Origin of the sequence: Flavobacterium celericrescens (assembly GCF_011392075.1) — a bacterium.
Classification (GTDB): domain Bacteria; phylum Bacteroidota; class Bacteroidia; order Flavobacteriales; family Flavobacteriaceae; genus Flavobacterium; species Flavobacterium celericrescens.
This window is the reverse complement of record NZ_JAAJBV010000001.1, coordinates 1-230,686: the sequence shown is the minus strand read 5'-3', so window position 1 is coordinate 230,686 and position 230,686 is coordinate 1. Positions and strand designations below refer to the sequence as shown.

207 protein-coding genes and 3 tRNA genes (1 of these 210 cut by a window edge) are annotated in these 230,686 nt (G+C 31.9%); 138 read left to right on the top strand and 72 right to left on the bottom strand.

Going from position 1 to position 230,686, the window contains the following annotated elements; genetic code table 11:
* The 3 genes in view from G4L40_RS01045 to panC are tightly spaced (at most 13 nt apart) and all read right to left on the bottom strand, a layout consistent with a single transcriptional unit that may run on beyond the window.
* Positions 1-195: the 5' end (the start) of a lysylphosphatidylglycerol synthase transmembrane domain-containing protein gene (locus G4L40_RS01045; RefSeq protein ID WP_166235154.1), read on the bottom strand. 768 nt of this gene lie to the left of the window's left edge; only the first 195 of its 963 coding nucleotides appear in the window; it begins with the start codon at positions 193-195; its stop codon lies beyond the left edge, outside the window.
* Between the two features lies 1 nt (position 196).
* Complete coding sequence (panD, locus tag G4L40_RS01040) at positions 197-547, bottom strand: aspartate 1-decarboxylase (RefSeq protein ID WP_008255780.1); 351 nt, start codon at positions 545-547, stop codon at positions 197-199.
* 13 nt (positions 548-560) lie between these two features.
* On the bottom strand, positions 561-1,409 hold the full coding sequence (gene panC / locus G4L40_RS01035; RefSeq protein ID WP_166235152.1) for a pantoate--beta-alanine ligase: 849 nt from the start codon (positions 1,407-1,409) through the stop codon (positions 561-563).
* Positions 1,410-1,516: 107 nt separating this feature from the next.
* Here panC and G4L40_RS01030 point away from each other — a divergent pair, with 107 nt between their 5' ends.
* The 9 genes from G4L40_RS01030 to bioA all read left to right on the top strand — a co-directional run bounded on the left by G4L40_RS01030 (position 1,517) and on the right by bioA (position 11,567).
* The gene (locus tag G4L40_RS01030; RefSeq protein WP_166235150.1) at positions 1,517-2,323 is read left to right on the top strand and encodes a glycogen/starch synthase; all 807 of its coding nucleotides are present in this window, start codon (positions 1,517-1,519) and stop codon (positions 2,321-2,323) included.
* Position 2,324: 1 nt separating this feature from the next.
* The gene (locus tag G4L40_RS01025; RefSeq protein WP_166235148.1) at positions 2,325-4,055 is read left to right on the top strand and encodes a DUF4270 domain-containing protein; all 1,731 of its coding nucleotides are present in this window, start codon (positions 2,325-2,327) and stop codon (positions 4,053-4,055) included.
* 6 nt (positions 4,056-4,061) lie between these two features.
* Positions 4,062-5,909: a glutamine--fructose-6-phosphate transaminase (isomerizing) gene (glmS, locus tag G4L40_RS01020; RefSeq protein ID WP_166235146.1), complete on the top strand. Its 1,848-nt coding sequence runs from the start codon at positions 4,062-4,064 to the stop codon at positions 5,907-5,909.
* Between the two features lie 152 nt (positions 5,910-6,061).
* Positions 6,062-7,573 carry a F0F1 ATP synthase subunit beta gene (gene atpD / locus G4L40_RS01015; RefSeq protein ID WP_166235144.1) on the top strand — a complete coding sequence of 504 codons (1,512 nt, stop codon included), beginning with the start codon at positions 6,062-6,064 and terminating at the stop codon, positions 7,571-7,573.
* Between the two features lie 84 nt (positions 7,574-7,657).
* A complete protein-coding gene (locus G4L40_RS01010) occupies positions 7,658-7,939 on the top strand; it encodes a F0F1 ATP synthase subunit epsilon (protein WP_166235142.1) in 282 nt (93 codons plus the stop codon).
* A 61-nt stretch (positions 7,940-8,000) separates the two neighbouring features.
* Entirely contained in the window at positions 8,001-9,146 is a 1,146-nt protein-coding gene (locus G4L40_RS01005) for an aminotransferase class I/II-fold pyridoxal phosphate-dependent enzyme (RefSeq protein ID WP_166235140.1), read from the top strand.
* The gene (locus G4L40_RS01000) at positions 9,146-9,577 is read left to right on the top strand and encodes a putative signal transducing protein (protein ID WP_166235138.1); all 432 of its coding nucleotides are present in this window, start codon (positions 9,146-9,148) and stop codon (positions 9,575-9,577) included. Before G4L40_RS01005 ends, G4L40_RS01000 begins: the two co-directional genes overlap by 1 nt.
* Entirely contained in the window at positions 9,574-10,191 is a 618-nt protein-coding gene (gene bioD / locus G4L40_RS00995; RefSeq protein WP_166235136.1) for a dethiobiotin synthase, read from the top strand. Before G4L40_RS01000 ends, bioD begins: the two co-directional genes overlap by 4 nt.
* Positions 10,192-10,292: 101 nt before the next feature.
* Positions 10,293-11,567: an adenosylmethionine--8-amino-7-oxononanoate transaminase gene (gene bioA, locus G4L40_RS00990; protein WP_166235134.1), complete on the top strand. Its 1,275-nt coding sequence runs from the start codon at positions 10,293-10,295 to the stop codon at positions 11,565-11,567.
* 52 nt (positions 11,568-11,619) lie between these two features.
* On the opposite strand, the gene G4L40_RS00985 is transcribed toward bioA, so the two are convergent.
* The 5 genes from G4L40_RS00985 to G4L40_RS00965 form a co-directional block, all read right to left on the bottom strand.
* Positions 11,620-12,315 carry a zinc metallopeptidase gene (locus G4L40_RS00985; RefSeq protein ID WP_166235132.1) on the bottom strand — a complete coding sequence of 232 codons (696 nt, stop codon included), beginning with the start codon at positions 12,313-12,315 and terminating at the stop codon, positions 11,620-11,622.
* A 146-nt stretch (positions 12,316-12,461) separates the two neighbouring features.
* Positions 12,462-13,256 carry a hypothetical protein gene (locus tag G4L40_RS12955; RefSeq protein ID WP_207785300.1) on the bottom strand — a complete coding sequence of 265 codons (795 nt, stop codon included), beginning with the start codon at positions 13,254-13,256 and terminating at the stop codon, positions 12,462-12,464.
* Between the two features lie 3 nt (positions 13,257-13,259).
* Positions 13,260-16,289, bottom strand: a complete 3,030-nt coding sequence (locus G4L40_RS00975; RefSeq protein ID WP_166235130.1) for a leucine--tRNA ligase — start codon at positions 16,287-16,289, stop codon at positions 13,260-13,262.
* A 152-nt stretch (positions 16,290-16,441) separates the two neighbouring features.
* Positions 16,442-17,971: a toxin-antitoxin system YwqK family antitoxin gene (locus G4L40_RS00970; protein WP_166235128.1), complete on the bottom strand. Its 1,530-nt coding sequence runs from the start codon at positions 17,969-17,971 to the stop codon at positions 16,442-16,444.
* Between the two features lie 3 nt (positions 17,972-17,974).
* Positions 17,975-19,651, bottom strand: a complete 1,677-nt coding sequence (locus G4L40_RS00965; RefSeq protein WP_166235126.1) for a WG repeat-containing protein — start codon at positions 19,649-19,651, stop codon at positions 17,975-17,977.
* 115 nt (positions 19,652-19,766) lie between these two features.
* Here G4L40_RS00965 and G4L40_RS00960 point away from each other — a divergent pair, with 115 nt between their 5' ends.
* From G4L40_RS00960 to G4L40_RS00940, 5 genes are all read left to right on the top strand, one after another.
* Positions 19,767-20,642 carry a cell division protein FtsX gene (locus tag G4L40_RS00960; protein ID WP_166235124.1) on the top strand — a complete coding sequence of 292 codons (876 nt, stop codon included), beginning with the start codon at positions 19,767-19,769 and terminating at the stop codon, positions 20,640-20,642.
* Positions 20,643-20,667: 25 nt separating this feature from the next.
* Positions 20,668-20,901, top strand: a complete 234-nt coding sequence (locus G4L40_RS00955) for a DUF3098 domain-containing protein (RefSeq protein WP_166235122.1) — start codon at positions 20,668-20,670, stop codon at positions 20,899-20,901.
* A 66-nt stretch (positions 20,902-20,967) separates the two neighbouring features.
* Positions 20,968-21,777 (top strand): undecaprenyl-diphosphate phosphatase, encoded by an 810-nt coding sequence (locus G4L40_RS00950; RefSeq protein WP_166235120.1) that lies wholly within the window; start codon positions 20,968-20,970, stop codon positions 21,775-21,777.
* A 4-nt stretch (positions 21,778-21,781) separates the two neighbouring features.
* Positions 21,782-22,483 carry a tRNA pseudouridine(55) synthase TruB gene (truB, locus tag G4L40_RS00945; protein WP_166235118.1) on the top strand — a complete coding sequence of 234 codons (702 nt, stop codon included), beginning with the start codon at positions 21,782-21,784 and terminating at the stop codon, positions 22,481-22,483.
* Positions 22,470-23,093 (top strand): YiiX/YebB-like N1pC/P60 family cysteine hydrolase, encoded by a 624-nt coding sequence (locus tag G4L40_RS00940; RefSeq protein ID WP_235922554.1) that lies wholly within the window; start codon positions 22,470-22,472, stop codon positions 23,091-23,093. The genes truB and G4L40_RS00940 overlap by 14 nt, the downstream gene beginning before the upstream one ends.
* Here G4L40_RS00940 and G4L40_RS00935 read toward each other — a convergent pair.
* Positions 23,085-23,690, bottom strand: coding sequence for a thioredoxin family protein (locus G4L40_RS00935; protein ID WP_166235116.1), 606 nt, complete (start codon positions 23,688-23,690; stop codon positions 23,085-23,087). The genes G4L40_RS00940 and G4L40_RS00935 overlap by 9 nt on opposite strands.
* A gap of 64 nt (positions 23,691-23,754) precedes the next feature.
* Between G4L40_RS00935 and G4L40_RS00930 the strand changes: the two genes are divergently transcribed.
* From G4L40_RS00930 to G4L40_RS00895, 8 genes are all read left to right on the top strand, one after another.
* Complete coding sequence (locus tag G4L40_RS00930) at positions 23,755-24,534, top strand: patatin-like phospholipase family protein (protein ID WP_166235607.1); 780 nt, start codon at positions 23,755-23,757, stop codon at positions 24,532-24,534.
* 66 nt (positions 24,535-24,600) lie between these two features.
* A complete protein-coding gene (pyrH, locus tag G4L40_RS00925; protein ID WP_166235114.1) occupies positions 24,601-25,308 on the top strand; it encodes a UMP kinase in 708 nt (235 codons plus the stop codon).
* Between the two features lie 107 nt (positions 25,309-25,415).
* On the top strand, positions 25,416-25,979 hold the full coding sequence (gene frr / locus G4L40_RS00920; RefSeq protein WP_166235112.1) for a ribosome recycling factor: 564 nt from the start codon (positions 25,416-25,418) through the stop codon (positions 25,977-25,979).
* A gap of 70 nt (positions 25,980-26,049) precedes the next feature.
* Positions 26,050-28,533 (top strand): DUF5686 family protein, encoded by a 2,484-nt coding sequence (locus tag G4L40_RS00915; protein WP_166235109.1) that lies wholly within the window; start codon positions 26,050-26,052, stop codon positions 28,531-28,533.
* A gap of 75 nt (positions 28,534-28,608) precedes the next feature.
* Entirely contained in the window at positions 28,609-31,068 is a 2,460-nt protein-coding gene (locus G4L40_RS00910) for an efflux RND transporter permease subunit (RefSeq protein ID WP_166235107.1), read from the top strand.
* Positions 31,069-31,097: 29 nt separating this feature from the next.
* Positions 31,098-32,546: an asparagine--tRNA ligase gene (asnS, locus tag G4L40_RS00905; protein WP_111566274.1), complete on the top strand. Its 1,449-nt coding sequence runs from the start codon at positions 31,098-31,100 to the stop codon at positions 32,544-32,546.
* A gap of 94 nt (positions 32,547-32,640) precedes the next feature.
* Positions 32,641-34,104, top strand: a complete 1,464-nt coding sequence (rpoN, locus tag G4L40_RS00900; protein WP_166235105.1) for an RNA polymerase factor sigma-54 — start codon at positions 32,641-32,643, stop codon at positions 34,102-34,104.
* A 4-nt stretch (positions 34,105-34,108) separates the two neighbouring features.
* Positions 34,109-34,720: a hypothetical protein gene (locus G4L40_RS00895; protein ID WP_166235103.1), complete on the top strand. Its 612-nt coding sequence runs from the start codon at positions 34,109-34,111 to the stop codon at positions 34,718-34,720.
* Here G4L40_RS00895 and G4L40_RS00890 read toward each other — a convergent pair.
* The 5 genes from G4L40_RS00890 to G4L40_RS00870 form a co-directional block, all read right to left on the bottom strand.
* Positions 34,715-35,383 carry a porin family protein gene (locus G4L40_RS00890; protein WP_166235101.1) on the bottom strand — a complete coding sequence of 223 codons (669 nt, stop codon included), beginning with the start codon at positions 35,381-35,383 and terminating at the stop codon, positions 34,715-34,717. The two genes, G4L40_RS00895 and G4L40_RS00890, sit on opposite strands and share 6 nt — an antisense overlap.
* Before the next feature lie 25 nt (positions 35,384-35,408).
* Positions 35,409-35,495, bottom strand: a tRNA-Ser gene (locus tag G4L40_RS00885).
* Between the two features lie 56 nt (positions 35,496-35,551).
* A complete protein-coding gene (locus G4L40_RS00880; RefSeq protein WP_166235099.1) occupies positions 35,552-36,583 on the bottom strand; it encodes an asparaginase in 1,032 nt (343 codons plus the stop codon).
* Positions 36,570-37,709: a 1-acyl-sn-glycerol-3-phosphate acyltransferase gene (locus tag G4L40_RS00875; RefSeq protein WP_166235097.1), complete on the bottom strand. Its 1,140-nt coding sequence runs from the start codon at positions 37,707-37,709 to the stop codon at positions 36,570-36,572. Before G4L40_RS00875 ends, G4L40_RS00880 begins: the two co-directional genes overlap by 14 nt.
* Positions 37,710-37,771: 62 nt before the next feature.
* Entirely contained in the window at positions 37,772-38,539 is a 768-nt protein-coding gene (locus tag G4L40_RS00870) for a TatD family hydrolase (RefSeq protein WP_166235095.1), read from the bottom strand.
* Positions 38,540-38,607: 68 nt separating this feature from the next.
* Between G4L40_RS00870 and G4L40_RS00865 the strand changes: the two genes are divergently transcribed.
* Positions 38,608-39,045, top strand: coding sequence for a retropepsin-like aspartic protease (locus G4L40_RS00865; protein ID WP_166235093.1), 438 nt, complete (start codon positions 38,608-38,610; stop codon positions 39,043-39,045).
* Between the two features lie 52 nt (positions 39,046-39,097).
* Here the strand turns inward: G4L40_RS00865 and G4L40_RS00860 are convergent, their stop codons facing one another.
* From G4L40_RS00860 to G4L40_RS00850, 3 genes are all read right to left on the bottom strand, one after another.
* A complete protein-coding gene (locus G4L40_RS00860; RefSeq protein ID WP_166235091.1) occupies positions 39,098-40,210 on the bottom strand; it encodes a hypothetical protein in 1,113 nt (370 codons plus the stop codon).
* Between the two features lie 40 nt (positions 40,211-40,250).
* Positions 40,251-42,113 (bottom strand): fibronectin type III domain-containing protein, encoded by a 1,863-nt coding sequence (locus G4L40_RS00855; RefSeq protein WP_166235089.1) that lies wholly within the window; start codon positions 42,111-42,113, stop codon positions 40,251-40,253.
* 145 nt (positions 42,114-42,258) lie between these two features.
* Positions 42,259-43,965, bottom strand: coding sequence for a helix-turn-helix domain-containing protein (locus G4L40_RS00850; protein WP_166235087.1), 1,707 nt, complete (start codon positions 43,963-43,965; stop codon positions 42,259-42,261).
* A gap of 299 nt (positions 43,966-44,264) precedes the next feature.
* Here G4L40_RS00850 and G4L40_RS13075 point away from each other — a divergent pair, with 299 nt between their 5' ends.
* Entirely contained in the window at positions 44,265-44,387 is a 123-nt protein-coding gene (locus tag G4L40_RS13075) for a hypothetical protein (RefSeq protein WP_262886046.1), read from the top strand.
* 116 nt (positions 44,388-44,503) lie between these two features.
* Entirely contained in the window at positions 44,504-45,496 is a 993-nt protein-coding gene (locus G4L40_RS00845; RefSeq protein WP_166235085.1) for a hypothetical protein, read from the top strand.
* Between the two features lie 68 nt (positions 45,497-45,564).
* Here the strand turns inward: G4L40_RS00845 and odhB are convergent, their stop codons facing one another.
* A complete protein-coding gene (gene odhB / locus G4L40_RS00840; RefSeq protein ID WP_166235083.1) occupies positions 45,565-46,782 on the bottom strand; it encodes a 2-oxoglutarate dehydrogenase complex dihydrolipoyllysine-residue succinyltransferase in 1,218 nt (405 codons plus the stop codon).
* A 60-nt stretch (positions 46,783-46,842) separates the two neighbouring features.
* Complete coding sequence (locus G4L40_RS00835) at positions 46,843-49,614, bottom strand: 2-oxoglutarate dehydrogenase E1 component (RefSeq protein WP_166235081.1); 2,772 nt, start codon at positions 49,612-49,614, stop codon at positions 46,843-46,845.
* Positions 49,615-49,730: 116 nt separating this feature from the next.
* Here G4L40_RS00835 and G4L40_RS00830 point away from each other — a divergent pair, with 116 nt between their 5' ends.
* Positions 49,731-50,276 (top strand): hypothetical protein, encoded by a 546-nt coding sequence (locus G4L40_RS00830; RefSeq protein ID WP_166235079.1) that lies wholly within the window; start codon positions 49,731-49,733, stop codon positions 50,274-50,276.
* Between the two features lie 44 nt (positions 50,277-50,320).
* Here the strand turns inward: G4L40_RS00830 and G4L40_RS00825 are convergent, their stop codons facing one another.
* From G4L40_RS00825 to G4L40_RS00815, 3 genes are all read right to left on the bottom strand, one after another.
* On the bottom strand, positions 50,321-51,832 hold the full coding sequence (locus G4L40_RS00825) for a T9SS type A sorting domain-containing protein (RefSeq protein ID WP_166235077.1): 1,512 nt from the start codon (positions 51,830-51,832) through the stop codon (positions 50,321-50,323).
* 243 nt (positions 51,833-52,075) lie between these two features.
* Complete coding sequence (locus G4L40_RS00820) at positions 52,076-52,426, bottom strand: hypothetical protein (RefSeq protein ID WP_166235075.1); 351 nt, start codon at positions 52,424-52,426, stop codon at positions 52,076-52,078.
* Entirely contained in the window at positions 52,419-53,393 is a 975-nt protein-coding gene (locus tag G4L40_RS00815) for a polyprenyl synthetase family protein (RefSeq protein WP_166235073.1), read from the bottom strand. Before G4L40_RS00815 ends, G4L40_RS00820 begins: the two co-directional genes overlap by 8 nt.
* A gap of 162 nt (positions 53,394-53,555) precedes the next feature.
* On the opposite strand from G4L40_RS00815, the gene G4L40_RS00810 reads away from it, so the two are divergent.
* The 4 genes from G4L40_RS00810 to G4L40_RS00795 are packed head-to-tail and all read left to right on the top strand — an operon-like array spanning position 53,556 to position 59,771.
* Entirely contained in the window at positions 53,556-54,152 is a 597-nt protein-coding gene (locus G4L40_RS00810; RefSeq protein WP_166235071.1) for a TetR/AcrR family transcriptional regulator, read from the top strand.
* A 3-nt stretch (positions 54,153-54,155) separates the two neighbouring features.
* Entirely contained in the window at positions 54,156-55,493 is a 1,338-nt protein-coding gene (locus G4L40_RS00805; RefSeq protein ID WP_166235062.1) for a TolC family protein, read from the top strand.
* Between the two features lie 7 nt (positions 55,494-55,500).
* Complete coding sequence (locus tag G4L40_RS00800; RefSeq protein WP_166235060.1) at positions 55,501-56,568, top strand: efflux RND transporter periplasmic adaptor subunit; 1,068 nt, start codon at positions 55,501-55,503, stop codon at positions 56,566-56,568.
* Between the two features lie 29 nt (positions 56,569-56,597).
* Positions 56,598-59,771 (top strand): efflux RND transporter permease subunit, encoded by a 3,174-nt coding sequence (locus G4L40_RS00795; RefSeq protein ID WP_166235058.1) that lies wholly within the window; start codon positions 56,598-56,600, stop codon positions 59,769-59,771.
* A 63-nt stretch (positions 59,772-59,834) separates the two neighbouring features.
* Here G4L40_RS00795 and G4L40_RS00790 read toward each other — a convergent pair whose 3' ends face one another.
* Positions 59,835-60,182, bottom strand: a complete 348-nt coding sequence (locus tag G4L40_RS00790) for a toxin-antitoxin system YwqK family antitoxin (protein WP_166235056.1) — start codon at positions 60,180-60,182, stop codon at positions 59,835-59,837.
* Between the two features lie 163 nt (positions 60,183-60,345).
* Positions 60,346-61,344 (bottom strand): redoxin domain-containing protein, encoded by a 999-nt coding sequence (locus G4L40_RS00785; RefSeq protein WP_166235054.1) that lies wholly within the window; start codon positions 61,342-61,344, stop codon positions 60,346-60,348.
* Positions 61,345-61,484: 140 nt separating this feature from the next.
* On the opposite strand from G4L40_RS00785, the gene aspS reads away from it, so the two are divergent.
* The 16 genes from aspS to G4L40_RS00705 all read left to right on the top strand — a co-directional run bounded on the left by aspS (position 61,485) and on the right by G4L40_RS00705 (position 76,569).
* Positions 61,485-63,236, top strand: a complete 1,752-nt coding sequence (gene aspS, locus G4L40_RS00780) for an aspartate--tRNA ligase (protein ID WP_166235052.1) — start codon at positions 61,485-61,487, stop codon at positions 63,234-63,236.
* A gap of 106 nt (positions 63,237-63,342) precedes the next feature.
* A complete protein-coding gene (locus G4L40_RS00775) occupies positions 63,343-63,540 on the top strand; it encodes a cold-shock protein (protein ID WP_166235050.1) in 198 nt (65 codons plus the stop codon).
* Between the two features lie 179 nt (positions 63,541-63,719).
* Positions 63,720-64,085 carry an NADH-quinone oxidoreductase subunit A gene (locus G4L40_RS00770; protein ID WP_166235048.1) on the top strand — a complete coding sequence of 122 codons (366 nt, stop codon included), beginning with the start codon at positions 63,720-63,722 and terminating at the stop codon, positions 64,083-64,085.
* A gap of 11 nt (positions 64,086-64,096) precedes the next feature.
* Positions 64,097-64,648, top strand: coding sequence for an NADH-quinone oxidoreductase subunit B (locus G4L40_RS00765; protein WP_166235046.1), 552 nt, complete (start codon positions 64,097-64,099; stop codon positions 64,646-64,648).
* Positions 64,649-64,650: 2 nt separating this feature from the next.
* A complete protein-coding gene (locus G4L40_RS00760) occupies positions 64,651-65,172 on the top strand; it encodes an NADH-quinone oxidoreductase subunit C (protein ID WP_166235044.1) in 522 nt (173 codons plus the stop codon).
* A gap of 21 nt (positions 65,173-65,193) precedes the next feature.
* Positions 65,194-66,432, top strand: coding sequence for an NADH dehydrogenase (quinone) subunit D (nuoD, locus tag G4L40_RS00755; protein ID WP_166235042.1), 1,239 nt, complete (start codon positions 65,194-65,196; stop codon positions 66,430-66,432).
* Between the two features lie 4 nt (positions 66,433-66,436).
* Positions 66,437-66,967: a complex I 24 kDa subunit family protein gene (locus tag G4L40_RS00750; protein ID WP_166235040.1), complete on the top strand. Its 531-nt coding sequence runs from the start codon at positions 66,437-66,439 to the stop codon at positions 66,965-66,967.
* Between the two features lie 4 nt (positions 66,968-66,971).
* Positions 66,972-68,336: an NADH-quinone oxidoreductase subunit NuoF gene (nuoF, locus tag G4L40_RS00745; protein WP_166235038.1), complete on the top strand. Its 1,365-nt coding sequence runs from the start codon at positions 66,972-66,974 to the stop codon at positions 68,334-68,336.
* A gap of 74 nt (positions 68,337-68,410) precedes the next feature.
* Positions 68,411-69,439 (top strand): 2Fe-2S iron-sulfur cluster-binding protein, encoded by a 1,029-nt coding sequence (locus tag G4L40_RS00740; protein ID WP_166235036.1) that lies wholly within the window; start codon positions 68,411-68,413, stop codon positions 69,437-69,439.
* A gap of 3 nt (positions 69,440-69,442) precedes the next feature.
* A complete protein-coding gene (gene nuoH / locus G4L40_RS00735; protein ID WP_166235034.1) occupies positions 69,443-70,477 on the top strand; it encodes an NADH-quinone oxidoreductase subunit NuoH in 1,035 nt (344 codons plus the stop codon).
* Positions 70,478-70,483: 6 nt separating this feature from the next.
* Entirely contained in the window at positions 70,484-71,029 is a 546-nt protein-coding gene (locus tag G4L40_RS00730) for a NuoI/complex I 23 kDa subunit family protein (protein WP_166235032.1), read from the top strand.
* Positions 71,030-71,031: 2 nt separating this feature from the next.
* On the top strand, positions 71,032-71,535 hold the full coding sequence (locus G4L40_RS00725) for an NADH-quinone oxidoreductase subunit J family protein (protein WP_166235030.1): 504 nt from the start codon (positions 71,032-71,034) through the stop codon (positions 71,533-71,535).
* Between the two features lie 3 nt (positions 71,536-71,538).
* Positions 71,539-71,859 (top strand): NADH-quinone oxidoreductase subunit NuoK, encoded by a 321-nt coding sequence (gene nuoK, locus G4L40_RS00720; protein WP_166235028.1) that lies wholly within the window; start codon positions 71,539-71,541, stop codon positions 71,857-71,859.
* Between the two features lie 6 nt (positions 71,860-71,865).
* A complete protein-coding gene (nuoL, locus tag G4L40_RS00715; protein ID WP_166235026.1) occupies positions 71,866-73,743 on the top strand; it encodes an NADH-quinone oxidoreductase subunit L in 1,878 nt (625 codons plus the stop codon).
* Between the two features lie 9 nt (positions 73,744-73,752).
* Positions 73,753-75,186 carry a complex I subunit 4 family protein gene (locus G4L40_RS00710; protein WP_166235024.1) on the top strand — a complete coding sequence of 478 codons (1,434 nt, stop codon included), beginning with the start codon at positions 73,753-73,755 and terminating at the stop codon, positions 75,184-75,186.
* A gap of 15 nt (positions 75,187-75,201) precedes the next feature.
* Positions 75,202-76,569, top strand: coding sequence for an NADH-quinone oxidoreductase subunit N (locus tag G4L40_RS00705; protein WP_166235022.1), 1,368 nt, complete (start codon positions 75,202-75,204; stop codon positions 76,567-76,569).
* A 3-nt stretch (positions 76,570-76,572) separates the two neighbouring features.
* Here G4L40_RS00705 and G4L40_RS00700 read toward each other — a convergent pair whose 3' ends face one another.
* The 3 genes from G4L40_RS00700 to G4L40_RS00690 all read right to left on the bottom strand — a co-directional run bounded on the left by G4L40_RS00700 (position 76,573) and on the right by G4L40_RS00690 (position 79,691).
* Positions 76,573-77,727 carry a beta-ketoacyl synthase N-terminal-like domain-containing protein gene (locus tag G4L40_RS00700; RefSeq protein ID WP_166235020.1) on the bottom strand — a complete coding sequence of 385 codons (1,155 nt, stop codon included), beginning with the start codon at positions 77,725-77,727 and terminating at the stop codon, positions 76,573-76,575.
* 25 nt (positions 77,728-77,752) lie between these two features.
* On the bottom strand, positions 77,753-78,223 hold the full coding sequence (locus tag G4L40_RS00695; RefSeq protein ID WP_166235018.1) for an Lrp/AsnC family transcriptional regulator: 471 nt from the start codon (positions 78,221-78,223) through the stop codon (positions 77,753-77,755).
* Positions 78,224-78,320: 97 nt separating this feature from the next.
* Positions 78,321-79,691, bottom strand: a complete 1,371-nt coding sequence (locus G4L40_RS00690; protein ID WP_166235016.1) for a saccharopine dehydrogenase family protein — start codon at positions 79,689-79,691, stop codon at positions 78,321-78,323.
* Between the two features lie 125 nt (positions 79,692-79,816).
* On the opposite strand from G4L40_RS00690, the gene G4L40_RS00685 reads away from it, so the two are divergent.
* Both G4L40_RS00685 and pckA read left to right on the top strand, forming a co-directional pair.
* Positions 79,817-80,200, top strand: a complete 384-nt coding sequence (locus G4L40_RS00685) for a DUF423 domain-containing protein (protein ID WP_166235014.1) — start codon at positions 79,817-79,819, stop codon at positions 80,198-80,200.
* Between the two features lie 73 nt (positions 80,201-80,273).
* Entirely contained in the window at positions 80,274-81,902 is a 1,629-nt protein-coding gene (gene pckA / locus G4L40_RS00680; RefSeq protein WP_166235012.1) for a phosphoenolpyruvate carboxykinase (ATP), read from the top strand.
* Between the two features lie 117 nt (positions 81,903-82,019).
* Here the strand turns inward: pckA and G4L40_RS00675 are convergent, their stop codons facing one another.
* Both G4L40_RS00675 and G4L40_RS00670 read right to left on the bottom strand, forming a co-directional pair.
* Positions 82,020-82,769, bottom strand: coding sequence for a uroporphyrinogen-III synthase (locus tag G4L40_RS00675; protein WP_166235605.1), 750 nt, complete (start codon positions 82,767-82,769; stop codon positions 82,020-82,022).
* A gap of 17 nt (positions 82,770-82,786) precedes the next feature.
* Positions 82,787-83,452, bottom strand: a complete 666-nt coding sequence (locus tag G4L40_RS00670; RefSeq protein ID WP_207785298.1) for a DUF4271 domain-containing protein — start codon at positions 83,450-83,452, stop codon at positions 82,787-82,789.
* 107 nt (positions 83,453-83,559) lie between these two features.
* Here G4L40_RS00670 and G4L40_RS00665 point away from each other — a divergent pair, with 107 nt between their 5' ends.
* The 3 genes from G4L40_RS00665 to G4L40_RS00655 are packed head-to-tail and all read left to right on the top strand — an operon-like array spanning position 83,560 to position 85,991.
* A complete protein-coding gene (locus G4L40_RS00665; protein WP_166235010.1) occupies positions 83,560-84,282 on the top strand; it encodes a polyprenol monophosphomannose synthase in 723 nt (240 codons plus the stop codon).
* Positions 84,282-85,628 carry a dihydroorotase gene (locus tag G4L40_RS00660; RefSeq protein WP_166235008.1) on the top strand — a complete coding sequence of 449 codons (1,347 nt, stop codon included), beginning with the start codon at positions 84,282-84,284 and terminating at the stop codon, positions 85,626-85,628. Before G4L40_RS00665 ends, G4L40_RS00660 begins: the two co-directional genes overlap by 1 nt.
* Positions 85,629-85,991 carry a DUF4296 domain-containing protein gene (locus tag G4L40_RS00655; protein WP_166235006.1) on the top strand — a complete coding sequence of 121 codons (363 nt, stop codon included), beginning with the start codon at positions 85,629-85,631 and terminating at the stop codon, positions 85,989-85,991.
* Here the strand turns inward: G4L40_RS00655 and G4L40_RS00650 are convergent.
* Entirely contained in the window at positions 85,984-86,967 is a 984-nt protein-coding gene (locus G4L40_RS00650) for an NAD-dependent epimerase/dehydratase family protein (RefSeq protein ID WP_166235004.1), read from the bottom strand. The two genes, G4L40_RS00655 and G4L40_RS00650, sit on opposite strands and share 8 nt — an antisense overlap.
* A gap of 103 nt (positions 86,968-87,070) precedes the next feature.
* Between G4L40_RS00650 and tyrS the strand changes: the two genes are divergently transcribed.
* Positions 87,071-88,378, top strand: coding sequence for a tyrosine--tRNA ligase (gene tyrS / locus G4L40_RS00645; protein ID WP_166235002.1), 1,308 nt, complete (start codon positions 87,071-87,073; stop codon positions 88,376-88,378).
* Between the two features lie 51 nt (positions 88,379-88,429).
* Here the strand turns inward: tyrS and G4L40_RS00640 are convergent, their stop codons facing one another.
* The 6 genes from G4L40_RS00640 to G4L40_RS00615 all read right to left on the bottom strand — a co-directional run bounded on the left by G4L40_RS00640 (position 88,430) and on the right by G4L40_RS00615 (position 97,713).
* Positions 88,430-89,410 (bottom strand): LuxE/PaaK family acyltransferase, encoded by a 981-nt coding sequence (locus tag G4L40_RS00640; RefSeq protein WP_166235000.1) that lies wholly within the window; start codon positions 89,408-89,410, stop codon positions 88,430-88,432.
* Positions 89,411-89,491: 81 nt separating this feature from the next.
* Entirely contained in the window at positions 89,492-91,192 is a 1,701-nt protein-coding gene (locus tag G4L40_RS00635) for a T9SS type A sorting domain-containing protein (protein WP_166234998.1), read from the bottom strand.
* A gap of 135 nt (positions 91,193-91,327) precedes the next feature.
* The gene (locus G4L40_RS00630; protein WP_166234996.1) at positions 91,328-93,070 is read right to left on the bottom strand and encodes a T9SS type A sorting domain-containing protein; all 1,743 of its coding nucleotides are present in this window, start codon (positions 93,068-93,070) and stop codon (positions 91,328-91,330) included.
* 104 nt (positions 93,071-93,174) lie between these two features.
* Positions 93,175-93,516: a T9SS type A sorting domain-containing protein gene (locus G4L40_RS00625; protein WP_166234994.1), complete on the bottom strand. Its 342-nt coding sequence runs from the start codon at positions 93,514-93,516 to the stop codon at positions 93,175-93,177.
* 105 nt (positions 93,517-93,621) lie between these two features.
* Complete coding sequence (locus G4L40_RS00620; RefSeq protein WP_166234992.1) at positions 93,622-94,782, bottom strand: hypothetical protein; 1,161 nt, start codon at positions 94,780-94,782, stop codon at positions 93,622-93,624.
* A gap of 162 nt (positions 94,783-94,944) precedes the next feature.
* Positions 94,945-97,713 carry a TonB-dependent receptor gene (locus tag G4L40_RS00615; RefSeq protein ID WP_166234990.1) on the bottom strand — a complete coding sequence of 923 codons (2,769 nt, stop codon included), beginning with the start codon at positions 97,711-97,713 and terminating at the stop codon, positions 94,945-94,947.
* A 181-nt stretch (positions 97,714-97,894) separates the two neighbouring features.
* Here G4L40_RS00615 and G4L40_RS00610 point away from each other — a divergent pair, with 181 nt between their 5' ends.
* Both G4L40_RS00610 and G4L40_RS00605 read left to right on the top strand, forming a co-directional pair.
* Positions 97,895-98,578: a response regulator transcription factor gene (locus G4L40_RS00610; protein ID WP_166234988.1), complete on the top strand. Its 684-nt coding sequence runs from the start codon at positions 97,895-97,897 to the stop codon at positions 98,576-98,578.
* Positions 98,578-99,621 carry a sensor histidine kinase gene (locus tag G4L40_RS00605; RefSeq protein WP_166234987.1) on the top strand — a complete coding sequence of 348 codons (1,044 nt, stop codon included), beginning with the start codon at positions 98,578-98,580 and terminating at the stop codon, positions 99,619-99,621. Before G4L40_RS00610 ends, G4L40_RS00605 begins: the two co-directional genes overlap by 1 nt.
* Here G4L40_RS00605 and G4L40_RS00600 read toward each other — a convergent pair.
* On the bottom strand, positions 99,586-100,659 hold the full coding sequence (locus G4L40_RS00600) for a UDP-N-acetylglucosamine--N-acetylmuramyl-(pentapeptide) pyrophosphoryl-undecaprenol N-acetylglucosamine transferase (RefSeq protein WP_166234985.1): 1,074 nt from the start codon (positions 100,657-100,659) through the stop codon (positions 99,586-99,588). The genes G4L40_RS00605 and G4L40_RS00600 overlap by 36 nt on opposite strands.
* 194 nt (positions 100,660-100,853) lie before the next feature.
* Between G4L40_RS00600 and trmB the strand changes: the two genes are divergently transcribed.
* The 17 genes from trmB (at position 100,854) to G4L40_RS00515 (ending at position 114,622) form a co-directional block, all read left to right on the top strand.
* Positions 100,854-101,528, top strand: a complete 675-nt coding sequence (gene trmB, locus G4L40_RS00595; protein ID WP_166234983.1) for a tRNA (guanosine(46)-N7)-methyltransferase TrmB — start codon at positions 100,854-100,856, stop codon at positions 101,526-101,528.
* Between the two features lie 53 nt (positions 101,529-101,581).
* Positions 101,582-102,208, top strand: a complete 627-nt coding sequence (locus G4L40_RS00590) for a LysE family transporter (protein WP_166234981.1) — start codon at positions 101,582-101,584, stop codon at positions 102,206-102,208.
* Between the two features lie 3 nt (positions 102,209-102,211).
* Positions 102,212-102,547: an MGMT family protein gene (locus tag G4L40_RS00585; protein ID WP_166234979.1), complete on the top strand. Its 336-nt coding sequence runs from the start codon at positions 102,212-102,214 to the stop codon at positions 102,545-102,547.
* Between the two features lie 177 nt (positions 102,548-102,724).
* The gene (locus tag G4L40_RS00580) at positions 102,725-103,309 is read left to right on the top strand and encodes a YceI family protein (RefSeq protein ID WP_166234977.1); all 585 of its coding nucleotides are present in this window, start codon (positions 102,725-102,727) and stop codon (positions 103,307-103,309) included.
* 24 nt (positions 103,310-103,333) lie between these two features.
* Positions 103,334-104,743: a hypothetical protein gene (locus tag G4L40_RS00575; protein ID WP_166234975.1), complete on the top strand. Its 1,410-nt coding sequence runs from the start codon at positions 103,334-103,336 to the stop codon at positions 104,741-104,743.
* A gap of 56 nt (positions 104,744-104,799) precedes the next feature.
* Positions 104,800-105,360: a YceI family protein gene (locus G4L40_RS00570; protein ID WP_166234973.1), complete on the top strand. Its 561-nt coding sequence runs from the start codon at positions 104,800-104,802 to the stop codon at positions 105,358-105,360.
* A gap of 182 nt (positions 105,361-105,542) precedes the next feature.
* The gene (locus G4L40_RS00565; RefSeq protein WP_166234971.1) at positions 105,543-106,685 is read left to right on the top strand and encodes an Mrp/NBP35 family ATP-binding protein; all 1,143 of its coding nucleotides are present in this window, start codon (positions 105,543-105,545) and stop codon (positions 106,683-106,685) included.
* 1 nt (position 106,686) lies between these two features.
* Positions 106,687-106,926: a NifU family protein gene (locus tag G4L40_RS00560; protein ID WP_166234969.1), complete on the top strand. Its 240-nt coding sequence runs from the start codon at positions 106,687-106,689 to the stop codon at positions 106,924-106,926.
* Between the two features lie 117 nt (positions 106,927-107,043).
* The gene (locus G4L40_RS00555; RefSeq protein WP_166234967.1) at positions 107,044-108,102 is read left to right on the top strand and encodes an NAD(P)/FAD-dependent oxidoreductase; all 1,059 of its coding nucleotides are present in this window, start codon (positions 107,044-107,046) and stop codon (positions 108,100-108,102) included.
* A 1-nt stretch (position 108,103) separates the two neighbouring features.
* Positions 108,104-108,436 carry a 2Fe-2S iron-sulfur cluster-binding family protein gene (locus G4L40_RS00550; RefSeq protein ID WP_166234965.1) on the top strand — a complete coding sequence of 111 codons (333 nt, stop codon included), beginning with the start codon at positions 108,104-108,106 and terminating at the stop codon, positions 108,434-108,436.
* 84 nt (positions 108,437-108,520) lie between these two features.
* Positions 108,521-108,883, top strand: coding sequence for an S-adenosylmethionine decarboxylase family protein (locus G4L40_RS00545; protein ID WP_166234962.1), 363 nt, complete (start codon positions 108,521-108,523; stop codon positions 108,881-108,883).
* Positions 108,884-108,885: 2 nt separating this feature from the next.
* Positions 108,886-110,112 (top strand): DUF4178 domain-containing protein, encoded by a 1,227-nt coding sequence (locus G4L40_RS00540; RefSeq protein ID WP_166234960.1) that lies wholly within the window; start codon positions 108,886-108,888, stop codon positions 110,110-110,112.
* A 4-nt stretch (positions 110,113-110,116) separates the two neighbouring features.
* Positions 110,117-110,293 (top strand): hypothetical protein, encoded by a 177-nt coding sequence (locus G4L40_RS00535; protein WP_166234958.1) that lies wholly within the window; start codon positions 110,117-110,119, stop codon positions 110,291-110,293.
* 6 nt (positions 110,294-110,299) lie between these two features.
* On the top strand, positions 110,300-110,515 hold the full coding sequence (locus G4L40_RS00530; protein WP_026724432.1) for a DUF350 domain-containing protein: 216 nt from the start codon (positions 110,300-110,302) through the stop codon (positions 110,513-110,515).
* Positions 110,508-112,022, top strand: a complete 1,515-nt coding sequence (locus G4L40_RS00525) for a polyamine aminopropyltransferase (protein ID WP_166234956.1) — start codon at positions 110,508-110,510, stop codon at positions 112,020-112,022. Before G4L40_RS00530 ends, G4L40_RS00525 begins: the two co-directional genes overlap by 8 nt.
* Positions 112,000-113,628, top strand: a complete 1,629-nt coding sequence (locus G4L40_RS00520) for an FAD-dependent oxidoreductase (protein WP_166234954.1) — start codon at positions 112,000-112,002, stop codon at positions 113,626-113,628. Before G4L40_RS00525 ends, G4L40_RS00520 begins: the two co-directional genes overlap by 23 nt.
* On the top strand, positions 113,606-114,622 hold the full coding sequence (locus G4L40_RS00515; RefSeq protein WP_166234952.1) for a hypothetical protein: 1,017 nt from the start codon (positions 113,606-113,608) through the stop codon (positions 114,620-114,622). Before G4L40_RS00520 ends, G4L40_RS00515 begins: the two co-directional genes overlap by 23 nt.
* Position 114,623: 1 nt before the next feature.
* Here G4L40_RS00515 and G4L40_RS00510 read toward each other — a convergent pair whose 3' ends face one another.
* The 5 genes from G4L40_RS00510 to G4L40_RS00490 form a co-directional block, all read right to left on the bottom strand.
* Complete coding sequence (locus tag G4L40_RS00510; RefSeq protein ID WP_166234950.1) at positions 114,624-115,406, bottom strand: DUF3050 domain-containing protein; 783 nt, start codon at positions 115,404-115,406, stop codon at positions 114,624-114,626.
* Between the two features lie 76 nt (positions 115,407-115,482).
* Positions 115,483-116,661 carry an acyl-CoA dehydrogenase family protein gene (locus tag G4L40_RS00505; RefSeq protein WP_166234948.1) on the bottom strand — a complete coding sequence of 393 codons (1,179 nt, stop codon included), beginning with the start codon at positions 116,659-116,661 and terminating at the stop codon, positions 115,483-115,485.
* 75 nt (positions 116,662-116,736) lie between these two features.
* Positions 116,737-117,396 carry a tRNA1(Val) (adenine(37)-N6)-methyltransferase gene (locus G4L40_RS00500; RefSeq protein ID WP_235922553.1) on the bottom strand — a complete coding sequence of 220 codons (660 nt, stop codon included), beginning with the start codon at positions 117,394-117,396 and terminating at the stop codon, positions 116,737-116,739.
* Positions 117,397-117,452: 56 nt separating this feature from the next.
* Positions 117,453-117,980 (bottom strand): ribosome maturation factor RimM, encoded by a 528-nt coding sequence (rimM, locus tag G4L40_RS00495; RefSeq protein ID WP_166234944.1) that lies wholly within the window; start codon positions 117,978-117,980, stop codon positions 117,453-117,455.
* 15 nt (positions 117,981-117,995) lie between these two features.
* Positions 117,996-118,562 carry a 30S ribosomal protein S16 gene (locus G4L40_RS00490; RefSeq protein ID WP_166234942.1) on the bottom strand — a complete coding sequence of 189 codons (567 nt, stop codon included), beginning with the start codon at positions 118,560-118,562 and terminating at the stop codon, positions 117,996-117,998.
* Positions 118,563-118,734: 172 nt separating this feature from the next.
* Here G4L40_RS00490 and G4L40_RS00485 point away from each other — a divergent pair, with 172 nt between their 5' ends.
* From G4L40_RS00485 to G4L40_RS00465, 5 genes are all read left to right on the top strand, one after another.
* Positions 118,735-119,424: a DUF6252 family protein gene (locus G4L40_RS00485; protein ID WP_166234940.1), complete on the top strand. Its 690-nt coding sequence runs from the start codon at positions 118,735-118,737 to the stop codon at positions 119,422-119,424.
* Between the two features lie 151 nt (positions 119,425-119,575).
* Entirely contained in the window at positions 119,576-124,099 is a 4,524-nt protein-coding gene (gene dnaE / locus G4L40_RS00480) for a DNA polymerase III subunit alpha (protein WP_166234938.1), read from the top strand.
* Positions 124,100-124,173: 74 nt separating this feature from the next.
* Entirely contained in the window at positions 124,174-124,530 is a 357-nt protein-coding gene (gene trxA, locus G4L40_RS00475; RefSeq protein WP_317163924.1) for a thioredoxin, read from the top strand.
* A 122-nt stretch (positions 124,531-124,652) separates the two neighbouring features.
* On the top strand, positions 124,653-125,579 hold the full coding sequence (locus tag G4L40_RS00470) for a DUF58 domain-containing protein (protein ID WP_166234936.1): 927 nt from the start codon (positions 124,653-124,655) through the stop codon (positions 125,577-125,579).
* Positions 125,580-125,665: 86 nt separating this feature from the next.
* Positions 125,666-125,742: transfer RNA gene (locus G4L40_RS00465), tRNA-Asp, on the top strand.
* Between the two features lie 159 nt (positions 125,743-125,901).
* On the opposite strand, the gene G4L40_RS00460 is transcribed toward G4L40_RS00465, so the two are convergent.
* Positions 125,902-126,402: a DUF456 domain-containing protein gene (locus tag G4L40_RS00460; RefSeq protein WP_166234934.1), complete on the bottom strand. Its 501-nt coding sequence runs from the start codon at positions 126,400-126,402 to the stop codon at positions 125,902-125,904.
* 71 nt (positions 126,403-126,473) lie between these two features.
* Here G4L40_RS00460 and G4L40_RS00455 point away from each other — a divergent pair, with 71 nt between their 5' ends.
* The gene (locus G4L40_RS00455) at positions 126,474-127,088 is read left to right on the top strand and encodes an energy transducer TonB (RefSeq protein ID WP_166234932.1); all 615 of its coding nucleotides are present in this window, start codon (positions 126,474-126,476) and stop codon (positions 127,086-127,088) included.
* Between the two features lies 1 nt (position 127,089).
* Complete coding sequence (locus G4L40_RS00450; protein ID WP_166234930.1) at positions 127,090-127,572, top strand: hypothetical protein; 483 nt, start codon at positions 127,090-127,092, stop codon at positions 127,570-127,572.
* 181 nt (positions 127,573-127,753) lie between these two features.
* Here the strand turns inward: G4L40_RS00450 and G4L40_RS00445 are convergent, their stop codons facing one another.
* Positions 127,754-128,857 (bottom strand): glycosyltransferase family 2 protein, encoded by a 1,104-nt coding sequence (locus G4L40_RS00445; protein WP_166234928.1) that lies wholly within the window; start codon positions 128,855-128,857, stop codon positions 127,754-127,756.
* A 7-nt stretch (positions 128,858-128,864) separates the two neighbouring features.
* A complete protein-coding gene (locus G4L40_RS00440) occupies positions 128,865-129,791 on the bottom strand; it encodes a hypothetical protein (RefSeq protein WP_166234926.1) in 927 nt (308 codons plus the stop codon).
* A gap of 54 nt (positions 129,792-129,845) precedes the next feature.
* Between G4L40_RS00440 and ruvC the strand changes: the two genes are divergently transcribed.
* The 7 genes from ruvC to G4L40_RS00405 all read left to right on the top strand — a co-directional run bounded on the left by ruvC (position 129,846) and on the right by G4L40_RS00405 (position 135,230).
* Positions 129,846-130,400 carry a crossover junction endodeoxyribonuclease RuvC gene (ruvC, locus tag G4L40_RS00435; RefSeq protein WP_026724415.1) on the top strand — a complete coding sequence of 185 codons (555 nt, stop codon included), beginning with the start codon at positions 129,846-129,848 and terminating at the stop codon, positions 130,398-130,400.
* A gap of 62 nt (positions 130,401-130,462) precedes the next feature.
* Positions 130,463-131,596: a radical SAM family heme chaperone HemW gene (hemW, locus tag G4L40_RS00430; protein ID WP_166234924.1), complete on the top strand. Its 1,134-nt coding sequence runs from the start codon at positions 130,463-130,465 to the stop codon at positions 131,594-131,596.
* A 78-nt stretch (positions 131,597-131,674) separates the two neighbouring features.
* Complete coding sequence (locus tag G4L40_RS00425) at positions 131,675-132,430, top strand: cyclase family protein (RefSeq protein WP_166234922.1); 756 nt, start codon at positions 131,675-131,677, stop codon at positions 132,428-132,430.
* 4 nt (positions 132,431-132,434) lie between these two features.
* Positions 132,435-132,785: a VOC family protein gene (locus G4L40_RS00420; RefSeq protein WP_166234920.1), complete on the top strand. Its 351-nt coding sequence runs from the start codon at positions 132,435-132,437 to the stop codon at positions 132,783-132,785.
* Between the two features lie 11 nt (positions 132,786-132,796).
* The gene (locus G4L40_RS00415; protein ID WP_166234918.1) at positions 132,797-133,168 is read left to right on the top strand and encodes an MmcQ/YjbR family DNA-binding protein; all 372 of its coding nucleotides are present in this window, start codon (positions 132,797-132,799) and stop codon (positions 133,166-133,168) included.
* Positions 133,169-133,212: 44 nt separating this feature from the next.
* A complete protein-coding gene (locus G4L40_RS00410; protein ID WP_166234916.1) occupies positions 133,213-133,908 on the top strand; it encodes a PH domain-containing protein in 696 nt (231 codons plus the stop codon).
* A 119-nt stretch (positions 133,909-134,027) separates the two neighbouring features.
* Entirely contained in the window at positions 134,028-135,230 is a 1,203-nt protein-coding gene (locus tag G4L40_RS00405; protein WP_166234914.1) for an NAD(P)/FAD-dependent oxidoreductase, read from the top strand.
* Between the two features lie 43 nt (positions 135,231-135,273).
* Here the strand turns inward: G4L40_RS00405 and G4L40_RS00400 are convergent, their stop codons facing one another.
* Together G4L40_RS00400 and ahcY are read right to left on the bottom strand one after the other, a co-directional pair.
* Positions 135,274-136,374: a DUF4407 domain-containing protein gene (locus G4L40_RS00400; RefSeq protein ID WP_166234912.1), complete on the bottom strand. Its 1,101-nt coding sequence runs from the start codon at positions 136,372-136,374 to the stop codon at positions 135,274-135,276.
* Between the two features lie 163 nt (positions 136,375-136,537).
* Positions 136,538-137,854 (bottom strand): adenosylhomocysteinase, encoded by a 1,317-nt coding sequence (ahcY, locus tag G4L40_RS00395; RefSeq protein ID WP_166234910.1) that lies wholly within the window; start codon positions 137,852-137,854, stop codon positions 136,538-136,540.
* A 131-nt stretch (positions 137,855-137,985) separates the two neighbouring features.
* On the opposite strand from ahcY, the gene G4L40_RS00390 reads away from it, so the two are divergent.
* From G4L40_RS00390 to G4L40_RS00365, 6 genes are all read left to right on the top strand, one after another.
* Positions 137,986-138,612, top strand: a complete 627-nt coding sequence (locus G4L40_RS00390) for a 4'-phosphopantetheinyl transferase family protein (RefSeq protein ID WP_166234908.1) — start codon at positions 137,986-137,988, stop codon at positions 138,610-138,612.
* 4 nt (positions 138,613-138,616) lie between these two features.
* Positions 138,617-139,330 carry a geranylgeranylglyceryl/heptaprenylglyceryl phosphate synthase gene (locus G4L40_RS00385; protein WP_166234907.1) on the top strand — a complete coding sequence of 238 codons (714 nt, stop codon included), beginning with the start codon at positions 138,617-138,619 and terminating at the stop codon, positions 139,328-139,330.
* Between the two features lie 2 nt (positions 139,331-139,332).
* Positions 139,333-139,953: a nicotinamide riboside transporter PnuC gene (pnuC, locus tag G4L40_RS00380; protein WP_166234905.1), complete on the top strand. Its 621-nt coding sequence runs from the start codon at positions 139,333-139,335 to the stop codon at positions 139,951-139,953.
* Positions 139,914-142,010 carry a DUF4301 family protein gene (locus G4L40_RS00375; RefSeq protein ID WP_166234903.1) on the top strand — a complete coding sequence of 699 codons (2,097 nt, stop codon included), beginning with the start codon at positions 139,914-139,916 and terminating at the stop codon, positions 142,008-142,010. Before pnuC ends, G4L40_RS00375 begins: the two co-directional genes overlap by 40 nt.
* Positions 142,003-142,404 (top strand): alternative ribosome rescue aminoacyl-tRNA hydrolase ArfB, encoded by a 402-nt coding sequence (arfB, locus tag G4L40_RS00370; RefSeq protein WP_166234901.1) that lies wholly within the window; start codon positions 142,003-142,005, stop codon positions 142,402-142,404. The genes G4L40_RS00375 and arfB overlap by 8 nt, the downstream gene beginning before the upstream one ends.
* Positions 142,405-142,684: 280 nt before the next feature.
* Complete coding sequence (locus G4L40_RS00365) at positions 142,685-144,871, top strand: TonB-dependent receptor (RefSeq protein ID WP_166234899.1); 2,187 nt, start codon at positions 142,685-142,687, stop codon at positions 144,869-144,871.
* Between the two features lie 48 nt (positions 144,872-144,919).
* Here G4L40_RS00365 and G4L40_RS00360 read toward each other — a convergent pair whose 3' ends face one another.
* Positions 144,920-145,342 carry a Rieske (2Fe-2S) protein gene (locus G4L40_RS00360; RefSeq protein ID WP_166234897.1) on the bottom strand — a complete coding sequence of 141 codons (423 nt, stop codon included), beginning with the start codon at positions 145,340-145,342 and terminating at the stop codon, positions 144,920-144,922.
* Between the two features lie 155 nt (positions 145,343-145,497).
* Between G4L40_RS00360 and greA the strand changes: the two genes are divergently transcribed.
* From greA to G4L40_RS00345, 3 genes are read left to right on the top strand one after another with little or no spacing between them, the layout of a single operon-like run.
* Complete coding sequence (greA, locus tag G4L40_RS00355) at positions 145,498-145,974, top strand: transcription elongation factor GreA (protein WP_166234895.1); 477 nt, start codon at positions 145,498-145,500, stop codon at positions 145,972-145,974.
* 3 nt (positions 145,975-145,977) lie between these two features.
* The gene (locus tag G4L40_RS00350) at positions 145,978-146,367 is read left to right on the top strand and encodes an HIT family protein (RefSeq protein WP_166234893.1); all 390 of its coding nucleotides are present in this window, start codon (positions 145,978-145,980) and stop codon (positions 146,365-146,367) included.
* Positions 146,368-146,408: 41 nt separating this feature from the next.
* Positions 146,409-147,578 carry a transglutaminase domain-containing protein gene (locus G4L40_RS00345; RefSeq protein ID WP_166234891.1) on the top strand — a complete coding sequence of 390 codons (1,170 nt, stop codon included), beginning with the start codon at positions 146,409-146,411 and terminating at the stop codon, positions 147,576-147,578.
* Here the strand turns inward: G4L40_RS00345 and G4L40_RS00340 are convergent.
* Positions 147,571-148,728 (bottom strand): sensor histidine kinase, encoded by a 1,158-nt coding sequence (locus G4L40_RS00340; protein ID WP_166234889.1) that lies wholly within the window; start codon positions 148,726-148,728, stop codon positions 147,571-147,573. The two genes, G4L40_RS00345 and G4L40_RS00340, sit on opposite strands and share 8 nt — an antisense overlap.
* Positions 148,729-148,834: 106 nt before the next feature.
* Here G4L40_RS00340 and G4L40_RS00335 point away from each other — a divergent pair, with 106 nt between their 5' ends.
* From G4L40_RS00335 to aat, 3 genes are all read left to right on the top strand, one after another.
* Entirely contained in the window at positions 148,835-149,710 is an 876-nt protein-coding gene (locus G4L40_RS00335) for a flavin reductase family protein (RefSeq protein ID WP_166234887.1), read from the top strand.
* A gap of 11 nt (positions 149,711-149,721) precedes the next feature.
* A complete protein-coding gene (locus tag G4L40_RS00330) occupies positions 149,722-150,099 on the top strand; it encodes a DUF3127 domain-containing protein (protein WP_166234885.1) in 378 nt (125 codons plus the stop codon).
* A 93-nt stretch (positions 150,100-150,192) separates the two neighbouring features.
* Complete coding sequence (gene aat / locus G4L40_RS00325) at positions 150,193-150,828, top strand: leucyl/phenylalanyl-tRNA--protein transferase (protein ID WP_166234883.1); 636 nt, start codon at positions 150,193-150,195, stop codon at positions 150,826-150,828.
* On the opposite strand, the gene G4L40_RS00320 is transcribed toward aat, so the two are convergent.
* The 8 genes from G4L40_RS00320 to rplM form a co-directional block, all read right to left on the bottom strand.
* Positions 150,825-151,037 carry a VF530 family protein gene (locus G4L40_RS00320; protein WP_166234881.1) on the bottom strand — a complete coding sequence of 71 codons (213 nt, stop codon included), beginning with the start codon at positions 151,035-151,037 and terminating at the stop codon, positions 150,825-150,827. The genes aat and G4L40_RS00320 overlap by 4 nt on opposite strands.
* Before the next feature lie 3 nt (positions 151,038-151,040).
* Positions 151,041-151,601: a DNA-3-methyladenine glycosylase I gene (locus tag G4L40_RS00315; protein WP_166234879.1), complete on the bottom strand. Its 561-nt coding sequence runs from the start codon at positions 151,599-151,601 to the stop codon at positions 151,041-151,043.
* Positions 151,591-152,250 carry a queuosine precursor transporter gene (locus G4L40_RS00310; protein ID WP_166234877.1) on the bottom strand — a complete coding sequence of 220 codons (660 nt, stop codon included), beginning with the start codon at positions 152,248-152,250 and terminating at the stop codon, positions 151,591-151,593. Before G4L40_RS00310 ends, G4L40_RS00315 begins: the two co-directional genes overlap by 11 nt.
* 6 nt (positions 152,251-152,256) lie before the next feature.
* Positions 152,257-155,982: a TraB/GumN family protein gene (locus G4L40_RS00305; RefSeq protein WP_166234875.1), complete on the bottom strand. Its 3,726-nt coding sequence runs from the start codon at positions 155,980-155,982 to the stop codon at positions 152,257-152,259.
* Between the two features lie 106 nt (positions 155,983-156,088).
* Positions 156,089-156,910: a translation elongation factor Ts gene (gene tsf, locus G4L40_RS00300; protein WP_166234873.1), complete on the bottom strand. Its 822-nt coding sequence runs from the start codon at positions 156,908-156,910 to the stop codon at positions 156,089-156,091.
* 137 nt (positions 156,911-157,047) lie between these two features.
* Entirely contained in the window at positions 157,048-157,809 is a 762-nt protein-coding gene (gene rpsB / locus G4L40_RS00295) for a 30S ribosomal protein S2 (protein ID WP_166234871.1), read from the bottom strand.
* 173 nt (positions 157,810-157,982) lie between these two features.
* Positions 157,983-158,369 carry a 30S ribosomal protein S9 gene (gene rpsI, locus G4L40_RS00290; RefSeq protein ID WP_166234869.1) on the bottom strand — a complete coding sequence of 129 codons (387 nt, stop codon included), beginning with the start codon at positions 158,367-158,369 and terminating at the stop codon, positions 157,983-157,985.
* A complete protein-coding gene (gene rplM / locus G4L40_RS00285; RefSeq protein WP_166234867.1) occupies positions 158,369-158,824 on the bottom strand; it encodes a 50S ribosomal protein L13 in 456 nt (151 codons plus the stop codon). The genes rpsI and rplM overlap by 1 nt, the downstream gene beginning before the upstream one ends.
* A 185-nt stretch (positions 158,825-159,009) precedes the next feature.
* Here rplM and G4L40_RS00280 point away from each other — a divergent pair, with 185 nt between their 5' ends.
* On the top strand, positions 159,010-160,032 hold the full coding sequence (locus G4L40_RS00280; protein ID WP_166234865.1) for a LacI family DNA-binding transcriptional regulator: 1,023 nt from the start codon (positions 159,010-159,012) through the stop codon (positions 160,030-160,032).
* Here G4L40_RS00280 and G4L40_RS00275 read toward each other — a convergent pair.
* From G4L40_RS00275 to polA, 6 genes are all read right to left on the bottom strand, one after another.
* Entirely contained in the window at positions 160,027-160,755 is a 729-nt protein-coding gene (locus tag G4L40_RS00275) for a nicotinamide mononucleotide transporter family protein (RefSeq protein WP_166234863.1), read from the bottom strand. The two genes, G4L40_RS00280 and G4L40_RS00275, sit on opposite strands and share 6 nt — an antisense overlap.
* On the bottom strand, positions 160,756-162,063 hold the full coding sequence (locus G4L40_RS00270) for a serine hydrolase domain-containing protein (RefSeq protein ID WP_166234861.1): 1,308 nt from the start codon (positions 162,061-162,063) through the stop codon (positions 160,756-160,758).
* 42 nt (positions 162,064-162,105) lie between these two features.
* Complete coding sequence (locus tag G4L40_RS00265; protein ID WP_166234859.1) at positions 162,106-162,747, bottom strand: SdpI family protein; 642 nt, start codon at positions 162,745-162,747, stop codon at positions 162,106-162,108.
* Positions 162,748-162,750: 3 nt separating this feature from the next.
* On the bottom strand, positions 162,751-163,005 hold the full coding sequence (locus G4L40_RS00260; RefSeq protein ID WP_111566189.1) for an autorepressor SdpR family transcription factor: 255 nt from the start codon (positions 163,003-163,005) through the stop codon (positions 162,751-162,753).
* Positions 163,006-163,108: 103 nt separating this feature from the next.
* The gene (locus G4L40_RS00255) at positions 163,109-163,498 is read right to left on the bottom strand and encodes a hypothetical protein (protein WP_166234857.1); all 390 of its coding nucleotides are present in this window, start codon (positions 163,496-163,498) and stop codon (positions 163,109-163,111) included.
* An 84-nt stretch (positions 163,499-163,582) separates the two neighbouring features.
* Positions 163,583-166,435, bottom strand: a complete 2,853-nt coding sequence (polA, locus tag G4L40_RS00250) for a DNA polymerase I (RefSeq protein ID WP_166234855.1) — start codon at positions 166,433-166,435, stop codon at positions 163,583-163,585.
* Between the two features lie 124 nt (positions 166,436-166,559).
* On the opposite strand from polA, the gene G4L40_RS00245 reads away from it, so the two are divergent.
* Complete coding sequence (locus G4L40_RS00245; RefSeq protein ID WP_166234853.1) at positions 166,560-167,786, top strand: metallophosphoesterase; 1,227 nt, start codon at positions 166,560-166,562, stop codon at positions 167,784-167,786.
* A gap of 74 nt (positions 167,787-167,860) precedes the next feature.
* Positions 167,861-168,157 carry a thioredoxin family protein gene (locus G4L40_RS00240; RefSeq protein WP_026724375.1) on the top strand — a complete coding sequence of 99 codons (297 nt, stop codon included), beginning with the start codon at positions 167,861-167,863 and terminating at the stop codon, positions 168,155-168,157.
* Here G4L40_RS00240 and G4L40_RS00235 read toward each other — a convergent pair.
* Both G4L40_RS00235 and G4L40_RS00230 read right to left on the bottom strand, forming a co-directional pair.
* Positions 168,154-168,792 carry a polysaccharide deacetylase family protein gene (locus G4L40_RS00235; RefSeq protein WP_166234851.1) on the bottom strand — a complete coding sequence of 213 codons (639 nt, stop codon included), beginning with the start codon at positions 168,790-168,792 and terminating at the stop codon, positions 168,154-168,156. The genes G4L40_RS00240 and G4L40_RS00235 overlap by 4 nt on opposite strands.
* Positions 168,793-168,867: 75 nt before the next feature.
* Positions 168,868-172,146: a glycosyltransferase family 117 protein gene (locus tag G4L40_RS00230; RefSeq protein WP_166234849.1), complete on the bottom strand. Its 3,279-nt coding sequence runs from the start codon at positions 172,144-172,146 to the stop codon at positions 168,868-168,870.
* A 154-nt stretch (positions 172,147-172,300) separates the two neighbouring features.
* Here G4L40_RS00230 and G4L40_RS00225 point away from each other — a divergent pair.
* Positions 172,301-172,371, top strand: a tRNA-Gln gene (locus G4L40_RS00225).
* Between the two features lie 121 nt (positions 172,372-172,492).
* Here the strand turns inward: G4L40_RS00225 and G4L40_RS00220 are convergent.
* A complete protein-coding gene (locus tag G4L40_RS00220; protein WP_166234847.1) occupies positions 172,493-173,317 on the bottom strand; it encodes a universal stress protein in 825 nt (274 codons plus the stop codon).
* Positions 173,318-173,489: 172 nt separating this feature from the next.
* On the opposite strand from G4L40_RS00220, the gene rimP reads away from it, so the two are divergent.
* The 3 genes from rimP to infB are packed head-to-tail and all read left to right on the top strand — an operon-like array spanning position 173,490 to position 178,063.
* Positions 173,490-173,957, top strand: coding sequence for a ribosome assembly cofactor RimP (gene rimP, locus G4L40_RS00215; RefSeq protein WP_166234845.1), 468 nt, complete (start codon positions 173,490-173,492; stop codon positions 173,955-173,957).
* Positions 173,958-173,971: 14 nt separating this feature from the next.
* A complete protein-coding gene (gene nusA / locus G4L40_RS00210) occupies positions 173,972-175,213 on the top strand; it encodes a transcription termination factor NusA (RefSeq protein WP_166234843.1) in 1,242 nt (413 codons plus the stop codon).
* A 54-nt stretch (positions 175,214-175,267) separates the two neighbouring features.
* The gene (gene infB / locus G4L40_RS00205; RefSeq protein ID WP_166234841.1) at positions 175,268-178,063 is read left to right on the top strand and encodes a translation initiation factor IF-2; all 2,796 of its coding nucleotides are present in this window, start codon (positions 175,268-175,270) and stop codon (positions 178,061-178,063) included.
* 56 nt (positions 178,064-178,119) lie between these two features.
* Here infB and G4L40_RS00200 read toward each other — a convergent pair whose 3' ends face one another.
* On the bottom strand, positions 178,120-178,509 hold the full coding sequence (locus G4L40_RS00200; RefSeq protein ID WP_166234839.1) for an SPOR domain-containing protein: 390 nt from the start codon (positions 178,507-178,509) through the stop codon (positions 178,120-178,122).
* Positions 178,510-178,724: 215 nt separating this feature from the next.
* Between G4L40_RS00200 and G4L40_RS00195 the strand changes: the two genes are divergently transcribed.
* The 10 genes from G4L40_RS00195 to queG all read left to right on the top strand — a co-directional run bounded on the left by G4L40_RS00195 (position 178,725) and on the right by queG (position 192,113).
* A complete protein-coding gene (locus G4L40_RS00195; RefSeq protein ID WP_166234837.1) occupies positions 178,725-179,999 on the top strand; it encodes a c-type cytochrome in 1,275 nt (424 codons plus the stop codon).
* A 32-nt stretch (positions 180,000-180,031) separates the two neighbouring features.
* Positions 180,032-183,067, top strand: coding sequence for a TAT-variant-translocated molybdopterin oxidoreductase (locus G4L40_RS00190; RefSeq protein WP_166234835.1), 3,036 nt, complete (start codon positions 180,032-180,034; stop codon positions 183,065-183,067).
* 31 nt (positions 183,068-183,098) lie between these two features.
* A complete protein-coding gene (nrfD, locus tag G4L40_RS00185) occupies positions 183,099-184,508 on the top strand; it encodes an NrfD/PsrC family molybdoenzyme membrane anchor subunit (RefSeq protein WP_166234833.1) in 1,410 nt (469 codons plus the stop codon).
* A 4-nt stretch (positions 184,509-184,512) separates the two neighbouring features.
* Entirely contained in the window at positions 184,513-185,037 is a 525-nt protein-coding gene (locus G4L40_RS00180; protein WP_166234831.1) for a DUF3341 domain-containing protein, read from the top strand.
* A 9-nt stretch (positions 185,038-185,046) separates the two neighbouring features.
* Positions 185,047-185,592: a c-type cytochrome gene (locus tag G4L40_RS00175; RefSeq protein ID WP_166234829.1), complete on the top strand. Its 546-nt coding sequence runs from the start codon at positions 185,047-185,049 to the stop codon at positions 185,590-185,592.
* A 27-nt stretch (positions 185,593-185,619) separates the two neighbouring features.
* A complete protein-coding gene (locus tag G4L40_RS00170; RefSeq protein WP_166234826.1) occupies positions 185,620-187,125 on the top strand; it encodes a quinol:cytochrome C oxidoreductase in 1,506 nt (501 codons plus the stop codon).
* Positions 187,126-187,144: 19 nt separating this feature from the next.
* Positions 187,145-188,293 carry a cytochrome c oxidase subunit II gene (locus tag G4L40_RS00165; RefSeq protein WP_166234825.1) on the top strand — a complete coding sequence of 383 codons (1,149 nt, stop codon included), beginning with the start codon at positions 187,145-187,147 and terminating at the stop codon, positions 188,291-188,293.
* 31 nt (positions 188,294-188,324) lie between these two features.
* Positions 188,325-190,091: a cytochrome c oxidase subunit I gene (locus G4L40_RS00160; RefSeq protein WP_166234823.1), complete on the top strand. Its 1,767-nt coding sequence runs from the start codon at positions 188,325-188,327 to the stop codon at positions 190,089-190,091.
* 74 nt (positions 190,092-190,165) lie between these two features.
* A complete protein-coding gene (gene ruvB, locus G4L40_RS00155; RefSeq protein ID WP_166234821.1) occupies positions 190,166-191,188 on the top strand; it encodes a Holliday junction branch migration DNA helicase RuvB in 1,023 nt (340 codons plus the stop codon).
* A gap of 1 nt (position 191,189) precedes the next feature.
* Positions 191,190-192,113 carry a tRNA epoxyqueuosine(34) reductase QueG gene (gene queG, locus G4L40_RS00150; protein ID WP_166234819.1) on the top strand — a complete coding sequence of 308 codons (924 nt, stop codon included), beginning with the start codon at positions 191,190-191,192 and terminating at the stop codon, positions 192,111-192,113.
* Here queG and G4L40_RS00145 read toward each other — a convergent pair.
* A complete protein-coding gene (locus G4L40_RS00145) occupies positions 192,097-193,122 on the bottom strand; it encodes a LacI family DNA-binding transcriptional regulator (RefSeq protein ID WP_166234817.1) in 1,026 nt (341 codons plus the stop codon). The two genes, queG and G4L40_RS00145, sit on opposite strands and share 17 nt — an antisense overlap.
* A 158-nt stretch (positions 193,123-193,280) precedes the next feature.
* Between G4L40_RS00145 and G4L40_RS00140 the strand changes: the two genes are divergently transcribed.
* The 20 genes from G4L40_RS00140 (at position 193,281) to G4L40_RS00045 (ending at position 219,440) form a co-directional block, all read left to right on the top strand.
* The gene (locus G4L40_RS00140; protein ID WP_166234815.1) at positions 193,281-195,902 is read left to right on the top strand and encodes a TonB-dependent receptor domain-containing protein; all 2,622 of its coding nucleotides are present in this window, start codon (positions 193,281-193,283) and stop codon (positions 195,900-195,902) included.
* 112 nt (positions 195,903-196,014) lie between these two features.
* Positions 196,015-196,359, top strand: coding sequence for a glutaredoxin family protein (locus G4L40_RS00135; protein WP_166234813.1), 345 nt, complete (start codon positions 196,015-196,017; stop codon positions 196,357-196,359).
* Complete coding sequence (locus tag G4L40_RS00130) at positions 196,360-197,661, top strand: MFS transporter (RefSeq protein ID WP_166234812.1); 1,302 nt, start codon at positions 196,360-196,362, stop codon at positions 197,659-197,661.
* 3 nt (positions 197,662-197,664) lie between these two features.
* Entirely contained in the window at positions 197,665-198,840 is a 1,176-nt protein-coding gene (locus tag G4L40_RS00125) for a glycoside hydrolase 100 family protein (protein WP_166234810.1), read from the top strand.
* 1 nt (position 198,841) lies between these two features.
* Complete coding sequence (locus G4L40_RS00120) at positions 198,842-199,771, top strand: carbohydrate kinase family protein (RefSeq protein ID WP_166234808.1); 930 nt, start codon at positions 198,842-198,844, stop codon at positions 199,769-199,771.
* Between the two features lie 153 nt (positions 199,772-199,924).
* A complete protein-coding gene (locus tag G4L40_RS00115) occupies positions 199,925-202,204 on the top strand; it encodes an NADP-dependent malic enzyme (protein WP_166234806.1) in 2,280 nt (759 codons plus the stop codon).
* 11 nt (positions 202,205-202,215) lie between these two features.
* Positions 202,216-202,797, top strand: a complete 582-nt coding sequence (gene ruvA, locus G4L40_RS00110; RefSeq protein WP_166234804.1) for a Holliday junction branch migration protein RuvA — start codon at positions 202,216-202,218, stop codon at positions 202,795-202,797.
* 63 nt (positions 202,798-202,860) lie between these two features.
* The gene (gene sov / locus G4L40_RS00105) at positions 202,861-209,997 is read left to right on the top strand and encodes a T9SS outer membrane translocon Sov/SprA (protein WP_166235604.1); all 7,137 of its coding nucleotides are present in this window, start codon (positions 202,861-202,863) and stop codon (positions 209,995-209,997) included.
* 127 nt (positions 209,998-210,124) lie between these two features.
* Positions 210,125-210,505: a glycine cleavage system protein GcvH gene (gene gcvH / locus G4L40_RS00100; protein WP_166234802.1), complete on the top strand. Its 381-nt coding sequence runs from the start codon at positions 210,125-210,127 to the stop codon at positions 210,503-210,505.
* Complete coding sequence (locus G4L40_RS00095) at positions 210,474-210,851, top strand: VanZ family protein (protein WP_166234800.1); 378 nt, start codon at positions 210,474-210,476, stop codon at positions 210,849-210,851. The genes gcvH and G4L40_RS00095 overlap by 32 nt, the downstream gene beginning before the upstream one ends.
* A gap of 104 nt (positions 210,852-210,955) precedes the next feature.
* Complete coding sequence (gene deoC / locus G4L40_RS00090) at positions 210,956-211,699, top strand: deoxyribose-phosphate aldolase (protein WP_166234798.1); 744 nt, start codon at positions 210,956-210,958, stop codon at positions 211,697-211,699.
* A 6-nt stretch (positions 211,700-211,705) separates the two neighbouring features.
* The gene (locus G4L40_RS00085) at positions 211,706-213,811 is read left to right on the top strand and encodes a capsule assembly Wzi family protein (RefSeq protein ID WP_166234796.1); all 2,106 of its coding nucleotides are present in this window, start codon (positions 211,706-211,708) and stop codon (positions 213,809-213,811) included.
* An 88-nt stretch (positions 213,812-213,899) separates the two neighbouring features.
* Positions 213,900-214,802: a heme o synthase gene (gene cyoE, locus G4L40_RS00080; protein ID WP_166234794.1), complete on the top strand. Its 903-nt coding sequence runs from the start codon at positions 213,900-213,902 to the stop codon at positions 214,800-214,802.
* A gap of 2 nt (positions 214,803-214,804) precedes the next feature.
* Positions 214,805-215,392, top strand: a complete 588-nt coding sequence (locus tag G4L40_RS00075; RefSeq protein ID WP_166234792.1) for a cytochrome c oxidase subunit 3 — start codon at positions 214,805-214,807, stop codon at positions 215,390-215,392.
* 45 nt (positions 215,393-215,437) lie between these two features.
* Positions 215,438-216,418, top strand: a complete 981-nt coding sequence (locus G4L40_RS00070; RefSeq protein ID WP_166234790.1) for a cytochrome c oxidase subunit 3 — start codon at positions 215,438-215,440, stop codon at positions 216,416-216,418.
* Between the two features lie 21 nt (positions 216,419-216,439).
* Positions 216,440-216,790 (top strand): cytochrome C oxidase subunit IV family protein, encoded by a 351-nt coding sequence (locus G4L40_RS00065; RefSeq protein WP_166234788.1) that lies wholly within the window; start codon positions 216,440-216,442, stop codon positions 216,788-216,790.
* 77 nt (positions 216,791-216,867) lie between these two features.
* On the top strand, positions 216,868-217,569 hold the full coding sequence (locus G4L40_RS00060) for a hypothetical protein (RefSeq protein WP_166234786.1): 702 nt from the start codon (positions 216,868-216,870) through the stop codon (positions 217,567-217,569).
* A gap of 348 nt (positions 217,570-217,917) precedes the next feature.
* On the top strand, positions 217,918-218,532 hold the full coding sequence (locus G4L40_RS00055) for an SCO family protein (RefSeq protein WP_166235603.1): 615 nt from the start codon (positions 217,918-217,920) through the stop codon (positions 218,530-218,532).
* A gap of 112 nt (positions 218,533-218,644) precedes the next feature.
* Positions 218,645-219,184: a DUF420 domain-containing protein gene (locus G4L40_RS00050; protein WP_166234784.1), complete on the top strand. Its 540-nt coding sequence runs from the start codon at positions 218,645-218,647 to the stop codon at positions 219,182-219,184.
* Between the two features lie 40 nt (positions 219,185-219,224).
* On the top strand, positions 219,225-219,440 hold the full coding sequence (locus G4L40_RS00045; protein WP_166234782.1) for a hypothetical protein: 216 nt from the start codon (positions 219,225-219,227) through the stop codon (positions 219,438-219,440).
* A 48-nt stretch (positions 219,441-219,488) separates the two neighbouring features.
* Here G4L40_RS00045 and G4L40_RS00040 read toward each other — a convergent pair whose 3' ends face one another.
* Entirely contained in the window at positions 219,489-220,880 is a 1,392-nt protein-coding gene (locus G4L40_RS00040; RefSeq protein WP_166234780.1) for a DUF4403 family protein, read from the bottom strand.
* 112 nt (positions 220,881-220,992) lie between these two features.
* Here G4L40_RS00040 and G4L40_RS00035 point away from each other — a divergent pair, with 112 nt between their 5' ends.
* From G4L40_RS00035 to tsaB, 3 genes are all read left to right on the top strand, one after another.
* Positions 220,993-222,315, top strand: a complete 1,323-nt coding sequence (locus tag G4L40_RS00035; protein ID WP_166234778.1) for a TolC family protein — start codon at positions 220,993-220,995, stop codon at positions 222,313-222,315.
* Positions 222,316-222,336: 21 nt separating this feature from the next.
* Complete coding sequence (locus G4L40_RS00030) at positions 222,337-223,659, top strand: efflux RND transporter periplasmic adaptor subunit (protein WP_166234776.1); 1,323 nt, start codon at positions 222,337-222,339, stop codon at positions 223,657-223,659.
* Between the two features lie 97 nt (positions 223,660-223,756).
* Entirely contained in the window at positions 223,757-224,416 is a 660-nt protein-coding gene (gene tsaB, locus G4L40_RS00025; RefSeq protein ID WP_166234774.1) for a tRNA (adenosine(37)-N6)-threonylcarbamoyltransferase complex dimerization subunit type 1 TsaB, read from the top strand.
* Here the strand turns inward: tsaB and G4L40_RS00020 are convergent, their stop codons facing one another.
* The 3 genes from G4L40_RS00020 to G4L40_RS00010 form a co-directional block, all read right to left on the bottom strand.
* Positions 224,417-225,187 carry a mechanosensitive ion channel family protein gene (locus tag G4L40_RS00020; protein WP_166234772.1) on the bottom strand — a complete coding sequence of 257 codons (771 nt, stop codon included), beginning with the start codon at positions 225,185-225,187 and terminating at the stop codon, positions 224,417-224,419.
* Positions 225,184-227,199 carry a thioredoxin domain-containing protein gene (locus tag G4L40_RS00015; RefSeq protein ID WP_166234770.1) on the bottom strand — a complete coding sequence of 672 codons (2,016 nt, stop codon included), beginning with the start codon at positions 227,197-227,199 and terminating at the stop codon, positions 225,184-225,186. The genes G4L40_RS00020 and G4L40_RS00015 overlap by 4 nt, the downstream gene beginning before the upstream one ends.
* A 61-nt stretch (positions 227,200-227,260) precedes the next feature.
* Entirely contained in the window at positions 227,261-228,160 is a 900-nt protein-coding gene (locus G4L40_RS00010; RefSeq protein WP_166234768.1) for a NifU family protein, read from the bottom strand.
* Positions 228,161-228,268: 108 nt separating this feature from the next.
* On the opposite strand from G4L40_RS00010, the gene G4L40_RS00005 reads away from it, so the two are divergent.
* Positions 228,269-230,686 (top strand): choice-of-anchor L domain-containing protein (locus tag G4L40_RS00005; RefSeq protein WP_207785294.1); only part of this gene is annotated, 2,418 nt, incomplete at its 3' end.

Genomic DNA, 230,686 nt, shown 5'->3' with positions numbered 1-230,686 from the left:
ATAAGCTCTTGACCAATAGCCAAAAAGAGCAACAAAAAGTGATAAAAAAACATAAAAATAATCAGCCTTCAAAAAGCTAATTTTAATTTTCTCTAATTCGTTAGGTGTTAATGTCGTAAATTGATAATAGATTATTCCTATTCCGATGAGTAATGGAATAATTAAGCTTAAAAATTTACGAATAGGTGTTTTCAAACTACGTTAAAGAGTTGTCTTTTTCGTTAGGAAAAACTAAAGTAGGTTTGAATTTTTTTGCTTCTTCAAAATCCATAATTCCATAGGAAATGATGATAACGATATCGCCACGGTGTACTTTTCGAGCCGCAGGTCCGTTTAATGTAATTTCGCCAGTATTTCTTGGTCCTTTGATAGCATACGTTTCTAATCGTTCTCCATTATTAATGTTAACGATTTGTACTTTTTCACCTTCGATAATGTTAGAAGCTTCCATTAACGCTTCATCGATGGTGATACTTCCTATATAATTCAAATCAGCACCCGTTACGGTTACTCTATGAATTTTCGATTTTACTACTTGAATTTGCATGATGCAAAGGTAATTAATTTAGTGAAATATTATCAATTAATCGGATATTCTCTATAAAAATTGCGATGAAACCGCGATATTTTTTATCTGATTCTTTTTCAGAAATAGGTAAAAGTGTTGCTTCGTCAGCAATTTCAAAATATTCTAATTCAAATTCAGGATGTTTTTCAAACGATTCTTCTACAAAATGAATTGTTTCTGCAATAGATTTTTCTTGAAAAATTTCTTTGGCTTCGGTTAAAATCTCAAAAATTAGTGCGGCTTTTTTTCTAGCTTCGGGAGAAAGTCTTTCGTTTCTAGAGCTCATAGCTAAGCCACTTTTTTCTCTAAAAATAGGACAACCAATTATATGAACTGGGAGTTTATGTTTGGAAACTAATTTTTTTACAATTTGGAGTTGTTGAAAATCTTTTTCACCAAAATAAGCATTGTTTGGTTGAATAATTTCAAATAATCGTTTTACAATTGTTCCTACACCATCAAAATGGCCAGGTCTATGTTGTCCTTCCATTTGGTGTTCTAAACCATCATATTCAAATGATTGTGAAACGGTATTTCCTTCATAAATATCTAAAACAGCAGGGGCATAAACAATAATTTTATTGCTAATAGTGCTCATTTTTTCAACATCTTTTTCAAGCGTTCTTGGGTATTTTTCAAGGTCTTCCGCATTATTAAATTGTGTTGGATTTACAAAAATGCTCATCACGGTGATATCGTTTTCTGCAAGCGATTTTTTTAATAAAGACAAATGTCCTTCATGAAGCGCACCCATTGTTGGAACAAATCCTATTGATTTATTTTGATTGATTAATGGGCTTAAAAAAGCACTTAAATCAGACTTTTTGTTAAAAATGAGCATTTTGATAAAGGTTAATTGAGATGCAAACTTACTATTTTAGTGGATAAATCCATAAAATTTTGTAATTTTGCAAGGTTTTTTAAAACAATAATTAACTAGAATACATTATGGAAGACAAGAGGATATTGTATGTATCATCTGAAGTGGTGCCTTATTTAGCTGAAAACGAAGTGTCGTTGCAGTCGTATGAAATGCCTAAAATGATTAATGATTTAGGAGGTCAAATACGAATTTTTATGCCTAGATATGGTAATATTAACGAGAGAAGACATCAATTGCATGAAGTTATCCGTTTATCTGGAATGAACTTAGTTGTCAATGATATGGATATGCCTCTAATTATTAAAGTAGCTTCAATTCCGAAAGAAAGAATTCAGGTTTACTTTATTGATAATGACGAATATTTTAAAAGAAAAGCAACTTTTTCAGACGAAGAAGGTGTTTTGTATCCAGATAATGACGAAAGAGCTATTTTCTTTGCTAAAGGAGTAGTTGAAACGGTTAAAAAGTTAAATTGGGTTCCTGATGTAATTCACGTTCATGGATGGATGGCAGCTTTATTGCCAGTATATTTAAAACATTATTATAAAGACGAAGGAATTTTTGCAGAGACAAAAATTATATCTTCGGTCTATGAGCAAGGTTTTGAAGGAGAATTAGATGTTAATTTATTGGATAAAATATTGTTTGATAATATTTCAAAAGAAGCAGTTGATGTGATAGAAAAGCCAACTTATGAAAATATAATGAAGCTTTCAGTGATGCATTCAGATGCTGTGGTTGTTGGGTCAGAGGCGATTTCTCCAACTTTAACAAAATTTATAGAAAGTTCAAATAAACCTTTTTTACCTTTCGGCACTAAAGAAAATATGAAGGAAGTTTATCCTTTATTTATTAAGAATCAAGTTTTATAATATGAAGAATAGTTTGATAAGAATAACTGCAATTGTTTTAGGTTTATTTGGTTTAGTATCTTGTGATAAAGATTTTAATTCAATAGGCTCTGATGTTTTAGGTGACGATCACTTTGATTTAGAGAAGTATGAAGTACAAAATCTTGTTGCATACACAAAACCAACAGGTGCGGTTCAATCAAATAATTTGCCTGTAAACGCATTAGGGATATATGAAAACCCTGCTTTTGGAACTACAACTGCACATTTTGTAACTCAATTAGAATTAACAAGAACATATAATGAACCAGAAAAGATTATAGGTGAAAATTTTACATTTAATTCAACGGATTCAGTGTATTTGTATGTTCCTTATTTCGCTACAGATACTGAAGTTGTTGATGAAAACACTAAGTTAAAAATTTATGAACTTGATTCAATTTATGGAGATTTAAATACAACATTTGATTTAAAGATTTATGAAAACGGGTATTATCTAAATGATTTTAGTGCGGCTGAAGACTTTCAAAACAGTCAAAAGCATTATACAGATGAAACAAATAAGTTTGATTCAAATGTAGGAGCTCAATTAAATACAAGTTCTGATATTTATCAAAATACGAGTTTTAAGTTTAATAGTAATGAAATAGTTTTATATAAATCTAAATTATTAGACAATGGAACATATGTTTACGTTGATGAAGACGGAGAAACGCTAAGTAGTCAAAGTGATATTACTGTAAGGATAATAAAAGAAAGGATGAATCCAGGAATGTGGATAAATTTAGATAAAAATATTTTAAAAAACAGAATTTTAGAAGCATCGTTAGACGGGAAATTATATAACAATAATGTTTTTAAAGAATATTTTAAAGGTCTTTATTTTAAAACTCAACAAACCTCTGCTGGAGCTGGAGCTATGGCAATGTTGGATTTTTCAAAAGGATATGTTGTCATACAATATCATTCTGATATAACGACTACGGATAGTGATGGAAATGTAACAACAACTAATGCTAAAAGAAAGTTGAAATTAACATTTGGAGGAAATACAGTTAATTTATTAAATCATTCAAATGCTGCAAATTATCAAAATTCATTAAATAATTCTAATGATGTTGTTGGGAATGATAGATTGTATATTAAAGGGAATAATGGCTCTATGGCTTTTATAGATTTGTTTGGAGCAGATGATAGTGATCCAGATGACATTCCCGAAGAATTAGAAAACTTAAGAGCTAATAATTGGTTGATAAACGATGCCTTTTTAATTTTTTATGTTGATAAAACGGCAATGAGTAATTCATCAATTTCTGAACCAAATAGGATTTTACTTTTTGACGCCACAAATAATAAGCCATTGTTAGATTATTCAATTGATACATCTGTGAGTTCAAACTCAAAAAAGAATAAGTATAATTATGGAGGAATAGTTGAATTGGAAGATGTTGAAAATGGAAGGGCAGTTAAATATAAAGTTAGAATAACCAACCAAATTAGAAACATAATTAATAGTGAAGATGAGGATTTAAATAAAAATATTAGACTTGGATTATGTGTAACGGAAAACATTAATTTGTCTAGTAATGCATATTTAAAAACTCCAATATCTATTAATGGAGATGAGGTAGAGTTTACACCTATTGGTAACGTCATAAACCCATTAGGGACTATTTTATATGGTAATAATGTTGCTCCAGCGGATGAAGCAAAAAAATTAAAATTACAAATATTTTACACCAAACCTAACTAATATTATATGTGTGGAATTGTAGGTTATATAGGTCATAGAGATGCATATCCTGTAATCATAAAAGGGTTACACAGATTAGAATATAGAGGTTATGATAGTGCTGGTATTGTGCTATATGACGGAAAAGATTTGAAATTATCAAAAACCAAAGGAAAAGTTTCAGACCTTGAAGCTAAAGCTGAAAGCGAGAAAACAACGATTGGTAAAATTGGAATGGGTCATACACGTTGGGCAACTCACGGGGTTCCTAATGATGTAAACTCACACCCACACTTCTCAAATTCAGGTAAATTAGTGATTATTCATAATGGAATCATCGAAAATTATGAGCCATTAAAACAAGAATTAATCAAAAGAGGTTATACTTTCAAATCTGATACTGATACAGAAGTATTGGTAAATCTGATTGAAGAAGTTAAGAAAAAAGAAAATTGTAAACTTGGAAAAGCAGTGCAAATTGCATTAAATCAAGTTATTGGAGCTTATGCGATAGCAGTAATCGATGTTGAAAAACCAGATGAAATTATTGTAGCGCGTTTAGGAAGCCCATTAGCAATTGGAATTGGTGAAGACGAGTTTTTTATCGCGTCAGATGCAACTCCATTTATTGAATATACGTCTAATGCTATTTATTTAGAAGATGAAGAAATGGCAATTGTACGCTTACACAAACCGTTAAAAGTTAGAAAAATCAAAGACGATTCATTGGTTGATCCTTATATTCAGGAACTTCAATTAAACTTGGAGCAAATTGAAAAAGGTGGTTATGATCATTTCATGATGAAAGAAATCTATGAACAACCAAGCGTAATCAAAGATACTTACAGAGGAAGGCTTTTGGCAAACAAAGGAATTATCCAAATGTCAGGGGTTGAAGATAATTTAGAAAAATTTTTAAATGCAAAACGAATCCTAATAGTTGCTTGTGGAACTTCATGGCATGCAGGATTAGTAGCAGAATATATTATCGAAGAATTTTCAAGAATTCCAGTAGAAGTAGAATATGCCTCAGAATTCCGATATAGAAATCCAATCATTAATAAAGATGATGTAGTTATCGCAATTTCACAATCAGGTGAAACGGCAGATACTTTGGCAGCGATCAAATTAGCTAAAGAAAGCGGAGCTTTTGTGTTTGGAGTTTGTAATGTTGTAGGTTCGTCAATTTCTCGCGAAACACACGCAGGTGCTTACACACACGCAGGTCCAGAAATTGGAGTAGCTTCAACAAAAGCCTTTACTACGCAAATTACCATTCTTACTTTGTTAGCGTTACGTTTAGCAAAAGCAAAAGGAACAATGAGTAATTCAGATTACCAACGTTATTTATTGGAATTAGAATTAATGCCTGAAAAAGTGCAAGAAGCCTTATCAACAAATGATGTTGCTAAACAAATTGCCGAAATTTACAAAGACGCAACCAATTGTTTGTACTTAGGAAGAGGTTATAACTTTCCAGTAGCTTTAGAAGGAGCATTAAAATTAAAAGAAATTTCATATATCCACGCAGAAGGTTATCCGGCAGCAGAAATGAAGCACGGTCCAATAGCTTTGATTGATGAGCATATGCCAGTAATTGTAATTGCACCTAATAAAGGACATTATGATAAAGTGGTAAGTAATATTCAAGAAATAAAATCAAGAAGTGGAAAAATTATTGCCGTAGTCACAAAAGGAGACACACAAGTAAGAGCTTTAGCTGACCACGTAATCGAAATTCCTGAAACAAACGAGCCATTTACGCCGTTATTGACCACAATTCCATTGCAATTATTGTCATATCATATTGCGGTTTTAAGAGGTTGTAATGTGGATCAACCTAGAAATTTAGCGAAATCAGTAACGGTAGAATAATATTTTAAAAGCGAAATCTCACAATTTCGCTTTTTTATTGTAAAAAATTCAAAAAATATATTGCAAAATTGTTTTAGAAAAAACTATCTTTGCACACGAAAAAATATATCTTTTTTTCAACATTAATTAGCTATTAAATAAATACATAAGCAATGTCTAGAATCACAGGAAAAGTTGCACAAATTATCGGGCCAGTTGTTGATGTCGTGTTTAACGATGCAAATGCTGAATTACCTAAAATTTACGATTCATTAGAAATCACTAAAAAGGATGGTACTTTGTTAGTACTTGAAGTTCAATCTCACATTGGTGAAAACACTGTACGTACCATTTCTATGGACTCTACAGATGGTTTAGCTAGAGGTGTTGAAGTAGTTGCTACTGGAGCGCCAATTCAAATGCCAATCGGAGGAGAAGTTTTTGGTCGTTTATTTAATGTAATTGGTGATGCAATTGATGGTTTAGGAGATTTACCTAAAGCAGGTGCAAGTGGTTTACCAATCCACAGACAAGCTCCAAAATTTGAAGACTTATCAACTTCTACTGAAGTTTTATTTACAGGTATTAAAGTAATCGACCTTATTGAGCCTTATGCAAAAGGAGGAAAAATTGGATTATTTGGTGGTGCTGGAGTAGGTAAAACAGTATTAATTCAGGAGTTGATTAACAATATTGCAAAAGGTCACGGGGGTTTATCAGTATTCGCAGGAGTAGGTGAAAGAACTCGTGAAGGAAATGACCTTTTAAGAGAGATGTTAGAATCTGGAATTATTAAATACGGTGATGATTTCATGCACTCTATGGAAAATGGTGGATGGGATTTAGCTAAAGTTGATAAAGAATTAATGAAAGATTCGAAAGCAACTTTCGTATTCGGACAAATGAATGAGCCACCAGGAGCTCGTGCTCGTGTAGCACTTTCTGGATTAACAATTGCAGAATATTTCCGTGATGGAGCTGGAGACGGACAAGGAAAAGATGTACTTTTCTTCGTAGATAACATTTTCCGTTTTACACAAGCAGGTTCTGAAGTATCGGCTTTATTAGGTCGTATGCCATCTGCGGTAGGTTACCAACCTACATTAGCAACTGAAATGGGTGCGATGCAGGAACGTATTACTTCAACGAAAAAAGGATCTATTACATCTGTACAAGCAGTTTATGTACCTGCGGATGACTTAACTGACCCGGCACCAGCAACAACGTTTGCTCACTTAGATGCTACAACAGTATTGTCTCGTAAAATTGCTGAGTTAGGTATTTATCCAGCAGTAGATCCATTAGATTCTACTTCTCGTATCTTAACTCCAGAAATCTTAGGAAATGAACATTATGCATGTGCTCAAAGAGTAAAAGAGATACTTCAAAAATACAAACAATTACAAGATATTATCGCCATCTTAGGTATGGAAGAGTTATCTGAAGATGATAAATTAGCAGTATCAAGAGCACGTCGTGTACAACGTTTCTTATCTCAACCATTCCACGTAGCGGAGCAATTTACAGGTATTCCTGGAGTATTAGTTGATATCAAAGATACTATCAAAGGATTTAACATGATTATTGATGGAGAGTTAGATCATTTACCAGAAGCGGCGTTCAACCTTAAAGGTACTATCGAAGAAGCTATTGAGGCTGGACAAAAAATGTTAGCAGAAGCATAATTTTAGTATTCAGTGTTCAGTCACAGTATTCAGTTACTCACTATTCACTAATTACTAATCACTAATCACTAATCACTTAAAGTTATGATTTTAGAAATAGTATCGCCAGAAGCTACATTATTTAAAGGAGAAGTTACTTCGGTATCAGTTCCTGGAATTAACGGTGAGTTTCAAATGCTAAATAATCACGCGCCTATCGTTTCTTTATTAGGAAAAGGGAATGTGAAAATTAATGCTCAAAACATTAAAATTGAAAAAGAATTTGTTTCTAAATTCAATAAAGTAAATGAGCAAACATTTTGGTTACCAATAAATTCTGGTACCATTGAAATGAATGAAAACAAGATTATTGTTTTAGCCGACTAAGACAATAAGATTTATACTAAAAAGTCCTGCAATTTGCAGGACTTTTTTTATTTTTGATGCTATGAAACTTCCAAAATCATTACAAGAAAAACTAAATGACCGCTTGTCAAATAATGCTTTGCGAGTTTTGCCAACACAAACGCATTTGATTGATTTTTCATCAAATGATTATCTTGGATTTGCTAGAAATGAATCTATTTTCAATCAAGCGCATCAATTACTTTTAGAAAAGAAAATAAAAATTAATGGCGCAACAGGTTCAAGGTTAATTTCAGGAAACCATAACTTATATATGGAAGCTGAAGATTTTATTTCAAAATTCCATCAATCTGAATCGGCTTTAATTTTTAACTCTGGTTATGATGCCAATGTTGGTTTTTTTAGCGCTATTCCACAACGAAATGATATAATTCTTTATGATGAATTGTGTCATGCGTCAATTCGTGATGGCATTCAAATGAGTCATGCAAAAGCGTATAAGTTTCACCACAATGATACAGAAAATTTGGAAGGACTACTTTCAAAATTTCAAACTGAAGAAAGTGTAATTTATGTAGTTACAGAAACAGTTTTTTCAATGGATGGTGATGCGCCAAATATAGAGCAACTTGTTATACTTTGTGAAAAATATAAAGCTTATTTAGTAGTTGATGAAGCACATGCGTTAGGTGTTTTTGGTGATTCAGGAGAAGGAGTTTGTCAATCTTTAAATTTTCATAATGCTATTTTTGCTAGAATTATGACCTTTGGAAAAGGACTGGGCTGTCATGGCGCAGCTATTTTAGGAAGTCAACAATTAAAAGATTATTTACTCAATTTTGCACGAAGTTTTATTTATACTACAGGACTTTCTCCACATTCTGTAGCTACTATTTTAACGGCTTATCAGTATCTTACTACAGAAAAAGAAGCAATTAATACGTTAAAAGAAAACATTCAATACTTTAACCAACAAAAAATGCAACTTGGTTTAAAACCTTTGTTTGTGTATAGTAAATCTGCGATTCAATGTGCGGTTATTCCTGGGAATGAAAAAGTAAAAAATATCGCTTCACAATTGCAAGAAAACGGGTTTGATGTAAAAGCAATTCTTTCGCCAACTGTTCCTGAAGGACAAGAAAGGTTGCGTTTTTGCTTACATTCTTATAATACAAAAGAAGAAATTTTAGCTATTTTAACTCAATTAAATCAAGCTTTTTTAAAATAATGGAAAAAGAGACTTTTACACTAATAGGAACATATCAATATTCATCAGAAGCACTGATTTATAAAGGTAGGTTAGAAGCTGAAGACATAGAAGTTTATATCAGGGACAATAATACTGTTGATACCAATCCAATGTATAGTAACGCTGTTGGTGGGGTAAAATTATTTGTAAAGCAGGATGATTTTTACAAAGCAAAATCAATTTTAGAGCAAATTAGTAAGTCTTCTCTAGATGATGATAACAAACTAATTCATTGCCCTAATTGTGATACTGCGGATGTAAATTTGATTACAACAATAAAAGATAAAAAAACTTTTTTAGGTTTTATTTCGGTATTTCTATTTGGAGGATTGCCATTATTCGTAAATTATTTATACCAATGTAACTCATGCGGTTATCAATTTGAAATAAAAAAAACAGAAAACAAATGAAATTATTTATCACAGGAATTGGCACCGATGTAGGTAAAACAATAACTTCTTCCATTATTGTAGAAGCATTAGAAGCAGATTATTGGAAGCCAATTCAAGCTGGGGATTTAGAGCATTCGGATAGTCATAAAATTCAAAAATTTATCTCAAATCATAAAACAGTGATTCATGAGAGTAGTTATAAATTAAATACGCCTGCAAGCCCTCATTTGGCAGCAAAATTAGATGAAGTCACAATTGATTTAAAAATAATAAAAGAACCAAAAACAAAAAATAACCTAGTAATAGAAGGTGCTGGTGGTGTTTTTGTCCCTTTAAATAGTAGCGATTGTATCATTGATTTAATTCAAAAAGATTATAAAGTAATTGTGGTTTCAAGGCATTATTTAGGAAGTATTAACCACACATTATTAACAATTGAAGCATTAAAAAACAAAAAAATTAAAATCGCTGGAATTATTTTTTCTGGAGATGAAAATCAGGCAACGGAGGAAATTATTCTTTCCAAAACAGGTGTTGCTTGCATCGGCCGAATTGACAACGAACCATATTTTGATCAAAATGTAATTCGATATTACGCGGATAAGTTTCGTGATAATCTTTTAAACTTATAAGCAGTCACACAAAAAAATAAAAAATCATAGATTATCTTTGTGTCTAATTCTGAAATAGCTTGAGTCTTTTCTCTTTGCTATTTTCTCTATTTTTCTAAAAAATGAACCTTTCCGAAAAAGATATTTTATATAATTGGCATCCTTATACACAGCACAAAACAGCATTTCCTCATCCTGTAATAGTGAAAGGGGAAGGCGTATTACTTTGGGACCAAACAGGAAAAGAATATATTGATGCTATATCCAGTTGGTGGGTAAATCCTTTTGGACATAGTAATGCGTTTATTGCAAATGCAATTTATAAACAGTTAACTACATTAGAGCATGTCCTTTTTGGCGGATTTACTCATGAACCTGCTATTTTGCTTTCTGAAAAGTTAGCCCAAATTTTGCCACAAAATCAAAAAAAGTTTTTCTATTCCGATAATGGTTCAACGGCTGTAGAAGTTGCGCTCAAAGTGGCAATGCAATACTTTTATAATAAAGGGCAAAAACGAACCAAAATTATTGCTTTTGAAAATGCTTTTCATGGGGATACTTTTGGAGCGATGGCAGCAAGTGGAATTTCTTTTTTTACAGAGGCTTTCAAAGGTTCTTTGTTAGAAGTAATTCGTATTCCGGTTCCAACGCCTGAAAACGAAAAAGAGGTTTTTGAAACATTCCGAAAATTAGTCGAAACAAAAGATTATGCTGCATTTATTTTTGAACCTTTAGTACAAGGTGCTGCAGGAATGGTTATGTATGCGCCAGAAACTTTAGACGAATTAATTCGTATTTCAAAAGCAAATAATGTTTTCACAATTGCGGATGAAGTAATGACAGGTTTTGGTAAAACTGGTAAAAATTTTGCTTGCGATTATCTTATCGAAAAACCAGATATGATGTGTTTGTCAAAAGCATTAACAGGCGGAACAATTCCAATGGCGGTCACAAGTTTTTCGCAAGAAGTTTTTGATGGCTTTTATGCCGATGATACAAACAAAGCATTGTTTCATGGTCATACTTTTACGGCAAATCCAACAGGTTGTGCTGCAGCTTTGGCAAGTATTTCTTTGTTGTTAACACAAGAGATGCAAGACAATATTCAGCAAGTAAATGTGCAACATAAAGCATTTGAACAACGTATCAAAACCCATCCGAGAGTAAAAACGACTAGAGTATTAGGGGTTATTTTTGCATTGGAAATTAAGGTAGAAAATGAACAAGCTTATTATGGCGATTTACGAAATAAATTATATGCTTTTTTTATAGAAAATGGCATTATTTTACGCCCAGTAGGCAACATCATTTATATTTTACCGCCTTATATTATTGAACATGTTCATCTTGAAAAAATATACAGTGTAATTGAAAAAGCACTTGAAGAGGTTTACTAAAACAAAAAATCCGCTGTAGTGCGGATTTTTTTTATTTGGATAGATTTTATTTTTAATCTCTTGAGCCTAAAATTCTAACAGCCCAATATAATAAAGAGGCTAATGCTCCTAATGCAGCAACAACATAAGTTCTAGCAGCCCATTTTAAAGAATCTTCAGCGCCTGCATATTCTTCTTGGCTCAGCATATTTTTGTTTTTTAACCAAGCTAAAGCTCTGTTACTGGCGTCATATTCTACAGGTAGAGTGATAAAACTAAAAGCAGTTGCAATTGCCATTAAAACTAATCCCGCAAAGGCAACATAAAAACCAATTCCTGATTTAGAGGCAAAACCTAAAATTAAACCTCCCATAATTAACCATTGCGACATGCTTGATGAAACGTTAACCATTGGCACCATTTTAGAACGCATGGTTAGCCACTGATAGGCTTGTGCATGTTGCACCGCGTGACCACATTCGTGAGCAGCAACCGCAGCCGCAGCCGCATTTCTTTGATTATAGACAGCTTCTGATAAGTTAACTGTTTTATTTACTGGATTGTAATGGTCAGTTAATTGGCCAGGTGTAGAAATAACTTGAACACCTCTAATTCCGTGATCGGCAAGCATTTTTTCTGCAATTTCGGCTCCACTCATTCCGTTGCGTAAGGTTACTTTTGAATAGTGCGCAAATTTACTTTTTAAACGATTACTTACTAACCAACTCACCAGAGCAATAGCTCCAATCATTATATAATATCCTAACATAGTTTATGGATTTAAAATTTAAAGTTACAAATTAAATATCAAATTGTGCGCCAATTTTAGCAAATGACAACTTGACATTTTATTATACGTAGAAAATGAAAAAAGTTACAAAAAAATCCCAAATTTTTAATTCTGGGATTTGAGAATTAGTTTTGAATTAATTTTAATTCATGTTCTATTTGAGAATGAATTTCATCTAATTCTTTATCATAAATATTAGTTTCTTCTAAAATTGCTTTTTTAAATAATTTAAAAGATTCAAGTCGCAATTTTGAATACCTTAATAGTACTATATTTTGTTCGATAATTTCATTTGGTAATTCTTTAATTTTTGTTGCTTGTTTTATAATGTTTACATTTTCATTCCATTTTGGAATTATTTCTTTATCTAATCTATAAACTAATTTATTTTTATCCTCAAGAGGAAGAAATTTATAAAACTCCAATGATTCTCTTTCGTTTTTAAAAAAAGTTTCCATTTTAGCATCATATTTTTCTAAGTTTTTGTCATTTTCAAAAATAAAAATGTAACCCAGAATAACAGATAAAAAAAGTAGCATTGCAATAAATCCAACTAAAGCAGCTTTCCATCCTGAAATAAATTCATTTCCAAACTCTTTGTGCAATTTTAATATTTCACCTTGAGTATATTCAACAACAAGATATATGATTGCAGTATAAATAAGTGGAATTAATTGATTAGGAAATTTTTCAATTATTTCATCAGGGGTTAAAAAAATTAAACCAAAAACAAAGACAGTTGCTAATAAACCATATAAGATTGCTTTTTTTGCTTCATCTGGTTTATTTAAAACCAAAAAGTTTTCTCTAACTAAATACCCCGCCGCTAATGGTCCGCCAAAAAAAGTAGCAATACCAATTGCTCTTTGAGAATAAAATTTTAAACCTTTTGTTTTATTTTGTTCTTGAGCAGTTTCCATGAATTATCCCACTAAATTAATAATCTTACCCGGAACGATAATGATATTCTTTGGTGTATTTCCTGCTAATTGTGCAATGGTTCTATCGTCTGCTAAAACAATTTCTTGAATTTGCTCTTTGGTTAAATCCAATGGTAATTTAATTGTGAAACGCATTTTTCCATTGAAAGAAACTGGATATTCTTTTTCAGATTCGACTAAATATTTTTCTTCAAATTTTGGAAAAGCAACGGTTGCAATTGAACCTTCGTGACCTAAAGCAAACCATAATTCCTCAGCAATATGCGGTGCATAAGGAGAAACTAAAAGTGCTAATGGTTCTAAAATTGCACGGTGATTGCATTTTAATTGTTGCAATTCGTTCACACAAATCATGAATTGAGAAACCGATGTATTGAAAGAGAAATTCTCAATATCTTCTGTGACTTTCTTAATAGTTTTGTGTAACGATTTGTACATTTCTGCGGTTGGTTCATCGTTTACGATTACCGAACCATTGTCATCAAAATATAAACGCCATAACTTTTTCAAGAAACCAGAAACTCCAGTAATTCCCGCTGTATTCCATGGTTTTGCTTGCTCTAATGGTCCTAAGAACATTTCGTACAAACGCAACGTATCGGCTCCGTATTCATTACAAATATCATCCGGATTGACTACGTTGTATTTTGATTTCGACATTTTCTCTACTTCGCGACCTACGATGTATTTTCCATCTTCTTCTTTTATGAAAACAGCATCTTTATAATCTGAATACAATGAATTCGCTTTAAATTTTTCGATATCTAATTCATTAGTAATGTCATTGATACATGATAAATCAACGTGGATTGGGTCAAAAGAAACTCTTCTTTCAGAACTTGAAGAATATTCATCTTTCTCAAATTCTTGGTTAAACTTCATTTCAATTTCATTAAATAAATCTTCATTAATTTCTTTCAACACAAGATAATTATTCTCTATTTTTTTTCGAAATTCATTAGAAATGAAACAATTATAAACAATTGATGACCAGCCCGTCTTAGAGTTTGGTCTAAATTCAAGTTTTAGTCTATAAACAAAAGCACTCATTCCCAAAATCATCCCTTGGTTAATCAGTTTCTTGAATGGTTCTTCGGTTGGTGCGTAACCTCTATCTTTTAAGAATTTATTCCAAAAACGAGAGTACAATAAATGTCCGGTTGCGTGTTCGCTTCCACCGATGTATAAATCTACGTTTTCCCAGTATTTTAAAGCTTCTTCATTTGCAAACTCTTCGGTGTTGTGTGCATCCATATAACGCATCCAATACCATGAAGAACCAGCCCAACCTGGCATCGTGTTCAATTCTAATGGGAATACTTTTGTGTTGTCAATTAAATCATTGCTAACCACTGCATTGTTTTCACTATCCCAAGCCCAAACGGTTGCGTTTCCTAATGGTGGCTGCCCGTCTTCTGTTGGTAAGTATTTTTCTACTTCTGGTAAAACGATTGGCAAGTGTTTTTTGTCAATCATTTGTGGTAAACCATTAACATAATATACTGGAAATGGTTCGCCCCAATATCTTTGGCGAGAGAAAACCGCATCACGTAAACGGTAATTTACTTTAGCATTTCCTGCGCCTATTTTTTCAAGCTCTTCGATGATTTTTTTAGTTCCTAATTTGTAATCTAATCCGTTTAAGAAATCAGAATTTACTAATTCGAAACCACCTTTTTCTCCGTAAGCGGCTTCTGAAATATCTTGGTTGAAAATATTTTTAATTTCGGGCATTCCGTGTGTTCCTTTGAAGAAATTCGCGAAAGCATAATCACGCTCATCGCCACATGGAACCGCCATAACCGCACCAGTTCCGTATCCGGCTAATACGTAATCGCCAATCCAAACTGGAATTGGTTCTTTTGTGAAAGGATGTTCCGCATACGCGCCAGTGAAAACACCTGAAATGGTTTTTACATCTGCCATTCTTTCTCTTTCCGAACGTTTTGCTGTAGCTTCAACATACGCCTCAACCGCTGCTTTTTGTTCTGGAGTTGTGATTTGAGCAACCAATTCGTGCTCTGGCGCTAATGTCATAAACGTTACTCCGAAAATCGTATCAGGACGAGTTGTGAAAACATCGATTTTAGCATCGTGATTGTTTACATTAAACGAAACCATTGCTCCAACCGATTTTCCAATCCAGTTTCTTTGTGATTCTTTGATGGATTCACTCCAATCGATTTCGTTTAAACCTTGTAACAAACGTTCTGCGTAAGCAGAAATTCGCATTGACCATTGTGTCATTTTCTTACGAACAACTGGATGTCCACCACGTTCTGAAACGCCGTTTACAATTTCGTCATTCGCTAAAACAGTTCCTAAAGCTGCACACCAGTTTACTTCGGTTTCGGCTAAATAGGTTAATCTATATTGTAATAATACTTTTTGTTGTTGTTCTGATGAAAACGATTTCCAATCTTCAGCTGAAAATGGTGCAATATTATCATCACAAACCGCATTTACATTCGTATTTCCGTTTTTCTCGAATTCTTGAATTAAGGTGCAAATGCTTTCTGCTTTATCAGTAGTTTTATTGTACCAAGACTCGAATAATTGAATGAAAATCCACTGTGTGTGTTTGTAATAATCTGGATTTGAAGTACGCACTTCTCTACTCCAATCGAAAGAAAATCCAATTCTATCTAACTGATTTCTGTAACCTTGAATCGTATTTCCTGATTTATCCACACCACCTTCGATATTCATACGAGTTGTATCGGCTGGATGTTGTCCAGTCTGAATCGCATATTGTTCGGCTGGCAAACCGAATGAATCGTACCCTTGCGGATGCAATACATTAAAACCTTGATGTCTTTTATATCTTGCGACAATATCAGAAGCAATGTAACCCAGCGGATGCCCAACGTGTAAACCCGCTCCCGAAGGATAAGGAAACATGTCTAATACATAGTATTTTGGTTTGTCTGAATTATTTGATGCAGCAAAAGTTTGATTTTCTGCCCAATATTGTTGCCATTTGGCTTCGATTTTTTCGTGGTGGTATTTCATGTTCTAGTTTTCAGTCTCAGTTTTCAGTCTCAGTTTTCAGTCTCAGTTTTCAGTCTCAGTTTGAATAACTGATGACTGCGACCGCGACTGAACACTATTTTTTTCGGTGCAAAAATACGTTTTATATATCAAAGTTGAAAGTGAGCAAAAAGCTATTTTTTTTCTGCTTTTACGAGATTTTCAAACTCTTCTTGAGTTACTTTTTTTGAGTTGCCTTTTGATTCGTAATAGTATTCTCTGGTTTCAGTATTGGTTTTTTCGTCAAAAATAATTTTTACTCCGTGCATTAATTCGTTTCTATAGTTGGTTTCAACAGTGCCACCTCCATACATTTTATAGATGTATTTGATTTTTTTACCGTTTACATCATAATGTGTCTCACTGTTTGAATTTGCTTCGTCATCTTTCAAGGTGTAGAACTTATTGATTCCAATGGGAAGGTTTTTATCGTTATACTTGTTTTCGTGTAACAATTTACCCGTTTTATCATAATATTTTATGTTGTAGGCACCAGTAGTTTTATCTCTTTCTTGGATATAAAAGACGGCTTGATTGGCATAATATGCGGTTTCTTTTACCAATTCATCATTTTCGTATATCACTTCAGATGATTTTTGTTGGTTGTCTTTATTGTATATAGTTAAGCCGTTTTTTTTGTTATTTTTATATTCCGTCGAACTTGTTATTTTTCCATTTCTATAAGTGATTGATGCGCCATTTAAACTATCGTTTTTGTAGTTCTGTTCACGTTCAAGTTCTCCACCAGCATTATAATTTTTCCAAGTTCCAATTTTTAACCCTTGAGCATCATAATATTCTTCTTTGATTAATTTTTTGTCTTTAGAATAGGTTTTGTGTTCGCCAATTTTTTTGCCAAAGCTGTATTCGTAATTTGAAGTGATTTCTCCTTTGGTATTATAAAACGTTACCACCCCATGTTTTTCACCTAAATAATAAGGAATTTTTACACTCAGATTTCCTGTTTCATAATTATAAATTTTTGCTTCACCATGAATATCTCTGCTGTTCACGATGTTGTATTTAGATATTAATTTATTATTTATGAAGCGTTGTACTTTGCCTTTTTTCATGTCATTTGGCAAAATAAAAACATCATTATCTTCATAATATTTTAGGTTTCCTACTAGATTTCCATTTACATAATTTCCTTCTAATATTTTTTTATCTCTATTTGGATATGTATATCGACGAATTCCGTTTTTTAGATTGTCTTTGTAGTGTGTTTCAATTACTAAATGATATTCATCGTCATAAATATTGTATGCACCATTTGCTTTTCCGTTTTTAAAATTAATTTCTTGAAAAGTAGATCCATTTATATGATAGATTGTTTTTTTACCTTCTAAAACGCCGTTTTTATACGTTGCTTCGGAGTAAATTCTCGTGTTTACATAAATACTAACAGTAGTGATTCCAAGCTTGTTTTTGGTGATTTCGTATCGAATATTTTCATGTGAGTTTGTTTTTTTTAACATCTCAATATCCGATAGTTTAAACGATATTTCCGCTGGATTTAATTCCCATTCGTTATAAAAGAAACTCTCAAGATTTCTAATTTCTGGCATTCTGATTTGAAATTCATAACCATCATTTGGATACCAATCTTGAGCAACTGACGTGAATGTAACAAAGAATATATATAGGATGAATACTTTTTTCATGGCTTAATTTTTATAATATAATGTGCCGTTTGCATTTGCATACCCTTTTAAATTTCCATTTTTATCTTTTAATGAAATCAATGTGATTTTAGGCAATGCTTTCGGGTTAGATTCAGTTGTTTTTCTGTATTCCAGTTTTGGATAATTTAAATAAATATCGTCAATTTCATAGTCAAAAACAGCATCAATTATTTCGATTTTATAGGTATTTGTATTTTGGAAAATCATACCATATTTATTGTCTTTTTTTAAGTGGTATAATTTAGTAACTGCGCTTGTTGATGAATATTTTGGTTGTTTGAATGCTTCATATTCGGGTTTTAATAATTCTTGTCCATTCATTTGAACGATGCCGTATTTTTTATCAATTCGAGATTGATAAGTAATATTTCCTTGATTAGAATATAATTTTAAAGCAGTTAAATCATCATATAGAAAAGGAAAAAGTAATCCTTTATTATTGGAGTAAAAACTATATTTATAACGATTGGTTTTGTTTTCTTTTTTACCCACAATAAAAACAATTTCTGCAGTATCACTATAATTATTTATTGTTACAAATGTTTTGCAAATGGTGTCGAATTCAATTGCTTTTTTAACATCGGAAGTAAATAGTATACCTTGTTTTCCTTTCTTTTTATAGGCTACAAAATTTTGAAAATATTGTATGGTATCGTTTTTCTTTACGTTGTTATAGTAGCTTTTAATCTCAAGAGATGTGACAGGAATTTTAAGATCAACTGTTGTGGTTGTTTTTTTCTCTTTTGGGTTATATTGATTGGATGTTTCAAATACTAATTGATTATTTACAATTTTAAAAGAGTTGGAATAATATGTCAAAGGTTTGTAATTGCGCGAAGTATCTTCTTCTCTTGGAGCTTCAGCCACAACATCATAACTATAATCGCCTTTGATGTCTTCCATTACTACAACTTCATCGCCACCATAACTTCCAGAACCACTTCCGTATTCATCATTATATTTATATGATTTTTCCATGAAACGTTCCAAATAAGCGTTTTCAGATTTGTATAATATTTTACATTTTACTTTTTCTTTTGGTAATTTTGAAAAATCCCAAGCTTCTGTGATTAAAGCATCATTTTCAGATTTTTTTACAGCAAAAACAACGCTTGTCATATTGCTTTGTTTGTCTAAAATGGTGATGGAATGGTAATCTTCATACAGCCATTGTGCAATAGATTTATTTATATTATCATAGATAAAAATACTTTCTGTATAATCGGTATTCAAAATGTGAAAAGCGGTTATTGAACCATTTATATTGTCAGAACTAATAATTTGAATAATAGGTTTTTTAAGAATTGATTTTCCTTCAGGCGTTACAATATCTGTTCGCTTAGTATTATTGTCTTCAGAAATTAAAACATAATTTCCATTTTTTTCATATACATTTTCATAAATGGCATCAAAAAGTACTTTTCCGTTGCTTATCAATCCTCTTTTATCTTTTATTTTTGGAATTAGGATTTCATGATTTGCCGAATAATCTTGTTGAAATTCTAATTTATCAAATTTAGGTTCAATAATTATTTTTCCTTCTGGATTGCACATTCCCCATAAGTTTCCGTCGCGATATGGGATTGCAATATCTTGTGCTGATAGCGAAAAATAGTTGAGAAGAAAGACAATAAAAAATAAATTAATTTTGATTGACATAGTATAAATATTTGGAAACAAATTTACAGATAATAAATACTAAAGTTAAAACTTTGTTGTTATATTCTGTGTAAACAAAAATTCTTTACTATTTTTACAGCTTAAATATATTTTTATGGCATCATCATTTGAAAATTACAACAAGCGACGTTTAATTTCGTCTTACTTTTCGGTAGTTTTAAGTATCTTTTTAGTTTTATTCCTTTTGGGAACATTAGGTTTGTTTGTAATTAATTCTAAAAAAATATCGGATGATTTTAAAGAAAATATACCCATGACGGTTTTCTTTAATAATGAAGCCAATGATAGTCTGTTAAGTGCTTTTGATGTAGAAATGAAAAACGCCAAATTCATCAAAGATTATGCATTTGTCCATAAAGACAGCGCTGCTAAAAATAACGTTGATATTGTAGGTAAAGATTTTATGGAGTTTTTAGGATTTAATCCGCTACAAAATTCATTTGATATTCACTTAAAAGGGGATTATGTAAATGCCGATAGTATCAAAAAAATTGAGCGTACAATTCGTAAAAATGAAATGGTTACCGAAATTATTTACGACAAACAATTAGTAGATTTAGTAAACAATAATGTAAAAGAAATCAGTTTTTGGATTTTAATCATCAGCGGCGTTTTAACGGTTGTTGCAATGTTATTGATTAATAGTTCATTACGTCTTTCTGTATATTCGCACCGATTTTCTATTAAAACAATGCAGATGGTTGGTGCAACTAAATCATTCATCAGAAAACCTTTCATTTGGACTAGTATTAAATTAGGATTAATTGGTTCGGCTTTAGCAATTATTGGACTAATTGGTGTTGTAATTTATGTAGATGGTTTATTTCCAAGTTTAGGAATTGCTAAAGATTATGCTTCTATTGGAATTGTAATTTTTGGAGTATTAGTAGTAGGAATTATTATTACTTCAATTAGTACTTATTTTGCAACACAACGTTTCTTAAACTTAAAAACAGATGACCTTTATTAGGTTTCAGTGAATTAAAAATATAAAAATGGAAAATAATAACAAACCCGAATTTCTTTTTGATAAAGTAAACTACAAAATTCTTTTGGTTGGATTGGCTGTAATCGCACTTGGATTTATTTTAATGAGTGGTGGTGGAAGCGATGATCCAAATGTTTATAATAAGGAGATGTTTAATTTCAGAAGAATCCGTTTGGCTCCAACTGTAGTCTTACTTGGATTCGGAATTACGATTTATTCTATTCTTAAAAAAAGTAAATAGTGAAAACAGAATAGTAATTAGCTTTTTACGCTTCACTTTTTTACATTTCACTAATCACTATCAAGCATGGATTATTTACAAGCAATACTTATTGCAATAGTTGAAGGGTTGACAGAATATTTACCCGTTTCTTCAACAGCTCATATGATTTTCACTAGTTCTTTTTTTGGGATTCAAGAAGATGATTTTGTGAAATTATTTCAAGTCTCAATTCAGTTTGGTGCCATTTTAGCTGTGGTTGTTTTATACTGGAAAAAGTTTTTCGATTTTTCAAAAATTAACTTTTATATCAAATTGGCTTGTGCTGTACTTCCAGCTTTAGTTTTAGGAAAAATATTTGATGATAAAATAGATGCGATTCTAGGAAATCCAATTCCAATTGCGATAATGTTAATTATAGGTGGAATTGTATTATTATTTATCGATGGAAGATTTAACAATCCTACAATTGTAAATGAAGAAGGAATTACTGTAAAAAAAGCTATAAATATTGGTATATGGCAATGTTTAGCCATGATGCCTGGAACAAGTCGTTCTGCAGCTTCCATAATTGGTGGAATGCAACAAGGATTGACTCGTGAAACAGCTGCTGAGTTTTCATTTTTTCTAGCAGTGCCAACGATGTTAGCAGTTACTACATATTCTTTATTTTTAAAAACATATGAAGTTTCTCAATTAAAAGGATACGAATTGTTGACACAATCAAATGATAATTTAAAACTTTTTTTTATTGGTAATATTGTCGCTTTTATTGTTGCTATTATTGCCATAAAATTCTTCATAGGAATTATTAAAAAGTATGGTTTTAAGCCTTGGGGTTATTATAGAATTATAGCTGGAATGATATTGTTAGCTTATTTTTCATTAAACAAATAAGACTTTGAAAACAGCAACAGATTTTTTAGAAGGAGAAGTTATTTTAATAGACAAACCCTTGACTTGGTCATCTTTTCAAGCGGTAAATAAATTAAAATACATTTTAAAACGCAAATACGATTTACCAAAGAAATTTAAAATAGGTCATGCAGGAACTTTAGATCCATTAGCTACAGGTTTATTGATTATTTGTACGGGTAAATTCACTAAAAAAATTACTGAAATTCAGGCACAGGTTAAAGAATATACCGGGACTATTGTTTTAGGTGCTACAACGCCATCCTATGATTTAGAAACCGAAGTTGATGCAACTTTTCCAACAAATCACATCACAGAAGCTATAATTTTAGAAACTACAAATCAATTTCTTGGTGAAATAGACCAAAAGCCACCAGTTTTTTCCGCTATTAAAAAAGATGGAAAACGTTTGTATGAACACGCAAGAGCAGGTGAGGAGGTAGAAATTCAATCGAGAAAAACTACTATTTACGAATTTGAAATCACACGAGTACAACTTCCTGAAGTAGATTTTAGAGTAAAATGTAGTAAAGGAACTTATATTCGCTCATTAGCATATGATTTTGGCTTAGCATTGCAATCTGGCGGGCATTTATCGAAGCTTCGTCGTACCAAAATTGGAGGCTATAATGTAGAAAATGCAGTTTCTCCAGCAGATTTTGAAAAAAAGATAAATGATGAAAAATAAAGTTTTAATATTAATTCTTTCTTTTATTCAATTTGGTTTTGCTCAAAATGTGAAACTCAAAACGGGTGATATATTATTTCAATCTATGAATTGCGGCCCACTTTGTGAAGCGATTAATGAAGTTACAGCAGGTTATCAAGGAAAAGATTTTAGCCATTTAGGAATGGTTTATATTAAAAACGATTCTGTTTTCGTAATTGAAGCTTCAGGTAAAGAAGTGAAAATTACACCTTACGATACTTTTAAAACCTATACGACAGATGAAATGTTTGTGGGAAGATTAAAACGAAAATACAGAAAATATATTCCAGAGGCAGTTTCATTTTCATTGCAACAAGTTGGTGTGCCTTATGATGATGAATATTTGTATAACAATGGAAAATATTATTGTTCGGAATTAATTTATGATGCATTTCTTCATTCATACCAAAAACCTTTGTTTGATTTATTTCCGATGACGTTCAAATCGCCAAAATCAAATGAGTATTTTGAAGTTTGGGTCGACTATTATGAAAAACTAAAAATGGAAATCCCAGAAGGACAACTTGGTTGTAATCCTGGTGGAATTTCCACTTCAAACAAACTAAAAATAATCGGAACTTTACGCTAAAACACTTTCAAATAAAGCAATAATTTCGTTTTGTATTTCTGTTCCTTTATCAAGTAAATACCATTTTTGCAACGCTATTTTTGCGTTTTCGTCAACTATTCCATGAGTTGCTTTATAGTCAAGGATTAATTGTTTAGCACCGTGTGGTCTTGGTCCCCAATCTGCAATAACTTCTAAAGTAGTTGCGTCTAAAACTATTAATTTAGGAATTGCTCTGCCGCCATTTGTTAAAAATTGTTGCATTAAGATATCATTATCATCTCGCAAAGCAATTTTTAAATCAATTTTTTCTGATGCTTCACTCATTTTATAGATGACAGGTAAAATTTGAGCAGCATCTCCACACCAACTTTCTGCTAATACTAGCCAAATATAGTTTTTGTCTAAATTTTCTAACTTGGTTTTTACTTCATCAGCAATAGTAATAGTTTTTTCTAAACGATTCATTCTTGCTTCATTCAATTCAGAATAGTGTAATAAATCTTCAGATTGTTCATGACCTGTTGATTTTCCTTGAGCAATCAATTCAGAAGCTAAATTTCTATATTCGGTATAAGAAAAACTATTTTGTAACGTTTGTTGAATTGTATTTATCATCTTATTAACTTTATTTGGCAAATTTAAGTCTAATTTTGGAAATTAAATGTAAGAAATGTTACACATGGATTTAGCTTCAAAATCAATCGGATTAGCACTTTCTGGTGGTGGTTCAAAAGGAATTGCTCATGCAGGTGTTTTAAAGTTTTTATCAGAACAAGAAATAACACCTTCATGCATTGCAGGTTCAAGCGCTGGTGCTATTGTAGGGACTATGTATGCTTATGGTAAAAAACCAGAAGAAATTTTAGATTTTTTTAAGTCAATCTACTTTTTTCATTGGAAACATTTTACATTTAAAAAAGCGGGTATAGTTGACTCGGAATCATTTAAAAAATATTTTGATGAAGTATTTGGGGCTACTACTTTAGGTGAATTGAATATTCCAATGTATGTTACCGCTACCGATATGGTAAAAGGAAAACTCAAGATTTTTAATCCCGACACTAAAGTTGTTGATGCAGTACTTGCTTCTACGGCAGTACCGGGAATGATTTCACCCTATATTATTAAGGAAAAATTATATAGCGATGGTGGTATTTTGAATCATTTTCCAGCGGACTTATTACAAGGAAAGTGTGATTCTATTATTGGAGTTTATGTGAGTCCAATTCAAAATTTGGAAGCAACACAATTACGGTCAATAAAATCTGTAACTTATAGAGCTTTGGAATTATTAACTGCTAATTCTAATCTTCAAAAATTCAATCATTGTGATTTAATTATTGAGCCAAAAGAATTGACTAATTTTAGCACTTTTGAAACCAATAAGAATAAAATGGATTTGATATTTGAAATTGGATATAATGAAGCAAAAAAAGCTTTTGAAAATTTGTCTTTATAATTGTTAAAACATTTTTTTTAGAAAAAAGCTATTTAACTATATTTGCACAACAAATCAATACAACAAATGAAGTACAAAAGAATTCTTCTAAAATTAAGTGGTGAAGCTTTAATGGGTGAAAGACAATATGGTATCGACCCACAACGTTTGGCTGAATATGCTGCAGAGATAAAACAAATTCATGATAAAGGCGTTGAAATTGCTATCGTTATTGGTGGTGGAAACATTTTTAGAGGTGTCGCTGGCGCAAGCAACGGAATGGACAGAGTGCAAGGTGATTATATGGGAATGCTAGCAACAGTTATCAATGGAATGGCATTACAAGGCGCGTTGGAAGAAGCTGGAATGCAAACACGCTTACAAACAGCTTTAAAAATTGAAGCAATTGCTGAACCTTATATCAAAAGAAGAGCCACTCGTCATTTAGAAAAAGGAAGAATCGTAATTTTTGGTGCTGGAACTGGAAATCCTTATTTTACAACAGATACTGCAGCCGTTTTAAGAGGAATTGAAGTAGGTGCTGATGTAATTTTAAAAGGAACTCGAGTAGATGGTGTGTATACATCTGATCCAGAAAAAAATGCTGACGCAGTTAAATTTGATTATATCTCATTTGAAGATGTGTTAGCAAAAGGATTAAATGTAATGGATACTACTGCATTTACATTAAGTCAAGAAAATAAGTTACCAATTATTGTGTTTGACATGAATAAAGATGGTAATTTATTAAAAGTATGTGAGGGAGAAACTATCGGAACAACTGTAACAATATAATTAGATAATTAGACTTTATAGAATATTAGATAATTAGACTTTTAAAATCTGGTTATTTATACATTCTGAAAATCTAAAAATCCAACAATCTAAAAATCCAAAGAGAGATGACAGAAGAAATTAACTTTATTTTAGACAGTGCAAAAGAAGCTATGATAGGCTCGGTTGCTCATTTAGAGAAAGAATTTTTAAATATTAGAGCTGGAAAAGCCTCACCTCAAATGTTGGGTGGTGTTTTTGTAGATTATTATGGTTCACAAACACCATTATCTCAAGTAGCAAATATTAATGCGCCAGATGCAAGAACATTGACTGTAACTCCTTGGGAAAAAAACATGTTGCATCCTATTGAAAAAGCAATTATGATTGCTAATCTTGGATTAAACCCAATGAACAACGGAGATAACATCATTATCAATATTCCAGCATTAACTGAAGAAAGAAGACGCGACTTAGTAAAACAAGCAAAAGCGGAAGCGGAAGATGCAAAAATTGGAATTAGAAACCACCGAAAAGATGCTAATTCAGATATCAAAAAAGAAGAGAAAGACGGAACGGCTGAAGATATTTGTAAAAAAGCTGAAGAAGATGTGCAAAAATTAACCGATTCTTTCATCAAGAAAATAGATGAACTTTTAGCAGTGAAAGAAGCTGAAATCATGAAAGTATAAATTTAAGTCCCGATTAACACTCGGGATTTTTTATTTTAAATATCTTTGTGAAATACTTGAAAAAACTTACATGAAATATTTTTGGCTTTTTTTGTGTTTTATCTTAACCAATAGCTTGGTAGCACAAACCAAAATCAAAGGACAAATCATCGATTTTGACAACGCAGTACCTATTGCATTTGCTTCGGTAACTTATAACAAAACTACAATAACGGCCGACTGGGAAGGTAAATTTTCATTAGAAATAAAAGATAGTAAGCTTCCTATAAAAGTAAACTATAAAGGATATTATGAAAAAATTGTTTACGCTTCAAGTACAACTTCGCTACTTACTATTAAATTAATTACAGATTTAAACGATAAAAAAGCAGAAGTGTTTTCTGAAATAGAAGTAAACAATATTGTAAAAAAGGTAATTGAAAACAGAAAGAATAACGACCCAGTAAAGGTATTGTCTAGCTTTCAATATAAAAATTATGAGTATTTACAAGTAACAGCCAATCCAGACAGTATTTCAAGTAAAATAGATACTATTTATAAAAAAAGGTTTCTTAGAAAACCACTTATGAAATTAGATTCTACTAATTATAAATTTAAAAAGGTTGTAGAAAAACATCATTTGTATCAAACTGAAAAAGTAAACCTAATTCAATATTCAAATAAAAAAAGTAAGGAAACTATTTTAGCTACCAGAATGGCTGGTTTTGAACAGCCTTTGTATGAATATTTAGGGTTAAAATTGGTTTCCTATTCGGTATATGAAAATCCGTTTGAAATATTAGAAATTCCAGTTCAAAATCCAATTTCTAATTATGGAAGAAGATTGTATTCTTATAAGCTTATTGATACCGTTTCTATTCAAGGAAGAAAAGCTTTTCGTATTTATTTTCAACCTAAAAAACTGAATGCAAATAGACTTAGAGGTTTGTTATACATTGATACCGAAACATACGCTATTTCAAAGGCATATTATCGAATTTATGGAGTAGTAAACATCAATGCAACATACACATTTAACTATTTAAAAGAACATAATATTTGGTTTCCAGAAAAGCGCTCTTTTAAAGTGTTGAAAGGAAACAACTATGAAGATTTGAATATTTTGGGAGGAACCATTAAGTTTACATCTTCGCTAGAAGATATTGAAAGTAAAAATGCAACCGATCAAGCTTATTTGCATATAGAATCTACGCCTTACGATATTGAAATCAATCAACCCGTTACCATAACAAAACCGAATGTAAAAATTGAAGTTCCTCAAAGTAGTTTAAAAAAACCAGCTGAATATTGGAATGCATTTGCAAAAGACACTCTTGACAAAAGAAAACTAAGAACATATACTTCTATTGATAGTTTATCTTTATCCGAAAAGATTGAGCACAAAGTTTTTTTAGGAAAAAAAATTATTAACGGTTATTTTCCAGTTTCAATTATTGATGTTGATTTGAGAAGTATTGTCAAGTACAATAATTTTGAAGGTTTTAGACTTGGTCTTGGAGGTGTTACAAACGATAAATTATCTCAAAAATATAAAGTAGCGTTTTATGGTGCTTATGGCTTAAAGGATGAAGAAATTAAATTTGGAATCACACCTTCTTATTTGGTTCATAAAAATTCTGAAACCTGGTTAAGTGCTTCTTATTCAGATGATATTAGCGAAATTGCACAAACAAACTTTGCTACAGATTCTAGAAGATTTAAAATTTATGACCCTCGACCAATTAATATTTCTACTTTTTACAACAACAAAATGAGTTCTGTTTTTGTAGAAAGTAAAGTTTTGCCAAAAACAACAAGTTATTTTGCTATTTCTCAGAGCCAAGTAAAGCCTTTATTTGATTATACATTTGTAAACAATGGTGTTTCTTATACAGATTATAATATTACAATGGTTCAATTAGGTTTTCAATGGAATCCGTTTAGCAATTACATGCAAACGCCTATGGGAAAAATTGAAATGGAAAAACGCCATCCAAAATTTTCAATTCAATACACGCAAACTATTCCCGATGTTTTAGATAATGATTTTGAGTTTTCCAAAATAGACTTCAAAACCTATTATGAATTGCCTTATTTATCTGGACAAAAAAGCACTATTTTATTACAAACAGGAATTGCTTTTGGCGATGTACCCATTACACATTTATACAGCATTGTGCCAAATAATTTAAATCGAGATGCAATTTTACAACGAATTACATTTGCTGGAAAAAATAGTTTTGAAACCATGTATTTTAACGAGTTTTTCTCTAATAAATACGCATCATTACAATTAAAACATACGTTTAATAAAATTAGATTAGGCTACAAAATTAATCCAGAATTTACTGTTGTAACAAGAATGGCTATTGGCTCAAATAATAAAAACAACCAGCACCTTGGAATTGCCTATAAAACGATGCAAGATGGGTTTTTTGAAAGTGGAGTTGAGTGTAATAAACTGTTCAAAGGTTTTGGTTTAGTTGCATTTTATAGATATGGTCCTAACCAATTGGCAAACTTTGAAGATAACATCGCAATAAAAGTTTCTTATTATTTGGATTTAGGCTTTTAAAATTAACTTAATTCTTGCACTCTAAACCAATAAATTAAGCAAAAATACATACCTTTGCACCCTAATTTTTGAGAGATGTTAAAGTGGTTAAGCACCAGTTTTTGGGATTTTATCGCCAGTAAAATACTAAGAAATAAAATAGGATTATTAATTTTAGTTGCCCTTTTTACCCTTTTTATGGCTTCGCAATGGAAGTACATAAAGTTTACCAACACAGAAGCAAATCTGTTACCCGCTTCTGAAAAAGCCAATATAGAATACAATTCGTTTTTAGAAAAATTTGGAGAAGAAGGAAATCTAATCGTTGTAGGAATACAAGATAGTCTTATTTTTTCGCCAAAAATATACGCTTCTTGGGAAAAATTAATGCTTCAATTAAAGCAAAACAAAGAAGTTGAGGTTATTATTTCTTTAAATGATTTAAAAAGATTACAAAAAAACGATAGTTTATCTACTTTCGAATTAACGGCATTACTTGATCCTGCAAAAACAAAAGATGCTGCTTATTTAAAAGAAAGAAAGAAAGAACTTCTAACACAAATGCCTTTTTATGAAGGATTGTTATATAATAAATCAGGCATCATTCGCTCAGCGATTTATTTAGACAAAAAAATTGTAAACACTCCTGAACGAAAGAATCTAGTTTTACATAAAATTATTCCAGCTATTGAAGCTTTTGAAAAAGAAACAAAAGTAGATTTACACGTTTCGGGAATGCCATACATTCGTTCTTTAAATTCGGAATATATTATTAGCGAAATCAGTTTGTTTATTGGTGCAGCACTTGGAATAACATCATTGATTTTCTTTTTCTTTTTCCGTTCTTTTAGAACCACTTTGATTTCAATGTGTATTGTGATTGTGGGTGTAATGTGGTCTTTTGGATTTTTAGGATTATTGCGTTATGAAATCACTGTTCTTACCGCTTTAGTACCAACTTTAATGATTGTTATTGGAATTCCAAACTGTATTTTTCTAACCAACAAATACCATCAAGAGTGTAGAATTCATGGTAATCAAGCCAAAGCTTTAGTACGTGTAATAACAAAAGTTGGAACGCCAACCTTGATCACAAATCTTACCACTTCTTTTGGATTTGCAACATTTATCGTAACTAATAATGAATTGCTTAAAGAGTTTGGAGTAGTTACTTCTATTAATATTATTGCGTTATTTTTTTTGTGTCTATTTGTAATTCCGGTGGCTTACAGCTACATGTCTATTCCAAAAGAACGCCATTTAGATCACTTAGAAAGAAGTTATGCCGTAAGCTTTTTAAATTGGATTCAAAAAACCATAAAAAGCAAAAGAACTATTGTTTATACTGTAGCAATTTTATTATTAGCAACCGGTATTTTTGGAATTTTCAAAATGAGAATCTCTGGAAGTTTAATAGAAGATATGCCTAAAAAGGCGGCCTTTTTTGATGATATCGTTTTCTTTGAAAAAGAATTTGACGGTGTTATGCCAATCGAAATCATGATTGATACCAAAAAGAAAAAAGGTGTCATGAAATTAACTACTTTAAAAAGAATGGACGAACTTCAGGAAACTATAGATTCTATTCCTGAATTATCTAAGCCTATTTCTATTGTTAATTTAGTTAAATATTCTAAACAAGCTTATTACAATAACAATCCGGAATATTATGAATTACCAACTTCACAAGAACAAGCGTTCATTTTATCGTTTGCAAAAAATTCGGTAAAAAATAGTAAGGATAATATCATGAAAAGTTATGTGGATGAAACGGGTCAATATACCAGAATTACCACCTTTATAAAAGATGAAGGAATCAATAATTTAGACATAATAGAGTCTAAACTACAATCAAAAATTGACGAATTATTTCCAAAAGAACGATATGAAGTTTCAATAACCGGAAAGGCAGTTGTGTTTCAAAAAGGAACAAAATATCTATTAGATAATTTACTTCAATCTTTGTTATTGTCTGTGTTCATAACGGCTTTGTTGATTGCTTTTATGTTCCGCTCAATTAAAATGATAGTTGTTGCTTTAGTACCTAATTTATTGCCATTATTAATGACAGCTGGAATTATGGGCTATTTTAATATTCCATTAAAACCTTCAACTATTTTGGTGTTTGGAATTGCATTTGGTCTTTCAGTAGATGATACTATTCGTTTTTTGGCAGAATATCGACAAGCACTAACAAGAAATAATTGGAAAATTAAAAAATCTGTTTTTGCAACCATTAATGAATCAGGCTTGAGCATGTTTTATACTTCGGTTGTTTTATTCTCAGGTTTTTCGGTGTTTATGTTGTCTAGTTTTGGAGGAACAATTGCACTAGGAGGATTAGTTTCCATAACATTACTATTCGGAATGTTATCCAATTTAGTACTCTTACCCTCGCTAGTTTTAACATTAAATAAAACATTAGCTAATCAGCAAGAATTTGTAGAACCAACTATCAATATCCTAAGTGATGAAGAAGTTGGCGAAGTAGATAAAATTGAATTTAACGAATTTGATGAAGAAGATATTGAAGAAGAAAATTCAAACGAGAAATAGTATATTTGCATTATAAATCATAAATCGAAATGAAACACTCAAAAGTAATAGACCTTTTAAACAGCACGAAAACATTACATGAAGTAACAGCAAAAGGTTGGGTTAGAACATTTAGAAACAATCAATTCATTGCGTTGAACGATGGTTCGACCATTCATAATATTCAGTGTGTGGTAGATTTTGAAAACACACCTGATGAAACATTAAAAAGAATTACAACCGGAGCTGCTATTTGCGTTACCGGAACCTTGGCAGAAAGCCGTGGTGCTGGACAAAAAGTAGAAATTCAAGTAACGAAGTTAGAAATTTTAGGCGATAGCGATGCGGAGAAATTCCCAATGCAACCAAAAAAACACTCGTTAGAATTCTTACGTGAAAATGCACATTTACGTGTTAGAACCAATGCTTTTGGAGCTATTATGCGTGTGCGTTCAACTTTAGCGTTTGCAGTGCATCAATATTTCCAAGAAAAAGGATTTTTCTATGTAAATACGCCTATTATCACAGGTTCTGATGCTGAAGGTGCTGGAGAAATGTTTCAAGTAACTTCTTTACCAATTGACGGTTCGGCTCCAAGAAACGAAGACGGAAGCATCAACTATAAAGAAGATTTCTTCGGAAAACAAACCAACTTAACCGTTTCTGGACAATTAGAAGGCGAAACTTTTGCTATGGCATTAGGTCAAATTTATACCTTCGGACCAACATTTCGTGCAGAAAATTCAAATACGTCTCGTCACTTAGCTGAGTTTTGGATGATTGAGCCAGAAGTGGCTTTCAACGATTTAGCGGATAATATGGATTTGGCTGAAGATTTCATCAAATACGTTATCAAATATACAGTTGATAAATGTGGTGATGATTTGAAATTCTTAGAAGCAAGACTTTTAGAAGAAGAAAAATCAAAACCACAAGCAGATAGAAGCGAAATGACGCTGTTAGAAAAATTAAGTTTTGTATTAGATAACAACTTCAAACGTGTTTCTTATACGGAAGCTATTGATATCTTAAAAGATTCAACACCAAATAAAAAGAAAAAATTCCAATACATCATTAACGAATGGGGTGCTGATTTACAAAGTGAGCACGAACGTTTCTTAGTAGAAAAACACTTTAAATGTCCGGTAATTTTATTTGATTATCCAGCAAAAATTAAAGCGTTTTACATGCGTTTGAACGACAATACTGAACCAGGAAAAGAAACCGTTAGAGCAATGGATATCTTGTTTCCAGGAATTGGAGAAATCGTTGGTGGATCTCAAAGAGAAGAGCGTTACGATGTTTTAGTAGAAAAAATGAAAGCCTTAGGAATCGACGAAGAAGAACTTTGGTGGTATTTAGACACTAGAAGATTTGGCTCAGCTGTTCATTCAGGTTTCGGATTAGGTTTTGAAAGATTAGTGCTTTTTGTAACCGGAATGGGTAATATTAGAGACGTAATTCCTTTCCCAAGAACACCACAAAACGCAGAATTTTAGGATCTTGTTAAATTGTTTAACTGTTGATGTGTTAAATCGTAAATTTAATAAACAATTCAACAGTTAAACGATTAAATCAATTAAACAAACATTAATGTTAAAACACAGTTTACAGTTCAAATTATCTCAAAAATTATCGCCTCAACAAATTCAGTTGATGAAGTTAATTCAATTGCCTACACAAGCTTTTGAACAACGTCTTCAGGAAGAATTAGTAGAGAATCCTGCTTTGGAAGAAAGTAGCAAGGAAGATAATTACGATTTAGATGATTATGGAAGTGATACTGATGATTATGACGATTACGACAACGACCATATCGACACAGGCGACATCAATATTGACGAATATTTAAGCAATGATGAAACGCCTGATTACAAATACCAAACCAACAATTACAGCGATGATGATGAAGACAAAACAATGCCTTTCGCGGCTCCGGTAAGTTTTCATCAAGATTTAATCAATCAGTTGAATACTTTTATTTTAACTGATGACGAGCGTGATATTGCTGAGTTTTTGGTGGGAAGTATCGACGACATGGGTTATATCAGACGCACAATTCAAGATATTGTTGATGATATGGCTTTCACTCAAGGTATTTATACCGATGAAGCTACTGTAGAACGTATTTTGCATTTGGTTCAGGATTTAGAACCTGCAGGTGTAGGTGCGCGCGATTTACAAGAATGTTTGTTATTACAATTAAAACACAAAACGCCTTCGGATTCTATTGCATTAGCAATTAATGTAATAGAGCAACAATTTGATGCTTTTACCAAAAAACATTACGATAAATTATTGCAAAAATTTGATGTTTCGCAACAACAACTACGTAAAGCCATTGACGAAATCGAAAAACTAAATCCAAAACCTGGAGGAAGTTTCGACGGTAATCAAAAAGCGGTGGAGCATATTGTGCCTGATTTTACCATTCGAATCATTGATGGCGAATTAGAACTTTCGTTAAACGGAAGAAATGCTCCAGAATTGCACGTTTCTAAAGATTATCAGGAAATGTTACAGAGTTATAAAGACACTTCTGAAAAATCGAATTCGCAAAAAGATGCGGTTCAATTTATTAAACAAAAATTAGATTCTGCAAAATGGTTTATTGATGCGATTAAACAGCGTCAGGAAACATTGTATGTGACCATGAATGCGATAATGTTTTATCAGCAAGAATACTTTTTAGAAGGAGAAGAAACAAAACTTCGTCCGATGATTTTAAAAGATATTGCTGATATGGTTGGTTTAGATATTTCAACGGTTTCGCGTGTGGCGAATAGCAAATATGTGGACACACCTTACGGCACGAAATTAATCAAAGAATTCTTTAGTGAATCCATGACAAATGACCAAGGCGAAGAAGTTTCAACTATCGAAATTAAAAATATCTTACAGCAAGTTATTTCAGAAGAAGATAAAAAGAAACCTTTACCAGATGATCAATTAGCTGAAATTTTAAAAGAAAGAGGTTATCCAATTGCCAGAAGAACCATCGCAAAATACCGCGAGCAATTAGATATTCCAGTAGCGCGTTTGAGAAAAAAAATCTAACAAAATGGATTTAAAAAAAATATTACCTGTTTTCTCGTATATTTTTCATCCCATATTTGTTTCTCTATATGGTACTTTATTCTTCTTTTTGATTACGAGTAACTTTTATTACGATTCTCAAATTTACATCACTTTACTGCAAGTCATTATTTTAACTTTTTTATTGCCTTTATCGATGTATTTTTTATTTCGATCGTTAGGTGTTGTAAGTTCATTTACAGAAGCCAGTTTAACCGAAAGACGCATGCCAATCGCGGTTCAAGCAGTTTTGTTATTTGTGTTAATAAAGTACAGCGTTTCAAAAGAAATATTTACAGAACTCTATTTTTTCTTTTTGGGTGGATTGTTTAGTGCAGTGTTGGTTTTAGCATCGGTTATCCTAAAATTCAAAGCAAGTTTGCACATGATAGGTGTTAGTGCTTTAACAGCTTTTGTTTATGGATTGAGTGTATATTATCAACTACCTTTTGTGAATTTAATTGCCTTTTGCATTGTTTGTATTGGACTGGTAGCTTCTTCACGATTATATATGAAAGCGCATACTCCAATTGAATTAATAGCAGGAATTGCTATCGGATTGCTTCCACAAGTAATACTTTTTAAGTATTGGTTATAAAATGTAAAACTTCAAACCAATATTTAACGCAGTAACATTATTTTCTACAGCTGTTTTATCTTTGTCAAATATTGGGTTTAACCCATAATAAATATACGGATTCCAAGTATTGAATCCAAAAGAAACATAAACGCCATATTGAAATTTATTTAAGACATTTTTAATGTTTTCGCTTCCATTTCCAAGTGTTGTAGATTCATAATTAAATTTTCCACCTAATAGATAACTTGCTTTTAAACCCGTGTGAATACGCCAAAATTTATGACTATCGGGAGAAGCATTACGCCATCTGATTTCTAAAGGCATTTCCAAATAATGTAAAATCATACGACTTCTTACAATACCAGTTTCTGGAGTAGGCGAATAAGGTGAAACCGTCTGAATTTCTATATTTTGTTTTAAATCGTTATAAGAGTAGCCTAATCCTGGCGCAATAGACCAATGACGGTTTTTTGTAATCGGAAAATCCCTAAAAACACCGGCAGTTAGTCCAGCCGAAAAAGAATATTGACTAAAATTATCGGGTTTATTTTGCAAAAAATTATAGGAAACAGAAAAATAAATTTGATCTTCTCTAAACAATGAATCCGCCACTTTTACATCGGTTTGCGCAAAACCAATTATAGTGTATAAAAAAAGTACGATGTAGTGAAATTTCTTCATGTCTTTGCCTTAAAATGAAAATCAGCAGAGAGGAAGGGATTCGAACCCTCGATACAGTTACCCATATACAAACTTTCCAGGCTTGCTCCTTCAACCACTCGGACACCTCTCTAAAATCTATGTAAAATAATGCAAAAAAATAATGGAATAAAAATTTTAGCTCATTTATTACTGCATTTCTCCTCGAATGGAGGTTTCAAATATTGTTTTGAAAACAGAATTGGCTACGTTTTGACCAAGTAGATACATCAGTTTCGTAATTGCGGCTTCTGTGGTAATGTCTTTTCCAGAGATAACGCCAATGGTCTTCAATTGTGTGCTAGTTTCATAATTCCCCATAGCAACGCTACCACCACTGCATTGTGTTACGTTAATGATGTGAATATTGTTTTTGATGGCTTGTGCTAAAGCGTCAACAAACCATTTTTCAGTAGGCGCATTGCCCGAACCATAAGTTTCTAAAACAATTCCTTTTAAATTTGGAATGCTAAAAATGGAAGTCAATACTTTTTCATTCATCCCTGGAAATAGTTTCAAAATGGCTACATTATCATCAAAAGCGGTGTGTACTTTAAGTTTTTTATTTGATTTGTTGGTTAAAATCAAATCAGAGTTTACTCTTAAATGTACACCTGATTCGGCTAATTCAGGAAAATTGGGTGAAGTGAATGCATTAAAATGTTCAGCACTTATTTTGGTTGTTCTATTCCCACGGTATAATTTGTATTCAAAATACAAACACACTTCTTGAATTACAGGTTTTTTATTGTTTTGCAATGAAGCTACTTGAATCGCGGTAATTAAATTTTCTTTAGCATCCGTTCTTAAATCACCAATAGGCAATTGAGAACCTGTGAAAATAACAGGCTTAGCCAAATTTTCTAACATAAAGCTCAATGCTGAAGCACTATAAGACATGGTGTCAGAACCGTGAAGCACTACAAATCCATCAAATTTTGAATAATTTTCTTCAATAATTTTAGCTATTTTTTGCCAACTCAAAATATCCATATTGGAAGAATCAATAGGCGTTTCAAATGAGATGGTTTCGATTAAACAGTCTAAAAGTTGTAATTCAGGAATTCGATTCAGTAATTCTTTAAAATCAAATGCTTTTAAGGCTCCAGTTTCAAAATCCTTCACCATACCGATAGTTCCACCGGTATAAATTAGCAATATTTTTGCTTTATGCGATGTCATGGGTATATTTTAGTTTGTTCACCACAGGATTGGCATACATAGCTAAAAATCCTTCTTTCATAGTTTCATTATCAGCATCAATGCGCATTTCTAATCTTCGCTCAAACAATTGACGTTCTTTTTCGTCATATAAGTGTGCGAATTTTGAGGTTTTGTATAGGATGTCGTAAGCAATAAAATTGGTTGGCCACAGTTTGTACGATTGTAAAATAGAATCGTCTATCACTTGGGCTAGAGCTTGAATCTGCTTGTTGTTATTGTCGGTTTCGGCTTTTATTTTTTCATATTCGTTTTCCAAAACATCCCCTACATGAATGTGAATGCGTTTCTTTTGACCAATAATTCCACTTAAAAGCGTTATGAAATCTTCGTTTTTTTCTTTGATATATACTTCGTCTTTTGAAAGTGCTAGAAGTTGTGGCATTTTCAAAGCATCAGTTGGGTCATATTCATAGGAAATAGATACTGGAACAATTTTTAATTTCTTAAAAAAGTCCATCACTTTTTCCTCGTCATTTGCCATTGCTAGCATTTTCAAGACACCTTGATGAGTAGCATCGTTTCCGTCTTTTGTTCTTCCTTCGCGTTGTGCAATCCAAACCGAACGATTTTCTTTTGACAATAAATGATACATGTATTCTGACATCAATTTTGAACTTTGCAATAATTCACGTGGCGATAATCCTCTTTGAACCAAGAAATTACGATTCAGTTTTGACAATTTTAAAAGAAAATCTTTTTGTACTAAATTATCTCCAATGGCAGACGCAGTCATTACTAATCCATGATCAAATAGCGATACATTTAATAGAGAAGTATCTAAAATAATATCACGGTGATTTGAAATAAATAAGTAGGAAGTATTAGGTTCTAATTTTTCAAAACCAGAAGTAGATAAACCTTCTGAGCTTCTTTCTAAAACCCGTTGAATGGATTGATACACAAAATTAATCTGGAAATCACGAATAGAATGAGTTCTACTCAATTGCTCTTTCCAAACTGACTCTTCCATTTCTGGAAAGGTAAAATCCATCATAGCCTTCATCATAGGATGATTTAACGAAGATTTTAAAGCTTCGTTTACTTCTGAATCATAATACGGACGAATAGAATCGAATTTTGTCATGTTAATTTTGAAAACAATGCACAAATGAACAAAAATTTTATGACTTGTCCTTTAATTTTGAATTAAATTCCGAAAATTTGTTGTGAATTTTCTGTCGTAATTTTTGCAATTTCGGTTACCGGTAATTGATAAATTTCAGCCAATTTTTGCGCAACTAGTAATGTATAACTAGTCTCGTTGCGTTTTCCGCGATAAGGAACAGGTGCTAAATATGGTGAATCAGTTTCTAAAACGATGTGTTTCAAATCGATTTCATTTAAAAATTGGTCGATTTTTCCGTTTTTGAAAGTGGCTACTCCGCCAATTCCTAATTTCATTCCTAACGAAATTGCTTTTTGGGCTTGACTGAAATCACCAGTGAAGCAATGAAAAATTCCGAATAAATCTGTTGCTTTTTCACTTTCTAAAACCTCAAAAACTTCATCAAAAGCATCACGACAATGAATATTGATTCCTAATTTGTACCTTTTTGCCAATTGAATTTGGTGTTGAAAGGCATGTTGTTGCTCTTTCAAAAAAGTTTTATCCCAAAATAAGTCGATACCGATTTCGCCTACAGCATGAAATTTTCTCGAAGCCAATTCTCGTTCCACGTGTGCCAACTCATCTAAATAGTTTTCTTTCACATACGTTGGATGCAAGCCCATCATTAGAAATACATTTTCGGGATATTGTTTTTCTAATTCATACATTTTTTGGGTGTAATTTGAATCAATTGAAGGGACAAACATTCTTGAAATTCCAGCATTGATGGCTCTTTGCATCATTTCATTTCTGTCTTGATCAAATTCTTCTGAATATAAATGTGTATGTGTGTCGGTAAGTATCATTTGTTGGTTGGATTACAAAGTAGCAAAGTTACAAAGTTTGATTCAGAAATTTGATTTACTTTTGAATTATGGAAGATTTGCAAGATTTTTTAAAAGAGAAAAAGTATAAAAAAGTAAAATTTAAGGTTTTAAAAACCCAACATTTATTAATTACTGCAAAGATAAATGGCATTAAGGGTAACTTTATTTTAGATACAGGTGCCAGTAATAGTTGTGTAGGTTTTGAAAGTATCGAACGCTTTTTTTTAAATGCACAATTTTCAGAAACCAAAGCTGCAGGAGCAGGTGCTGTTGGCATGGAAACTCAATTAGCTAAAAACAATGAAATTCGATTGGGAAGCTGGAAGAATAATAGATTTCATTTGATAGTTTTTGATATGAGTCATGTTAATGAAGCATTACTTCAATACAAAACAAAACCAGTTGATGGTATTATTGGAGCTGATGTTCTGCTAAAAGGGAAAGCAATTATTGATTATAGTAATTCTTGTTTGTATCTGAAATAATATTTAAAGAAAAATCCCAAACTCAATTTGAATTTGGGATTTATATTATTTATTACTTAACTAATTTTAACCAAATGAAATCATTCCATCCTTCTATTAATCTTGTCGGATCTTTCATTTTGGTTCTGTCTTGTTCTTCTATTGGAACTATCTTATTATTTTGAACCGTAAAATTGTAAACTCTTGGTGTTTTTTCATTTGAAAGAGTTACTTCAACTTTATAATTACCATCTTTTAAATCACTAAATTTTATCGCTTCTCCATTTGGTTTGTCGATTGGTCTTAATGCACAATTAAACTCTTTCCAATCAGCACGTTCAACAATTGCCACATTTTTATTTGGATCATATTGTTTTGCGAATGGTTTACCATCTTTAAACATTTTCAAAGTCCAATCTACACTTATGTTTGTTTTATTAGCATTAGAAGGATTTGGTTGTAAAATCTCATGATTTAAATAAAATCCAAAAATTAAATTTCCTGATTCTGCATGTTGCATAAATGCATAATTGCTCCATGGCCCACGAGTAACAAAAATTTCATTTGTTTTTGCATAAGGATCATCGCTTACTATTTTAGCTAATTCAAAATCGAAAGAATAAAACATTTTATCTCCTGCACAAAAATCTAATCTATACTTTCCAGTTCCCCAATCTGTGATAAATGATTCTGACCATCCTACCCATTCACCATCACGTTGATAACGACTACTTGGCCAATTTAGTTTTGTTTTTTTACCATCATCAAAAACTTGATCTCCTGAATATTCAAAATAATTCATGTATTGACCATCTTTATATATTTTAATTTTCAAGTATCCTGATTGATCAGCGAATGCATGAACTTCTTTTCCGTCTGCCGTTTTATGAGGGACAAAAGTAGCTGTATAATTATCAATTCTTCCTGTGCTGCTTCCAGTTCCATAAAGTAGCGAATTGAAAGTAATAGCTGGAGTTTGCTTAAAAGTATTCCAGTCTAACTTTAATGCTGCTGGTTCACTACCTTTTTTCTTTTTACCACCTTTGGTAATTTCTTTTCCTTTTTCAACAACTTCTGACGCATCAGAAGCTTGATTTTTTGCTTTACTAATTTTGTTTAATAGTTGTGCGTTACTATTGCCAAATGACATTAGTAATAATCCAAATAATAATACTTGTTTCTTCATATTGATGTTAAAATTTTATGTTTATTTTTAAAAATATAATTTACTCTTTTATAATTTTCACTGTTTTTACTTCATTATTAGAAGTTACTTTTACCAAATAAGTTCCTGAAGCTAAACCCGCAACATCTATTGAAGTTTCGTTGCTGTTTACAGATTTTGTAACCACTTCTTTTCCTAATAAATTGTAAATAGAAACAGCTGTAATTTCGTTATTAAATGAAAGGTTTAAAATATCTTTTACTGGATTTGGATAAAGCTTCAAATTTTTTATTGAGAATGATTCATTAGTTAGCATTTGGGTTGTAAACGAACTGCCAGAAACCCAATCGGTTTGTGTAGTACCACAAATAGATTTTACCCAAAAATAATAGGTTGTATTCGGCGATAAATTGTTTAATTCTGCATAAGTCTCTGTCGTTGTTCCTGTAATTGCATTTGCAGAAAACGGATCGTTTACAGTACTATAACAATAAATATAACCATTACTTGGCGCAGGAATTGGTGCTACCCATGCAATGTTATTAGTTGTAGACGTTAAACCATCGTAAAATAGTTGCGTTGGAGCATTACAACCAGATGCTGGATATGTTGTAAACGAACCTCCAGAAACCCAATCGGTTTGTGTAGTCCCACAATTAGATTTCACCCAAAAATAATAGGTTGTATTCGGCGATAAATTGTTTAATTCTGCATAAGTCTCTGTAGTTGTTCCTGTAATTGCATTTGCAGAAAACGGATCGTTTACAGTACTATAACAATAAATATAACCATTACTTGGTGCAAGAATTGGTGCTACCCATGCAATGTTATTAGTTGTAGATGTTAAACCATCATAAAATAATTGCGTTGGAGCATTACAAATTGAAATTGTAGCACATGTAATCGATTTTACTCTGTTTGTGCTTTGAGTTCCACAACTAGAATTAGTATTCAAATGGTATCTAATTACTCCAGAAGTTGTGCCAGATAACCAGGTTAAAGGAGTTAAACCACTTGCTAAAATCGCAGTTCCTGTAGCATTAGTTATTGTAATAAAATCTGTGGAAACTGAACTTGTAAAAGTATATTGTTTATTTGATAATACATTTACATTTGAATATTCTCCTGCATAGGCATCTGCAACTATTTGTTCCGTACTTCCTGTACAAGCAGGTGTAAAAGTTGCATTAGGGTATAATCCATAAATTGCACCGTTACAAATTAATGCTGGTGGTGTAGTAAAACTACCTCCAGAAACCCAAACTCCAGTTGTAGCTCCACAGTTAGAGCGTATCCAATAATAATAGGTAGTACCTGCTGCAACATTTAAAGATAAAGAGGTAGTTAAGTTAGTTGTACTAAATAATGTAGGAGTAGAGTTTGCATTAGGAGCGTTATTTGTTGTAACGATATAAATATCATAATTAGAAGAAGGTACTGGTGATGCCGCTGTCCAAGTCATTTTACAAGAATTGGATGTTATATTTGATACCGCCAGATTTGAAGGTGGTACGCAGTTTGATGCATCAGCACATCGAATATAACGAGACCTTTCCACTTGTTCACTACCACAACTAGCATTGGAATGAAGGTAATAACGAATAACACCTGTGGTACTTCCAGAATCCCATATTACGGGTTGTGTTCCGCTTGCATAAACAACAGTTCCGGTTGCATTTGTAATTGTAATATAATCCGTTGATACAGAGCTCGAAAACGAATATTGTTTGTTTGCAATTACATTTACATTGCTGTATTCACCTGCGTAACTTTGACTGGTTATTGTCTCATAGTTTCCACTACAGTTTGGTGTAAAGGTATTAGCTGGAAATAATCCATACGTTGCTGAAGTACATTGAGCAATAGCATTTGGAATGAAACACAAAAATGCCAATAGGCAGAATAAAGTAATTCTTTTTTTCATTTTTTGATTTTGATGATTTGAAGCTTAATTTGATTAAATTTCCATCAAAACTATGAGATAAGAAGTAGTAGACCAATTTGTTTATTGGACTATTTATAAATAATCAGGTAATTAAAAAAGATTTATTTGATTGATTTACAAATGCTTAATTTGTATTTTCTAATTTTTCAATGTAATAATTTGGAGAAAGACCAGTTTGCTTTTTAAAGACACGAACGAGCGTATTGGCATCTTTGTAGCCCACTTCTTCTGCAATAGCTTGCAAAGTATATTTACGAAAATAAGGAGCGTCTTTCAGCTTTTGAAGTACATAATGAATTCGTAGTTCTTGGGTATATTCTGAAAAGGTTTTTTGCATTACCTGATTGAAATATTGAGACAAATAAGCCGTATTGGTATTTAATTTTTTAGCTACAAAAGCCAATTTGAAGTTTGGATCTAAAAAAGTTTCTTTTTGCTCTAATTTTTTTAAACCTACAGCTATTTTTTCAATAAGCTCTTCATCTATTGTTTGTTTTGGTTGTGTTTCGGTTTTATCAATTTGTAGACTATTACTATCTGAAACCTTAGATTCTTTTAGATTTTGAATAATTTTTAAAAAGCGATAATGTTTTTCTTTCTGATATTTGTAATAATAATAAAAACTAAAAACCACTACAGCTAAAAGAATTAAAATGCCAAAAAGTGAAATTTTAAAATAATTTTTAGATGCGATAATGTTCTTAGATTCCTCTTTTATTATGTTTAAATCGTAATTGTGAAGAAAATTTAAAGATTTACTTTTTATCCCTTCTATTGATTGAATTAATTCTAAACTTTTTTGGGCGTAGCGATACGCATTTTTAGTGTCATTTTTCTCATTATAACACTGTGTCATAATGTTATAGGTCATTAATAAATTTTCTTTAGAAACCTTAGTGACTTGATAACTTTCAATATATTTATTACAGTAAAAAAGTGCCGAATCAACTTGCTTTAAATGATGAAAACAATCGGCCATTCCTAAATCAAACAACTGCTCAGTTCTTATATTATCCCGAATGATAGGATATTTTTTTCTATTTCTATATAATGACAAAGATTTCTCGTAATTTCCCGCTAAAGCTGCACTTTTTGCTTCGCGCATACTCAATAAAGCCTTCGTATATTCAGGCTGAAAATTATCTTGTAACATCATTGTTGCTGCTACATTGAAGTAATAATTTGCAGAATCTAAAAAAACAACTTTTTTAGACTGGATATAATACTTTTGATAGGCTTCACCAATAATATTATACTTATCTGCAAACAATTTTTTGTTCATTACTTTTTTTTCACCAACGCCTAATTTCAAGTGATGTGAAGTTTTTAATTCTTTTTTTAACAAAGCAATTCCATTAATATAATCGCCCATAGCTACTTTTATGGAGCCATATTGTTCGTTAAAATGATTGTTAGGAACGCTGTTTTTATATTTGTCAAGATAAAACAATGCTAAATCATATTCTCCTAAATTTTTATGGATATAAAACAGTTTGTTTACACACATTCCAAGCAAATCTTGATACACTTTACTTGATTTATCCATCTTACTTTTTTCAATACTTTCTATAAGTCTGATAAGCAGTTTCTTTGAATAAGTAAACTCTGATTTGTTGTAAAAATAATTGGCTATGTAATATTTGCCATAAAAACGAAACAACTCGTTTTTAGAATTACTAATTTCCAAGGCTTCGGCATAGGCTTTTTCAGGATTTGATATAAGATTTTCCTGAATACTTCGGGTTCTACTAATTTCTGATTCACTCAATTCTTGAGCAAATATTAAATTAATAAATAATAGCAGTATAACAGAAAAAGTAAACTTATGCATCTTGAAAACTTGGTAACTCAAACTAAAAATTAAAGTGTGCTAAAATAAGAATAAAACTATATTGTTTTGTAGATTATTTATGAGATTAACTTTTACTGTTTTAGGATATTATCAAAACTAAGAATTTTTAGTAAAGAAAAATCCCAAATTATTTTAGAGTTTGGGATTTATATTTCTATAATTCTAATGCTTCTTTAACGACTACAAAATCCTATTGAAACACGCCCGTCAATTATTCGGTGATCGTATTATAATGCAACATACATTACAAGAGTAATTACTATTTTATTGTTTTTGATATGAGTCATGTGAATGATGTGTTTCGTAATTACAAAACCAAACCAGTTGATGGTATTATTGGTACCTATATTTCTAGTAAAGGAAAAGAAATATTGATTATTGTAATCATTGTTTCTATTTAAGATGATAAAAAATCAAGCATTTAAACTGCTTTTTAATTCTTTTTAACAGATTTATTTAAAAATGGCGCAACCTTTTAACACTTGTTCAATCTATAATATAAACAAAAACAAATATTATGAAAAAAGTACTAAAATTTAAATTCGTTTATTCAATAGTTGCTTTTCTATTATTGAGTTTATTTGCTACTAGTTGTAACAATGATGACGATAATAACTTGCCAAGTGCGGCAGAACTTCAATCTCTTAGAGATGATGCTTTGAGCTCTATTACACAAAATTTTCAATTTATTGCAGAATCAGGTGTAGCTAATTTTACTTCAACTAAAGGTGTGTCTATTTCTATAGATGGTAATTGCCTTACTTTAAATGGAAATCCAGTTACTGGTACTGTTGATATAGAATTTGTTGAGATTTTTGATGGCGGAACTATGCTTGCAACAAATTTTACCACAATGGGAATTATGCCTAGTGGAGACAAAGCTATGCTAGTTTCTGGAGGTGAATTTTTTATTAATGCAACAAAAAATGGGCAACAATTAGCAATTACATGCCCTATTTCGTTAAACATTCCAACTTCATTAACTGATACTGGAGGTGATTCTGAAATGACTTTGTGGAATGGAATTGAAAATGATACACTTGGAATTGTTTGGGAAGAACAGGAAGACGCAACTGGAGGGAATGGAGGTGTTTTTGTAGAAGGTCAAGGTGCTAATGCCACTTATTATGCATTATTAAATAATTTTGGATGGACAAATGTTGATAGATTCTATAGTGATCCAAATCCAAAAACAACCATTTTGGTGTCGGCTCCTACTGGATATGACAATCAAAATTCGGCGGTTTATTTACATTATGACGGATTAGGAAATGGGCTTGCTCAATTAGATACATATGATGATGATACCGACTTATTCTCTGAACATTATGGACAAGTTCCAATTGGTTTAGCATGCCATATTATTTTTATTACTGAAGATAATGGACAATGGCGTTATGCAATTAAAAGTGTTACAATAACTGCTAATGCAATTTATAGTTTTACACTTTCTGAAACTGGAGTAGGCTCTGAAGCACAATTAATTGCTGCAATAAACACTTTACCATAAAAAAATTAATTAAAGAAAAATCCCAAACTCTAAAAGAATTTGGGATTTTATTATTGGGATTTATAGTTCTATAATTCTAATGCTTTTTTCACATTTCCACCCATTAATAATTCTGCAGGGTTTTCTAATGCTTCTTTCACCGCTACTAAGAATCCAACTGACTCACGGCCGTCGATAATTCTGTGGTCGTATGATAATGCTACGTACATTACTGGAGCAATTACGATTTGACCGTTTTTAACGATAGCTCTTTCTACCACATTGTGCATTCCTAAAATACCTGATTGTGGCGGATTGATAATTGGTGTAGATAACATACTTCCGAAAACACCACCATTAGAAATTGTGAATGTTCCACCTGTCATTTCGTCTACTGTGATTTGTCCATCACGAGCTCTGATTGCTAATCTTTTGATTTCTGCTTCAATACCTCTGAATGACAATGTTTCTGCATTTCTCATAACTGGAACCATTAATCCTTTGGGACCAGAAACCGCTACTGAAATATCACAGAAGTCATAAGAAATTTTCTCTTGACCATCAATCATAGAATTTACATCTGGATATAATTGTAAAGCACGAGTTACCGCTTTAGTAAAGAACGACATGAAGCCTAATCCTAAACCATGTTTCGCTTTGAACTCTTCTTTGTATTGATCACGTAAAGCGTAAATAGCTGTCATGTCTACTTCATTGAAAGTAGTTAACATCGCTGTTTCGTTTTTAGCAGATACTAAACGCTCTGCTACTTTTCTACGTAACATAGAAAGTTTTGTTCTTTCTGTTCCGCGGTTTCCTCCTGTTGGAGTTCCCATTGATGGAACTGCGTTTACAGCATCATCTTTAGTAATTCTTCCACCTTTACCTGTTCCAACAATGTCAGAAGGCTCGATGTTTTTTTCGTCTAATATTTTTCTAGCTGCTGGAGATGGCGCTTGAGTTGCATACGTTTTCTCAGCTACTGGAGCTGCTTTTGGAGCCTCGGCTTTTGGAGCTTCAACTGCTTTTGCTTCTTCTTTTGCTGGAGCTGCTCCACCTTCTGGTTTTGCTGCACCTGTATCGATTAAACAAACTACAGCACCAACTGCTACTGCATCACCTTCTTCTGCTTTTAATGTAATAATTCCGCTTGCTTCAGCTGGTAATTCTAATGTTGCTTTATCTGAATCAACCTCAGCAATTGCTTGGTCTTTTTCTACATAATCACCATCTTTTACTAACCATGTAGCAATTTCTACTTCTTTAATTGATTCCCCTGGAGAAGGGACTTTCATTTCTAAAATCATATCTTTTTATTTTAAAAAGTTTACCCTTTGACAAGCTTAGGGTGATAATTGAGTTGTTTTTTATTGAAATAATTTTTTATCAAAAACCATTGCGATAGCGTTAGCATGACGTTTTTTAGAACGTTCATAACTTCCTGCTGCTGGAGCACTGTATGCTTTTGGTGATGCTAATCTTAATTTTACTAAATCAAAATTCATCAACATATAGCTATAAGCTCCCATGTTTTTAGGTTCTTCTTGTGCCCAAACGTAATCATCCACATTTGGATAACTGTCGATAATTGCTTTGATTTGGTCCACAGCTAATGGGAATAATTGCTCTAAACGAACCACTGCCACATCATTTCTACCTAATTCAGCACGTTTTGCAATAATATCATAATAGAATTTACCTGTACAGAATACTAACGTTTTAACCGCTTTTTTATCTGTTACGTTTGGATCATCTAATACTTCTTGGAATTGTCCGTTTGCTAAATCATCCATTGAAGAAACTACATCTGGATGACGTAATAAACTTTTTGGAGAAAACACTACTAATGGCTTACGGAATTCTGTTTTTAATTGTCTTCTCATTAAGTGGAAGAAGTTGGCTGGCGTAGTTACATCGGCAATGTACATGTTGTGTTTTGCACATAACTGTAAGTAACGCTCCATACGAGCTGATGAGTGCTCTGCTCCTTGGTTTTCATAACCGTGAGGTAGCAACATTACCAATCCGTTTTGGTTGTTCCATTTATCTTCACCTGCTGAAATGTATTGGTCAATCATAATTTGAGCGCCGTTAGAGAAATCTCCAAACTGTGCTTCCCAAATTACTAAAGATTTTGGTGATGCTAAAGCATATCCGTACTCAAAACCTAAAACTCCATATTCTGAAAGGTGTGAATTGTAGATATAAAAGTTTCCTTTTTTATCTTTTATTTTATCTAAAAGAATTACTTCTTCTTCTGAATCTTCAACTTTAACAACAGCATGACGGTGTGAGAATGTTCCACGTTCCACATCTTGCCCTGAAATACGTACGTCAAAACCTTCTTTTAGTAATGAACCATAAGCTAATAATTCGCCCATCGCCCAATCTAATTTATTGGTTTCAACCATGTTTTTTCTATCCCCGATTAACTTCGTAATCTTACTGATAAATTTCTTGTCAGATGGAAGTTGGGTAATCGTATCAGCGATTTCTGCTAATTGATTTTTATCAAACTTAGTGTCAAATTTTTGAAGCATTACATCATCCGAAACTTGTTTGTAACCTTCCCACTCATTCTCCATGAACGGTGTAATTACAGTTAAGTCTTTCTTACGTGAAGCTTCTAAATTTTCATCTAATTTTGCTTTGTATGCTTCTTCCAATTCTTTTACAAAGCTAGCCGAAATAACGCTTTCTTGAACTAATTTTTCAGCGTAGATATCTCTTGGGTTTTTATGTTTTGAAATCGCTTTGTATAAAATTGGTTGGGTAAAACGAGGCTCATCACCTTCGTTGTGACCGTATTTTCTATATCCTAATAAATCGATGAAAACGTCAGTTCCAAATTCCATACGATAATCTAAAGCAAACAACATTGCATGAACTACCGCTTCTGCATCGTCTGCATTAACGTGTAAAACTGGCGATAAAGTTACTTTAGCTACATCTGTACAATACGTTGACGAACGTGCATCTAAATAATTAGTTGTAAATCCGACTTGATTATTGATTACTAAATGGATTGTTCCACCTGTTTTGTAACCATCTAACTTCGCCATTTGAATGATTTCATACACAATACCTTGACCTGCTACCGCAGCATCACCGTGAACAGCGATTGGTAATACTTTTGAAAAATCATTTGGATAATTTCTATCTTGTTTTGCTCTTGTGATTCCTTCAATAACAGCACCTACTGTTTCTAAGTGGGAAGGGTTTGGAGCTAAATTTAAGTTGATTTTTTTACCTGAATCCGTTAATCTGTCAGAAGTCAACCCTAAGTGATATTTTACGTCACCATCAAAGTTAGCGTCTTCATCGTAGTCTTTTCCGTCGAATTCAGAGAAGATATTTTGTGTATTTTTTCCAAAGATGTTGGCTAATACATTCAAACGACCTCTGTGTGCCATTCCCATTACGAATTGTTCAACACCTTTGTCAGCAGCAGCTTCTACTAAAGCGTCTAAAGCAGGAATAACTGCTTCACAACCTTCTAAAGAGAAACGTTTTTGACCAACATATTTAGTATGCAAGAAGTTCTCGAAAGAAACCGCTTCGTTTAATTTTTTAAGGATATGTTTTTTCTTATCTGTTGAAAAGTTTGGTAAATTGTCGTTAATGTCTAAACGATTTTTAATCCATTCTAATTTGTGTGGCTCTCTGATGTACATGTACTCCACTCCGATAGATTGGCAATATACATTTTCTAAATGCTTGATAATATCAGCCAAAGTACAAGGCTTCATGTTCACCATTTTAGCAGCATCAAAAACTGTATTCAAATCGGCTTGCGATAATCCGAAATTTTCAAGAGCTAAAGAAGGTCCGTGAAGTCTTCTGTCTCTTACTGGATTTGTTTTTGTGAATAAATGTCCGCGAGTTCTATATCCTTCGATTAATTTTAGAACATTGAACTCTTTTTGCATTTTTTCAGAAATTTCACCTGAATCACCCGAAGCTACTTGAACTACTTGTGCGGCAAATTCTTCAGAACCATAACCTGCTTGTGCGAAGTCAAATCCTTGAAAAAAACTTCTCCAGCTTGGCTCTACGCTATCTGGATTTTGTAAATATTGTTCGTATAAATCTGCAAAAAAAGCAGTGTGTGCAGCGTTTAAAAAGGAAAACCTATCCATATTGTGTTGTCTGAAAGACCTTTTAATTAAAAATTTTACGCAAAAGTAAAACATTTTATGATAATCTTTCAAGGATTTTTATACTTTTATAACATTAATTTTTTGAAAATCGAATTATGAAAAAGAATTCTGTAATGAATTTAACATTTTTGTTAACTATTGTGTTTTTATTTTGTTTCAATTCTGAAATTTCTGCACAAGAAGACACCGAAATGAAAGCAAAAAGTGATTTCTGGAGTCATGTACAATTTGGAGGCGGTTTCGGTTTAGGTCTAGGGAATGGTTATGCAGATATTATGGTTGCTCCAAGCGCAGTTTATAACTTTAATCATTATGTTTCAGCTGGTTTAGGAGCTCAATATAGTTATGTAAAGCAAAAAGATTTTTATAACGCAAACTTATATGGTGGAAGTTTAATCGCGCTGTTTCATCCTATTGAGGAATTACAATTATCAACTGAATTAGAGCAATTAAGGGTTAATAGAACTTTTGAAGATTCTTATGGAAGTGATAAACAAGATTTTTGGAATACAGCTTTGTTTTTAGGAGCAGGTTATCGCAATGAAAATGTAACTTTCGGAATTCGATACAATGTTTTGCACAAAGACAGAGATAATATTTATGCCGAGGCGTTTATGCCTTTTGTGAGAATTTATTTTTAATACTTATTACGAAACCAAACCTTAATAAATTTGATTTAGATTATTCATTCTTTAAATATTTTTTTTGTAACAACTTCTCCATTTTTGTTTGTGAAATTAACAAAGTAAATCCCTGACTTTAGGTGTGATAAATTTATTTCATTGTTGTTATACAATTCTTTAACAACTAAACGACCTAAATTGTCATATATCTCAATTTTAGATATGTCAAAATTTAACAAACTAATATACAATAAATCTTTAACAGGATTTGGATACAAATTAACTTTGTTTGAATATATGAAATTTTCGGTTGCTAAAATTTGAGGCGAAATTTTAGCAATCCATACTTTGTTAAAATTAGATGGATTACTTGATATTATATCACCGTTTGTAGACCTAGCATCACACAAAATAATTAAACCATTATCTGAGGTAAAATCTACACTTGTTCCAAAATCTTCCGCTGTTCCTCCAAAAGTATATTTAGAAATAAGATTGCCATTTTGATCAAGATGATCTATTTCAATATTTGTATTGTATTGAGAAGCATATGTATAATCGCTTCCAATAATCGAAATATGATCGTTAGAAGGATTTATTTTCATTTGCGAAAATTGTGTCCCCCAATGACTTGGCAAAGATTTATTCCAAATTATATTGCCTGAATTATTTAATTTAAGAAATCTCCATGCCCCACCATATGAAAAATTTCCACTGTTACCAACACTAGTTCCACCGCCAATAATGTACCCACCATCTAAAGTTTGTACTATTCCTGTTATCAAATCCATATATTGGCCTCCAAAAGATTTTTGCCATTCAAGAGTTCCTAAGTTATTTATTTTTACAATCCAAAAATCATAATTACCATAATAAGAAGTTACATAACCATTAGTAGAATTTGAGTGACCACCAACTATATAACCACCGTCGACTGTTTGAATAATTTCTATTGGATAATCATGATATGTGCCTCCAAAACATTTTTGCCACTCAATTGTACCCAATGTATCTATTTTTACAATCCAATAATCATTATTTCCTCCACAACTAAGTCCATTTAGGTCACCATTAATTGATTCTGAATTTGATGCAAAAACATAACCCCCATCAGTAGTTTGAATAATGGATCTTCCTAAATCTGTACTAGTTCCGCCAAAACATTTTTGCCACTGTATTATTCCAAGATTATTTAGTTTAACTACCCAAACATCTTGAGTATTACTACCAAAGGGTAAACCATGATGACCACTTACATCACCATCGTTTGATTGAGTTGAAGCAATAAGTATATAGCCGCCATCATTAGTTTGTTTAATATCAACAGCGTCTTCATTACCACTTCCGCCTATTGATCTTTCCCAAATTACATTTCCATTGTTATCTAACTTTACTAATTTACAATTTGCGTCTTTTGTACTTAAAACCAAGTAGCCATTATCACTAGTGGCAAGGATTTTTTTAGGTCGATTACCTGGATAACTATTATTACTAAATAATTGCCATTGAATCAAAGGTGATTGAGAAAATGCTAAAGAAAAATTTAAAAGGAAAAATAAAAAGTAATTTTTCATATTTTTGATTAATATATAGACAACAAAAGATAGTTTCAAAGGCTAAGCTTAAATCATTATTTCCAACACTCAATTCTCATAATACTTTCTGCATATTAATGTTAGTGTTTTATATTTAAAAATTTTAAGCCACTAATTTAAGAATTTTGATGAAAATATATAGGTCTAATTCCAAACCAATAGGTGTTTATAATTGCTAAATGATTAGTGTTTCATATAAAAATCAAATATACTAAAATATTTTTAATATTTATTACGAAACCAAACCTTTTGCCACTCCCGTTTTAAGACTAAAAAAGCTACTTGTTCTGACAATTCAACCAAATCAGAACCATCTAATTTTTTGATTTGCTCTTCTGGAACATCGATGATGTATAGTAAATTCAAATATTCAGCAAATTTGTATTGAATGAGTTTGTATATTTTCTCTTGAACCAAATTCTTAAATTCAAACGGAAAAATACTTGTTGGTACATCTAAAGATTCATTCGCCAAAGCAAAATCTTTATTCACTTGCTCAATTAGTTTAAAGTACAAATGTTCTTCCTCGGCTTGCGAAATTATAGCATCAATATTTGTAGGTGGATTATACATTTCTTCCCATTAAATTTTCGCCAAAAGCTTTTAAAATGGCTTTCTTTTCAGATTCGATATCCATTTTTTCTAGAGTTTCAAATGCTTTAAAAGTAAAGTCTTGAATCGCTTTTTTAGTAGCTTCGCTTGCACCAGAAGCATTAAAAATGGATTTTACAGATTCAATTTTATCATTATTATCTGTTGGTTGAATCGAAAATAAATGCAACAATTGTTGTTTTTCTTCTGGTTTTGAAAACTCAATTGCTTTTAAATATAAATAGGTTTTTTTATTTTCAATAATGTCTCCACCCACTTGTTTTCCAAAGGTTTCTGGATTACCGAAAGCATCTAAATAATCATCTTGTAATTGAAATGCGATACCTAAATTTAATCCAAAATCATAAATCAAATCTGCATTTTCATCAGAAGTTTCGGCTACAATTGCTCCCATTTTCATAGCAGCACCAACTAAAACAGCGGTTTTGTATTCAATCATTTTTAGGTATTCAGGAACTGTAACATCGTCACGCAATTCAAAATCTACATCATATTGTTGTCCTTCACAAACTTCTAAAGCCGTTTTGCTGAATAATTTGGCTAATTTTTGAAATGTTTTAGGCTCATAATTTTCAAAGAATTGATACGCTAAAATCAACATCGCATCACCTGATAAAATTCCGGTATTCAAATCCCATTTTTCATGAACGGTTTGATTGCCTCTTCGTAAAGGCGCATCATCCATAATATCGTCGTGAATTAATGAAAAATTGTGAAACACCTCAACCGCAGTAGCTGCCGGAATCGCTTTTTCACAATCTACATTAAAAACTTCGCTTGCCATTAAAGTCAAAACGGGACGCATTCTTTTTCCACCAAGCGATAAAATATACTCGATAGGTTCGTATAAATTTTTAGGCTCTTTATTAGCAACGATTTGAGAAAAATGATTGGTCATTTTCTCCTGATAGTACGATATAGAATGCATTGTTTAGAAATTTTTGCTAAAATACTTTAATATTCTGAAACGACACGAATATATCAAATGTTAAATTTATGTAAAAACAACGGAAACTATTTTGGTGTTAAAAGTTTCCTACATACATTTGTACCCGAAAATAAAATCCCAAAATGCGATTTTACTATAAAAATGAAAGATAAAATTATAAATAAAGCAAAAGAAATGTTTTTGAGACTTGGTTTCAAGAGCATTACTATGGATGATATTGCTTGCGAAATGTGCATTTCAAAAAAAACGATTTACAAATATTTTAGCAATAAAGATGTTTTAATTGAACAAAGTGTTGAAATGGTCCACAAAGAAGTTCATGAAACGATTGATAAAATTGTATCTAAAAACTTTAACGCTATTGAAGAAAATTTCGAAATCAAAAGAATGTTTAGAGAAATGTTCAAATCAGCTGAATCATCTCCAATTTATCAGTTAAAAAAACACTATCCAGAAATTTACGACAAAGTATTAACCCAACAAGTAAGCATTTGTGAAGATTGTTTTAGACAAAACATTATTAAAGGTATTAATGAAGGTTTATATCGAGAAAATTTAGATGTGGACAACTATGTGAAATTTTATTACACACTAATTTTCAATATTAACGAGAACACTATGTTAGAAAATGATGCACATGAATTAGAAGTAAAAGCTTTGGAATATCACATTAGAGCAATGGCAACATTAGCTGGAATTATTGAATTAGAAAAACACCTTAAAAACCCAATTATATAAACAATGAAGAACACAATCCTCATAACATTATTAACTTTTACACTGTCGGTAAGTGCGCAAGAAGTAGCACCACTAACATTAAAAGATGCTATCACTTTTGCACTTGAGAACAAAGCAGAAGCTAAGAAAGCAAAATTAGAAGTAGAAAATAGCGAGTATAAAATTCAAGAAGTTCGTTCGAGAGCTTTACCGCAAATTTCGGCTAATGGAAGTTTGAATTATAACCCAATTTTACAAACAACAGTAATTGATGGAGATAATTTTGGAGCACCAGGTACAACAATTCAAGCAGCTTTTGGTCAAAAATGGAATTCTGGAGCTGGCATTTCTTTGAATCAAGCTTTGTTTGATCAATCGGTTTTTACAGGGTTAAAAGCTGCCAAATCTACAAGAGAGTTTTATCAAATTAACGAACAATTAACCGAAGAGCAGGTTATTGAACGTGTTGCAAATGCCTATTATCAAGTATATGTGCAACAACAAAAACTTATTGTAGTTGATAATAACTTGAAAAACACAAACAAAGTAAAAGACATCATCAAAGGGCAATATGATAATGGTTTGGCTAAAAAAATCGATTATGACAGAATTACAGTTCGTGTCAACAATATCAATTCACTTCGTCAGCAAATTTTAAATGCAATTTCGCTTCAAGAAAATGCGTTGAAATTTTATATGGGAATGCCAATGGAAAACAAAATCATTATTCCTAATACTGCTTTTGAAGTTACACCACAAGACTTATCATCAACAGCTGATGTTACTGGAAGAACAGAATATTTGTTACTTAAAAAACAAGAACAATTATTAACGTACCAAAAAAAGGCGGTTCAAGCGGCATATTATCCAACACTTTCATTAACCGGAAGTTACAACTATATTGGTCAAGGTCCTGAAATGCCATTATTTGCAAAACCAGCTGATGGTGTTTATTGGTCAGACTATGCTTCAATTGGTTTAAATTTAAGAGTACCACTTTTTGCGGGATTTGGAACAAGAGCAAAAGTAAGACAAGCAAACAACGCATTAAGTTCTTTAAAAGTAGATCTTGATGACACCAAATTAGCTTTGGATTTAGCGTTTGATAATGCAAAAAAGCAACTTGAAAACAGTTTGATAACCATCAACAATCAAAAAGAAAATGCTCAACTTGCGCAAGAAGTTTTCAACAACACCAATAATAATTACACACAAGGTTTAGCATCTTTAACCGATTTATTGGATGCAGAAAACGCCTTGGTTGAAGCACAAAACAATTATACAACTGCTATTTTAGAATATAAACTAGCTGAAATTCAATTCATAAAATCTAAAGGAGAACTAAAAAACTTATTAAACTAATAAACAAATGAAAAAAATAATTTATATCGTTTTAGGTGTAGGAATAGTAGGAGCTGCTGTTGTAACTCTTATGAACAACAAAAAACAAAATGAAGCAGATACAGCAATTGTAGCTCAAGAAAATAGTAGTGTTGCTGTACGTGTTGCTACAGTTGAAACAAATCCTGTTGAAGATACTTTTTTTGCTAACGGAAACTTCTCACCCGATCAAGAATTAGAAATGGCTGCAGAACGATCTGGAAAAGTAATTTCGGTTTTGGTTAAAGAAGGGGATAGAGTAGCAAAAGGTCAAACTATTGCTATCATTAGAGGTGATGTTGTTAATGTAGAGGCAGAAACAGCTAATGCTAATTATCAAAACGCTCTTAACGATTACAACCGATTCGAAAGTGCTTACAAAACTGGAGGAGTTACAAAACAACAATTAGATCAAGCTAGAATCAACATGATTAACGCTAAATCTAGATTAACTCAAGCTAATATTAATGTTGGTGACACAAGAGTTAAAGCTCCTTTCGGAGGAATTATCAATAAAAAATTCATTGAAGTTGGAGCTATATTGAGCGCTATGCCACCAACAAAAATGTTTGAAATTGTAAATACAAGCTCGTTAAAACTGAAAGTAAATGTTAGTGAGCGTCAAGTGGCACAATTAAAAATTGGTTCGGTTGTAAAAGTAAAAGCAAGTGTTTTTCCTGACAAGGAATATACTGGAAAAGTAACTTTTATTGCTTCAAAAGCAGATACTTCTCTAAACTTCCCTATTGAAGTGGCAATTACAAACAATGCTAATAACGAAATAAAAGCGGGAATGTATGGTTCTGTAGTTTTTGGTGCTCCAGAAGGAAAACAACCTGAATTGATGACAATTCCAAGAAGTGCCTTTGTAGGAAGTGTTAGTAGCAACCAAGTTTATGTTGTGGAAAAAGACATTGCCGTTATGAAAAAAGTAGTAGCCGGAAGAGTTTTTGGAGATAAAGTTGAAATCTTAAGCGGCTTAAACAATGGGGATGTTGTAGTAACAAGTGGTCAAATAAACTTAAGTGATAGCACTAAAGTTTCTATAGTAAAATAATAAAAAGACGCTTACTTAAAACCGATTATATGAAAATTGTAGATATATCAATTAAAAGACCTTCTATGGTTATCGTACTTTTTACGATACTATTATTAGGTGGACTATATAGTTATAAACAGTTGAGTTATGAGTTAATTCCAAAATTTGAAATGAACGTTGTAACCGTTTCAACTGTTTATCCTGGAGCTTCTCCAAGTGAAGTAGAAAACACCGTAACCAAGAAAATTGAGGATGCGGTTTCTACCATGGAGAACATCAAAAAATTAGAATCAAAGTCATACGAAAGTTTATCGGTAGTAATGATTACATTAACCGCTGATGCGGATGCCGATTATTCTTTAAATGATGCTCAACGTAAAATCAATGCAGTTTTAAAAGACTTACCTGACGATGTTGATCCGCCTTCATTAAGTAAATTCTCTTTGAGCGATTTACCAATTATGACCATTGGAGCAACAGCAAGCATGGATGAAATTGCTTTTTATGACTTGTTAGATAAAAAAATTCAACCAATTGTTTCTCGTGTTCCTGGTGTGGCACAAGTTAACTTAGTTGGTGGTGAAGAAAGAGAAATTAAAGTAAGCTTAGATGCAACTAAATTACAAGGATTTGGATTATCAGTTCCTCAGGTGCAACAAGCTGTTTTATCTTCAAACTTAGATTTCCCTACAGGTAATATTAAAACTAGAGAAAACAGTACAACCATTCGTTTATCTGGAAAATATAAATCAGTTGAAGAATTACGAAATTTAGTTGTTGCTTCAAACAATGGCGTTCAAGTACGTTTGGGTGATGTGGCCGATGTTCAAGATGCCCAAAAAGACGTAACTAAAATCTCAAGAATTAACGAGAAAGGATCAATCCTTTTACAAGTTATTAAACAATCAGATGCAAATGCCGTTGAAGTTAGTAAAAAAGTAAAAGAAGCAATTGCTAAAATTGAACAAGATTATGCAAAATCAAACTTAAAATTAAAAGTTGCAAACGATAGTAGTGAATTTACCTTAACTGCTGCCGATAATGTAATGCACGATTTATTTCTTGCTATCTTTTTAGTTGCATTAGTAATGTTATTCTTCTTACACAGTTTACGTAATGCTGCTATCGTAATGGTATCGATTCCAGCTTCGTTGATTGCTACTTTTATTGGAATTTCATTAATGGGATATACGTTAAACTTGATGAGTTTACTTGGACTTTCATTGGTAGTAGGTATCTTAGTAGACGACGCGATTGTAGTATTGGAAAACATCCACCGTCACATGGAAATGGGTAAAAATAAAGTTCGCGCTGCTTACGATGGTGCGGCTGAAATTGGATTTACCGTTACCGCTATTACTTTAGTTATCGTGGTGGTATTCTTACCAATTGCCATGAGTACTGGATTAGTTTCTGACATCATTACGCAATTTAGTGTTACAGTAATTATTGCTACATTATTGTCGTTATTGGCTTCCTTTACTATTGTGCCTTGGTTATTCTCACGTTACGGAAAATTAGAACATTTAAATAAAGAATCGTTTTTTGGAAAAATTATTTTAGGTTTTGAAAACTACCTAGATAAATTCACTCACAAAGTAACAGACATTTTAACTTGGTCTTTAAATTACAAAAAAACAACGTTAGCAATCGTTACTGTTATTTTCTTTGGTTCAATTTTCGGACTATTAGGAGGTGGATTTATTGGTGGTGAGTTCTTCTCTAAAACCGATAAAGGCGAATTCTTAGTTCAAATTGAAATGCCAAAAGATGTTTCTGTTGAGCAAACCAATTTTATGACTCAAAAAGCGGAAGCTTATCTAAAAAAAGATAAAAATATCGTTGATATGATTACCACAGTAGGTCAAACTAGTGAAGGTATGGGAGCTACGCAATCTACTGCTTACAAAGCTGAAATTTTGATTTCTTTGGTTGAAAAAGCAAAACGTGATGACAACTCGTTTATATATGCAGCTAAAATCAAACGTCAATTAGAAAAAGAATTAGTAGGAGCTAAAGTAAAAACAGTTCCTATGGGATTAGAAGGTGCCGCTAAAGCTCCAATTGCTTTAACTGTAACAGGTCCAAATTTTGATGATGTAATGCTATTTGCTCAAAAAGCAGCTGCTGAATTGAAAAAAGTGCCAGGAGCATCAGAAGTAAAACTAACTTCAGAAGCTGGTAATCCTGAAATTAAAGTTCAGGTGGATCGTGATAAAATGGCAGCATTAGGATTAAACCTTCAAACAGTTGGTTTAACAATGCAAACCGCTTTCAACGGAAATACTGATGGAAAATTTAGAGCAGGAGAATATGAATATGATATTAACATCAGATTCAATGAATATGATCGTTCTAACATTAATGATGTAAACAATCTGATTTTCGTAAACAACATGGGACAACAAATCAAATTATCTCAATTTGCAGAGGTAATTGAAAGTTCAGGTCCAAGTATGTTAGAAAGAAGAGATAAAAGTACTTCGATTACAATTGAAGCACAATCTGTAGGTAGACCTTCAGGTACCATTGCAACTGAATGGGAAACAGTATTCTCAAAAATGGAACGTCCAACAGGAGTTAACTATGTTTGGGGTGGAGATATGGAAAACCAAACAGAAGGTTTTGGGACTTTAGGAATTGCGTTACTTGCTGCTATTATCTTAGTTTACTTAGTCATGGTTGCTTTGTATGATGACTTTGTTACACCTTTTGTAGTATTGTTCTCTATTCCGTTATCGTTTATTGGAGCGTTATTTGCTTTGGCATTAACTAATAATTCACTTAACATTTTCACTATTTTAGGTATTATTATGTTAATTGGATTAGTTACGAAAAATGCAATTTTATTAGTTGACTTTGCTAATCACAGAAAAGATGCTGGAGAATCAACATTCAATGCATTAGTTCAGGCAAACCATGCTCGTTTACGCCCAATATTAATGACAACAATTGCTATGGTAATAGGGATGATTCCTATTGCACTTGCTAAAGGTGCTGCAGCAGAGATGAATAATGGTTTAGCTTGGGTAATTATTGGTGGTCTGATTTCCTCTTTATTCTTAACTTTAATTGTGGTCCCAGTTGTTTATGCTATTGTTGATAGCATTAGAGTGAAACTAGGAAGAGATGTTAAAGTAGATTATGGCAGTTTAATGAAAGCTGATTATGTTCATAAAGAATTAAGTGAGGATGGTTTTACACCCAAACATGAAATTTAAATCAAGTATGTAACCAAAAAAGTCCCGATGAAAATCGGGACTTTTTTATTAGTTTAAAAAAAATTATTTAGTTACTAAATAATCATTGTTTAATTTTTTTACGGATGCGATTCTGCTATTAGCAAATTCAACTTTACTTAATGAACCTGAGTTCCAAAAAGTCCAAGTGCCAACTTTTTCTCCATTTTTATATTCTCCTGAAGCTTGTTTTGTACCATCTTCATTATAAGAAACCCATTTTCCATCAAGTTTTCCATCTACATAAGAACCTTCTTGTTTTACTTGACCATTATCATAATAATATGTTGCTTGTATTGTGTTGTCGTCTGTAGCAACAAATTTTGGTTTTACATCTTGAGCAAAAAACACTCCAGAAACCAATAACATCCCAGAAATCACTAAATTTTTCATATACATTTATTTATTGGGTTAATAATTACATAACAAATATATATTAATTTTTACAATAAAAAAACTTTTAGTTAACAATTTGGTAACATTGGATAAAAACTTAACATTGAAAAAGCCAATACATTACGCATTGGCTTTAAAATAAGTTATAAAAAACGGGAAATTATTTTACTAAACTATCTAATAATTCTACTAGTGCAGCTGAAGAAGGTCTTGGTGCATCAGATTTTACAACTTTTCCAGTTGGGTCAATTAATATAAATCTTGGGATAGAATTAATTCCAAATGCTTTGATGAAATCTGAATTCCAGTTTTTGTCTGCAAATAATTGGATACCACCTAATTCTTTGTCAGTTACAAATTTTTGCCATTTCTCATGATCTTTGTCAACATCTACAGAAATGCTTACAAATTCAATATTTTTCCCATGATATTTTTCTTCCACTTTTTTCAAATGAGGAATTTCTGCTCTACATGGACCACACCATGTTGCCCAAACATCAATGTAAACATATTTTCCTCTCAAGTCTTCTAACTTAGTTTTTCCTCCTTTATGATTTTCATAATCAAACGAAGCAGCTTGAGTTCCTTCAGTTTTTTTAGCTTCAGCTTTTTGATTATAGTATTGTAAAAGCATAACAGATTCTTGTAAAATCATTGGTTTGTATATGCCAACAAATTTTTCATTCAATCCATTGCCTTCTAATTTAGCCAAATCATCTGTTTTCTTTTTGTCTAAAGCGGCTTTAAAAATCGTTTCATCTTTTTCTAGCAAATTTTCTAATTCCATTTCAAATGTTTCATCAGAAAGAGCTTTTTGCGCTAAATAATTATTTTCTTTTTCTCCTTTACCTTTATAAACAATAGTTTCATCAAATTCTTTAGCGTCCATATTCAATTTTAAATCATCGCCATCTTTCAAATATAGCATTGAAGATTCTACACCATCATTAAATTGGTGTAATCCTTCAGTTATATCAAAACTAGATTCAAAAACGCCTTTTTTGTTTACAGGAATTTTGTGTTTAAATTTTTTAGGGCCATAAATTGTCAGTGTGTCTGAGTTTCTGTTTTCTATTTTGGCAAAAAACGTAACTTTTCCAGTGTTTTGAGCAAAAGAAAAACAAACAAATAGTAGTAGTAAATAGGTGATTTTTTTCATAAAAATGTAAATAAGGTTTGTGTAAAAATAAGGTAATATTTTATAAAACTAAAGAAACCATTTAAAATTGTAATTATAATTATCTTATTAGACTATAAATTTTCTTTTTTGTTATTACTTTTGCATAAAATTTTTTAGAAATGTACAGAAGTCATAACTGTGGAGAATTGAATGCTTCACATATCAATACAGAAGTTACCCTTGCAGGTTGGGTTCAAAAATCAAGAGATAAAGGTTTTATGATTTGGGTCGATTTACGTGATCGATACGGAATTACCCAATTAATTTTCGACGAACAAAGAACTGATAAAGCCGTTTTTGAAAAAGCAAAATCACTTGGTAGAGAGTTTGTAATTCAAGTAAAAGGAACTGTTATTGAGCGTGAGTCTAAAAACGCAAATATGGCAACTGGTGATGTTGAAATTTTAGTTGCAGAACTAACTATTTTAAACGAAGCGCAATTACCTCCATTTACTATCGAAGACGAAACGGATGGTGGTGAAGACATTCGTATGAAATACCGTTATTTAGACATCAGAAGAAATCCAGTTAAAAACAACTTATTATTCCGTCATAAAGTTTCTATGGAAGTTAGAAAATATCTTTCTGACCAAGGTTTTTGTGATGTAGAAACACCTTATTTAATTAAATCTACTCCAGAAGGCGCTCGTGATTTTGTGGTGCCAAGTAGAATGAATGAAGGACAATTTTATGCCTTACCTCAATCGCCACAAACGTTCAAACAGTTGTTGATGGTAGGTGGAATGGATAAATATTTCCAAATTGTGAAATGTTTCCGTGACGAAGATTTACGTGCTGACCGTCAACCAGAATTTACACAAATTGATTGTGAAATGGCTTTCGTGGAGCAAGAAGATATTTTAGATATGTTCGAAGGTTTAACACGTCATTTACTTAAAGAAATCAAAGGAATTGAAGTTGATAAATTCCCAAGAATTACCTACGATTACGCAATGAAAACCTACGGAAATGACAAACCAGACATTCGTTTTGAAATGAAATTTGGCGAGTTAAATACTGTAGCTCAACATAAAGATTTTCCAGTATTCAATTCAGCAGAATTAGTTGTCGGAATTGCTGCGCCAGGTTGTGCAAATTATACAAGAAAAGAAATTGATGCTTTAATTGATTGGGTAAAACGTCCACAAATTGGAGCATCGGGAATGGTATATGTAAAATGTGAAGAAGATGGAACTTTCAAATCATCAGTAGATAAATTCTACGATCAAGAAGATTTGAAAAAGTGGGCCGAAATTACCAATGCAAAACCAGGCGATTTAATCTTAATCCTATCTGGAAACGCAAACAAAGTTAGAATACAATTATCGACTTTAAGAATGGAAGTTGCTACACGTTTAGGTTTGAGAAAATCTGATGAGTTTGCGCCATTATGGGTTGTAGATTTTCCATTATTAGAATGGGATGAAGAAAGTGAAAGATATCACGCAATGCACCATCCTTTTACATCACCAAAACCAGAAGATATGGCATTAATCGAAACCGAACCAGGAAAAGTTAGGGCTAATGCTTACGATATGGTTTTAAACGGAAACGAAATTGGTGGAGGTTCTATTCGTATTCATGATAGAGATTTACAAAGCAGAATGTTCTCTTTGCTTGGATTTACACCAGAGCAAGCAGAAGCTCAGTTTGGATTTTTAATGAATGCATTTCAGTTTGGAGCACCGCCTCACGGAGGATTAGCTTTTGGATTGGATAGATTGGTTTCTATTTTAGGAGGACAAGAAACAATTCGCGATTTTATTGCTTTCCCTAAAAATAATTCAGGTAGAGATGTAATGATTGATGCGCCATCAGTAATTGATGATTCGCAGTTGAATGAATTGCATATTAAAGTAGATGTGAAATAATCAAACCATCTGAAAATCAATAAATTTTAAATATTTTTTAGCTTTTTCTTTTTTATTTCTTAAATAAGTATATCTTTGAAGTATTATTAATTTTTTACAATACAAAATGAGAACAGGTAAAGTTAAGTTCTTCAATGAATCAAAAGGTTACGGTTTTATTACAGATGATGAAACTGGAAAAGACATTTTCGTACACGCAAGCGGAATGAAAGTTGAATCTTTAAACGAAGGTGATAGCGTAAGTTACGAAGAAGAAGAAGGAAGAAAAGGAATTGTAGCAACTAATGTTGTTGTGAATAGCTAATAAGTTATCCCTTTTTTAAAAAACGCTCAAATATATTTTGAGCGTTTTTTTTATACCTATTATTTAGAATAAGTATAAATAAAATTATTTCCACAAAACATAATGCTAATTTGTTGTATAAATTTTGCTATTTAGTAATAGCAACTTTATATTTGTAGCTATTTTTAAATCCAAAAAAAATGCAAGCTTCACAACAAGATTTGATACCAATAATAATGCAGATTTTATTAGCAGTTGGTTTTGTAGGAGGAACAATTTTAATTTCAAATTTATTAGGGCCAAAACGATCTTCAGCAAACAAAGATAAAAGTTTTGAGTGCGGAATCGAGTCCGTAGGAAATGCTCGTATTCCTTTTTCTGTTAAGTACTTTTTAGTAGCTATCCTTTTTGTGTTATTTGATGTTGAGGTAATTTTTATGTATCCATGGGCGGTTAATTTCAAAGAAATGGGCGTTGATGGTTTACTAAAAATGGGCGTTTTTATGATTTTATTATTAATCGGCTTCTTTTATGTTATTAAGAAGAAAGCATTAGTTTGGGAATAAATTGATATCAAATGGAAAACGTATCTAAAACTAAAATGGTGGAAGCGCCAGAAGGAATTGCTGGTGAAGGATTCTTTGCTACAAGATTTGATAGTGTAATTGGATTGGCTAGAGCAAATTCATTGTGGCCATTGCCATTTGCTACATCATGTTGTGGGATTGAATTTATGGCAACTATGGCATCTCATTACGATTTAGCCCGATTTGGTTCTGAACGTGTAAGTTTTTCTCCAAGACAAGCAGATATGCTTTTGGTGATGGGAACTATTTCAAAAAAAATGGCGCCTATATTACGTCAAGTTTATGAACAAATGTCTGAACCTAGATGGGTGATTGCTGTTGGAGCTTGTGCTTCTTCAGGTGGAATTTTTGATACCTATTCTGTTTTACAAGGAATAGACAAAGTAATTCCTGTAGATGTTTATGTGCCTGGATGTCCTCCAAGACCAGAACAAATTGTTGATGGTGTAATGCATTTGCAAGAATTAGTAAAAAACGAATCTTCTAGAAGAAGAAATTCAGATGAATATAAAGAACTTTTAGCTTCTTATAATATAGAATAACTATGGCGCTAGATACCTTAGAAATACAAAATAAATTGCAAGAAGCTTTTGGACAAAAAGTGAATCATTTCAGAACAGAATATGGTGTTTTTGTGCTAGAAGCAGAAGCTAATTCAATTGTAGAGATTCTTCAATTTATGAAAGAAGATAAAACGCTTAACTTTCATTTCTTAACTGATTTATGTGGTGTTCACTACCCTGAAAATGAGAATAGCGAGCAATTTTGTGTGGTTTATCATTTACACAATTGGTTTACTAACACCAGAATTAGAGTAAAAACATTCATCAGCGGAACACAACCAGAATTACCATCAATAACTTCTCTTTTTGAATCTGCAAACTGGATGGAAAGAGAAACTTATGATTTTTATGGGATTATCTTCACAGGACATCCTAATCTAGTTAGAATCTTAAATATGGATGAAATGGTCTCTTTTCCGTTAAGAAAAGAATTTCCTATGGAGGATTCAGGAAGAACGGATAAAGACGATAGATTCTTTGGAAGAACCATTAACAATTGTTAAAAAAGAAAAAAATAGTAAACTATGTCTAATATAGTATTACCAGCTGAACATCGCTACAATAAAATAATTCAAGAGCGTCAAAATGAAGACGGAAGTGAATTGGCAATCCTTAATTTAGGACCAACTCACCCTGCAACTCACGGAATTTTTCAAAACATCCTATTAATGGATGGTGAACGAATTGTAGAAGCAGAACCAACTATTGGATACATTCACAGAGCTTTTGAAAAAATAGCTGAAAACAGACCTTTTTACCAAATTACACCACTTACAGATAGAATGAACTACTGTTCATCTCCTATTAATAATATGGCTTGGTGGATGACATTAGAAAAATTATTAAATATCGAAGTACCAAAACGTGCTCAATATTTAAGAGTTATTGTAATGGAATTAGCTAGAATTTCAGATCATATTATTTGTAACTCTATTCTTGGTGTTGATACAGGTGCTTATACAGGATTTTTATATGTTTTTCAATATAGAGAAAAAATATATGAAATCTATGAAGAAATTTGTGGCGCACGTTTAACTACAAATATGGGTAGAATAGGTGGATTTGAAAGAGATTGGAGCCCAAAAGCATTCGAAAAACTTGATGCTTTTCTTGAAGAGTTTCCTGCTGTTTGGCAAGAATTTGAAAATCTTTTCACAAGAAATAGAATTTTTATCGATAGAACAGTTAATGTAGGTGCAATTACTGCTGAAAAAGCAATGGCTTATGGTTTTACTGGGCCAAATTTAAGAGCTGCGGGTGTAGATTATGATGTACGTGTTGCGCAACCTTATAGTTCTTACGAAGATTTTGAATTTGATGTTCCTGTTGGTAAATCTGGTGATACATATGATAGATTCTGTGTTAGAAATGCAGAGGTGTGGGAATCACTAAAAATCATTCGCCAAGCATTAGAAAAAATGCCTGCGGGTAATGAATTTACTGCAGATGTACCAGCATATCACTTGCCTCCAAAAGAAGATGTTTATCAGGATATGGAAGCTTTAATTTACCATTTCAAGATAGTTATGGGAGAAGTTCCGGTTCCAGTTGCAGAAGTATATCATCCAGTTGAAGGCGGTAATGGAGAATTAGGTTTTTATTTAATTACAGATGGAAGTAGAACACCATATAGATTGCATTTTAGAAGACCTTGTTTTATTTATTATCAGGCTTATCCAGAAATGATAAAAGGTTCAATGCTTTCTGATGCCATTGTAATATTATCTAGTTTAAATGTGATTGCGGGAGAATTAGACGCATAATAGTATGGAAAAAAATAATTACACACAGCAAATAAATATAACAGACGAATTAATGACTCGTATTAATGAGTTAATAAGTCATTATCCTGCTGATAAAAAGAAGTCTGCTTTAATACCTGTTTTACATGAAGTACAAGACGCTCATGAAAATTGGTTAAGTATAGAATTACAAAATAAAGTAGCCGAAATCCTAGAAATTAAGCCTATTGAAGTATATGAAGTAGTCACTTTTTATACCATGTTTAACACAAAACCTGTTGCAAAATTTATGTTTGAATTTTGTAGAACATCTTGTTGTGCAACACGTGGTGTGGAAGATTTAATGGATTATGCTTCTGAAAAATTAGGTGTAAAAGAAGGTGAAATTACTTCTGATGGATTGTTTCAATTTGTAGGCGTTGAATGTTTAGGCGCTTGCGGATATGCACCAATGTTACAATTAGGAGATTTCTATCATGAGAAATTATCAAAAGAAGCATTCAACCAACTTATTGATGATTGTAAAGCTGGTAAAATAACATTACACGATAAATAATACCATGGGAAGAAAAATATTATTAGGAAAAATTAATATTCCGGGTATCAAAACCTATGAAGTTTACCGTCAAAATGGTGGTTATGCCTCAGTGGAAAAAGCATTTAAAATGACTCCAGATGAAGTTACAGAAGAAGTAAAAACTTCTGGACTTAGAGGTCGTGGAGGCGCAGGATTCCCTGTTGGAATGAAATGGAGTTTTATTGATAAAAAATCAGGAAATCCTCGTCACTTAGTTTGTAATGCAGATGAGTCTGAGCCAGGAACATTCAAAGACCGTTATTTGATGGAATATATTCCACATCTTTTAATTGAAGGTATGATTACATCAAGTTATGCTTTAGGAGCAAACTTATCATACATATACATTAGAGGTGAATATATGTGGGTATATAAAACCTTAGAAAGAGCTATCAAAGAAGCTTATGCAGCAGGTTGGTTAGGTAAAAACATACAAGGTTCTGGATATGATTTAGACCTGCACGTACACTGTGGTGCTGGAGCATATATATGTGGAGAAGAAACAGCTTTAATCGAATCATTAGAAGGTAAACGAGGAAATCCACGTTTAAAACCACCTTTTCCAGCTGTTAAAGGATTGTGGCAAAACCCTACTGTAGTTAATAATGTGGAATCTATTGCGTCAGTGCCATGGATAGTATTAAATACAGGTACTGAATATGCAAAAATTGGGATTGAACGCTCAACAGGAACTAAATTAATTTCTGCATCTGGACATATTAAAAAACCAGGCGTTTATGAAATTGAATTAGGTGTTTCAGTTGAAGAATTCATAAATTCAGATGAATATTGTGGTGGTATGATAGACGATAGACCTTTAAAGGCTTTAGTTCCAGGAGGTTCATCGGTGCCAATTTTACCAGCACATTTAATTTATAAAACAGCTGCAGGAAATGATCGTTTGATGACTTACGAATCATTATCTGATGGTGGATTTGCAACAGGTTCTATGTTAGGTTCTGGAGGGTTTATTGTGTATAACGATACAACATGTATTGTTAGAAATACTTGGAATTTCTCTAGATTCTATCACCATGAAAGTTGTGGACAATGTACACCTTGTCGTGAAGGAACTGGTTGGTTAGAAAAAGTATTACACCGTATTGAGAACGGACACGGTCGCGAAGAAGACATCGAATTATTATTAAGTATTCAAAGCAAAATCGAAGGGAACACAATTTGTCCATTAGGTGATGCTGCTTCTTGGCCGGTAGCCGCAGCTATTCGTCATTTTAGAGAAGAATTTGAATATCATATTAGATTCCCTGAGAAAATTAAAAACAGAGATCACTTTGTGCATGAACCATTTGAAAAAGTGCGCCACTTAATAAAAAAAGAAACAGTTTAAAATAGTTTCAGGTTTCAAGTTTAAAATCCAATTTGGTAACATTGAATTTGAAACTAAACAAACAAAATAAAAAAATGAAAGTAACCATAGACGGACAAAGCGTAGAAGTAGAACCAGGAACAACCATCCTGCAAGCTGCACGTATGATTGGAGGCGAAAGTGTGCCACCAGCCATGTGTTATTATTCGAAATTAAAAGGTACTGGAGGAAAATGTCGTTGTTGCTTAGTGGAAGTAAGCAAAGGAAGTGAGGCAGATCCAAGACCAATGCCTAAATTGATGGCATCTTGTGTAACAGGTTGTATGGATGGAATGGAAGTGAATAGTAAAAATTCTGATAGAGTTACTGAAGCTAGAAAAGCGGTAACTGAGTTTTTATTGATTAATCACCCATTAGATTGTCCAGTGTGTGACCAAGCAGGAGAATGTAATTTACAAGATTTGAGTTTTGAACATGGTAAACCAGAAACTCGTTTTATAGAAGAAAAAAGAACATTTGAACCAGAAAATATTGGAGATAAAATCCAATTACACATGAATCGTTGTATTTTATGTCAACGTTGTGTGCAAGTGGCAGAACAATTAACCGATGACAGAGTTCATGGTGTTTTAAATCGTGGTGATCATGCCCAAATTTCAACATGTGTTTCTGCGGCTATTGATAATGAATTTTCTGGAAATATGATTGATGTTTGCCCTGTTGGAGCTTTAACGGATAAAACATTCCGATTCAAATCAAGAGTTTGGTTCAACAAACCTTTCAATGCGCATAGAGAATGTACAACACCTGGATGTTGTGGTAAAACTACACTTTGGATGTTTGGAAACGAAATTCAACGTGTAACAGGTAGAAAAGATCAATATGGAGAAGTTGAAGATTTTATCTGTAATACGTGTCGTTTTGACAAAAAAGAAGTTTCAGATTGGACTATTGAAGGACCTAAAAAGTTTGATAAAGATTCTGTAATTAATCAAAATAATTACACAAGAAAAACAGAAAAAGTAGTTATCAATACTGAAGAAAACATTTTACAAGGTAGAGAAGAAGACCGTAAGAAAATCAGTATGGCGGCTATTCCATTAAAAAATAATGACTCTAAATAAACAATGGATACGACTACATTTATAATAGAAAAAGGAACCATTATTGTCGTAGTTTTTGCTATAACAATGTTAATGGCAATGTATTCAACATGGGCAGAACGTAAGGTAGCCGCGTTTTTACAAGACCGTGTTGGGCCTAACCGTGCTGGTTGGGGTGGTTTATTACAACCGTTGGCAGATGGATTAAAATTATTTACTAAAGAAGAGTTTTTTCCAAATACACCTAATAAATTTTTATTTATCCTGGGTCCAGGAATTGCAATGAGTACTGCATTAATAACTAGTGCGGTAATTCCATGGGGAGATAAATTTCACATATTTGGAAAAGATGTTGTGCTTCAAGCAACAGATTTAGATGTGTCAATTTTATACATTTTTGGAGTACTATCAATTGGTGTTTATGGAATTATGATTGGAGCTTGGGCTTCAAATAATAAATATTCTTTAATGAGTGCCGTTCGTGCTTCTTCACAAATGATTTCTTATGAAGTTGCTATGGGATTAGCCATCATTTCAATTTTGATGATGACAGGTTCATTGAGTTTAAAAGAAATTACAATACAACAAGCTGAAATGAAATGGAATATTTTCTATCAACCATTAGCTTTTGTAATCTTTTTAGTTTGTTCATTTGCTGAAACAAATCGTACACCTTTTGATTTAGCAGAATGTGAATCAGAATTAATTGGAGGATACCATACTGAATATTCTTCAATGAAAATGGGATTTTATTTATTTGCAGAATATGCAAATATGTTTATTTCAGCAACAATATTATCAGTTGTATTTTTAGGAGGTTATAACTATCCAGGAATGGAATGGGCAGAGCAAAATTGGGGTGTAAATATTGCAAACATAATTGCAATTGCAGTCTTATTTGCTAAAATCTGTTTCTTTATCTTTTTCTATATGTGGATTAGATGGACAATACCTCGTTTTAGATACGATCAATTAATGAATTTAGGTTGGAAAATATTAATTCCATTAGCTGTTTTAAATATTATTTTAACAGGAATTGTAATGGTTTTATTTAATTAGGAAAAAATGGCAGTAGAACAAATATCATTATCTGGAAGAAAAAAAGTGGTTTCTAATAAAGAAATGACTTTTATCGAAAAAATATATTTGCTTACCATTTTGAAAGGGTTGTGGATTACATTGAAACACCTTTTTAGAAGAAAAGTAACTATCAAATATCCTGAAGAAATAAGAGAAATGAGTCCAGTTTATCGTGGACAGCATATGCTTATGCGTGATGACGAAGGTAGAGAACGATGCACTGCTTGTGGATTATGTGCTTTATCATGCCCTGCAGAAGCAATTACGATGAAAGCTGAAGAGCGTAAACCGGAAGAAAAGCATTTATATCGCGAGGAAAAATATGCTTCTATATATGAAATAAATATGCTTCGTTGTATTTTTTGTGGATTGTGTGAAGAAGCTTGTCCTAAAGAAGCTATCTTTTTAACTAAATCTAAAAAAATTGCAAATGCTGATTATAGTAGAGAAGATTTTATTTTTGGTAAAGATAAATTAGTGATGCCTTTAGAAATGGCAATTAATAATACAAAATCTAATACCGCAAATTAATTATGTTAGAAATAGTTTTTTATATATTATCTGCAATTACACTTGGAACCGCTTTTTTGACTGTTTATAGCAAAAATCCAATCCATAGCGCAATTTATTTAGTAGTCAGCTTTTTTTCAATAGCAGGGCACTATTTATTATTTAATGCTCAATTTTTAGCAATGGTGCATATCATCGTTTATGCTGGAGCTATTATGGTTTTATTGCTTTTTACATTGATGCTTATGAATTTAAACAAAGAAGACGAAGTTTCTAAGCCAATTTATATCAAATTTGCAGCTGTTTTCTCTGCTGGAATCTTAGCATTAGTTTTAATTTCAGCTTTAAAAACTGCTCAACCTGAAATGATTGAATATGTTTCTTCTAATGAGGATTATCAATCTATAAAAGTATTAGGAAAAGTCTTGCTTAACGAGTATATGGTTCCGTTTGAATTTGCTTCGGTTTTACTTTTAGTATCAATGATTGGAGCCGTTTTAATTTCTAAAAAAGAAGAAAAAATATAAGTTATGCAAAGTATTTTAGAACAAGTAGGGATTGGAAATTATATTATTTTATCAGCATTACTATTCTGTATTGGTGCTTTTGGAATTTTATATAGAAGAAATGCCATCATCATGTTTATGTCTATAGAAATAATGCTAAATGCTGTTAATTTATTATTAGTTGCATTTTCAACTTACCACCAAGATGCTTCTGGACAAGTGTTTGTGTTTTTTACAATGGCGGTGGCTGCAGCTGAAGTAGCTGTAGGTTTAGCAATTTTAGTTTCTATTTACAGAAACATTGGAAATATTGATATCGATAATTTAAAAAATTTAAAAGGATAATTCCTTATGAATACAACTAGTTTAATAGTATTACTTTTTGCTCCGCTAATTGGTTTTTTAATCAATGTGTTTTTTGGAAGAAAAATGAGTAAAAACCTTTCTGGTGTTGTAGGAACAGCGTCAGTTTTGCTTTCGTTTGTGATTACATTGTTGCTTTTTTTCAGTGTAAAACAACCTATAACGCTTCATTTATCTGAATGGTTTTCAATAGGGAAATTAGCCGTAAATTTTGATTTTGTTTTTGACCAACTATCTATCTTGTGGTTGTTGTTTGTAACAGGAATTGGGACGTTAATTCATATTTACTCAATTAGTTACATGCATGATGATGAAAATATGTATAAGTTTTTTGCTTATCTAAATTTGTTCATTTTCTTCATGATTACTTTGGTTGCGGGAAGCAATCTTTTAATTATGTTCATCGGATGGGAAGGTGTAGGTTTGTGTTCTTATTTATTAATCGGATTCTGGTATAAAAATCAAGATTATAATGATGCTGCTAAAAAAGCATTCATTATGAATAGAATAGGAGATTTAGGATTCTTAATCGGAATTTTTATTTTAGGTTTTGCTACAAATACACTTGAATTTTCTGGAATTCAGCAGGCAATTGATGTAGATGGAGTTGTTTCAACATCTGGTTGGTACTCAATTGCAGCGTTTTGTTTGTTTGTTGGTGCTTGTGGAAAATCAGCTCAATTGCCACTTTATACTTGGTTGCCAGATGCAATGGCTGGTCCAACACCTGTTTCTGCCTTAATTCACGCAGCTACAATGGTTACGGCTGGTATTTTTATGATTACTCGTATGAATTTCTTGTTTGATATTGCTCCAATTGTTCAAAATATTATTGCAGTAGTTGGAGTTACTACAGCTTTAGTTGCCGCATCTATTGGATTAGTTCAAAACGATATTAAAAAAGTATTAGCTTATTCAACAGTTTCACAACTTGGTTTAATGTTCTTAGCTTTAGGATTAGGAGCTTATCAAGTTGCTGTTTTCCACGTTATCACGCATGCTTTCTTTAAAGCTTGTTTATTCTTAGGTTCGGGTTCGGTAATTCATGCTTTACATGGCGAACAGGATATGAGAAAAATGGGTGGTTTAAGAGGAAGTATGAAAATTACTTATATTACCTTTTTAATTGCAACACTTGCGATTGCTGGATTGCCTCCGTTTGCAGGATTTTGGTCTAAAGACGAAATTTTATTAACCGCTTTTCATGAAAACAAAGTGTTATGGGTTTTAGCAACAATTGCTTCTATCATGACTGCTTTTTACATGTTTAGATTATTATACCTTACATTCTTTAATGAATTTAGAGGAACTGAAGAACAGAAAAAACATTTACACGAAAGCCCAAGTTTAATAACTTTCCCGTTAATAGTTTTAGCAGTATTATCAGCGTTAGGCGGATTAATTAGTTTGCCTTTTGGAAATAGTTGGTTGAATCATTATTTAATGCCAATTTTTGCTCACAAAGAGCATGCTGAGCATCATTTAGGAGCTACTGAATATGGCTTAATGGCTTTTGCGGTTTTAGGTGCGTTAATTGGGATAGGGATAGCTTATAATCTTTACATGAAGAAAAAAGAAGTTCCAACATCTGATGAAGTTCAAGGATTACACAAAGTGCTTTCAAACAAATATTATATTGATGAGATTTATATGGCAATCATTGTTACTCCAATATATGGATTAGCAAGTTTTTCTAAAAATTTCATCGAAAAGTATATTTCTAAATCTGTTTTTGGTTTAGGGAATGTAGTTTCAGTTTTATCAATACAAGGTAAAAAAGTACAAAACGGAAATGTTGGTTTTTATCTTTTTGCATTTGTATTTAGCATTAGCGCGTTTTTAATTTATTTATTTCTTATCCGATAATTTGATATTATGAACATAAGTATCGTATTAATTTTATTATTAGCTGGAGCAGCTTTCACTTTTTTTGCAGGAAATAAATTTGCATCAAAAATCGCTTTACTTGTTAGCGTTGCTTCTTTTGTATTCACATTATATGCACTTAATTTGTATCTTAACGGAGCAGATTTAAGTTGTAAATCTATTTGGATTCAAAATCCTAAAATTTATTTTTCATTAGCTGTTGATGGTTTGTCATTAGCGATGTTGTTACTAACTACAGGATTATTGCCATTAATTATTTTGTCGGGATGGGTTACAAAATTTGAAAATGAAAAAGCAATTTATAGTTTAGTATTATTCATGGCATTTGCTATGGCAGGAACTTTTTTAGCAGCGGATGGTTTGTTATATTATGTTTTTTGGGAATTAGCACTTATTCCAATATACTTTATTGCTTTATTATGGGGTAATGGTTCTTTAGAAGAACGTAAAAATGCAATTTTGAAATTCTTTATATATACTTTTGGAGGTTCTTTATTTATGCTTGTTGCCTTTGTTTATTTGTATCAAAAAGCAGGAAGTTTAGAAATCGAAAGTTTATATGCTTTGGCTTTAACTGAAACTGAAAAAACTTGGCTTTTCTTAGCGTTTTTCTTAGCATATGCAATTAAAATCCCTTTGATTCCTTTTCATACATGGCAGGCTAACACTTATAGTAAAGCTCCAGCAATTGGAACAATGCTTTTATCTGGGATTATGCTAAAAATGGGATTGTACAGTGTGTTGAGATGGCAATTACCAATAACGGATACTGCTGCAAAAGAATTCATGCCTTACATATTAGGAGTTTCAATTGCTGGAGTAATCTATGGAGCAGTATTAACGTTGAGACAAAAAAACCTAAAAAAATTATTAGCATATTCTTCGCTTTCTCACGTAGGATTAATTGCTGCAGGTTTATATTCATTAACAATTGAAGGATTTCAAGGAGCAGTTTTGCAAATGCTTTCTCATGGATTGGTAATTGTAGGATTGTTTTTTGTATCAGAAATTATTTTCAACAGATGGAATACTTACACTATTTCTGAAATGGGTGGAATTCGCTCTCAAGCAACAAAATTTGCTTCATTTTTTATGATTTTAGTTCTAGCTTCTGTTGCGATGCCTACTACTTTTAACTTTGTTGGTGAGTTTACAATATTGTACAGTTTATATAATGTAAATATTGGTTTTGCTATTGTAGCAGGTACAACTATTATTTTAGGAGCATTTTATATGTTAAGAATGTATCAGCAAACAATGTTAGGTGAAACAAATACAAAAGTTTTTGCAGATGTTACCATTGTTGAAGGTTTGGTTTTACTTGTTATTGTTGTATTAGTATTTTTCTTTGGATTATACCCAAAACCAATAATTGAGTTAATTACACCAAGTTTACAAAATATTTTAAATCAAATTAATTAAGAAAGTCAATTAAGAATGAATACATTAATAGCTATAGTAGGTTTAGGAGTTTTTTGCTTAGTAGCAGAGATTTTTAACTTTAGAAAAGCCATCATTCCAGTAAGTGTTATTGCTTTACTTGCTTTATTTGGTTTAACCATTACAGATAATTTGCCACAAGTAGCAGGAGATTATAGCAATATGATTGAAGAAACTAGTTTTTCTAAAACATTTTCTTCTTTATTTATTTTACTTACAGCATTATTGTTGGTTTTAAGTAATAATGTTTATAAGAATACTTCTAAAATATCGGATTTTATTTCTATTAAAATATTTATGCTTTCAGGAGCAATTGCTATGGTTAGTTTTAATAATATGGCCATGTTTTTTCTTGGTATAGAAGTGCTTTCTATTGCCTTGTATGTTTTAGCAGGAAGTCATAGACTTGATATTAGAAGTAACGAAGCAGGTATGAAATACTTTTTAATGGGGTCATTTGCTTCAGGAATTTTACTTTTTGGAATTGCTATGTTGTATGGTGCAACAGGAACTTTTGATGTGCCAACTTTATATGATGCTTCAATTTCTGCAAATACAGAGTACTGGTTTTATATTGGAGTTATTTTAATTACAATAGGTATGTTGTTCAAAATTGCAGCTGTACCTTTCCATTTTTGGGCTCCAGATGTTTATGAAGGCGCGCCATTAATTGTTACTGCATTTATGAGCACATTTGCCAAAGTTGTTGCAATGGCAGCTTTCTTTAAATTAATAACCATTTTAAATAGTTACATGGCTTATAGTTATGAAATTGTGATATTGGTTATTTCGATACTTTCTATGACTATTGGTAACATTATGGCATTACGTCAAAATAGTGTTAAACGTATATTAGCTTTTTCAGGAATTTCTCACGCAGGATTCTTGTTAATGACGTTGTTAAATATTGGAGCAGCGGCTAATAATTTATTGTATTATTCAGCTTCTTATGCTTTAGCAGGTGTTGCTGCATTTTCAGTTTTAATTTATGTGTGTAAAAATGAAGATGATGATAAAATTGATAATTTCAATGGTTTGGCTAAAAGAAATCCTTTGATGGCGGTTATCATGTCGTTAGCATTATTATCAATGGCTGGAATTCCTATTTTAAGCGGTTTTTTCGCAAAATTATTCTTATTAAATCAAGTTATTTCTGCTGGTTTCTTAGTGTTGGCTATTGTGGCTATTGTAAATTCTATGATTAGTGTTTATTACTATTTTAGAGTTATCCTTGCAATGTACACTAAAGACTCTGTGAAACAAGAAGTTGAACACGGTAGTGAATTTTATATTGTTGGAATAGTAGCAGCAGTATTGTTAATTGTGTTAGGGTTATTTCCAGATACAATTCTACATTTAATATAATTTTTATATAGATACAACAACGCTAACTGCGTTGCCACCAAAGCCTACAGCATTTACTAAAATCTTTTTTAGAGGTGTTGTAGGTTTTTTATTTGGATAAAACGGACTTTCAATTAAGGTGTTGTTTTGTAGCATCAGAATTGCCAATTCAAGACTTAACATTCCCGAAGAACCAAAAGTATGCCCGATTTTCCATTTATTAGTAGTCAATAATGGAATGTTATTTCCAAATACTTTTTCAATAGCTCTAAATTCTGATTGATCACCTTTAATAGTTCCAGGAGCATGCATTACAATTGCATCTATTTCATTTAAATTGATTCCTTCAATTGCCATTAACATAGATTTTTGAAAACATTCTGCTTCTGTAGAAATTGAAACATTGTGTTCTAATATTTCAGTAGCGTAGCCAATTCCTTCGATGTATGCAATGGCATTTTCTTTCACTCCATTTTCTATACAGATAACTGCTGCTCCTTCTCCAATTACTAGAGTATTTTGTTTTTTAGATAAGTTTAAGGCTTGACAAGGGAATTCACTTTCGTTTTTTGAATAAATTCCTAATGCTTGCATTTGTGCAATTGTAAAAGGTGTCAATGGAGCTTCTGTGCCGCCGACTAAGAATTTATCCACCATTCCAGCTTGTAGCCAGGCAATACCATTTAAAAGCGCGTGTAGTGAAGTTGAACAAGTGATTGAATGAGAAACTTCGGGGCCTTTTACTTGTAAATCGTGAGAAACCCAACTTGATAGGTTGCCAAGTGTTGTAGTTGGCGAAGCTAATGTGCTTACTTTATCTGTTTTAATAAATTCTTCGTGGTGTTTTTCAAACAATTCTGTAGCTCCTCTTGAGGAACCTATATTGATGCCAAAAAAATCTGCTTTTGTCCATTTTGCAGTTGCAACTGCTTTTCTTGAAATCAATATTGCAAATAAAACCGAATTATCTAAGTTTTTATATTTATTGTCGGAATTTCTTAATCGTGTGATTTCATCTGCTACTTCAATAGGAATAGACGCAACTAAAACATCTTGATGGTTTATGCATTTTTTTTGGATACAACTCTTTTTTTGGTTGTAATTTTTCCATATCGAATCAATTTCTGAACCTAATGTAGAAATGGAAGCAAAACCAGTTATGGCAATTTTTGTTTTCAAGGTATTGGGGAATTATAACTATAAATTACAATTGAATTTGTCTTTCAATTTGTTGGTCTAATGAAATAAAAGTTTCTGTTCTAGAAACACCATCAATAGGTTGTATTTTTTTATTTAGTAATTGCATTAAATGTTCGTTGTCTTTACAAATAATTTTTATTAAAATGCTCCAATTTCCTGTAGTATAATGACATTCAAGTACTTCGGGGATTTTTTTTAATTCTTTAACTACTTCCGGATTGCTTGATGCTTTTTCTAAATAAATCCCTATGAATGCAGCAGTGCTATAGCCTAAAACTTTGGTGTCAACCACAAATTTAGAGCCTGAAATAACACCTGCTTGTTCTAATTTTCTCAATCGTTGATGAATTGCCGCTCCCGAAATCCCAATTTTATTTGCAATTTGCAGAATAGGTTTGCGAGCATCTTCCATTAAATCACGAAGAATTTCTTTGTCAATTCCGTCAATTTCAATCTGTAGCTGATTTATTTTCATTTTAACTTATTTGAAAGTAAAAGTACAAAATTAGTTATAATTGAAACAAAAAAATCCGATTTCAATTAAAATCGGATTTTATAACAAGATTTAAAAATTAATTCTTCACATTCAAAGGATTGTAGCCTAAATAAGGAGCTTCAGTTTCCTTGAATAGTACACCATAACTTTCTAATTCTTTTAGAATTGGAGTGTAAACTTCTTTTGTAATTGGTAATTGAACTCCAGGGGTTGAGATTTCTTTATTTAAAATTTTTAAGGTTGCAATAGCGACAGGTAATCCAACAGTTTTTGCCATAGCAGTATAAGTTTGGTCGTCACCAATGCAAACCATTGTAGAATCAATTTGTTTCTTTTCACCATTTAATTCATAGCCAAATTTATGATACATTACAATCATGTCTTTATCGTTTGGTTGTAATGCCCATTTTTCTGCTAATATTTTTTCTAATATTTGTGCTGGAGTTGCTTTAACTAATCCTACTTTTTTATCAGCATTAAATAAATCTAATTCAACTAACTTGTCCCAAATAATATCGTCTTGGTCAATTTTTTGAGCATGACGCAATTTGATTTCTACAGTGTCTGTTGGATGATAAGGTAAGAATGAATTCGTAAATTCACGATAGGTCATTTCTTCCGAATTATCAATAATATATGAATCATCTGTCATTCCAAGTTGTACTAAAATATCCCATGCTCTAGAATATCCTACACGTCTAATTGTTCCGCGATAACAAGTTAAAGCATTGTCTAAGCCATAAACGCTTCTGTATTTTAAAGAATCTCTGTTAGCATAAGCTTCAAATCTTCCATAACCTTCAACCTCTAGAAATTCAGTTCTTCTAAATAATTTTGAGTATGGAATGTACTTGTAAGTTCCTTCTTGAATAAATTTTGCAGCTCCACCTTGTCCTGCCAACACAACATTTCTTGGATTCCAAGTAAATTTATAATTCCATAAATTAGTATCGCTTTCTGGGGCAACTAATCCGCCACAAAATGATTCAAATAAGATTATATTTCCACCTTTGTCTCTAATTTCATCCAACACTTTCATGGCACTCATGTGATCAATCCCTGGATCAAGACCAATTTCGTTCATGAAAACTAAATTATTTTCTTTAGCAGCAGCGTCTAATTCTTGCATTGCATTGCTGATGTATGATGCAGTTACCATATGTTTTTTATAGACAACACAATCTTTAGCAACTTCTAAATGCAAATGAGCAGGTAACATTGAGACAACTATATCAGCTTTTTGAATTTCGGCTTTGCGTTGGGTTTCATTAAAGATGTCAAACGCAATTGCTGTAGCATTTTTGTGATTGCTAGTTTTTTGCTTCGCTAAATCTTCTGATAAATCGCCAATAGTAACATGGAGATTTTCCTTTTCAGAATGATCTAACAAATATTTTATAAGCGATGAAGCAGAACGACCTGCTCCAATGACTAAGACATGTCTCATTTTGTGTGTATTGTGGAAATATCACACGAAGATAATAAAATGTTATATTTATAAAAATAATTTCCCTATTTAAGTTATAATTTAACATTAAAACTTTTGCTATCTTTGGTCGAAAATTTTAAATAATGGACAAGAAAATTCTTTTAGTGGCAGCTTTCTTAGGGCTTTCGGCAATAATTTTAGGTGCTTTTGGAGCCCATGCTTTAAAAAAAGTGCTTTCTGTAGAACAATTACAATCTTTTGAGGTGGGTGTGCGTTATCAAATGTATCACGCTTTGTTTTTATTGTTTATTGCAGTGTTCACTTTTTTAAGCGAAAAAGAACGTTTGGTGATTTTTTGGTTAACAATAATTGGGGTGTTGTTTTTTTCAGGATCTATCTATTTATTATCTACAAATGGGGTTACAAATTTAAAAACTAAATTTTTAGGACCTATTACACCAATAGGAGGAATGTTCTTGATTTCGGCTTGGAGCTATTTATTTTACTCGGTTTTAAGTAAAAAATAATAAATTAAAACGCTATCTGAAATTAAATTTATAATTTTGCACTTTATTAAATACACAACATAACAAACAATTTATGGATACGAATGCCCAAATTACGAAATCGATTTCGTTGGAAAAATACGGAATCGTTAATGTATCAGAAATAATCTACAATCCTTCTTATGAGTTTTTATATAATGAAGAATTAAATCCAGCTTTAGAAGGTTTCGAAAGAGGTCAATTATCTGAACTTGGAGCAGTAAATGTGATGACAGGAGAGTTTACCGGTCGTTCTCCTAAAGATAAATATATAGTAAAAGACAGCGTTACAGAAAATACTGTTTGGTGGAACTCAGATAAAGCGGCAAATGATAATAAACCAATCTCTCAAACTACTTGGAATGCTTTAAAAGAAACTACAGTAAAACAACTTTCAGGTAAAAGATTGTTTGTAGTAGATGCTTTTTGTGGTGCGAATGAAGATACAAGATTAAAAGTTCGTTTCATTATGGAGGTTGCTTGGCAAGCACATTTTGTAAAAAATATGTTTATTCGTCCAACTGAAGCAGAATTAGAAAATTTTGGGGAGCCAGATTTTATTGTAATGAATGGTTCAAAAACAAGTTTCAAAGATTATGCAGCACACGGATTAAATTCTGAAGTATATGTAGCTTTTAATTTGACGGAAAAAATTCAATTAATTGGCGGAACTTGGTATGGAGGTGAAATGAAGAAAGGATTGTTCTCGATGATGAATTATTATTTACCATTGAAAGGAATGGCTTCAATGCACTGTTCTGCTAACAAAGGAAAAGATGGAGATGTTGCTGTTTTCTTCGGATTATCTGGAACAGGAAAAACTACTTTGTCAACTGATCCAAAACGCGAGTTAATTGGAGACGATGAGCATGGTTGGGATAACGATGGTGTTTTCAACTTTGAAGGTGGTTGTTATGCAAAAACTATCGATTTAAGTGCGGCAAATGAGCCAGATATTTATGGTGCAATCAAAAAAGATGCATTATTAGAAAATGTTACAGTTGATGCCAACGGAAAAATCGATTTTAAAGATGGTTCGGTTACTCAAAACACACGTGTTTCATATCCAATTTATCATATAGAAAATATTGTAAGACCAGTTTCTAAAGCAGGTCATGCTACTAAAGTTATTTTCTTAACAGCAGACGCATTCGGAGTAATGCCTCCGGTTTCAAAATTAACTCCTGAGCAAACAAAATATTACTTCTTATCTGGATTTACAGCTAAATTAGCAGGAACTGAAAGAGGAGTAACACAACCAGAACCAACATTTTCTGCTTGTTTTGGAAAAGCATTTTTATCATTACATCCAACCAAATATGGTGAAGAATTAGTAAAGAAAATGGAGCAGCACAATGCTACTGCTTACATGGTAAACACAGGATGGAATGGTACAGGAAAACGTATTTCTATTAAAGATACTCGTGCTATTATAGATGCTATTTTGGACGGTTCAATAGAAAATGCTGACACAAAAGTAATTCCAGTATTTAATTTTGAAGTTCCTACTGCTTTACATGATGTAAATCCTGCAATTTTAGATCCTAGAGATACTTATGCCGATGCTTCAGAATGGAATGCTAAGGCCGCTGATTTAGCTTCTAGATTCATTAAAAATTTCGTTCAATATACAGATAACGAAGAAGGTAACAACCTTGTTGCTGCAGGTCCGCAATTAGGATAAAGATTTGCCAATTCACAAAAAAGTCCCGATTTTTTCGGGACTTTTTTGTGCGATAAAGTTGTAAAAAAAATCCCAAACTCTATTTGAATTTGGGATTTTATATCTTGAAAGAAAATATTATTTTCCTTTATTTACTTCAGCAACATATTTTTCTAAAGCACCTGTCATTGATGGTGTTCCTGGGCTTGGAGCCATAATATCTACACGTAATCCATGCTCTAATGCTTCTTTTTGTGTGGTGCTTCCAAACACAGCAATTCGGGTGTTATTTTGTTTAAAATCTGGAAAATTTTTGAACAAAGATTTAATCCCGGTAGGGCTAAAAAATGCTAATATGTCGTAATAAACATCTTTTAAATCTGACAAATCACTCATTACTGTTCTGTAAAAAGTACCTTTAGTCCAATCAACTTTTAACGCATCAAGTGTTGGAGGTACATCTGCATTTAATTGATCAGAAGAAGGTAATAAGAATTTTTCGTCCTTGTATTTTTTAATCAAAGGAGATAAATCTGCAAAGTCTTTCTGACCGACATAAATTTTTCTTTTTCTGTACACCACATAACGTTGTAAGTAGAAAGCCACAGCTTCAGACTGACAAAAATATTTTAAATCTTCAGGAACTTTATAACGCATTTCCTCAGCCACTCTAAAAAAGTGGTCAACCGAATTTCTGCTAGTTAATATAATAGCAGTGAAGTTATTTAAATCGATTTTCTGAGCTCTTACTTCTTTAGCAGGAACACCTTCAACATGTATGAAGGGTCTAAAATCAACTTTTACTTTAAGTTTATTTTGTAGCTCAAAATAAGGAGAATTTTCTACTTTAGGCTCTGGTTGTGAAACTAAAATTGTTTTCACTTTCAAATTTGACATATTTCTCTCTAATTTTTTGTAAACCAATTATAAATGAAATAGTAAGGCGCTATTTCAAGGGTGCAAAGATATAAAATAAAATAAAATATTTTACGTATCAGTAAATTTTGATATAATTTCAATGCAACTATGTATGTAACAATGTTTATTGCAAATAATGCAAAAAGTAATACCCAAAAAAACAAATCTGAATCTATTGGATTGTAAAAAAGAATAATATTGATAGGTAAAAGTATAAAACCAAAGTAAGTTCGGTAGTTTGCTTTTAACAAATTAAATTGTTCAGTAAATTCTTCTATTTTAAATGCAGTAGCGATAATTTTTTCTATTAAATACTTTGATAGTATAAATACAGTTAAAAAAGTTAAAATCTGAACATAAATAATAATATTATTTTTTTCAGCTTTGTCAAATTGAGTCAAAACTAACAAAGTAAAAAAAGAGAATGATAGTAATTGTAAAACAAACATTGATACTGTAAAACCATTCATCAAGTTGCTACTATCTCTATATATTTTTGTGTATTTGTCAGAATAGGCTAAACGCACAAATTCTGAAAAACGAATAGACGAAACGGTTTTGTTTACGGCAATGATACCAATGCATATAACAAACAAGATAGTTGCCCAGTCTTTGCTTTCGATTATTCGATCATGTAATTGTATAGTCAGCATATTGATTGCAAAATTACAAAAATTACACTTAATATGATTATTATAAAATTATTAAGAATTATCCACTAGAAATAGCTTATTTTTGCATCAAAATATAATTCACTAGTATGGCTAAAAGCGTTGTCATAATCCCTACTTATAACGAAATTGAAAATATTGAAGCAATAATAAATGCTGTTTTTGCTTTACCTACCACTTTTCATGTTTTAATTGTGGATGATAATTCTCCTGACGGAACGGCTATTAAAGTTAAAGAACTTCAAAAGCAATTTGAAAATCAATTGTTTTTAGAGATTAGAACCAAAAAAGCAGGGCTTGGAACGGCTTATGTGCACGGTTTTAAATGGGCACTTTCACATGAATATGATTATATTTTTGAAATGGATGCCGATTTTTCACACAATCCTAATGATTTAGAAAAATTATTAGCAGCTTGTGAAAATGGTGCAGATGTTGCAATTGGATCAAGATATTCAAATGGAGTCAATGTTGTCAATTGGCCTTTAAGCCGTGTGTTATTGTCTTACTTTGCCTCGGTTTATGTTCGAATGATTACCGGAATGAAAATTGCTGATGCAACAGCTGGATTTAAATGTTACAGAAGAGTTGTTTTAGAAAAAATAAATCTTGACAGGATAAAATTTGTAGGTTATGCTTTTCAAATAGAGATGAAATACCGCGCTTTTGTCAATAAATTCAATATTGTTGAAGTGCCAATCATATTCACAGATAGAACAAAAGGTCAGTCAAAAATGAGCGGCGGAATTATTCGTGAAGCTGTTGTTGGAGTAATTATGTTAAGATTACGAAAAATATTTAATAAATTATAATGAATACTTATTTAATTAGAAATGCCAAAATTGTAAACGAAGGTGCTGTTTTTGAAGGTGATATATTAATTGAAGATGAATTCATTAAAGAGATTGCCGAAAAAATAAGTCCAAAATCGTCAAATTGTGTGATTATTGATGCAGAAGGAAGCTATGTGATGCCAGGAGCAATTGACGATCAAGTGCATTTTAGAGAGCCTGGTCTAACACACAAAGGAACTATTGAAACTGAAAGTAGAGCAGCCGTAGCTGGTGGAATTACTTCGTTTATAGAACAACCTAATACAGTTCCAAATGCAGTAACACAAGAACTTTTAGAGGATAAATATCAAATAGCTTCTCAAACATCATACGCTAATTATTCGTTTATGATGGGAGGAACAAATGATAATTTGGAAGAAGTTTTAAAAACTAATCCGCGCAATGTTGCTGGAATTAAATTGTTTTTAGGTTCTTCAACTGGAAATATGTTGGTGGATAATCAAGAAGTTTTAGAAAAGATTTTTTCATCAACTAAAATGCTGATAGCTGTTCATTGTGAAGATGAAGCAACAATTAAAGCCAATTTAGAAAAATATAAAGAAGAATATGGTGAAGATATTCCAGTGAAATATCATCATCTAATACGTAGCGCAGAAGCTTGCTATTTATCTTCTTCAAAAGCCATTGAATTAGCAAAAAAAACTGGAGCAAGATTGCATGTTTTTCATTTGTCAACTGCAAAAGAAATGGATTTATTTACCAATAAAATTCCATTAGAAGAAAAACAAATTACAGCCGAAGTTTGTGTACATCATTTGTGGTTTACAGATGCAGATTATGACGCAAAAGGTTCTTTGATAAAATGGAATCCTGCAGTTAAAACACAAGAAGATAAAGATGCATTGTGGAAAGCATTATTAGATGATAGAATTGATGTTATTGCAACAGATCATGCGCCACATACATTGGAGGAAAAAATAAATTCTTATACAACCTGTCCTTCTGGTGGGCCGTTGGTGCAACACGCAGTTGTAGCCATGTTTGAAGCACATCATCAAGGAAAAATTTCGGTAGAAAAAATTGTAGAAAAAATGTGTCACAATCCAGCAAAAATTTTCAAAATCGAAAAGCGCGGATTCATTAGAGAAGGATATTTTGCTGATATTGCTATTGTGAATGCATATTTGCCTTGGAATGTGAAGAAAGAAAATATTTTATACAAGTGTGGTTGGTCTCCTTTTGAAGGTTATAATTTTAAATCGAGAGTAACGCATACTTTTGTAAATGGGAAGTTAGTATATGCTAATGGTAAAGTTAAAGAAGCAAAAGTAGGACAACGTTTATTATTTGAAAGAGCAATATAAATGAAAAAGTTTGTAGTATTATTTTTTGGAATTATCAGTATTTCATGTTCAAATAATCCTGTGCCAAAACCGGATAATTTATTGGATGATGAAGTAATGACTGATATTTTATTTGACATTGCTATTTTGCAAGCAGCTGATGGTTCTATGCCTTTTAGATTGACTGAAAAAAATATAAAAATAAATACATATATTTATAAAAAATATGAAATAGATAGTACAACTTACTATCAAAATCAGCGTTATTATGCGGCTGATTCGCGCAAGTATAAAAAAATGTATCAGGAAGTTTTGGATCGTTTAGATAAAGCAAAAACTGAAAACGATTCTATTTTACCTGAAGGAAAAGAGAGACTTAAATAACTGTTTTTAGAAAAGTTTCTTTCTTTTGAAAAGAAATTGATATTGCATTTTCAATTTTTTGAGTATCATATTGGTCAATAGCGTGAGAAGAAGCGGCGGTTGATTTTGTTAGCTTTCTTTTACTATTTGTCAAAGTTGCTCGCAACCAATCAAGTCGCCAGCCAATTGAGGTAATGGTTTTTGAAGCGTAAATAAACGGCTTTTTGGTGTTTAATAATGTAGCGATGTAGAAAAATAAATCTTTGTAAGTACAGTTTTCACCAACTAAAGTATAACGTTCCCCTGAAATTTTGCTTTTCATCAAAGTAATCATGCATTTTGTGACATCTTCTACAGCTACAATTCCAATAACACCATCTGTATAAAAAGGTATTTTATTTTTTACCCATTGAATAAAAAGATCGCTTCCTAAATTCGAAAAGCCATATCCAAAAATCACTCCCGGATTTACAATTACAATATCTAATCCTTCTTGAAAACCACGCCATACTTCCATTTCTGCGCCATATTTTGTAATAGCGTAATCACTATGCTGTTTTTCGGTATTCCATTCTGTTTCTTCGGTGATTAAATGCTCAGTTTCCTTGGTGTCGCCAAGCGCTGCAATTGAGCTGACATGACATAATTTCTTTATTTTGAAATCAATACAACAATTTACAATATTTGCAGTACCTTCAATATTGATTTTTCTTAGATTTTCTTCATCTTTAGGTTCAAATGACACTAAAGCTGCACAATGATATACATGAGTTACATTCTCAAAGGCTTTTTCAAGAGTAGGAATATCAGTAACATCACCTTTTACCCATTTGATTTTATCAAAAAGCTCCATTTTATTGTAGAAAGCGAAAACATGTCTCACTTTTTCGATTTGTTTTTCAGAACGATATAATGCTTTTACTGCCTCATTTTCTTGAAGAAGTTTAACCAATAAATGCGAACCTACTAAACCTGTTGCTCCTGTGACTAAAATCATGGAGTAAAAATAGCAAATCTTTTTAAAAACGCACTAATTTTTAAACCTTCAAACTTTTAAACTTTTAAACTAAAAGTTATCTTTGCCAAAATTAAATCACAAAATGAAGAATTTAGTAGAAGAATTACGTTGGAGAGGTTTGTTTCATGATATGATGCCTGGAACAGAAGAACAATTACTAAAAGAAGCTACCACAGCTTATATTGGTTTTGATCCAACGGCAGACTCTTTACATATTGGAAGTTTAGTGCAAATTATTCTATTAATGCACTTAAGAAAATCGGGTCATAAAGCCATTGCATTAGTAGGAGGAGCAACAGGTATGATTGGTGATCCTTCTGGAAAATCTAACGAAAGAAATTTGTTAGATGAAGCGACTTTAAATCATAATGTAGAAGGAATTAAGCGTGTTTTATCTCGTTTTTTAGATTTTGATGCAAAAGATGAAAATGCTCCAATTCTAGTAAATAATTACGATTGGATGAAAGATTTTTCATTCATTGATTTTGCTCGTGATATTGGAAAACGCATCACCGTAAACTACATGATGTCTAAAGACTCTGTAAAAAAACGTTTAAGCGGAGAAGAAGGTGCAGAAGGAATGAGTTTTACTGAATTTACGTATCAATTAATTCAAGGCTACGATTTTTATCATTTGAATAAGCACTATAATTGTTTGCTTCAAATGGGAGGAAGCGACCAATGGGGAAACATTACTACTGGTACAGAATTGGTAAGAAGAATGAATGTCGGTAACGATGAGAAATCGAAAGCATACGCATTAACAACGCCATTAATCACAAAAGCAGATGGTTCTAAATTCGGGAAATCGGAAGGTGGAAATGTTTGGTTAGATGCTGATAAAACTTCGGTTTATAAATTTTATCAATTTTGGTTGAATGCTACCGATGTTGATGCTGAAAAATACATTAAAATTTTCACATTCTTAGACAAAGAAACAATTGAAAAATTAATTGCAGAACATAACGAAGCACCTCATTTAAGAGTTTTACAAAAACGTTTAGCTGAAGAAATTACCGTAATGGTGCATTCAAGAGAAGATTTGGAAAATGCTATTGCGGCTTCAAATGCTTTTTTTAGTCCGTCGATGGATGAATTGAAAAAGTTAGATGAAAAAACGTTTTTAGAAGTTTTTGATGGTGTTCCTCAAGCTGAGATTTCTATGAATGATTTGAACACAGGTTTGGATATGATTGCAGCTTTGGCAGCTAAAACCAACTTCTTAGCTTCTAATAGTGATGCGCGTAGAGAATTGAAACAAAACTCGATTTCTTTGAATAAAGAGAAAGTAGGTGAAGATAAAATTATTACAAAAGAAGATTTAATTAACAATCAATTCTTGTTGTTGCAAAAAGGAAAGAAAAATTATTACGTGATAAAAATTGTTTAATCGTTAAATTGTTTAACTGTAGAATCGATTTAACAAATAAACATTTAACAGTTAAACTACCATAAGGTTACAACCACGAATATCGGAATTATCAAAACGTCCCAACACTTCGAAAGAATGATTGGGATATTTTTTTCCCAAATCTTGCGTTGCAATAAACGAACACGAATTGATATTGGCTAAATCAATAACATTAATTCCGCCCGTTTTTCCTTCAGCAACATAAGTTAAAGCATCTTCTGTATCGCGAACTAAAATTTGCATCCAAGGTGGACATTCGAAAATGCCATCACCTAATGAATACGCTTGAGAAAGTAATTCGGTCATGCCATATTCGGAATGAATTTTAGAAACACCGAATCCGTTGCGTAAAAGCGAATGTAATTCTTCTTTAATCATTTCTTTTCGTTTGCCTTTCATGCCACCGGTTTCCATGATAATGGTGTTTTTTAATTGGAATTTTTGTTTCTCAATTAAATCTAGCAAAGCATACGTAACGCCAATTAAAATTACATTTTGACCCGAATTATCTAATTCAATTAGTTTCGAAATCAATTCATCGTAATTATGTAAATAGAATCCGGAATCTTCATGATTACTACTTTGAATTAAATCTTCGACCATGTAAATTAATGATGAACCTTCGCGCTCTAAATAGGATGGGAGTAAAGCTAAAACGCAATAATCTTCAATGTTTCCGTAGAATTCTGAAAACCCTAAACGGTAACTCATTTTGTACCAACTTACATCAGTAACTAAATGTTTGCTGGTTTGCATTCCAGTTGTTCCACTACTTGTAAAGGTTTGCTGAATATGCTCAGATGAACTTAAAACGTTGTGACTTTTAAAAAATTGAATCGGTAAAAAAGGAATTTCAGTTAGTGATTTCACATTATTTTTATCTTTTTTCAAGAAGTTACAAAATTGTTGGTACACCAAATTGTTATCGTACTGATGACGGAAAACTTTTAAAGTAATTTTTTCAAATTCTTTTTTAGAGCCAATTTGGAAAATATCTTCTTGTGAAATCATGGTGCAAAAATAGGAAACAAATTTGTCATAACTAAAAAAGCACCAACTTTCGTTGATGCTTTTAATATAAATTGAAATTAATTATTTAATAACTAATTTTCTTGTAGCTGTTTTGCCTTCTTCAATAATTTTTACTACATAAACACCAGCTGTTAATTTAGCTACGTTTACTGTATTGTTAATTACATTCGCTTTTACTACTTCTTTCCCTAATAGATCAAAAATTTGAACTGACATATCAGCATTAGCAGTAGAAGTTAAGTATAATGTGTTTCCAGATAAAGGATTTGGATACATTGTTAAACCATCAATATTGTCAAATGAAGTTGAAGATAAAGTTACGTCGGCTAATGAACGTGCAACAACTTGAGGTGTTGTAACATTTTTAGCAACTAAAACTACAATTGAATAGGGAGTTGATGGGATTGTGTTGGCATTAACTACATAATCAACTTCCGAAAACAATGTTCTAAAGTTTAATGTGTTTCCATCAGTGATGCTGTAATTTGTATTTACAACAAAAGTGTTTGTTCCATTTCCATCTGCGAAAGTAACATTGTTGATTTTGACAAGTTCGCTTTCATATTGTTCAATACTTGTGTTGATGTCATTTAGTGTAACTAGCTGAGGTGTTATTACATTACCTGTTGACGATGGAGTGTTGTTTGCTAAAGGAACAATTTGTAATACACCATTGAAGTAGGTTGTTTGTCCTTTTAAACTTGTTATTCCATCTCCAATAACAAAAGGATTTGTGATAATGTTTGATGCATCATCTATTAAAATTGCTGCTGAAGCATCTTGAATATATTTTTGATTTCTTGTAGGTCTTGCATAAGTAACAATAGCTTCACCAGTAATTTCATAGTATCTGCCAATTCCATTATTTAGTACATCTAGTCTAACAGCGTTAATATTTGATACTACATTATAGGTTTGAATTGTAAAATTTAAAGTAGTAGTTACTGCAGGAGAAAGAGGTGCATTGCCAGCATCAACTAGTTCTAATGTTAAATTATAAGTACCAGGTGTTAAGCTAGTTAATGTAATTGCTGTATTGTCAAATTTTGATAATACAGGACCACCATTAATAGAGTAATTTAAGTGCCCATCGCCATTTCCAACTGTTGCGATTGTAAAGTTAGAAACTGCAAAGTTTATATTGACATTTGTTGTGGCAGGATTGTAAAGTGCTCCATTTGTAGGTGATGAAACTACTAAAGTTGGATTTGAAGTTGGAGCAGTCCATACAAAATCATCAATCATTAATCTTTCAGTAGTACCATTGGATTTAATTCTAATCTTAATGTTTGCATTTGAACTGTTAATTATACCAGCAACTGTTTTCCAATTAGAATCATTAGTTAAGGTTGCGTCAATTACTGATGATGTTGTCCAACTGCTTCCGTTGTCAGTTGAATATTCAACAATAAAGTTTGTTGCAGGTGCACTATCCCATCTTCTTGTTGAGAAAGAAAAATTTCCAACTCCTCCAGAAGCAATTGTTATTGTTATATCCGTTGTTGATGTTTGGTTTAAACGAAAAGAGTAAGTGCCTTGAGCTCCAACAAAACCATCTTGAGCTGCAGCCGTGTTTCTAATAACACTTGTGCCAATAGCGCTAAATACTCCATCAACATAACCATGATCTGAGTAACTAGTAAACGGAATAGAACCTCCGCCACCTTGAGTCCATTTGGCTACATCGTCAAAATTTATTGTTCCTTGAGAAAAGGATACAAAAGAAAAGGATAATAATAAAAATGTGTAAAGTTTTTTCATTTTATGAAATTTTATAAGGGGACGCAAATGTATAAAGTATTTTTAAATTATATATATGATTTAGAGATTTTTATATAATTTGAAATAAAAAAAGCACCAACTTTCGTTGATGCTTTTAATATAAATTGAAATTAATTATTTGATAACTAATTTTCTTGTAGCTGTTTTGCCTTCTTCAGTAATTTTTACTACATAAACACCAGCTGTTAATTTAGCTACGTTTACTGTATTGTTAATTACATTCGCTTTTACTACTTCTTTTCCTAATAGATCAAAAATTTGAACTGACATATCATCATTAGCAGTAGAAGTTAAGTATAATGTGTTTCCAGATAAAGGATTTGGATACATTGTTAAACCATCAATATTGTTATCATTTAATCCAGCAGTTGCAGGAACTACATCAACCCAAGTTGTTCCAATTCTTAATTCGTCAACTTGCACGGTTGGAGTTTCTGTAGAACTATCTTGTCTTAAGAAAAATCTTGATGCATTTGGCAGGTCTGTTGCAGCATGTGTATCAGTTATAGTAGCTGTAGGTTCTGGACTTCCAACAACTGGATTAACCCATAAGCTCACTACATCATCAGCAGTTGTTGCAGAATTAAATGTATAACCAACTACTACAAAATATGTTTGACCAGTTTGGTATGAAGCAGTGTCAAATGTAGTATTAGCGGCATTTGCTGTTCTTACTTCAATACCTAAATTAAAGTTAGTGTCATCAACTCTTTTTGTCCATAATGTAGCTCCTAAATTTGTATTTGTTTCACCAAACCCAGCAATATAACCACCATTTGCATCAGTAACACCAGCCATAGAGCCAATATTCATTAAGAAAGAATAGTAAATTGTTCCTGTACTTGTAGGAGTAATTGGTGAGAAACAATCAATTCCGTCAGCAGCAAAAGATGCAGAATTTCCAGCAGGCGTTAATCCTGTATAAGAAAGACTTCCTGTAGTTGCAGTAATGTTGTCTCCTGAGTTTACATTTGTCCACATTTGTTCCGCACCTAGAGAGTTTCCAGCTGTATAATTGAATCCGTCGTAATATGGTAAAGTGTTTTCTGGTTTACATTCAGGAGAATTTCCGTTAACATCTAAATTACATGTTCCTCCAGTAATATTAACGGTATATGCTGATCCTTCAGTAAAAGTTACTATTATATTTCCAGCAGCTACTGATGTTGGATTGTCTCCACTAACAGTTCCTGCTGTTGTTATTGTATAAGTTGCGTTTCCAGCTCCAGTATATGGAATGGTTACAGTATAAGAATCCAATGCCAATGTTGATGCTGAGCACGCAACTACCGGAGTTCCTAAAGCTAATGTGCAACTAGATGAAACATTAGTTAATTTTAAATCATCAATTCTAAATTGACCAGATGGTGTTGCTGGTTGTGAAAATCTTAATGAAAGTGTAGTTGATGAAGGGATTTGTCCTCCAGAAACCGTTACTAAAGTCCAGCCTGTTGCACTAGGAGTAAAAGTAATAGGAGTCCATGTTGTTCCAGCATTTGTACTTTGTTCTATTACTAATTGAGTGATAGAAGTACTAGTAGTATTATAACCAAATGACATTTGTATATCAGCACTTAAGTATGCAGAAGTATTTATATTGTCAACTTGGAAATATTTTCCAGCTGTATTAGTTATGAATACATTTCTTTCTCCTGAAGCTCCAGTATAGCCTGAAGAAGCTAATGAAGCTCTTGTGTCTGCGGTTCCAGAATAAGCAATTGGGCTAGTGTTTTGGAAAGTGGTTGCTGTAATAGCAAGAGTCCCTGTTCCAGTTCCCATATTTTCTGAGTAAATAGTTTGTCCAAAAGACAAAGAACTTACAACTAATGTTAATAATAAAGTGTAAAGTTTTTTCATTTTTATAAAATTAAATTATAGTACAAAGATAAATAGTTTTTAAGTTTCTAGCTAATATTTAGCTGTTAACTTAAAATTAATTTTAGGTATAATGGTATAATGAACTAATTGATAATTAGCTTTCTAGTGGCAGAAGCATCACCTTCTTTTATTTTGATGATATAAACACCTGCAGTTAAATTACTCACATTTACTTCTTTTGAAGTAATCACTGTTTCTAGTACTTTTTTACCAAGCACATTAAAAATTTCTACTTTCTTGTCTAGAGAAGATTTTGTAGTGATAAAAATTTTTCCAGAGTTTACAGGGTTAGGATAAATAGTAAGCCCCTCAATTGTAGGTTCTTGAGTTTTAGTTGTAACGCTTGTCTTGCCTTCTTGTGCTTGAGCACTAAAAGAAAATAAAACAACTAACAGTAAAATAATATAAGTGTAATTTTTTTTCATTCGCAACTAAAAATATAGTGTAAAGATATTAAAAAATACTGTACAAATACAATGCCAAATAAAAAAACCCTCAATTTGAGGGTTTTTTAACTATTTTATATCTGATTATTGAATTAAGCTTACGCCTCCAACTGTTGACCAAACGCCATTTGTTAAGTTAGCTCCAGTTGCTGAAGAACTTGTGGTGAATTGTCCTGAAGGAAAAGCAACTGTTAATGTACCAGCTCCAGCATATTCAGAGGTTCCATCATTAATTTTAACAGAAGTTAATTTGATTTTACTTGCGTTAACTTGATCTGTATTTGTTCCAGCATCTTGAATTCTTACCGCTGTTGCTCCTGCAGTTGTATAACCCGAAATCACAATGTTTGTGAAGTCGCCATTGCCTTGTTTTTTGAATTGAATAGCATCATATTCTGCAGCAGATGAACCACCTTCTGTAACTGTACCAGAAGCTCTTTTTAAAGTAATATTTGCAATTACTGGCCAAAAAGCATTATTATTGTTTGAAGCTTCGATTTCCATTCCAAAGTTTCCTGTTGTTGTTTGATACGCATACCAGTTAGAATTGTTTTGTCCTTTCCAGCCATCTTGCCAGTCAAAAGAATCATCATAGTTTCCATAAGAAATCAAATTTGAAGCGCTTACAGTTCCTCCATAAAATTCATATCCATCATCTGCTCCTTTGTATGAAACTAAGTTTTCTAAAATTGTACCAGATCCTACTGAATAGAATGAAAAACCATTCATTTCGCTTGTTCCATCAGTAATTTTTTTACCTGCATATTCTACTCTTACATAACGTAATGTTCCACCATTATGAGTTGGGTTTGTTCCACCATACGGTAAGTTTAATCCGTCTTCAGAAGTTTTTGTAGTAACTCCGCCTGCACCATTTATAGGAGCATCACCATACATGATAATTCCTCCCCAAGAACCTGGAGTTGCAGAAGATTCAGTTAATACAATTGGTTGAGATGCTGTTCCATTCATAATTAGTTTTCCACCATTTTTTACTACAATTGCATCAACACCGTTTGTTGCACTTGCAGTAATTGTTGAACCTGCATCAAAAGTAACAGTCACTCCTGATTCAATAGTAACAATGCCATTTAGTGTATAATTTCCATATGCAATTGTTCTATTTGTTGTTATAGAACCTGTAAGTTCTCCTTCAACTGGTTGAATTGTTCCTTCGTCATCGTCTGTTGAACATCCAGTGAATAATGTAGCTAAGATAGTTAGACTTAAAAATAAATTTTTCATGTTAATTGTGTTTTTTAATTGTTGTAGCAAATTTATATCGTGTGTGTTTTTTGAATGTTTTTTTACTATTATAAAAAGGTTATTGAAAAATCATATAATCGTAAAACCAATGTTGCTTTTATGTAAACAAAAAAGAGCAGTAATTAGCTGCTCTTTAAATATTTAGAATGTGTAAGAAACACTTGTTGAAAAACCAACTCCTTTTTTATAGCTCTGTAACAATAATGATGACTCGTCAATTGAAATTTTACTATCTTCTCCTAATTCTCTTTTGTACAAAGGATTTAAAATATTATCTACTGAGAATTTTATATCCCAAGCTTTATTTATATTACTTCCCCAAACAAAGTCTAATTTATGAAATGGTTTTTCGTATATATGGTCGTTTCCTGCAATTCCAACAGCATAAATACGTTCACCATAAACATTGTAGACTAATGAAGTGGTGTTTTTACAATTTTCACCTAAATTAAATTCGTATTTTAAATCAGAATTTAATAACCAATTAGAAGCACCTTGTAAATCTCTTTTTTCAAACGTGTCAAAATATCCAGGTCTATTTTTGTTAACAGTTGCTTCTGTAAGCATTAATGAAGTATTTAACCCAAAAGACAATCCTTCTAAATTTTCGTTGATTCTACTTAATTGTAGTAAAAACTCAAATTCTGCTCCAAATAATGTTGCGTTTTTATTGTTGTAGTAAGTAATTGTTTGTCCGCTTCCAGTTGCACTTGCTTGCACTGTTCTTTCAATTGGTTTGTCAATATATTTTGCAAATAACGTAGCTGCAAACATTTCTTTATTAGTTGGGAATACTTCAAACTTTAAATCTGCATTATAATTTTCACTATTCTCAATATCCGAATTTCCTCTCTCGGTTGTTCCGTCAGCATTGATTAGGTTAATGTCTAAACTTTCAAAAAGAACTGGTTTTGTATATGTTTTTGAAACAGCTAAGCGTAAATTACGATCTTCATTTATTGCATATTTAATGTTTAAAGAAGGTAGAATATATAAGTTCTCGCTGGTTTTTTTTCTGTATGGATTTGTAATTGGATCAACAATAGATTTGTATTTATATTCTCTTATTGTGTTTTCTGCACGAAGCCCAACATTGAACTCTAATTTTTCATTTACATTTAAAAGTAAATTGGTGTAAGCACCATCAGCTCTTTGAAACACTTTTGTTTTCCATTCTGCTGTTGATTGTTCGGTAAATGAAAGAAAGTTATTAGCGATATCATTTTGAATATACTCGTCAATGTCGTTTACTGGAGCATCGTATGGAGCAGATCCTGAGTTTGGATTTCCAAAGGTGAATCTAAATTTTGAAACCATATATTCTGCAAAACCACTATATCCAAAAGATAATTTGTTTAAATTGTCTTCGTTTTTGCCAAATTTTAAGTTGTATTCTAAATTACCCGACATGTGGAAGTTGTTGTCAATATTGAAAAACTGACGTAATAAGTTATTACTTCCATACTGAGTGTTGATTTCAGTTTCACTAATTTTTGTACCTGTAATAAATTTTCTGTCTGGTTGACTATATTTTGTTCTTGTGTATGATAAACCACCGCTCAAAGAATGTTTGTCATCTTTTGTTAGTTTATAGTTTCCGAAAAATTGATTCGCAAAATAATCAGATTGTTCATATTGATTTAAACGAATAAACTCGTTTGGATTTTGTACAGCCGTTCTAGTGTAGCCTATTTGATCTTGAATTAAGTTTTCTGTAGATTTTAAATATAAACTATTGTAAAATAATTTTATTCTATCGGCTTTATACTGCAATCCTAACAAAGTCGAAGCTTGTGTTTGAAATTTGAATTGTTTTTTTGTTAAATTATTGTCATATATTCCTTGACCTTGTGAAAATGTTCTGTCTACACCTTCTCTAACTTGGTATTTGTTGTCGAAATTTGTTGCAAAAACATAAAATAATTTATTGTTGTTTTTGCCAATATCAAATTTGCCTGAATGACTTATTCCAATACTAGTATTTAAAGGAGATTTTATTTTGTTTACATTCCAGCTTGATTTGTAATCGTTGTTAATTCTTCCAGCTGGAATTTCACCATAACCACTAGGTAATTTTCTTTCTTGTCCTCCAAAACCAAAAAAACTTTTTGTGTTATCTGCATCCTCAGAAAGTAAAAAATCACTCATGTTATTATTAGTGGTATAACCAACACCATAACTAATTTTAGTTTGTTCTTTAGTAGGTTGACTAGTTTTTACATCAATTGTTGCTCCTGCAAAATCACCATAGATATTAGGATTAAATGTTTTAAAAACATCTATATAACCTACAACATCAGTTGGGAATTGATCTAAAGGAATTATTTTTTTGAAAGGGCTATTTGAAGGAACTGCAAGATTGTTTATTAATAAATTATTATATCGATCTTCTAAACCTCTAATAAATAATCCTTTTGATTCTACTTTAGAAATACCAGTAATTTTTGTTAAACCTTCTTCAACATCACTAATTCCTTTTCTAGACAATTCTTGTGCACCAATACTTTGTTTAATTTCAACTGCTTTTTGTTGTTCAAGTAATAAAGCAGTCTCTTTTTCGCGGCTTACTTGTGCTTCAATTACAACATCTTTTAATTCTTCTCCGCCTGTTGAAGCTAGTGTATGATTGATTACTTTTGTTTCTCCAGCAACTACTGTAAAAGGAATTTCTTTATTTTCGTAACCTAAATAATTAATTACTAATGTATAACTACCAGGTTGTATTGAAAATGAATATTTCCCATTTTCGTCTGTGGCAGTATTTTGTTTGGTTTCTTTAATTACTATAGTAGCAAAAGGAAGTGGTTCATTATTCATTTCCTTGTCTAATATTTCACCGCTAATGGTTGCATTTTGTGCAAATGATAATGCAGTAAAAAGTAATGTTAAAAATAGAAATTTAATTTTCATGTTATCTGATTATTAATTTGGTGCAAAGAAAGTGTGACAGCGTTACTCAATTGTTACTTGGTCATTATCAATAAGTTTCTAGTCTGTTATTAAAAGGTTAACAGATTAAATAATTGTTAAGCCATTAAATCGTTTTGTTTTATCTTTATCTTTACAATCAGAAATGCAACATAATAGTGTTATGAAAAAAAAAGATATTAAAATCTTGTTGGTTGATGATGAGAAGGATATTCTAGAAATTGTAGGTTATAATTTATCTCAAGAAGGATATCAAATTTCTACTGCTAATAATGGTAAAGAAGCCATTGCTAAAGCTAAAAAAGAATTGCCGCACCTAATTATTTTAGATGTAATGATGCCTGAAATGGACGGTATTGAAGCTTGTGAAAACATTAGAAAAATTCCAGAACTTCAGGATACAATTATCACATTTTTAACAGCCCGTTCAGAAGATTATTCTCAAGTAGCTGGCTTTGATGCTGGCGCAGATGATTATATTGCTAAGCCAATTAAACCAAAAGTACTTGTAAGTAAGGTTAAGGCATTATTAAGAAGGTTAAAAGAAGATAATCAGGCAACCAGCACATTAACCGTTGGTAATATAGAAATCAACCGTGAAGAATATAAAATTATTAGTAGCGGAAAAGAAATTATTTTACCGCGAAAAGAGTTTGAATTGTTTTATCTTTTAGCAACAAAACCTGGAAAAGTATTTACAAGAGAAGAAATCTTAGACAAAGTCTGGGGAAATGAAGTTGTAGTTGGTGGAAGAACAATTGATGTGCATATTCGAAAATTAAGAGAAAAAATAGGTGATGATTTCTTTAAAACCATTAAAGGAGTTGGTTACAAAATTGAATTTTAATGGCTATAAAATTTAAAAAATCATATAAATTCGCAATAAAATCATCTTTTTATATTGCTTTGTTTTCTTTTGGATTTTTAGCAATAGCCAATTATTATTTTGCTAAACTTCCCTTTTATTATTTGTTGTTATTTGTTATAGCACTTTCTATATTTTCATTTTTTGTATTACAATATAGAGTAGAATATTTTATTTATAAAAGAGTTAAGAAAATATATGATGACGTTTCTTTACTGGAAAATGCCAATTTCAGAAACCAGCCAATTACTACAGATATGGCAACACTTACAAGTGAAGTTCAAAAATTTGCTCGTGATAAAAAACTAGAAATTGAATCACTAAAGATACGTGAAGAATACAGAAGAGAATTTTTAGGAAACGTTTCTCATGAATTAAAAACACCTCTTTTTACCGTTCAAGGATATTTGTTAACACTTTTAGATGGTGCGATGGACGATAAACACATTCGAAAAAAATATTTACAAAGAGCCGAAAAAGGTGTAGAGCGTTTAATATATATCGTGAATGATTTAGACATGATTACCAAGTTAGAAATGGATACACTTGGTTTAGAAATTTCTGAGTTTAATATTGTTGATGTGATTCAAAACGTATTGGATTTACTCGAAATGAGAGCTTCCAAGAAAAATATTCTCCTAACTTTTGATATGAAATATGTTAGACCCATAAAAGTAGTAGCTGATTTAGAAAAAATACAGCAAGTCATTACAAATTTGGTTGAAAATTCTATCAAATATGGAAAAGAGAACGGTACAACTGAAGTAAGCATAGAAGATTTTGTAAACAATAAAGTTATTGTCAAAGTTAGCGATAATGGAGAAGGTGTTGAAAAGCAACATATCCCAAGACTCTTTGAGCGTTTTTATAGAGTTGACAAAAGTGGTGCAAGAAGTGAAGGGGGTTCGGGCTTAGGTCTAGCAATTGTGAAACATATCATTGAACGTCACAATGAAAAAATCAATGTTGAAAGCAAATTCGGGAAAGGGTCAGAATTCTCGTTTACTTTGGAAAAGGCTAAATAAATTTTCCCAATCTATTTCTTCATTTGAAAAATTTTGTAATCCTTTATAGACATCAATTTTTGATAGTTTTTCTATTCTAAATTTATCTTGTTTACAACTTGGTGCAATACCTTCCATTTTGTATTTCTTTGCCAAATATTCTTGTTCATATTGACCAGGTGTTGGAATAAAAAAAGCTTTTTTTCCTAATTTAGCTAAATCCATAACTGTTGTATAGCCCGAACGACACAGAACAATTTCACTTTCATTAAAAGCAGTTTCTAATTGTTCTGAATTCATAAAATTATAATAGGTAATTTGATTTTCTTTCCAGTTTTTTTGTTGGTCTTGAATAGTTCCTTTTACAAATAGAATTTCTTTTGGATATTCTTGTAATTCCTCAATTAGTTTTTCTTCTAAAAGGGTTCGTTGAGGTTCAGGGCCAGAAAGAATCACCATTAAATCATACTTTTTTGACAAATCTTTTATTATGATTCTACTCAATGGTCCTATGTATGTGATGTTATCTAATGGCTTGTCTAAATGGCCTAATTTTCCTGATAGATTCGGAAATTTATCCACATCTGGAACCCAGCAAGCAGTATATTTTTTAATATAATTTAAATGTACTTTTGTAGTTAGCCAAGACGTTTTTCCAGAAAGCACATTAAGTTGGTGCGTAATAAAAACAGAAGGAATTTTTTTAGAAAACGAACCAAGTCTATTGTCAGATATTAACCCGTCAATTTTATATTTTTCAATGATATTTTGAATAGCTTTTTTTTCTTTACGAATTGCGCTAAACATTTTAGGCATTTGAGTTAAAAGTTTCCATTTGAAGTTTCTGCCATTAGTTGCATACTCAATATTATATGCAGGAAGTTCTAAACAAGTTAAATGTGGAAATTCTTTTTTTAATAATGCTAAAGCTACACCATCAGAAGCAATTATAGGTTCAAAATTATTTTGTTCCAATGCTTTGATAATGGGTATACATCTTGTAGCATGTCCTAATCCCCAGTTTAATGGAGTGATTAGTATTTTCTTTGGGGCATTCATTTATGTCTTGATCTTAGGGGGCGATGAGAAATAAAATTTCGATTCAAAGGTATAAAATAAAAGCATTACGTAATTATTTGATTTGAATATTGAACAAAATCGTCATGAAAAGTTATACTTTTTCAAGATGTAAAGTAAAAAAAATTTGAGTTCTTTTATATTTCCTTAATTTTACCAAAAAATTAAATAAAATCGTGGGAAGTAAAAATAAATTAAAGAGATTCAAAGAAAACGAAACGTTTGTAAATGTTTTTCAACCAACAAGAGAAGAAGTTGTATCAGATAGTTTCCCATTAAAAGGAAAATGGAATAGCGATTTTTTTAAAAATGATCATCCTATTGTGTTAGAATTGGGTTGTGGAAAAGGAGAATATTCTGTTGGCTTAGCTGAAAAAAGTCCCAATAAAAACTTTGTTGGAATTGACATTAAAGGAGCAAGGTTTTGGCGTGGTGCAAAAACAGCAGTTGAATCAGGCATGAAAAACGTAGCTTTTTTACGCACACAGATTGAATTAATTGAACATTGTTTTGCTGAAAACGAAGTTTCAGAAATCTGGATAACTTTTCCAGATCCTCAAATTAAATACAAAAGAACCAAGCATAGGATGACAAATTCAGAGTTTTTAAATCGATATAAAAAGATTTTAAAAACCAATGGGTTAATGCATTTAAAAACCGATTCAGAGTTTATGCATGGTTATACATTAGGGTTACTTCATGGTGAAGGTCACGAAGTAATTTATGCAAATCACAATATTTATAAAAATGAAGGAGCTCCAGCAGAAGTAACAGGGATTCAAACATTTTACGAGAGCCAATATTTAGAGGTAAACAAACCAATTACATATATACAATTTAGAATTAAGTAATATAAGTTGCTTTAGACTAGTTAATCTTTTTTACTTTTGATAAAAATCTTTCTATGACTTTTGTATTAGCTATTTTCTTAGGGTTAATTATTGCTATTGTAGGAATCATAATTCCTGGCATGTTGAATATGACAATTGCCAAAATAAGCATTAAAGAAAACCAAACCCAAGCTCTAAATTTTGCTTTTGGAGCAGTTGTTGTAGTATTTTTTCAATGTTTTTTTGGAACCTATTTTGCAAAGTTTTTAGATGCAAACCCTGTTTTTAGCGAAGGATTAAAAAAAATAGGAACATTTATTTTTATCGCATTGACAGTAGTTTTCACCGTAATGGGTTTCAATGCTAAAAAGAAAAAAGATATTGAAGTAAAAATAGAAGCAAAAAGAAATCGTTTTTTTTATGGTATGGCATTATCGTCGTTTAATATGTTTGCCATTCCTTGGTATGCTATAACAAGTTTAATGATGTCTTCAAAAGATTTGTTTCAGTATGATATGATTTCTATAGTTTTGTTTTCGTTATCAGCTGCTATTGGGACTTATTTTGTATTTTACTTATATGCAAAGTTTTTTAAGTTAATTGAACACCGATTAACTTTTATTGTAAAAAATATTAATTTTTTAATTGCTGCTTTAACAGGTGTTGTAGCTATTTCTTCGCTCTATAAAATGTATTTCTAAAGTTTGGAAAAATTAAACTCAAATAATGAAAATTTTTTCGAACGTGTTTATGCAATTGTTCGCCAAATTCCTGAAGGGAAAGTTACTTCCTATGGTGCTATCGCAAAAGCATTAGGAACGGCTCGTTCTGCTAGAATGGTAGGTTGGGCAATGAATGCTTCTCATAATTTAGAAGATGTTCCTGCGCATCGTGTAGTGAACAGAAAAGGATTGCTTTCTGGTAAACATCATTTTGATGGAACCAATTTAATGCAACAACTTTTAGAAAATGAAGGTATAAAAGTAGTAGAAAATCAAATTATCGATTTTGAAAAACACTTTTGGGAACCTTTTAAATAAAAAATAAAAATATTTTCTTTATTTTTTTAACTTATTCACCTCTTTTTTTAAACTAAAACGTTTGAGTTAACACATTCTATAATGTATCATTTTTTTTCTGTAACAAATGTGACAAAAGTCATATAATCCCTTACTTTATAGGTGGAAATTTGTACTATAATTTAAACATCAATACAAATGGACACTTTAAAAATACACTTCAAAAAATGGTTTTTAGTACTTTTTTTAGCGACAGGATTTGTCGGTAAGGCACAAGAGGCAAAAGTAGTTGTAGCCGAAAGTAAATTAGAGGTAGATGGAACTTCAAATTTACACGATTGGACAATAGAAGCCAAAGCAATGAGCGGAAAAGCGGCAGTAACTTTAGATGCTGGTGATTTGAAAGCAATAAAAAGTTTAGATTTTTCTGTTGAAGCCGAACAATTAAAGAGTGGTAAAAGCGGAATGGATAAAAACACTTTCAAAGCTCTAAAAAGCAAAACCCACAAAACCATCACTTTCAAATTGGTAAAAGTGATAAAAATTACAACAGTTTCCAACGATAATTATACTGTAGAAACACAAGGCGATTTAACAATTGCAGGTGTAACAAAAAGAATTAACCAAACTTTTTCAGTTAAACTTATAGGTAAAAAAATGATTTTTTCTGGGAAACAAAAATTAGACATGACATTATATGGTGTCGAACCTCCAACAGCTTTAATGGGAACTATCAAAACAGGAAAAGAAGTTGTTGTAGATTTTAAAGTAACTTATAACTAATACATAAATATAAAAATTCATATCATGAGAACATTTATTAAATTTTCGTTAGCAATACTAGCCTTAGGTTTATCTACTGGCATTAAGGCGCAGACAACTACATTTGGTAATATGCAAAATCTAATACCAAGAGATCAAAGAGCAATTAATCAATTTGATGTTAAAAAAGATAGTGCCGAATTTAAAGGATTAAGTATTGATTTAGGTGGAGCATTTGCTTTACAATTTCAAGCTATAAATTCATTTAATGATCAACAAGTAGGTTCTTATACTGCTTCAAATGGAACTACAATTACAAATTATAGATTAAACAATCTTGAAAATCAATTCAATTTACCTACTGCAAATATGACTATCGGAGCTCAATTGTATGATGGAGTTAGAGTTAATTTAGATTTATATCTAGCAGCAAGACACCACAATGAAACTTGGGTTAAAGGAGGATATTTACAAATTGACAAGTTAGATTTCATTAAAAAGGATTTCTTGGCTGGCTTCATGAAATATGCTACAATCAAAATTGGTCAAATGGAAAACAATTATGGTGATGCTCACTTTAGAAGATCAGATAATGGTAGTGCTTTAGTAAATCCATTTATTGAAAGTAATATTATGGATTCATTTACTACAGAAATGGGTGCTGAAATTTACTACAACAGAAACGGATTTGTTTCTATGTTTGGAATGACAAATGGTAAATTAAACCAAAATGTTACTGAATTCGTTCCAGCAGCGCCAACTACAGCAGCGCCTGATCCAAACACAACAATTAGTCCTACAATTTTGGCTAAATTAGGTTATGACAAACAAATTAATACTGATTTAAGAGTAAGATTTACAGGTTCATTAGCACATAATGCAAATATGAGTGGTAATCCATGGAGTTCTGACAGAGCTGGTAGCCGTTATTACTATGTAATGTCTCATGCAGCCTATACTTATGGAACTACAGCAGTTACAAATAATGCTACAACTGATTTAGCTGCAAATGCAACTACAGGCAGATTTAATCCAAATTTTGGAAACTGGTTTACAACTGTAATGTTTAATCCATTTGTTAAATATAAAGGATTGGAATTTTTTGGAACTATCGAGTTAGCTCAAGGTGGTGATAAAAAAGGTGTTGACGAAGCTCGTAAAGTAAATCAATATGCAGGAGACGTTGTATATAGATTTGGAACAAATGAAAAATTTTATGTAGGAGCAAGATACAATGTAGTGTCTGGAAAATTAGCTAATGCTGATGCTGACAAAGTAAGTGTAAACAGATTTGAATCTAGTATGGGTTGGTTTATGACTAAAAATATTTTAGCAAAAGTAGCCTACACAACTCAAAGCTATAAAGATTATTCTCAATTCAGTGGAAATAGCTTAAATGACTTATATGGTGGTAAATTCAGTGGATTAATGTTTGAAGCTGTTATCACTTTCTAAAAAAAATAAATAATTAAAAAAAGAGAAAAGTGAAAGCTTTTCTCTTTTCAAGAATCATGAGAACAATTAGTTTGTTTATTGGATGTTTTATTTTGATTAATCTGGGTTTTGTTTCAAATAAAACCAAAGTAAAAATAACTAATCAAAGCGAAGTTATTATTAAGGGAAAATCAAATGTAAATTCTTTTGAATGTAAATACAATTCAGCATTTATTGAAGACGAAATTCAAGTTTCGTTAGCTAAACAAAATGCTAAAATTGTGTTAGATGGTGCAAAAATATCAATCAAAAGTACTGGTTTTGATTGTGCGCATAAAATGATAACCAAAGATTTCAAAACCATCCTAAAAGCCAACGAGTATTCAAATATAAAATTAGAAGTAAAAGAAATCACCACTTTAAAAGAGCATATTTCGGCAAAATTAAAAGTTGAAATTGCAGGGGTTTCTAAAGAGTATACGATTCCAGTTACTTATGATTCAAAAAGCAATAATGTAAAAGGACAATTAAAAATCAATATTAAAGACTTTAACTTGAAAGCACCTAAAAAATTATTAGGGATGGTTATTGTAAATGATAATGTTGATATTCATTTTAATCTCTTTTTACAATATTAATAAATCTTTTTTCATGTTTAGTTTAAGAAAGCAATCTTTATATTAGTAGAGATTGCTTTTTTATTATGATGCTTCGAGTAGTATAAATTATACTTATTGAATTATAAAAACTTTAAACTGCTAAACTTTTAAACTCATAAACTTCTTCCTATCTTTGCAATCTAAAATCAGTCTGAATAAAAATGAAACTAGATAGAAAAGAGATACTTGCGGCTTTAGAAACTATTTCTGTTGCAGGTGAAGGCAAAAACATGGTAGAAAGTGGTGCTGTTCAAAATGTAATCACTTTTGGAGACGAGGTTGTTGTTGATGTGCTTTTGGCTACGCCAGCTTTACATATAAAAAAACGTGCAGAAGTGGATATCATCAAAGTTATTCACGAAAAAGTATATGAAAAAGCAAAAGTAAAAGTAAACATAAAAGTTGAAGCGCCAGAAAAAGCTGAAAATCCTAACTTAATAAAAGGAAAAGCTATTCCAGGAATTTCAAATATTATAGCAGTTGCATCAGGTAAAGGTGGTGTAGGAAAATCTACTATTACAGCAAATTTGGCGGTTTCATTAGCAAAAATGGGATTCAAAGTTGGGGTTTTAGATGCTGATATTTATGGACCATCAATGCCAATTATGTTTGATGTTGAAAATGCTAAGCCTATTTCAGTTGAAGTAGATGGGAAATCAAAAATGCAACCAGTACAAAGTTATGGTGTAGAAATTTTGTCCATCGGATTTTTTACAAAACCAGACCAAGCCGTTATTTGGAGAGGTCCAATGGCTGCCAAAGCTTTAAATCAAATGATTTTTGATGCCAACTGGGGCGAATTAGATTTTATGCTAATCGATTTACCACCTGGAACAGGCGATATTCATTTGTCAATTATGCAATCGTTGCCTATTACAGGAGCAGTTGTTGTCAGTACGCCTCAAGCTGTAGCATTAGCAGATGCTAAAAAAGGAGTTGCAATGTTTATGTCTGATGCAGTAAGTGTTCCAGTTTTAGGAATCATAGAAAACATGGCATATTTTACTCCAGAAGAATTACCTGAAAATAAATATTATATTTTTGGTAAAGAAGGGGCTAAAAACTTGGCAGCAGATTTACAAGTGCCACTTTTAGGTGAAGTGCCACTAGTACAAAGTATCCGTGAAGCAGGAGATTATGGTCGTCCAGCAGCATTGCAAACAGCTTCAGTTCTAGAAAGTGTTTTCGAAAATATCACAAGAAATGTAGTGCAAGAAACGGTAAGTCGTAATGAAACTTTACCACCAACAGAAGCTATCAAAATAACAACAATGGCAGGTTGTTCTGCTGTTAAAGGAAAATAATATGACTACACTAGAAATAAAGGAGAATGTTGAAAAAGCATTAGATGAAATTCGCCCGTTTTTGAATTCTGATGGAGGAAATATATCATTAATCGAAATCATTGATGATAAACACGTTAAAGTACGATTAGAGGGAGCTTGTACAAGTTGTAATTTCAGTATTAGTACAATGAAAGCTGGTGTAGAAACTACTATTAAAAAGTATGCACCTCAAATTGAAACAGTAGAAAATATAGCATAACTGATTATTATCATGTTATATTATATTTGAATTATTCAATTTTGCCACTTTGTAACTTATGTAACGTATAGCAAATCAATGTATTTGTAACTTTGCATATATAAATGATTTTAAAACATGATTCAAACGGATATATTAATTATTGGTGCAGGTCCTACGGGGCTTTTTGCCGTTTTCGAAGCCGGATTATTACAATTAAAATGTCATATTATTGACGCTTTGCCTCAACCAGGAGGGCAATTAGCAGAATTATATCCAAAAAAACCAATCTTCGATATTCCAGGTTATCCTTCGGTTTTAGCTGGTGATTTGGTAACGAATTTGATGGAACAAATCAAACAATTTCAACCTGGATTTACCTTAGGAGAAACTGCTGAAACCATTGAAAAATTAGAAGACGGTACTTTTATAGTAACCACTAACGAAGGAACAATACACCAAGCAAAAGCAATTGCAATTGCAGGTGGATTAGGAACTTTTGAACCAAGAAAGCCTGTTCTTAAAGACATCGAATTCTACGAAAAAGAAGACCGTGGAGTAGATTATTTCGTAAAAGATCCAGAAAAATATCGTGGAAAAAACATTGTAATCGCTGGTGGAGGTGACTCTGCTTTAGATTGGAGTATTTTCTTGTCGAATGTAGCGAATTCCGTGACTTTAGTTCATAGAAGAAATGAATTCCGTGGGGCATTAGATTCAGTTGAAAAAGTACAAGAATTGAAGAATGCTGGAAAAATTAAATTAGTAACGCCAGCTGAAGTTGTTGGGTTTAATGGTAGTGAAAGAATAACCGCTGTTGATATTGAAGTTAACGGAGCCAGAATGAAAGCAGAATGTGATTATTTTATTCCGCTTTTCGGATTAACACCAAAGTTAGGACCAATAGCTAACTGGGGATTAGAAATCGAAAAGAACGCTATAAAAGTAAATAACGCTTTAGATTATCAAACCAACATCGACGGAATTTATGCTATCGGTGACGTTAATATATATCCAGGAAAATTAAAGTTGATTTTATGTGGATTCCACGAAGCAACATTAATGTGTCAAAGTGTATACAATAGAATCAATCCGGGAAAACGTTATGTGTTGAAATATACCACCGTTTCAGGAGTAGATGGTTTTGATGGTACCAGAAAAGAAGCGGAAAAAGCCGTTGTAAAATCAATTGATTAATATGAGCCAAGACGTAACCATTTTTATAACCGATAGAAACGGAGTTAAGCACGAAGTGTTAGCCCCAACCGACATGAATATGAACATTATGGAATTAATTCGTTCTTATGAATTAGCAGAAGAAGGAACTGTTGGTGTTTGTGGTGGAATGGCGATGTGTGCATCTTGTCAGTGTTATGTTTTAAATGATGTCGTTTCTTTAGAACGCAACCCAGACGAAGAAGCTATGCTTTGGGAAGCTTATCATGTAAAGGATAATTCACGATTAGGTTGCCAAATTCCAATCACAGAAGATTTAGAAGGTTTAGAAATTGAAATAGCACCAGAACAATAAAGCGAGATTTTTCTCGCTTTTTTTATTTTTTATTGTAACATTTGTAGAAATGAAACGTATAAGGAATAGGTTTACTTTTACATAATGGAAAAACAAAGCAATCTTTTAGGATTACATCAATTATTAACACTCGAAGTTTCAAATAGTAATAAATTAATAGATTTATTAGGTTTTGTTGCTTTTACCGACAATCTTCTCCTTGAAAATCAATTAGAAAAAGTTGGGAATACGTCATTTGTTTTTGAAAACGGAAGTTTTACGATTGCTTATTGTTTAAAAGAATCCCATATTTGTATCCATACGTGGCCAGAAATTAATACGTTAACGATGGATGTTTATCTGTGTAATTATTCCCAAGATAATTCTAGTAAAGTTAGAAGTATTGCAAAAGATTTTATAGCTTATTTTGAAGCAAGTATTGTTAAACAAATAGAAGTAGAAAGATAAATATGGAATTAACTTGTCCTAAGTGTAATCAAAATACTGCTATTGAATCAAGTTTTGAAGTAAAAAGCTTTGGTTGTTCACATTGTAATAGTTTCTTTACTTACAATAATTCGAAGTTGAAATTCGAAAAAGCATACGATTATGTTCCTAAAGATACTACTCTAAAAATTGGAACAAAAGGAATCATCGATGGAGAAACCTATGAAATTGTTGGATTAATTATAAAAAGAGCTCATGCCATTTATTATTGGCGTGAGTATACATTAATGTCAAAATCAGGTAAAGTAAAATATCTTTCTGAAACAGATGGGCATTGGATTTTACTTGAAGAAATTCCTGTATCGTATGATGTTTCTCGGAAATATAAGAAACTCACACATGATGAAATATCATATAATCTTTATGAATATACCGATGCTTTTGTTGCAAGAGTTTATGGTTTTTATGAGTTTGAAATAAGTGGTAGACCAGTAAAAATGGTTGAGTACATTAATCCACCATATATTATTTCAATTGAGGAATTTGATAAGGATGATGCAACTTATTTAGGAAAACATATTTCTTCAAGTGAAGTAAAAAAGATTTTTAATGTAAGTCAACTACCATCTAAATCTGGAGTTGGACTTGTGCAACCTTTTTTATTTAATATTTACAATACACTTCTTGTTTTTGTATCATTTGCGATATTAATTTTAGCAACTTATATCTTTTTTAATATTGGTCGAACGGAGAAAAATGTATTGTATACGTCTTTGAATTTTGATGAATATAAAAATAAGGAATTCATTTCACCTTCTTTTGAATTAAAAGGAAGTCCTGCACCTTTAATTGTTTCAGCTAGTTCAGATGTAAATAATTCATGGGCAAACGCACAAGTTTCATTAGTAAATGAAGCAACCAACGAAGAAGAATACGCTCAAAAAGATATAGAATACTACAGTGGTTATACCGATGGAGAAAGTTGGACCGAAGGAAGTACAAGTACAACCTTTAATTTCTGTGGGGTTGCTCAAGGTAAGTATCATTTAGTAATAATACCATCTAAACAAGATACGGACACTTCTAACCAAACTATGAATATAACAGCCGTTTGGAACGAATCATCGGTATGGAATTTTATGTTAAGTTTAGTTTTTCTAGGTGGAATTTTTGCAATAATTTTCTTTTTAAAGAAAAACTTCGAACAAAGAAGATGGGAGAATAGTGATTTCACACCTTATACCGAGTAGTAATATGAAGCAGTTTATCATTAATAATAAATGGGCTATAGCATTTGGACTTTTTGTTTACATGCTATTTTTAGGATATTCCTTCACAGGAAGTAGAATTTGTGATTGCGAATCTACAGAAAAATATAATTCAGGAGGTTCTAGAGGACATAGTACAGTAAATCGATTTTATCATAAATAATTTAATATGGAATATATTGCATTAAAAGGCATAATAAATGCGTTAATTTTCTCAGTTGTTGGAGTTGTTGTTTTAATAATCAGTTATTATATAATTGAAAAAATAACTCCAGAAAACACTTGGAAAGAAATTGTTCAAAATAAAAACACGGCATTGGCTATCGTTTTTGCAGCATTAATTATCGGAATTTCTCTTATTATTAGCGCAGCAATTCATGGGTAAATTTTTTAGGTTTGAATACCTATTACTATTTGCAGTTTTTGTTATCGCAACTTGTGGCTTAATTTATGAATTAGTCGCAGGAACGTTAGCGAGTTATCTTTTGGGAGATTCTGTAAAGCAATTTTCATTCATCATAGGAGTATATTTATTTTCTATGGGAATAGGCTCATATTTTGCAAAATTTATCAAAAGAAATCAACTCAATATCTTTATCGAAATTGAAATCGTAGTTGGAATTGTTGGCGGATTAAGTTCGGTTATATTATTCTTGCTTTTTGAAAAAGTGGCTTACTTTCAGTTTATTCTTTATTTTTTAGTATTCATTACAGGCTGTTTAGTTGGATTGGAAATTCCGCTTTTAATGAATATTCTAAAAGACAAAGTAAAGTTTAGCGACTTAGTTTCTAACGTTTTTACTTTTGATTACATTGGTGCTTTACTTGCTTCAGTATTATTTCCTTTGGTTTTTATTCCGCAATTAGGAATTATTAGAACTTCCTTGTTTTTTGGAATGATTAATCTAAGTGTTGCCATTGCGCTTTGTTTTATATTGGAAAAAGAAATCAAGAAAGTGTATTTTTTGAAAGCTAAAGCGATAATCTCTTTTCTAATTTTAGTTGGCTTTTTTATTTTTTCCGAAAAGATTCTCTCTTTTTCAGAAGAGAAATTATATGGTGAAAATATCGTTTTTACAAAAACCACTTCTTACCAACGAATCGTGTTGACGCATTTAAAAAATGATTATAAATTGTATTTGAATAACAATTTGCAATTCAGTTCAGCCGATGAATATCGTTATCATGAAGCATTGGTACATCCTGCTATGTCAAGTGCAAATTCTGTTAATGAAGTTTTGGTTCTTGGTGGTGGAGATGGTTTGGCAGTTAGAGAAATTTTAAAATACGATTCCGTTAAAAAAATAACATTAGTAGATTTAGATGGCGGAATGACCAAACTATTTAAAACCAATCCCGTACTTAAAAATTTGAATAATAATTCCTTTGAAAATAAGAAAGTAAGCGTTTTTAATCAAGATGCATTTCTTTGGGTAAAGGAAGCTCAAAAAAAGTATAATGTGGTTATCATTGATTTTCCTGACCCGTCCAATTATAGTTTAGGAAAATTATATTCGGTTAATTTTTACCAATCGCTTTCCAAAATTTTAGCACCAAATGCCGTTGTGGTGATTCAAACAACTTCGCCTTATTTTGCACCTAAATCATTTTGGTGTATCAATAAAACTGTAAAAACTTCTTTTTCTAATACAGATGCTTATCATGTTTATGTACCATCTTTTGGCGAATGGGGTTTTACTATTACTTCAAACAATCCGAGTTTTGATTTTAACTCTGTAAACAGAAAGGCGCAAAATCTTCGATTTTATAATTACAAATTCAATTCGCTTAATCAATTTACTAGTGATATGAAGGCAAGTAATGTTGAAGTAAATCGATTAGACAACCAAATTTTAGTACGCTATTTTGATGAAGAGTGGGGAAAATTATAATTCACGAAGAACTTTTGTTAAAAGAATAGCAGCTTTATCCATTATAGCTGCCGTACCAAGTTTGTTGGTTTCTTGCAAAGACAAATTAATTGAAATTACATTAAAGCTTACTGGAACTAATCATATTTTAGGACATCGATTGTGGTTGAAGAATTTTCCAAAACCAACAAAAGAAATTAAAATACCTTATTTAATTGTCGGTGGTGGAATTTCTGGACTTTCGGCAGCGCGCCAATTCAAGAAAAAAGGAATTGAAGATTTTTTAGTTTTAGAACTAGAAAACAAATTAGGCGGAAATTCTGCAAATGGAGAAAATCAGTATTCTAAATTTCCTTTAGCAGCGCATTATTTGCCTTTACCTAATCTAAGAGATAAAGCGCTTTTAAACTTTTTAGAAGAATCGAAAATCATAATAGATTACAAAGATAGTTTACCTGTTTTTGATGAAACACAATTGTGTTTTGATCCAAACGAACGTTTATTTATTCGAAATTCTTGGCAAACGGATTTAATTCCGAGATATGGAAACTCCAAAGAAGTTGATAATCAAATAGACTTATTTCTTCAAAGAATGACCGAATTTCGTGAGAAAAAAGGAAATGATAAAAAGTACTTTTTTGATATTCCAAAATCATTCTGTTCATCAGATGAATCTCTAAATTCACTCGATGAAATAACCATGAAAAAATGGTTATTGGACAACACTTTTACGGCTGATGAAGTTTTAGAATATGTTGATTATTGTTGTAAGGACGACTTTGGTTTAGGAATCGAGTTTGTTTCGGCTTGGGCTGGAATTCACTATTTTGCAGCAAGAAAACACGAGAATAAAAAATATGACGATACCGTTTTAACTTGGCCAGAAGGCAATGGTAGATTGGTAAAACATTTGAAATCATCTGTTGAAAATAAGGTGTTGACGAATCATTTAGTATATGACATTCAACTCAATTCTAATGGAGTTAATGTATCTGTTTTTAATGCTGAATCAAATGAATCTGTAACTATTCTAGCCGAAAAAGTAATTCTTGCAACGCCGCAATACATCAATAAGTTTTTACTGCCTGAAAGAAAATCTACAGCCCATAATTTTCATTATGCTCCATGGTTTACGGCTTCTATAACATTGACAGATATTTCAGATAATGGTAGTTTTCCGCTGTCTTGGGATAATGTAATTTACAAAGCAAAAGGTCTTGGATACGTTTATAATCAGCATCAAAATTTGGAGCAAATTATTGATAAAAAAGTCATTACGTATTATTACAGCTTTAGTTCAAATGACATAAAAAAAGACAGAAAAGAATTGCTGAAAAAACCAATCGAACATTGGAAAGAATTAGTTTTATCCGATTTAAAAATAGCACATCCAGATATTGAACAAAATATAAGTGCGATTGAAATTCACAGAATTGGTCACGGAATGATAAGTCCCGTTCCTAATTTTCTAAAAAGTAAATTACTCAAAGAAGCTTCAAAAAGTATTGAAAATAAAATCTTTTTTGCACATAGCGATTTAGCTGGAATTTCTATTTTTGAAGAAGCTTTTCATCAAGGAATTAATGTGGTTAATAAAATTGTAGATGGAACAACCTTGGATTCATAAATCAAAAACCGATTTTTGGTTGATACTTTTCCCAGCATTTTTTGTTTTGGGAATTGTCTTCGTTTTTCAAGATTGGTTATCCGAAATTCAAGAAGATTACTCTTTTTATACTTGGTTGTTTTTGATTGTTTTTATTGATGTAGCGCACGTTTATTCGACTCTTTTCAAAACGTACTTCGTAAAATCCGAATTTCAAAGAAGAAAAAAACTTTACATTGGATTGCCAATAATTTGTTTTATAATTGGTTTGTTTTTATTTGGTTTTGGGAGCTCTGTATTTTGGTCAGTTTTGGCTTATGTAGCTGTTTTTCATTTTATTAGACAGCAGTATGGTTTTGTTAGATTATATGCAAGGAAGGAAGAAAAAACAAAAATAAATAGATATTCAGATGCTTTAATAATCTACACCGCAACTATTTATCCAATGTTGTATTGGTTTTTTTCTTCGCCAAGAGCTTTTAATTGGTTTGTAGAAAAAGAGTTTTTTAGATACGAAAGCCAGTTTTTAATTCAAGTTTCAACTGTAATTTATGTTCTTATCGTGGCATATTATTTATGTCGAACACTTTATCTTTATTTGAAAACCAGCTATTTTAATATTCCAAAAAACCTGATAATTGTTGGAACTTTACTATCATGGTTTTTTGGAATTGTATATTTTAATAATGATTTAGTTTTTACACTCTTAAATGTGGTTTCTCACGGAATTCCATACATGGCATTAATATATTTAAAAGAAATCGATTCAAAACCCAAAGAAGAAATGGGCGAATTATTTCATTTTAAAAACAGTAAAGGAGCTATTTTCTTCGTTTTAATTCTACTCGGAATTGCTTTTACTGAAGAATATTTGTGGGAAATTTTTGTTTGGAACGAGAATTTTAACCTTGGAATCGATGCTTTCAAATGGCAATTCTTTTTAGTTCCATTACTTACGGTTCCACAATTTACGCACTATTTATTAGACGGTTTTATTTGGAAAAACAACAAATAAACTATACTAATTCGTGCTTATGTTCCACTTGTTCTTCAATGGCATTCCAAAGTCCGATTCTCTTTTCTAAAGCTGCAATAGAAACTTCTTGTACTTCATTCCATTTTTGTTCAGAATCACCACAAAGTTCTGCAATCATTTGCATTGCCATTGGTCCGTGTTCGTCAGCGTCTAATTCAATATGTCTTTCGAAATAATAAATTAGTTTCGATAAATTGGTTTCTGGGAAGTTTTGCTGAAAGTTTTTTAAGATTTCAGTAAACATATTCGGAATCAAATCTTCTCTTCCAAAAGTAAAAGCTGCAGCAATTTCATGCGGTTTTCCTTGTTCAATCACACGGAAAGTAAAATCTAAAAACGCTTTCACATTTTCGTGTAAATCACTTTGTTTAATAGATACAAAAATGTTTTTCGTTTCTTCCACATTCTTCAAAAACGCATTAATTTGAGTTGTTGAAGCACCACATTGTGTCATCGCATCCAAATACATCTCAAAATGACTTTGACGCGTTCCGTCCAATGTTAAATCGGTTTCTTCGGCTACAACAATTTCATTAATTAAATAGCGAATTTCAGGATTACCAATTGGCAACCAAGGCGTTGTAGTGCAAGTCAATTTATTTTGTAAGGCTTTTAGTAACGACATAAAATCCCAAACCGCATAAATGTGGTTTTCTAAGAAACAATGTAAATCGTCAATCGTTTTTACTTTATTGTATAGCGAATGATTTAATAATTGATCTTTTTGATGTTGTATGGAATGATTGATTTGTTCAATTCTCATTTTTGATTTTTTTGTAAAATTATAAAAGCTTCCCAAATTTGAGAAGCTTTTTATATCAATTTTATCTATTGTTTAATTATTTGAATGCAGGGAAACCTGTAACATCCATACCTGTAATTAACAAGTGAATGTCGTGTGTTCCTTCGTAAGTAACTACAGATTCTAAATTCATCATGTGTCTCATGATAGAATATTCACCTGTAATTCCCATTCCACCAAGCATTTGACGTGCATCGCGAGCAATAGTTAACGCCATATCAACGTTGTTTCTTTTTGCCATCGAAATTTGAGCTGTAGTTGCTTTTCCATCGTTACGTAAAACGCCTAATCTCCAAGTTAGTAATTGCGCTTTCGTGATTTCAGTAATCATTTCAGCTAATTTCTTTTGTTGTAATTGTGTCGCTCCAATTGGTTTGTCAAATTGAATACGTTCTTTTGAATATCTCAAAGCAGTATCATAACAATCCATTGCTGCTCCAATCGCTCCCCAAGCAATACCATAACGTGCCGAATCTAAACATCCTAGTGGTGCTCCTAATCCAGATTTGTTTGGCAATAAGTTTTCTTTTGGAACTTTTACATTGTCAAAAATAAGCTCTCCAGTGGCAGAAGCTCTTAACGACCATTTATTGTGTGTTTCAGGAGTTGAAAAACCTTCCATTCCTCTTTCCACGATTAATCCGTGAATTCTTCCTTCTTCGTTTTTAGCCCAAACTACTGCAATGTCAGCAAAAGGTGCATTTGAAATCCACATTTTAGCACCATTTAAAAGATAATGATCACCCATATCTTTAAAATTAGTTACCATTCCACCTGGATTTGAACCGTAATCTGGCTCAGTTAAACCAAAACAACCAATGAATTCTCCAGTGGCTAATTTTGGTAAATATTTCATTCTTTGTTCTTCGTTTCCGTATTTCCAAATAGGATACATAACCAATGAAGACTGAACCGAAGAAGTCGAACGTACACCCGAATCTCCTCTTTCAATTTCTTGCATGATTAATCCATAAGAAATTTGATCTAATCCAGCACCACCATATTCCACAGGAATGTATGGACCAAATCCACCAATTTCTCCTAAACCTTTTACGATTTGATGAGGAAATTCTGCTCTTTGTGCGAAGTCTTCAATAATCGGAGAAACTTCTTTTTTTACCCAAGCACGTGCAGCATCACGCACCATTTTATGTTCGTCAGATAATAATTCGTCTAATAAATAATAATCTGGAGATTGAAATAAGTCTGGTCTCATAGTTTTTGATTTGAAAGTCACAAAAGTAAGTAAAGATTTTTAACAAATCAACGAACAAATGTTATAATTTTTAAATTACATTTTCAAATAAAAATCCTTCGTCAACTCAATGTATTCGGAAGTATAGTTGTGTCTAGAAATTTCGATGATTAATTCATCGACTAACGGAGCTTGTTCCATTCTGCAAAAAGCCAATAAACTTCTTTTAATTTCCGATGTTGGTGTGCCTTTTACACGAGTAATTTTTAATGGAAATAAATCCAATTCTTTACACATAGCAACAAAACGTTCTTCTTCTTTATAAGGAATAATTACAGAGAAAATTCCGTTATCAGAAAGTAATAAAGCTGCTGCTTCAATCAATTCTTCAAAAGGCAAAGCGTCTTCAAAACGTGCTAAATCTCTCGAACTGTTATCTGATTTATAATCATCGGTGTAAAAAGGTGGATTGGAAATAATTAAATCATACTCGTCTTCAGGTTCGTCTACAAATTCATCCAATCCTGCATGAAAGCAGAATAATTTATCACCCCAAGGCGAAGCTTCAAAATTTTCGACACATTGTTCGTAAGCATCTTCGTCAATTTCGATGGCATCAATTTGTTCGGCGCTGCTTCTTTGGGCTAACATTAAAGACAAAATTCCAGTTCCAGCGCCAATATCTAAAACATTATACGGATTGTTGATTAATGGAGTCCAAGCGCCAAGTAAAACACCATCCGTGCCAATTTTCATAGCACAACGATCTTGATTAACGGAAAATTGTTTGAATGTAAAAGTAGTCATTGGAATTATCCAAGATATAAATCAACCAATCCTTCAGGAGTTTCTAAAGTAATGGTTTTGTTTGCTCTGTCAAGTGCAATGATGAAATCATCAATAAGCGGAATTAAAATTTCAGTTCCGTTTTTATCAATTTCAAAAAGTGGTTGAGCGCCACTGTCATTAATAGAGGCAATTTTTCCAATATTACCTAAACGAGTATCCAATACATCAAACCCGATTACTTCGTGGTAATAAAATTGAGTGCCTTCTAATTTTGGCAACATAGAAAGTGGAAGATAGATTTCACTTCCCATAATTTCGTCTGCTTCTTCTTCGGTTTGAATGTCTTCAAAACGAATACGTAAGAATTTTTCTTTGTGAAGCGAACTACTTTCAATAAAAAATGGAACCAGACTTTTGTTGATTTCAACAAAAACTGATTCCAAATTTTGATACAATTCGGGTTCGTCGGTGTCTAAATACGCCAATACTTCCCCTTTGAAACTAAATTTTTTCGCGATTTTACCTAAATAGAAACAATCTTGTTTACGCATGAAATCGCTTTATTATTAAGCTTCTGTTTCTTCGTTGTTTTCTTCAACAGCTGGAGTTTCTTCAGTAGCAGCTTCTACTACTTCTTCAGTTGCTTCTGCTGCAGCTTCTTCAGCTACTTCTTCTACTTTCGCAGCTTCAGCTTGAGCAGCAATACGTTTTTCGTTTGCTTCTTTTTCAGCTTTTAAAGCTTTAGCTTTAGCATCTGCCTCAGCTTTAGATAAACCAGCTTTTTTAGCGTCAACTTTTCCTGCTTTTTCATCTAACCAAGCTGCTAATTTAGCATCTGCTTGCTCTTGAGTTAAAGCACCTTTTCTAACACCTCCATCTAAATGATGTTTTAATAAAGCACCTTTGTAAGAAAGAATTGCTCTAGCAGTATCAGTTGGTTGAGCACCATTGTGTAACCATTGAACAGCTTTGTCCAAGTTTAAATCAATAGTTGCTGGATTTGTGTTTGGATTGTAAGTTCCAATTTTTTCTAAGAATTTACCATCTCTTTTTGATCTTGCATCTGCTGCAACAACCCAATAAAAAGGTTTCCCTTTTTTTCCGTGTCTTTGTAATCTAATTTTTACTGACATAATCTTGTGATTAATTTGAGGTTCTCGACCTCGGTTATTTAAGGGTGCAAATATAGTAAAACTTTGTAATACAAACATATTAAGTGCAGAAAAAATATTTTCACCTTGAATTTGTGTTTATTTAGATAAAAAAGTTATTTTTGTTTCCTACATATAATTAGAACTATTAAAAATGAAAAAAATATTTTCTTTGTTAGCTATTGTGGCATTATTTAACTCATGTCAGCAAGATATTCAAACTAATACACCAGCATTTCAAGCAAAACTTAATGATGTTCAATGGAGAGCAAATGAAGCTAGGGTTTCTGTTGATGGAGATGGAGGAATGACTATTACTGCTTATACTGCATATGAAACTGTTGTGTTGAAAACTAACGCTATGAACGTTGGAACTTATTTATTAGGAACACAAGATTATTTAGGAAATCATGCTTCATATTCTTTTGATGCAAATGATTTTGCAGATTTTTATGATACAAGTGTAGTTGAAGGGCCAGCATACAAGCTTTCAGGAATGTTAACTGCTGGAACTGGTTATACTAATTTGCCAGGTGCGCAAACTACTGGTGGTTCAGGAACAGGATTAAAAGTTGCTTTGACAACACTTTCTGGAACTATAACAAAATTAACAGTTGTAGCTAGAGGTGAAGGTTATGTTGCGGGAGATGTTGTTACAATTGTTGGTGGAAATAACAATGCAACTGTAAGAATTGAAAATGTACAACAAAGTAATGGAGAAGTTACAATTGAAGAAGTTTCAAACGGATTATTCACTGGAACATTCAAACTTAATGCGGTAAATAGCGAAGGCGATGTAGTTACCTTCTCTGAAGGTCATTTTTACAAAGTACCATTGCAATAAATATAAAGACAAAATATAATTAAAACCACTTGGAGTAATTCAGGTGGTTTTTTTGTTGATAACTTAAATTGGCATTCATTAACTTAAAATGTATTTTTGTTTTTATTCAAAATCAGTTTTGTATTTTGTCTTTAGCTTAATTATCAGATAGATGTACTTAATTTTCGATACAGAAACCACAGGATTACCGCGCAGTTGGTCGGCACCCATTACCGATACCGATAACTGGCCTCGTTGCATTCAAATTGCATGGCAATTACACGACGAAATGGGAAATTTAATCGAGCACCAAGATTACTTGGTTAAGCCCGAAGGTTTCAATATTCCGTATGATGCGGAACGAATTCATGGTATTTCTACCGAGTTAGCAATGGAGCAAGGAATTCTACTATCTGAAGTTTTAGAGAAATTCAATATTGCACTTTCAAAAACAAAATTCATCGTTGGTCAAAATGTAGGATTTGATGTCAATATTATGGGATGTGAATTCCATCGTATGAACATAGGTTCTGATATGACTAAAATGCCGGTTTTGGATACTTGTACCGAAATCACTGCTAATTTATTGAAATTACCCGGTGGTCGTGGTGGAAGATTCAAATTACCAACATTAACCGAATTACATCAATATCTTTTCAATCAACCTTTCGCAGAAGCTCACAATGCAACTGCCGATGTGGAAGCAACAACACGTTGTTTTCTTGAGTTAATTAAAAGAGAAGTTTTTACAAAAGAAGAATTAGATGTAACACCAGAATATTTCAGAAGTTTTCGAGAAAAAAATCTTGGCGAAATCCAGCTAATCGGATTAAAGCATATCAATCTGAAACAAGCTTCGGATGAAATTAGAACTCGTTTGAAAAAAATCGAACAAGAGGAAGTTCAAACCACGATTTCAGAAGAAGTAAAATCCGATTTAAAAGACGCTGCTTTTGCACATTTGCACAATCATACGCAGTTTTCGGTACTACAATCGACTATAGCAATTAATGATTTAGTAAAAGCTTCGGCAAAATTCAAAATGCCAGCGGTTGCAATGACCGATACTGGAAACATGATGGGTGCGTTTCATTTTGTAAGTGCCGTTTTAAATCACAACAAAACAGCTGAATCTAAAAACAAAGAATTAGTCGAAAACGGAGAAGAACCAACCGAAACCGTTATCAAACCGATTGTAGGATGCGAGTTCAATATCTGTGACGATCATAAAGATAAGACCAAAAAAGACAATGGTTATCAAGTAGTTTTGTTGGCAAAAAATAAAAAAGGCTATCACAATTTAGCCAAAATGTCATCCATTGCTTACACCGATGGTTTCTATTACGTTCCTCGTATCGATAGAAAAATTGTGGAGCAATACAAAGAAGATATTATCGTACTTTCTGGAAATTTATATGGTGAAATTCCAAGTAAAATTCTAAATGTTGGAGAAAGTCAAGCCGAAGAAGCTTTGATTTGGTGGAAAGACCAATTCGGTTTCGATTTCTATTTGGAATTAATGCGCCACAAACAAGAAGACGAAAATCGTGTTAATCAAACGTTGATAGCCTTTGCAAAAAAGCACAATATAAAGTTAATTGCGACAAACAATACGTATTACGTTAATAAAGAAGATGCCAATGCACACGATATTTTATTGTGTGTAAAAGATGGTGAAAAACAAGCAACACCAATTGGTCGCGGACGTGGTTATCGTTACGGATTACCAAATCAAGAATATTATTTCAAATCGGGTGACGAAATGAAGCAGCTTTTTGCCGATTTACCCGAAGCAATTATCAATATTCAAGAAATTATCGATAAAACAGAACCCTATTCTTTATATAGAGATGTATTACTTCCAAAATTCAAAATTCCTGATGAATTTGAAGTAGAGGAAGACAAATTAGATGGTGGAGTTCGTGGTGAAAATGCGTATTTGAAACATCTTACGATGGAAGGTGCAAAAAAACGCTATGGCGAAATCACACCAGACATTCAAGAACGTTTAGATTTTGAATTGCTTACGATTTCCAATTCAGGTTATCCTGGATATTTCTTAATTGTACAAGATTTTATCGCCGAAGCCAGAAAAATGGATGTTTCCGTTGGGCCAGGTCGTGGTTCGGCTGCAGGTTCTGCTGTAGCGTATTGTTTAGGAATTACGAACATCGACCCAATTAAATATGATTTGCTTTTTGAGCGTTTCTTAAATCCCGATCGTGTTTCCATGCCCGATATTGATATCGACTTTGATGATGAAGGTCGTGGTCGCGTTATGGATTATGTAATCAATAAATACGGTTCTAATCAGGTGGCGCAAATTATTACTTATGGTAAAATGGCTACGAAATCGGCTATTCGAGATACCGCTCGTGTACTAGATTTACCACTTTTTGAAGCAGATAGAATTGCGAAATTGATTCCAGGTATGATGCCATCTAAATGGAATTTAGCAAGATTTTTAGCCGAAGACGAATCCGAAGTCAAAAAAGCATTGCGCTCGGAAGAATTCGACCGAGTTAAAGAATTAATCGAAATTGCGAATTCAGAAGATTTAGCAGGAGAAACCATTCAGCAAGCAAAAGTCTTAGAAGGTTCGATGCGAAATACCGGAATTCACGCTTGTGGTGTGATTATTACACCAGATGATATTACGAATTTCGTTCCCGTAACCACAGCAAAAGATTCGGATTTATATGTAACCCAATTTGATAACTCGGTAGCGGAAAGTGCTGGTTTGTTGAAGATGGACTTCTTGGGATTAAAAACCCTTACCTTAATTAAAGATACCGTGAAATTGGTAAAATATCGTTTAGGAATCGATTTGAATCCTGACGAATTTCCAATTGACGATACTAAAACATACGAGTTATTCCAAAGAGGTGAAACGGTTGGGGTTTTCCAATACGAATCGCCTGGAATGCAAAAATACATGAAGGACTTAAAGCCAACAGTTTTTGCCGATTTAATTGCCATGAATGCATTATATCGTCCAGGGCCATTGGAATACATTCCTTCTTTCGTTCGTAGAAAAAATGGCGAAGAACCTATCACCTACGATTTAGATGCTTGCGAAGAATATTTAGGAGAAACCTACGGAATTACCGTTTATCAAGAGCAGGTGATGCTTTTGTCGCAAAAATTAGCTAATTTCTCTAAAGGTGATGCTGACGTACTTCGTAAAGCCATGGGTAAAAAGCAGAAAGATGTCTTGGATAAAATGAAATCTAAGTTCATAGATCAAGCAAAAGCCAATGGTCACGACGAACAAAAATTAGATAAAATTTGGACGGACTGGGAAGCGTTTGCGAGTTATGCCTTCAATAAATCGCATTCTACTTGTTACGCTTGGATTGCGTATCAAACCGCATATTTAAAAGCGCATTATCCTGCGGAATATATGGCTGCGGTGCTTTCGAATAACATGAACGATATCAAACAAGTTTCGTTCTTTATGGAAGAATGTAAACGCATGGGATTAGCCGTTTTGGGTCCAGATGTGAATGAATCGTACTATAAATTTACGGTTAACGAAAACTACGCCGTTCGTTTCGGAATGGGAGCGATTAAAGGTGTTGGAGCAGGAGCGGTTCAAACTATTGTGGAGAACAGAAAAGACGGAAATTACAAATCCATCTTCGATTTAGCAAAACGAATTGATTTGCGTGCTGCCAACAAAAAAGCATTCGAAAACTTAGCATTGGCAGGTGGTTTTGATGGTTTTTCAGAAACCCATCGTGCCCAATATTTTCATCATGATGGCGACGGAATTACGTTTTTAGAAAAGGCGATTCGTTATGGTTCGAAATTCCAAGAAAACGAAAATTCATCACAAGTTAGCTTGTTTGGTGATGCTTCGGAAGTTCAAATTGCCGAACCTCAAGTGCCACCATGTGAAGAATGGAGCACAATGGAAAAATTAGCCAAAGAAAAAGAAGTAGTTGGAATTTATATTTCTGGACATCCTTTGGATGATTATAAATTTGAGATGAAATATTTCTGTACGGCTAAATTGGAATCGCTTAAAAATTTGGAGCAACATTTGGGTAAAAATCTTTCTTTCGGAGGAATTGTTACTAATGTGCAACACAGAACGGCTAAAAACGGAAAAGGCTGGGCAACCTTTGTGTTAGAAGGTTATGACGAAAGTTATGAATTCCGAATTTTTGATGAAGAGTATTTAAAATACCGTCATTTCTTGCTGCAAAATCAATTTGTGTATTTCAAAATAAATGTGAAAGAAGGTTGGGTAAATCGCGAAACTGGGAAAAAATCCGATCCAAGAATTCAGTTTTTAGATGCTAAAATGTTAGCCGATGTATTGCCAACATTCGCTAAGAAATTGATTTTAATGTTTCCAATAAACGATGTAAAAGAGCAGGTGATAACAGAGTTAAATCGAATATTTTCTGAAAACAAAGGGGATAATTCAGTGACTTTTGAAGTAATGGAATTGGAGCGAATCAAAAAAATTATGGAAGATATTCCTGTTTCAGCTCCTGTAGATATTGAAGAAGAAATTTCGGAAGATTCTAATGAAGAAATGGAAATGAATATTGAAGTTCCAGTAGAAAAAGAAGAAATCATCGTAAAAACAAAACTTTCCATGCCAAGCCGAAAATTGAAAGTTAAGATTTCGTCAGAGTTGCTTCAAGAATTAGAACGGATGCAAGTGAATTTTAAGCTGAATTAAAGTATAAATTCTGTAAATGAGAGTATAATCAAAACTAATTTCAAAACACACTTTCATTCCAATTTAATTTCTAAATTTGCAATTCAAATAAGTATAAAACTAAAAAAAATAATATGGCATTAGCAATAACAGATGCTACTTTCGACGAAGTAGTATTAAAATCAGACAAACCAGTAGTAGTAGATTTTTGGGCAGCTTGGTGTGGTCCGTGTAGAATGGTTGGACCAGTTATCGACGAAATTCATGGTGAATACGAAGGAAAAGCTGTAGTTGGAAAAGTAGACGTAGATGCAAACCAAGAATTTGCTGCAAAATACGGTGTTAGAAACATTCCAACAGTATTAATTTTCCAGAACGGAGAAGTTGTGGGAAGACAAGTTGGGGTTGCTCCAAAGAAAACTTATACTGATGCAATCGACGCATTACTATAATATTTGAAAAAAAATATTTTAAAGGTTCAGCGAAAGTTGAGCCTTTTTTTATAAATAACCTTTTATCCTTTTGCCTAAAACCTTTTGCCTAAAATAAAAAATCTTTTTCTATCTTTGAGAATATGAATTTAGAACAGCAAATAGAAAAAATTTCTAGTTTTGAACATTTAGAACTTTTGGCCAATCAAATAGTTGAAGGTTTTATTTCAGGTATGCACAAGTCACCTTTTCATGGATTTTCAGCAGAGTTTGCTGAGCATAAAATTTACAATCCAGGCGAAAGCACTAAACATATCGATTGGAAATTATTCGCAAAAACCGATAGATTATACACTAAACGCTACGAAGAAGAAACCAATTTACGTTGTCATTTAATCATCGATAATTCGTCTTCGATGCATTATCCAAAATTGAAAGATAATCAACTTTTTTATGAGAATAAAATAGGATTTTCGGTATTAGCTTCTGCTGTTTTAATGAATTTGCTTAAAAAACAACGCGATGCGGTTGGATTGAGTATTTATTCAGATACATACGAATATTATTCACCAGAAAAAGGAAGTGATCGTCATCATCGTATGATTTTAAATAAGCTGGAAGGTATTTTGGAGAATAATAATCAAACAAAAAAAACGGATACAGTCACTTTTTTGCATCAAATTGCTGAAAATATTCATCGTCGTTCCATGGTGATTTTGTTTACCGACATGTTTCAGAACGAAGACAGCGAGAAAATTTTCAAAGCTCTTCAGCACTTAAAACACAACAAGCATAAAGTAGTTGTTTTTCATGTTTATGACAAAAAAACAGAATTAAATTTCAGTTTTGACAATACGCCAAGAAAGTTTATCGACGTTGAAACTGGCGAAGAAATAAATTTATTTGCCGAAAATACGCAAGAAATGTATCAAAAAGAGGTTCAGGGATATTTCAAATCTGTTGAAACAACCTGTATGCAGTACCAAATTAAGTATGTTCCGGTTTCGGTAGATGAAAAATTCGAAAAAATTATGACTACGTATTTGGTTGAAAAACAAAAGTTTGGCTAAATAGCTTAAAAAAAGTTTAATTTTTTTTAAAAAAATATTTGCAGGAATGAAAAAGCGTAGTATATTTGCACTCGCAATCAAGCACTGGTTTGGTAGTTCAGTTGGTTAGAATACATGCCTGTCACGCATGGGGTCGCGGGTTCGAGTCCCGTCCAGACCGCCAGTAAAGAGGAAGCCTTTCGTAAAAGAAAGGCTTTTTTGCCCTCTTAAAATATTTAAGATAGTTGTGTTGTTTAGGTACGAAAGTACCAAAAGGTTTAGTAGTTAGACCAATGGAAAGCTTTGCATTTATGCAGAGCTTTTTTGATTTTTATACTTTTCATTAAAACCAAACAGCTCTATTTTGCCATACTAAAACTAAAAACAATCCGAAAAAAAGCAAACTCACCAATACTTTCATAAAGGTACCAGCTAAAAACCCAATAAATGATCCTGTAGCAGCTTTTAAGGCTCTTCCTTTTTCTTGCGAATTATAAATAAGTTCTCCCACAAGTGCACCAATAAAAGGACCAATTAAAAATCCAAATGGTATAGGGATAAAAATTCCGACAACTAAACCTATATTCGTTCCCCAAATTCCATATTTACTTCCTCCAAAGTATTTTGTGCCTTTTGCCGGAATTATATAGTCTAAAATCCCAATTACAATAGCAATTAGTAAAGTAATTATTAAAACCCAATAATTTGTTGCAATATCTTTGCATAAGTATAACATCAAAATGCCAATCCAGCTCACAGGTGGACCAGGTAAAGCAGGAAGTATGCTACCGATGATTCCTATAATTACACATAATAATCCAATAAGTAATAAAAAGTAATCCATAAGATTTTAGTTATTGTCTAACAAATTTATAACTTTGTTTTCATACAATTTAAAATAAATTAATTATACCGATGAGATTTGCTTTTTTGTTTTTTATTTCAATTCTATTTTCAGTGACTTCAATTGCTCAAGAGAAAAAAATGTCAACGCAGGAAAAATTGAAAGAATTAGCTAGAGTTAAAAAAGAATTAGAGGAACAAAAAAAGAAAGAATGGGATGCTTATTTAGTTCGTGTTGAAGCTGATAAATTAGCAAAAAAACAAAGAAAAGTAGCTGACTCAATTGAAAAATCTAAGCTAACAGATAATGTTAAAGACGATGTTGATGGTTTTACTAAATGTAGCAATGAAAAATTGCCTTATTACAAGAGGAAAAATATTACAACTGGTTTAGAAGAAGAGATAGCATTCACAGATTATATAAAAAAACATATTATCAATAAATTTAGTTACCCTGAATTTGCAGAAGAACATGATTTACAAGGTAGAGTAACAGTTTATTTTATAATTGACAAAGAGGGAAATCCACAAATTAAAGAAACTACAGGTCCAGAATATGGACTGATTTTAGAAGAAGAAGCTATTCGAATTATTAAATCGTTACCTACAGCTATCCCTGCTAATTGTGATGGAAAGCCAGTTAATATCTCGTTTGCAATACCTATAATATTTCAAATGGAAGAATAATATGAAAAAATTAATTCAACTCCTTTTTTTACTTTTAGCAATCCAATCTTGTCAGTACTTTGATAAAAAAGTACCCGATGAAAATGTATTGTTGCAACAAGAATTAAAAAAAATCAATTGGAATGAAGTTGATGAATTTCCATCGGTTTTACAGTGTGATACTATAAAAGATGTTGAGATTAAGAAGCAATGTTTTTTTGATTATTTAACACAAACTATCCAAGAACGAATAGGAATAGATACCTTGCGAATTTTGTACCCTGAAATGGATACTATCGAAGTAAAAGTTACCATTAATCCAGATGCAACTTTGCAATTTGAGCCACAATTCCCAAAAGATAGTGTCGCATATGATAAAGTAAAAATTGATAGTATTTTGACTGCTCGTTTATCTGATTTTCCAAAAGTAGAACCAGCCATCAAAAGAGGGATTAAAGTAAAAACCCAATTTATACTTCCGGTTATTATTAAAGTTGAAAAGTAATCAAAGACAAAATCAAGAGCAAATTCAAGTACAATTTCAAATTAAGAACACTGATTTAAGAAATTTCAATAATTTTCAAAATCTTATATGAACTTAATTTGTAAAAATGTTCACTTCAAAAACTTACATGACTTATATGTTATAAATAATCCGTGCTAATTAGTGAAATTAGTGTTTAAAATTATTTTTTAAAATTTCTTCCTTTCCAACTATATTTTCCAAAAAAAGAATACACCACTACCGAAACACTAAAAAACGGATACAACAAACTACTCGCCAACACATACTGCAATTTCGATTCGAAGAAATTAGCGGTTTTGAAAAGTAAATTAAAATCGATTAGGAATTTTAAAGCGACAAAAAGCATGAAAATGTTTTGGTCTAAAATGCCTAACAACCAAAGAAAAAAACTTAAAATCCAAACCAAATTCCCGCCAAAAACAACAAGTGCTAAAGTTTTTCCGTAACTTGAAGAATAACCAGTACTTTTCGATGCCCAGCGAACCCGTTGTTGAAATAATTCAGTCCAAGTATCTACTGGTTTTGTTGCGACAATACTTTCTTTGGACAATAAAAACCCAACTTTCTTCGGAGTAACTGAAACTGCTTTCTGAAGTAGAAAAACATCATCACCACTTGCAATTGAATTATTTCCTTGAAACCCATTTAGTTCTTTGAAAAAAGCTTTGGAATAGGCAAAATTAGCACCATTACACATAAAAGGTTGATTGATTCCAAAACTTCCAATCGTGGCGCCTTGTAAACTTAGAAAATCTAAATTCTGGAAAGCCGATAAAAACCCACTTTTTGGAATATAACAAACGTCTGAAGCTACCATTTTCACTTCATTTTCCTGAATATATTGATCATAAATTGACAACCAATCTTTCTGAACCAAACAATCCGAATCGGTAGTAATAATCCAATCATTTTTGGCAATTTGAATCGCCGTTTCTATGGCATCTTTCTTTGGTGAATTTGATTTACGAATGTTCTTAATTACTTTCAAACTGAACACTGAATACTGAACACTGGATACTTCTTCAGAGTCATCATCCACTAAAATAATTTCAACCAATTCTTTCGGATAATTCAACATAGAAATCGAATGCAATAAATTCGGAAGATTCTCTTTTTCATTTCGAAACGGAACCACAATGGAAAAAGATGTTTTTGGAGTGAATTCCTTTTTAGAAAAACGCTTCATTCGGTTAAAACCATAAATCAGTTGTCCAATGAATAGGATGTAAATGATAAAAAAGGTTCCAAGAATTAATTCCAGCATAAAGAATTTATTTTGAAGTATTCAACTTAAATCGCATTACATAATAACTTCCAATCGCCACGGGTAAAACTACGTTTAAAAACCACATTAACGTACTAATGAAAATTACAATCCATTCGTTAACGTCTAATTTTCCAAAGAAAAACATCGCCACGCTTCCTTTTACAGCAAAATCTAAAAATTGAAAACTCGGAACGACTGATGATAAAAAGTAAACGATTGAAATTGTTGATATTAAAGTTAAATATGGTAAATCAACATCAAATACTAAAAATAGAACATAATATTGATGAGAAAAAATCACATATCTACAAAAAGCCAAAACAAAATTTTTGCGATGAATATATTTTGGAATTTCATTAAGACGATGCATTAAATCTTGAAAAGTATAGTTTTTGATTTTTATCTCTCTTGAAAAATATAGAAATAATGTTAGAATTACTGCTAATAGAATAGATCCTGATGCCAAAAAATAATATTTCAGATAGATTAAGCCAATTATTCCAAAGATTACAGTTGAAAAACTTTGAATTCCATTGCAAACCAAATTTAAAAAAATAATTTTTTTAGTTTGGCTTTTTGGGAAATACAAAGCTTTTCCAGCATATTCTCCAATTCCAACTGGGGTAAACACACCCAATGTTAAAGCGCCTAAAACTTGTTTACTCGCTTCACCAACAGATATCGGTTTGATGAAATCAACTAAATTCTGCCATTTTAAAATTTCGAAATAACGATTGGCAACACTAAACAATAAAATGAAAATGATAGTTATTATTGAAGTTTTTTCCAAAACTAAAGTCTGGAATTTACTCCATTCTAATTTCGAATTTCCAGCAATTTGGTCGTAAATAAAATAAAACGCACCAATTACGATCAAAAGTTTGATGGTAAAAACAAGGAATTGTTTAGCTTTGTGAGGAATTGAAATCATGTTGCAAAGAAACGAAAACTTTGAACTTGAAACTTGAAACTTGAAACAAAATAATTGGCAAACGAACGCATCATATTAGGAATCGACCCAGGAACGACGATTATGGGTTTTGGATTAATTAAAGTAGTCAACAAGAAAATGGAATTTCTGCAGTTGAACGAACTCATTTTATCCAAATACGACAACCATTATCAGAAATTAAGAGTCATTTTTGAACGTACCATAGAATTAATCGACACACATAATCCAGATGAAATTGCTATTGAAGCGCCTTTCTTTGGAAAGAATGTGCAGTCGATGCTGAAATTAGGAAGAGCACAAGGCGTTGCCATGGCAGCCGGACTTTCCAGAGATATTCCCATTACAGAATACGAGCCCAAGAAAATCAAAATGGCGATTACTGGAAACGGAAACGCCAGCAAAGAACAAGTTGCCAAAATGCTCCAACAGCTATTAGGTTTAAAAGAATTACCAAAAAATCTCGATTCAACCGATGGTTTGGCAGCAGCAGTTTGCCATTTTTTCAATTCGGGAAGAGTGGAAGTGGGGAAAAGTTATTCAGGTTGGGATGCTTTTGTAAAACAAAATGAATCGAGAGTTAAAAAATAGTTTTCAGTCGCAGTTTTCAGTCTCAGCACTGTAAACTGCGACTGCGACTGAATACTAATAAAATGTCAGGAATCTACATCCATATCCCTTTTTGCAAACAAGCTTGTCACTACTGCGATTTTCATTTTTCAACTAATTTGAAGAAGAAAGAGGAGATGGTTTTGGCATTGGCTAAAGAAATTGAAATGCGTAAAAGCGAATTTCAAGATGAGATTGTTCAAACCATTTATTTTGGTGGCGGAACGCCTTCTATATTGCAGATTGCAGATTTAAGATTTTTGATTGATGAAGTGTATCTAAACTACAAAGTAGTCGAAAATCCAGAAATCACAGTAGAAGCCAATCCAGATGATTTGACAGAGAATCGAATAATTGAACTCTCAAAAAATAAAGTCAACCGATTATCAATCGGCATTCAATCGTTTTTTGAAGACGATTTGAAGATGATGAATCGTGCGCATAATGTGGAAGAAGCTAAAAAATGTTTGGAAATTGCCACTCAATATTTTGATAATATTTCCATTGATTTGATTTACGGAGTTCCCGAAATGTCCAATGAAAAATGGTTACAAGACATCGAAACGGCTTTGTCTTTTGACGTGCCGCATATTTCTAGTTATGCTTTAACGGTTGAACCCAAAACCGCTTTGCATTCGTTCATACAAAAAGGAATTATTCCACAACCAGATGATGAAGTCGCACAGGAACATTTTCATATTTTAGTCGACAAACTTTCGGAAAACGGATTCATTCATTATGAATTATCAAATTTTGGAAAAGAGAATTATTTTTCCAAAAACAATTCGAGTTATTGGTTAGGTAAAAAATACATCGGAATTGGTCCGTCAGCTCACAGTTATGATGGGAAAAATAGAGGTTGGAATGTTTCAAACAATTCGCTTTATATAAAATCGATTCAAGAAAATAAATTACCAATTGAAATAGAAATCTTAACCAAAACCGATCGTTATAACGAATATATTATGACGGGTTTACGAACGATTTGGGGTGTTTCATTAGAAAGAATCGAACAAGAATTTGGGAAAACCTATTTGGATTATTTGAACCAACAAGCGGCAAAATTCATCGAAGATCATTTGTTATTTGTGGATGATAATATCTTGCGAACTACAAAAAAAGGAAAGTTTTTGAGTGACGGAATTGCAAGTGATTTGTTTTTACTAAATTTGGAATAGTTTAACCACTAAGAACACAAAGAAAGCTAAAAGCTTTGTGAACTTAGTGAAACCCTTGCGCTCTTTGCGGTAAAAAATATGAAAGCAACCATCAACAACATACAAATCGACTTATCAAAACCACTTGATATTTCGATTCCACTAACCAACAATGAACAAAATCCGATTGCTTGGTATCAAAATAGACCTGAAATTGAACCTGTAACAATGGGAGATTGGATAGGAAAAGTTTCTGAAGGAAAATCATCTACGAATTTCAATAATATTTTCTTCAATCCGCATGCACATGGCACGCATACGGAATGTTTAGGACATATTACCCGCGATTTTTATTCGATTAATCAATGTTTAAAACAATTTTTCTTTACTGCTGAATTGATTTCGGTGGAACCAAAAGTAGTTGGAGAAGATTTAATTATTACAAAAGAACAAATAGAAATTGCTTTGGGAGAAAATTCACCAGAAGCCATTGTCATCAGAACATTACCTAATCCAGAAAGTAAAAAACATCTGAATTATTCCAATACAAATCCACCTTATTTAGAAGAAGCTGCCGCGATTTACATCAGAGAAAAAGGCATTCAACATCTACTAATCGATTTACCAAGTGTCGACAAAGAACACGACGAAGGAAAATTATTAGCACATAAAGCGTTTTGGAATGTAAAAGATGTGAATCAAGTGAATGAAGATGCTCGTTTTAATTGCACAATTACCGAAATGATTTATGTAAACGAAGAAATTCAAGATGGGAGTTATTTCTTGAATTTGCAATTTGCTTCGTTTGAAAATGATGCAAGTCCAAGTAAACCTGTTTTGTACAAAATGTTTTAAAAATATGATAGTTACTATTATTCCAAAATTGCCTTTCATTGATAAACGAGAAACAATTGATTTTTATCAAAAATTAGGATTTCATCTAGATGCAGATTATGGCGAGTATCTTATTTTAAATTTTGAGCAAACAGAACTTCATTTTTTCTCATATCAGGATTTAGATCCAAAAAAATCAAATTTTATGATTTATTTGAGGGTGAATGCAGAAATAGAATTGTTTTACAATACGTTAATAGAAAAAGAGATAGCAATACATCCAAATGGAACGTTAGAGAAAAAACCTTGGAATCAAATTGAGTTTTCAATTATTGATCCGAATGGAACACTTTTAACTTTTGGTCAATTCATTTAAATAATTATAAAATGAACATTCAACAACTCTACGAATTCTGTCAATCTAAAAAAGGCGTCACCGAACATTTTCCGTTTGATGAAGATACGTTGGTGTTTAAAGTAGGAGGAAAAATGTTTTGCCTAACTTCTTTATCCGAGTGGGAAAAAGGAACACCATCGTTAAATTTAAAATGCGATCCAGAGCGAGCTTTAGAATTTCGAGCGGAATATGAAGCTATTGAGCCTGGCTATCACATGAGTAAAGTACATTGGAATACCGTTCGTTTTCATGGTGATGTTTCCGATAAAATGATGTGCGAATTGATTAATCATTCCTATGAACTTGTTTTCAAAAGTTTAACGAAAAAAGTCCAACAAGAAATTCAAGAATTAGAAAATTAGGCATTACTTTTGTGCTATAAAAAAGAAAATTCAAAGTAACTATCATGATAGACAACTTAAAAAAAATATTAAACGAAGATCAAGATCCAAAAGCAATTGAGAAAATCACGGCTAAATTGGAGAATCTTTTGATGTCGAATGAAGAAGTAGGGTATATTGCTGTTCAGAAAAAACCAGCGGTAACTATTTTTCCAGATAGCATTGTGGTAACAAATAAACGCATCATTTTATGCAAGCCTAAAAATTTAGGATTATCAATGGAATTCATTGATTATGATTGGGATGATATCGCAGGTTCGTTTGTAAAAGAAGGAATTTTAGGGGCTGATTTTACCTTTACAACCAATTCCGATTTAACACATACGGTTGATTATTTACCAAAAAATCAAGCACGAAAATTATATACTTATGCAAAAGAGCAATTAGATTTATTGAAAAATCCAAAAGTTGCTACTCCGGTTGTAGAAGAAGTTAAAGCCGATATTCCTGTTGTAGAAGAAGTAGTTGAAGAAATTCAAGCGGAAGAAGTAACTCATTTTGCGGAGTTAATGCCAACTCCAAACGAAGTTATTCGCGACACAGAAGTTGAAGCTCCAATTTCGGAGGAAAAAGGTTTGGCACATTTATCGCAAGACGAATTATTTGCGAAACTTCAGAATTATAAAAAATTATTGGACAACGGATTAATCCTTCAAGGAGAATATGACCGATTAAAGTCCGATATTTTAAAATATTTATAACATATACTATTGTCATTCAAAGCCTGAAATTTATGTTTCAGGCTTTTTTGTTTGTGTAACTTATGTAACAGATAATGTTTTGAATATGAGGTAACTTTACTTCATAAAATCGAAATAAAATGACAACAACAGTAGTTATAGGAGGAAGTTTTGCAGGGATGACTGCGGCACTTGAAATTAAAAGAAAAGGCAAAGACAAGCATAAAGTAATCTTGATAGATAAATCACCGTTATTTTTATTTATTCCGTCATTAATTTGGGTGCCTTTTAGAAGAAGAGATATTAAAGATATTTCATTTAGAAAAGATACTATTTTAGCTAAAAAGGGGGTTGATTTTGTTAATGCTGAGGCGCTTAATGTTGATGTGAAAAATCAAATTGTAACCACAGATAAAGGCGATTATAAATATGATCATCTTGTTGTGGCTACAGGTCCAAAAGTAAAGTATGATATTGCTCCTGGCGTTGCTGAACATACACATTATATCGGAACTCCAAATGGAGCGATGAAAGCTAGAACTGCATTAGAAGAATTTAAGAAAAACCCAGGACCAATTGTAATTGGCGCGACTCAAAATGCTGGTTGTATGGGCGCTGCTTATGAATTTTTATTTAATGTAGAAAAATGGCTTCGCGAACAAAATATTCGTAAAAAAGTAGATTTATATTGGATAACACCAGAAGATTATTTAGGACATTTTGGTATTGATGGAATGCCAATGGGAGAAAGTATGCTAAAATCTTTTATGAAAATGTTTAATATTCATTATAGAACGCAAGTAGGTGTCAAAGAAGTAACCGAAAACAAAATCCTTTTAACAAGTGACGAAGAATTGCCATTCAAATTTTCTATGTTGATGCCACCTTTTATTGGGGTTGATTTTGTGACAAATTCTCCAGATTTACACGCAACACCAACTGGCTATATTTCGGTTAAAGATAGTTACCAACATGTTGATTATTCAAATGTATGGGCTGCTGGAATTGCAGTAAATGTTCCGCTACCATTTACACCAAGTAAAGTTCCTTTCGCATCGCCTAAAACAGGTTATCCAAGTGATGAAACAGGCAAAATTGTGGCAGAAAATATTATTAGAGTCACTGAAGGGAAAACCAAATTAAAAGAAAAAGCTTGGGGAAAAATAATGGGATTGTGTATTATGGATTGCGGAAAAAAAGAAGTGATTATTTTTTCAGACCATTTGTTTAAACCAAGAAATTTTGCTGTTATGATTCCAAATGTGATTTATGATTTTAATAAATTAATTCTAGAAAAATATTTCCTTTGGAAAACTAAAAACGGTTATTCTTATCTACCATAGTTAAAAAAAGAAACCCGATAATTAATTATCGGGTTTTTTCTTTTTACATTGATTTCTTTTGTTTCTCTACAAATCCATCAGCTTGGAGTTTTAATAATTCCAACGCGCTTTTCTTTTTGTAGTTATAGAGTTCTTTGTCTTCTTTGATGTCAGTATACACTTTATCGTAGATTTCTGCATCGGTTTTCTTTTGTAATTCGCTTTGGTAACGATTTTGTGCTAACATATTTTTGATACCCATTTCGTTATCTTCTTGTTTGAAATCGTATTCGCTTTTTGGCGATAATAATTTCGCAATAATTGGCGAAGTTTCAATCGCTAAGAACAATAGCATAATGAAAAGCGAAGGCAAGAAGGGTAATTTATTCAAGGCGTTAATTCGAGCCATTAATCCGTCGAAACCTTCGATAATAGGTTGGGTTTCGGTTACTTTTTTGTCTAAATCGGCTTCAAGAGTTTTGTTTTTTGCTTCTAAATCAGTGATTTTGGTTTGGTTTGAAGCTTTTAATGTCGCTAAATCTTGCAAAGCCGAATCGTGTTTTTCACGTTTTTCTTTATAAACCGGACCTTTACCTAACTTTTTAGTTCCTGCAGTTCCTTCGGCTTCGGTGATGTAAACCGAATATAAATCATTTACTTCTTTCTCTTTTTTAAGAATATCCGATTTTAAACTATCAATTTGCGCTTTGTTTTTATCTAAATCGGATTGGAAATAATTGGCTACTTGTTTTTTGTTGGCCAACATCATTTCGTTTTTTTCTTTTAGTAAAACAGTATTGATTTCTTTTTCGAAAATTTTAATTTCCAATGGTTTTGAAATTACGATAGCAATAATAATCGCCAAAGCAATTCGAGGAGTGGCTTGAATGAATTCGTCTAAGAAACTATCTCTTTTTTTAATGGTAGAAACAATAAATCGATCCAAATTAAAAATAAGCAAACCCCAAACTAGTCCGAAGGCTACAGCAATAAAAGCATTGTCGAAAACAGTAAAAAGCGCATAAGCACTAGCAATAAAAGCCATTACGGCGGTGAAGAAAACGGTAGCTCCAATTCCGGCATATTTGTTTTGCTCGCCATTAGAACAACCATTAATTATGTCGGAATCTACGCCCGAGCATAACATAAAAAAACGTTTTAACATGATGATTGATTTTGATTGATGATGATTAGTACAAATTTAACGCCAAAAGTTTCAGGTTAGTGTTAATTTGTTGAAAAATAGTTGGTAAAAGAAAAAACCCTCACATTTCTGCAAGGGTTCTATATGATTAAGTGACTATTCACTAATCGATTTTCACTAAAGATTAATATCTGTAATACTCAGGTTTGAATGGGCCTTGTACTTCTACACCAATGTATTCTGCTTGGTCTGGACGTAACGTTTCTAATTCAACTCCTAATTTAGCTAAATGTAACATCGCTACTTTTTCATCTAAATGTTTTGGTAACATATAAACGTCATTGTTGTATGCAGCACTGTTATTCCATAATTCTATTTGAGCTAACGTTTGGTTAGTAAATGAATTTGACATTACAAAACTTGGGTGACCTGTTGCACAACCTAAGTTTACTAAACGACCTTCTGCCAAAATGATGATGTCTTTACCGTTTACGTTGTAAATATCAACTTGTGGTTTAACTTCGTTTTTAGTGTGACCAAAGTTTTTATTTAACCAAGCCATGTCAATTTCGTTATCGAAGTGTCCAATGTTACAAACGATAGTTTTATCTTTCATTTGCTCAAAGTGAGAACCTAAAACGATGTCTTTATTTCCAGTTGTAGTAATAATGATATCAGCAGTTTTGATAACTGTATCTAATTTTTTCACTTCAAAACCGTCCATAGCTGCTTGTAAAGCACAAATTGGATCAATTTCAGTAACAGTTACAATAGAACCAGCTCCACGGAAAGAAGCCGCAGTTCCTTTTCCAACGTCACCATATCCACAAACCACAACTCTTTTTCCAGCTAACATAACATCAGTTGCACGACGAATAGCATCAACTGCAGATTCTTTACATCCGTATTTGTTATCAAATTTAGATTTTGTAACTGAATCATTTACGTTAATTGCAGGCATTGGTAAAGTTCCAGCTTTTACTCTTTCATATAAACGGTGAACTCCAGTTGTTGTTTCTTCCGATAAACCTTTGATTCCAGCCACTAATTCTGGGTAACGGTCGATAACCATATTAGTTAAATCTCCACCATCATCTAAAATCATGTTCAATGGTTTTCTGTCTTCACCAAAGAATAAAGTTTGCTCAATACACCAATCGAAATCTTCTTCATTCAAACCTTTCCATGCATAAACCTGAATTCCAGCAGCAGCAATAGCAGCAGCAGCTTGATCTTGAGTTGAGAAAATGTTACAAGAAGACCAAGTAACTTCTGCACCTAAAGCAATTAAAGTTTCGATTAAAACAGCAGTTTGAATCGTCATGTGAAGGCATCCAGCAATTCTAGCGCCTTTTAAAGGTTGGCTAGTTCCATATTCTTCTCTTAATGCCATTAATCCTGGCATTTCAGCTTCAGCTAATTCAATCTCTTTTCTTCCCCAAGCTGCAAGTGAAATATCTTTCACTTTATAAGCTACATAAGGTAATGTTTGTGTACTCATCTATTATGTATATTTGTATATTCTAAAAATTAGAGCGCAAAATTACAAAATAACTTTTTATTTTTTCAAAGAATTCTATTAATTTGTGAATTGTTTAGCTTTCTAATGGTTTGAAAAACAACAAAATATAAATGCCTTTACATAAAATTATTCATATTACCGAAACCACAACGGCGTACTTTTGGCATATCACCGAAGACGTAACTTCGTTATTTAGAGCCGTTTCGTTAAAAGATACATCACTTTTTCGTTTAGAAGGGATGAAATCATCAGCCCATCAAAGAGGATTTTTAGCCGTTCGAATGTTACTACAACATTTGGGTTATACCGATTATGATTTAACATATGATGAAGCCGGAAAACCGCATTTGAGTGATGAAAAAAACATCTCTATTTCGCATTCGCATGAATTTTCATGTATTTGTATTAGTGATGAATTGATGGGAATTGATTTAGAAAAACTCAAAGAAAAAACTTTGAAAATCGCACCTAGATTTATGAATATTAAACATTTAGCAAATATTTCTAAAGAACAACAATTACAAAAAGCAACAGTTGTTTGGGGAATAAAAGAAGCAATATTTAAAATAAAAAACGAAAAAGGAATAAGTTTTCCTAATCATATTTTCGAAGATGAATTTGACTTATCTGATGCTACATGTGCTGCTGAGTTAAAATTTAATAAGCAAATAGAAAAGTTTAATATTCATTTTTATTCTGTAGAAGATTATATCTTTGTCTGCGCAATCCCTAATTGAAAAAATGGCAATTTATCAAGATATAGTTCAAGCCAAAAAAGAAAATAAAAAATTATTGGCTATTTTAATTGATCCTGAAAAGGTTACAATTAAAGAATGTTTTGATTTGTCAAAAAAAATAATAAAATCACCAGCCACACATGTTTTTGTGGGTGGAAGTACTTTTAGCGGAGCGCATTTAGACGAACTCATTTCAATTATTAAAACCACAACTAAGTTACCGATTCTAATTTTTCCTGGACATCCTTCCCAAATTTCTAATGAAGCTGACGGCATTCTATTTTTAAGTTTGCTTTCAGGCAGAAATCCAGAATACTTGATTGAACATCACATCAATTCGGTAGATATATTGGCAAAATCTAATTTAGAAATTATTCCAACAGGTTATTTGCTAATAGACGGAGGAAAAGAAACTGCTGTTCAACGCGTAAGTCAAACCTTACCTATTGAGCAAGATAATGTTGATTTGGCATACAAAACCGCAAAAGCAGGTGAGTTTTTAGGTAAAAAGTTAATATATTTAGAAGCTGGAAGTGGCGCTAATCAGCATGTTTCGTTAGAAATGATTCGCTACGTAGCTCAAAATATAAAAATTCCATTGATTGTAGGTGGTGGAATTCGTTCAATGAAAACCATTCAAGAAGTGTATAATGCTGGAGCTGATTTGGTTGTGATTGGAACTGCTTTTGAAAATGACACCAACTTTTTTAATTTATAATCATGCTCGATTTTTTAATCAATCAATATAAAGAAGCTTCATATATGCAAATTTCATTAGAGTTTGTGGCTTTTGTATTTGGGATTTTGAGTGTTTATTTTGCTAAAAAAGAAAATATTTGGGTGTATCCAACGGGTTTGATTTCAACTGTTATTACAGTTTATTTGTTGTATCAAGCAAAATATTTTGGTGATATGACTATGAATTTTTATTATTCGATAATGAGCATTTATGGGTGGTATAAATGGACAACAAAATCAACCGAACCCGATTTGTTAATTTCAAGAACAACGACCAAAGAAAAGGTAATAGGTTTTGGATTGTTTGTATTTACAATGATTGTCACGTATTTAGTCTATGTTTTTTTTGATTACAAACTTGAAATTCCTAATTATATTGATATTTTTACATCTGGAATATTTTTTACAGCCATGTGGTATATGGCTTTGAAAAAATTAGAGAGTTGGACATTATGGATTATAGGAGATTGTATCGCAGTTCCTTTATTTGCTCATAGAGGCTTAGGAATGCTGTCGTTGCAATACTTGATTTTTACAATTTTAGCCGTTATGGCTTATTTACAATGGAAGAAAACTTTAAACAGCTACCTACAAGCATCATAAAAATTGCAATGTATGGCCCAGAAAGCACGGGTAAAACTACACTTTCAAAACAATTAGCCGCACATTACAATGACGAGTGGATTCCAGAATTTGCTCGCGACTTTTTACAAGAAAAATGGGATAAAAACAAAGAAATTTGTACAGAAGAAGATTTAATTCCTATCGCAATTGGTCAAGTAAAATTAGAAAATGAGGCGGTTTTAAAAGCCAAAAAATTCTTGTTTTGCGATACGAATTTATTGGTTACCAAAGTTTTTTCAGACATTTATTACAATAGATGTGATGCAAATTTAGAACAAGCAGCACGAGAACATGAGTATGATTTAATCTTTCTTACTAATATCGATGTGCCCTGGGAAGCAGACGATTTACGCGATAGCCCAGATGATAGAGAAATTACATTTGGAACATTCAAAAAAGCAATAATTGCTAATAGAAATCCGTATATTAAACTTAAGGGTGATGTTGCATCAAGATTTGAAAAAGCAGTAAAAATTATAGATGAATTGGTTCTTGCTAAACAATTGGGCTTTACTCCATCGGATTATGTGGCAATATACCAAAAGAAAATACCCGTAGAAACGATTCAAAAACAATTACAGTTTTTTAAAGACGGAATTGCTAAAGTAAATTTAGTGCGTTCTGCAGTAAAAAACGATGGAATTTCGACATATTCTGAAGAAGAAATTAAAAATTATATTCATTTTTTCGACGAAAATAAACAAAATTTAGACATTCAAAAGTTTGTTCCCGCTTCTGGAGCTGCGAGCCGAATGTTTAAGTTTTTGTCAGAATTTATCAATGAATTTGATGTAGAAAATGATACAATCAATTCATACATAAATCATAATAAGTGTACTGAATTATCGGTTTTTTTAGTAGGATTAAAAAGTTTTCCATTTTATCCAGAGTTAAAACTAAAAACGATAGAATTTTACCCAGATTATTTTCAAAAAGAACGTGAAGAACGAAACTATCTTTTAATAAAAACATTGCTTTCAAAAGAGCATTTTGATTTTGCAAACAAGCCAAAAGGAATCTTACCTTTTCATCAAAAAGAAGATAAAATAGTTTCTCCCATTGAAGAGCATATAAAAGAATCGATTTTCTATGAAGTACCTAATAGAAAATCAAAAATTCATTTTACCGTTTCACCAGAACATCAATCTTCATTTGAGGAAATTACAAAACTACACGAAAATGTCGAAGTTACCTTTTCATTTCAACAAGAAACAACAGATACTTTAGCAGTTAATAACGACAATACTCCTTTTAGAAACGATAGAGGTGAGTTGGTTTTTCGTCCAGGTGGTCATGGAGCTTTGATTGAAAATTTGAACCAACTTTCATCAGATATGATTTTTATAAAAAATATTGATAATGTGTCTCAAAATCATATAGTTGATATTGTAAAATATAAAAAACTTTTAGGTGGAATTTTATTCAAATTACAACAGCAAATTTTTACTTTTTTGCACGAATTAGAAAACGAATCTGTTTCAATTGAAAAAGTAAACGAAATTAAATTGTTTGCACAAAAACAGTTGCATATTATTTTTTCAAATGATTTTGAAATGTATAAAAAATCGTTTCAAATTCAGTATTTATTTAACGAATTAAATCGACCAATTCGCGTGTGTGGAATGGTTAAAAATGAAGGAGAACCTGGAGGAGGCCCTTTTTGGATAAAAGATGAAAACGGAAAAATTTCCTTGCAAATTGTTGAAACATCTCAGATTGATTTAAATAACGAAAAACAAATACAAATTGTAAATGAGGCCACACATTTTAATCCGGTTGATTTAGTCTGTGGTGTTAAGAATTACAAAGGTGAGAAGTTTGATTTGACACAATTTGTAGATGAAAATGCAGGCTTCATTGTTTCAAAAAACAAAAATGGGAAACCATATAAAGCCTACGAATTGCCTGGGCTGTGGAATGGTGCTATGGCAAAATGGTTAACGCTTTTTGTTGAAGTTCCATTGGTTACTTTTAACCCTGTTAAAACTGTAAATGATTTATTAAAGCCAGCGCATCAACCCGAAAATAATGGATAAAGAAGTTTTACTTTCTGAACTGAAATTTAAAGCCGTTAGAAGTAGTGGAGCAGGTGGTCAAAACGTAAATAAAGTGTCTTCTAAAGTGGTTTTGAGTTTTGATTTAGTCAACTCTTTGGGTTTAACTCAAGAAGAAAAAGAACTTTTACTAGCTAAAATTTCAACTAAATTAACGCAAGAAAATATTCTTATTCTTACAAGCGAAGAAGATAGAAGCCAACTCAAGAATAAAGAAGTAGCGGTTAAAAAATTCTTGAAAGTCATTGAAAACGGTTTAAAAATTTCTAAAGAGCGAAAAGAAACTAAAATTCCGAAAGCAGTTAAAGAAAAACGTTTACAACAAAAAAAGTCGACCGCTTCTATTAAAGAAAACAGAAAGAAACCTAATTTTTAAAAAAGACAAGAACAATTTCAAATTCAAAAAATAATCAGTGTAAAGAAAAATGTTTGAAATTGATTTTGTACTTGAAATTGATTTTTTATTTAATATCTTTGCGACGTCTCAAAGGGGTGCTCAAAATATCGAGCTGAGATCATACCCATAGAACCTAGAACAGGTAATGCTGTTTAGGGAATTGACAGTAATAAAAGTGCACGTTTATTAGTGTCAAAGAGTATCAAATTTAATTTTTAACCAAGAGTAATTGCCCCTTTTATTCGTAACTATTTTACGAATGAAAACTTTATCTCAAAAAAGTACAAGGCACAAAGTGCGAAGTACAAAGACTTATTTAAGTCTATCATTTATTTTCTATTTTCTATTTTCTTTTTCTCAAGAAATTCAAAAAGACACTACAAAAACAACCGAATTGAAGGAAGTCATGGTTTCTTCTGTTAGGGCAAAAGGCCAAAACCCAATTACACATTCTAATGTTTCTGTAAAAGAAATTTCACCAAGAAATCTAGGTCAAGATATTCCTGTTTTATTGCAATATTTGCCTTCAGTAGTTACCACAACGGATGCTGGAAATGGGGTAGGGTATACTTACATGAGGGTTCGTGGTTCAGATGGTTCTCGAATCAACGTTACTTTGAATGGAGTTCCTTTTAATGATAGTGAAAGTCAAGGGACATTTTTTGTGAATCTACCCGATTTTGCTTCTTCATTAGAAAGTGTTCAGTTACAGCGTGGAGTAGGAACTTCAACAAACGGAGCCGGAGCTTTTGGTGCGAGTTTAAACATGCAAACTAAATCGTTTCAAGAAAAAGCCTATGCTGAGGTTTCAAATTCTGTAGGAAGTTTTGGAACCCGAAAACATACTTTAGCTTTTGGAACAGGTTTGCATAATCATTTTGAAATGAACGCACGTATTTCAAATATTGTATCCGAAGGATTTATTGATAGAGCTTCATCTAATATGTTTGGCTATTTTTTTAATGCAAATTATATTACCGAGAAATCACAAATAAAATTTTTAGCTTTTGGAGGAAAAGAAAAAACCTATCAAGCATGGTATGGTATTGAAGATGTTGATAAATTAGAAAACGACCGCACATTCAATCCGGCAGGAATGTATACAGACGAATTTGGGAATGTACAATTCTATGATAATGAAACCGATAATTATTGGCAAAATCATTTTCAGTTGCATTGGACAGAAAAATGGTCGGAAAACTGGATTTCAAATGCGGCATTGCATTACACCATTGGGAAAGGATATTTTGAGCAATATAAAGAAGATGAAACATTAGCCGATTATGATTTACCCGATTTTGGAGGAAATTCAATTTCAGATTTAGTTAGAAAACGTTGGTTAGACAATGATTTTTTTGGAACTACTTTTTCATTAAATTATAAAACTTTGAAAACAGATTTTTTATTTGGTGGAGCAGCAAATCGTTATTTAGGAAAACATTTTGGAGAAGTAATTTGGACGCAATATTACGTGCCAAATGCAAATACATATTATGATAATTTTGGAAATAAAGACGATATAAATTTCTATACCAAAGCATCATACAATATTATAAACAAGCTGAATTTATTTACAGATTTACAATACCGAATGGTGTTTTATGAAGCAACAAGTGTTAAGTTTTCTGATGTAAATGATACATTTCGATTCTTTAATCCAAAAGCGGGTTTAAGCTATCAATTGAATAATAAAAATTCATTTTATGGTTATTTTGGAATAGCAAACAAAGAGCCAAGACGTGATGATTATGAAAACGGAAGCGTAAAACCTGAACGTTTGTTGGATTATGAATTAGGCTGGAAATATAATTCTAAGAAATTAAAAGTGAATGCAAATGCATTTTATATGAACTACAAAGACCAATTGGTTTTAACAGGAGCTTTGAACGATGTAGGCTCGCCAGTTTTTACCAATAGTGGAAAAAGTTATAGAGTAGGATTGGAAGTTGAATCTTCTATTGTCATTACAAAGCAATTAATTTTGAATCCAAATGTAACGGTTAGTCAAAATAAAAATCAAGATTTCTACTTTCAACGAGATGGAATTTTGCAAAACTTAGGTGATACAGATATTGCTTTTTCTCCAAATTTAATTCTAGGAAATCGTCTGACTTTCATACCAATTAACAATTTTCAGATTTCGGTTTTATCCAAATTTGTAAGCGAGCAATACATGGGAAATATCGATTCAGAAAAATCAAAATTAGATGCTTATTTTGTTAGCGATTTGAATATAAACTATGAATGGAAACTTAATAAAACAATCAAGTCAATTGTTTTTTCAGGATTAGTGAATAATATTTTCGATTTAGAGTATGAATCAAATGGTTATTTCTATACCTATGATGATACTTGGTCTGGACCAACACCAACCACAATAGAAGGAACAGGATATTATCCACAAGCAGGAATTAATTTTCTTGTAGGAGCTAGCTTAAATTTTTAGAAAATAAACAATAAAAAAAGCCTGAAAGTTATGCTTTCAGGCTTTTTTTTAATTGTAAACACGTAAATTAAAATCGTCTAACTGTTCTACTCTATATTGCTTCATAGGATATTCCATGCCTGATGCTTGACCAGAAAACAAACTATAAGAAACATCATCACAAGGACAAATAGCATTAATTCCATTCAAAGTCATGGTAGAACAACTGCTTAAGGCTTGATTAGGGCAAGCGGCATCAAAAGCAACATAGCCACTACCTGTATTAAAAACAAAAACACCTCTCACCCCTGTATTTCCAGCATTAATATAAACAGCATTACTTGGAAATTTTAAACTGTTGTATTGCGGCAAGTTCATGTTAATGTTATATGTAAAAGCATAATTTGGCAAATAAGGGTTTTTGTTGTTGAAATTCTCCTTATCACAACTAAAAAAAACGGCGACTAAAACCAGTAAAATATATTTTTTCATAGAATTATTAGATATCAATTGTAAAACAAATTTAATTAATTACTTTTGACATACATTAAACAATGTCATAAATTAATATTAAAAATAAATTACTATCTTTGTGAAAAGGAATCCCATCAGGTGGGATTTTTTCTATTTATATAAACGATGAAGTTATGAGTACAGTATCTTATTACACCGCTGAAGGATTAAAAAAATTAAGAGAAGAATTAGAACAACTTAAAAGTATAGAACGTCCAAAAGCATCACAAGCCATTGCAGATGCAAGAGACAAAGGTGATTTGTCTGAAAATGCTGAATATGATGCAGCAAAAGAAGCACAAGGTTTACTTGAAATGAGAATTTCTAAAATGGAAGAAATTGTTTCTAATGCACGTTTAATTGATGAATCACAATTAGATTTATCGAAAGCTTTGGTTTTGTCTAAAGTGAAAATTAAAAACCAAACCAATGGTATGGAAATGACTTATACTTTGGTTGCAGAAAGTGAAGCAGATTTAAAAACTGGTAAAATTTCAGTAACGTCTCCTATCGGAAAAGGTTTACTTGGTAAATCTGTTGGAGAAATTGCCGAAATTAATGTGCCAAACGGTGTGTTAAAATTTGAAGTATTAGAAATTACAAGAGACTAAATTATGTCTAGTATTTTTACTAAAATAGTGAATGGAGAAATTCCATGTTATAAAATAGCTGAAGATGATAATTATTTAGCTTTTTTAGATGTAAATCCAAATGCAAAAGGACATACACTTTGTATTCCAAAACAAGAGATTAATAAAATCTTTGATATGGAAGAAGAGCATTATTTAGGATTGATGAGGTTTTCAAGAAAAATTGCAAAAGCAGTTGAAAAATCGGTTGAGTGCAAACGTATTGGTATGGCAGTTGTAGGATTAGAAGTGCCTCATGTTCATGTACATTTAATTCCGCTTCAAGATATGGATGATATGCGTTTTCAACGAAAAACAAGTTTATCAGCTGAAGAGTTTCAAGAATTAGCGAAGCAAATTGCTTCTAATTTATAATAAAAAGCACCTTTTCGGTGTTTTTTTGTTTAAACATAGCCATGAAATACATAATTAGTCTTTTATTTTTTCAAACCATTCTTTTTTCACAAGTTAAAAGTATTTACGCATCCGTTGAAAAGCAAATGCGCCTAATACCTGAACTGCAAACAAATTCAGCGCAGGAAATTGCAAGTTATATTCAAGCAAATTTTAAAGGCGAAGAACTGCAAATAAAAGCAGCTTATTTTTATGTGATTTCAACTGTTTCTTATGACGTTACTCACAATTTTTCTACAGAATTATTTAGTAGCGATGAAGATTTCGTTACAAAAACCATTTCAACAAAGAAAGGGGTTTGTATTCATTATGCTAAATTTTTTAAAGCTATAATAGATAAATTAGGTTATCAATGCCAAATAGTAACAGGTTATACAAAGCAAAATAATCAGATTGGTAAATTATCACATGCTTGGTGTGCTATTAAGATGCAAGATAAAAATTGGTATGTGTTTGATCCAACTTGGGATTCAGGTTATGTAAAAAACGAAAAGTTTGTCCGAAATATAGTTTCTAAGCATTTTAAAATGTTACCTTCAATAGCAATTTTATCGCACATGCCTTTTGATTATTTGTGGCAATTCACAAAAGAGCCTATTACTAATCGCGAATTTTATAACGGAAAATCTTTTGATGGAAAACCCAAAATAAATTTTGATTATCAGCTAGAAATTGACAACTACTTAAAATTATCAGAAGTTGATAAAGCATTTGAAAGTTCAGAAAGAATTCAAGAAAATGAGATTTTAAACGATTTAATTTTGGAACAATATAATTACATGAAAAGTGTATTTAATGTTTCAAGAATGAATAATAACGTTGAAAAATTCAATGAAATTGTTGAAGAATACAACGTAGCCATTGTGTTATTGAACGATTTTATAATTTACAGAAATAAAGAATTTACACCATTGTATTCAGACACAATTCTTTTAGAAATGATTCAAACTCCAAAAGAACGTTTAGAAAATGTTCAGAAAGAGTTTTTTGTTTTAGGAAGCATAGGGAAAGAAAACGCATCAACTTATAATTCATTAAGAGGTTCAATTTCCGAAACAGTTAAACAAGCACAAGAGCAATATAATTTTGTAAAAGAATATATATCAAAAAGCAAAAAAGAAAGAAAAAAAATGTTTAGAACCGTTACTTGGTTTGGACTTCCAATTAAATAATTTTGACTTTCTTAAAACTCATTTGCATGGTAGTTCCTTTGCCTATTTCAGAATGAGCTACTTTTATCCTTCCTTTGTGATACTCTTGAACAATTCGTTTTGTTAACGATAGTCCTAATCCCCAACCTCGTTTTTTAGTGGTAAATCCAGGCTCAAAAACTTTACTAAATTGATTCTTCGGAATTCCTTTGCCGGTATCGGTAATTTTAATTTTAACTACATTTTCTAACTCCGCAATATTGATATCTAAATGTCCCTTGCCTTTCATAGCGTCAATAGCATTTTTGACCAAATTTTCAATAGTCCAGCTATGTAGCGCAGGGTTTATTGCTACAAGAATAGGATGATCAGGTGCCGAAAAGCTAAAAACAACTTGCTTTGAAACCCTAGATTGTAAGTAATCGACCGTATGTTTCGTGTCTTCAATAATGTTTCGATTTTCTAATGCTGGTTCGCTTCCAATTTTTGAAAAACGATCGGTTATGGTTTGTAATCTGTTGATGTCTTTTTCGATTTCGGTAACAGTACTTTCTTCAATATTTTCTAATTTTAAAATTTCTAACCAACCAATTAATGAAGATAAAGGTGTGCCAATCTGATGTGCTGTTTCCTTTGCCATTCCAGCCCAAAGTTTATTTTGTGTAGCCATTTTGGTGGCTTTATAAAAATTATAAACCACAGCACCAAACAAAATAATAATCAATAATAATGCAACAGGATAATATTTCAACTTGTTTAATAAAGGTGAATTTCCATAATAAACTAATTGATAGTTCTTGTTGGAAAGCTCCATTTTTATAGGTTGATTGTCGTTTTTTATTGAATTAAAATAGTTTTTTAAAGCAATACTATCTTTTGTGATTGTTTCTGCAATGTTATTGTGACTGATGATTTTTTCATTACTATCAGTAACAATCATCGGTATAGAAGTGTTGTTGCTGATTATTTGAAATGGCAATTCAATGTCCGTATTCTCGTTTGCGTTGGCTAGTGTTTTTTGAGCTGTAGCCCAAAATTCCATTTTAGCTCGCTCTTCGGTTTTAAAAATCTGGAAAAAGTTATAGGTATTCCAAAGTATTAAGATTACAATGAAAAAGGAAGCAATAATGATAAACCAACGGGTAATATTTCGCCTTTCTGAAAACTGCATGTATCAAGATTTGATGTAAAAATACTAAAAACCATTTTAAATTTGATACTTGTTCTTGTAATTGAACTTGTAATTGTTTGTTATCTTTGTAAAAAATAGTTTCAGTATGTTAAGCATCGATCCAAAAGAAATAGCACCAGCAAAATTACAAGGATATTTACAAAGTGCAGTTGCGCCAAGACCCATCGCTTTTGCCAGTACTATGGATAGTAATGGAAATCCAAATTTATCGCCTTTTAGTTTCTTTAATGTATTCAGTTCAAATCCACCGATTTTGATTTTTTCACCAGCAAGACGTGTGCGTGATAATACTACAAAGCACACATTAATTAATGCTCAAAACACAAAAGAAGTAGTGATTAATGTAGTGAATTATGACATTGTGCAACAAATGTCGTTATCAAGTACAGAATATCCAAATGGTGTAAATGAGTTTGAAAAGGCTGGATTTACAATGCTAAAATCAGATAAAGTAAAACCATTTCGTGTAGCTGAAAGTCCGGTGCAATTTGAGTGTAAGATTAATGATGTAATTGCATTAGGTGACCAAGGCGGAGCAGGAAATTTGGTAATTTGTGAAGTAGTAAAAATTCATATCAACGAAGCTATTTTAGATGCAAACGGAATGATTGACCAATACAAAATTGATTTGGTTGCCCGAATGGGAGGCAATTGGTACAGTCGTTCCAATCTAGGTATGTTTGAAGTTGAAAAACCATTGACGACTTTAGGAATAGGAGTGGATATGATTCCTGATTTCATTAAGGAAAGTTCATATTTTGATGGAAATGATTTAGGGAAATTAGGTAACATAGAAAATATTCCAACCGAAGAAGAAATTGCTATATTTGTAAAAGAAAATTTTGAAGTCAAAGCGGTTTTAAGTGCGGATGATATGGATACAAAATTTCAAAAAGCAAAAGAATATGTAGATAATGGAAGAGCTATTGACGCTTGGAAATTATTATTAGCAAAAAAATAAATTTAAGTATTATGGAAGTTTTAGGAAGAGTAAGATTAATTAATCCTGTACAACAAGTTAGTGCTTCTTTCAAAAAAAGAGAGCTTGTAGTAACTACAGAAGAGCAATATCCTCAACACATTTTGATTGAGTTTGCACAAGACAAAACCGATTTGTTAAACAATTATAATGTTGGTGAACAAGTAAAAGTTTCTATCAATTTGAGAGGAAGAGAATGGGTTAATCCACAAGGAGAAACCAAGTTTTTTAACTCTATCCAAGGTTGGAGAATTGAAAAAGTACAAGCAGAAGCACCAAGTGCACCTCAAATGCCACCAATGCCTGCTTCAGAAGCTTTTGAACCTGCGACAAACTTCAAAGAAGAAGAACACGACGATTTACCTTTCTAAAATTTAGAATTTTGAATTTAGAAGTCAGAAGTTTTATAATTTCTGACTTTTTCTTTTTCTAAATTCTAATTTCTGAATTCTAAATTTAAAGAGATGTATTATTTAACCCAAGAATTATATTTCCCATCAGTAGAAACAGCTTCGCCTGAAGGGATTGTTGCGGTTGGAGGCGATTTGTCTCCAGAAAGACTTGTATTGGCATATAATTCAGGAATATTTCCATGGTTTGAAGATGACGAACCTATTTTGTGGTGGAGTCCGTCAGAACGAATGGTTTTGTTTTTTGAAGATTTAAAAATTTCGAAAAGCATGCGAAATGTTATCAATCAGAAAAAATTTAAAGTAACTTTTAATACCGCATTTAGAGAGGTAATTCTTAATTGTAAAAAAATAGCTAGAAAAGACCAACCAGGCACTTGGATCACAGATGATATGGTGGAAGCGTATTGTAATTTACACAAATTAGGTATTGCAAAAAGTGTTGAAGTTTGGGAAAATGAGGAACTAGTTGGCGGTTTGTATGGTATTGATTTAGGTCATGTTTTTTGTGGTGAAAGTATGTTTTCAAAAGTGTCAAATGCCAGTAAAATGGCTTTTATTGCTTTAGCAAAACAGTTGGAGATGGCAAATTATCGTTTGTTAGATTGCCAAGTTTATAATGATCATTTAGCGAGTTTGGGATGTGTAGAAATTGATAGAGAAGATTTTTTGATGGTGTTGAAGGCTTAAAACCTAGGCAACGTTCTTACATACAATTCCTCCACTTTTTTTCTTGCCCAATCTGTTTTTCTTAAAAATTTTAGACTAGAATTTATGGATGGATTTTCTTTAAAACAGTTGATGTTGATTAATTCGGCTAACGTATCGAAGCCATAGAAATCTACTAATTGTTCTACAATTGTTTTTAAGGTTTTTCCGTGAAGTGGATCGTTGTTCATTTTTTATTTTCTTGTGAAACAATCTATCACATGATCATTGACCATGCCAGTGGCTTGCATGTGAGCATATATTACAGTTGAGCCTACAAATTTGAATCCACGTTTTTTCATGTCTTTACTCAAAGCGTCAGAAATTGGGTTTGTGGCTTTTACCTCGCTTAAGTTTTTTGGTTGGTTGTCAATTGGTTTTCCATCAACAAAACCCCAAATATATTTTGAGAAACTTCCAAATTCTTCTTGCACTTTTATAAATGCTTGTGCATTGGAAACCGTTGCTTTAATCTTTAATTTGTTTCTAATAATTCCTGCATTTTCTGCTAATGTTGCCATTTTTTCTTCCGAATAATTAGCCACTTTAAGTAAGTCGAAATCATCAAATGCTTTTCTAAAATTTTCTCTCTTAGCTAAAACAGTGTACCAACTCAATCCAGCTTGAAACGTTTCTAAAATCAAAAATTCAAAAATAGTTTCGTCATCATAAACTGGTTTCCCCCATTCGTTATCATGATAATCGCGGTATAAATCGTCTTTTTCGCACCAAGCGCATCTATGTTTAGTTGCCATGTTTTTCTTTAGCTAAATAATTGTCAATTAAATAATGTCCGAGGTAAATAAAGGGTGTTAAACAAATGGCAATTCCTAGTTTAACAGAATATCCTGTGAAAGCAGAAGCTACAAATGTTTCTCCGTTTATTTTCCCAGGTAACCAAAAGGCAATTCCTAATACAATGAAACTATCAAATAATTGAGAAATTATTGTTGAACCTGTACTTCTCAACCACAGCATTTTTTTTCCAGTTCTATTTTTTACAAAATGAAAAATAGTAACGTCAATTAATTGTGAAACTAAAAAGGCGGTTATACTTCCCACTATAATCCACATGCTTTGTCCAAAAACGGCATTAAATTGTTCGTCTGAAATTAATCCATCGCCTTTTACAGCAGGAATTTGAAGTCCAATTAGTAATAGAAAAAAAGTATATGCAATTAGACCAGCGGTTATAAATGACAGCTTTTTTACTCCTTTTTCACCAAAATACTCATTGATTAAATCAGTGGTAATAAAAACAATTGGCCAAGGTAAAATGCCTAAGCTCATAACGGTGTTACCTACATGAATTAATTTTCCGCCAATCAATTCCGCAACTAATGCGTTGGTGATGAAAATACCAGCTAATACAACGTAAATGATGTCTTTTTTTCTTTGAAACATTTGTTTTTAGTAATCGCCTTCTTCCATGTACATTTCTTCATCATACATCTGGAATGCGTCTTTTATTTTTCCATGAAAAGCTCTTGAATGATTGTTGTTTAAACTTTCGTCAATAGCAGCATTTATGATTGGATTAATGTCTTTTTCTTCTAAAAATGTTTTTGGTGTAAGTTTGTAATAACCTTTTAAATTTAATTTGTTTCCATCATTTATAAATGCAATTCCAGTGACTTTTTCTTGCTTGGTGTTGTAATCATCTTCGTCAATTTTTAATTTTTTGAAGAAATAATAGGTTATTTTTTTACCGTTATAAACTACATCTTTTGTTTGATAAAATGAGATAGAATCTTTTTTCGCATCAATATTTTCAAAATAAATTATAGCCGCTTCAGCAATTGCATTATTGTCAAATTTTTCTAAATAACTATTCTGTTTTGTGTGATATAGCATCTGAAAAGCGGCAAATTTTGTTTTTTCATTGCCAATCATACTGTTTGCAGTTGCTTCGTCTAAATTGTGCGTTTTTTCTAATTGAACTTTTGCGAAAGCTATATTTACTTCTTCAATGTCTAATTTTCCAGCTTTTTCAAAAAGTTGAGCAATGTCTTTTTCGTTTTTAAAAGGATACAAAATATGAATGTAACTTATAAAATCACTAGAAGGCGCATACATGTCTTCATAATAATCTTCCTCATCTTCATCTTTTATGTCTTGTTTGTTTTTCCAACTTGATAAACGTTTATATTCTAGTTTTGCATTGGTTAAAATCATTTTTTTGAATGATTTAAGCTTTTTAGAATTTCCAAGATTTTCTTTTAAAAGATTATCTGTAAAATCTACAATTGGAGTGTGGTATTCTTTGATGCTGTAAAATTGAAAAATATCTGGAAATAACACTTGGCTGTTTTCTAAATCATCTTCAAAATAGCGGAATAGGCTTGTGATTTCGTATTCGTCGTCCGAAATAGGTAAATCATATTCTAATAATTCCTGAATTTTTTTGTAACCTTCTTTACTCTCTTGGAATGTTAATGCTCTTAAAACAGCAAATTGAATTACGGTATTTACATTTTCTTTTTTGTAAATGCTTTCTAAATATGGGATGATTTCAGGAGATTTTATACGACCAATTTTCTCATATAATTCACCTAAAATTTCTGTTTCATCATCTTTAAATTTGAATGTTGATAAGAACGTTTTAAACTTTGGTAAATCTTCTTTTTCAACAGATAAATAGTGAATAGATTTTAAAGCAGAATATCGAATACTATCGTGCTTGCTTCTTACATCTGTTAGAAATAAATCTAATTTATTATCAAATACACTTTCTGTAAATGTTGTGTCCTTAAGGGTAAGAGAATTGAATGTTTTTTCTACAAAAGCATCATCGTTATTGTAGTTTTTATCAACTAGTGTTTTTAAGGTATAAAATGTACCATCTTTAAAAACAGCTTTGTGTTTGATAGCTTGTTTAGAATCTTTTTTAGATACTAAAGCCTCAAAAGTGTATGTTTTTTTGTTTTTGTCTTCAGATTTTTTTTCAGATAAAATGGTTAATTTTTCATCTTGTTTTCCAAATAGAGTTTCATCCCAATCAGAAATTGCATAATCTAAAGCGTCATTTTCTTTGTCTAATGAAATGTCCGCATCTATTACAGAAATAGCAACATCATCTAGACCTGCATCAAGATAATTGTTTTTGTAATCTTTTGTGATTTGTTTTTTATAACCTTTCCAAATTGAATCTATGCTTTTTTCAGTTTCATATTTGTGGTATTGATAAAACGACAATTCCACGATTGATCCATTGGCACCTAAAAATTGATAATTTTTATTTTTTGAAACAAAGTGATTCTTTTTCTTTGCGCCAATATTATAATCGCGTTCAATTAAGAAGTCTAAGTGTTCGTTTTGTTTTTTTGGTATTTCTATAGAAAAATGTGCTATAGAATCGCTATAAGTTTTGTATTCTTCGGTTGCAATCGAAGGTTTTAATTGGAACGAATTGAAAAATTTCGAAGTATTTGCTTCAGACGCATTTACTGTACCAAGTAGATAATATTTGTTTCCTTTAAGCAATGATTGTAACGCGATTTTTTTATCACCTAATTTTGATTTAGAGGTAAAGATAAAATGTTCTTTATTAAACTTTGTTTCGGTTGAATCTATTTCGTGTTGTGTATAAAATTCATAGTGAATACGTTTTAATTCAAATTCAGAATCTTCTAAATTGTCATTTTCTTGTAATGTTTTTTCTAGTAAAAAATAATGAGAGTTGTCTTTTTCTTCATAGCCAAAGATAGACATGTCGGTATTGTCTTTTAGGTTTTCTTTGTTGCCACTGTATGATAAATAGCTTGGAAATTGTACTTCAAAGTTTCCTTTTCTTGGTGTAATTGTTTCCCAGTTTTCACTGCCAGATTTGATGATAATTTTTGAATAAACTTCTTCCTCATATTTTCTCACATAATCACCTTCACCACCCATAATTACTGCAATTATTTCTAGTGGAGTAATGTAGTAGCGATAGTGTTGAGCGTTACCAGTTTTTGTTTTGTTCTTAATATCGTAAACCCAATAATTTTTTTCTTTATACGCTTTTTTTTCTAAAATATCGCCTGGAATATTTTCATAAAATAAACTATCTAAAGTCTTTGGATTGAATGCTTTGTTGTTTTTGTTTAAGAAATCTTTTAAAACATTTCTTTTTACATTTATAAAACCACCATTTACTAAATCAGGAGATTCTAAATCCTCGCCAGTTTCAAGTACAACTTCAAAAAGTGGAATTGAAATTGTTTTATCAGCTGTGGTTTTGGTTTTTAATTCAGGTTTAGTGAAATATTCTTCAATTTGTTTTTTGCTGTTTTTTCCTTTATCAGTATATGCATCAAAAATTGGTGTTACGGTGTATCCTTTTTTTCTAAGTAATTCAATTACACCATTTTGACCTGGAAGGTGAGCCGCTCCAATTGCGCTAAATAAACTTCCTGTTTTCATGATTGAATCCATGCTTTTTACCATCACTATATTACGGTCAAAAAGCATAGCTTTTAAATAAGCTTGAGGAGAACTTAAATTAGATAATGAGTCAATCATATCTAAATCTTTTTCTCTGTAGAAATCAGTTAGTGCTTCGTCGTAAGATTTATTTTTTAAAAGTTTTAAAATTGCTTGACGGTTTTTATCAACTTCTGTTTGGTCCATGTTAGCTTGCGCTTTCATGATATTAAGCGTAGATGTTTTAACGTCTTCTAATCCAACAGTTTTTTTGTTGTATTTTCTTCCTGTACGATAAATAAACATGTCAAGATAGGTTTCTTCTTGATACTCTTTATTCATTTCATTTGTTCGAGTAAGTAAGCTTTCTAAATTATAGTTAGTGCTTCTAAACAACGAATATAAATCATCTTTCTCTAATGGATTGATATAAAAATTTGTGTAAAAAGAACCTCTATTTGCGTAATTACTATAGAAACTAAACAAGTCAAATAGTTCTGTCCAAGTTCTAGGTTCGCTTTCATTGGCAATAATATCTGCATTTTGTAAATGAGTAAAAAATGCGTCAGATAAGTGATATGAAACTTTATCGCTTACGTGCATTGAACCATAAACATATGATTTTTTTTGTAAGCCATTTCCGCTAATTTCCCACAGAAGACTTTGGTATTTTTTTTCTTGAGCAAAAAAAGATGAACTAATCAGGACTAAAAGAAGAGCAATTTTTTTCAAAGTAAATATTTTTGTTTAGTTGTTTCAAATATACATTTTTTTGCAAATAAAAAAACCTTAATTCCTGTTAAAGAATTAAGGTTTATATGTTTTGTTTAGAAAGAGATTATCCTAAAGCAACTCTACTAAATCCAGTAACAGTTAAGTTAGCATCAACAGATTTTATATAAGCAGCAACGCTCATAGAACCATCTTTGATATAATCTTGATTTACTAAAGTATTGTCTTTGTAAAAACGTTGGATTTTTCCTTTAGAAATGTTGTCTAACATTGCTTCTGGTTTACCTTCAGCTCTTAATTGCTCTTTAGCGATTTCAATTTCTTTTTCAATGATTGCAGCATCAACACCAGCTTCGTTTAAAGCAATTGGGTTCATTGCAGCAGCTTGCATTGCAACGTTTTTAGCAGCCTCATCAGCTCCAGCAACATTTGCAGATAAAGCAACTAAAGTAGCAATTTTACCAGCGTGGATATAAGATCCAATGAATGCACCTTCTAAACGCTCAAAAGCACCAATTTCAATTTTTTCACCGATAACTCCAGTTTGCTCAATTAATTTTTCAGCAACTGTAATTCCGTTAAAATCTGAAGCTAATAATTCGTCTTTAGTAGTGTAGTTTAAAGCTTGATTAGCTAAATCGTTTGCTAATTTTACGAAAGCTTCGTTTTTACCTACGAAGTCAGTTTCACAGTTTAATGTGATTGCAACAGCAGCTGTTTTGTCTGCGTTAACCACAGCAACAGCAGCACCTTCAGTAGATTCTCTATCTGAACGATTAGCAGCAACTTTTTGACCTTTTTTTCTTAAGTTTTCGATTGCTAAATCGAAATCTCCTTCTGCTTCCACTAATGCTTTCTTGCAATCCATCATTCCGGCACCAGTGATAGTTCTTAATTTATTTACGTCTGCAGCAGTAATATTTGCCATTTTGTATGTTTTTTTATTTGTTGTTTATAAAAGTAAAAATTCCAATTACTAAATCCCAAATTCCAATTTTACTAAATTGCTAACTAAAAGTTAGAACAAGTTTGGAATTTGGAATTTAATTCTTGGAATTAATTGATTTATGCTTCAGTTTCAGTTGCAGGAGCTTCAGTAGCTTCTACTTCTTTAGCTGGTAATTCATCTTTTTCAACTTTTCTATCAGAAAGACCTTCTACTAATGCAGCAGATACTAAAGATAAAATTTTATCGATTGATTTAGAAGCATCGTCATTTGCAGGGATAACGAAATCAATTGGACGTGGGTCCGAATTCGTATCAACCATTGCGAAAACTGGAATGTTTAATTTTTGAGCTTCTTTAATCGCGATGTGCTCAGCTTTAACGTCTACTACAAATAGAGCTGCTGGAAGTCTAGACATGTCAGCAATAGAACCTAAGTTTTTCTCTAATTTTGCACGTAAACGATCTACTTGTAATCTTTCTTTTTTAGATAAAGTTAAGAAAGTACCGTCTTTTTTCATTCTATCAATAGAAGCCATTTTTTTAACAGCTTTACGGATAGTAACGAAGTTTGTTAACATACCACCAGGCCATCTTTCTGTGATGTAAGGCATGTTACAAGCTGCTGCTTTTTCAGCAACGATATCTTTCGCTTGTTTTTTGGTAGCAACGAATAATACTTTTCTACCAGATGCAGCAATTTTTTTCAAAGCTTCATTAGCTTCTTCAATTTTAGCTGCAGTTTTATATAAGTTAATGATATGAATACCATTACGCTCCATATAAATGTAAGGAGCCATATTTGGATCCCATTTACGAGTCATGTGTCCGAAATGTACACCTGCTTCTAATAACTCTTTAACGTCAATTTTGTTTGCCATTGTGTAATAGTTTACGTTCCGTGATTAGCAATGTTCCGTTGGGCTTTTGGCTTTAGGCTTCATTTAGATGCTAAACTAATTCCCTTTTTACAAGGAATATCGACAACTTTGTTTTTAATTCAATTTTAATTGTAAAAATAAATCTGAAAATATATTCTGATAAATATCGAATATTAACGTTTTGAGAATTGGAATCTCTTACGTGCTTTTTTCTGACCGAATTTTTTACGTTCTACCATTCTTGGATCTCTTGTTAGTAATCCTTCTGGTTTAAGGATAGCTCTGTTTTCAGCCTCAACTTCACACATTGCTCTAGCAATAGCCATTCTTACAGCTTCTGCTTGTCCTGTTGAACCACCACCATAAACGTTTACTTTAACGTCAAAGTTTGATGCGTTCTCAGTCATAGAAAGAGGTTGCATTACTTTGTACTGTAAAGTAGCAGTTGGGAAGTAGTTACTAAATTCTCTTTTGTTTACAGTGATTTTTCCTGTTCCTTCTGAAACATAAACACGTGCAACAGCGCATTTTCTTCTACCGATTTTGTGAATAACTCCCATTACTTAAGATCGTTTAGGTTAACTGTTTTTGGTTGTTGAGCTGCATGTTTGTGCTCAGAACCAACATTTACATTTAAATTTCTGAAAAGTTGTGCTCCTAATTTGTTTTTAGGTAACATTCCTTTTACAGCTTTTTCTACTAATAATGCAGGGTTTTTTTGTTGCATTACTTTAGCAGTTAAAGTTCTTTGACCTCCTGGATAACCTGTGTGTCTGATGTACGTTTTGTCATCTAACTTGTTACCAGTAAGGTTGATTTTTTCTGCGTTGATAACAATTACGTTATCTCCACAATCAACGTGCGGTGTATAACTTGGTTTGTATTTACCTCTTAAAAGCATTGCTACTTTTGTAGATAAACGACCTAAGTTATGCCCTTCAGCGTCCACAACAATCCACTGCTTGTCTGCAGTTGTTTTGTTTGCTGATACTGTTTTGTAGCTTAATGTGTTCACAATAATTAATTTAAATTAAACATTCCATTCCCAATAAAGGGAGTGCAAAAGTACAATTAATTATTAGATTTGCAAATAGGGAATGCAAAATATTGTTTTGAAGTAGCTAACCATCTGTTATTATTGATTTTTTTTAGCTGTATAATTGCAAAAAATAGTGTATTTTTACTTTTTAAATTTTAAGAATGAAAGCAAAAGCAACCTTAAAACAAATTGCGAAGGAGTTTGAAGTGTCTATTTCTACTGTTTCTAAAGCCTTAAGTGATAGCCCTGAAATTAGTGAAGCGACTAAAATAAAAATTCAGGAGTATGCTAAATTGCAAAACTATAAACCAAATAGTATTGCTAAAAACTTAAAAAACCAACGTACTAATACTATTGGTGTAATTATTCCTAATATCCTAAATCCTTTTTTTGCGAAAGTATTTAGTGGTATTGAAAAAGCAGCTTTAGCTAAAGGATATAATGTTATTACCGGCATTTCTAATGAATCTTATGAAAAGGAAATGCAAGTAATGGATATGTTGAATAATGGAACTATTGATGGTTTTATTGTTTCTGTAGCCGAAGAAACGCAATCTGTGAAAGAATATCAGCATTTTAAAGATATTATTAATAGTGGAACTCCTATCGTAATGTTTGATAGAGTTGCTGAAACTATTGTTTGCGATAAAGTAATTGTTGATGATTTTGAATCTTCTTATGATGCCACTCAGCATTTATTGAAATTAGGAAGCAAAAAAATAGCATTGTTATCAACCATTGGTAATTTAAGTGTTGGTAAATTACGATTTGATGGTTACCAAAAAGCATTGGAAGAAAATAATATTAAATTGAACGATAAATTATTAGTTGTCGAAAATGAGATTGATTTATTTGATAAAAAATTAACTAACTTGTTTTTAAAGGAGAAAGTAGACGCTATTTTTGCTTTAGATGAGCATGCTTCTACAATGGCAATGAAATTGGCAATAAAAAAAGGAATAAAAATTCCTGAGCAATTAAACATTATTGGTTTTGCTGATGGCGTTTGGTCTAAAAGATTAACGCCAAGTTTATCTACTGTGAGTCAACATGCACCCGAAATTGGAGCCAAAGCGGCAGAGTTACTTATCAATAAGTTAAACACGAAAGACGAATTCTATCAGCACCAAACAGTTGTGATAAAAACAGAGTTGCGTCAGAGAGAATCTACTAGAAAACTATAATTGTTTGATCTTATCATCATTCCAAGTAATATAGCCTAAAATTGCATTAATCATATAGAATGAATATTTAATAGTATTTGCAATATTTAAAATAAAAATGCTTTGAATAATTTTAGATAAATTATACACTTGCCAAAGAAACCAGTTGTCTGGATAGCGCTTGATGTTGTTAAATGTTCCGCCAAAGGTTAATCCAGCTGGAAATGCAATTGACATGAAAAGTAGCCAATCTATTTTTTTAGGGGATAAATAGTAAAAAGCAATAAAATTCAAAGTTAAAGAAGTGACCATTCCCACAACTAAATTGCGGTAGAATGCAAAATCAATATCATTTAATCGATTGTCTTTTTTCCAATGATTGTATGATAAGTAATTGGCAACGATTGAAATAGGATAGGTTAAAATAGCGCCAATGTTTCCTAATAGATAATCAATTGTACCACTTAGTGTAGTATTAAAGGTGTGAATTAAATTGCCTAAATTGTTTTTCTTTGTGACTAATCTAGTCGCAATCATTGAAAATCCTACATTTATTATAGAGAAGAAACCCAGTGGAAAATAATAGGAAATATTATCCATTGAAAAATAATATCTGGTTTTGTGATAATCTAAAAAAATAGAACCAGAAATAACAATCAATAATCCTATTAAATCAAGATTTCTTCCGTTTGTGATTTTCTTTATTAGAGCAATTTGATTTCCCGATAATATGTTTATTGTCATTTATTCTTTGGTGAAGTTAAAACTCATGCCACTTTGTTTTAAAACAAAAGTGTTTTCGCCGAATACCATTTCTATTCCAGCGGATGCAAAGATAAATGTTTTTTCTGCTTTAAAAGTTAAAGGGAAAGCACTTTGTCCTGTTGCTTGTGCAAATAATTCACCATTTTTTTCAGAAATCGTAATTTTTAAAGGCAACTCTTTTGATGTGTAAGTTCCTGTAAACTTTGCTAATTCTGCGGCGTCTATTTTAGTAAATACAGGAAAAGGGAAAGGCATTTTATAATAAATGCTCAATACACCTATCATAATATCATTTCTATTGAAGTTATCGCCGTTAACAATTAATGAAACACCTAATTTTTCAGCAGGATAATAGCCTACAACTGCTCTAAAATTTTCAATTCCTCCAGTATGACCATAAAAACGACGCTCACCAAAAGGGAATTGTACTAATGCTTTTCCATAGCCGTCTTTAATTTCTTTCATTTGTTCTAATGAAGTTGGCTTAACTAATTTTCCTTCAAAAAGCGCATGCATAAAACGTGTTAAATCGGCAGGTGTTGAAATCATGGCTCCAGCAGAATAAGCAATAGAGTTTTCCCATTCTTCTACTTTTTCCCATTCAGATCCATTGAATGAATAAGAATAACTTTCTCCAACTGAAGTATTGATTTTTCCTTGTGGGAAATAAGTATTTGTTAGGTTGGCCTTTTTAACAATTCTTGTTTGAATATTTTCAGCGTAAGATTTTTTAGTAAGTGTTTCAATAATATAGCCTAATAAATTATAGTTCGAATTGCTATATTGGTGTTTTGTTCCAGGTTCAAATAATGGTTTGTAATCCGTTATTTTTTGAATCATTTCTTCTTTTGAATGGAATCGATAAATATTTTTAGCAGTAATGGTGTCGCCATTTATATAATCTACAATTCCAGTTCTGTGATGTAATAAATCATAAATCGAAATTTTTTCTGCATTTGGAATTTTTGGATAAAAACGATTCAATTTGGTTTGAAGAGTCAATTTTTTCTCTTCAATCAATTGCATAATCATTACTGCAGTAAAGGTTTTAGTAACCGATCCAATTTTATATTTGGTTTCTCTATTGGCTAGAATGTTTTTTTCGCCATCTGCATAACCATATGCTTTGTTAAATACTACATTTTCGCCTTCACGAATACAAAGTGAACCCATGAATTTGTTGTTTTGATTCAAATAAGTCAACAAGCTGTCAATTTTTTCAAAACGCTCTTGAGCAATTGAAGCCAACGAAAATGTCAATACAAAAAGGAAAAGTATTTTTTTCATGATTATCGATTTATCCTATTAGTGGTAATAAAAAGTTTATTGTTACTGATTTTTGATTTTTTTAAATTCCAAATAAGAATATACAATTGGAATAATGGTAATAACGGCCGTAATTCCTAAAAAAGTATACAGTTGCATTTCATTTGGCATCAAAAAAGTCAATGTCATTAATAATCCACCAACAAACCATAATTTTCCACCTATTAAATGTGTTTTTTTCCAAACTTCTTCATTTTCTAACGTCCAAGGTGTTCTAATTCCAATGAAATAATTAGGCTTTATAGTTTTGAAATAATTGCCTAAAAAAGTGAATAATAATCCAATGATTGCAAACACAAATCCTGGATTGCTACTTTTTTGTTGTGTGCTGTAAAGTATAAAAACTGCTAAACCTGACATAAATAAAGTAAGAATCATTCGTAAACTATTTAGTTTGTTGCCCATACTTTGTAGTTTTTGTTTTGGGTCTATGTACGGAATTACCAAAAAGACAAGATAAGTAATGCCAACTAGCATAAATAACATTGCAACAAGTTCTTTTTTATCGCCATAACGATCAATTTCTCCAGCACCATTCCAGTGCATTGGAACTTTTTCTGGTAAACGATTCCAAATGTAAATTAGATAAACAAAAGGAATTAAAGCAATTGCTAAAAACGAAATTTCTTTTTTAAACTTCTCCATACTTTATTTTTTTAGGGTAATAATCCATTTTAAAATGTCGTCAACAATTGTAGTGTTTAAAGAATAGACTACAAATTGCCCTTTTTTCTCGCTCGTGACTAAATCGGCACGTTTTAAAATATCCAAATGATGCGAAATACTAGGTTTTGAAATATGAAATTGGTCCGCAATATCGCCAGCCGTCATCTCCTGTTTGCGCAGCAATTCCAGAATATCTCTTCTGGTTTCGTCGTTTAAGGCTTTGAAAATTGCGTTCATATTGATTTATATATTTAGACAAATATCTAAATATTATTTGAAATGGCAAAATGTTTTAAAAAAATAAACCCGATAGGTTTTGAAACGTATCGGGTTTGAGGTTTTATTTTGGAGATTTGAATTTTAAATAAATTGAGTTAATAAAAATCAATATATAAAGAAAAGTTGAAATTAAAAGAAGATTATCAATCAAATCTATATTCTTATAACTATTTTGAAATAAACAACAATATGAAATTCCTAAAAAGAACAAAATTGATAAAATAAAGTTTGTTTTGGTTTTAATGATTGCTAAGAGACTAAATCCTAAGAAAAAAGTTAGCAAAAAATAGAGAATATAAAAACTAATTCCAGTAATGTCAAATGCCCAACCAACAGTTTTATTAATTCCATATGTTTCACTTCCATCATAAGGTCTAAAGGTAAAAACATAAGGTAATATACTAATCAAATACATTTTAGTTTCGAAAAGAAATTTTATTTTATTCATCATATTTTAACTCTTATGAGATTTCTCCTTCGTCGAAATGACAAAACTAATCCAACTGCCAACTGCTACTGAACACTGACCACTTTCCTAATGCGCTTCTAACCAATTTTTACCCAATCCAATTTCCACATCTAACGGAACTGCCATTTTGAAAGCGTTTTCCATTTCGTGTTTAATCATCGGTTGTATTTTTTCTAATTCGGAGTTGTGCACGTCAAATACTAATTCGTCATGTACTTGCAATAGCATTTTTGATTTCCAATTTTCAGCCGTCAGTTTTTTATGAATGTTAATCATAGCAATTTTAATGATATCAGCAGCTGAACCTTGAATTGGAGCGTTCACCGCATTTCGTTCCGCACCGCCACGAACAATCGCGTTGGCTGAGTTGATGTCTTTTAAATAACGTCTTCTTCCTGAAATGGTTTCTACATAACCGTTTTCTCTTGCAAAATCCACTTGAGAAGTCATAAACGATTTCAATTTCGGATACGTTTGATAATATGCTTCAATTAAATCAGCACTTTCTTTTCTTGATAAGTTGGTTTGGTTGCTCAATCCAAAAGCCGAAACGCCATAGATAATTCCGAAGTTTACGGTTTTTGCATGACTTCTTTGTTCTTTTGTTACTTCTTCTAAAGGCACATTGAACACTTTTGCAGCTGTACTTTTGTGAATGTCTTCGTGATTTTGAAACGCTTTAATCATGTTTTCTTCACCACATAAAGCAGCAATGATTCGCAATTCAATTTGAGAATAATCGGCAGAAAGTAAGGTGTAATTTTCATCGCGTGCAATGAAGGCTTTTCTAATTTGTCTTCCTCTTTCGGTACGAATAGGAATGTTTTGTAAATTTGGATTATTTGAACTCAATCGACCAGTTGCAGCAACCGTTTGCATATAATCGGTATGAACTCTCCCCGTTTTTTTATCGACTTGATTTGGTAAAGCATCAATATACGTGCTTTGTAATTTCACCATTTGACGCCATTCTAAAATATCGCGTACAATTTGATGTTCGTTTGCCAAATAACTCAACACTTCTTCACCTGTAGCGTATTGACCGGTTTTGGTTTTCTTTTGTTTGTCACCACCAATTTTTAGTTTGTCGAATAGAATATCACCCAATTGTTTTGGAGAAGCCAAATTGAATTTCTCGCCAGCAGTTTCATAGATTTGTTGTTCGAACGCATCGATTTCTTTTTGCATATCAACCGACATACTTTTTAGAAATTCCACATCCAAACGAATGCCTTCTTTTTCCATATCTGCTAAAACAGGAACTAGCGGAATTTCGATTTCGTCAAACAATTTTTTTGTCCCTACTTTTTCTAAAATCGGTTGGAAATGTTCTTTTAATTGGAAGGTAATATCAGCATCTTCGGTTGCATATTCTTTGATGTCTTCCAAAGGAACATCTCGTATTGACAATTGATTTTTCCCTTTTTTCCCAATTAATGTTTCAATTGATTTTGGCGCATATTTCAAATAGGTTTCCGACAGCACATCCATATTATGACGCATATCTGGATTAATCAGATAATGTGCAATCATGGTGTCGAATAATTTTCCTTTTACTTGTATGTTGTAATTCGAAAGAATTTTCAAGTCGTATTTCATGTTCTGACCAATTTTTTCGATGCTTTCATTTTCGAAAAATGGTCGGAATTTTTCAATTAAAGTTTGGGCTTCTTCCTGATTTTCGGGAAACGGAACATAAAATCCTTTTCCTTTTTCGAAAGAGAACGACATTCCTACTAACTCGGCATTCAAAGCGTCAATTCCAGTAGTTTCCGTATCAAAACAAACTGAGGTTTGATTCAATAAATTCTGCATTAACAATTTTACTGGTAAATCGCCTTGAACTATTTGGTAAAAATGAGTCGTGTTTTCTAAAGTCGCATAATAGGAATGATTCGCAGTTGGTTCATCCGATTCGTCACTAAATCCGAACAAATCAAATTGGTCTTCGTTTGATTTTTTTGCTGGCGCTTTTTTTGTTGGTTGCGGAATTTCAGAAGTATTTCCATTACCGTCAATTTCGTCATACTCTTTTCCAGAACCAAATAATTTATCAAATTGCGCTTTCATTTGGCGGAATTCTAATTCCTGAAACAAAGCATCGGTTTTTTCTACATCAGGTTTTGATAATTCGTAATCGTCAGCATCAAATGTCACTGGACAATCGAGTAGGATAGTGGCTAATTTTTTGGATAAAATCCCTAATTCTTTGTTGGCTTCAATTTTATCTTTCATCGCACCTTTCAATTGATGCGTATTAGCTAACAAGTTTTCTAAAGTGCCATATTCCGCTAAGAATTTTTTAGCTGTTTTTTCACCCACACCAGGCAATCCTGGAATATTATCGGCAGAATCGCCCATCATTCCTAAGAAGTCAATTACTTGTTCTGGACGTTCAATTTCAAATTTTTCTAAGACTTCGGGAATTCCCCAAATCTCAATATCGTTACCCATTCGAGCAGGTTTGTACATGAAAATATTTTCCGAAACCAATTGCGCAAAATCCTTATCTGGCGTTACCATGAACACTTGAAAACCTTCTTTTTCGGCTTGTTTAGCTAAAGTTCCAATTAAATCATCGGCTTCAAAACCTGCTTTTTCGATAATTGGAATATGCATAGCGCGCAATAATTCTTGAATATAAGGAACTGCAATTTTAATCGCTTCAGGAGTTTCGTCACGGTGTGCTTTGTATTCTTGATACATTTCGAAACGGTAATCACTTCCGCCTTTATCAAATGCTACCGCTAAATGATCTGGTTTTTCGCGCTTAATTACATCCATCAAAGAATTCATGAATCCCATAATTGCAGATGTATCCATTCCTTTAGAATTGATACGAGGATTTTTTATAAAAGCATAATACCCACGAAAGATAAGCGCGTAAGCATCAAGAAGGAAAAGACGTTTTTGTGACATTGTTCAGAAATTTCATTAAAAATGTAAAAGTACAATTCTTTGCTTAAAAAAACTTTGTTAAAATTCATTTAATGCAGCATCAATTTGTACAACTTGTTACTTACTTTGCAAAAAAAAAGAGCTAATGATTCGTTGGATTGTTTTTTTAGTATTTGTTCTTGTTTTGGAAATCTATGCTTTTCAGGCGTTTAAGACTTTGATAAAATCGAAGTGGTTTTTTGTTTTCTATTATATAACATCAGCAATTGCACTGGCCTATATTGTTTACCAATTATATCATTTTGATAGAAGTGTTGGGCAAACTCCAAAAACAATGATTACGATGGGGCTATTGTTGTTGCTTTATGTGCCAAAATTATTGTTGGCCATAATATTATTTGGAGAGGATATTATTCGTTTTTTTTACGGATTATTTTCATTAGTTAACAGCGATTCAGAAGGTTTTTTGCCAGAGCGAAGACGATTTGTGAGTCAAGTCGCATTGGGAGTTGCTGCAATTCCGTTTGCTTCTTTTTTATACGGAATTACCATTGGAAAATACAATTACAAAGTAATCAAACAGACTTTGTTTTTTCCTGATTTACCTGATGCTTTTGACGGAACAACGATTACGCATATTTCGGATGTTCATAGTGGAAGTTTTGATGATGCGGAGAAAATTCAATATGCGATTGATTTGATTAATGAACAAAATTCGGATATGGTTTTGTTTACGGGTGATATTGTAAATACGCATGCAACTGAAATGGATCCTTGGATTGATACATTTAAAGGAATTCATAACCCTAAATTTGGCAAATTTTCCATCTTAGGAAATCATGATTATGGAGAATATGTAGATTGGAAATCGCAAACTGCAAAACAAGCCAATTTTGAAGAAATAAAAGCGATTCATAATAAAATTGATTTCAAATTATTGTTGAATGAACACGTTAAAATTAAAAAAGACAATCAAGAATTGGCAATCGTTGGTGTTGAAAACTGGGGAAGAAAATTTGGTGAACGAGGCGATTTGAATTTGGCTTCAAAAGGTTTAACAAAAGAAGATTTCAAAATTGTAATGAGTCACGATCCAAGTCATTGGGATGAGAAAATTCAGCACGACGACAATCATTATCATTTAACGCTTTCGGGTCATACACACGGATTTCAATTTGGAATCGAAATTCCAGGATGGATAAAATGGAGTCCTGTGCAATATGTGTACAAACAATGGGCTGGATTGTATGAAAATGCGGGGAGATATATTTATGTAAATCGTGGTTTTGGCTTTCATGCTTACCCTGGTAGAGTAGGAATTATGCCCGAAATAACAGTAATTGAACTAAAAAAAGGAGAAAAAGTAGCGTAATTCAGTAAAAATGCTACATTTGTATATTATTTTCGTGTGAAAAATAATTTTTTTGATACTAATAAATTCAATTTATGTCAAAATTTGGAGAACTTATCGATGCTCAAGTACCTGTACTAATCGATTTTTTTACAGAGTGGAATGAACCTTCAGTAGCTATGAATGAAGTAATTCGTCATGTAGCAGCTGCATTAGGAGACAAAGCGCGTGTAATTAAAATTGATGTGGATAAAAATCAGGAATTAGCTGAGGCGCTTCGTATTAAAGGTTTGCCTACTTTAATGATTTACAAAGAAGGTCAAATGGTATGGAGACAAAGTGGTGAACTTGATGCAAACACTTTGATTTCATTAGTGCAAGAACAAGCCTAGGAAATTACATCAAAAACAAACCCCTTATTTTTTAAAATTTGTATTGCTTTTGGTAATGCATATTTCAGATTTTTTTCTGCTTTTAAGCTATCGTGAAATACGATAATGCTTCCTTGTTCTGTATTTGAAATTACGTTTTCTAAACATTTTTCTACAGAAATGGTTGCGTCGAAATCATAACTCAATACATCCCACATAATTATTTTGTAGCCTAATTGTCTAATTATCTTTGATTGACTTGATTTGATTTTTCCGTAAGGAGGACGAAATAAAAAAGAGTTTTCAGTGTTTAGTTTTAAGTGTTCAGTTTCGCACAACTTGAAATTATCAATGTAATAATTTGTATTGGTTTTCCAACCGTTTAAGTGATTGAAAGTGTGATTTCCGGTTTGGTGTCCTTCAACGAGGATTCTTTTATAAACTTCAGGATGTTTTTGAATGTTGTCGCCAATACAAAAGAATGTGGCTTTAATTTCTTCGGATTTTAAAAGGTCTAGAACCCATTCGGTTACTTCAAGAATTGGGCCATCATCAAACGTTAAATAGATTTTTTTATCCGAATTTGGAATTTCCCAAACCAGATTATTGAAAATCATTTTAATCCATTTATTTGTTTTTACCCAATTGAAGTTCATACTGTAAAATTAGCATAAAAAAATGTTCCAAACGAAATTTCTTTCACTTGGAACATTTTATATTTTGAGAATTAGTTATTCCATTTTTCTGTTGAAAACATTGAACATTTTATTGTAATTGTTGAATTTCACTTTCTCTTTGTTGTAAAATTCTGAATCGTTTGCATTTTTTGCAATTTCAAGTAAGCCTCTATATTGTTCGATGTCAGTTACAATGTCTGAAGCATAAAAATATTGTTCAGTTAGAGTATAGCCACTATAAAAAGTAAGATTCTCTTGATATTTTTTAATTAATTGTGATAAGATTAATCTTGCTTTTTCTTTCTTACCTACTTCGTAATAACCCATTGCAAAAGGATCTACCATTGAGTAATATTCAAAATATTCAACTGGCATTTTTGTCATTGCTAAATCAATTATTTTTTCGGCTTTATCGTTTTTACCTTCATTAATTAATGTTTCCATTAATCGAGCTAAATTAGTACGATAAGTGATGCTGTTTTTTCTTGTTTCTGGGTCATGGTATATTTTTGGATTTCCACTATTTCCCCAATCCCATTTCATTACAATATCGTACATTTTTTCTGAATCTATACAACCCATTTTCATTGGATTTGGCTCATCAACAGGAGTTTTAATAGGAACTAGTTTGAAGCACATTCCATCAAGTTGTAGATAATCTTTCATCCAAATGTAATCATCTTCACCAAAACTACCTCCTGTGAAATAGATAGGTCTTTTCCAATTGTTTTGATTTACGATGTCAAGCATCATTAATCGGTTTTTATAAATAGCATCACCTTTGATATCAAATTCAATTGCAGAAACAATTGAGTCATATTGTTTTGATGAAACCACTTTGTTTTTGATGATAACATTTTTGTCTATCGGAATTATTACTTTACTTGAAGGGTAATAATTAACTTTGTTTCCGTTTTTTAATTCTATTTTGGCTCTTTCATCATCTAAAGCGATGAATTTAAGCATATCGTCAAGTATAAGAGGTTCTTTAGTTCTTTCTACAAATAAACTATAATCTCTTTTATTTCCAACATATTGGTCTCTACTAAATGAACTTGGAATTGCTTCAGAGTCGTGTACTTTTCGTTTCATTTGATCAATGTACCAATCTGTCATGAATAAGCTAGTATTTACAATTCGAATATCAGTTCTATAGCCTTCAATTTCTTGCATATACCATAATGGGAAAGTATCATTATCTCCAATAGTAAACAAAATGGCATTTTTATCACAAGAATCTAAGTAGGCTTTAGCCATTGCTAATGCTGTATATTTGTCAGATCGATTGTGGTCGTCCCAGTTTTCTTTAGCCATAAGCATAGGAGAAGCTAGGAAGCTAATAATTAGCACCAATGGAATAGCTACTTTAGGTGTTATAAATTTCTTAATCCAATCAAAAATGGCATATACACCAAAGGCAATCCACATAGCAAAAACATAGAATGAGCCCACTAAAGCATAATCTCTTTCTCTTGGTTCAAAAGGTCTTTCGTTTAAGTAAATTTTTAATGCTAAACCAGTAAATAAGAATAAAGCCATTAATACATAGAAGCTTTTTAAATCTTTTTTAGCGTGGTAAAAAATACCGATTAGCGCAAGAATGAATGGAAGTCCGAAATAAACATTTCTTCCTTTATTATTTTGCATGTCTGATGTAAGATTTTTTTGCGAACCAATAAAAACTTCATCTACAAGCGGAATCCCAGTAATCCAATTTCCGTCTAAATCATTATATTTTCCTTGATTATCATTTTGTCTTCCAACAAAATTCCATAGTAAATAGCGAACGTACATATATCCAAATTGATATTGAACCATAAATTTCATATTAGTTGAAAATGTTGGTTTTTCTACAATTAAATATTCGCCATAGGTTTTTAAAAACTTATCATAACCCTTTAAGTCGACATCTCCTTTAGCATAAGCAGTTCTGAAATCAGAAATTTTTTGTTGAACATCGTCCTTTATTTGCTGTGCGTAGTGGATGAGTTCTTTTTCGCTTAAACTTCTTGGGTCAATGCCATATTTAGGTAAATCGTCTTCATATGAGTAGTTTGGATTCATGCTAAATTCTAATGGCTCTCCAAACGTCATGTAGTTTACATTGTGTTCGTTGCTCCACATTCTAGGTAAAAAAGCTTTGTGGGCGTCATCTGTATTTTGTTTTGCGTTTTTAAAATTATTGGTAATAATATATTTCCCAGTTTTATAATCACGCTCATAATTTGGTTTTTCATCCAAATATGGTGTTACAGGATCTAGTCCAGAATAGGTGTCTGAGAATTGCGGACCATAAAACAATTTTTGTTCCCCATATTGTTCACGGTTATAATAAGCTAATACTTCGGCAGCATCTGAAGGTTTGTTTTCATTAATTGGAGTATCTGCATTGGCACGAATAGGTAACATCAACCAAGTTGAAAATCCAATTAGAATAAAAAGAATTGCTAAAATTAAGGTGTTGTAAAATATATGTCCTTTTTTCTTAGTATAATTTAATCCATAATAGAATGCAGCCACAATTAATAAAAAAGCAAATATAGTTCCTGAATTAAAAGGTAGTCCTAATTCGTTCACCATGAATATTTCTGTTTTTCCAAAGAAAGCCAGTGTAAATGGTAATAGTAATTTGAATATAAAAAGTAAAATTGCAACGATGATTACATTGGCTAATAAGAAACTTTTTATGGTTACATTTTTGTATTTTTTAAAGAAATATAAGAATCCAATTGCAGGAAATGCTAACAATGCCATGAAGTGAACACCAAAAGATAATCCAATGACTAAAGATATTATTAGTAACCATTTATTGCCACGAGGTGTTTCTAATTCTTGTTCCCAACGCAGTCCTAGCCAAAACAATAATGCTATAAGGAATGAAGCCATGGCATACACTTCTGCTTCAACAGCATTATACCAAAAACTATCAGAAAAAGTAAATGATAATGAAGCGATGAAAGCACTTCCTAAAATCATTATATTTTGATTAGTTGAAATTTCTTTTGAAGTCCCAGCAATTTTTTTCAGTAACATGGTCAATGACCAAAACATGAATAAAACGGTAAAAGCACTTGAAAAAACAGAAAGATAGTTAACCATTAATGCAATTTTGTCTGGGCTAAAAGCAAACATTGCAAAAAAAGCACCTAACATTTGAAATAATGGAGCTCCAGGTGGATGTCCTACTTCTAAGTTTGCAGAAGTTGCGATATACTCACCACAATCCCAAAAACTAAGTGTTGGTTCAACTGTTAATGAATAGGTAAGTAATGCTATTGCGAAAGAGAACCATCCTAGAATGGTATTCCATTTTTTAAAATTGAATGAAGTCATACAATAATTAGGTTTCTTAATTTATTACAAAGAAACTATTTTTTTGCTTATTTAGAATGTTAAATTAATTTTTTAATATTTTTTTTGGAAAAATTTGTAGAATAAAAAATATGTACTACATTTGCACTCGCAATCGAAAAGGTTGTATGGTAATTGGCCCATGGTGTAATGGTAACACTCCGGTTTTTGGTACCGTCATTCAAGGTTCGAGTCCTTGTGGGCCAACAAAACTCCGCTTTTTTTGAGCGGAGTTTTTTTATTTATACATGTTCCTGATTTTAAGAAAATTAACACATAAAAAAAGACCGCTAATTTAGCGGTCTTTTTTTATAAAGATCTAAATTATTTAGATTTTAAAAGTAATGACTGGTCGTTTTGCGTGATTTACCAAATCTTCACTAATACTTCCGTTAAAGAAGTGAGACAAGCCTTTTCTTCCGTGTGTACTCATTCCAATTAAATCAGCATCAACGCTTTTTGCAAAATGTAAGATTCCTTTTTCTACATTAACATCATTATATATATGTGTAGTTATGTTTGATGTATCGGTTCCAGCAAGAAAATCATTTATCGTCTGCTGAGCTACTTTTGTAGATTTAAAGTTGTTAGGGGTATTGATATTTACTAAATGTAAATGAGCGCCAAATGATTTTGCAAAATCAAATGCTTTTTCAAAAGGTTTTTTAGCTTCGTCAGAAAAATCTGAAGCAAATACAAATTTGCTTGCGCTAAATGTTTCTTCGTCGCGCTTGATTACTAATACAGGAATTTCTGAATTTCTAACTACTTTTTCAGTATTTGAACCGATAAACATTTCTTGAAATCCGTTTGCACCATGAGAACCCATTACTATCAAATCTGCGTTATGTGCTTTTCCGTTTTTAACAATACCGTCAAAAGCCATCTCAAACTGAATAATTTTCGAAATTTTAACGCCATCAAGATAATCTGCATCCATAATTGCATCTAATTTGTTAACGGCAGCATTTTTAAATAGCATTAATTCTGGTATTTCGTGTGCTGTTGATAATGCATCATTTCCAGAAGTAGGTAATTCTAGCATGTGTACTAAAAAAATTTCACCGTCGTTCTTTTTTGCAATTTGTGCAGCAACTTTTAAGGCATATTCTGCGTGTTTTGAAAAATCGGTTGGTACTAAAATTCGTTTCATAAGTTTGTTTTAGGTTATTGAATCAGGTGTGAATATATCACATTATAAAGGTACAAAAAATATCTGAATACACAATATTTTTTTTAATTCAAATAAAATTTGTACATTTGCCCAGTTATTTGGAAATAAATGAATAATGAGGCACGCATAGCGTGCCTCTTTTTATAAAAATATGACGTTTAAAAATAAAGTTCAAGAGTTGTTAGATGTTGCGCTAGCGGGGCGACCTGAATTATTTTTGGTTGATTTATCTATAAATGAGGCTAATAAAATTAGTATTAATTTAGATGGTGATAATGGAATTAATCTTCAAGATTGTATTGATATTAGTCGAACAATTGAGAATGGTTTAGATAGAGAAGAGCAGGATTTTTCTTTAGAAGTGGCATCTGCAGGTATTTCAAGCCCATTAAAATTTATTAGACAATACAAAAAAAATATTGGAAGAAGTTTAAAAGTAAAAACAACTTTATCAGAAGAAATTGAGGCGAAGCTTGTGATGGCTGATGAAGAAAAAATTACTTTAGAATGGCAAGCTAGAGAACCTAAAAAAATAGGAAAAGGAAAAGAAACAGTTGATAAAAAAGCTGAAATTCCTTACGAAAATATAAAAGAAGCAATTGTTATAGTATCATTTTAAAATAAAGAGTTGACATGGAAAATATTGCATTAATTGAATCGTTTTCAGAATTTAAAGACGATAAACTCATCGATAGAGTTACACTAATGGCAATTTTAGAGGAAGTATTTAGAAATGCTTTAAAAAAGAAATATGGTTCAGACGATAACTTTGATATTATCATCAATCCTGATAAAGGAGATATGGAAATCTGGAGAAATCGTGTGGTGGTGGAAGATGGAGAAGTTGAAGATGAAAACTCTGAAATTTCATTATCTGAAGCAAGAAAAATTGAACCAGATTTTGAAGTTGGGGAAGATGTTTCTGAAGAAGTGAAATTGTTTCAATTAGGAAGAAGAGCAATTTTGGCTTTACGTCAAAATCTAATTTCTAAAATCCATGAACACGATAATACAAATCTTTATAAACAATTTAAAGATATTATAGGTGATATTTATACAGCAGAAGTGCATCATGTTCGCCCAAAAGCTGTAATTTTGATGGATGATGAAGGAAATGAAATTGTTTTACCAAAAGAAAAACAAATTCCAAATGATTACTTCAAAAAAGGAGATAACGTTAGAGGTGTAATTGAAAATGTTGAATTGAAAGGAAATAAACCTCAGATTATTATGTCAAGAACAGCTCCGGATTTTCTTGAAAAATTATTTGAACAAGAAATTCCGGAAGTGTTTGATGGGTTAATCACTATTAAAAAAGTTGTTAGAATTCCTGGTGAAAAAGCAAAAGTAGCCGTAGATTCATATGACGATAGAATTGATCCAGTTGGAGCTTGTGTAGGAATGAAAGGATCACGTATTCATGGAATTGTTCGTGAATTAGGTAATGAAAATATTGATGTTATCAATTATACAACAAATCCACAATTGTACATAACAAGAGCATTAAGCCCTGCAAAAGTGTCTTCGGTTAAAATTAATGAAGAAGCAAAAACTGCTGAAGTGTTCTTAAAAATTGAAGAAGTTTCGAAAGCAATTGGTAGAGGCGGAAATAATATTAAATTAGCAAGTTTATTGACGGGTTATGAAATAGATGTAATCCGCGAAGGTGTTGCAGAAGAAGAAGATGATGTTGAATTAAGAGAATTCTCAGACGAAATCGAAGCTTGGGTAATCGAAGAATTTGAAAAAATCGGTTTAGATACAGCAAGAAGTGTATTGAATCAAGAAGTTGCAGATTTAGTAAGAAGGACTGATCTTGAAGAGGAAACAATTATAGATGTAATGAATGTCCTAAAAGAAGAATTAGAAGGATAATTTTTTGCTGAAATAAACAACACAACAACAAAATAGAATTTTTAAAAAGATTATATGTCTGAAGAAAGAGTAATAAGAATAAACAAAGTTTTAAGGGAGTTAAATATTTCTCTTGATAGAGCTGTGGATTTTTTAAAAGACAAAGGTCACGAAATCGAGTCTAGTCCAAATGCTAAAATATCTCAAGAGGAGTATGGAGTCTTATGTGGTCAATTTTCTGCTGACAAAGGGAATAAGGTTGCCTCTCTTGAAGTAAGTGAAGAAAAGAGAAAAGAGAAAGAGGCATTAAAACGTGAACTTGAAAAAGAACAAGAAGCAAAACGTTTGCAGGAAGAAGAGCGCCAAAGACAAGAAGTTATCAAAGCTAAAGCTATTGTAACTGCACCAAAAGCAGTTGGAAAAATAGAATTAGATCCTAAAAAACCAGTTGTTACATCTGAAACTCCTGTTGCTGAACAAAAAGTTGAAACTCCTGAAGTAAAAACTACTCCTGAAGTGAAAGTAGTAGAAGATACTAAAATAGAAGTTGAAAAACCTATTGTTAAAAAAGTAGAAATTGAAAAGCCTTCTAAAGAAGAAAAACCAGCTGCTGAATCTGCGGATGAAGCTGGCGAAGTAAAAATAGAAACACAATATCAAAAATTGTCAGGAGCTACTTTTACAGGTCAAAAAATTGATTTAACTCAATTTGAAAAACCAAAAAAGAAAAAAGAAGACTTTAAAAAAGATATTAAAAAACCAGGAACTCCTCAAGCACAAAATGCGGGCGGAGCAAATGCGAATAACAACAACAAGAACAAACGTAAAAGAATCATCAAGCCTGGTACTCCGGGTGCTCCTGGAGCAAATAATCAGACAGGTGGTCCTAAAAAAGAGTTTGTTAAAGGTGCTGGCGCTGGTGGTTTCAATAAAGGAAAAAAACCAATTATTCAAAAGGTTGAACCATCTGAAGAAGATGTAAAAAACCAAATTAAAGAAACTTTAGAAAGATTACAAGGTAAAGGTAATAAGTCTAAATCAGCAAAATACCGTAGAGATAAAAGAGATTCACACCGTCAACGTGTGGATGATGAATTGCAAGCACAAGAAGAAGGAAGCAAAACATTAAAAGTAACTGAATTTGTTACTGTTGGTGAAATTGCATCTTTAATGGATGTGCCAATTACAAAAGTAATCGGAACATGTATGTCGCTTGGAATCATGGTTACCATGAATCAACGTCTTGATGCTGAAACATTATCTATTGTTGCAGATGAATTTGGATATGAAGTGGAATTTATCACTACAGATATTGAAGAAGCTGCTGAAGTTATCGAAGATAATCCAGAAGATTTAGTACACAGAGCGCCAATTGTTACGGTAATGGGGCACGTTGACCACGGAAAAACATCTTTGTTAGATTACATTCGTAAAGCAAATGTTATTGCCGGTGAGTCTGGAGGAATTACACAACATATTGGAGCTTATGGAGTAATTTTAGAAGGAGGAGAAAAAATTACTTTCTTAGATACACCAGGTCACGAGGCTTTTACTGCTATGCGTGCACGTGGAGCTCAAGTAACAGATATTGCAATTATTGTGGTAGCTGCCGATGATGACATCATGCCTCAAACAAAAGAAGCAATCAGTCACGCTCAAGCAGCAGGTGTACCAATGATTTTTGCAATTAATAAGGTAGATAAACCAAATGCAAATCCTGAAAAAATCAAAGAACAATTGGCAGGAATGAATTTGTTAGTTGAAGATTGGGGTGGAAAATATCAATCGCATGATATTTCTGCAAAATTTGGTCAAGGTGTACCAGAATTATTGGAAAAAGTATTGTTAGAAGCAGAAGTTTTAGAACTTACTGCTAATCCAAATAAACCTGCACTTGGAACAGTTGTGGAAGCACAATTAGATAAAGGAAGAGGTTATGTGTCAACTATTTTAGTGCAAGCAGGAACACTTCGTATCGGAGATTATGTTTTAGCTGGAAAAAATCATGGTAAAATTAGAGCCATGTTTGACGAACGAGGAAATCAAGTAAAAGTTGCAGGCCCGTCAACTCCGGTATCAGTATTAGGTTTGGATGGTGCGCCAACAGCTGGTGATAAGTTTAATGTTTATGAAGATGAAAGAGAAGCAAAACAAATTGCTGCAAAACGTACGCAATTGCAACGTGAGCAATCTGCAAGAACCAAGAAGCATACAACGCTTGCAGAACTTGGACGTCGTATTGCACTAGGTCAATTTAAAGAATTAAATATTATTATCAAAGGAGATGTTGATGGTTCTGTAGAAGCATTAGCAGATTCATTCTCTAAATTGTCTACTGAAGAAATTGAAATTAAAATTATTCATAAAGGTGTTGGGGCTATTACAGAATCTGATGTATTGTTAGCTTCTGCATCGGATGCTATCATTATTGGATTTAATGTTCGTCCTCAAGGAAATGCAAAACAGTTAGCTGATAAAGAAGAAATAGATATCCGTAATTATTCAATTATTTACGATGCTATTGACGACTTAAAAGATGCTATGGAAGGAATGTTGTCTCCTGAAATGAAAGAGGAAATCACAGGTACTGCCGAAATTAGAGAAATCTTTAAAGTAACTAAAGTTGGTTCTATTGCAGGATGTATGGTTACTGATGGTAAGATTTTTAGAAATTCTAAAATACGCCTTATTAGAGAAGGAGTTGTAATCTACACGGGAGAGTTAGCAACATTAAAACGTTTTAAAGACGATGTAAAAGAAGTAGCTAAAGGTTATGATTGTGGTATGCAGATTAAAAACTATAACGATATTAAGGAATATGATTTAATTGAAGCTTTCCAAGAAGTGGAAGTAAAGAAAAAATTGAAATAGTTTTAATACATAAAAAAAGCCTTGCAATGCAAGGCTTTTTTTATGTATTAATAGTTTTATTTTGATGGTTTAATAATTAAAGCAGTCGGATATTTTTTCTTAATTTCAAGCAGTGCCTTCTCAACTTCAATTCTTGTTTCAAAATTTCCAACCCATACTTTGTAGTTCGGATTTGTGTAAACAATTGTGCCGTCTATTTCTTTAAATTCTTTCTTAAATTCTTGTAATTTCTTTTTTGAATCATCGCTATTTCCATAAAAAATTTGAATTTTATAAGCTTCATTTGAGGCTAATCCAACATTTATTTTTCTTTTTTCTTTTAATATTTGCTCAAACTTTGGGTCTTGATTAACTGTGGTCTTAATTTCCTGAGCATTTGTTTTTACAAAGAAAATTGTTGATAGTATTAAGAAGAACAATAAGTTATGTTTTTGTAATTTTTTCATAATGATTATAATTTAATACAAAAATACAATTTCATTTTATAACGAGATGGTTTAATATTATTTAGAACAAATATAAATTACATTTTAAGATAAAATTAAGGTTTTAATAATAGTTCTAATATTGTATTTTTGTCGGAGTTTTTTAAAAATTAGAGTTGATTTATAGGTAGGGATATCTAAAATTATACCAAAATTAGTTGATAATCATTTTAAATATGAAAAAGGTGGGTAACCATAAATCGTTTTCAAAGATTTTCTTCAGTTTAGCTTTTATGCTAACTTTTTCTTTAACTGCATTTTCTCAGGATGCAGCAAAGGGTAAAGAAATTTTTAACACCAATTGTGCTGCATGTCATAAATTAGATGCAAAAGCTACGGGTCCTGCACTTCGTGGTGTTGCTGATAAGTATGATAAAGAATGGATCTACAAATGGGTTAAAAATAGTGGAGATTTAATCAAGTCAGGAGATGCGCAAGCAGTAAAAGTGTTTGAAGAGAACAATAAAGTTCCAATGACTGCATTTCCACAATTGTCAAATGAAGATATTGACAATATTTTAGCTTATACTTCAGAACCTGCCCCTGCTGCAGCTGCTCCAGTTGCTGGCGCTCCAGTTGCTGGAAAAGATGGTGTTACTGAAAGTGGTGTTTCAAACAATGTAATTTTAGGTGTACTTACATTAGTAATGGCAATGTTAATTGTAATGTTGTTCTTAGTGTATAACATGTTGACTAAAATTGCAGACGCTAAAGGGTTAGAAATTGTTAAAAAGAATCGCTCATTAATGGGATTGTTTAATGCTTATGCTAAAAATCAATTTTTAGTATTAGTATCTGCGATTTTATTTTTGTTGGTTAGTGCTTACTTTGCTTATGGTTATTTAATGCAAATAGGTGTAGATCAAGGGTATGAGCCAGTACAGCCTATTCATTATTCGCACCGAATTCATGCTGGTGATAATGGTATTGACTGTAAATACTGTCACTCTTCTGCTAGAGTTAGTAAAAATTCAGGGATTCCTTCTTTAAATGTTTGTATGAACTGTCATAAAAATATTAGTGAAGTTGCTGAAACAACTGCTACGGAAGAACATTCTAAAGCGTTCTATGATAAGCAAATAGCTGCATTGTATGAAGCTGTAGGTTGGGATAAGTCTTTACAAAAATATACAGGTAAAACGAAACCGGTGAAATGGGTTAGAGTTCATAATTTACCTGATCACGTTTATTTTAACCACTCACAACACGTAACTGTTGCTGGAGTTGAGTGTCAAACATGTCACGGTCCGGTTCAAGAGATGGAAATCATGAAACAACATGCTCCATTAACAATGGGATGGTGTATCAACTGTCACAGAGAAACAAATGTGAAAGTAGAAGATAATGCTTACTACAAAAAAATCCACGAAGAACTTTCTAAAAAATACGGAGTGTCGCAATTAACTGCTGCACAAATGGGTGGTTTAGAATGTGGAAAATGTCACTATTAATAAAATAATTTAAGAAGCTAATATACTATACAATGGCATCAAACAAAAAATACTGGAAAAGTGTTGAAGAACTAAACGAAAATAGTTCTATTGTTGAGACGCTAAGAAACAACGAGTTTGTGGAACCAATTCCTGTTGATGAATTTTTAGGAGATAAAGAATCTTTATCTTCTTCTTCAACTACTCGTCGTGACTTTTTAAAATATGTTGGATTTAGCACGGCTGCAGCTTCATTAGCGGCTTGTGAAGGTCCTGTTGTAAAGTCAATTCCTTACGTAGTTCAACCAGAAGAAATTATTCCTGGTGTTGCTGATTATTATGCAACAACAATGGCTGATGGTTTTGATTTTGCTAATATTTTAATCAAAACTCGTGAGGGTCGTCCTATTAAAGTAGAGAACAATAATTTAGAAGGAGCAAAAACTGGAGCTAATGCAAGAGTTCATGCTTCTGTTCTTTCATTATATGATAGTTTACGTTTAAAAAATCCTAAAATTGCTGGTAAAGATGCAACTTGGGCTGACGTAAACACTAAAGTTAAAGCTAGTTTAGAAGATGCTAAAGCAAAAGGTGGTAATGTAGTGGTGTTGACAAACACTATGGCAAGTCCTTCAACAGATGCTTTAATTGCTTCTTTAGTTGCTAAATATCCAACTACAAAACATGTTGTTTATGATGCGGTTTCTGAATCAAATGCTTTAGATGCTTTTCAAGCAGTTTATGGTGTTAGAGCTTTAGCTAATTATGATTTTTCAAAAGCTAATACAATTGTTTCTGTTGGAGCAGATTTCTTAGGAGATTGGCAAGGAGGAGGTTTTGATGCTGGATATGCTCAAGGTCGTATTCCTAAAAACGGAATGATGTCTAAGCATATTCAAATTGAATCTAACATGTCTTTAGCAGGTGCTAATGCAGATGTTAGAATTCCAATGACAGTTGCACAACAAAAGCAAGCTTTAGCTGATTTATATTATGCTGTTGTAAGTGGGGCGCAACCTAAAAATGCTCAAATTGCTAAAGTTGCTAGCCAACTTAAAGATGCTAAAAATAAAGGTGTTGTTGTAACTGGTTTAGATGATGTAAATGCACAATTAGTGGTTTTAGCTATCAACAATGCATTACAATCTGAAGCTTTTAATCCTTCTGATGCTATTCTTACAAGAAAAGGTGATGCAAAAGCGGTTTCGCAATTAGTAGCTGATATGAAGGCTGGAAAAGTTCATACTTTAATTATGAGCGGAGTTAATCCAGCATATACTTTAGCAAATTCTAAAGAGTTTGTTGCGGCTTTAAAATCAGTTAAGCTTTCGGTTTCTTTCTCAATGAAAGAAGATGAAACTTCAAGTTTAACTACAATTGCTGCTGCGGCTCCACATTATTTAGAGTCTTGGGGAGATGTTGCAATTACTAGAAGTAATTACAGCATTATGCAACCTACGATTCGTCCTTTATTCAATACAAAACAGTTCCAAGATGCTTTATTAACTTGGACAGACAATACGGTTGCTTATTACGATTTCTTAAAATCTTTCTCAGCTACTTCTTTAGCAGGAAAGTCTTGGAATCAAGCAGTTCATGATGGTTTTGTTGCTTCTGTTGCAAGTCCATTAACTGCAGCTTCTGCTGATTATGCTTCGGCAGCTTCAGCTTTAGCACAAGCAAAATCTTCTAATTTCGATTTAGTTTTATATTCTAAAGTTGGAATGGGAGATGGGCAACAAGCAAATAACCCATGGTTACAAGAATTTCCAGATCCTATTACAAGAGTATCTTGGGATAACTATGTAACTATTTCAAAAGCAGATGCTGAAAAAGGAGGGTTTAAAAACTGGAATGTTGCTAATGGAGGTCTAAACGGAAGTTATGCAACAATTAAAGTAGGAAATGCTACTTTAGAAAATGTACCAGTAATTATCCAACCAGGTCAAGCTAAGGGAACTTTAGGTTTGGCTTTTGGTTATGGTAAAAAAGCAGCATTAAAAGAAGAGATGCAAGTAGGTGTTAATGCTTATGCGTTATACGCTAACTTAAACTCGAATCAATCGGCTACTATTACTGTTGCTGACGGTGAGCATGAATTTGCTTGTGTTCAGTTACAAAAAACATTAATGGGTAGAGGGGATATTGTAAAAGAAACTACTCTAGAAGTATTCAATACAAAAGATGCTAAAGAATGGAATCCAATTCCAATGGTATCATTAGATCATAAACCAACAGCTGCTACAGAAGTTGATTTATGGGATTCTTTTGATAGATCAACTGGGCATCATTTTAATTTATCTATAGATTTGAATGCTTGTACAGGATGTGGAGCATGTGTTATCGCATGTCACGCTGAAAATAATGTTCCAGTAGTAGGTAAATCAGAAGTAAGAAGAAGTAGAGATATGCACTGGTTGCGTATTGATAGATACTATTCTTCTGAAAATACTTTTGCTGGAGATATTGAATTAAAAGAAGGTACTTCAGGTTTAATGAATTCGATTGATACATTCTCAGGAATGGAAGATCCTTCAGAAAACCCACAAGTAGCTTTCCAACCAGTAATGTGTCAACACTGTAATCATGCACCATGTGAAACAGTTTGTCCGGTTGCTGCTACATCTCATGGTAGAGAAGGTCAAAACCATATGGCATATAACAGATGTGTTGGTACTCGTTATTGTGCAAACAACTGTCCATATAAAGTAAGACGTTTCAACTGGTTCTTATACAACAAAAATAGCGAGTTTGATTATCATATGAATGATGATTTAGGCCGTATGGTTCTTAATCCAGACGTTAACGTTCGTTCTCGTGGGGTTATGGAAAAATGTTCTATGTGTATCCAAATGACTCAGGCGGTTAAGTTAAAAGCGAAACGTGAGGGTAGATTAGTTGGAAAAGATGAATTCCAGACAGCTTGTTCTGCAGCATGTACTAGTGGAGCAATGAAGTTTGGTGATGTAAATGATGAAACATCTGATGTAGCTAAATTACTAGAGGATGAAAGAATGTATCATTTATTAGAGCATATAGGAACTAAGCCAAACGTGTTCTATCACGTAAAAGTTAGAAACGATAAATAAGTATTAATTAACAGAAACAATATAAAGGATTATGTCGTCTCATTACGAAGCACCCATTAGAAAACCTTTAGTAGTAGGAAGTAAATCTTACCACGATGTAACGGTAGATGTAGCAAGACCTGTAGAAGGAAGAGCTAACAAACAATGGTGGATAGTATTTTCAATCGCATTAGCTGCGTTCCTTTGGGGATTAGGTTGTATGATTTATACTATAACTACTGGTATTGGAACATGGGGATTAAATAAAACAGTAGGTTGGGCATGGGATATTACCAATTTCGTTTGGTGGGTAGGTATCGGTCACGCCGGAACTCTTATCTCAGCCGTATTATTATTATTCCGTCAAAAATGGAGAATGGCAATTAACCGTTCTGCAGAAGCAATGACTATTTTCTCAGTAGTTCAAGCAGGTTTATTCCCAATCATTCACATGGGACGACCATGGTTAGGATACTGGGTATTACCAATTCCAAATCAATTTGGATCATTATGGGTTAACTTTAACTCGCCATTATTATGGGATGTATTTGCAATTTCAACTTATTTATCGGTGTCATTAGTTTTCTGGTGGACTGGTTTATTACCTGATTTTGCTATGTTACGTGATAGAGCAGTTACTCCATTTACTAAAAGAGTATATTCTATCTTATCTTTTGGATGGTCTGGTAGAGCTAAAGACTGGCAACGTTTTGAAGAGGTTTCTCTTGTATTAGCTGGTTTAGCAACTCCTCTTGTACTTTCTGTACACACTATTGTATCCTTTGACTTTGCTACTTCTGTTATTCCAGGATGGCATACAACAATCTTACCTCCATACTTCGTTGCTGGAGCGATTTTCTCAGGATTTGCAATGGTAAATACTCTTCTTATTATCATGAGAAAAGTATCTAACTTAGAAGACTATATTACAGTACAACATATCGAATTAATGAACATAGTAATCATGATTACAGGTTCTATTGTAGGTTGTGCTTATATTACGGAGTTATTCGTAGCTTGGTATTCTGGAGTTGAATATGAGCAATATGCATTCTTAAACAGAGCAACTGGTCCTTACTGGTGGTCATATTGGTTAATGATGACTTGTAACGTAATTTCTCCGCAAGTAATGTGGTCTAAGAAAATTAGAACTAACATTATGGCTTCATTTATCATTTCAATTGTGGTAAACGTAGGGATGTGGTTTGAGCGTTTTGTAATTATCGTTACCTCTTTACATAGAGATTATTTACCATCTTCATGGACAATGTTCCAACCAACATTTGTTGATGCTGGTATTTATATTGGAACTATAGGATTCTTCTTTGTATTATTCTTATTATATTCTAGAAGTTTCCCTGTAATTGCTCAAGCGGAAGTTAAAACAATTTTAAAATCTTCAGGAGATAATTACAAAAAAGAGAGAGAAGATCACGGTCACAATCATTCAGATAATCATTAATATTATGAGTAATAAAGTAATACACGCTATATATAATGATGATGATGTTTTAATGGATGCTGTAAAACAAACTAGAGCAGCTCATCATCATATCGAAGAAATATATACTCCATTTCCAGTTCATGGATTGGATAAAGCAATGGGGTTGGCTCCAACAAGAATTGCAATTGCTGCATTTCTATACGGAATAACTGGACTTTCAATATACACTGCTTTGATGAACTTCATTATGATTAATGATTGGCCTCAAGATATTGGTGGAAAACCAAGTTTTAGTTATATTGATAATATGCCTGCATTCGTGCCTATTATGTTCGAAGGAACTGTTTTTTTTGCAGCTCACTTAATGGTTATAACTTTTTATATGAGAAGTAAATTATGGCCATTTAAAAAAGCAGAAAATCCTGATGTAAGAACTACAGATGACCATTTTTTAATGGAAGTAGGTGTTCACGGAAATGAAGAAGAATTAGTTTCTTTTTTCACGAGTACAGGAGCAGTTGAAGTTAAAGTAATTGAAAAGCATTAAGAAGTAGTTATGAAAAGATTATATAAAATAGTAGCAGTGGTAGGTTTGTCTTTTATGGCAACTTCTTGTTTCGATAAATCTAAACCTAACTATCAATTTTTCCCAAACATGTATGAAGCAGTTTCTTATGAAACTTATTCTGAGCATGGTGTTTTTAAAGGAGGAGTTGAAGCTCAGACACCTGTAAAAGGAACAATAAAAAGAGGTTTTGTACCTTATGAAATTCCGAATACTCCTGAAGGTTATGCTTTAGCAAAAGCTACTTTAAAATCACCACTTGATTCTTTAAGTTTAAATGCTGAAAAAGGGAAGGAATTATTCAATATTTATTGTGCAATTTGTCACGGTGAAAAAGGTGATGGTAAAGGAAACTTAGTAGTTAAAGAAAAATTCTTAGGGGTTCCTAACTATAAAGATAGAGAAATTACAGAAGGAAGTGTTTTTCACGTAATCACTTACGGTTTGAACTCAATGGGTTCTCATGCTAATCAATTATCGCAAGAAGAAAGATGGCAAGTAACAGATTATGTTTTAAAACTTAAATCAGAATTATAATACTAATACTTTTTGAAAATAATAGATATGTACACGTTTTCAAGTAAATTAAAAACTTTTTCATTCATCTTGATGGCTCTTGGGGTTGTTGGGATAGTTGCAGGATTTTTGAATGCTCCTAAAACTATTGAGGATGTTGAAAAATTATTAGCAGATAGTCATCATAACGAGGCGTCTCATTCGGAAAAAGTTTCACATGATGCACATGCAGCTCACGCTGTAGAAGCTACTCACGCTGAAGCGAAAGTTGTTGACTCTGTTAAAGTTGAGGCTGTTGATTCTACTCATGCAGTAGCTGAAGCTGTAGATAGTTCTGCAGTTGCTGCAGTTGCTGTTGCTGAAACTCATTCTGATAATCACGATTCTCATAAAAAAGATGAACTTGCACATAGTGATGACGAACACCAAAAACATTTAGAGCATGTACTTCACCAATTACAAAACAAACCATGGTCTGCTTTGTATGTTGCTTGTATTTTCTTTATGTTAATTTCTGTTGGAGTTCTTGCTTTTTACGCTATTCAATATGCTGCTCAAGCTGGTTGGTCTCCAATTTTATTTAGAGTAATGGAAAGTATAACAGGTTATTTATTACCGGGTTCTATTATTTTCTTTATTTTGTTAGTAGCTGCAAGTATGCACTGGGGACATAATCATATCTTTGTATGGATGAACCCTGATGTGATTAATCCAAAACATGCAGATTATGATAAATTGATAGATTTGAAATCTGGATATCTAAATGTTCCTTTCTTTTTAGGAAGAGCGGCTGTTTTCTTGATTGTTTGGAATTTATATAGATATTTTTCAAGAAAGAATTCATTAGCTCAAGATGCTGCTTCTGATAATTCTAACTATAAGAAAAATTTCAAATTAGCTGCTGGATTCTTAGTGTTCTTTATTGTTTCTGAATCTATGATGTCTTGGGATTGGATTATGTCTGTTGATCCTCACTGGTATAGTACATTGTTTGGTTGGTATGTGTTTGCAAGTTTCTTCGTAAGTGGAATTACTGTAATTGCTATGACTACTTTGTATTTAAAATCTAAAGGATATTTAGAACAAGTTAATACAAGCCATATTCATGATTTAGCGAAATTCATGTTTGGGATCAGTATTTTCTGGACATATTTATGGTTTTCTCAGTTTATGTTAATTTGGTATTCAAATATTCCAGAAGAGGTTACTTATTTTGTAACTCGTATAGAGCATTATAGATTACCTTTCTTTGGTATGTTAGCTTTAAACTTTATTTTCCCATTGTTAATATTAATCAATACTGATTTTAAACGTTTAACATGGATTGTTGTAATGGCTGGTACGGTAATTTTATTCGGACATTATATTGATTTCTTCAATATGATTATGCCTGCAACAGTTGGTGATCAATGGTTTATAGGTTTACCAGAAATCGGAGCCTTATTATTTTTCTTGGGATTATTTATATTTGTGGTATTTACTACATTAACCAAAGCTCCATTAGTAGCTAAAGGAAATCCATTCATTGAGGAAAGTAAACATTTTCATTATTAATAGTTAAAAAGAAATAAAAATGACAAGTTTCTTGGTATTTACAGTTTTAGTTTTAATCGGAATTGCAGTATGGCAATTGACTAAAATTTTTGATTTGACACAAATTGGTAGCGCTTCTGCTGATTCAGAAATTGCTAACGATAAAGATAATAGTGTTAATGGTTACTTAATGTTTGCTTTTGTTGGATTCATTTATGTATTCACAATTTATTCATTATATGCTTGGAGTGATTTAGTTTTAGGAACTCCAGCTTCAGAGCATGGTACTGACTATGATAATTTGATGGGTATTTCAATGGCATTGATTTTCTTTGTGCAAACTTTTACCCAGTTTTTATTGCACTACTTTGCTTTCAAATACAGAGGTAAAGAAGGTCAAAAAGCATTGTATTTTGCAGATAATAATAAATTAGAAGCTATTTGGACTATTATTCCAGTAATCGTATTAGCTGGTTTAATTATGTATGGTCTATATACATGGAATAATATTATGTTTGTGGATGAAGAAGACAAACAAGATGCTATAGTTATTGAGTTATATGCTAAGCAGTTTGGTTGGGAAGCTAGATATGCAGGTGAAGACAAAACTTTAGGTAAAGCTAATGTTAGGTTAATTGAGGGTATTAATACTTTAGGTGTTGATTTAGCTGATCCAGCTGCTCAAGATGATAAAGTAGTTACTGAATTACATTTGCCTGTAGGTAAAAAAGTAATTTTCAAAATGCGTTCTCAAGACGTATTACACTCAGCTTATATGCCTCACTTCAGAGCGCAAATGAATTGTGTGCCAGGTATGATTACTCAATTTTCATTCACTCCAACGGTTACTACTGCAGACATGAGAACTGATGCAGCAATAGTTGCTAAAGTGGATAAAATTAATAAGATTAGAACTAAAAATAGTGCTAAAATTGTTGCTGAAGGTGGAGCGGCTTTAGATCCTTACACATTTGATTATTTGTTGTTATGTAACAAAATATGTGGATCTTCTCACTACAACATGCAAATGAAAATTGTTGTCGATACACCAGAAGAGTTTAAAACATGGTTGTCAGACAAACCAACTTTGGCTCAACAATGGAAAGAGGCTAATGCTCCTAAACCTGTTGAAACAGCAGTTGCTCCAGCAGTCGATTCTACAAAAGTTGTAGCTCAAGTTATTAAATAAGAATTTTTATATCACATATAATAGAATTAATATGTCACACGAACACGGTCATCATAAAGAAACATTCATTACTAAATATATTTTTAGTATTGACCATAAAATGATAGCAAAACAATACCTAATTTCAGGTTTATTAATGGGTATTGTTGGGGTTGTTTTATCTTTATTCTTCCGTATGCAAATCGCATGGCCAGAAGAATCGTTTGAAATTTTCAAAGTTTTCTTAGGAGATAATTTTGCGCCAGATGGTGTAATGCGTAATGATATTTACCTTGCATTGGTAACTATTCACGGAACAATCATGGTATTTTTTGTACTAACTGCAGGTTTGAGTGGTACATTTAGTAACTTATTAATTCCATTACAAATTGGAGCTAGAGATATGGCTTCTGGATTCATGAACATGCTTTCTTTCTGGATGTTCTTCGTTTCTTGTATCATAATGATTTCTTCTTTGTTTATTGAATCTGGACCAGCATCAGCAGGATGGACAATTTATCCTCCTTTAAGTGCTTTACCTCAGGCTATTCCTGGTTCTGGATTAGGTATGACTTTATGGTTGGCGTCAATGGCTATTTTCATCGCATCTTCTTTAATGGGATCTTTGAACTATGTTGTAACCGTAATCAACTTAAGAACAAAAGGAATGACAATGACAAGATTGCCATTAACTGTATGGGCTTTCTTCGTAACAGCTATTATTGGTATTGTATCTTTCCCAGTTTTATTTTCTGCGGCATTATTATTAATCTTCGATAGAAGTTTTGGAACATCATTCTTCTTATCAGATATTTTCATTCAAGGTGAAGTTTTACATTACCAAGGAGGTTCTCCAGTATTATTTGAGCACTTATTTTGGTTCTTAGGTCACCCTGAAGTTTACATCGTATTATTACCTGCTTTAGGCATTACTTCTGAAATTATTGCTACAAACTCTAGAAAACCAATTTTTGGTTACCGTGCGATGATTGCTTCTATTTTAGCAATTGCATTTTTGTCAACTATTGTTTGGGGTCACCACATGTTCGTATCAGGAATGAATCCTTTCTTAGGTTCAGTATTTACATTTACAACATTATTAATTGCAATTCCATCTGCTGTAAAAGCGTTCAACTACATTACAACACTTTGGAAAGGTAATTTACAATTAAATCCTGCAATGTTATTCTCTATTGGATTAGTATCTACATTTATCACTGGAGGTTTAACAGGTATTATTTTAGGAGATTCAACTTTAGATATTAACGTTCACGATACATATTTTGTGGTTGCTCACTTCCACTTAGTAATGGGTATCTCTGCACTTTACGGATTCTTTGCTGGTGTTTACCACTGGTTCCCTAAAATGTTTGGTAGAATGATGAACAAAAATTTAGGTTACGTTCACTTTTGGGTAACTGCTGTTTGTGCTTACGGAGTTTTCTTCCCAATGCACTTTATTGGAATGGCTGGTTTACCAAGACGTTACTATACTAACTCAGCATTCCCATTATTTGATGAATTAGCAGATGTGAATGTTTTAATTACAATCTTTGCTATTGTAGGTGCTGCGTTCCAAATCGTTTTCTTCTGGAACTTCTTCTATAGTATTTTCTATGGTAAGAAAGCAACTCAAAATCCATGGAAATCAAATACTTTAGAATGGACTACTCCAGTTGAACATTTACATGGAAACTGGCCAGGTGAAATTCCTGAAGTACATAGATGGCCATATGATTATAGCAAACCAGGTCACGATGATGACTTTGTGCCTCAAGTGGTTCCAATGAAAGAAGGAGAAGAAGTTTTACACCATTAAGATTTTTTCTACAATATATAAACCTCTCCTATTGGAGAGGTTTTTGTTTTATAACTTTACTTATCTTTGCTTTTATGAATGATAATTTGAATCCTAATAAAGAGTCCTATTCTCCGCAAGATATTGATATCGAAAAAGCGTTGCGTCCATTAAGCTTTGATGATTTTTCTGGTCAAGAGCAAGTATTGGAAAACTTAATTGTTTTTGTTCAAGCTGCTAATTTGAGAAAAGAAGCTTTAGACCACACGTTGTTTCATGGACCTCCAGGATTAGGAAAAACTACATTGGCTAATATTTTAGCAAATGAATTAGGAGTAGGAATCAAAATTACTTCTGGTCCAGTTTTGGATAAGCCCGGTGATTTAGCAGGGTTATTAACAAATCTTGAAGAAAGAGATGTGTTATTTATTGATGAAATTCATCGTTTAAGTCCGATTGTCGAAGAATACTTGTATTCAGCTATGGAGGATTTTAAAATAGACATCATGATAGAATCGGGTCCAAATGCAAGAACGGTTCAAATCAATTTGAATCCTTTTACTCTAGTTGGAGCTACCACTCGTTCAGGATTATTAACTGCACCAATGCGTGCTCGTTTTGGAATTCAAAGTCGTTTACAATATTACAACACCGAATTGTTAACCACCATTGTTCAACGTAGTTCATCCATTTTAAAGATGCCAATTACGATGGAAGCTGCAATAGAAATTGCTGGTAGAAGCAGAGGAACACCTCGAATCGCAAACGCATTATTACGTCGTGTTAGAGATTTTGCTCAAATTAAAGGAAACGGAAAAATCGATATTGAAATTGCAAAATTCGCACTAAAAGCGTTAAATGTAGATGCTCATGGATTAGACGAAATGGATAATAAAATTCTATTGACCATAATCGAAAAATTCAAAGGAGGTCCTGTTGGATTAACAACATTAGCAACCGCAGTTTCTGAAAGTGGTGAAACTATTGAGGAAGTATATGAGCCTTTTTTAATACAAGAAGGTTTTATCATGCGTACACCTCGTGGAAGAGAAGTAACCGAAAAAGCGTACAAGCATTTGGGTAAGATAAAAAATAATATTCAAGGAGGTTTATTTTAGTTTGATAAACAATAAAGAAAAATACACACAGTTGATAAAAGCCGAAGCCCAACGCCTCGGCTTTTTGTCATGCGGTATTTCTAAAGCTGGTTTTTTAGAAGAAGAAGCTCCAAGGCTTGAAAATTGGCTTAATACTAACATGAATGGTCAAATGAGCTACATGGAAAACCATTTTGACAAACGTTTGAATCCAACTTTATTGGTGGATGATGCTAAAAGCGTGATTTCTTTATTATTGAATTATTATCCTTCCAAACTTCAAAATCATGATTCATACAAGATTTCTAAATACGCCTACGGACAAGATTATCACCACGTCATAAAAGAGAAGTTGAAAGAATTGTTGCATTTTATTCAAACCGAAATTGGAGCGGTTTCAGGTAGAGCTTTTGTAGATTCTGCGCCTGTTTTAGATAAAGCTTGGGCTGCAAAAAGTGGCTTGGGTTGGGTTGGAAAAAACAGCAATTTAATTACCCAAAAAGTTGGTTCGTTTTATTTTATCGCCGAATTAATTATAGATTTGGATTTGGAATATGATACGTTAACTACTGATCATTGTGGAAGTTGTTCAGCTTGTATTGATGCTTGTCCTACTGAAGCTATTGTGTCACCTTATGTGGTAGATGGGAGTAAATGTATTTCGTATTTCACTATCGAACTGAAAGATAATTTACCACAAGAAATGAAAGGTAAATTTGACAATTGGATGTTTGGTTGTGATGTTTGCCAGGATGTTTGCCCATGGAATCGGTTTGCAAAACCACACCAAGAGTCTTTATTAAAATCAAATGAATCTATATTGAAATTTTCAAAAAAAGATTGGGAAGAAATAACGTTTGATGTTTTTCAAAGAGTATTTAAGAACTCAGCCGTTAAGAGAACAAAATATGAAGGGCTTCTAAGAAATATTACCTTTCTGAAGTAGATTCTCTTTCTATGATACTTGTTTCTAATTCTATAGTTTTTGGAATAAAATCTAAAGATATTTTTTTTTGATTTATTTCTTCTAATAATAAATTAAATGATTGTACTCCCATTTCATAACTTGGTTGGTCTACTGTGCTTAATTTAGGAGTAATAACTTGTGACATAAACCAATTACTAAATCCAATTATTTTAATTTGATTCGGCACAAGAATGTTTTGCTCGTTAAAAAAAGCCAAAACACCTACAGCAACTAAATCTGTAATAACAAAGATGCCATCAATATCAGGATGATTTTTTACAATTTGCTTGGCAAACTCTTTGCCTTCTTCAAACGTAACATTTTTGCAAGTATATACTAGTTTATAATCAAAAGGAATGTTGTGTTTTTCTAAGGCTTTTTTATAACCTAAAAACCTATCTATAGCATTTTGAGGATTTACAGGACCTCGAATATGAGCTATTTTTTTACAGCCTTTACTAATTAAGTGTTCTACAGCGTTATAAGCCGCTTTTTGGTCATCAATGATTACTTTTGAACAATTAATGAATTTTGAGATTTTATCAAATAGTACAAAAGGTATTTCTCGTTTGATAATTTCTTTAATATGTTCATCATCATTAGACTCATTCGAAAGTGACATTATTATTCCATCAACTCTTTTGTTTATTAATAATTCAACTTGTTTCTTTTCTAATTCCAATGACTCATTGGATTGAAGTATTATCACTAAGTATCCACTTTTTTCTGCTTCTTCAATAATACCATTAATTACATTGGAAAAAAAATGGTGGACTACTTCAGGAATTATTAAACCAATGGTCTTTGATTCCTTAGTTCTGAGATTTACTGCGAAACTATTTGGTGTATATTGTAAACTTTTTGCGAGTTCTAAAACAGCATTCTTTGTTTTAGGACTAACATCAGGATAATTTTTTAATGCCTTTGACACTGTTGTTATTGATATTCCTAATGTATCTGCAATTTGTTTAAGTGTAATGTCTTTCATTTAACAAATATGATAAAAAAAATTCAATATTAAAATCGAAAACGTTTTCGGTTATTTCGAAAACGTTTTCGATAAATATTTCGCATTTTTTTTATCTTAAAAATATAATTTCGAAATATTAAACAAACCAATTTTATTAATCAAACAAAAATTTTAAAATGAAAAAAATTACTAATTTTTTGAAAAACATGTTTTTTTTGATGGCAATTTTGCTAATCAATCAAGCATTTGCTCAAAGTGGTGTTTTATCAGGTAAAGTTACAGACAGTAAAGGGGAGGCTGTTATTGGCGCGAATGTTGTTGCAGGATCTAATTCGACAATGACGGATAGCAACGGTATTTATACTTTTTCTTCTGTTAGTAATGGATCAATTACAATTACTACTTCTTACATTGGGTTTCAAACTAATGTAAAAGAAGCAATTGTTGAAGGAAATACTACCATTGATTTTGTATTACAAGAAGAAACTTCAGATTTAAACGAAGTGGTGGTTACAGGTGTAGTCAATCCAAAGACTAAATTAAAATCAAGTGTTTCAATAACGACAGTTAACGCGAAGCAAATTGAACAATCAGCACCAAGATCAACTGCAGAAATTTTCAGAACAATTCCAGGTATTCGTTCTGAATCTTCAGGAGGAGAAGGGAATTCAAATATTTCAGTTCGTGGTGTACCTATTTCTTCTGGTGGGTCAAAATATTTACAAATTCAAGAAGATGGATTGCCGGTACTTTTATATGGAGATATTTCTTTTGGTACTGCAGATATTTTTACAAGATTTGATAGAAATGTGGCTAAAATAGAAGCTATTCGTGGAGGTTCAGCTTCTACATTATCTTCAAATTCACCTGGTGGAATCATTAATTTCATTAGTAAAACTGGTAAAACTGAAGGAGGAAGCATGGCTACAAGTTTTGGTTTAGATTATAATGATTTTAGAACAGATGTAGAATATGGTTCTAGAATAGGTGAAGGATTATATTTTCATGTTGGTGGATTTTACAGAGCTGGAGAAGGTGTGAGAAGTCCAGGTTTTACAGCAAATAATGGTGGACAATTCAAATTCAATATCACTAAAGAATTTGAAAATGGTTCGGTAACAATTTATACCAAATTCTTAAATGATAGAGCGGCTGCCTATATGCCAATGCCTATTAAAGTAACAGGTACTAATTCTGATCCAAATTGGGATAGTGTAAGCGGATATGATGCAACAACAGGAGCATTACAATCAGTATATTTAAGTCAAAATGTTGGATTAGGTTCTGATGGTGAATTAAGAAGAGGGAAAGTAGCAGACGGAATGCATCCAGTATCTAAAACAATTGGGGCATCTATAAATTTTGATTTACTAAACGGTTGGAAATTATCAAATAATGGGCGATTCTCTTTTAATAATGGACAATTTATTGCGCCATTCCCTGCTGAAGTTGCTTCTGCAGCTTCTATTGCAAATTCTTTTGGAGCAGGTTCTACATTAAGTTATGCAAATGATGGGTCTGCATTTAATACAGCAAATGGGTTAGTGGCAAGAATTCATATGTTTGATGTTCAATTAAACAATTTCAATAACTTTATGAATGATTTCCGTATCACTAAGAAATATGATAAAGTAGGAATCACTGCAGGGTACTTTAAATCTATTCAAAATATTTCAATGTCTTGGTTATGGAATTCATATCTTCAAGAAGTTTCGGATAATAATCCTCGTTTAATTAATGTTATTGACGCAAGTGGAAATTTATTATCTCAAAATGGATTATATGCTTATGGTGTTCCATATTGGGGAAATTGTTGTACAAGAAATTATGATACACAATATAACGTTTCAGCTCCTTATGCAAACGTAACTTTAGATGCTACTGAAAAATTATCTTTAGAAGGAGGAATTCGTTATGATAAAGGCCAGGTTGATGGATCGTTTTCTGGTGCTGTTCAAACGGTTTATGATATTAATAATGATGGAGATATTTCTACACCTGAATCAAGTGTTTCTGCAGTTGATACTGCAAACTCAAATGCCGTAGATTATAGTTATGGATATGTATCTTATACTTTAGGGGCAAACTATTTGTTGAATGAACAACAATCTTTCTTTGTAAGATATAGTAAAGGTGCTTCTGCAAAGGCTGACAGAATTTTGTTTTCTGGATTGAATTATTTAGATGGAGACAAAATCAATTCATTAGATTATCTAGCACAAGCTGAGTTTGGATATAAAAGAAAATTTTCAAAAGGATATTTATATGCTACTTTGTTTAGCTCTGCTACAACAGAAGAAGGAGGATTTGAAGCTTCATCAAATAGTATAATTGATAATGATTATAAATCATATGGATTAGAATTAGAATCTTCATACGATGTAAATGAGGATTTAAATTTTAGAGGTGGATTTACTTATACAAAAGCTGAAATAACTTCTGGAGCAAATGATGGAAATCAGCCAAGAAGACAGCCAAAATTAATGTATAATTTTATACCAACTTATAAATTTTCACAAAGCAAAAATACGTTGGGATTAAGCTTTATTGGTCAAACAAAAGCATATGCACAAGATAATAATGACTTAGTAATGAATGGTTTTGTAATCGTTAACGGATTTGTTGAATTTGGATTAACAAAAGGATTATCATTGAATGTAGCAGGTAATAATTTACTTGATACTTTAGCTATTACCGAATCTGAAGAAGGTAGTATTACAGAAAATACTACAAACATTGTTAGAGCAAGACCTTTGCCAGGAAGATCAATTTCAATGACTTTATCATATAAGTTCTAATTAAATTATTTCATGTTTAGTTTATAATTCCTGTACCAATTTAATATTGGTATGGGAATTATTTTTAAAACTAATGTATTTTTACAATATGAATTACTAAAAAAAATTACAGATGAATAAGTTGTTTTTCCTAATTCTTTTCTTTTTCGGAATTGCTCAAAATGAGTTAATTGGACAAGAAATTCAAAAAAAAACTACTGAACAGAAAACAATTATTGTTTATGGAAGTGATGAGTGCCATCATTGTATAGAAACCAAAGCGTTTTTGAAAGAGAAAAAAATGGATTTTATTTTTTATGATATTGATAAAAACCCTGAAGCTTTAAAAGAAGTACTTATAAAACTAAAGAATGCTAATATTAGTACTTCTAATCTTGGAATACCAGTAGTTGATAAATATGGAGTATTATATACTAATAATGGGGATTTTCAAGAATTTCTAAAAAAATTAGAATAAATGAATAAAATAAAATTAAGCTTTTGGCAAATCTGGAATATGAATGTTGGCTTTTTTGGCATTCAATATAGTTTTGGATTACAACAAAGTGCAGTAAACCCAATATATGATTTTTTAGGAGCTACTCCAGATGAAATTCCTTTGTTAAACCTTGCTGGTCCAGTAACAGGATTGTTAGTTCAACCTATTATTGGAGCAATGAGTGATAAAACATGGCATCCAAAATTTGGTCGTCGCAAGCCCTACTTTTTTATTGGAGCTTTATTGTGTAGCTTATGTTTGTTGGCTTTCCCTTATAGTAGTTCATTATGGATGGCTGCTGGATTGCTTTGGGTTTTAGATGCAGGAAACAACACCGCGATGGAGCCATATAGAGCTTTTGTAGCAGATAAATTAAATGACGAACAGCAGCCTCTTGGTTTTCAGATGCAAAGTTTTTTTACTGGTTTTGGACAAACTTTAGCTAACCTTTCATTGTTTATTTTTCCATTGATTTTTATTGGAAAAACGGGTTCATTGCCTACATGGGTATACGCTTCATTCTTTTTAGGAGCCATTTGTTCAATTGGTTCTATTTGGTGGAGTATGCGAACCACATCTGAAATACCACCAACAGAGGAAGAAATTGTTCAAATGAAAACCAAAAAAGGAGGATTTTGGCATCCATTAGTTGAAATTTTTTCTGCAATTATTGAAATGCCAAAAGTGATGTGGCAATTAGCTTTAGTTTATCTATTTCAATGGTATGCTTTGTTTTGCTATTGGCAAAATTCTTCTAAAAGTATTGCTTTGTCAGTTTGGAATGCTACTCCAAAATCTAATCCAGATGCATATGAAAAGGCAGTTAGCTGGACAGGATTAGTAAATGGATGGTATAACATCGTAACTTTTTTAGTCGCTTTTTTGTTAGTTGGTTTTGCAAAAAAGTATAGTGCTAAATATGTGCATGCAGCGTGTTTGTTTATCGCAGCAATTGGTTTTTTAGCATTTCCGCATATCGAAAACAAAAACGTATTATTTGTTGCAATTACTGGTTTTGGAATAGGCTGGGCAAGTATGATGGGCATTCCATATTTAATGATTGTTTCTAATATTCCAAAAGAACGTTACGGTGTTTATATGGGAATTATAAATATGATGATTGTGATTCCTATGATTTTTCAAAATCTTACGTTTGGTTATATTTTAAAGCATTTTTTAGATAATGACCCAAGAAATGCAGTCACTTTTGCAGGTGTGTTTTTATTGATTGGTGGTATATTTACACTGTTTATTAGATCAAAAAAACAAATTACAATTTAATCTATGAATGATATTTTTTATAATAAATCAATAGAATTATTGCACGAAGTAGCTACAGTGAATGGTTTTTTAGCAAGTGCAGAAAATACCTCAAATTATCAAAGGGTTTGGGCTAGAGATGGTGTGATTTGTGGTTTGGCAGCATTGGCTTCTAATGATGAAAAATTGATTGAAGCATTTGAAAAAACACTTGAAACGTTAGCAAAACACCAACATAAAATAGGAACAATTCCTTCGAATGTTTTAATTACAGAAGATGAAATTGAGGTCAGTTATGGCGGTTTAGCAGGAAGAGTTGATGCTGTAACTTGGTTTGTTATAGGAGTTTGTCAGTATGGATTTTATATGGACGATTTTGATTTTGTACAAAAATATTCATTAGAAATTGAAAAATGCCTTACTCTGTTAGAATCTTGGGAATTTAATAATAAGCATCTTTTATATGTTCCCCTTTCAGGAAATTGGGCTGATGAATATATTACAGATGGTTACGTTTTGTATGATCAATTATTACGAGTTTGGGCTTTAAAAAGCTATAATCATTTTGTAAAGAGGGATGAAATTACCACTAAAATAAGTGAAATCATCACTCAAATAGAAATTAATTTTACGCCTAATTCTACTGGAGAAAAGTTTCATCAAAGAGCTTATGATGAATTAATCTTTCAAGATTTTATGCCTTGTTCGTTTTCGCCATCAGGTTATAAATTGCAATTTGATGCTTTTGCAAATGCTTTAGTTTTATTGTTGAATATTGGAACAACTGAATTTCAAAACAAAATTATTCAGTATTCAAGTCAATTAGCAGCTGAAACTAAATTAGGATTGTTGCCAGCATTTTGGCCACCTGTTTTTCCTGAAGATGAACATTGGAATTTACTTAAAAGTAATTGTAAATACGAATTTAGAAATTTTCCTTATGAATTTCATAATGGAGGAAGTTGGTCAATGGTCAATGGATTTTTTGGATTAGCCTTGTTGTCAAAGTCTGAAATTGAAAAAGCTTTTTTTATTTTAGAAAATGTAAATAAAGCAAATGCAACAGTTGACTTTTCGTTTTATGAAAACTTCAATACTAATACTAAAGAGCCAAATGGAGTTGCTTATTGTGCTTGGAGTGCAGCAGCTAGTATTTTAGTGCATCAATCATTACATAATAATTTTAAATTTTTATTCTAGTTTGAAAACTATAGATATTATAAGTATAGGGGAAGTGTTAATTGATTTTATAGGGCATGAAGTCAACACTTCTATTAATAAAACCAAAGATTATCATCGTTTTTTAGGTGGTTCTCCTACTAATGTTGCTGTTAATGCTTCTAGATTAGGTTTAAAAACGGTTCTTGTAGCCTCTTGCGGACAAGATGGATTAGGTGATTATATTGTTAGAAAATTAAAATCTAATCATGTAAATACCGACCATATTAGAAAATCTGATGTAGCACCAACATCGGTAATTTTTGTTTCAAAGTCTACAGACACACCTGATTTTATAGCGTATAGACAAGCCGATTGCGAAATATATGAGGATCAATTACCAGATGGAATTATTGAAAGCGCTAAAATATTTCACACTACTTGTTTTGCGTTAAGTAAAAATCCAGCGAGACAAACTATTTTAAATAGGGTAAGAAAAGCTAAAGAGTTAGGGCTAAAGCTAAGCATTGATATTAATTTTTCGGAAAAAATTTGGCCAGATAGAGAAGAAGCTAAATTAATTTTGAAAGAATATCTTGCGAATGATCCGTTGGTAAAACTAAGTGAAGATGACTGTTATAGATTGTTTGCTGAAACGAAGTCTGAAGAATATATTTTTGATTATTTTCATGGTTTAGGTGTTACTACAATTTGTTTAACAAAAGGGAAAAATGGAGTTGTTGTTTCAGATTTAAATAACGGATTATTTTTTCAAAAAGCCCTAGAAATTCACGAGATCAAAGATACTACTGGAGCTGGAGATGCATTCTGGACCGGATTTTTATATGCGCAAATTCAAAATAAAACAGTTGAAGAAAGTATGTCAATAGCTCAAAAATTGGCCGCAATAAAACTGCAAAATGTAGGAAGATTACCAGATAACATTAATCTTAATCAAATTTTACAAGGTTAAACATCAAGCCTAGTTTGTTTTTAAGTTATGTGAAAAAGTTGCAGTTTTAGAATTGCAACTTTTTTTATGAATGTTTTTTTTAAAGATTATGGTTAAAAATTTCTCATTTTATGCGCATACCATTATATTTGTAAGTTAGTAAAATATAAAACCATGCATAAAGATAGTAAACGTAGAGAAGCCTTATTATATCACGCAAAACCAACTCCTGGTAAAATTCAGGTTGTTCCAACAAAAAAATATGCCACACAAAGAGATTTAGCTCTAGCTTATTCTCCAGGTGTAGCCGAACCTTGTTTAGAAATTGAAAAAGACGTTAACAACGTTTATAAATATACCGCAAAAGGAAATTTAGTAGCTGTAATTTCAAACGGTACGGCCGTTTTAGGATTAGGAGATATTGGTCCAGAAGCTTCAAAACCAGTAATGGAGGGAAAAGGGTTGCTATTCAAAATCTTTGCAGATATTGATGTTTTTGATATTGAAGTTGGTACAAAAGATATTGAAGAATTTATCGCAACAGTTAAAAATATTGCGCCAACTTTTGGAGGAATTAATTTAGAAGACATCAAAGCACCAGAATCATTCGAAATTGAAAGACGTTTGGTGGAGGAGTTAAATATTCCTGTAATGCATGATGACCAGCACGGAACTGCTATTATTTCATCAGCGGCTTTATTAAATGCTGTTGAATTAGCCGGCAAAAAAATGGAAGAAGTTACTATGGTAATTTCTGGTGCAGGTTCTGCGGCTATTGCATGTGCTAATTTATATGTATCTTTTGGTGTAAAACCAGAAAATGTAGTAATGTTCAATAGTAAAGGTGCATTGCGAAAAGACGATCCAAAAATATCTGACATGCAACGCGTTTATGCTACAGATAAACACTATGACGATTTAGCTCATGCTATGAAAGGTGTAGATGTTTTTGTAGGATTGTCAACAGGAGATATTGTTACTCCAGAAATGTTATTATCAATGGCTGATAATCCAATTGTGTTTGCTATGGCAAATCCAACTCCAGAGATTAACTACGATTTAGCTATTGCAACAAGAAAAGATATTATTATGGCAACTGGTCGTTCAGACCATCCAAACCAAGTAAATAATGTATTAGGTTTTCCATTTATTTTTAGAGGTGCTTTAGACGTTAGAGCTACTAAAATTAATGAGGAAATGAAAAAAGCAGCCGTTGTAGCTTTAGCTAATTTGGCAAAGGCTTCGGTGCCAGAACAAGTTAATATTGCTTATGGAGAAACTAAATTAACATTTGGTCGCGATTATATTATTCCAAAACCTTTTGACCCAAGATTAATTGCCGAAGTTCCACCAGCAGTTGCAAAGGCAGCAATGGATTCGGGTGTAGCTTTAGCGCCAATTACTGACTGGGAAAAATATAAAGATGACTTATTAGAACGAATGGGTTCTGATAATAAAATGATACGTTTGCTAACGAATAGAGCGCGAACAAATCCTAAACGAATTATTTTTGCTGAAGCGGATCAAATTGATGTGTTAAAAGCAGCACAAATTGTTCATGAAGAAGGTATTGGTTTTCCTATTTTATTAGGAAATAAAGAAATTATTAAAGAATTAAAAGAAGAAATTGGTTTTGATACCGAAGTGCCAATTTTTGACCCAAAAACAAAAGAATCTGAAGCAAAAAGACATTCATATGCACAGCATTTTTGGGAATCGAGAAGACGAAAAGGAGTTACTTTATATGATGCAGAAAAATGGATGCGTGAGCGTAACTATTTTGGTTTAATGATGGTTAACACTGGTGAGGCTGATGCAATGGTAACGGGTCATTCTAGAAGTTATCCTTCAACTATTAAACCAGTTATGCAATTGATTGATAAGGCACCGGGCGTTTCAAAAATTGCAACTACTAATATGATGATGACGGCTAGAGGTCCAATTTTCTTGTCGGATACTGCCATAAACCCAAATCCATCTGCTGATGATTTAGCAAGAATAGCATTGATGACTGCAAAAACAGTGAGAATGTTTGGAATGGAGCCAGTAATCGCAATGATATCTTATTCAAATTTTGGTTCTTCTCAAAATGAAGGCCCAAATAAAATAAGACAAGCAGTAGATTATTTACATGAAAATTTCCCAGATTTAATTGTTGATGGAGAAATTCAAACAGATTTTGCTTTAAATTCAGAGATGTTGAAAAGTAAATTCCCATTTTCTAAATTGGTAAATAAAAAAGTAAACACACTTATTTTTCCAAATTTAGACGCAGCAAATATTACATATAAATTATTGAAAGAATTAAATAAAGCGGAATCAATCGGACCAATAATCCTTGGATTAGATAAACCAGTGCACGTGTTCCAATTGGGAGCAAGTGTAGAGGAAATGGTTAATATGGCTGCTGTAGCGGTGGTTGATGCACAAGAAAAAGGGAAGAAAAAACTGTAATTATTTTTTATATGATAGCTCACATTCAAGGTAGATTAGTAGAAAAAACACCGACCGAAGTTGTAATCGATTGCAATGGTGTAGGGTATCATATTAATATTTCTTTGCACACATTTTCATTATTGCCTGATTCTGAAAGTTTAAAATTATTTACTTTTTTACAAATTAAAGAGGATGCGCATGCCTTGTATGGATTTGTTGAAAAGCAAGAGCGTGAATTGTTTAAATTGTTACTTTCAGTTTCTGGAGTTGGTGCAAGTACTGCTAGAACTATGCTTTCTTCGTTGGCTCCTAATCAAATTATTCAAGCAATTGCATCAAATGATGTTGGGACAATGCAATCAATGAAAGGCATTGGAGCAAAAACAGCTCAACGCATTATTCTTGATTTGAAAGAGAAAGTGTTAAAAGTTTATAGTTTAGACGAAGTTTCAGTAATTGAAAGCAATACAAATAAAGATGAAGCGTTATCTGCATTAGAAGTTTTAGGTTTTGCTAGAAAAGCAGCTGAAAAAGTAATAGATAAAATCATTAGAGAAACCCCAAATGCCTCTGTTGAAAACTTAATAAAACAAGCTTTAAAAAATTTATAAAACTTGGAAAAAACAGCAATAAAAGCAATAGGTAAGTTAAAATATAGTATTGCATTCGTAGTAATGTTATTTTCGTATTCACTACAAGCTCAAGTAGATGAACAAGAACAAGATACTTTAAAAACGGGCATAGATTTAGGAAAAATTGAAATGCCTAATCCTAAAAGTATATTAGAGTCATATACCTATGATGCCGCATCTGATAGATATATTTATACAAATTCAGTTGATGGTTTTAATATTAATTATCCTTTAATCTTAACACCTAAACAATATGATGAACTGGTATTGCGTGAGCAAATGCGTAAATATTATCAAGAAAAATCAGCTGCTATTGATGGGAAAAAAGCTGGTTCTGATGCCGCAAAGAAAAATTTATTGCCAAGATATTATGTAAATTCTAAGTTTTTTGAAGCAATTTTTGGTAGTAATACTATTGATGTGAAACCAACAGGTTCTGTAGAATTAGATTTAGGTGTACGATTCACAAAACAAGATAACCCATCATTTTCGCCAAGAAACAGAAAAACAACCAGCTTTGATTTTGATCAAAGAATCAGTGTTGGGTTACAAGGAAAAGTGGGTACAAGATTAAGTGTAAATGTAAATTATGATACCCAATCAACGTTTGCTTTTCAAAACTTAATTAAATTAGAATATGCGCCTACTGAGGACGATATAATTCAAAAAATAGAAGTTGGAAATGTAAGTTTCCCGCTTTCAAATTCTTTGGTTAGAGGTGCTCAAAGTTTATTTGGAGTTAAAGCACAATTACAATTTGGAAAAACAACTTTTACAGGTGTTTTTTCGGAACAAAAATCGCAAACAAAATCGGTTACATCTCAAGGAGGAGGAACATTGCAAGATTTTGAAATGTTTGCCTTAGATTATGATTCGGATAGGCATTATTTTTTATCGCAATATTTTAGAAATAAATATGATAAAGCATTAGAAAACTATCCCTATATTAATTCTCGTGTGCAAATTACAAGAATTGAAGTTTGGATTACCAATAAACAAAACAGAGTAAACACAACAGAAAACAATTTAAGAAATATTGTTGCTCTTCAGGATTTGGGAGAATCACAACTTTTTGGATTAGCAGATAGCGAGGTTGTTGGAGTTCCAGATGCTGGTTTTTTCAACGTTACTCCAGATACTCCTTCAAATAATGGAAACAATAAATTTGACCCAAACAACATAGGAAGTAATTTTTTGAATAGTTCCATTCGAGATGTTTCAACGGCCCTAAATGGTTTTAATATTCCTGCAATGGCTGAAGGAATCGATTTTGCGAAACTAGAAAACGCAAGAAAACTTACGGCTACAGAATATACTTTTCATCCACAATTAGGTTACATTTCATTAAATCAAAAACTAGCAAATGATGAAGTTTTAGCGGTTGCATATCAATATACAATTGGTGATCAAGTATATCAAGTTGGAGAATTTGGTACAGATGGAGTAGATGCAACTAATGTTGATACAGCTGGTGTTCCTTCTGCACAAGCTTTAGTTTTGAAAATGTTGAAAGGAAATTTAGTGGTTGTTGAAGAACCAGTTTGGGATTTGATGATGAAAAATATTTATCAAATACCTGGTGGATATCAACTACAACAAGAAGATTTTAAACTTAATATTTTATATACCGATCCTTCGCCATTAAATTACATAACACAATCAGGGATTGATCCACTTCCTGCGGGTGTTGCAGATACACCTTTGTTAAAAGTGTTTAATGCTGATAGATTAAATTATACTAATGATCCACAAGACGGTGGAGATGGTTTTTTTGATTTTATTCAAGGATTAACCATAGATGCACAAAAAGGAAGAGTTATTTTCACCACAGTAGAGCCATTTGGTAAGCATTTATTTGAAAAATTGCGTTTAAATGGTGCTGAAGATTATGATGGAGGAATATATAATACAAACCAAACAAAATACGTTTTTAGAAATTTATATAAATCAACACAAGCTGCTGCTTTACAAGAAAGTGCTAAAAATAAATTTCAATTAAAAGGGCGTTATAAATCTACTGGAGGTGATGGAATTTCTATTGGAGCATTCAACGTGCCGCAAGGCTCGGTGGTAGTGACTGCGGGTGGTAGAACACTTATAGAAGGTGTTGATTATACTGTAAATTATCAATTAGGAAAAGTTCAAATTCTAGACCCTTCGCTACAAGCATCAAATACACCAATCGAAGTTTCAGTGGAGAACAATTCTATTTTCGGTCAACAAACTAGAAGATTTTGGGGTTTCAATGTAGAGCACAAATTTAATGATAAATTTTTAATAGGTGCAACCCTTTTAAATATGACTGAAAGACCATTTACAACAAAATCAAATTATGGTCAAGAATCAGTTAATAATACCATTTTTGGATTGAATACTAATTTCTCAACAGAGGTTCCATTCTTGACTAGATTAGTAAATAAATTGCCAAATATTGATACAGATGTGCCTTCTAATTTGTCATTTAGAGGTGAAATAGCTTATCTAAAACCAGGTAGTTCAAAAACGGATCAATTTAATGGTGAAGCTACAACCTACATTGATGATTTTGAAGGTTCACAGTCAACAATTGACATGCGTTCAGCTTTATCATGGAGTTTAGCAAGTGTGCCATTGGAAGGTGATTTTGATGGCGACCCAACTTCAAATGAACCACCTGTTGATGTATTGAGTATTGGTGATAAACGAGCAAAGATGTCTTGGTATTCAATAGATCCATTGTTTTATACACAACCTCCTTCTGGAATCAGTGATGATGACTTGTCGTTTAACAAAACGCGCCGTATTTTTAGTAGAGAATTATATCCAGTTACAGACATTGCTCAAGGGCAATCAACTGTTATTAGTACTTTAGATTTAACTTATTTTCCAAAGGATAGAGGACCTTATAATTTCAATTCTTCATTAGCAGCAACAAATGTATTCACTGATGCTGATGCTCCAAATAACTGGGCAGGAATTATGCGACCTATTAACTCTACAAATTTTGAGCAATCAAATGTAGAGTACATTCAATTTTGGGTAATGGACCCATATTATGGAAATCCAGGAGACGTAGCTGATCCAACAAATTCAGGTAAAATAGTATTCAATCTAGGTGAAATTTCTGAAGATGTGTTAAGAGATGGTAGAAAACTATTTGAAAATGGTTTACCTGAAGCTGGTTCAACACAACCAACAGTAGAAACTGCCTGGGGTAAAGTTCCTGCTTCTCAATCATTAATATATGCTTTTGATACTTCTGAAGCAAATAGAACGGTACAAGACGCAGGTTATGACGGATTAACAGATGTTGATGAAGCGGCGAAATATACAAATTTTGCAGCCCAACCTGACCCAGCAGCAGACAACTATCAATTCTATTTAAGTGCATCTGGAGATGTAATCAATAGATATAGAAATTATAACGGTAATCAAGGAAATTCACCAGTAACCGTTACGGATACTAACAGAGGAAGTACAACTTACCCTGATGTAGAAGACGTGAATCGAGATAATACGATGAATACCATCAATGCTTATTTTAAATTTGAAGTGCCAATTCAATATTATCCAGATGGAGCAGTTCCGGTAGGTCAAAATTATATTGCTGATTTTAGAGAAGATAATAATGTGGATTTACCAAATGGAGAAACAGGTAAAGCAAGATGGATTTTATATAAAATTCCAATTTTAGAGTTTACCGATGCTAATAAAGTTGGTCCAATTTCAGATTTTCGCTCAATACGTTTTATGCGTATGTATATGGCTGGATTTAAAGACGAAGTAACGTTGCGTTTTGGTGCTTTAGATTTAGTAAGAGGCGAATGGAGAAGATATACTAGTTCATTAGATATAAATGATATTGATGTAGATGATGATAATACTGGATTTGATGTTGTTGCTTTAAATATTCAAGAAAATGGTAGCCGAAGTCCAATTAATTATGTAACTCCACCAGGAGTTGTTCGTGAACAATTATATAATAATAATACTGTAATTAATCAAAACGAACAATCACTTTCATTAAGAGTTTATAAGAAAGACCCAGCTTTGTCTGGTTTGGGTGGATTAGAAACGCAAGATTCTAGAGCCGTTTTCAAAAATGTAAATGTTGATATGCGTCAGTTTAAAAAACTAAGAATGTTTTTACACGCAGAAGCAATTGAAGGAAATACAAATCCTGATCGATTGGAAGATGATGAAATGGTTGCTTTCATACGATTTGGGAATGACTTTACGGATAACTTCTATCAAGTGGAAATGCCTTTAAAAGTAACAGACCACGGCGCTACATCCGCTGATGAAATTTGGCCAGCAGATAACGAAATCGCTTTACCATTATCATTATTAACTAAGCTTAAAATTTTAGCATTAGGAAATGATCCAGGTATTATATATGATGCAAATGGAATTGGATTTGTTGAAGAGGAAGCAATTGGTTCAGAGGATAATAAATTAACTTTAGGAATTAAAGGAAATCCAAATTTTGGCCTTGTTAGAACTTTAATGGTTGGGGTTAAAAATAAAAACTCTGGAGATCCATTAAGGGGTGAAGTATGGTTCAATGAGTTGCGTATTTCTGATATGGATAATAAAGGAGGATATGCTGCTGTGGCTAACTTGGATACAAATCTTGCTGATTTTGCAAATGTTTCTGCAACAACAAGAATTAGTACCATTGGTTTTGGGTCATTAGAACAAGGACCAAACGAAAGAAGTAGAGAAGACGTTTTTCAATATGATGTTGTAACCAATGTAAATTTAGGAAAATTATTACCTAAAAAATGGGGAGTTAATTTACCGTTTAATTATGCAGTTGGAGAAGAAACTATTACGCCAAAATATGATCCGTTTTATCAAGATATTGAGTTAAATCAACTATTAGATATTACAACTGATGCTACTGAAAGAGCTAATATTGAAAATAGAGCTATAGATTATACAAAACGTACAAGTATCAACTTCATTGGTGTTAAAAAAGAAAAGAATCCAGAAAAGAAAACTCATTTTTATGATGTTGAAAACTTAACACTTTCTTATTCGTTGAACGAAACGGAGCATCATGATTATGAAATCGAAAGTCTAGTAGATAAACAAAATCGTTCGTCAGTTGATTACGCCTATACATTTAAACCAAAGACTATTGAGCCATTCAAAAACTCAAAAGCCTTAAAGAAAAGTGGTTACTATAAATTATTGACAGATTTTAATTTTAATTTCTTGCCAACAAATATCAACTTTAGTTCAAACATTATTAGACAATTCAATAAACAACGTTTCAGATTGGTTGATGTTCAAGGAATCGGGCTTGGTGATTTGTATCGAAGAAATTATTTCTTTAATTATCAGTATGGTTTTAATTACAATATCACAAAAGCACTTCGTGTAAATTATACGGCTTCTTCTAATAATATTGTGCGAAATTATTTGGATGAAAATAATTTACCAATCGATGGATTAGATATTTGGGATGATTATTGGAATATTGGTCAATCTAACCAACACAACCAACAAATTGTAGTAAATTATGACTTGCCAATTAATAAAATTCCAGCATTAGCTTTTATTAAATCAACATATATTTACACTGGTGATTACAACTGGCAACGTTCATCAGATGCTTATTCAACTGTTGAAGCAGAAGATGGAACTATTTATTCATTAGGAAATACAATTCAAAATGCAAGTTCTCACAAATTAAACACTACGTTTAATATGGACACATTTTATAAATATATTGGTTTAACTAAAAACAAATCAAATAAATCAAAAAACAAATCGAAAGATACTAAAGATAAAGGAGCAGCTCCAAAACCAGGACAAAAACTAGTGGCAGCAAATAAAAACATTAATACTGAACGAAATATTTTTGTAAGTGGTTTAATAGGAGTGGTTACTAGTATAAAAAATATCCAAGTAAATTACACTGAAAATAGCGGAACTGTACTACCAGGATATTTACCAGGATTAGGATTCTTTGGTTCTTCTAAACCAACACTTGGATTTGTTTTTGGAAGTCAATCTGATGTTCGATATGAAGCAGCTAAAAATGGTTGGTTAACTTCATTTCCGGAATTCAATCAAAATTTTACTCAAGTTGAAAACAAGCAATTAAATTTTACGGCTCAATTAGAACCGTTCCCAGATTTAAAAATTGATTTGACAGGAGAAAGAATGTATTCTTTTAATTATTCTGAGCAGTATGATGTTACAGCGGGCCAATATAATTCGCGTTCACCTTACGATTTTGGAAACTTTAATATTTCAACGATTTTAATAAAAACTGCATTTTCACAAAGTGATATTAATTTTTCAGCAGCTTTTGAAGATTTTAGAGATAATCGTATAAAAGTTGCTAATCGTTTAGCAGAGTCATATTATGGAAATGTTACTATACCAAGAGATGCAGAAGGATATCCAATAGGATATGGTAAAAATAGTCAACAAGTATTACTTCCAGCTTTCATTGCTGCGTACTCTGGAACAGATGCTGGAAAAGTTTCGACAGGAGTGTTTAGAAACGTGCCGTTGCCAAACTGGAATGTAAAATATACTGGTTTAATGCGTTATACTTGGTTTAAAGATAAATTTAAAACATTTTCAATTCAACATGGCTATAGAGCTAGTTATAACATTAATTCTTTCCGCTCTAATTTGAATACAACTCCAACGGATGTTAATGGGAATTTCTATGCTAATAAATTAATCTCAAATGTAAATTTAGCTGAACAGTTTAATCCATTAATTAAAGTGGATATGACTTTGAAAAACTCACTTAAAATTTTAGCCGAAATTAAAAAAGACAGAACGTTAAATATGAGTTTTGATAATAATTTACTAACAGAAGTAAGTGGAAATGAATATATCATAGGACTTGGATATAGAATTAAAGATGTTACCATAAATTCTTCTTTAGCAGATAATGTTTCAGGAGTTATAAAAAGTGATGTTAATATAAAAGCAGATTTTTCTTTGCGTAAAAGCAATACAATTGTTCGTTATCTAGATTATGATAACAATCAATTAGGAGGAGGGCAAAATTTATGGTCGGTTAAATTTACTGCCGATTATTCGTTTAGTAAAAATCTAACTGCGATTTTATTCTATGATCATCAGTTCTCTCAAGCGGTAATTTCAACATCATTCCCAATTACTAATATTAGAGCTGGATTCACACTTAGATATAATTTTGGGAACTAAAAAACAAAAAAGCCTGTAGTCATTTACAGGTTTTTTTGTTTCTAAAGGATTGTGAAAAAATAACAAAAAACATATTTTGCAATTCAATAAATACAATTACATTTGTACAACAAAAAATCATATTAAAATGAATATACCAACTAATTTAAAATACACAAAAGACCACGAGTGGGTTTTAGTTGATGGCGATGTTGCAACAGTAGGAATTACAGATTTTGCTCAAAAAGAATTGGGTGATATTGTCTATGTTGAAGTGGAAACATTAGATCAAACATTAGATAAAGATGAAGTTTTTGGAACAGTTGAAGCAGTAAAAACAGTTTCTGATTTATTTTTACCTCTTTCAGGTGAGATTATTGAATTTAATGATTCTTTAGAGTCAGATCCAGAAAAAGTAAATACTGATCCTTATGGAGATGGTTGGATGGTAAAAGTAAAAATTTCAGATGTTTCAGAAATGGAAACACTTTTATCAAGTGAAGATTACAAAGCACTTATCGGAGCGTAATTTTTTAATACTAGCTATACTTTGGACAATTGGAATTACCATTGGAAGTCTAGTAAGTTTAAATAATACACCTAAATTAAGTATTCCCGGAAAAGATAAAATAGCTCATTTTATATTTTATTTTGTGTTTGTGCTGTTTTGGTTTTTAGCATTAAAAAGTAAGGTGAAAAATAAAAATTTCAGCCTTGTTTTAGTTTTTGCAGCGGTTTTGTATGGAATTACTATGGAAGTTATGCAGTCGCTATTAACAGAAAATCGACAAGCAGATTTTTATGATATAGTAGCCAATACATTTGGTGCGCTTTTTGGAATTTTTGTAGTTTCTGTATTTTTAAACAAAAAGTAACTTACATAAATTATTTTAAGTATAAAAACTTCAAATAATTACAATAAAAACATCCCATTTCGATGGGATTTTTTATTTTTACCACATATTACAAATAATAAAAAATGGACATCAAGCAATATTTAGATTCCACTTATTTAAAAACAGCGGAACAAGCAAATTTATCGGAAGAAAAGAATACTGAAGTGGTTAGAAATTGCATTCAAGAAGCAATTGATAACAACTTTAAATTGATTATGATTCGACCAGATAAAGTGGTTTTGGCAAAGGAAATGATTCAAAAGTTTAATTCTAAAGTAACTATTGGAACTGTAATAGATTTTCCAGAAGGAGATGGTACTCTTGAATCTAAACTTGAAGAAGCTGCTCAAGCTGTAGAAAATGGTGTTGATGATTTAGACTTTGTAGTTAATTACAAAGCATTCAAAAATGGAGCACTTGACGAAGTGAAAAAGCAAGTAATTGAATGCACAAAATTTGGATTAAAACATAACAAAATTGTAAAATGGATTATTGAAGTTGCTGCTTTAGATAATCATCAGATAGTGCAGTTGTCAGCATTAATAAAAAATGTAGTAATAGCTAATTGTAGTGAAAAAGACTACGAAAAAGTATTTGTAAAATCATCTACAGGATTTTATAAAACACCAGAAGGAATGCCAAATGGCGCTACTGTTCCAACAATTAAATTAATGTTAGAAAATTCATTTCCTTTGCCAGTTAAAGCCGCTGGCGGAGTTAGAACCTATGAAGAAGCTGTTGAGATGGTTCAGCTGGGTGTAAAAAGAATTGGAACTTCTGCAGCAAAAGCAATTGCTAATGGAGAAATTTCTAATAGCGAATATTAATAAATTATGAAAAAGTCCCTGTGTTTTCTGATTGCAATTATTGGTTTTTCAGCTTTTGCTCAAACGAATACCAATGAACAATTTCCTGTTTTTCCAGATTGTGCAAACGCTATGAGCAATCAACAAGAAGGATGTTTTTATACTACTATTCAAAACTTTTTTTATACTAATTATAAAGTTCCACAAGAATTACAAGCTAGTAATTATAAGGGAAATGTAATGGTGCTTTTTGAAGTAGATACTATTGGAGCATTTAAAGTTTTATATATTGATGCCACACATGAGTCATTAAAAACAGAAACAAAAAGGGTTTTTCAAACTTTACCGAAAGTAGTTCCTGCAAAATACTCAGGAAAACCTACTTATTCAAAATTCACTTTGAAACTTTCTATTCCGTTAGAGCAACCAAAACCTTTCGAAGATAGGAACCAAGTGCTACGAGATAAGACGAATAGTAAGCTTATTGATAACACAAAAGAATTATCTGAATATGATTCAATTGTATATAAACCATTTGAAAATCCGCAATTTAAAAGCAACGGAAATATTCCGTTTACACATCAAAATTATGCGGTATTTGATGCTTTGTTAAACCAAGTGGGAAGTAATAATCATACAGCTTCAAAACCTTATTCGTATGATGAAGTAGCTAAATATTATGATTTTGAGGTAGTCAATCAAACGGCTTTGAAACAAAAAGAATCGTGGTGGGGAAGAAAATTTTGGAACGAAAATTTAATTGCCATACAAGGTGAAGGATATTGGTTTACATTGAATCCAATTTTAGATTTAAGAATTGGAAAAGATACCGAAAGTGAAGCTTCAAATACATTTGTAAATACACGTGGAGTAAAAATAGATGGAGCTTTAGGCAAGCAATTAACTTTTACTACTTCTATTTATGAAAGTCAAGGGCGATTTGCCGATTATTACAATGCCTATGCAGAAAGTATTAAGCCTTCTGGTGGAAATCCAGCTATTATTCCTGGAATTGGAATCGCAAAACGTTTTAAAGAAGATGCTTATGATTTTCCAATGGCAGAAGCAAATATTAAATACACGCCAAGTCAATTCATTAATTTGCAATTAGGCTACGGAAGAAATTTTCTTGGAGATGGATATCGTTCGTTATTGCAAAGTGATGGAGCTAGTCCATATCCTTTTTTTAAAATTAATACAACCTTTTGGAAAATTAAATATACAAATACTTACATGTGGTTAAAAGATGTAAGAGATTTAGCAACTGTTGACGGAACTTATGCAACAAAATATATGGCAAGCCATTACTTGAGTTGGAATGTTACAAAACGATTTAATTTAGGTTTCTTTGAAAATGTAGTTTGGACCAATACCAACGAAAGAGGTTTTGATTTCAACTTTGTAAATCCATTGATATTCTATAGAGCTGTAGAGTTTGGTTCGTCTTCAAAAGCTGGAAATGCGGTATTAGGACTTTCTTCAAAATACAAATGGAACAATCAGATCAACTTTTATGGACAATTTTTAATCGACGAATTTGCTATAGGTGATGTTCAAGAAAGCAATCAAAGTTGGAGAAATAAATTTGGATATCAAGTTGGTGTAAAATATTATGATGCATTTAAAATTAAAAATTTGATGCTTCAATTAGAATACAATCAAGTGCGGCCTTATGTGTATTCACATAGTAATCCTTTAACAAATTATGGACACAACAATCAAAGTATGGGGCATAATTGGGGTGCTAATTTCAGAGAATTAGTAGCTATTGCAAAATATTACAAAGGAAGATACTTCGCGGACGCAAAATTAATTTATGGTCAACGCGGATTTGATTTCAATAATGGAACGGATACTTTTAATTACGGTGGAAACATCTATTTAGATTATGATGAAAATCGTCCATATGATACAGGTGTTTCCATAGCGCAAGGAAATAAAACGACCGTTATGATTGCCGATTTACAAGTAGGATATTTGGTTAATCCAGCTTCAAATTTAAAAGTTTTTGGAAACGTTTTATTTAGAAACTTTGATCCAACAGCTGAAACGGCTACAACTGTGCAATCAAATACAACTTGGTTTTCTATTGGACTAAGAAGTGATTTGTTTAATTGGTATTTTGATTATTAGTGGTTTTTTAGATTTTCTAAATTCTAAATTCTAAATTCTAATTTCCAAATCGTATATTTGCACGCAATTTCAAAGCAAAAACAATAAAGTGGACACAAACACACAACCTCAAATTAAAAAATCTTTATATAAAGACTTTGTAGAAGTTACAAAGGCACGATTAGCAATTAGTGTTGTTTTTTCAACAATTGCGGGTTATTTGTTGGGTGTTGATTCTTGGTCTTCACAAAATTGGTTTGTGCTATTATTATTAGCTATCGGTGGATATTGTATGGTAGGAGCATCAAATGTTTTTAATCAAATTATTGAGAAAGATTTAGATGCCTTAATGGATAGAACCAAAAATCGTCCGCTTCCATCAGGTAGAATGACCAAACAGACAGCTTTCATTTTAGGAAGCATTTTAACCATACTAGGCTTAATTATCTTATACAACGTAAATCCGAAAACAGCTATGTTTAGCGCAATTTCGATTTTTATGTATGTGAGTTTATACACGCCGTTAAAAACAGTTACACCATTATCTGTATTTGTGGGCGCGTTCCCTGGAGCAATTCCCTATATGTTGGGTTGGGTAGCAGCAACAGGTCATTTTGGTATTGAAACGGGTACTTTGTTTATTATTCAATTCTTTTGGCAGTTTCCACATTTTTGGGCTATTGGTTGGTTTTTGTATGATGATTACAAGAAAGCAGGATTTTTTATGTTGCCAACTGGAAATAAAGATAAAAAGACTGCATTACAAACAATTTTATATACCTTTTGGACTATTTTAGCTTCGGTAATTCCAGCGTTTGGTTTTACAGGAAAATTGTTTTTGTCTAAACCAGCTGTTGTGGTGGTAGTTTTATTAGGTATTTGGATGTTGTATTATGCTTTCAAACTGCATAAAGAGATGGATGCAAAAGCAGCTAGAAAATTAATGTTAGTGAGCGTTTCATACATTTCATTGTTACAAATAGTGTATGTTTTAGATAAATTTTTACGATAGTTATGGAAAATAAAATGACTTTTGAAGAAGAACAAGAACGAAAAGGAAAAACCTATAAAATGTTATTATGGTTTGGAATGATAAGTATTTGTATGATTTTTGCTGGTTTAACAAGTGGTTTTATAGTTAGTAAAAAAAGACCAGATTGGGTAGCAGATTTTAATATGCCAAAATCGTTAATAATTAGTACAATTATAATTATTTTAAGTAGTGTCACATTTTATCTTGCGAAAAATGCTGTAAAAAAAGGATTTAATTCAAAAGGAATGTTTTTCTTGGCGGCAACTTTAATTTTAGGTATATTATTCATTGTGTTTCAATTTAATGGTTTTTCAGAGTTGTATAGTATGCAATTAGTTCCAACTGGGCCATCAAGTACAGTAAGTGTTTCTTTTTTGTATGCCTTTGTAATTGTGCATGTTGCGCATCTTTTTGGAGGAATAATTTCACTTTTAGTAGTAATTTATAATCATTATAAACAAAAGTATAATTCGGCTCAAACCCTTGGTATAGAGCTAAGTGCGATGTATTGGCACTTTATGGATTTTATTTGGGTTTATTTGTTTTTGTTTTTCTATTTTTTCAAATAGAAAAAAAATAATAAATTTGGGAACTTTTTAACAATTAAAAAATTTATGGGAGCGACAGTTATTTCAAATGAACACGCTTTAGACGGAGGTCCAGGACCATTAGGAGCAACCTATGGTAAAATGATGATGTGGTTTTTCATTTTATCAGATGCATTAACATTTTCAGGATTCTTAGCAGCGTATGGTTTTTCAAGATTTAAGTTTATTGAAACTTGGCCAATTGCTGATGAGGTTTTTAATCACTTTCCATTTGCACATGGTGTTGATGCACCAATGTATTATGTAGCGTTAATGACTTTTATCTTAATCTTTTCTTCTGTAACTATGGTTTTAGCTGTAGATGCAGGTCACCAATTGAAAAAAACTAAAGTAGCTGTTTACATGGCGCTTACAATTGTTGGTGGATTAATATTTTTAGGTTCTCAAGCTTGGGAATGGAAAAATTTTATTAAAGGTGAATTTGGAGCTGTTGAAACAAAAGGTGGTTCTATTTTACAATTTGTTAAAAAAGGAGCTAATGGTGAATATGAAAGAGTAGCTCTTGGTGATTTTGCTTTAACATTGCCAGAAGAACGCGAACAATTAAACAGAAACAATGGTTTTTGGTTTATGAGTGAAGCTTCAATTCCTTCTCATTCTGTAAATGAAGTGGTACAAGGTTTTAAAGCTGATGAATCAATTTTAGTTCGTACTGAAACTATCAATGCAGAAAAAGAAAAAACAGTTTTAACTAGAGAAGAGTCTATCAAAAGATTAGCAGATACTAAATATGTTGTTGAAGGCGCTAACTTAGTTAGAAATGAATATGGAAGTAAATTGTTTGCTAACTTCTTTTTCTTTATCACTGGTTTCCATGGATTCCACGTTTTTACTGGAGTTTTAATCAATATTATTATTTTCTTTAATATATTATTAGGAACTTACGAAAAAAGAAAAAGTTACGAAATGGTTGAAAAAGTTGGATTGTATTGGCACTTTGTCGATTTAGTATGGGTGTTTGTATTTACTTTCTTCTATTTAGTATAATTTATTTAATAAAAGCATATCATGGCACACGCACACGAATCACATACAGGAAGAATTTGGAAAGTATTTGTAATTCTATCTATCATAACTATTGTTGAAGTATTATTTGGTATTTTTAAGCCTAAATCATTATACTTTAATAATTTTGCAGGGATGAATTTATTAAATTGGTTGTTCATCATCTTGACGATTGTTAAAGCTTACTATATTACATGGGCTTTCATGCACATGGAAGGTGAGAAAAAATGGTTTAGAAGATCAATTGTTTGGACCGTAGTATTCTTAATATTATACCTATGTTTTATAGTTTTAATTGAAGGAGCTTACGTTTTTGATGTATACAAAACTGGACATATCAAGTGGAATTTTTAACACTTGTTTCTATAATTTAATCCCGATTTACATCGGGATTTTTTTTACTTTTGTATTTGCTAAATTTACCGCGTTTTATGAAAAACAAATTAGTTCTTATATTACTCTTTGTGCTGCCCATTGCAATTTATTTAATATTTTCAACGGCAACACATAATTCACTTTTTTTACCAACGATTTCTAAAGCTAATAATGATATTCCTAATAATTGGAAAGGATTGAATCATGAAAATATTAGTATGAAAGATAAAATAACTGTTTTAGGTTTTGTAGGAAACAATATAATCGAAAACAGAGGTAATTTTTTCAATTTAAATCAGAAAATTTATAATAAATACAAAGGATTTAAAGATTTTCAGATGATAATGGTTGCACCAATCGGAAGTGAAGCTAAAGCAAAACAGATAATAGATGAGTTAGCACCAATTACAGGAGAAATGACAGGATGGAAATTTGTTTTTGCATCTCCGGAAGAAATACAATCGTTTTATGATAGTTATAATTTGGTTGGTAAATTAGATGCAAATTTTGGGACGCCAGCTGTTATTATAGTAGATAAAGAGCTAAATCATAGAGGAAGAAAAGGAAAAAATAAAAAAGGTGTTGATGAATATAAAGAAAGCTACAATACTATTTCCGCTGCTGATTTGCATAATGAAATGACTGATGATATTAAAATCATTCTTCGCGAGTATAGACTAGCGTTAAAGAAGAATAAAAACGAGAGAAAAGACGCATTCAGAGATAATATCAAAGAAAATATCGAAAGAAATAAATAAGAAGTTGAGATGAAAAACAAATCATACATTGGGATTTCATTTATTGTTTTAATATTCGGAATATGGGTTGTTAAAGAATTAAGAATGCGTTATGATAACGGCAATTTAGTTCAAAATTATTATTTGGCTGATTCGCCTAAAGTAGTTAATGAAAAAAATATCACAAATCATCAAGAAATTTATGCAAAGGCTTCTTTTTTTGAAAATTTATCTGTTTCAGAAATTTTTGTAAAATCATTGATTTTAGTTGTATTTATATTTTTGTGCTTGTATATAATTGAATTAATTGCTAGGTATTATTCTAAAGTTAAATCAATAGATATTAATATTGCTAGAAAAAAAATTAAGATGTTTTTTAAGACGCTTATAGTTTTATCATTTATATTAATATTGTTGGTTTATTTTTTTGATAAAAAGTTTTCTGGATCCGATTTAGTTGAAATTGGTCCCGTTCCAGCTTTTGAATTAATTGATCAAAACAATAAAAAAATTTCTGATAAAGATTATTTAGGAAAAGTATATGTGGTGGAATTCTTTTTTGCAACTTGCCCAACTATTTGCCCCAAGATGAATCAAAGTATGCTACAATTACAAGAAGAATTTTATGGCAACCCAAATTTTGGCTTAGCATCCATTACCATTGATCCAGAGCATGATACTTCAGCTGTTTTAAAAGAACATGCAAATCAATTAGGAGTAAAGCATTATAATTGGCATTTCTTAACGGGTGATAAAAAGTATATTTATGGATTAGCAAATAAAGGATTCAATTTATATGCTGGAGAAAACAACAAAGCAGCTGGTGGATTTGAGCATTCAGGTTTATTTGCATTAGTAGATAAAGATGGTAAAATCAGATGTAGAAAAGACGGACAAGGAAATCCAATTTTATATTATGATGGGTTAGATGCGAAAGGTGTTGAAGCGATAAAAGAAGACATTAAAAAGTTATTAGAAGAATAGATTTCAATTTCAAAAGCAATTTCAATAACAATATTCAAAACTTATATGAGCTTTTATTTCTTAAAAATTGAAAGTTTAGCTTATATGACTTATATGTTTAAAAATAAATAAAATGGAAAATAAAATAGAAACAAAATACAATAAACTAATTGTAGTTTTATCAATTGCAATTCCAGCTGTTGTAGCATTACTTTTTGGTGTTAATTTAAAAAGAATGGGCTTTAATGTTGAGCCATTGTCTTTTTTGCCACCTATTTATGCAACAATTAATGGTTTAACGGCTGTAATCTTAGTTGCTGCTGTTATAGCTATAAAAAATGGGAAAAGAAGTTTACACGAAAAATTAATGAAGTTTGCTATTGCTTGTTCGGTAGCGTTTTTAGCAATGTATGTTGCCTATCACATGACATCAGATTCTACAAAATTTGGAGGTGAAGGAGTTGTTAAATATGTGTATTATTTCATTTTAATCACTCATATTGTGTTGTCGGTTATTATTATTCCGTTGGTTTTAACAACTTATGTAAAAGCCTGGTCACAACAATTTGACAAACACAAAAGAATTGCAAAAATCACATTTCCAATTTGGTTATATGTTGCAGTTACAGGTGTCATAGTTTATTTAATGATTTCGCCTTATTATGTGCACTAAAGAAAATAGAACAAAGAAAATAGAGCAAAGAGGTTGTAAGATGAAAATATTTTTCTTTTTTCTTTTCTCTTTTTTCTTTTCTCTTTCAAGTCAAGCCCAATGTGCCATGTGTCGCGCTGCTCTTGAAAGCGAAGACGGAGCTGTAAAAGCAGAAGCAGTTAATGATGGAATTGTTTATTTAATGGCAATTCCATATATATTGGTTGGCGTTTTAGGTTATGTGATTTATAAAATGCGCTACGGAAAGAAGAAATAGCTTCAAAATCAATTTCAAGTAATTCTTGATTTTTAATTCATAATTGAATTATTCCATTCCGTCAATTTTAATATTCATTTTTCCAGAAGTTGTTATAAATGCTATGATGGCTTTATCAGTTAATTCCACTTTTTCAAATTCAAAATCGTTCAGTGAGCCATTAACAAAAACACCTTTCATTGGTGAATAATTACTTAAGTAAGGTTTCATGTTTTGTTTTCCTTCTTCAAGATTTCCTTTGATAGAATAGCGACAGTTTTCTTGTATTTTCTTTAAAATTGTACCTTGCATTAGCCAGTTTGCCGATTTCATTAAAATACTTTTGGTGTTTAAAACATAATCCATTTGGTCAAAATATATTTCTTTAGTAATTGGATTATAATTTGGGATTCCTACTAAATAAATAGTGCCATTAATACTTCCTAAAATATCTAAAGCAATAATCATTTTACCATCTTTTTGCCATAAATCTACTTTTTGAACTACTATTTTTCTGCTTCCTGAGGCAAATTCTTGACCTTGAAAATTTTTGGTTACAATTTTACTAGCACTTTCATAGGTTGATACTGCAACTACTGAAGCTGTTGTGTTATCAGGAATTGAAGCAACTGGTTTTAAAACAATTTTTGAAGCGTCAAACCCGTTTTTGGGTTGTTGTCCTACCATGGTTTGCATATTGCATTTTAATCCCATGTTCATTGTGATTTTTGATTTGGCTAGTTTAGCCTCAGTTACATATAATTCCATTGGTACCATTTTGAACCAAGTTTCATATTGTTCACTGGTTAGAAAAGGTGTGCTTAGTTTTTCTAAAACTGATAAAACATGTGGTTTAAAATCACAACTTTCATCAATAGCTTTGTCAATTTTTTTAGCAATTTTAGTTTTAAAAATGCTTAAAGTTGGATTGATTATATAGGTAATCGGAACATTTTTTCCGGCTACCAATATACTTGGGCTTTCACTCCATTCAAAATCTTCTAATTTGGAATTAGTGGTTAATTTCCAGTTGGTTAAGTGCGTTTTGCTGTTTAAAGTAATAGTTCCGTTTAAATTAATTTCACGAGTATCATTCAGTCCTAAAAAATCAGTTCCGTACTTGAATTTTGCCCAAATTTTTAAAGGAATTACCGAAACAATATTTCCGTCTTTTTCAGTTAATTTGATAGGTGCAGTTTTCCATATTTTCATTTCGGTTTTGTCATCACTCAAAATGGAATCATTGTAGATTAATCCGTTTAAGTTTTTATTTAATTGATGCTCAATTTCATTTAATGTTATCTCTACGGGCATTGCTACAAAAGAAGTTTTGTTTTTGTAAACAACAGGAGTATCGTTTGAAGGAGCTGGTTTTAAAGCTTCAATTTTTTTAGTGGTTCCACAAGAAATTAATCCTAAAAAAGTGGTGCAAATTAGTGTTAGGGCAACAAATATTTTCATTATAGATGGTGTAAATTCATTTTTTTCGATGTAAATGTAAAATTTTAATTGATATCTGTAACAAAATAATAAAAATGAGGTCTTATAAGAAATGAGAATTAAAGTGCGTAAAATGATATCAAAAAAAATAGTGCTATTGCTACTTTTTGTAGGCTTTCAATTGGCTGCCCAAGATAAAAAGTGGACATTGGAAGAATGTGTAGATTATGCCATAAAAAATAATATTTCAATCAAACAATCTGAGTTAGATTTAAAAACTTCAGATATTGAAAAAATGGAAGCTATTGGAGGATTTTTACCTACTTTAAGTGCAAGTGCTAATTATAGTGTAAATACTGGAGCAAGTATAAATCCTGTAACAAATCAATTTCAAAACGAGACTTTTAAATCGTTTTCTGCAGGAGCGAATTCAAACATTACTCTATTTAATGGTTTGGCTAACTGGAAAACTTTACAGCGAACCAAGCTAAATAAAATTGCAAATTCATATCGTTTGGATAAAATGAAAGATGATATTGCGCTTTCGGTTGCTAATTCATATTTGCAAATTTTGTTCAATAAAGAACAATTGAAAGTACAAAAAAATCAAAACCTAATCACAAAAGAAAATATCAAAAGGACGCAAGATTTAATTGAAGCAGGTTCGGTACCAGCAGGTGATATTTATGAGTTATTAGCTACAGACGCTTCTCAACAACAACAAATTATAAGTACTGAAAATGCATTGTTGATTTCAAAAATTGCTTTGTGTCAAACATTGTTAATTGAAGAGTATGCAACATTTGATATTTCTGATGAAACCATTGATTTGCCACTTTCAAATGTTAGTGGTGAAACACAAGAAGCTATTTTAGCAAAAGCCAAAGAATCAGTTAAAGATGTAAAAATCGCTATGTCAAATGTTGATTTGGCAAAAAAAGATGTGTCTATTTCTCGTTCGTCTTATTTGCCAACATTAACGGCTTTTGTTGGATATAATACAAGATGGTCAGAAAGTACTCCTTTTAATTTTGTGGACCAATTGTCTTTGTTTGATGGAACAGCTATTGGATTGCAATTGAATGTTCCCATTTTAAACGGGTTAGCAACAAGAGGAAGAGTACAGCGTGCAAAAATAAGCCAAGAAAGAGCTGAGTTTCAATTGAAACAAGCGGAATTAGATTTAGAACGTAATGTATATCAAGCGTATAACGATGTGATCAATGCTAGAAAATCATTTGAATCAGCTCAAAAATCATTAGAAGCAAGAAAATTAGCATTCGATTTTTCAAAAGAAAGATATGAAGTTGGATTGCTTAATTCGTTTGATTTTTCACAAGCAACAATTGCATTAGAAAACGCTCAATCTGAAGTTCTAAGAACAAAATATGATTACATTTTTAGAACTAAAATATTAGAATTCTATTTTGGAATTCCATTAATCAAAAAACAATAATAAAAAATTAAATAAATAGTCATGTCAAAGAAAACCATATTCATTTTATTAGGAAGTGCTATTGGATTAATCCTATTATTAGTTGGGCTTAAAAAAGGAGGAGTTATTGGTAATAATGATGATTCAAAAATTGTTGAATTGTCAAAAGTTGCACAAACTACTATAGTTGAAACAGTTTCAGCTACTGGAAAAATTCAGCCTGAAATTGAAGTGAAAATTTCGTCTGAAGTTTCTGGGGAAGTTATTGCATTACCTGTAAAAGAAGGGCAACAAGTAAAAAAAGGAGATTTATTAGTGCGAATTAATCCTGATTTATATGAGTCTGGTGTAAACCGTTCGGTAGCTTCTATGTCTACTACAAAAGCAGGTTTAAGCCAAGCAGATGCTCAAGTAAAAGAAGCCAAAGCAAACTTCGATAGAAACAAAAGATTATTTGAAAAGGGAATTATTTCAAAATCTGAATGGGATAAAGTGGTTTCTTCTTATGAAGTAGCTGTTGCCAATAAACAATCTGCTTATTATCAAGTGCAAAGTGCATCAGCAACTGTAACTGAAGCTAAAGACAACTTAGGTAGAACCACTATTTATGCACCAGCAGATGGAACTATTTCGTTATTAAATATAGAATTGGGCGAACGTGTTCTAGGAACGCAGCAAATGGCAGGAACTGAAATCCTTAGAATTGCCAACTTAAACAATATGGAAGTTGAAGTAGATGTAAATGAAAATGATATTGTGAAAATAAATATTGGGGACTCTGCAAATATAGAAGTTGATGCGTATTTGAAAAGGGAATTTAAAGGAATTGTTACAAGTATTTCAAATTCGGCAAGTACGGCTTTAACAGCAGATCAGGTAACCAATTTTAAAGTGAAAGTTAGAATTTTAAAAGAATCTTACCAAGATTTGTTGGCAGGAAAACCAGAAAATTATTCGCCTTTTAGACCAGGAATGACAGCAACAGTTGATATTATTACAAAACGTAAAGAAAATATTGTAGCCGTGCCAATTAGTGCTGTTGTAATTAAAGACGATACCACTTCGGTAAAAAAAGATATTGTTGCTGAACTAGAAAAAGAAGAGCAAGAGAAAAAAGGTACTGCTCCAAAAGGCGATAAAAAATATGAATGTGTATTTGTGAAAGTGGGCGACAAAGCAAAATTACGTGTAGTAAAAACGGGTATTCAAGATGATAGTAATATAGAAATTATATCTGGCTTAAAACCTGGGGAGGAAATTATTATTGGTCCTTACACAACGGTTTCTAAAGATTTAGTATCAAATGATAAAGTAAAAGTCGAGTCTGATAAGGATAAAAAAGACAAAGCTGAAGTTGAAAAATAAAATTTTGATTATATTTGAGTTAGATAAGGCGCTAGAAATAGCGTCTTATTTTTTTTAGAGTAGATTCCTTATTAACTTTGCCATTCAAAAATAAATTATGTCGCTTATTTTAAATTTAGAAACCGCTACAAAAAATTGTTCAGTAGCTTTAGCAAAAAACGGAAAAACCATTGCTTGTAAAGAAATTGCTGCTCAAAATTTTTCTCACGCTGAAAAATTGCACGTTTTTATTGAAGAGATTTTACATGAAAACAACGTAAAATTTTCTGATTTGACTGCAGTTGCAGTAAGCCAAGGTCCTGGATCTTATACTGGTTTGCGAATTGGGGTGTCTTCGGCTAAAGGATTTTGTTATGCGTTGAATATTCCATTAATTGCGATAGATACTTTACAACTTTTAGCTAAACAAGTTGAAATAGAAAATGGTGTTATTCTTCCAATGATTGATGCGAGAAGAATGGAAGTTTTTTCTGCTTTTTTCGATAAAAATCACAAGCAAATTAGAGCTACTCAAGCTGAAATAATTGATGAAACCTCATATCAAGAAATTACAGAAATTATTCATTTAGTAGGCGACGGAATTGAAAAGTTCAAAAACATATTAATCGATGAGAAATTTGTTTTTCATAGTTCAAAAATATTTCCTTCGGCTAATGAAATGAGCGCTTTGTCATTTGATAAATTTCAAAAAAAGGAATTTGTTGATGTGGCTTATTTTGAACCTTTTTATCTAAAAGATTTTGTTTTAACCAAATAATTAAAGTTTTACAACGGTTTTGCTGAACTCTAAAATATCGGAACTTACTTTTGCAAAATCAGCATTATTTGTCCAAACTTTTACAACAAAAACAATTGTAGTTTCTGATAATTCGTTCACTAAAACTTCTGGTTTTGGTTCTTGTAAAATGAGTTCATGAGTTGCTACAAAACTTAAGATATTTGATTTAATTTCCGAAAAGTTAGATTGGTAACTTGTTTTTAATATTAAATCGGCTCTTCTAATTCCTAATTGTGAATAGTTTTTAATTTTTCCATTTGATAAAATTCCATTTGGAATATAAATCACTTGATTAGTTGCGGTGATTAATTTAGTTGAAAATATTAGAATTTCAGCTACTTTTCCTGTTTCACCATGGGCTTCAATTGTATCGCCAAGTTTGAAAGGTTTGAATAATATGATTAAAATTCCACCAGCAAAATTTGATAATGAACCTTGTAATGATAGACCTACAGCTAATCCAGCAGCTCCTAAAATAGCCACAAATGAAGAGGTTTCTATTCCAAGTTTTGAAATAACAGTTACAAATAAAAGAATGCGAAGCGTCCAAAAAATTAGATTTCCAATAAAATTTGAAAGCGTTAATTCTACATTGCGCTTTATCATTAATTTTTTAGCGGTTCTTGTAATAAAGCTTGTAGCCCAAAGTCCAACTAAAAGTATAATAACCGCCACTACAAATTTTGGAGAATATTCTAAGACTAATTTTTTAACGGTTTCAAAATAATTTTGAATTTCTATTGCTCTCATGAATTGATTTTTGATTGAATTGCTTCAAATGAAGTTTCGGGTTGTAAACAACTTTTATTTTCACAAAGGTAAAACATGGTTTCGTTTGCTACAAATCGATGGGCTAAAAATGGTATTGAACTATTTCTACTACTTCCTGCAATAATTATATTTGGTAGATATTCTGAGTTTATTTTTTGTAATTCTTGTTGAGCTTTTTCGCCACAAATAGCCAATTCTTTTCCGCTATTTTTTATTAGCCATAATTTCATCCAGTTGGAATAAGCTGATGCGTAATCAATTTTCACAGTGATATGATGCAACATTTGATTGACTAATTTTTCATAGTAGGAGTTATGGTACAAAATACTTAAAGTATACAAATTATTAGCCATAACTGAATTAGCAGCTGGAATAACGTTATCTTCTACTTCAAAATGCGGAGCGATTAATTGTGAATCATTTCTTGAGTTAAAAGCAAAAAATTGTTGGTTTTCATCATAAAATTGTTCCAAACAATAATCGGTTAATTGTTTTGCGTTTTGAAGATATTCTTCATTAAAAGTCACTTGATATAATCGGATAAAAGCGTCAATTGTAAAAGCATAATCTTCTAAAAAACCTTCAATTTTTGCAGTTCCATTTTTGTAAGAATGAAGTAAATTGCCTTCTGGTGTCCAAAGTTTTTGGGTAATAAAGAGTGCGTTTTTTTCGGCTATAGCCAAATAATTTATATTTCCCAAAGCGCTATAAGCATCAGCATAGCCTTTAAGCATCATGGCGTTCCATGAAGTTAAACATTTGTCATCTAATCTTGGTTTTTGTCTCTTGCTTCGAATTTGATAGAGTAGATTTTCCCAACGTTGTTTTTTTAGAATCAATTTTTCAAGAGAAATGTTGTTTTTTGTAGCAATTTCAGATAGGCTTTCTTTTTGGATTAAGACATAATTTTCGTGTTCCCAATGTCCAAAAGAGTTGATGTTAAATACTTCAGCAAACAAAGAATAATCTTCTTTAAGGATTGATTCTAATTCGTTTTTTTTCCACACATAAAAAGCACCTTCTTCTAATTCTTGAATTTCGTTTATACTATCAGCATCAAGCGATGCGTAAAATCCACCAGATTTATCCGTTAATTCGTTTGCAATAAATTGCAAAGTTTTGTCAATAATAGATTTGTATAATTGATTTTTCGATCGTTTATAGGCTTCTGCATAAACTGAAATTAATTGACCATTATCATACAGCATTTTTTCAAAATGAGGAATATGCCATTTTATGTCAACAGAATAACGTGAAAAACCACCATCAACGGTGTCAAATAGTCCACCATAGGCCATTTTAGTCAAGCTTAAATCAACGTGCTTTAAAATGGTATTATTTTGAAAAATATAGCTATAGTATTGAAGAAATTCAAGATTGTTTGGCATCATAAATTTTGGAGCTCTTGCATAGCCACCATACTCTAAATCAAAACTTTTTTGCCATTTTTCAACTAAAAAATGGATGTTTTCAAAAGGGAATTCATCCGTGTGCATATTTTGTTCAACTATTCCTAGAATATTTAAGCCTTCATGTAATTTTTCTGCATATTCAATAACTTTTTGACTATGATTATGATACATGTCAGCAAGTTGTTCCAAAGTATCAATCCAATTTTCTTTTTTTACATATGTTGCTCCCCAAACTGGTCTTCCATCAGGTAAACAAACAACATTTAGTGGCCAGCCTCCTTGTCCTGTCATTATTTGTAAAGCTTTCATGTAAATGGCATCTACATCTGGTCGTTCTTCTTTGTCAACTTTAATTGCGATATAGTTGTTATTCATAACAGTTGCAACCTCATTGTTTTCAAAACTTTCATGTTCCATAACATGACACCAATGGCAGGCAGCATAACCAATACTGATGATGATTAGTTTGTTTTCATTTTTTGCTGTTGCTAATGTATTGTTGTTCCATGCTTTCCAAAATATAGGATTTTGAGCATGTTGTAATAAGTAAGGACTTGATTCTAGATGTAATTCATTCATAAAAAAAGCGTTCATTATTAGAACGCTTAAAGGTAAAAATATTTTTAAATAAGATTGAAGCTTATCCGTTAATTGCTTCAACAATAATATCTTGATCTTTTAACATGTCTTTTAGCATGTTTTCGATTCCGTTTTTTAAAGTAAAAGTCGATGAAGGACATCCACTACAAGCACCTTGGAGTACAACTTTTACTCTTTTTTCAGAAGGGTCAAAGGATTCGAACATAATATTTCCGCCATCACTTTGAACGGCTGGTTTTACATATTCTTCAATAATATTGATAATTTGTTGTGAAGTAACATCTAAGTTCTCAAAATAACTTTCTTGTTGTTTTTGATGATTGTCTGTTTTTACAATTGCGTTTTCATCAATCACAGTACCTCCATTTTCAATATATTCTTTAATGAAAGTTCTTAATTCTAAAGTAATTTCATCCCATTCTGTTACTGCAAATTTGGTTACAGAAATATAATTTTCATCAATAAAAACTTCTTTAACAAAAGGGAATTTAAATAATTCTTTTGCTAGAGGTGATGCGGCTGTTTCGTCTATGTTTTTAAATTCAACCGCTGTTTTAGTCATTAACTTATTTGAAGCAAATTTTAAAACAGAAGGATTTGGTGTGGTTTCAGCATAAACTGTAACAGGAATTTTTTTATTCTTGTTTTCGTTAATTTTTAATATTTCACCTCCATTTTTTATAAATTCATTAATTTGATTTGCTACATCATCTTGAACGTCTTCCCATTCTACAATTGAAAATTTTTCAATAGCAATAAAATTAGCTGAAATATAAACCGTTTTTACAAAAGGCAAGAAAAACAATTGCTTTGCTAAAGGTGATTGTTGAGTTTCATCAATATTTTTAAATTCAAAATTTTCAGTTCTAACAATGAACTCGTCTAATTCAAATTTAACAATTGAAGGGTTATTTGTTATTTTTGTCGATATTACGCGCATTTTGACTATGTTTTTGCAAAGATAAGAACAAAATTCTATCAAATGTTTATATTTGTTTTTTTAAAATAAAATTAACTTTAGGTTAAAAAAACGACAAACAACTATATAATGAAAAAACTTTACTTATTCTTTTTGTTTATAACTGCTATCGGTTTCTCTCAACCGATTGTTGTTAACACGACAACTCACACTGTTCCACAATTGGTTGAGGATGTATTGATTGATTCTCCTTGTGCATTAGTAAGCAACATATCATGGAGTTCTGGAGCAACATTGGGAACAAGAACTGGGATTGGGTATTTTACCAATACAAATCCTAATTTTCCTATAAGTGCAGGGGTTGTTATGAATACTGGTGCTTTAACAAATGTACCAGGTCCAAATACTACAACTTTAGGGGATGGTGCTTGGCCAGGAGATAATCAATTATTCAACTATATTCAAGCTTTAGGAATTGATCCAGGTCTGACGGATTATAATGACGCTACTATAATTGAGTTTGATTTTATGCCTTTGACGGATCAAATGTCATTTAATTTCTTATTTGCGTCTGAAGAATATGGTACTTTTCAATGTAATTATTCTGATGCTTTTGCTTTTTTCTTAACCGATGTTACAACTGGAACTGTAACTAATTTGGCTTTAGTGCCTGGTACTTCAACTCCGGTTTCAGTAATTACAGTTAGAGATAATGCAAATAATGCAGGTTGTTCTTCAGAGAATATCGCTTATTTTGGAGCATTTAATGGAGGTGCTAATGCTGCTGGAGCTGCGATTAATTTTAATGGACAAACTGTTTTAATGACAGCGGCTTCAACTGTAACACCTAATAATCCATATCATATAAAATTAGTTGTAGCAGATAGAAATGATAGTGCTTATAATTCTGCAGTTTTTATTGAGGCAGGAAGTTTCAATGTAGGGGTTGCTGACTTATCATATCCTGTTGGTATTGGAGTTGAAACTGATGATATGACTGAAGCTAATGGTTTGGCAATGTGTCCCGGCGATACAAGATTATTAGATTCTAATTTAGATCCAGCGGATTATAATTTTATATGGACTTTAGATACAAATGTTATCGTTGGTGCTACAGGGCCTACGTTGTTGGTATCTCAACCAGGTACATATTGTTTACAAGCAAGTAATATTTCTGGGGCTTCATGTACACAAAATGATTGTATAGTTGTGGAATATTTGCCAGGTATTACTATAAATCAAAATCCACCAGATTTATACAGTTGTACTAATAATTTTAATTTGACAGATAATAATTTAGCCGTATTAGGAGCATTAAGTCCTTCTGATTATGATGTGTTGTTTTATTTGTCTGCTCAAGATGCTATTGATAATACTGGTCAGATATCATCAAATTTTACTGCAACTCAAACGGTTACAACAATTTATGTTAGAGTAGAAAATTTTGCAATTCCTTGTCCTGCTTTTACTCAGTTTGATGTTATTGTAAATTCTACCTTACCAACGGCAACTATTTCTGGTACAACAACAATTCCGTCAGGAACAACGACGGTAATAACTTTTACTGGAACGCCAAATGCAGTTGTTACGTATAATGTAGATGGTGGACCAAACCAAACGATAACATTAGATGCATCAGGAAATGCAAGTATAACTACTCCTGCATTAACAGTTAATTCTACCTATAATTTAGTAAGTGTAAATAGTGGATGTGTTGTAACTCTATCAGGTAGTGCGGTAGTGACTGTTTTTACTGGTCCAACCGCTTCAGTAACAGCAAACACAATTTGTTCGGGTACTACAGGAACTGTGACTTTCACAGGAACACCAAATGCAGTTGTAACGTATACGGTTGATGGCGGAGCTAATCAAACGATAACTTTGGATGGTGCTGGACAATATGTGCTAACTACGCCAGTATTAACTGCGAATTCAACTTATACATTGGTAAGTGTTTTTGATGGAACAACTACGACTCCGTTAACAGCTAGTGCTACAGTAACAGTAACGGCTTTGCCAACAGCATCAATTTCAGGTTCAACGACAATTTGTTCAGGTTCAACAGCAGTGATTAGTTTCACAGGAACAGCAAATGCAGTTGTAACGTATACGGTTGATTCAGGAGCGAACCAAACGATAACATTAGATGCAACAGGAAATGCAAGTGTAACCACACCAGCATTAACTACGAATTCTACTTATGATTTAGTAAGTGTAAATGGAGCTTGTACTAACACAGCATCAGGAAGTGCAGTGGTTACGGTATTACCATTACCAACAGCGGCTATATCAGGCGCAACAACAATTTGTTCAGGCGCAACCGCTGTGGTTAGTTTCACAGGAACGCCAAATGCAACGATAACCTATACAGTTGATGGTGGAGCGAACCAAACTATTTTATTAGACGCAACAGGAAATGTGAGTGTAACTACACCGGTATTGACAGCAAACTCGACATATAATTTAGTAAGTGTAGCAAGTGCAACAACACCGGTTTGTAACAATACCGCAAGTGGAAGTGTGACAATAACCGTGAATGCTTTACCA

Excerpts from the sequence above, each read along its gene's own strand:
- panD (WP_008255780.1), bottom strand. The coding sequence starts at position 547 with ATGCAAATTCAAGTAGTAAAATCGAAAATTCATAGAGTAACCGTAACG.
- panC (WP_166235152.1), bottom strand. The coding sequence starts at position 1,409 with ATGCTCATTTTTAACAAAAAGTCTGATTTAAGTGCTTTTTTAAGCCCA.
- G4L40_RS01030 (WP_166235150.1), top strand. The coding sequence starts at position 1,517 with ATGGAAGACAAGAGGATATTGTATGTATCATCTGAAGTGGTGCCTTAT.
- G4L40_RS01025 (WP_166235148.1), top strand. The coding sequence starts at position 2,325 with ATGAAGAATAGTTTGATAAGAATAACTGCAATTGTTTTAGGTTTATTT.
- glmS (WP_166235146.1), top strand. The coding sequence starts at position 4,062 with ATGTGTGGAATTGTAGGTTATATAGGTCATAGAGATGCATATCCTGTA.
- atpD (WP_166235144.1), top strand. The coding sequence starts at position 6,062 with ATGTCTAGAATCACAGGAAAAGTTGCACAAATTATCGGGCCAGTTGTT.
- G4L40_RS01010 (WP_166235142.1), top strand. The coding sequence starts at position 7,658 with ATGATTTTAGAAATAGTATCGCCAGAAGCTACATTATTTAAAGGAGAA.
- G4L40_RS01005 (WP_166235140.1), top strand. The coding sequence starts at position 8,001 with ATGAAACTTCCAAAATCATTACAAGAAAAACTAAATGACCGCTTGTCA.
- G4L40_RS01000 (WP_166235138.1), top strand. The coding sequence starts at position 9,146 with ATGGAAAAAGAGACTTTTACACTAATAGGAACATATCAATATTCATCA.
- bioD (WP_166235136.1), top strand. The coding sequence starts at position 9,574 with ATGAAATTATTTATCACAGGAATTGGCACCGATGTAGGTAAAACAATA.
- bioA (WP_166235134.1), top strand. The coding sequence starts at position 10,293 with ATGAACCTTTCCGAAAAAGATATTTTATATAATTGGCATCCTTATACA.
- G4L40_RS00985 (WP_166235132.1), bottom strand. The coding sequence starts at position 12,315 with ATGTTAGGATATTATATAATGATTGGAGCTATTGCTCTGGTGAGTTGG.
- G4L40_RS12955 (WP_207785300.1), bottom strand. The coding sequence starts at position 13,256 with ATGGAAACTGCTCAAGAACAAAATAAAACAAAAGGTTTAAAATTTTAT.
- G4L40_RS00975 (WP_166235130.1), bottom strand. The coding sequence starts at position 16,289 with ATGAAATACCACCACGAAAAAATCGAAGCCAAATGGCAACAATATTGG.
- G4L40_RS00970 (WP_166235128.1), bottom strand. The coding sequence starts at position 17,971 with ATGAAAAAAGTATTCATCCTATATATATTCTTTGTTACATTCACGTCA.
- G4L40_RS00965 (WP_166235126.1), bottom strand. The coding sequence starts at position 19,651 with ATGTCAATCAAAATTAATTTATTTTTTATTGTCTTTCTTCTCAACTAT.
- G4L40_RS00960 (WP_166235124.1), top strand. The coding sequence starts at position 19,767 with ATGGCATCATCATTTGAAAATTACAACAAGCGACGTTTAATTTCGTCT.
- G4L40_RS00955 (WP_166235122.1), top strand. The coding sequence starts at position 20,668 with ATGGAAAATAATAACAAACCCGAATTTCTTTTTGATAAAGTAAACTAC.
- G4L40_RS00950 (WP_166235120.1), top strand. The coding sequence starts at position 20,968 with ATGGATTATTTACAAGCAATACTTATTGCAATAGTTGAAGGGTTGACA.
- G4L40_RS00940 (WP_235922554.1), top strand. The coding sequence starts at position 22,470 with ATGATGAAAAATAAAGTTTTAATATTAATTCTTTCTTTTATTCAATTT.
- G4L40_RS00935 (WP_166235116.1), bottom strand. The coding sequence starts at position 23,690 with ATGATAAATACAATTCAACAAACGTTACAAAATAGTTTTTCTTATACC.
- G4L40_RS00930 (WP_166235607.1), top strand. The coding sequence starts at position 23,755 with ATGGATTTAGCTTCAAAATCAATCGGATTAGCACTTTCTGGTGGTGGT.
- pyrH (WP_166235114.1), top strand. The coding sequence starts at position 24,601 with ATGAAGTACAAAAGAATTCTTCTAAAATTAAGTGGTGAAGCTTTAATG.
- frr (WP_166235112.1), top strand. The coding sequence starts at position 25,416 with ATGACAGAAGAAATTAACTTTATTTTAGACAGTGCAAAAGAAGCTATG.
- G4L40_RS00915 (WP_166235109.1), top strand. The coding sequence starts at position 26,050 with ATGAAATATTTTTGGCTTTTTTTGTGTTTTATCTTAACCAATAGCTTG.
- G4L40_RS00910 (WP_166235107.1), top strand. The coding sequence starts at position 28,609 with ATGTTAAAGTGGTTAAGCACCAGTTTTTGGGATTTTATCGCCAGTAAA.
- asnS (WP_111566274.1), top strand. The coding sequence starts at position 31,098 with ATGAAACACTCAAAAGTAATAGACCTTTTAAACAGCACGAAAACATTA.
- rpoN (WP_166235105.1), top strand. The coding sequence starts at position 32,641 with ATGTTAAAACACAGTTTACAGTTCAAATTATCTCAAAAATTATCGCCT.
- G4L40_RS00895 (WP_166235103.1), top strand. The coding sequence starts at position 34,109 with ATGGATTTAAAAAAAATATTACCTGTTTTCTCGTATATTTTTCATCCC.
- G4L40_RS00890 (WP_166235101.1), bottom strand. The coding sequence starts at position 35,383 with ATGAAGAAATTTCACTACATCGTACTTTTTTTATACACTATAATTGGT.
- G4L40_RS00880 (WP_166235099.1), bottom strand. The coding sequence starts at position 36,583 with ATGACATCGCATAAAGCAAAAATATTGCTAATTTATACCGGTGGAACT.
- G4L40_RS00875 (WP_166235097.1), bottom strand. The coding sequence starts at position 37,709 with ATGACAAAATTCGATTCTATTCGTCCGTATTATGATTCAGAAGTAAAC.
- G4L40_RS00870 (WP_166235095.1), bottom strand. The coding sequence starts at position 38,539 with ATGATACTTACCGACACACATACACATTTATATTCAGAAGAATTTGAT.
- G4L40_RS00865 (WP_166235093.1), top strand. The coding sequence starts at position 38,608 with ATGGAAGATTTGCAAGATTTTTTAAAAGAGAAAAAGTATAAAAAAGTA.
- G4L40_RS00860 (WP_166235091.1), bottom strand. The coding sequence starts at position 40,210 with ATGAAGAAACAAGTATTATTATTTGGATTATTACTAATGTCATTTGGC.
- G4L40_RS00855 (WP_166235089.1), bottom strand. The coding sequence starts at position 42,113 with ATGAAAAAAAGAATTACTTTATTCTGCCTATTGGCATTTTTGTGTTTC.
- G4L40_RS00850 (WP_166235087.1), bottom strand. The coding sequence starts at position 43,965 with ATGCATAAGTTTACTTTTTCTGTTATACTGCTATTATTTATTAATTTA.
- G4L40_RS13075 (WP_262886046.1), top strand. The coding sequence starts at position 44,265 with ATGAGTCATGTGAATGATGTGTTTCGTAATTACAAAACCAAACCAGTT.
- G4L40_RS00845 (WP_166235085.1), top strand. The coding sequence starts at position 44,504 with ATGAAAAAAGTACTAAAATTTAAATTCGTTTATTCAATAGTTGCTTTT.
- odhB (WP_166235083.1), bottom strand. The coding sequence starts at position 46,782 with ATGATTTTAGAAATGAAAGTCCCTTCTCCAGGGGAATCAATTAAAGAA.
- G4L40_RS00835 (WP_166235081.1), bottom strand. The coding sequence starts at position 49,614 with ATGGATAGGTTTTCCTTTTTAAACGCTGCACACACTGCTTTTTTTGCA.
- G4L40_RS00830 (WP_166235079.1), top strand. The coding sequence starts at position 49,731 with ATGAAAAAGAATTCTGTAATGAATTTAACATTTTTGTTAACTATTGTG.
- G4L40_RS00825 (WP_166235077.1), bottom strand. The coding sequence starts at position 51,832 with ATGAAAAATTACTTTTTATTTTTCCTTTTAAATTTTTCTTTAGCATTT.
- G4L40_RS00820 (WP_166235075.1), bottom strand. The coding sequence starts at position 52,426 with ATGTATAATCCACCTACAAATATTGATGCTATAATTTCGCAAGCCGAG.
- G4L40_RS00815 (WP_166235073.1), bottom strand. The coding sequence starts at position 53,393 with ATGCATTCTATATCGTACTATCAGGAGAAAATGACCAATCATTTTTCT.
- G4L40_RS00810 (WP_166235071.1), top strand. The coding sequence starts at position 53,556 with ATGAAAGATAAAATTATAAATAAAGCAAAAGAAATGTTTTTGAGACTT.
- G4L40_RS00805 (WP_166235062.1), top strand. The coding sequence starts at position 54,156 with ATGAAGAACACAATCCTCATAACATTATTAACTTTTACACTGTCGGTA.
- G4L40_RS00800 (WP_166235060.1), top strand. The coding sequence starts at position 55,501 with ATGAAAAAAATAATTTATATCGTTTTAGGTGTAGGAATAGTAGGAGCT.
- G4L40_RS00795 (WP_166235058.1), top strand. The coding sequence starts at position 56,598 with ATGAAAATTGTAGATATATCAATTAAAAGACCTTCTATGGTTATCGTA.
- G4L40_RS00790 (WP_166235056.1), bottom strand. The coding sequence starts at position 60,182 with ATGAAAAATTTAGTGATTTCTGGGATGTTATTGGTTTCTGGAGTGTTT.
- G4L40_RS00785 (WP_166235054.1), bottom strand. The coding sequence starts at position 61,344 with ATGAAAAAAATCACCTATTTACTACTACTATTTGTTTGTTTTTCTTTT.
- aspS (WP_166235052.1), top strand. The coding sequence starts at position 61,485 with ATGTACAGAAGTCATAACTGTGGAGAATTGAATGCTTCACATATCAAT.
- G4L40_RS00775 (WP_166235050.1), top strand. The coding sequence starts at position 63,343 with ATGAGAACAGGTAAAGTTAAGTTCTTCAATGAATCAAAAGGTTACGGT.
- G4L40_RS00770 (WP_166235048.1), top strand. The coding sequence starts at position 63,720 with ATGCAAGCTTCACAACAAGATTTGATACCAATAATAATGCAGATTTTA.
- G4L40_RS00765 (WP_166235046.1), top strand. The coding sequence starts at position 64,097 with ATGGAAAACGTATCTAAAACTAAAATGGTGGAAGCGCCAGAAGGAATT.
- G4L40_RS00760 (WP_166235044.1), top strand. The coding sequence starts at position 64,651 with ATGGCGCTAGATACCTTAGAAATACAAAATAAATTGCAAGAAGCTTTT.
- nuoD (WP_166235042.1), top strand. The coding sequence starts at position 65,194 with ATGTCTAATATAGTATTACCAGCTGAACATCGCTACAATAAAATAATT.
- G4L40_RS00750 (WP_166235040.1), top strand. The coding sequence starts at position 66,437 with ATGGAAAAAAATAATTACACACAGCAAATAAATATAACAGACGAATTA.
- nuoF (WP_166235038.1), top strand. The coding sequence starts at position 66,972 with ATGGGAAGAAAAATATTATTAGGAAAAATTAATATTCCGGGTATCAAA.
- G4L40_RS00740 (WP_166235036.1), top strand. The coding sequence starts at position 68,411 with ATGAAAGTAACCATAGACGGACAAAGCGTAGAAGTAGAACCAGGAACA.
- nuoH (WP_166235034.1), top strand. The coding sequence starts at position 69,443 with ATGGATACGACTACATTTATAATAGAAAAAGGAACCATTATTGTCGTA.
- G4L40_RS00730 (WP_166235032.1), top strand. The coding sequence starts at position 70,484 with ATGGCAGTAGAACAAATATCATTATCTGGAAGAAAAAAAGTGGTTTCT.
- G4L40_RS00725 (WP_166235030.1), top strand. The coding sequence starts at position 71,032 with ATGTTAGAAATAGTTTTTTATATATTATCTGCAATTACACTTGGAACC.
- nuoK (WP_166235028.1), top strand. The coding sequence starts at position 71,539 with ATGCAAAGTATTTTAGAACAAGTAGGGATTGGAAATTATATTATTTTA.
- nuoL (WP_166235026.1), top strand. The coding sequence starts at position 71,866 with ATGAATACAACTAGTTTAATAGTATTACTTTTTGCTCCGCTAATTGGT.
- G4L40_RS00710 (WP_166235024.1), top strand. The coding sequence starts at position 73,753 with ATGAACATAAGTATCGTATTAATTTTATTATTAGCTGGAGCAGCTTTC.
- G4L40_RS00705 (WP_166235022.1), top strand. The coding sequence starts at position 75,202 with ATGAATACATTAATAGCTATAGTAGGTTTAGGAGTTTTTTGCTTAGTA.
- G4L40_RS00695 (WP_166235018.1), bottom strand. The coding sequence starts at position 78,223 with ATGAAAATAAATCAGCTACAGATTGAAATTGACGGAATTGACAAAGAA.
- G4L40_RS00690 (WP_166235016.1), bottom strand. The coding sequence starts at position 79,691 with ATGAGACATGTCTTAGTCATTGGAGCAGGTCGTTCTGCTTCATCGCTT.
- G4L40_RS00685 (WP_166235014.1), top strand. The coding sequence starts at position 79,817 with ATGGACAAGAAAATTCTTTTAGTGGCAGCTTTCTTAGGGCTTTCGGCA.
- pckA (WP_166235012.1), top strand. The coding sequence starts at position 80,274 with ATGGATACGAATGCCCAAATTACGAAATCGATTTCGTTGGAAAAATAC.
- G4L40_RS00670 (WP_207785298.1), bottom strand. The coding sequence starts at position 83,452 with ATGCTGACTATACAATTACATGATCGAATAATCGAAAGCAAAGACTGG.
- G4L40_RS00665 (WP_166235010.1), top strand. The coding sequence starts at position 83,560 with ATGGCTAAAAGCGTTGTCATAATCCCTACTTATAACGAAATTGAAAAT.
- G4L40_RS00660 (WP_166235008.1), top strand. The coding sequence starts at position 84,282 with ATGAATACTTATTTAATTAGAAATGCCAAAATTGTAAACGAAGGTGCT.
- G4L40_RS00655 (WP_166235006.1), top strand. The coding sequence starts at position 85,629 with ATGAAAAAGTTTGTAGTATTATTTTTTGGAATTATCAGTATTTCATGT.
- G4L40_RS00650 (WP_166235004.1), bottom strand. The coding sequence starts at position 86,967 with ATGATTTTAGTCACAGGAGCAACAGGTTTAGTAGGTTCGCATTTATTG.
- tyrS (WP_166235002.1), top strand. The coding sequence starts at position 87,071 with ATGAAGAATTTAGTAGAAGAATTACGTTGGAGAGGTTTGTTTCATGAT.
- G4L40_RS00640 (WP_166235000.1), bottom strand. The coding sequence starts at position 89,410 with ATGATTTCACAAGAAGATATTTTCCAAATTGGCTCTAAAAAAGAATTT.
- G4L40_RS00635 (WP_166234998.1), bottom strand. The coding sequence starts at position 91,192 with ATGAAAAAACTTTACACATTTTTATTATTATCCTTTTCTTTTGTATCC.
- G4L40_RS00630 (WP_166234996.1), bottom strand. The coding sequence starts at position 93,070 with ATGAAAAAACTTTACACTTTATTATTAACATTAGTTGTAAGTTCTTTG.
- G4L40_RS00625 (WP_166234994.1), bottom strand. The coding sequence starts at position 93,516 with ATGAAAAAAAATTACACTTATATTATTTTACTGTTAGTTGTTTTATTT.
- G4L40_RS00620 (WP_166234992.1), bottom strand. The coding sequence starts at position 94,782 with ATGAAAAATTTATTTTTAAGTCTAACTATCTTAGCTACATTATTCACT.
- G4L40_RS00615 (WP_166234990.1), bottom strand. The coding sequence starts at position 97,713 with ATGAAAATTAAATTTCTATTTTTAACATTACTTTTTACTGCATTATCA.
- G4L40_RS00610 (WP_166234988.1), top strand. The coding sequence starts at position 97,895 with ATGAAAAAAAAAGATATTAAAATCTTGTTGGTTGATGATGAGAAGGAT.
- G4L40_RS00605 (WP_166234987.1), top strand. The coding sequence starts at position 98,578 with ATGGCTATAAAATTTAAAAAATCATATAAATTCGCAATAAAATCATCT.
- G4L40_RS00600 (WP_166234985.1), bottom strand. The coding sequence starts at position 100,659 with ATGAATGCCCCAAAGAAAATACTAATCACTCCATTAAACTGGGGATTA.
- G4L40_RS00590 (WP_166234981.1), top strand. The coding sequence starts at position 101,582 with ATGACTTTTGTATTAGCTATTTTCTTAGGGTTAATTATTGCTATTGTA.
- G4L40_RS00580 (WP_166234977.1), top strand. The coding sequence starts at position 102,725 with ATGGACACTTTAAAAATACACTTCAAAAAATGGTTTTTAGTACTTTTT.
- G4L40_RS00575 (WP_166234975.1), top strand. The coding sequence starts at position 103,334 with ATGAGAACATTTATTAAATTTTCGTTAGCAATACTAGCCTTAGGTTTA.
- G4L40_RS00570 (WP_166234973.1), top strand. The coding sequence starts at position 104,800 with ATGAGAACAATTAGTTTGTTTATTGGATGTTTTATTTTGATTAATCTG.
- G4L40_RS00565 (WP_166234971.1), top strand. The coding sequence starts at position 105,543 with ATGAAACTAGATAGAAAAGAGATACTTGCGGCTTTAGAAACTATTTCT.
- G4L40_RS00560 (WP_166234969.1), top strand. The coding sequence starts at position 106,687 with ATGACTACACTAGAAATAAAGGAGAATGTTGAAAAAGCATTAGATGAA.
- G4L40_RS00555 (WP_166234967.1), top strand. The coding sequence starts at position 107,044 with ATGATTCAAACGGATATATTAATTATTGGTGCAGGTCCTACGGGGCTT.
- G4L40_RS00550 (WP_166234965.1), top strand. The coding sequence starts at position 108,104 with ATGAGCCAAGACGTAACCATTTTTATAACCGATAGAAACGGAGTTAAG.
- G4L40_RS00545 (WP_166234962.1), top strand. The coding sequence starts at position 108,521 with ATGGAAAAACAAAGCAATCTTTTAGGATTACATCAATTATTAACACTC.
- G4L40_RS00540 (WP_166234960.1), top strand. The coding sequence starts at position 108,886 with ATGGAATTAACTTGTCCTAAGTGTAATCAAAATACTGCTATTGAATCA.
- G4L40_RS00535 (WP_166234958.1), top strand. The coding sequence starts at position 110,117 with ATGAAGCAGTTTATCATTAATAATAAATGGGCTATAGCATTTGGACTT.
- G4L40_RS00530 (WP_026724432.1), top strand. The coding sequence starts at position 110,300 with ATGGAATATATTGCATTAAAAGGCATAATAAATGCGTTAATTTTCTCA.
- G4L40_RS00525 (WP_166234956.1), top strand. The coding sequence starts at position 110,508 with ATGGGTAAATTTTTTAGGTTTGAATACCTATTACTATTTGCAGTTTTT.
- G4L40_RS00520 (WP_166234954.1), top strand. The coding sequence starts at position 112,000 with ATGAAGAGTGGGGAAAATTATAATTCACGAAGAACTTTTGTTAAAAGA.
- G4L40_RS00515 (WP_166234952.1), top strand. The coding sequence starts at position 113,606 with ATGGAACAACCTTGGATTCATAAATCAAAAACCGATTTTTGGTTGATA.
- G4L40_RS00510 (WP_166234950.1), bottom strand. The coding sequence starts at position 115,406 with ATGAGAATTGAACAAATCAATCATTCCATACAACATCAAAAAGATCAA.
- G4L40_RS00505 (WP_166234948.1), bottom strand. The coding sequence starts at position 116,661 with ATGAGACCAGACTTATTTCAATCTCCAGATTATTATTTATTAGACGAA.
- G4L40_RS00500 (WP_235922553.1), bottom strand. The coding sequence starts at position 117,396 with ATGAAAATTGGCACGGATGGTGTTTTACTTGGCGCTTGGACTCCATTA.
- rimM (WP_166234944.1), bottom strand. The coding sequence starts at position 117,980 with ATGCGTAAACAAGATTGTTTCTATTTAGGTAAAATCGCGAAAAAATTT.
- G4L40_RS00490 (WP_166234942.1), bottom strand. The coding sequence starts at position 118,562 with ATGTCAGTAAAAATTAGATTACAAAGACACGGAAAAAAAGGGAAACCT.
- G4L40_RS00485 (WP_166234940.1), top strand. The coding sequence starts at position 118,735 with ATGAAAAAAATATTTTCTTTGTTAGCTATTGTGGCATTATTTAACTCA.
- dnaE (WP_166234938.1), top strand. The coding sequence starts at position 119,576 with ATGTACTTAATTTTCGATACAGAAACCACAGGATTACCGCGCAGTTGG.
- G4L40_RS00470 (WP_166234936.1), top strand. The coding sequence starts at position 124,653 with ATGAATTTAGAACAGCAAATAGAAAAAATTTCTAGTTTTGAACATTTA.
- G4L40_RS00460 (WP_166234934.1), bottom strand. The coding sequence starts at position 126,402 with ATGGATTACTTTTTATTACTTATTGGATTATTATGTGTAATTATAGGA.
- G4L40_RS00455 (WP_166234932.1), top strand. The coding sequence starts at position 126,474 with ATGAGATTTGCTTTTTTGTTTTTTATTTCAATTCTATTTTCAGTGACT.
- G4L40_RS00450 (WP_166234930.1), top strand. The coding sequence starts at position 127,090 with ATGAAAAAATTAATTCAACTCCTTTTTTTACTTTTAGCAATCCAATCT.
- G4L40_RS00445 (WP_166234928.1), bottom strand. The coding sequence starts at position 128,857 with ATGCTGGAATTAATTCTTGGAACCTTTTTTATCATTTACATCCTATTC.
- G4L40_RS00440 (WP_166234926.1), bottom strand. The coding sequence starts at position 129,791 with ATGATTTCAATTCCTCACAAAGCTAAACAATTCCTTGTTTTTACCATC.
- hemW (WP_166234924.1), top strand. The coding sequence starts at position 130,463 with ATGTCAGGAATCTACATCCATATCCCTTTTTGCAAACAAGCTTGTCAC.
- G4L40_RS00425 (WP_166234922.1), top strand. The coding sequence starts at position 131,675 with ATGAAAGCAACCATCAACAACATACAAATCGACTTATCAAAACCACTT.
- G4L40_RS00420 (WP_166234920.1), top strand. The coding sequence starts at position 132,435 with ATGATAGTTACTATTATTCCAAAATTGCCTTTCATTGATAAACGAGAA.
- G4L40_RS00415 (WP_166234918.1), top strand. The coding sequence starts at position 132,797 with ATGAACATTCAACAACTCTACGAATTCTGTCAATCTAAAAAAGGCGTC.
- G4L40_RS00410 (WP_166234916.1), top strand. The coding sequence starts at position 133,213 with ATGATAGACAACTTAAAAAAAATATTAAACGAAGATCAAGATCCAAAA.
- G4L40_RS00405 (WP_166234914.1), top strand. The coding sequence starts at position 134,028 with ATGACAACAACAGTAGTTATAGGAGGAAGTTTTGCAGGGATGACTGCG.
- G4L40_RS00400 (WP_166234912.1), bottom strand. The coding sequence starts at position 136,374 with ATGTTAAAACGTTTTTTTATGTTATGCTCGGGCGTAGATTCCGACATA.
- ahcY (WP_166234910.1), bottom strand. The coding sequence starts at position 137,854 with ATGAGTACACAAACATTACCTTATGTAGCTTATAAAGTGAAAGATATT.
- G4L40_RS00390 (WP_166234908.1), top strand. The coding sequence starts at position 137,986 with ATGCCTTTACATAAAATTATTCATATTACCGAAACCACAACGGCGTAC.
- G4L40_RS00385 (WP_166234907.1), top strand. The coding sequence starts at position 138,617 with ATGGCAATTTATCAAGATATAGTTCAAGCCAAAAAAGAAAATAAAAAA.
- pnuC (WP_166234905.1), top strand. The coding sequence starts at position 139,333 with ATGCTCGATTTTTTAATCAATCAATATAAAGAAGCTTCATATATGCAA.
- G4L40_RS00375 (WP_166234903.1), top strand. The coding sequence starts at position 139,914 with ATGGAAGAAAACTTTAAACAGCTACCTACAAGCATCATAAAAATTGCA.
- arfB (WP_166234901.1), top strand. The coding sequence starts at position 142,003 with ATGGATAAAGAAGTTTTACTTTCTGAACTGAAATTTAAAGCCGTTAGA.
- G4L40_RS00365 (WP_166234899.1), top strand. The coding sequence starts at position 142,685 with ATGAAAACTTTATCTCAAAAAAGTACAAGGCACAAAGTGCGAAGTACA.
- G4L40_RS00360 (WP_166234897.1), bottom strand. The coding sequence starts at position 145,342 with ATGAAAAAATATATTTTACTGGTTTTAGTCGCCGTTTTTTTTAGTTGT.
- greA (WP_166234895.1), top strand. The coding sequence starts at position 145,498 with ATGAGTACAGTATCTTATTACACCGCTGAAGGATTAAAAAAATTAAGA.
- G4L40_RS00350 (WP_166234893.1), top strand. The coding sequence starts at position 145,978 with ATGTCTAGTATTTTTACTAAAATAGTGAATGGAGAAATTCCATGTTAT.
- G4L40_RS00345 (WP_166234891.1), top strand. The coding sequence starts at position 146,409 with ATGAAATACATAATTAGTCTTTTATTTTTTCAAACCATTCTTTTTTCA.
- G4L40_RS00340 (WP_166234889.1), bottom strand. The coding sequence starts at position 148,728 with ATGCAGTTTTCAGAAAGGCGAAATATTACCCGTTGGTTTATCATTATT.
- G4L40_RS00335 (WP_166234887.1), top strand. The coding sequence starts at position 148,835 with ATGTTAAGCATCGATCCAAAAGAAATAGCACCAGCAAAATTACAAGGA.
- G4L40_RS00330 (WP_166234885.1), top strand. The coding sequence starts at position 149,722 with ATGGAAGTTTTAGGAAGAGTAAGATTAATTAATCCTGTACAACAAGTT.
- aat (WP_166234883.1), top strand. The coding sequence starts at position 150,193 with ATGTATTATTTAACCCAAGAATTATATTTCCCATCAGTAGAAACAGCT.
- G4L40_RS00320 (WP_166234881.1), bottom strand. The coding sequence starts at position 151,037 with ATGAACAACGATCCACTTCACGGAAAAACCTTAAAAACAATTGTAGAA.
- G4L40_RS00315 (WP_166234879.1), bottom strand. The coding sequence starts at position 151,601 with ATGGCAACTAAACATAGATGCGCTTGGTGCGAAAAAGACGATTTATAC.
- G4L40_RS00310 (WP_166234877.1), bottom strand. The coding sequence starts at position 152,250 with ATGTTTCAAAGAAAAAAAGACATCATTTACGTTGTATTAGCTGGTATT.
- tsf (WP_166234873.1), bottom strand. The coding sequence starts at position 156,910 with ATGGCAAATATTACTGCTGCAGACGTAAATAAATTAAGAACTATCACT.
- rpsB (WP_166234871.1), bottom strand. The coding sequence starts at position 157,809 with ATGGCAAACAAAATTGACGTTAAAGAGTTATTAGAAGCAGGTGTACAT.
- rpsI (WP_166234869.1), bottom strand. The coding sequence starts at position 158,369 with ATGGGAGTTATTCACAAAATCGGTAGAAGAAAATGCGCTGTTGCACGT.
- G4L40_RS00280 (WP_166234865.1), top strand. The coding sequence starts at position 159,010 with ATGAAAGCAAAAGCAACCTTAAAACAAATTGCGAAGGAGTTTGAAGTG.
- G4L40_RS00275 (WP_166234863.1), bottom strand. The coding sequence starts at position 160,755 with ATGACAATAAACATATTATCGGGAAATCAAATTGCTCTAATAAAGAAA.
- G4L40_RS00270 (WP_166234861.1), bottom strand. The coding sequence starts at position 162,063 with ATGAAAAAAATACTTTTCCTTTTTGTATTGACATTTTCGTTGGCTTCA.
- G4L40_RS00265 (WP_166234859.1), bottom strand. The coding sequence starts at position 162,747 with ATGGAGAAGTTTAAAAAAGAAATTTCGTTTTTAGCAATTGCTTTAATT.
- G4L40_RS00260 (WP_111566189.1), bottom strand. The coding sequence starts at position 163,005 with ATGAACGCAATTTTCAAAGCCTTAAACGACGAAACCAGAAGAGATATT.
- G4L40_RS00255 (WP_166234857.1), bottom strand. The coding sequence starts at position 163,498 with ATGATGAATAAAATAAAATTTCTTTTCGAAACTAAAATGTATTTGATT.
- polA (WP_166234855.1), bottom strand. The coding sequence starts at position 166,435 with ATGTCACAAAAACGTCTTTTCCTTCTTGATGCTTACGCGCTTATCTTT.
- G4L40_RS00245 (WP_166234853.1), top strand. The coding sequence starts at position 166,560 with ATGATTCGTTGGATTGTTTTTTTAGTATTTGTTCTTGTTTTGGAAATC.
- G4L40_RS00240 (WP_026724375.1), top strand. The coding sequence starts at position 167,861 with ATGTCAAAATTTGGAGAACTTATCGATGCTCAAGTACCTGTACTAATC.
- G4L40_RS00235 (WP_166234851.1), bottom strand. The coding sequence starts at position 168,792 with ATGAACTTCAATTGGGTAAAAACAAATAAATGGATTAAAATGATTTTC.
- G4L40_RS00230 (WP_166234849.1), bottom strand. The coding sequence starts at position 172,146 with ATGACTTCATTCAATTTTAAAAAATGGAATACCATTCTAGGATGGTTC.
- G4L40_RS00220 (WP_166234847.1), bottom strand. The coding sequence starts at position 173,317 with ATGAAACGAATTTTAGTACCAACCGATTTTTCAAAACACGCAGAATAT.
- rimP (WP_166234845.1), top strand. The coding sequence starts at position 173,490 with ATGACGTTTAAAAATAAAGTTCAAGAGTTGTTAGATGTTGCGCTAGCG.
- nusA (WP_166234843.1), top strand. The coding sequence starts at position 173,972 with ATGGAAAATATTGCATTAATTGAATCGTTTTCAGAATTTAAAGACGAT.
- infB (WP_166234841.1), top strand. The coding sequence starts at position 175,268 with ATGTCTGAAGAAAGAGTAATAAGAATAAACAAAGTTTTAAGGGAGTTA.
- G4L40_RS00200 (WP_166234839.1), bottom strand. The coding sequence starts at position 178,509 with ATGAAAAAATTACAAAAACATAACTTATTGTTCTTCTTAATACTATCA.
- G4L40_RS00195 (WP_166234837.1), top strand. The coding sequence starts at position 178,725 with ATGAAAAAGGTGGGTAACCATAAATCGTTTTCAAAGATTTTCTTCAGT.
- G4L40_RS00190 (WP_166234835.1), top strand. The coding sequence starts at position 180,032 with ATGGCATCAAACAAAAAATACTGGAAAAGTGTTGAAGAACTAAACGAA.
- nrfD (WP_166234833.1), top strand. The coding sequence starts at position 183,099 with ATGTCGTCTCATTACGAAGCACCCATTAGAAAACCTTTAGTAGTAGGA.
- G4L40_RS00180 (WP_166234831.1), top strand. The coding sequence starts at position 184,513 with ATGAGTAATAAAGTAATACACGCTATATATAATGATGATGATGTTTTA.
- G4L40_RS00175 (WP_166234829.1), top strand. The coding sequence starts at position 185,047 with ATGAAAAGATTATATAAAATAGTAGCAGTGGTAGGTTTGTCTTTTATG.
- G4L40_RS00170 (WP_166234826.1), top strand. The coding sequence starts at position 185,620 with ATGTACACGTTTTCAAGTAAATTAAAAACTTTTTCATTCATCTTGATG.
- G4L40_RS00165 (WP_166234825.1), top strand. The coding sequence starts at position 187,145 with ATGACAAGTTTCTTGGTATTTACAGTTTTAGTTTTAATCGGAATTGCA.
- G4L40_RS00160 (WP_166234823.1), top strand. The coding sequence starts at position 188,325 with ATGTCACACGAACACGGTCATCATAAAGAAACATTCATTACTAAATAT.
- ruvB (WP_166234821.1), top strand. The coding sequence starts at position 190,166 with ATGAATGATAATTTGAATCCTAATAAAGAGTCCTATTCTCCGCAAGAT.
- G4L40_RS00145 (WP_166234817.1), bottom strand. The coding sequence starts at position 193,122 with ATGAAAGACATTACACTTAAACAAATTGCAGATACATTAGGAATATCA.
- G4L40_RS00140 (WP_166234815.1), top strand. The coding sequence starts at position 193,281 with ATGAAAAAAATTACTAATTTTTTGAAAAACATGTTTTTTTTGATGGCA.
- G4L40_RS00135 (WP_166234813.1), top strand. The coding sequence starts at position 196,015 with ATGAATAAGTTGTTTTTCCTAATTCTTTTCTTTTTCGGAATTGCTCAA.
- G4L40_RS00130 (WP_166234812.1), top strand. The coding sequence starts at position 196,360 with ATGAATAAAATAAAATTAAGCTTTTGGCAAATCTGGAATATGAATGTT.
- G4L40_RS00125 (WP_166234810.1), top strand. The coding sequence starts at position 197,665 with ATGAATGATATTTTTTATAATAAATCAATAGAATTATTGCACGAAGTA.
- G4L40_RS00115 (WP_166234806.1), top strand. The coding sequence starts at position 199,925 with ATGCATAAAGATAGTAAACGTAGAGAAGCCTTATTATATCACGCAAAA.
- ruvA (WP_166234804.1), top strand. The coding sequence starts at position 202,216 with ATGATAGCTCACATTCAAGGTAGATTAGTAGAAAAAACACCGACCGAA.
- sov (WP_166235604.1), top strand. The coding sequence starts at position 202,861 with ATGTTATTTTCGTATTCACTACAAGCTCAAGTAGATGAACAAGAACAA.
- gcvH (WP_166234802.1), top strand. The coding sequence starts at position 210,125 with ATGAATATACCAACTAATTTAAAATACACAAAAGACCACGAGTGGGTT.
- deoC (WP_166234798.1), top strand. The coding sequence starts at position 210,956 with ATGGACATCAAGCAATATTTAGATTCCACTTATTTAAAAACAGCGGAA.
- G4L40_RS00085 (WP_166234796.1), top strand. The coding sequence starts at position 211,706 with ATGAAAAAGTCCCTGTGTTTTCTGATTGCAATTATTGGTTTTTCAGCT.
- G4L40_RS00075 (WP_166234792.1), top strand. The coding sequence starts at position 214,805 with ATGGAAAATAAAATGACTTTTGAAGAAGAACAAGAACGAAAAGGAAAA.
- G4L40_RS00070 (WP_166234790.1), top strand. The coding sequence starts at position 215,438 with ATGGGAGCGACAGTTATTTCAAATGAACACGCTTTAGACGGAGGTCCA.
- G4L40_RS00065 (WP_166234788.1), top strand. The coding sequence starts at position 216,440 with ATGGCACACGCACACGAATCACATACAGGAAGAATTTGGAAAGTATTT.
- G4L40_RS00060 (WP_166234786.1), top strand. The coding sequence starts at position 216,868 with ATGAAAAACAAATTAGTTCTTATATTACTCTTTGTGCTGCCCATTGCA.
- G4L40_RS00055 (WP_166235603.1), top strand. The coding sequence starts at position 217,918 with ATGTTTTTTAAGACGCTTATAGTTTTATCATTTATATTAATATTGTTG.
- G4L40_RS00050 (WP_166234784.1), top strand. The coding sequence starts at position 218,645 with ATGGAAAATAAAATAGAAACAAAATACAATAAACTAATTGTAGTTTTA.
- G4L40_RS00045 (WP_166234782.1), top strand. The coding sequence starts at position 219,225 with ATGAAAATATTTTTCTTTTTTCTTTTCTCTTTTTTCTTTTCTCTTTCA.
- G4L40_RS00040 (WP_166234780.1), bottom strand. The coding sequence starts at position 220,880 with ATGAAAATATTTGTTGCCCTAACACTAATTTGCACCACTTTTTTAGGA.
- G4L40_RS00035 (WP_166234778.1), top strand. The coding sequence starts at position 220,993 with ATGATATCAAAAAAAATAGTGCTATTGCTACTTTTTGTAGGCTTTCAA.
- G4L40_RS00030 (WP_166234776.1), top strand. The coding sequence starts at position 222,337 with ATGTCAAAGAAAACCATATTCATTTTATTAGGAAGTGCTATTGGATTA.
- tsaB (WP_166234774.1), top strand. The coding sequence starts at position 223,757 with ATGTCGCTTATTTTAAATTTAGAAACCGCTACAAAAAATTGTTCAGTA.
- G4L40_RS00020 (WP_166234772.1), bottom strand. The coding sequence starts at position 225,187 with ATGAGAGCAATAGAAATTCAAAATTATTTTGAAACCGTTAAAAAATTA.
- G4L40_RS00015 (WP_166234770.1), bottom strand. The coding sequence starts at position 227,199 with ATGAATGAATTACATCTAGAATCAAGTCCTTACTTATTACAACATGCT.
- G4L40_RS00010 (WP_166234768.1), bottom strand. The coding sequence starts at position 228,160 with ATGCGCGTAATATCGACAAAAATAACAAATAACCCTTCAATTGTTAAA.